Source organism: Actinomadura luteofluorescens (assembly GCF_013409365.1).
Lineage (GTDB): Bacteria > Actinomycetota > Actinomycetes > Streptosporangiales > Streptosporangiaceae > Spirillospora > Spirillospora luteofluorescens.
On sequence record NZ_JACCBA010000001.1, the window covers coordinates 3176084 to 3404034 of the forward strand.

The 227951-nt window shown below is 72.6% G+C and carries 204 protein-coding genes, 3 rRNA genes, 2 pseudogenes and 1 riboswitch (2 of these 210 running past the window's edge); of the genes and pseudogenes, 97 read left to right on the plus strand and 112 right to left on the minus strand.

Annotated features, from left to right (window positions below):
- On the plus strand, positions 1-39 hold the final stretch of the coding sequence (locus tag BJY14_RS14630; protein ID WP_179844116.1) for an oxygenase MpaB family protein. Its footprint begins 1203 nt before the window's first position; only the last 39 of its 1242 coding nucleotides appear in the window; its start codon lies off the left edge, out of view; the stop codon is at positions 37-39.
- A gap of 253 nt (positions 40-292) precedes the next feature.
- A complete protein-coding gene (locus BJY14_RS14635; protein ID WP_179844117.1) occupies positions 293-811 on the plus strand; it encodes a GNAT family N-acetyltransferase in 519 nt (172 codons plus the stop codon).
- A gap of 37 nt (positions 812-848) precedes the next feature.
- Here BJY14_RS14635 and BJY14_RS14640 read toward each other — a convergent pair whose 3' ends face one another.
- From BJY14_RS14640 to BJY14_RS14655, 4 genes are read right to left on the minus strand one after another with little or no spacing between them, the layout of a single operon-like run.
- Positions 849-2045: an RNA polymerase sigma factor gene (locus BJY14_RS14640; protein ID WP_179844118.1), complete on the minus strand. Its 1197-nt coding sequence runs from the start codon at positions 2043-2045 to the stop codon at positions 849-851.
- Positions 2042-2380 (minus strand): YciI family protein, encoded by a 339-nt coding sequence (locus tag BJY14_RS14645; protein WP_179844119.1) that lies wholly within the window; start codon positions 2378-2380, stop codon positions 2042-2044. The genes BJY14_RS14640 and BJY14_RS14645 overlap by 4 nt, the downstream gene beginning before the upstream one ends.
- Before the next feature lie 32 nt (positions 2381-2412).
- A complete protein-coding gene (locus BJY14_RS14650) occupies positions 2413-2559 on the minus strand; it encodes a hypothetical protein (protein WP_179844120.1) in 147 nt (48 codons plus the stop codon).
- A 45-nt stretch (positions 2560-2604) separates the two neighbouring features.
- The gene (locus BJY14_RS14655) at positions 2605-3405 is read right to left on the minus strand and encodes an SAM-dependent methyltransferase (RefSeq protein ID WP_246395912.1); all 801 of its coding nucleotides are present in this window, start codon (positions 3403-3405) and stop codon (positions 2605-2607) included.
- A gap of 107 nt (positions 3406-3512) precedes the next feature.
- Between BJY14_RS14655 and BJY14_RS14660 the strand changes: the two genes are divergently transcribed.
- The 4 genes from BJY14_RS14660 (at position 3513) to BJY14_RS14675 (ending at position 6641) form a co-directional block, all read left to right on the plus strand.
- A complete protein-coding gene (locus tag BJY14_RS14660) occupies positions 3513-3836 on the plus strand; it encodes a YchJ family protein (RefSeq protein WP_218905375.1) in 324 nt (107 codons plus the stop codon).
- A 112-nt stretch (positions 3837-3948) separates the two neighbouring features.
- Entirely contained in the window at positions 3949-4602 is a 654-nt protein-coding gene (locus BJY14_RS14665) for a hypothetical protein (protein WP_179844121.1), read from the plus strand.
- An 11-nt stretch (positions 4603-4613) separates the two neighbouring features.
- Positions 4614-5462 (plus strand): RNA polymerase sigma factor SigJ, encoded by an 849-nt coding sequence (gene sigJ, locus BJY14_RS14670; protein ID WP_312879226.1) that lies wholly within the window; start codon positions 4614-4616, stop codon positions 5460-5462.
- Between the two features lie 66 nt (positions 5463-5528).
- Positions 5529-6641 carry an NAD(P)/FAD-dependent oxidoreductase gene (locus tag BJY14_RS14675; protein WP_179844122.1) on the plus strand — a complete coding sequence of 371 codons (1113 nt, stop codon included), beginning with the start codon at positions 5529-5531 and terminating at the stop codon, positions 6639-6641.
- Here BJY14_RS14675 and BJY14_RS14680 read toward each other — a convergent pair.
- On the minus strand, positions 6619-8136 hold the full coding sequence (locus tag BJY14_RS14680) for an MFS transporter (protein ID WP_179844123.1): 1518 nt from the start codon (positions 8134-8136) through the stop codon (positions 6619-6621). The two genes, BJY14_RS14675 and BJY14_RS14680, sit on opposite strands and share 23 nt — an antisense overlap.
- Before the next feature lie 60 nt (positions 8137-8196).
- Here BJY14_RS14680 and BJY14_RS14685 point away from each other — a divergent pair, with 60 nt between their 5' ends.
- The gene (locus tag BJY14_RS14685) at positions 8197-9366 is read left to right on the plus strand and encodes an ROK family protein (RefSeq protein ID WP_218905377.1); all 1170 of its coding nucleotides are present in this window, start codon (positions 8197-8199) and stop codon (positions 9364-9366) included.
- A 35-nt stretch (positions 9367-9401) separates the two neighbouring features.
- Here BJY14_RS14685 and BJY14_RS14690 read toward each other — a convergent pair whose 3' ends face one another.
- The 8 genes from BJY14_RS14690 to BJY14_RS14725 form a co-directional block, all read right to left on the minus strand.
- Positions 9402-9809 carry a cupin domain-containing protein gene (locus BJY14_RS14690; protein WP_179844124.1) on the minus strand — a complete coding sequence of 136 codons (408 nt, stop codon included), beginning with the start codon at positions 9807-9809 and terminating at the stop codon, positions 9402-9404.
- The gene (locus tag BJY14_RS14695; protein WP_179844125.1) at positions 9809-10630 is read right to left on the minus strand and encodes a phosphoenolpyruvate hydrolase family protein; all 822 of its coding nucleotides are present in this window, start codon (positions 10628-10630) and stop codon (positions 9809-9811) included. The genes BJY14_RS14690 and BJY14_RS14695 overlap by 1 nt, the downstream gene beginning before the upstream one ends.
- Positions 10627-11826: a Tm-1-like ATP-binding domain-containing protein gene (locus BJY14_RS14700; RefSeq protein WP_179844126.1), complete on the minus strand. Its 1200-nt coding sequence runs from the start codon at positions 11824-11826 to the stop codon at positions 10627-10629. The genes BJY14_RS14695 and BJY14_RS14700 overlap by 4 nt, the downstream gene beginning before the upstream one ends.
- A 165-nt stretch (positions 11827-11991) precedes the next feature.
- On the minus strand, positions 11992-12684 hold the full coding sequence (locus BJY14_RS14705) for an ABC transporter ATP-binding protein (protein WP_246395913.1): 693 nt from the start codon (positions 12682-12684) through the stop codon (positions 11992-11994).
- Complete coding sequence (locus BJY14_RS14710; RefSeq protein WP_246395914.1) at positions 12681-13613, minus strand: ABC transporter ATP-binding protein; 933 nt, start codon at positions 13611-13613, stop codon at positions 12681-12683. Before BJY14_RS14710 ends, BJY14_RS14705 begins: the two co-directional genes overlap by 4 nt.
- A complete protein-coding gene (cas5, locus tag BJY14_RS14715; protein WP_179844127.1) occupies positions 13610-16186 on the minus strand; it encodes a CRISPR-associated protein Cas5 in 2577 nt (858 codons plus the stop codon). The genes BJY14_RS14710 and cas5 overlap by 4 nt, the downstream gene beginning before the upstream one ends.
- The gene (locus BJY14_RS47210) at positions 16183-19554 is read right to left on the minus strand and encodes an ABC transporter permease (protein ID WP_179844128.1); all 3372 of its coding nucleotides are present in this window, start codon (positions 19552-19554) and stop codon (positions 16183-16185) included. The genes cas5 and BJY14_RS47210 overlap by 4 nt, the downstream gene beginning before the upstream one ends.
- A gap of 146 nt (positions 19555-19700) precedes the next feature.
- Positions 19701-22913, minus strand: coding sequence for an AfsR/SARP family transcriptional regulator (locus BJY14_RS14725; protein ID WP_179844129.1), 3213 nt, complete (start codon positions 22911-22913; stop codon positions 19701-19703).
- A 139-nt stretch (positions 22914-23052) separates the two neighbouring features.
- On the opposite strand from BJY14_RS14725, the gene BJY14_RS14730 reads away from it, so the two are divergent.
- Positions 23053-23613, plus strand: a complete 561-nt coding sequence (locus BJY14_RS14730) for a dihydrofolate reductase family protein (RefSeq protein WP_179844130.1) — start codon at positions 23053-23055, stop codon at positions 23611-23613.
- Between the two features lie 19 nt (positions 23614-23632).
- Here the strand turns inward: BJY14_RS14730 and BJY14_RS14735 are convergent, their stop codons facing one another.
- Positions 23633-24532: a Sco1979 family transcriptional regulator gene (locus BJY14_RS14735; RefSeq protein WP_179844131.1), complete on the minus strand. Its 900-nt coding sequence runs from the start codon at positions 24530-24532 to the stop codon at positions 23633-23635.
- A gap of 267 nt (positions 24533-24799) precedes the next feature.
- Here BJY14_RS14735 and BJY14_RS14740 point away from each other — a divergent pair, with 267 nt between their 5' ends.
- The gene (locus BJY14_RS14740; RefSeq protein WP_179844132.1) at positions 24800-25153 is read left to right on the plus strand and encodes a YciI family protein; all 354 of its coding nucleotides are present in this window, start codon (positions 24800-24802) and stop codon (positions 25151-25153) included.
- 189 nt (positions 25154-25342) lie between these two features.
- Entirely contained in the window at positions 25343-26527 is a 1185-nt protein-coding gene (locus BJY14_RS14745; protein WP_179849393.1) for an RNA polymerase sigma factor, read from the plus strand.
- Here the strand turns inward: BJY14_RS14745 and BJY14_RS14750 are convergent.
- Positions 26508-27671, minus strand: coding sequence for an FAD-dependent monooxygenase (locus BJY14_RS14750; protein ID WP_179844133.1), 1164 nt, complete (start codon positions 27669-27671; stop codon positions 26508-26510). The two genes, BJY14_RS14745 and BJY14_RS14750, sit on opposite strands and share 20 nt — an antisense overlap.
- 180 nt (positions 27672-27851) lie before the next feature.
- Here BJY14_RS14750 and BJY14_RS14755 point away from each other — a divergent pair, with 180 nt between their 5' ends.
- Positions 27852-28793 (plus strand): threonine/serine dehydratase, encoded by a 942-nt coding sequence (locus BJY14_RS14755; RefSeq protein ID WP_179844134.1) that lies wholly within the window; start codon positions 27852-27854, stop codon positions 28791-28793.
- 16 nt (positions 28794-28809) lie between these two features.
- Here the strand turns inward: BJY14_RS14755 and BJY14_RS14760 are convergent, their stop codons facing one another.
- Positions 28810-30138, minus strand: coding sequence for a serine hydrolase domain-containing protein (locus BJY14_RS14760; RefSeq protein WP_179844135.1), 1329 nt, complete (start codon positions 30136-30138; stop codon positions 28810-28812).
- A gap of 256 nt (positions 30139-30394) precedes the next feature.
- On the opposite strand from BJY14_RS14760, the gene BJY14_RS14765 reads away from it, so the two are divergent.
- Complete coding sequence (locus tag BJY14_RS14765; protein ID WP_179844136.1) at positions 30395-30832, plus strand: Hsp20/alpha crystallin family protein; 438 nt, start codon at positions 30395-30397, stop codon at positions 30830-30832.
- A gap of 115 nt (positions 30833-30947) precedes the next feature.
- Positions 30948-31268 carry a MerR family transcriptional regulator gene (locus BJY14_RS14770; RefSeq protein WP_179844137.1) on the plus strand — a complete coding sequence of 107 codons (321 nt, stop codon included), beginning with the start codon at positions 30948-30950 and terminating at the stop codon, positions 31266-31268.
- Positions 31269-31329: 61 nt separating this feature from the next.
- On the opposite strand, the gene BJY14_RS14775 is transcribed toward BJY14_RS14770, so the two are convergent.
- Positions 31330-32244, minus strand: a complete 915-nt coding sequence (locus BJY14_RS14775) for an RNA polymerase sigma factor (RefSeq protein ID WP_372505465.1) — start codon at positions 32242-32244, stop codon at positions 31330-31332.
- Between the two features lie 183 nt (positions 32245-32427).
- On the opposite strand from BJY14_RS14775, the gene BJY14_RS14780 reads away from it, so the two are divergent.
- Positions 32428-33075 carry a TetR/AcrR family transcriptional regulator gene (locus BJY14_RS14780; protein ID WP_179844138.1) on the plus strand — a complete coding sequence of 216 codons (648 nt, stop codon included), beginning with the start codon at positions 32428-32430 and terminating at the stop codon, positions 33073-33075.
- On the opposite strand, the gene BJY14_RS14785 is transcribed toward BJY14_RS14780, so the two are convergent.
- Entirely contained in the window at positions 33072-36452 is a 3381-nt protein-coding gene (locus tag BJY14_RS14785; protein WP_179844139.1) for a pyruvate carboxylase, read from the minus strand. The genes BJY14_RS14780 and BJY14_RS14785 overlap by 4 nt on opposite strands.
- 654 nt (positions 36453-37106) lie before the next feature.
- On the minus strand, positions 37107-37763 hold the full coding sequence (locus tag BJY14_RS14790) for a TetR/AcrR family transcriptional regulator (protein WP_246395916.1): 657 nt from the start codon (positions 37761-37763) through the stop codon (positions 37107-37109).
- 136 nt (positions 37764-37899) lie between these two features.
- On the opposite strand from BJY14_RS14790, the gene BJY14_RS14795 reads away from it, so the two are divergent.
- Positions 37900-39708, plus strand: a complete 1809-nt coding sequence (locus BJY14_RS14795; RefSeq protein ID WP_312879228.1) for a serine/threonine protein kinase — start codon at positions 37900-37902, stop codon at positions 39706-39708.
- Between the two features lie 150 nt (positions 39709-39858).
- Here the strand turns inward: BJY14_RS14795 and BJY14_RS14800 are convergent, their stop codons facing one another.
- Both BJY14_RS14800 and BJY14_RS14805 read right to left on the minus strand, forming a co-directional pair.
- A complete protein-coding gene (locus BJY14_RS14800) occupies positions 39859-40113 on the minus strand; it encodes a DUF397 domain-containing protein (RefSeq protein WP_021595104.1) in 255 nt (84 codons plus the stop codon).
- On the minus strand, positions 40110-40976 hold the full coding sequence (locus tag BJY14_RS14805; RefSeq protein WP_179844140.1) for a Sco1979 family transcriptional regulator: 867 nt from the start codon (positions 40974-40976) through the stop codon (positions 40110-40112). Before BJY14_RS14805 ends, BJY14_RS14800 begins: the two co-directional genes overlap by 4 nt.
- Before the next feature lie 226 nt (positions 40977-41202).
- Here BJY14_RS14805 and BJY14_RS14810 point away from each other — a divergent pair, with 226 nt between their 5' ends.
- From BJY14_RS14810 to BJY14_RS14825, 4 genes are all read left to right on the plus strand, one after another.
- On the plus strand, positions 41203-41820 hold the full coding sequence (locus BJY14_RS14810) for an ATP-binding protein (protein ID WP_179844141.1): 618 nt from the start codon (positions 41203-41205) through the stop codon (positions 41818-41820).
- A gap of 119 nt (positions 41821-41939) precedes the next feature.
- Entirely contained in the window at positions 41940-42293 is a 354-nt protein-coding gene (locus tag BJY14_RS14815) for an STAS domain-containing protein (RefSeq protein WP_179844142.1), read from the plus strand.
- Positions 42294-42484: 191 nt separating this feature from the next.
- Complete coding sequence (locus BJY14_RS14820) at positions 42485-43741, plus strand: M16 family metallopeptidase (RefSeq protein WP_179844143.1); 1257 nt, start codon at positions 42485-42487, stop codon at positions 43739-43741.
- Complete coding sequence (locus BJY14_RS14825) at positions 43738-45102, plus strand: M16 family metallopeptidase (protein ID WP_179844144.1); 1365 nt, start codon at positions 43738-43740, stop codon at positions 45100-45102. The genes BJY14_RS14820 and BJY14_RS14825 overlap by 4 nt, the downstream gene beginning before the upstream one ends.
- A 550-nt stretch (positions 45103-45652) precedes the next feature.
- Here BJY14_RS14825 and BJY14_RS46505 read toward each other — a convergent pair.
- On the minus strand, positions 45653-45778 hold the full coding sequence (locus BJY14_RS46505) for a hypothetical protein (RefSeq protein ID WP_281382089.1): 126 nt from the start codon (positions 45776-45778) through the stop codon (positions 45653-45655).
- 454 nt (positions 45779-46232) lie between these two features.
- Here BJY14_RS46505 and BJY14_RS46510 point away from each other — a divergent pair, with 454 nt between their 5' ends.
- Together BJY14_RS46510 and BJY14_RS14835 are read left to right on the plus strand one after the other, a co-directional pair.
- Positions 46233-47945 carry a sporulation protein gene (locus BJY14_RS46510; protein WP_179844145.1) on the plus strand — a complete coding sequence of 571 codons (1713 nt, stop codon included), beginning with the start codon at positions 46233-46235 and terminating at the stop codon, positions 47943-47945.
- 131 nt (positions 47946-48076) lie between these two features.
- Entirely contained in the window at positions 48077-48958 is an 882-nt protein-coding gene (locus BJY14_RS14835) for a hypothetical protein (RefSeq protein WP_179844146.1), read from the plus strand.
- Here BJY14_RS14835 and BJY14_RS14840 read toward each other — a convergent pair whose 3' ends face one another.
- From BJY14_RS14840 to BJY14_RS14850, 3 genes are all read right to left on the minus strand, one after another.
- Positions 48959-50203 carry a hypothetical protein gene (locus BJY14_RS14840; protein WP_179844147.1) on the minus strand — a complete coding sequence of 415 codons (1245 nt, stop codon included), beginning with the start codon at positions 50201-50203 and terminating at the stop codon, positions 48959-48961.
- 39 nt (positions 50204-50242) lie between these two features.
- Entirely contained in the window at positions 50243-51115 is an 873-nt protein-coding gene (locus BJY14_RS14845) for a hypothetical protein (protein ID WP_246395917.1), read from the minus strand.
- A 132-nt stretch (positions 51116-51247) separates the two neighbouring features.
- Positions 51248-53653, minus strand: a complete 2406-nt coding sequence (locus BJY14_RS14850) for an ATP-binding SpoIIE family protein phosphatase (RefSeq protein WP_179844148.1) — start codon at positions 53651-53653, stop codon at positions 51248-51250.
- Positions 53654-53831: 178 nt separating this feature from the next.
- On the opposite strand from BJY14_RS14850, the gene BJY14_RS14855 reads away from it, so the two are divergent.
- The 8 genes from BJY14_RS14855 to BJY14_RS14890 all read left to right on the plus strand — a co-directional run bounded on the left by BJY14_RS14855 (position 53832) and on the right by BJY14_RS14890 (position 63713).
- Positions 53832-54575 carry a TetR/AcrR family transcriptional regulator gene (locus tag BJY14_RS14855; protein ID WP_179844149.1) on the plus strand — a complete coding sequence of 248 codons (744 nt, stop codon included), beginning with the start codon at positions 53832-53834 and terminating at the stop codon, positions 54573-54575.
- A gap of 97 nt (positions 54576-54672) precedes the next feature.
- Positions 54673-57858, plus strand: a complete 3186-nt coding sequence (locus BJY14_RS14860; RefSeq protein ID WP_179844150.1) for a M14 family metallopeptidase — start codon at positions 54673-54675, stop codon at positions 57856-57858.
- Between the two features lie 421 nt (positions 57859-58279).
- Entirely contained in the window at positions 58280-58885 is a 606-nt protein-coding gene (locus BJY14_RS14865; RefSeq protein WP_179844151.1) for a sigma-70 family RNA polymerase sigma factor, read from the plus strand.
- 380 nt (positions 58886-59265) lie between these two features.
- Positions 59266-59640, plus strand: coding sequence for an SSI family serine proteinase inhibitor (locus BJY14_RS14870; protein WP_179844152.1), 375 nt, complete (start codon positions 59266-59268; stop codon positions 59638-59640).
- A gap of 116 nt (positions 59641-59756) precedes the next feature.
- Positions 59757-60179 carry a CBS domain-containing protein gene (locus BJY14_RS14875; RefSeq protein ID WP_179844153.1) on the plus strand — a complete coding sequence of 141 codons (423 nt, stop codon included), beginning with the start codon at positions 59757-59759 and terminating at the stop codon, positions 60177-60179.
- An 80-nt stretch (positions 60180-60259) separates the two neighbouring features.
- Positions 60260-61054 carry an ANTAR domain-containing response regulator gene (locus tag BJY14_RS14880; RefSeq protein ID WP_258945383.1) on the plus strand — a complete coding sequence of 265 codons (795 nt, stop codon included), beginning with the start codon at positions 60260-60262 and terminating at the stop codon, positions 61052-61054.
- 112 nt (positions 61055-61166) lie between these two features.
- Entirely contained in the window at positions 61167-63149 is a 1983-nt protein-coding gene (locus tag BJY14_RS14885; RefSeq protein ID WP_179844155.1) for a SpoIIE family protein phosphatase, read from the plus strand.
- A gap of 51 nt (positions 63150-63200) precedes the next feature.
- A complete protein-coding gene (locus BJY14_RS14890; protein WP_179844156.1) occupies positions 63201-63713 on the plus strand; it encodes a DUF6328 family protein in 513 nt (170 codons plus the stop codon).
- A 240-nt stretch (positions 63714-63953) separates the two neighbouring features.
- Here the strand turns inward: BJY14_RS14890 and BJY14_RS14895 are convergent, their stop codons facing one another.
- The 3 genes from BJY14_RS14895 to BJY14_RS14905 form a co-directional block, all read right to left on the minus strand.
- On the minus strand, positions 63954-64193 hold the full coding sequence (locus BJY14_RS14895; RefSeq protein ID WP_179844157.1) for a hypothetical protein: 240 nt from the start codon (positions 64191-64193) through the stop codon (positions 63954-63956).
- 279 nt (positions 64194-64472) lie between these two features.
- Positions 64473-65921 (minus strand): proline--tRNA ligase, encoded by a 1449-nt coding sequence (proS, locus tag BJY14_RS14900; RefSeq protein ID WP_312879230.1) that lies wholly within the window; start codon positions 65919-65921, stop codon positions 64473-64475.
- Positions 65922-66083: 162 nt separating this feature from the next.
- The gene (locus BJY14_RS14905; protein WP_179844158.1) at positions 66084-66611 is read right to left on the minus strand and encodes a hypothetical protein; all 528 of its coding nucleotides are present in this window, start codon (positions 66609-66611) and stop codon (positions 66084-66086) included.
- A 251-nt stretch (positions 66612-66862) separates the two neighbouring features.
- On the opposite strand from BJY14_RS14905, the gene sepF reads away from it, so the two are divergent.
- On the plus strand, positions 66863-67126 hold the full coding sequence (sepF, locus tag BJY14_RS14910; protein ID WP_179844159.1) for a cell division protein SepF: 264 nt from the start codon (positions 66863-66865) through the stop codon (positions 67124-67126).
- Positions 67127-67297: 171 nt separating this feature from the next.
- A complete protein-coding gene (locus BJY14_RS14915) occupies positions 67298-68941 on the plus strand; it encodes an ABC-F family ATP-binding cassette domain-containing protein (protein ID WP_179844160.1) in 1644 nt (547 codons plus the stop codon).
- A gap of 39 nt (positions 68942-68980) precedes the next feature.
- Here BJY14_RS14915 and BJY14_RS14920 read toward each other — a convergent pair whose 3' ends face one another.
- The 3 genes from BJY14_RS14920 to BJY14_RS14930 form a co-directional block, all read right to left on the minus strand.
- Complete coding sequence (locus BJY14_RS14920) at positions 68981-70222, minus strand: phospholipase D-like domain-containing protein (protein ID WP_179844161.1); 1242 nt, start codon at positions 70220-70222, stop codon at positions 68981-68983.
- Positions 70223-70379: 157 nt separating this feature from the next.
- The gene (locus tag BJY14_RS14925; protein ID WP_179844162.1) at positions 70380-71423 is read right to left on the minus strand and encodes a GlxA family transcriptional regulator; all 1044 of its coding nucleotides are present in this window, start codon (positions 71421-71423) and stop codon (positions 70380-70382) included.
- A 172-nt stretch (positions 71424-71595) separates the two neighbouring features.
- Positions 71596-71979 carry a hypothetical protein gene (locus BJY14_RS14930; RefSeq protein ID WP_179844163.1) on the minus strand — a complete coding sequence of 128 codons (384 nt, stop codon included), beginning with the start codon at positions 71977-71979 and terminating at the stop codon, positions 71596-71598.
- A 197-nt stretch (positions 71980-72176) separates the two neighbouring features.
- Here BJY14_RS14930 and BJY14_RS14935 point away from each other — a divergent pair, with 197 nt between their 5' ends.
- The 6 genes from BJY14_RS14935 to BJY14_RS14960 are packed head-to-tail and all read left to right on the plus strand — an operon-like array spanning position 72177 to position 77303.
- Positions 72177-73148 carry an NAD-dependent epimerase/dehydratase family protein gene (locus BJY14_RS14935; RefSeq protein WP_312879231.1) on the plus strand — a complete coding sequence of 324 codons (972 nt, stop codon included), beginning with the start codon at positions 72177-72179 and terminating at the stop codon, positions 73146-73148.
- Positions 73145-74320, plus strand: a complete 1176-nt coding sequence (locus BJY14_RS14940; protein ID WP_179844164.1) for a glycosyltransferase family 4 protein — start codon at positions 73145-73147, stop codon at positions 74318-74320. The genes BJY14_RS14935 and BJY14_RS14940 overlap by 4 nt, the downstream gene beginning before the upstream one ends.
- 10 nt (positions 74321-74330) lie before the next feature.
- Positions 74331-75059 carry a hypothetical protein gene (locus tag BJY14_RS14945; RefSeq protein ID WP_179844165.1) on the plus strand — a complete coding sequence of 243 codons (729 nt, stop codon included), beginning with the start codon at positions 74331-74333 and terminating at the stop codon, positions 75057-75059.
- Positions 75056-75409 carry a hypothetical protein gene (locus BJY14_RS14950; RefSeq protein WP_179844166.1) on the plus strand — a complete coding sequence of 118 codons (354 nt, stop codon included), beginning with the start codon at positions 75056-75058 and terminating at the stop codon, positions 75407-75409. Before BJY14_RS14945 ends, BJY14_RS14950 begins: the two co-directional genes overlap by 4 nt.
- On the plus strand, positions 75409-76527 hold the full coding sequence (locus tag BJY14_RS14955; RefSeq protein WP_179844167.1) for a glycosyltransferase family 4 protein: 1119 nt from the start codon (positions 75409-75411) through the stop codon (positions 76525-76527). Before BJY14_RS14950 ends, BJY14_RS14955 begins: the two co-directional genes overlap by 1 nt.
- Entirely contained in the window at positions 76524-77303 is a 780-nt protein-coding gene (locus BJY14_RS14960; protein ID WP_179844168.1) for a hypothetical protein, read from the plus strand. The genes BJY14_RS14955 and BJY14_RS14960 overlap by 4 nt, the downstream gene beginning before the upstream one ends.
- On the opposite strand, the gene BJY14_RS14965 is transcribed toward BJY14_RS14960, so the two are convergent.
- From BJY14_RS14965 to BJY14_RS14985, 5 genes are all read right to left on the minus strand, one after another.
- Positions 77300-78571, minus strand: coding sequence for a serine hydrolase domain-containing protein (locus BJY14_RS14965; protein WP_179844169.1), 1272 nt, complete (start codon positions 78569-78571; stop codon positions 77300-77302). The two genes, BJY14_RS14960 and BJY14_RS14965, sit on opposite strands and share 4 nt — an antisense overlap.
- Before the next feature lie 138 nt (positions 78572-78709).
- The gene (locus BJY14_RS14970; protein ID WP_179844170.1) at positions 78710-79231 is read right to left on the minus strand and encodes a YceI family protein; all 522 of its coding nucleotides are present in this window, start codon (positions 79229-79231) and stop codon (positions 78710-78712) included.
- A 22-nt stretch (positions 79232-79253) separates the two neighbouring features.
- On the minus strand, positions 79254-80141 hold the full coding sequence (locus BJY14_RS14975) for a VanW family protein (RefSeq protein WP_218905383.1): 888 nt from the start codon (positions 80139-80141) through the stop codon (positions 79254-79256).
- A 144-nt stretch (positions 80142-80285) separates the two neighbouring features.
- The gene (locus BJY14_RS14980; protein WP_179844172.1) at positions 80286-80516 is read right to left on the minus strand and encodes a DUF6158 family protein; all 231 of its coding nucleotides are present in this window, start codon (positions 80514-80516) and stop codon (positions 80286-80288) included.
- Positions 80517-80550: 34 nt separating this feature from the next.
- Complete coding sequence (locus tag BJY14_RS14985; RefSeq protein ID WP_312879232.1) at positions 80551-82143, minus strand: bifunctional phosphatase PAP2/diacylglycerol kinase family protein; 1593 nt, start codon at positions 82141-82143, stop codon at positions 80551-80553.
- 210 nt (positions 82144-82353) lie between these two features.
- On the opposite strand from BJY14_RS14985, the gene BJY14_RS14990 reads away from it, so the two are divergent.
- From BJY14_RS14990 to BJY14_RS15000, 3 genes are all read left to right on the plus strand, one after another.
- Positions 82354-83256 (plus strand): ABC transporter permease, encoded by a 903-nt coding sequence (locus BJY14_RS14990; protein WP_376770043.1) that lies wholly within the window; start codon positions 82354-82356, stop codon positions 83254-83256.
- Positions 83249-84040, plus strand: a complete 792-nt coding sequence (locus tag BJY14_RS14995) for an ABC transporter ATP-binding protein (protein ID WP_179844175.1) — start codon at positions 83249-83251, stop codon at positions 84038-84040. The genes BJY14_RS14990 and BJY14_RS14995 overlap by 8 nt, the downstream gene beginning before the upstream one ends.
- 119 nt (positions 84041-84159) lie before the next feature.
- Positions 84160-84681 carry a YbhB/YbcL family Raf kinase inhibitor-like protein gene (locus BJY14_RS15000; protein WP_179849400.1) on the plus strand — a complete coding sequence of 174 codons (522 nt, stop codon included), beginning with the start codon at positions 84160-84162 and terminating at the stop codon, positions 84679-84681.
- Positions 84682-84732: 51 nt separating this feature from the next.
- On the opposite strand, the gene BJY14_RS15005 is transcribed toward BJY14_RS15000, so the two are convergent.
- Complete coding sequence (locus BJY14_RS15005; protein WP_179844176.1) at positions 84733-85236, minus strand: MarR family winged helix-turn-helix transcriptional regulator; 504 nt, start codon at positions 85234-85236, stop codon at positions 84733-84735.
- An 82-nt stretch (positions 85237-85318) separates the two neighbouring features.
- On the opposite strand from BJY14_RS15005, the gene BJY14_RS15010 reads away from it, so the two are divergent.
- Complete coding sequence (locus BJY14_RS15010; protein ID WP_179844177.1) at positions 85319-86008, plus strand: DUF4386 domain-containing protein; 690 nt, start codon at positions 85319-85321, stop codon at positions 86006-86008.
- A 42-nt stretch (positions 86009-86050) separates the two neighbouring features.
- On the opposite strand, the gene BJY14_RS15015 is transcribed toward BJY14_RS15010, so the two are convergent.
- Positions 86051-87025, minus strand: a complete 975-nt coding sequence (locus tag BJY14_RS15015) for an ArsR/SmtB family transcription factor (protein WP_179844178.1) — start codon at positions 87023-87025, stop codon at positions 86051-86053.
- A 59-nt stretch (positions 87026-87084) separates the two neighbouring features.
- Here BJY14_RS15015 and BJY14_RS15020 point away from each other — a divergent pair, with 59 nt between their 5' ends.
- Positions 87085-88278 (plus strand): MFS transporter, encoded by a 1194-nt coding sequence (locus BJY14_RS15020; protein WP_179844179.1) that lies wholly within the window; start codon positions 87085-87087, stop codon positions 88276-88278.
- Between the two features lie 48 nt (positions 88279-88326).
- Here BJY14_RS15020 and BJY14_RS15025 read toward each other — a convergent pair whose 3' ends face one another.
- The gene (locus BJY14_RS15025) at positions 88327-89613 is read right to left on the minus strand and encodes a KamA family radical SAM protein (RefSeq protein ID WP_179849401.1); all 1287 of its coding nucleotides are present in this window, start codon (positions 89611-89613) and stop codon (positions 88327-88329) included.
- 401 nt (positions 89614-90014) lie between these two features.
- Here BJY14_RS15025 and BJY14_RS15030 point away from each other — a divergent pair, with 401 nt between their 5' ends.
- From BJY14_RS15030 to argS (BJY14_RS15055), 6 genes are all read left to right on the plus strand, one after another.
- Positions 90015-90740 (plus strand): DUF998 domain-containing protein, encoded by a 726-nt coding sequence (locus BJY14_RS15030; protein WP_258945406.1) that lies wholly within the window; start codon positions 90015-90017, stop codon positions 90738-90740.
- Positions 90737-91633, plus strand: coding sequence for an alpha/beta fold hydrolase (locus BJY14_RS15035; protein ID WP_312879236.1), 897 nt, complete (start codon positions 90737-90739; stop codon positions 91631-91633). Before BJY14_RS15030 ends, BJY14_RS15035 begins: the two co-directional genes overlap by 4 nt.
- Positions 91630-92001: a hypothetical protein gene (locus tag BJY14_RS15040; RefSeq protein ID WP_179844180.1), complete on the plus strand. Its 372-nt coding sequence runs from the start codon at positions 91630-91632 to the stop codon at positions 91999-92001. The genes BJY14_RS15035 and BJY14_RS15040 overlap by 4 nt, the downstream gene beginning before the upstream one ends.
- 102 nt (positions 92002-92103) lie before the next feature.
- Positions 92104-92517: a hypothetical protein gene (locus BJY14_RS15045; protein ID WP_179849404.1), complete on the plus strand. Its 414-nt coding sequence runs from the start codon at positions 92104-92106 to the stop codon at positions 92515-92517.
- Between the two features lie 446 nt (positions 92518-92963).
- Positions 92964-94085, plus strand: a complete 1122-nt coding sequence (gene plsX / locus BJY14_RS15050) for a phosphate acyltransferase PlsX (protein ID WP_218906454.1) — start codon at positions 92964-92966, stop codon at positions 94083-94085.
- A gap of 230 nt (positions 94086-94315) precedes the next feature.
- Entirely contained in the window at positions 94316-96061 is a 1746-nt protein-coding gene (gene argS, locus BJY14_RS15055; RefSeq protein WP_179844182.1) for an arginine--tRNA ligase, read from the plus strand.
- Positions 96062-96088: 27 nt separating this feature from the next.
- On the opposite strand, the gene BJY14_RS15060 is transcribed toward argS (BJY14_RS15055), so the two are convergent.
- Both BJY14_RS15060 and BJY14_RS15065 read right to left on the minus strand, forming a co-directional pair.
- Positions 96089-97063, minus strand: coding sequence for an LLM class flavin-dependent oxidoreductase (locus BJY14_RS15060; RefSeq protein ID WP_179844183.1), 975 nt, complete (start codon positions 97061-97063; stop codon positions 96089-96091).
- On the minus strand, positions 97060-97305 hold the full coding sequence (locus BJY14_RS15065) for a DUF2630 family protein (protein ID WP_179844184.1): 246 nt from the start codon (positions 97303-97305) through the stop codon (positions 97060-97062). The genes BJY14_RS15060 and BJY14_RS15065 overlap by 4 nt, the downstream gene beginning before the upstream one ends.
- 2 nt (positions 97306-97307) lie before the next feature.
- On the opposite strand from BJY14_RS15065, the gene BJY14_RS15070 reads away from it, so the two are divergent.
- Entirely contained in the window at positions 97308-98318 is a 1011-nt protein-coding gene (locus BJY14_RS15070; RefSeq protein ID WP_179844185.1) for a hypothetical protein, read from the plus strand.
- A gap of 62 nt (positions 98319-98380) precedes the next feature.
- Here BJY14_RS15070 and BJY14_RS15075 read toward each other — a convergent pair whose 3' ends face one another.
- The 6 genes from BJY14_RS15075 to BJY14_RS15100 are packed head-to-tail and all read right to left on the minus strand — an operon-like array spanning position 98381 to position 103725.
- Positions 98381-99232, minus strand: a complete 852-nt coding sequence (locus BJY14_RS15075) for an aldehyde dehydrogenase family protein (RefSeq protein ID WP_179844186.1) — start codon at positions 99230-99232, stop codon at positions 98381-98383.
- Complete coding sequence (locus BJY14_RS15080; protein ID WP_218905385.1) at positions 99225-100658, minus strand: aldehyde dehydrogenase family protein; 1434 nt, start codon at positions 100656-100658, stop codon at positions 99225-99227. Before BJY14_RS15080 ends, BJY14_RS15075 begins: the two co-directional genes overlap by 8 nt.
- Positions 100659-100663: 5 nt before the next feature.
- Positions 100664-101593, minus strand: coding sequence for a deoxyribose-phosphate aldolase (gene deoC / locus BJY14_RS15085; RefSeq protein ID WP_179844187.1), 930 nt, complete (start codon positions 101591-101593; stop codon positions 100664-100666).
- Between the two features lie 44 nt (positions 101594-101637).
- Positions 101638-102693 carry a hypothetical protein gene (locus BJY14_RS15090; RefSeq protein ID WP_179844188.1) on the minus strand — a complete coding sequence of 352 codons (1056 nt, stop codon included), beginning with the start codon at positions 102691-102693 and terminating at the stop codon, positions 101638-101640.
- Entirely contained in the window at positions 102690-103226 is a 537-nt protein-coding gene (locus tag BJY14_RS15095) for a SigE family RNA polymerase sigma factor (protein WP_312879238.1), read from the minus strand. The genes BJY14_RS15090 and BJY14_RS15095 overlap by 4 nt, the downstream gene beginning before the upstream one ends.
- A gap of 55 nt (positions 103227-103281) precedes the next feature.
- Positions 103282-103725, minus strand: a complete 444-nt coding sequence (locus BJY14_RS15100) for an ATP-binding protein (RefSeq protein ID WP_179844189.1) — start codon at positions 103723-103725, stop codon at positions 103282-103284.
- A gap of 264 nt (positions 103726-103989) precedes the next feature.
- On the opposite strand from BJY14_RS15100, the gene BJY14_RS15105 reads away from it, so the two are divergent.
- The gene (locus tag BJY14_RS15105) at positions 103990-104745 is read left to right on the plus strand and encodes a DUF5919 domain-containing protein (protein ID WP_312879239.1); all 756 of its coding nucleotides are present in this window, start codon (positions 103990-103992) and stop codon (positions 104743-104745) included.
- A gap of 30 nt (positions 104746-104775) precedes the next feature.
- Here BJY14_RS15105 and BJY14_RS15110 read toward each other — a convergent pair whose 3' ends face one another.
- The gene (locus tag BJY14_RS15110) at positions 104776-105444 is read right to left on the minus strand and encodes an SRPBCC family protein (protein ID WP_179844190.1); all 669 of its coding nucleotides are present in this window, start codon (positions 105442-105444) and stop codon (positions 104776-104778) included.
- 134 nt (positions 105445-105578) lie between these two features.
- Here BJY14_RS15110 and BJY14_RS15115 point away from each other — a divergent pair, with 134 nt between their 5' ends.
- Together BJY14_RS15115 and BJY14_RS15120 are read left to right on the plus strand one after the other, a co-directional pair.
- Positions 105579-106226, plus strand: a complete 648-nt coding sequence (locus tag BJY14_RS15115) for a TetR/AcrR family transcriptional regulator (protein ID WP_179844191.1) — start codon at positions 105579-105581, stop codon at positions 106224-106226.
- A gap of 136 nt (positions 106227-106362) precedes the next feature.
- Positions 106363-107040, plus strand: a complete 678-nt coding sequence (locus BJY14_RS15120; protein ID WP_312879240.1) for a GntR family transcriptional regulator — start codon at positions 106363-106365, stop codon at positions 107038-107040.
- Positions 107041-107061: 21 nt separating this feature from the next.
- On the opposite strand, the gene BJY14_RS15125 is transcribed toward BJY14_RS15120, so the two are convergent.
- The 3 genes from BJY14_RS15125 to BJY14_RS15135 are packed head-to-tail and all read right to left on the minus strand — an operon-like array spanning position 107062 to position 109653.
- Positions 107062-108147: a 4-oxalomesaconate tautomerase gene (locus BJY14_RS15125; protein ID WP_312879242.1), complete on the minus strand. Its 1086-nt coding sequence runs from the start codon at positions 108145-108147 to the stop codon at positions 107062-107064.
- Complete coding sequence (locus tag BJY14_RS15130; protein ID WP_179844192.1) at positions 108144-108878, minus strand: 4-carboxy-4-hydroxy-2-oxoadipate aldolase/oxaloacetate decarboxylase; 735 nt, start codon at positions 108876-108878, stop codon at positions 108144-108146. Before BJY14_RS15130 ends, BJY14_RS15125 begins: the two co-directional genes overlap by 4 nt.
- A gap of 28 nt (positions 108879-108906) precedes the next feature.
- Positions 108907-109653 carry a PIG-L deacetylase family protein gene (locus BJY14_RS15135; protein ID WP_179844193.1) on the minus strand — a complete coding sequence of 249 codons (747 nt, stop codon included), beginning with the start codon at positions 109651-109653 and terminating at the stop codon, positions 108907-108909.
- A 226-nt stretch (positions 109654-109879) separates the two neighbouring features.
- Here BJY14_RS15135 and BJY14_RS15140 point away from each other — a divergent pair, with 226 nt between their 5' ends.
- From BJY14_RS15140 to BJY14_RS15185, 10 genes and pseudogenes are all read left to right on the plus strand, one after another.
- Complete coding sequence (locus tag BJY14_RS15140; protein ID WP_179844194.1) at positions 109880-111571, plus strand: hydantoinase B/oxoprolinase family protein; 1692 nt, start codon at positions 109880-109882, stop codon at positions 111569-111571.
- On the plus strand, positions 111568-113634 hold the full coding sequence (locus tag BJY14_RS47215) for a hydantoinase/oxoprolinase family protein (RefSeq protein ID WP_218905386.1): 2067 nt from the start codon (positions 111568-111570) through the stop codon (positions 113632-113634). Before BJY14_RS15140 ends, BJY14_RS47215 begins: the two co-directional genes overlap by 4 nt.
- Positions 113631-114479 (plus strand): urea carboxylase-associated family protein, encoded by an 849-nt coding sequence (locus BJY14_RS15150; RefSeq protein WP_179844195.1) that lies wholly within the window; start codon positions 113631-113633, stop codon positions 114477-114479. The genes BJY14_RS47215 and BJY14_RS15150 overlap by 4 nt, the downstream gene beginning before the upstream one ends.
- Positions 114476-115411, plus strand: a complete 936-nt coding sequence (locus tag BJY14_RS15155) for a transporter substrate-binding domain-containing protein (protein ID WP_179844196.1) — start codon at positions 114476-114478, stop codon at positions 115409-115411. Before BJY14_RS15150 ends, BJY14_RS15155 begins: the two co-directional genes overlap by 4 nt.
- Positions 115395-116384, plus strand: a complete 990-nt coding sequence (locus BJY14_RS15160) for an amino acid ABC transporter permease (RefSeq protein ID WP_179844197.1) — start codon at positions 115395-115397, stop codon at positions 116382-116384. Before BJY14_RS15155 ends, BJY14_RS15160 begins: the two co-directional genes overlap by 17 nt.
- A gap of 24 nt (positions 116385-116408) precedes the next feature.
- Positions 116409-117165 (plus strand): annotated as a pseudogene (locus BJY14_RS15165) (amino acid ABC transporter ATP-binding protein).
- Between the two features lie 13 nt (positions 117166-117178).
- Entirely contained in the window at positions 117179-118057 is an 879-nt protein-coding gene (locus tag BJY14_RS15170) for a carbon-nitrogen hydrolase family protein (protein ID WP_179844198.1), read from the plus strand.
- Positions 118054-119196: a pyridoxal phosphate-dependent aminotransferase gene (locus BJY14_RS15175; RefSeq protein WP_179844199.1), complete on the plus strand. Its 1143-nt coding sequence runs from the start codon at positions 118054-118056 to the stop codon at positions 119194-119196. The genes BJY14_RS15170 and BJY14_RS15175 overlap by 4 nt, the downstream gene beginning before the upstream one ends.
- Positions 119197-119239: 43 nt before the next feature.
- Positions 119240-121201 carry an acyl-CoA dehydrogenase family protein gene (locus tag BJY14_RS15180; RefSeq protein WP_179844200.1) on the plus strand — a complete coding sequence of 654 codons (1962 nt, stop codon included), beginning with the start codon at positions 119240-119242 and terminating at the stop codon, positions 121199-121201.
- A 198-nt stretch (positions 121202-121399) separates the two neighbouring features.
- Positions 121400-122221, plus strand: a complete 822-nt coding sequence (locus BJY14_RS15185) for a class I SAM-dependent methyltransferase (RefSeq protein ID WP_179844201.1) — start codon at positions 121400-121402, stop codon at positions 122219-122221.
- Between the two features lie 298 nt (positions 122222-122519).
- On the opposite strand, the gene BJY14_RS46515 is transcribed toward BJY14_RS15185, so the two are convergent.
- From BJY14_RS46515 to BJY14_RS15220, 7 genes are all read right to left on the minus strand, one after another.
- Complete coding sequence (locus tag BJY14_RS46515) at positions 122520-125408, minus strand: helix-turn-helix transcriptional regulator (protein WP_312879244.1); 2889 nt, start codon at positions 125406-125408, stop codon at positions 122520-122522.
- A gap of 42 nt (positions 125409-125450) precedes the next feature.
- Positions 125451-126482, minus strand: a complete 1032-nt coding sequence (locus BJY14_RS15195; protein ID WP_179844202.1) for a CaiB/BaiF CoA transferase family protein — start codon at positions 126480-126482, stop codon at positions 125451-125453.
- A gap of 265 nt (positions 126483-126747) precedes the next feature.
- Positions 126748-128532 carry an arginine--tRNA ligase gene (argS, locus tag BJY14_RS15200; protein WP_179844203.1) on the minus strand — a complete coding sequence of 595 codons (1785 nt, stop codon included), beginning with the start codon at positions 128530-128532 and terminating at the stop codon, positions 126748-126750.
- Positions 128533-128821: 289 nt separating this feature from the next.
- A complete protein-coding gene (locus BJY14_RS15205; RefSeq protein WP_179844204.1) occupies positions 128822-129562 on the minus strand; it encodes a hypothetical protein in 741 nt (246 codons plus the stop codon).
- A 54-nt stretch (positions 129563-129616) separates the two neighbouring features.
- Positions 129617-131005 (minus strand): MFS transporter, encoded by a 1389-nt coding sequence (locus tag BJY14_RS15210; protein WP_179844205.1) that lies wholly within the window; start codon positions 131003-131005, stop codon positions 129617-129619.
- A 93-nt stretch (positions 131006-131098) separates the two neighbouring features.
- Positions 131099-131452 (minus strand): ArsR/SmtB family transcription factor, encoded by a 354-nt coding sequence (locus BJY14_RS15215; RefSeq protein WP_179844206.1) that lies wholly within the window; start codon positions 131450-131452, stop codon positions 131099-131101.
- A complete protein-coding gene (locus BJY14_RS15220; RefSeq protein WP_179844207.1) occupies positions 131449-131886 on the minus strand; it encodes an SRPBCC domain-containing protein in 438 nt (145 codons plus the stop codon). The genes BJY14_RS15215 and BJY14_RS15220 overlap by 4 nt, the downstream gene beginning before the upstream one ends.
- Before the next feature lie 240 nt (positions 131887-132126).
- Here BJY14_RS15220 and BJY14_RS15225 point away from each other — a divergent pair, with 240 nt between their 5' ends.
- The 3 genes from BJY14_RS15225 (at position 132127) to BJY14_RS47220 (ending at position 134205) form a co-directional block, all read left to right on the plus strand.
- Complete coding sequence (locus BJY14_RS15225; protein ID WP_179844208.1) at positions 132127-132660, plus strand: 2,4'-dihydroxyacetophenone dioxygenase family protein; 534 nt, start codon at positions 132127-132129, stop codon at positions 132658-132660.
- Between the two features lie 65 nt (positions 132661-132725).
- A complete protein-coding gene (locus tag BJY14_RS15230) occupies positions 132726-133661 on the plus strand; it encodes a helix-turn-helix domain-containing protein (protein WP_179844209.1) in 936 nt (311 codons plus the stop codon).
- A 64-nt stretch (positions 133662-133725) separates the two neighbouring features.
- Positions 133726-134205, plus strand: a complete 480-nt coding sequence (locus tag BJY14_RS47220; protein ID WP_179844210.1) for a YcxB family protein — start codon at positions 133726-133728, stop codon at positions 134203-134205.
- On the opposite strand, the gene BJY14_RS15240 is transcribed toward BJY14_RS47220, so the two are convergent.
- The gene (locus BJY14_RS15240; RefSeq protein WP_179844211.1) at positions 134189-135304 is read right to left on the minus strand and encodes a DUF6183 family protein; all 1116 of its coding nucleotides are present in this window, start codon (positions 135302-135304) and stop codon (positions 134189-134191) included. The two genes, BJY14_RS47220 and BJY14_RS15240, sit on opposite strands and share 17 nt — an antisense overlap.
- 37 nt (positions 135305-135341) lie before the next feature.
- Here BJY14_RS15240 and BJY14_RS15245 point away from each other — a divergent pair, with 37 nt between their 5' ends.
- Positions 135342-136460 carry a hypothetical protein gene (locus BJY14_RS15245; protein WP_179844212.1) on the plus strand — a complete coding sequence of 373 codons (1119 nt, stop codon included), beginning with the start codon at positions 135342-135344 and terminating at the stop codon, positions 136458-136460.
- A 5-nt stretch (positions 136461-136465) separates the two neighbouring features.
- On the opposite strand, the gene BJY14_RS15250 is transcribed toward BJY14_RS15245, so the two are convergent.
- The 5 genes from BJY14_RS15250 to BJY14_RS15265 form a co-directional block, all read right to left on the minus strand.
- A complete protein-coding gene (locus tag BJY14_RS15250) occupies positions 136466-137272 on the minus strand; it encodes an enoyl-CoA hydratase/isomerase family protein (protein WP_218905388.1) in 807 nt (268 codons plus the stop codon).
- A gap of 55 nt (positions 137273-137327) precedes the next feature.
- Entirely contained in the window at positions 137328-138473 is a 1146-nt protein-coding gene (locus BJY14_RS15255) for an acetyl-CoA C-acetyltransferase (RefSeq protein WP_179844213.1), read from the minus strand.
- Positions 138474-138583: 110 nt separating this feature from the next.
- Complete coding sequence (locus tag BJY14_RS47225) at positions 138584-139147, minus strand: MarR family winged helix-turn-helix transcriptional regulator (RefSeq protein ID WP_312879822.1); 564 nt, start codon at positions 139145-139147, stop codon at positions 138584-138586.
- Positions 139041-140621: an MDR family MFS transporter gene (locus tag BJY14_RS15260; RefSeq protein WP_312879245.1), complete on the minus strand. Its 1581-nt coding sequence runs from the start codon at positions 140619-140621 to the stop codon at positions 139041-139043. Before BJY14_RS15260 ends, BJY14_RS47225 begins: the two co-directional genes overlap by 107 nt.
- 109 nt (positions 140622-140730) lie before the next feature.
- On the minus strand, positions 140731-141132 hold the full coding sequence (locus BJY14_RS15265; protein ID WP_258944698.1) for a hypothetical protein: 402 nt from the start codon (positions 141130-141132) through the stop codon (positions 140731-140733).
- 105 nt (positions 141133-141237) lie between these two features.
- On the opposite strand from BJY14_RS15265, the gene BJY14_RS15270 reads away from it, so the two are divergent.
- A complete protein-coding gene (locus BJY14_RS15270; protein WP_179844214.1) occupies positions 141238-141399 on the plus strand; it encodes a hypothetical protein in 162 nt (53 codons plus the stop codon).
- A gap of 220 nt (positions 141400-141619) precedes the next feature.
- Positions 141620-142489, plus strand: coding sequence for a class I SAM-dependent methyltransferase (locus BJY14_RS15275; protein ID WP_179844215.1), 870 nt, complete (start codon positions 141620-141622; stop codon positions 142487-142489).
- An 83-nt stretch (positions 142490-142572) separates the two neighbouring features.
- Here BJY14_RS15275 and BJY14_RS15280 read toward each other — a convergent pair whose 3' ends face one another.
- The 4 genes from BJY14_RS15280 to BJY14_RS15295 all read right to left on the minus strand — a co-directional run bounded on the left by BJY14_RS15280 (position 142573) and on the right by BJY14_RS15295 (position 147809).
- Positions 142573-143373: a hypothetical protein gene (locus BJY14_RS15280; RefSeq protein ID WP_179844216.1), complete on the minus strand. Its 801-nt coding sequence runs from the start codon at positions 143371-143373 to the stop codon at positions 142573-142575.
- 220 nt (positions 143374-143593) lie between these two features.
- Positions 143594-144589, minus strand: coding sequence for a zinc-dependent alcohol dehydrogenase family protein (locus BJY14_RS15285; RefSeq protein ID WP_179844217.1), 996 nt, complete (start codon positions 144587-144589; stop codon positions 143594-143596).
- A gap of 4 nt (positions 144590-144593) precedes the next feature.
- Positions 144594-146921 (minus strand): ATP-binding SpoIIE family protein phosphatase, encoded by a 2328-nt coding sequence (locus BJY14_RS15290; protein WP_179844218.1) that lies wholly within the window; start codon positions 146919-146921, stop codon positions 144594-144596.
- A gap of 186 nt (positions 146922-147107) precedes the next feature.
- Complete coding sequence (locus tag BJY14_RS15295) at positions 147108-147809, minus strand: iron-dependent transcriptional repressor DtxR (protein ID WP_179844219.1); 702 nt, start codon at positions 147807-147809, stop codon at positions 147108-147110.
- A 99-nt stretch (positions 147810-147908) separates the two neighbouring features.
- On the opposite strand from BJY14_RS15295, the gene BJY14_RS15300 reads away from it, so the two are divergent.
- Positions 147909-148613 carry a UdgX family uracil-DNA binding protein gene (locus tag BJY14_RS15300; RefSeq protein ID WP_179844220.1) on the plus strand — a complete coding sequence of 235 codons (705 nt, stop codon included), beginning with the start codon at positions 147909-147911 and terminating at the stop codon, positions 148611-148613.
- 7 nt (positions 148614-148620) lie between these two features.
- On the opposite strand, the gene BJY14_RS15305 is transcribed toward BJY14_RS15300, so the two are convergent.
- The gene (locus BJY14_RS15305) at positions 148621-149916 is read right to left on the minus strand and encodes an MFS transporter (protein WP_312879246.1); all 1296 of its coding nucleotides are present in this window, start codon (positions 149914-149916) and stop codon (positions 148621-148623) included.
- Positions 149913-150572, minus strand: coding sequence for a pyridoxamine 5'-phosphate oxidase (gene pdxH / locus BJY14_RS15310; RefSeq protein ID WP_376770004.1), 660 nt, complete (start codon positions 150570-150572; stop codon positions 149913-149915). The genes BJY14_RS15305 and pdxH overlap by 4 nt, the downstream gene beginning before the upstream one ends.
- Positions 150573-150747: 175 nt before the next feature.
- On the opposite strand from pdxH, the gene BJY14_RS15315 reads away from it, so the two are divergent.
- Positions 150748-151860, plus strand: coding sequence for a citrate synthase 2 (locus tag BJY14_RS15315; RefSeq protein WP_179844223.1), 1113 nt, complete (start codon positions 150748-150750; stop codon positions 151858-151860).
- A gap of 70 nt (positions 151861-151930) precedes the next feature.
- Here the strand turns inward: BJY14_RS15315 and BJY14_RS15320 are convergent, their stop codons facing one another.
- The gene (locus tag BJY14_RS15320) at positions 151931-154819 is read right to left on the minus strand and encodes an ABC transporter substrate-binding protein (protein WP_179844224.1); all 2889 of its coding nucleotides are present in this window, start codon (positions 154817-154819) and stop codon (positions 151931-151933) included.
- Between the two features lie 170 nt (positions 154820-154989).
- Here BJY14_RS15320 and BJY14_RS15325 point away from each other — a divergent pair, with 170 nt between their 5' ends.
- Both BJY14_RS15325 and serC read left to right on the plus strand, forming a co-directional pair.
- The gene (locus tag BJY14_RS15325; RefSeq protein WP_179844225.1) at positions 154990-155367 is read left to right on the plus strand and encodes a hypothetical protein; all 378 of its coding nucleotides are present in this window, start codon (positions 154990-154992) and stop codon (positions 155365-155367) included.
- 44 nt (positions 155368-155411) lie between these two features.
- Positions 155412-156548 (plus strand): phosphoserine transaminase, encoded by a 1137-nt coding sequence (gene serC / locus BJY14_RS15330; protein WP_179844226.1) that lies wholly within the window; start codon positions 155412-155414, stop codon positions 156546-156548.
- 48 nt (positions 156549-156596) lie between these two features.
- Here serC and BJY14_RS15335 read toward each other — a convergent pair whose 3' ends face one another.
- Together BJY14_RS15335 and BJY14_RS15340 are read right to left on the minus strand one after the other, a co-directional pair.
- Positions 156597-157349 carry a hypothetical protein gene (locus BJY14_RS15335; protein ID WP_179844227.1) on the minus strand — a complete coding sequence of 251 codons (753 nt, stop codon included), beginning with the start codon at positions 157347-157349 and terminating at the stop codon, positions 156597-156599.
- Positions 157350-157471: 122 nt separating this feature from the next.
- Positions 157472-158560 (minus strand): hypothetical protein, encoded by a 1089-nt coding sequence (locus BJY14_RS15340; RefSeq protein WP_179844228.1) that lies wholly within the window; start codon positions 158558-158560, stop codon positions 157472-157474.
- Positions 158561-158826: 266 nt separating this feature from the next.
- Here BJY14_RS15340 and BJY14_RS15345 point away from each other — a divergent pair, with 266 nt between their 5' ends.
- The 4 genes from BJY14_RS15345 to BJY14_RS15355 all read left to right on the plus strand — a co-directional run bounded on the left by BJY14_RS15345 (position 158827) and on the right by BJY14_RS15355 (position 162511).
- On the plus strand, positions 158827-159018 hold the full coding sequence (locus tag BJY14_RS15345) for a hypothetical protein (protein ID WP_179844229.1): 192 nt from the start codon (positions 158827-158829) through the stop codon (positions 159016-159018).
- Positions 159019-159028: 10 nt separating this feature from the next.
- Positions 159029-159160 (plus strand): hypothetical protein, encoded by a 132-nt coding sequence (locus BJY14_RS46525; protein WP_258944711.1) that lies wholly within the window; start codon positions 159029-159031, stop codon positions 159158-159160.
- Between the two features lie 50 nt (positions 159161-159210).
- A complete protein-coding gene (locus BJY14_RS15350; protein ID WP_246395923.1) occupies positions 159211-160245 on the plus strand; it encodes a YjiK family protein in 1035 nt (344 codons plus the stop codon).
- A gap of 142 nt (positions 160246-160387) precedes the next feature.
- Complete coding sequence (locus tag BJY14_RS15355; RefSeq protein WP_218905390.1) at positions 160388-162511, plus strand: hypothetical protein; 2124 nt, start codon at positions 160388-160390, stop codon at positions 162509-162511.
- Here BJY14_RS15355 and thpR read toward each other — a convergent pair.
- From thpR to BJY14_RS15370, 3 genes are all read right to left on the minus strand, one after another.
- A complete protein-coding gene (gene thpR, locus BJY14_RS15360) occupies positions 162448-163071 on the minus strand; it encodes an RNA 2',3'-cyclic phosphodiesterase (protein WP_179844231.1) in 624 nt (207 codons plus the stop codon). The two genes, BJY14_RS15355 and thpR, sit on opposite strands and share 64 nt — an antisense overlap.
- Before the next feature lie 115 nt (positions 163072-163186).
- Positions 163187-164404: an MFS transporter gene (locus tag BJY14_RS15365; RefSeq protein ID WP_246396763.1), complete on the minus strand. Its 1218-nt coding sequence runs from the start codon at positions 164402-164404 to the stop codon at positions 163187-163189.
- Positions 164405-164896: 492 nt separating this feature from the next.
- Complete coding sequence (locus BJY14_RS15370; RefSeq protein WP_179844232.1) at positions 164897-165361, minus strand: MarR family transcriptional regulator; 465 nt, start codon at positions 165359-165361, stop codon at positions 164897-164899.
- A 100-nt stretch (positions 165362-165461) separates the two neighbouring features.
- On the opposite strand from BJY14_RS15370, the gene BJY14_RS15375 reads away from it, so the two are divergent.
- Positions 165462-166034 carry a TetR-like C-terminal domain-containing protein gene (locus BJY14_RS15375; protein ID WP_179844233.1) on the plus strand — a complete coding sequence of 191 codons (573 nt, stop codon included), beginning with the start codon at positions 165462-165464 and terminating at the stop codon, positions 166032-166034.
- A gap of 4 nt (positions 166035-166038) precedes the next feature.
- Positions 166039-166299 (plus strand): DUF2530 domain-containing protein, encoded by a 261-nt coding sequence (locus tag BJY14_RS15380; RefSeq protein ID WP_179844234.1) that lies wholly within the window; start codon positions 166039-166041, stop codon positions 166297-166299.
- 16 nt (positions 166300-166315) lie between these two features.
- Here the strand turns inward: BJY14_RS15380 and BJY14_RS15385 are convergent, their stop codons facing one another.
- Together BJY14_RS15385 and BJY14_RS15390 are read right to left on the minus strand one after the other, a co-directional pair.
- Positions 166316-169282, minus strand: coding sequence for a sacsin N-terminal ATP-binding-like domain-containing protein (locus tag BJY14_RS15385; RefSeq protein WP_179844235.1), 2967 nt, complete (start codon positions 169280-169282; stop codon positions 166316-166318).
- A gap of 4 nt (positions 169283-169286) precedes the next feature.
- Positions 169287-170147, minus strand: coding sequence for a DUF3027 domain-containing protein (locus BJY14_RS15390; protein ID WP_179844236.1), 861 nt, complete (start codon positions 170145-170147; stop codon positions 169287-169289).
- A gap of 157 nt (positions 170148-170304) precedes the next feature.
- Between BJY14_RS15390 and BJY14_RS15395 the strand changes: the two genes are divergently transcribed.
- Complete coding sequence (locus BJY14_RS15395; RefSeq protein ID WP_179844237.1) at positions 170305-171699, plus strand: MFS transporter; 1395 nt, start codon at positions 170305-170307, stop codon at positions 171697-171699.
- A 30-nt stretch (positions 171700-171729) separates the two neighbouring features.
- Here BJY14_RS15395 and BJY14_RS46530 read toward each other — a convergent pair whose 3' ends face one another.
- Positions 171730-172125: a cold-shock protein gene (locus tag BJY14_RS46530; protein ID WP_179844238.1), complete on the minus strand. Its 396-nt coding sequence runs from the start codon at positions 172123-172125 to the stop codon at positions 171730-171732.
- 176 nt (positions 172126-172301) lie between these two features.
- Positions 172302-172943 carry an HAD family hydrolase gene (locus tag BJY14_RS15405; protein WP_258944718.1) on the minus strand — a complete coding sequence of 214 codons (642 nt, stop codon included), beginning with the start codon at positions 172941-172943 and terminating at the stop codon, positions 172302-172304.
- A gap of 212 nt (positions 172944-173155) precedes the next feature.
- Between BJY14_RS15405 and BJY14_RS15410 the strand changes: the two genes are divergently transcribed.
- The gene (locus BJY14_RS15410) at positions 173156-173518 is read left to right on the plus strand and encodes a hypothetical protein (RefSeq protein ID WP_179844240.1); all 363 of its coding nucleotides are present in this window, start codon (positions 173156-173158) and stop codon (positions 173516-173518) included.
- Positions 173519-173530: 12 nt separating this feature from the next.
- On the opposite strand, the gene BJY14_RS15415 is transcribed toward BJY14_RS15410, so the two are convergent.
- The gene (locus BJY14_RS15415) at positions 173531-174013 is read right to left on the minus strand and encodes a GNAT family N-acetyltransferase (RefSeq protein ID WP_218905396.1); all 483 of its coding nucleotides are present in this window, start codon (positions 174011-174013) and stop codon (positions 173531-173533) included.
- A 167-nt stretch (positions 174014-174180) separates the two neighbouring features.
- On the opposite strand from BJY14_RS15415, the gene BJY14_RS15420 reads away from it, so the two are divergent.
- The 4 genes from BJY14_RS15420 to BJY14_RS15435 all read left to right on the plus strand — a co-directional run bounded on the left by BJY14_RS15420 (position 174181) and on the right by BJY14_RS15435 (position 179671).
- Entirely contained in the window at positions 174181-174798 is a 618-nt protein-coding gene (locus tag BJY14_RS15420; protein WP_179844241.1) for a TetR/AcrR family transcriptional regulator, read from the plus strand.
- 94 nt (positions 174799-174892) lie between these two features.
- Positions 174893-177253, plus strand: a complete 2361-nt coding sequence (locus tag BJY14_RS15425) for a helicase-associated domain-containing protein (protein ID WP_179844242.1) — start codon at positions 174893-174895, stop codon at positions 177251-177253.
- Between the two features lie 137 nt (positions 177254-177390).
- Positions 177391-177849 carry a hypothetical protein gene (locus BJY14_RS15430; protein ID WP_179844243.1) on the plus strand — a complete coding sequence of 153 codons (459 nt, stop codon included), beginning with the start codon at positions 177391-177393 and terminating at the stop codon, positions 177847-177849.
- A gap of 169 nt (positions 177850-178018) precedes the next feature.
- Positions 178019-179671: a DNA repair helicase XPB gene (locus tag BJY14_RS15435; RefSeq protein ID WP_179844244.1), complete on the plus strand. Its 1653-nt coding sequence runs from the start codon at positions 178019-178021 to the stop codon at positions 179669-179671.
- 127 nt (positions 179672-179798) lie between these two features.
- On the opposite strand, the gene BJY14_RS15440 is transcribed toward BJY14_RS15435, so the two are convergent.
- The 11 genes from BJY14_RS15440 to BJY14_RS15490 form a co-directional block, all read right to left on the minus strand.
- The gene (locus BJY14_RS15440) at positions 179799-180149 is read right to left on the minus strand and encodes a hypothetical protein (protein ID WP_179844245.1); all 351 of its coding nucleotides are present in this window, start codon (positions 180147-180149) and stop codon (positions 179799-179801) included.
- A gap of 165 nt (positions 180150-180314) precedes the next feature.
- Positions 180315-180431 (minus strand): 5S ribosomal RNA (gene rrf, locus BJY14_RS15445).
- A gap of 157 nt (positions 180432-180588) precedes the next feature.
- Positions 180589-183701 (minus strand): 23S ribosomal RNA (locus BJY14_RS15450).
- A 438-nt stretch (positions 183702-184139) separates the two neighbouring features.
- Positions 184140-185659 (minus strand): 16S ribosomal RNA (locus BJY14_RS15455).
- Together the 16S, 23S and 5S rRNA genes form the textbook arrangement of a ribosomal RNA operon.
- Positions 185660-186363: 704 nt before the next feature.
- Complete coding sequence (locus BJY14_RS15460) at positions 186364-186720, minus strand: hypothetical protein (RefSeq protein ID WP_179844246.1); 357 nt, start codon at positions 186718-186720, stop codon at positions 186364-186366.
- A 63-nt stretch (positions 186721-186783) separates the two neighbouring features.
- Complete coding sequence (locus BJY14_RS15465) at positions 186784-187374, minus strand: phospholipid scramblase-related protein (protein ID WP_179844247.1); 591 nt, start codon at positions 187372-187374, stop codon at positions 186784-186786.
- A 395-nt stretch (positions 187375-187769) separates the two neighbouring features.
- Complete coding sequence (gene groL, locus BJY14_RS15470; protein WP_179844248.1) at positions 187770-189398, minus strand: chaperonin GroEL; 1629 nt, start codon at positions 189396-189398, stop codon at positions 187770-187772.
- A 777-nt stretch (positions 189399-190175) separates the two neighbouring features.
- Positions 190176-191195 (minus strand): hypothetical protein, encoded by a 1020-nt coding sequence (locus BJY14_RS15475; protein ID WP_179844249.1) that lies wholly within the window; start codon positions 191193-191195, stop codon positions 190176-190178.
- 298 nt (positions 191196-191493) lie between these two features.
- Positions 191494-191772 (minus strand): MoaD/ThiS family protein, encoded by a 279-nt coding sequence (locus tag BJY14_RS15480; protein ID WP_179844250.1) that lies wholly within the window; start codon positions 191770-191772, stop codon positions 191494-191496.
- Positions 191773-191787: 15 nt separating this feature from the next.
- Positions 191788-193032 (minus strand): threonine synthase, encoded by a 1245-nt coding sequence (gene thrC, locus BJY14_RS15485; RefSeq protein WP_179844251.1) that lies wholly within the window; start codon positions 193030-193032, stop codon positions 191788-191790.
- A gap of 16 nt (positions 193033-193048) precedes the next feature.
- Positions 193049-193189: riboswitch (SAM riboswitch) on the minus strand.
- Positions 193190-193361: 172 nt separating this feature from the next.
- Entirely contained in the window at positions 193362-194297 is a 936-nt protein-coding gene (locus BJY14_RS15490; protein WP_179844252.1) for a cation diffusion facilitator family transporter, read from the minus strand.
- A gap of 120 nt (positions 194298-194417) precedes the next feature.
- On the opposite strand from BJY14_RS15490, the gene BJY14_RS15495 reads away from it, so the two are divergent.
- Positions 194418-195911 carry an alpha,alpha-trehalose-phosphate synthase (UDP-forming) gene (locus BJY14_RS15495; protein WP_179844253.1) on the plus strand — a complete coding sequence of 498 codons (1494 nt, stop codon included), beginning with the start codon at positions 194418-194420 and terminating at the stop codon, positions 195909-195911.
- Positions 195912-196182: 271 nt separating this feature from the next.
- Here BJY14_RS15495 and BJY14_RS15500 read toward each other — a convergent pair whose 3' ends face one another.
- Positions 196183-197208, minus strand: a complete 1026-nt coding sequence (locus BJY14_RS15500) for a sulfotransferase family protein (RefSeq protein ID WP_246395924.1) — start codon at positions 197206-197208, stop codon at positions 196183-196185.
- 87 nt (positions 197209-197295) lie between these two features.
- On the minus strand, positions 197296-197847 hold the full coding sequence (locus BJY14_RS15505; protein ID WP_089313869.1) for an RNA polymerase sigma factor: 552 nt from the start codon (positions 197845-197847) through the stop codon (positions 197296-197298).
- Between the two features lie 52 nt (positions 197848-197899).
- On the opposite strand from BJY14_RS15505, the gene BJY14_RS46535 reads away from it, so the two are divergent.
- Together BJY14_RS46535 and BJY14_RS15515 are read left to right on the plus strand one after the other, a co-directional pair.
- On the plus strand, positions 197900-199972 hold the full coding sequence (locus BJY14_RS46535; RefSeq protein WP_179844254.1) for a serine/threonine-protein kinase: 2073 nt from the start codon (positions 197900-197902) through the stop codon (positions 199970-199972).
- 185 nt (positions 199973-200157) lie between these two features.
- Complete coding sequence (locus BJY14_RS15515; protein ID WP_179844255.1) at positions 200158-200754, plus strand: PadR family transcriptional regulator; 597 nt, start codon at positions 200158-200160, stop codon at positions 200752-200754.
- Positions 200755-200805: 51 nt separating this feature from the next.
- Here the strand turns inward: BJY14_RS15515 and BJY14_RS15520 are convergent, their stop codons facing one another.
- The 3 genes from BJY14_RS15520 to BJY14_RS15530 form a co-directional block, all read right to left on the minus strand.
- The gene (locus BJY14_RS15520; RefSeq protein ID WP_179844256.1) at positions 200806-201552 is read right to left on the minus strand and encodes a hypothetical protein; all 747 of its coding nucleotides are present in this window, start codon (positions 201550-201552) and stop codon (positions 200806-200808) included.
- A gap of 983 nt (positions 201553-202535) precedes the next feature.
- Complete coding sequence (gene otsB, locus BJY14_RS15525) at positions 202536-203339, minus strand: trehalose-phosphatase (RefSeq protein ID WP_218905398.1); 804 nt, start codon at positions 203337-203339, stop codon at positions 202536-202538.
- Between the two features lie 38 nt (positions 203340-203377).
- A complete protein-coding gene (locus tag BJY14_RS15530; protein ID WP_179844258.1) occupies positions 203378-203764 on the minus strand; it encodes a DUF3263 domain-containing protein in 387 nt (128 codons plus the stop codon).
- Positions 203765-204022: 258 nt separating this feature from the next.
- Between BJY14_RS15530 and BJY14_RS15535 the strand changes: the two genes are divergently transcribed.
- Entirely contained in the window at positions 204023-204631 is a 609-nt protein-coding gene (locus BJY14_RS15535; RefSeq protein WP_179844259.1) for a MarR family winged helix-turn-helix transcriptional regulator, read from the plus strand.
- A 47-nt stretch (positions 204632-204678) separates the two neighbouring features.
- On the opposite strand, the gene BJY14_RS44430 is transcribed toward BJY14_RS15535, so the two are convergent.
- The 6 genes from BJY14_RS44430 to BJY14_RS15565 all read right to left on the minus strand — a co-directional run bounded on the left by BJY14_RS44430 (position 204679) and on the right by BJY14_RS15565 (position 210599).
- Complete coding sequence (locus BJY14_RS44430) at positions 204679-204963, minus strand: SHOCT domain-containing protein (protein ID WP_218905400.1); 285 nt, start codon at positions 204961-204963, stop codon at positions 204679-204681.
- 120 nt (positions 204964-205083) lie between these two features.
- Positions 205084-207288, minus strand: coding sequence for a S8 family serine peptidase (locus BJY14_RS15545; RefSeq protein WP_179844260.1), 2205 nt, complete (start codon positions 207286-207288; stop codon positions 205084-205086).
- A gap of 190 nt (positions 207289-207478) precedes the next feature.
- Positions 207479-209143 carry a monocarboxylic acid transporter gene (locus BJY14_RS15550; RefSeq protein ID WP_179844261.1) on the minus strand — a complete coding sequence of 555 codons (1665 nt, stop codon included), beginning with the start codon at positions 209141-209143 and terminating at the stop codon, positions 207479-207481.
- Positions 209140-209379 (minus strand): DUF485 domain-containing protein, encoded by a 240-nt coding sequence (locus BJY14_RS15555; protein ID WP_246395926.1) that lies wholly within the window; start codon positions 209377-209379, stop codon positions 209140-209142. Before BJY14_RS15555 ends, BJY14_RS15550 begins: the two co-directional genes overlap by 4 nt.
- 256 nt (positions 209380-209635) lie before the next feature.
- Positions 209636-209920 (minus strand): GlsB/YeaQ/YmgE family stress response membrane protein, encoded by a 285-nt coding sequence (locus BJY14_RS15560; RefSeq protein WP_179844263.1) that lies wholly within the window; start codon positions 209918-209920, stop codon positions 209636-209638.
- Positions 209921-209951: 31 nt separating this feature from the next.
- On the minus strand, positions 209952-210599 hold the full coding sequence (locus BJY14_RS15565) for a TetR/AcrR family transcriptional regulator (RefSeq protein WP_179844264.1): 648 nt from the start codon (positions 210597-210599) through the stop codon (positions 209952-209954).
- Between the two features lie 126 nt (positions 210600-210725).
- Here BJY14_RS15565 and BJY14_RS15570 point away from each other — a divergent pair, with 126 nt between their 5' ends.
- Complete coding sequence (locus BJY14_RS15570) at positions 210726-211904, plus strand: FAD-binding oxidoreductase (RefSeq protein WP_179844265.1); 1179 nt, start codon at positions 210726-210728, stop codon at positions 211902-211904.
- Positions 211905-211909: 5 nt separating this feature from the next.
- On the opposite strand, the gene BJY14_RS15575 is transcribed toward BJY14_RS15570, so the two are convergent.
- Positions 211910-213208 carry a cytochrome P450 gene (locus BJY14_RS15575; protein WP_179844266.1) on the minus strand — a complete coding sequence of 433 codons (1299 nt, stop codon included), beginning with the start codon at positions 213206-213208 and terminating at the stop codon, positions 211910-211912.
- A 122-nt stretch (positions 213209-213330) separates the two neighbouring features.
- Between BJY14_RS15575 and BJY14_RS15580 the strand changes: the two genes are divergently transcribed.
- The 3 genes and pseudogenes from BJY14_RS15580 (at position 213331) to BJY14_RS46540 (ending at position 215364) form a co-directional block, all read left to right on the plus strand.
- Positions 213331-214470: a serine hydrolase domain-containing protein gene (locus BJY14_RS15580; RefSeq protein ID WP_179844267.1), complete on the plus strand. Its 1140-nt coding sequence runs from the start codon at positions 213331-213333 to the stop codon at positions 214468-214470.
- A 295-nt stretch (positions 214471-214765) separates the two neighbouring features.
- A pseudogene (locus BJY14_RS15585) lies at positions 214766-215035 on the plus strand (peptidase inhibitor family I36 protein); the annotation flags it as partial.
- Positions 215036-215232: 197 nt separating this feature from the next.
- Positions 215233-215364 carry a hypothetical protein gene (locus BJY14_RS46540; protein ID WP_281382092.1) on the plus strand — a complete coding sequence of 44 codons (132 nt, stop codon included), beginning with the start codon at positions 215233-215235 and terminating at the stop codon, positions 215362-215364.
- A 259-nt stretch (positions 215365-215623) separates the two neighbouring features.
- On the opposite strand, the gene BJY14_RS15590 is transcribed toward BJY14_RS46540, so the two are convergent.
- Entirely contained in the window at positions 215624-216109 is a 486-nt protein-coding gene (locus BJY14_RS15590) for a DMT family transporter (RefSeq protein WP_179844268.1), read from the minus strand.
- Positions 216110-216386: 277 nt separating this feature from the next.
- On the opposite strand from BJY14_RS15590, the gene BJY14_RS15595 reads away from it, so the two are divergent.
- Positions 216387-216881, plus strand: coding sequence for a hypothetical protein (locus BJY14_RS15595; protein WP_179844269.1), 495 nt, complete (start codon positions 216387-216389; stop codon positions 216879-216881).
- Between the two features lie 445 nt (positions 216882-217326).
- Positions 217327-217698 (plus strand): hypothetical protein, encoded by a 372-nt coding sequence (locus BJY14_RS15600; protein WP_179844270.1) that lies wholly within the window; start codon positions 217327-217329, stop codon positions 217696-217698.
- Between the two features lie 168 nt (positions 217699-217866).
- On the opposite strand, the gene BJY14_RS15605 is transcribed toward BJY14_RS15600, so the two are convergent.
- From BJY14_RS15605 to BJY14_RS15625, 5 genes are all read right to left on the minus strand, one after another.
- Entirely contained in the window at positions 217867-218424 is a 558-nt protein-coding gene (locus BJY14_RS15605; RefSeq protein WP_179844271.1) for a GlcG/HbpS family heme-binding protein, read from the minus strand.
- A 160-nt stretch (positions 218425-218584) separates the two neighbouring features.
- Complete coding sequence (locus BJY14_RS15610) at positions 218585-219388, minus strand: phosphatidate cytidylyltransferase (RefSeq protein WP_179844272.1); 804 nt, start codon at positions 219386-219388, stop codon at positions 218585-218587.
- Complete coding sequence (locus BJY14_RS15615) at positions 219385-221109, minus strand: aminotransferase class I/II-fold pyridoxal phosphate-dependent enzyme (protein ID WP_179844273.1); 1725 nt, start codon at positions 221107-221109, stop codon at positions 219385-219387. The genes BJY14_RS15610 and BJY14_RS15615 overlap by 4 nt, the downstream gene beginning before the upstream one ends.
- A gap of 160 nt (positions 221110-221269) precedes the next feature.
- Positions 221270-221935, minus strand: coding sequence for a metallophosphatase domain-containing protein (locus tag BJY14_RS15620; RefSeq protein WP_179844274.1), 666 nt, complete (start codon positions 221933-221935; stop codon positions 221270-221272).
- A 142-nt stretch (positions 221936-222077) separates the two neighbouring features.
- A complete protein-coding gene (locus BJY14_RS15625) occupies positions 222078-222653 on the minus strand; it encodes a hypothetical protein (RefSeq protein ID WP_179844275.1) in 576 nt (191 codons plus the stop codon).
- A gap of 215 nt (positions 222654-222868) precedes the next feature.
- Between BJY14_RS15625 and BJY14_RS15630 the strand changes: the two genes are divergently transcribed.
- Positions 222869-224617: a hypothetical protein gene (locus BJY14_RS15630; RefSeq protein WP_179844276.1), complete on the plus strand. Its 1749-nt coding sequence runs from the start codon at positions 222869-222871 to the stop codon at positions 224615-224617.
- Between the two features lie 98 nt (positions 224618-224715).
- On the opposite strand, the gene BJY14_RS15635 is transcribed toward BJY14_RS15630, so the two are convergent.
- On the minus strand, positions 224716-225474 hold the full coding sequence (locus BJY14_RS15635) for a hypothetical protein (RefSeq protein ID WP_179844277.1): 759 nt from the start codon (positions 225472-225474) through the stop codon (positions 224716-224718).
- Positions 225475-227077: 1603 nt separating this feature from the next.
- Here BJY14_RS15635 and BJY14_RS15640 point away from each other — a divergent pair.
- Positions 227078-227356 (plus strand): hypothetical protein, encoded by a 279-nt coding sequence (locus BJY14_RS15640; protein ID WP_179844278.1) that lies wholly within the window; start codon positions 227078-227080, stop codon positions 227354-227356.
- Positions 227357-227720: 364 nt separating this feature from the next.
- On the plus strand, positions 227721-227924 hold the full coding sequence (locus BJY14_RS15645; protein WP_179841654.1) for a hypothetical protein: 204 nt from the start codon (positions 227721-227723) through the stop codon (positions 227922-227924).
- A gap of 20 nt (positions 227925-227944) precedes the next feature.
- Here BJY14_RS15645 and BJY14_RS15650 read toward each other — a convergent pair whose 3' ends face one another.
- Positions 227945-227951 carry the 3' end of a dihydrofolate reductase family protein gene (locus BJY14_RS15650; RefSeq protein ID WP_246395928.1) on the minus strand. The gene runs 608 nt beyond the window's last position, so the window shows 7 of its 615 coding nt (coding positions 609-615); its start codon lies off the right edge, out of view — the gene reads right to left on this strand; its stop codon occupies positions 227945-227947.

The following is a 227951-nucleotide window of genomic DNA, read 5'->3' on the forward strand; positions in this document are numbered from 1 at the left end:
AGCATCCAGATCCCCACGGCCAACAACCCGAACTACTGATCGCGTCGGTCCCACCCCACGGACTCCCGAAAGGACGCGCGCGCTCCCGCGCCGGAGGCCGGAACCGGGCCCGGAATCCACCGGATTCCGGGCCCGCGGCGTTGGACGAGCCCCCGTCCGCGGACGGTCCGCGAAAGGTAATGGCCGGGAGGTGATGTCGTTACCGGTCCAGGGCTCGTTTCTTGCCGATCTGGGGAGTGGTTGTGGTGTTTAGTTGGAAATGGCAGGCATTTACATCTGACACACTGGGGGTGTGACGGATACCGATCCGCTGATCCGGCTCGCGCGTCCAGGCGATGCGTCCACTCTGGTGGAATTGCAGCACATACTGGACAGCGAGACGGAGTTCATGCTCCTGGAGCCCGGCGAGCGGGAACCGGACCTCGAACCGCTGAAGCTGCGGCTGGCCGCCCGCGCCGAGGGCCGCGACCTGTCGTACCTGGTCGTGGCGCTGGAGGGACCCGCGGCGGTGGGGTACGTCGACGTGTCGGTGCTCCCCTTCGCCAGGGCCCGCCGCACCGGCTACGTGGTGGCCGGGGTGCGTTCTGGCCACGGCGGACGGGGGCTGGGCGGGGCCCTGATGCGGGAGGCGCTGCGGGAGGCGCAGACGCGCGGGATGCGCCGTCTGGAACTCACCGTCATGGAGCACAATCGCCGCGCCCTGGCGCTCTACCTGAACTGCGGTTTCCAGGTGGAGGGGCTCCGGCGGGCCGCGCTGGACGTCCAGGGGCATCGGATCAACGAGTACTACATGGGCCTGCTGCTGGACTGAGGCCCGGGGTGGCGAGCGCATCGCGGACCCGCGGGCCTCACGTCCAGGCGAGGCGCTCGGCCAGGAGGGCCCGCTGGGCCGGGTTGCCGGCCAGGGCGAGGGCGCGGCGGTCGGCGGTGCGGGCCTCGACGCGGCGGCCGAGGTCGCGCAGCAGTTCGGCGCGGGCGGCGTGAAACAGGTGGTGGCCGTCGAGGGGTTCGGCGAGCGGCGCGAGGGCGTCCAGCGCGGCGGCCGGGCCCAGGACATAGCGGACGGCGACGGCGCGGTGCAGCCGGACGATCGGCGTGTCCGCCATGCGCAACAGCATGTCGTACAGGACGAGGATCTGCGTCCAGTCGGTGTCGTCCCAGGTGGGGGCCTCGGCATGGCACGCGACGATGGCGGCCTGGAGCTGGTACGGGCCGGGCCGTCCCATCGCGGCGGCGCGGGCGATCAGGGCGGCGGCCTCCGCGACGGACTCGCGGTCCCAGGCGCCGCGGTCCTGGTCGCGCAGCGGGACGAGGTGGCCGCCGCCGTCGAAGCGGGCGCCGGCGCGGGCCTGGTGGAGGCGGATGAGGGCGAGCAGGCCGAGCGCCTCGGGCTCGCGCGGCATCAGCCAGGCGAGGCTCGCGGCCAGCCATTCGGCGTCGCCGGCGAGGTCGCGGGCGTGCGGACGGTCGCCGCCGCTGGTCAGGTACCCCTCGTTGAACAGCAGGTACACGACGGCGAGGACCTGCCTCATCCGCGCGTCGAGTTCGGCGTCCGCCGGGATCCGGTACGGGATCCGCGCGTCGGTGATCTTGCGCTTGGCGCGGGTGACGCGCCGCGTGACCGTCGCCTCGGGGACGAGGAAGGCGGCGGCGATCTGTGCCGTGGTCAGCCCGCACACGGTGCGCAGGGTGAGCGCGACCTGCGCCGGCACGGGCAGCGCGGGATGGCAGCAGGTGAAGATCAGTCTGAGCCGGTCGCCCGGGTCGGCGGGCACCGGCCACTGGAGCAGGGCGAGCTTGTCGCGGTAGTTGGCCTGCCTGCGCAGCAGATCGATGCCCCGGCGCCGTGCGGTGGTGAGGAGCCAGGCGTCCGGATGATCGGGAACGCCCTCTTCGGGCCAGCGTCTCAGCGCCGTCTCGACGGCGTCCTGCATGACGTCCTCGGCGGCGGCGAAGTCGCCGAGCGTCCGGACGAGGGACGCCGTGAGCCGGCCCGCGTGCTCCCTCACCACGCGGGCCAGCTCGGCGTGGGCCTCCTCCGTCACGTGAGCGGGCGGATCTCGACGACCGGGCAGGCGGGCCAGGCGCGGGCGAGGGCGAGGGCCTCGTCGAGGTCGGCGACCTCGACCTCGGCGTAGCCGCTCACGACCTCCTTGCCCTCGACGAACGGGCCGTCGGTGATCAGCGGGTCCGGGGCGTCCAGGCGCAGGGTGGTCGCCGTGTGCGCGGGCTTCAGATGCGCGTGGTGGCTGATCTGAGCGGAATACCGGGCGAACCACTCGGAAACCCGCTCGTACGCCGCCTGCCGCTCACCGTCGGCCATGGCGGCCAGTTCCCTGGCGTACTCCTCGGTCTCGACGAACATGAGAACGTATTTCACGTGCGCCACCTCCTCGGTTTCCGGCCGGCCGCTCAGTTCGCGGGCAGGGTCGCGTACAGGTCGGGCATCAGGTGCGGCCCGCCGGGCAGGTCGCAGCTCGCGTGGCCGGGGTGGGCGGCCTCGATGCCGGGCACCACGATGTCCATGGCGTACTCCTCCGTGATCGCTGGGGGCTTCACCTCCTAGACGATCGGCGGGCCGCCGGATGCGACACGTCCGCCGGGTCAGGGTTTGCGGGCCAGACCGCAGGCGGCGTCAACCGTGTCCGGCATGCCGAACGGCACGGCCTCGGGGCGCCAGCGGGACGTGGAGACGACTCCCGGCTCCAGCAGTTCGAGGCCGGCGAAGAATTCGGCGATCTGTTCGGGAGTACGGACGACGTAGGGCGTCGAGCCCTGCTCGACGGCGATCCGGATGGCCTCTTCGCGGCCCTTCTGGTCGACGACCCCCGTGCCGTCGTTGAACGCCATGAAGCTCCCCGGGACGAGGGCGTCCAGGAGCCGCCGGACGATGGCATGCGCCTCGCCGTCGTCGACGACGTTGCCCATGATGCCGAACAGGATGAGGCCGATCGGCCGGTCGAAGTCGAGGGTGCGGGCGGCCTCGGCCAGGATCCGGCCGGGGTCGCGGACGTCGCACTCGATGTAGTCCGTCCTGCCTTCGGGGCGCCCGGTCAGCAGCGCCCGCGCGTGGACGAGGACCAGCGGATCATTGTCCACGTAGACGACGCGCGACTCGGGGGCGGCGCGCTGGGCGACCTCATGGGTGTTGTCGTGCGTGGGCAGCCCCGTCCCGATGTCGAGGAACTGCCGGACGCCCTCCCGCTCGGCGAGGTGGCGGACCATGCGGCCCAGCGTCACGCGGGAGTGGCGGGCGACGTCGCCGACGCTGGGGAACGCCGCGGCGACCTGCTCGCCGACCTGCCGGTCGATCTCGTAGTAGTCCTTGCCGCCGATCCAGTAGTTCCACATGCGGGCCGGATGCGGGCGGGAGGTGTCGATCTCGGGGGGTCGCTGTGCGGACATGGCGCTCATCGTCGCCGCGCGGATGCCGCCCCGCAAGGCAGAATCGGAGGGTGGCGAAACGATGTCCCTGCGGGGTCGGCTCCCGGTACCGGGACTGTTGCGGGCCGTTGCACCGGGGTGAGGAGGCGGCCGGGACGGCCGTCCGGCTGATGCGGTCGAGGTTCAGCGCGTTCGCGGTGGAGGACGAGGCGTACCTGCTCGCGACCTGGCATCCGGCGACCCGGCCGGAGCGGATCGGGTTCGGGGACGGGACGCGCTGGACGCGGCTGGAGATCGTCCGCACCGAGGGCGGCGGGCCGGACGACGACCGGGGCCTCGTGGAGTTCCGCGCCCATTACCTGACGGGGACGGAGCCCGGGGAAATGCACGAGGTCAGCCGGTTCGTGCGGCATGACGGTGCCTGGGTCTACGTCCGCGGCAAAGTGAGCTGACTCTCCGCCGTACGGGCGAGCGGCATCGCCCGTACGGGGGAAGAACGGCCGGGCGGGCGCTGAGAACGTGTGGAGAGCGGGCAAGGGATACCCGCGGAAAAGAGGAATCCACATGTCACGGAAAAGGCGTTCCGCGGTCGCCGGAATGGCCGTTCTCTGCGCGGCCGGAGCGGTCGGCACCGGCAGCGCGATGGCGCAGGACAAGGCGCCGCTCCCGAAGGAGTCCCACGTCACCGGGGACGCATGGGTGAAGTACCCGGGCGACCCCGAGTACCCGTACCGGCGGTTCATCGTGGACGCCCACGGGGGCCCGTGGAAGTTCGTCGACGGCAAGATGGTCATGGGCGCCGCGCGCGGAACGGTGAAGTTCGACCACTACTCGCCGGACGAGCCCGGCGGGCCGTCCAGGCACCACTGGGGCTCGATCAAGGTCGACTACGTGATGGCGTCCGGGCCGGTCGCCGTCGTGTCGGGAATCCGGCAGGACGACGAGCACGGGATCCCGGCGAACCAGAAGCGCGCGAACCTGACGTTCTACCAGTCGCCGCGCGGCCACAAGTTCGACCGGATGGGCTTCTCCTGGGGCGTCGTCTTCTCGCAGTGCCAGCAGATGGGTTCAGGGCCCGCGCCGTTCAGCACCAACAGTTCCGGTCCTTTCGGGAAATGGCTCAAGGGGTACACGGTGAAGGACGCGCCTCTGCAGATTCCGACCGGTGACTTCCAGCCGCCGGACAACCCCGCCGACTGCTCGTTCGCCGACGAGTAGGCTCCCCGTACGTGGACGACCTGGACTGGGAGACCAACCGCCCGGCGGTGTTCGGCGCCGCGTACCGGCTGCTCGGCAGCGTGGCCGAGGCGGAGGACGTCGTCCAGGACGTCTGGCTCCGCGCCTGCGGCGCCGACCGGTCGGGCGTCCGCGACCCGCGCGCGTGGCTCGTGACGATCGCGGCCCGGCTCGCCTACAACGTGCTGAAGTCGGCGCGGGTGCGCCGCGAGGAGTACCCCGGGCCGTGGCTGCCCGAACCCCTTCTGACCGGCCCGGACGTCGCCGACCGGGTGATCGTGGACGACTCGGTCAGCACCGCGATGCTGCTGGTGATGGAGGAGCTGACGCCGGCAGAGCGGGTGGCGTTCGTCCTGCACGACGTGTTCGACGTCCCGTTCGCCCAGGTCGCGGGGGTGCTCGGGGGTTCGGCGGCGGCGGCGCGCAAGCTCGCGTCCCGGGCCCGCGGGCGGGTGGCGGACGCACGCGAGGCCCGGCCGAAGGCGAGCCGCGCGGAACGGGAGCGGGTCCTCACCGCGTTCCGCGCGGCCGCCGAGGGCGGCGACATCGACCGCCTCGTCCGGCTCCTCCACCCCGACGCCGTCTACGTCGCCGACGGCGGAGGCAGGGCCGTCGCGTCCCGCCGTCCGATCACCGGCGCGGACCGGATCGCCCGCCTGCTGGTGGGCGTCGCCGCCCGGTCCCGGACCGACCGCGTCGCCCTCGTCGAGGTGGGCGGCGAACTCGCCCTGGAGACCCGCCGGGACGGCCGCGTCGTCCGGGTCGACACGCTGGAGATCGCCGACGGTCGCGTGACGGCCTTCCACCGGATCGCGAACCCGGACAAGCTGCGCCATCTGTAGCCCGCGCGGTCACATGTGCGGGCGCTGCCTTGTCTCCCTGGCGCGTATCGAGACGAGGAGACGGACATGGCGCACGTAGTGATCGTCGGTGGGGGTTTCGCCGGGGTGTGGAGCGCGGCGGCGGCCGCACGGGTCCGGGGGACGCGGGACCTGCGGATCACGCTGATCGCACCCGGTGACGATCTCGTCCTGCGGCCCCGGCTGTACGAGCCGGAGCCCGAGCGGGCGACGGTCGCGCTGAAGCGGATCCTGGAGCCGGTCGGCGTCGAGCACATGCGCGCGGCCGTCCAGGACATCGACGTGGACGAGCGGACCGTCACCGCGGACGGGCGGAAGGTCGGGTACGACCGGCTCGTCCTTGCCGCGGGGAGCCGTCTCGTCCGGCCGGGGATTCCGGGTGCGGAGCGGATGTTCGACGTGGACACCCTCCCGGGCGCCCTGCGGCTGCGCGGCCACCTGCGCGGCCGCGACGGCACGACGGTCGTGGTCGGCGCGGGCTTCGCCGGGCTGGAGATCGCCGCGGAGCTGGCCGGGCGCGGGCGGGTCGTGCTGGTCGAGAGGGCCGGGGAGATCGCCCCCGACCTCGGTCCCGGCCCGCGGCCGGTGATCGAGGTGGCGCTGGAGAGGCTGGGCGTCGAGTGCCGCCTCGGCACGACGGTCACGGAGGTCACCGAGGGCGGCGCGATGCTGGCCGACGGCACCGCGATCCCGGCGGACGCCGTCGTGTGGACGGCGGGCCTGGAAGCGAACCCGCTCACGTCCCAGATCCCCGGGGAGCGCGACCACCTGGGCCGCCTGAAGGTCGGCGCGCACCTGCGCGCCCACGACGCCGTCTTCGCGGCCGGGGACGTCGCCGCCGCCCGCGCCGAGGAGGGGCGCCTGACGATGCAGAGCTGCCAGCACGCGACCCCGATGGGCAAGACGGCCGGGCACAACGCCGCGGCCGACCTCCTCGGCGTCCCGCTGATCGACTTCGCCCCGGCCCCCTACGTCACCGACGTCGACCTCGGCGCGGCCGGCGCCGTCTACACGCGCGGCTGGGACCGGCTCGTCGCGCTGCACGGCGCGGAGGGCAAGTGGGTCAAGCGCTGGATCATGGACAAGATCCACCCGCCGGTGGACGACGCCGGGACGATCCTCACCCACGCGGGCATGGTCACGACGCCGATCCCGTTCTGAGCCGCCGCCCGCAGCGGGCCAGCAGCACCAGCAGCAGGGCGGGCGCTACGAGCACGGCGGCGCGCAGGGTGGTCAGGTCGGCGAGCGCCCCGAGCACGAGCGGGGCGACGCCGATCGCCACCCCGGACGCGAGCGCGCACCGCGCCGCGGCCCACGCCGGCTCGGACGGCCGCGCGGCGAGCGCCTGCCCCAGGATCACCGGATACAGCAGCGCCACCCCGAGCCCGGTCACCACGAGCCCGGCGACCGCGACCGGCGCGGGCGACGCCCACAGCACCACGAACCCCCCGATCCCGACGGCCGCCGCGAGGGCGAGCAGCCGGTCCGGCCGCCCCCCGCGCCGCACGACCGGCCCCGCCGCCGCCCGCCCGACGGCCATCCCGAGCACGAACCCCGCCGACAGCGTCGCCGCACCCCCCGCCCCCAGCCCCTTGACACTCCCAAGGAAGTCCGCCGCCCAGAAGACCAGACAGAACTCCACCCCCACCGCCAACACGAGATCCCCCCACCGCCCCCAGAACCCCACCCCACCACCGACCTCCACACCCACCGACCCGGGAGCAGCACCGGCGGGAGCGGCGGCGCTGGAAGAGGCAGCGGTGGGAGCAGCACCACCGGGAACGGCACCACCGGAAGGGGTAGCGCCGGGAGCGGGACCACCGGGAACGGCACCACCGGGAGCGGTAGCGCCGGGAGCGGCACCGGCGGGAGCGGCAGCGCTGGCAGGGGCAGCGCTGGCAGGGGCAGCGCTGGCAGGGGCAGCGCTGGCAGGGGCAGCGCTGGCAGGGGCAGCGCTGGCAGGGGCAGCGCTGGCAGGGGCAGCGCTGGGAGAACCGGCGCTGGGAGAACCGGCGCTGGGAGAACCGGCGCTGGGAGAACTGGGGGTGGGAGGAGCGGGGGTTTGGGTGGGTTGGGCGGGGCGGTGGCGGGGTGGGCGGGTGAGGAAGATGAGGAGGATGGCGGCTGCCAGGAGGGGTGGGGTGGTGAAGGCGGGGCGCCAGCCGAGGCCGTGGGCCAGTGCGGCGCCGATGAGGATCGGGGAGAGGACGGACGCGGCGCTGGAGACCGCGTTGGCCTCGCCGATTTGGATCGTTCCATCTCCCCGGTGCGCGGCGCGCAGGGCCGCCGGGACGAGTTGGACGAGGCCCGCTCCGCCGAGGCCGAGGACCAGGGCGCCGGCGGCCGTTCCGAGGCGTCCGCCCGCGGAGGCCAGGAGGGCGGCGCCGCCGACGAGGGCGGTCAGGGCCGCCGGGATCGCGTAGCGCCCGAGCCGGGCCGCCAGGCGGTGCCCGACCAGACCAACGATCACCAGCCCGAGGGCGAAGGCGGACGGATAGAGGGCGGCCTCGGCGCGGGGCAGGCCGCGCTCCTCCCGCAGTTGGGGCAGGATCGCGCCGAGCGCGGTGAGCAGGTAGCCGAGGCATCCGAAGGCGGCGTAGAGCCCGAGTGTCTCCCCTGTCCGCCCGGTGTCCGGACCCGTGTCGGCGGGCTTCATCGCGCCTCCCCTATTAAACTCGTAGGGCGAGGATAAGTCGGGCACGCCAGGATGTCACCCATGGAGCCGATGACCGCGCACTCCGCGCGCGCCCTGCGCAGCCAGGGGGCGCTGGCCGTGCTCCGCCACGTCCACGCGCACCCGTCCGCGAAACGCGCGGACGCGGCCCGGGCGCTGGGGATGAGCAGCGGGTCCGCCACCGAGATCACGAGCCGGTTGAAGGCGTCCCGGCTGATCGACGAGGAGGCCGCCGCCCTGACCGGCGGGCGCGGCCGCCCCTCACCGGCGCTCGTGCCCCACAGGGACGGCCCGCTGGTGTGCGTCGTGGACATCAGCCACGAGCGGTGGCGTGTGGCCTGCGTCGAGCTGGGCGGTCGCGTCGTCACGCAGGAGACCGGCGGCCACTCCGGCACCCCGGACGTCCTCGGGACGCTCGGCCACCGCGTGTCGGTCCTGCACGCCCGCTACGGCCACCGGCTCCGCGCCGTGTCCGCCTGCGTCGCGGGAACGGTCAGCGCGACCACGGTCGTCCAGGCGTCGGGCATGGGCTGGCGCGACGTGGACCTCGACCCGCTCCGGCCGCCCGGGATCCCGCTGCTCGTCGGCAACGACGCCTCGCTCGCCGGGCTGGCGGAGGCGAGACGCGGGGCGGGCGCGGGAACTCGGGTCGTGCTGCACCTGACGGTCGAGGTGGGGGTGGGCGGCATCCTCGTCGTGGACGGACGGCCGGTGGACGGCGCCACCGGCGCGGGCGGCGAGTTCGGCCACATGCCGTTCGGCGACCCCTCGCTGCACTGCCCCTGCGGCGCCCGCGGCTGCTGGGACCTGGAGGTCGACGGCCGCGCCATGGCCCGCGCGCTCGGCCGTCCCGCACCCCGCGACCCGCGCACGGCGGCCGGGCACGTGATCGCCGCCGCGGCCTCCGACCCGGCGGCCCGCTCGGCCGCCGGCGCCGCCGCGCACGCGCTGGGACGGGGCATCGGCGCCCTCGCCAACGCCCTCGACCCCGGGGTCGTCACGCTCTCCGGCCTGGCCACCGACCTGGCCGCGACGGCGCCCGCGGCCCTCGAAACCGGCTACACGGCCGCCCTGATGCGCTACCGCCGCGCGGCACCGCCGCCCATCCTGCCCTCGACGCTCGGCCCGCAGGGCCCCCTGACCGGCGCCGCGGACGCCGCCTTCGACCTCCTCCTGACCGAAGAAGGCCTAGCCGCCTGGACCCGCACCTGACCCGTGCGTGCCGTTTGGGGGTGGGGTGTCGTTGGTCAGGCGGGGCGCCATTCGGGGATGGCGCCTGGTTCGTGCAGGCAGTGGTCGGGGGCGGCTTCCAGGGCCTTTTCCTCGCCGCCGGGGGTGTAGGTGACGATCAGGCGGAGAGGGCGCCAGGTCATGTTGTAGGTGGAGTGCCAGACGCCCTTGGGGATGTGGACGGCGTCGCCCTCGCGGATCAGGAAGGGCTCGCCATCGTCGACCATCTGCGCGGCCTCGCCGGAGATCACGTAGATGACCTCCTCGGCGTTCGGGTGGTGGTGGCGGGCGTGGCCCTTGCCGGGGTTGACGATCACCTCGCCGAGCGTGCTGCCCGCCCCGGGCACCGCGGACGGGGTGACGAACCATTTGATCGACCCCCAGTCGAAGGTCGCGGTCGCCACGTCACCGGGGTTCCTCAGCATCAGATCTCCAGGTTCTTGAAGGCCGCGACCTGCGCGGTGACGGCCTTCTCGGTCGGGAGCCGCTCGACGGAGGAGGCGCCGAAGAAGCCGACGACGCCCTCCGTCCGGGACAGGACGTGGGCGGCGTCGTCGGGTTCGGCGATGGGACCGCCGTGGCACAGGACGAGGACGTCGGGACGGACGGCGGCCGCGGCGTCCCGCATGGCCTGGACGCGTTCGACCGCCTCGTCCAGGGTGAGGGACGTCCCGGCGCCGATGCTGCCCTTGGTGGTGAGGCCGACGTGCGGGACGAGGACGTCGGCGCCGGCCTCGGTCATGGCCCGCGCCTGGTCCTCGTCGAAGACGTAGGGGGCGGTGACGAGGCCGCGCTCGTGGGCGAGGCGCACCATCTCGACCTCCAGGTCGTACCCCATGCCGGTCTCTTCGAGGTTCTGCCGGAAGACGCCGTCGTAGAGCCCGACCGTCGGGAAGTTCTGCACGCCCGCGAAGCCCATGGCCTTGAGCTGGTCGAGGAAGACCGGCATGACCCGGAACGGGTCGGTGCCGCACACCCCGGCGAGGACGGGGGTGTCGCGGACGACGGGCAGCACCTCCGACGCCATCTCCACCACGATCTGGTTGGCGTCCCCGTAGGGCAGGAGGCCGGCCAGCGATCCGCGTCCGGCCATCCGGTAGCGGCCCGAGTTGTAGATGATGATCAGGTCGACGCCGCCCGCCTCGGCGCACTTGGCGGACAGCCCGGTGCCCGCGCCGGCGCCGATGACGGGCCTGCCCTCCTCGACGGTGCTCCTCAGCCGGAACAGGACGGTCTCGCGGTTCACTGCGCGCCCTCCGAGATCAGCCGGTGCAGCCGGTCGGCCATCGCCCGGCCGAACTCCGGGTCGTTGATGTGCATGTCGAGCATCTCCGCCTCCGCCACTTCCTCCAGCGCCATGAAGCAGGCCACGTCCGCCACCGGATCGTGGAACGGCATGCCGGGGGCGTCCAGCGCCGACACGCCCTTGAGCGGGACGAACAGTGCGGTCGGCCCGGTGGCGGCGGCCAGCTTGGACGCCATCCTGCGTCCCAGCTCGCCCATTTCCTCCGGTGTCGTCCGCATGAGCGTCACGGTCGGGTTGTGGACGTACAGCAGGCGCTCGGCGAACCGTTCGGGGACGGTGGCGCGCGGCCCGAAGTTGACCATGTCGAGGGCGCCGGGCGCCACGACCTGCGGGACGCCGTGCCGTCCGGCCGCCGTGAGCCGGTCGGGTCCCGCGGACAGGACGCCGCCGACGAGGTCGTCCGCCATCTCGGTCGTTGTCAGGTCGAGGACCCCGGCCAGCAGGCCGCTCTCCACGAGCCCTTCGAGCGCCCGCCCTCCGGCGCCCGTCGCGTGGAAGACGAGCACCTCGTAGCCCAGTTCCTCCAGCCGTTCCCGGGCGGCGTCCACCGCCGGGGTCGTGACCCCGAACATGGACGCCCCGATGAGGGGCCGCCCGTCCGCCGCGGGTTCCGGGACGGCGTGCGTCTTGGCCATCCCGGCCGCCGCCGCGGCGGCGTTCCCGAGGATCAGGCGCGACAGCCGGTTCACGCCCGCGATGTCGACGACGCTGTAGGTGAGCGTGACGTCCTTGGCGCCCACGTAGGGCTCGACGTCACCCGCCGCCATCGTCGACACGATCAGTTTGGGCAGCCCGATGGGCAGGTCCCGGACGGCCCGCGCCGCGATGGACGATCCGCCGCTCCCGCCGACGGCGAGCACGGCGTCCACCCGGTCGAGGGCGGCGAGGACGACCGCCGCGCCCTCCCCCATCGCGGTGACGGCCGCGCCCCGGTCGCCCGCGTCCCGCAGGGCCTGGAGCGAGGTGCCCCCGGCCTCCGCGACCTCTTCGGCGGAGACGTCGGCCTCCACGTCGGACGGTCCGACCCCCGCGTCCACGAGGACGGTGTCGCAGCCCAGCTCGCGCACCCGGTCGCGGAGCCACGCGTACTCCGCGCCCTTGGTGTCGAGCGTCCCCACCAGCACAACGGTCGCCATCGAGCCCTCCTGTTCCCCGATACCGATTCCCCCGACGATCACCTCGCAAGCCTGTCTCGCGGGTTACCGCCGCACTCGTTGGAACGGGACAAACAGGACATGCCCGGCTCCGCCCCCGGCAAGGGGGCGGGAACCGCCGGCGTGGAAGGCCTCGGCGGGCGAGGGTCAGGCGGGGACGGAGGCCTCGGTGACGGCGCCGTCCTCCAGGGTCAGGACGCGGTCGGCCTCGGCGAGGAGGGACTCGTCGTGGGTCGCCACCAGGACGGTCACGCCCTCGCTGGAGACGACGGCGCGGAGCAGCGGCATGATCGCGGCGGCGGTCTCGGAGTCGAGCTGGCCCGTGGGCTCGTCGGCGAGGAGCAGGCGGGGGCGGTTGGCGAGGGCGCGGGCGATCGCCACGCGCTGGCGCTGGCCGCCGGACAGCTCGTAGGGGCGCTGCAGGGCGTGGTCGGCCAGGCCGACGAGGCCCAGCAGGACGCGGACGCGCTCGTCCCGTTCGGCGGGCGGCGTGCGGACGAGCCGCAGCGGAACCTCGACGTTCTCGGCCGCCGACAGGACGGGGATGAGGCCGTGCGACTGGAACACGAAGCCGATGTCGTCGCGGCGCAGGGCGAGCAGGTCGTCCTCGGAGAGCGCGCCGACGTCGCGCCCGTCGACGTGGACGGTGCCGCCGTCGGGGCTGTCCAGGCCGCCGATGAGGTTGAGGAGCGTCGTCTTGCCGGAGCCCGAGCGGCCCCGGACGGCGACGAGCTCGCCCGGCGCGATGGTGAAGGACGCCCCGCGCAGGGCCGGAACCTCGATCCTGCCCGTCCGGAACGTCCGGACCAGTCCTTCCACGGCCACCATCGGGGCGGTCATCGGGTCTCCTCCCGGTCGGGCCAGACGCCGACGTGGTCGCTTTCCAGGGCGAGGCGGACGCGGTCGCGCATGTCCAGGGACTGGGTGAACCCCTTGGGCAGCTGGACGCGGCCGACGCGGTCGAGGAGGGCGTACTCCTCCACGACGCGGGTCCCGTCCTCCTCGGAGCGGCGGCGGACCTCGACGCTGGTGCGGCCGTCGCGGATGCCGACGGTCCGGTCGACGCGCTCGGACACCTGCGCGTCGTGGGTGACGACGACGGTGGTGGTGCCGAGCTCCTGGTTGACGCGGCGGAGGGCGGCGAACACCCCGGCGGCGGTGGCGGTGTCGAGTTCGCCGGTCGGCTCGTCGGCCAGCACGACCTGGGGTTCGTTGGCGACGGCCACGGCGATCGCGATCCGCTGCTGCTGGCCGCCGGACAGCTCGGCCGGGCGGCGGTCCGCGCAGTCGCCGACGTCCAGCATGCCGAGCAGCTCGGCGGCACGGGTGGCGCGCGCGCGGCGCGACCGCCCGGCGAACCTCATCGGCAGCTCGACGTTCTGCGCGGCGGTCAGGTACGGCAGGAGGTTGCGGGACGTCTGCTGCCAGATGAACCCGACCTTCTCGCGCCGGAACTCCAGCCGCTCCTTGGACGCCATGGTGAGCAGGTCGGAGCCGGCGACGCGGGCGACGCCGGCGGTCGGCACGTCCAGGCCGGACAGGATGTTCAGCAGCGTCGACTTCCCCGAGCCGGACGCGCCGACGATGGCGACGAGCTCGCCGGGGTCGATCAGCAGGTCGAGGCCCTGGAGCGCGACGACCTCGACGCCGTCGGTCTTGTAGATGCGCACCAGGTTGTCGCAGACGATGTGGGCGCCCTCGCCGTAGACGGGGCCGCGTTCGGCGGCGCGGCGCTCCAGTTCGGCGAGGTCGGTCGTTTCGGTCATCATTCCCCCGTTCTCAGGGCGTTGCCGGGGTCGGTGTCGAAGGCGCGGTCGACCGCGACGGCGGCGGCGGCCGCCAGCAGGAGCGCGGCGAGCAGGCCGAGCAGCGCCGGGAGCCCTGGGACGTGCGCGGTGACGGCGAAGCCGCCGGTGTAGGGGCGCAGGTCGACGACCGGCCCGGTGATCTCCGGCAGCAGGAGGCCGAGCACCCACCCGGCGCCGACCGCGCACAGCAGGACGGGCGCGAGCTCGACGAGGGCGAGGCGGCGGCTCTGCCGGCGGCTCAGCCCGAGGGCGCGCAGGTGGGCGATCATCCGGCCGCGGGCGCGGGCCCCCACGACGAGGACGAGCAGGACGGCGAGGAGCCCGTACACGCCGCCGGCGACGGCCGAGTCCCGGAAGGTGTCGTGGACGACCGACACCAGGGGCAGCCCCGTCATGTTCCGCAGCACCTGCCGCCGCATGACGACGTCGTCGCCCGGGACGGCGGCGCGCAGCGCCTTGGCGTCGATGTCGTGGCCGGTGAGGAAGACCTGGGACGGGAAGCCCGTCGCGCCGGCGACCGTCCGGTAGGGGACGATCACGAAGGCGCTGTTCCTCTCCTGCCCGGGGAAGCGTTCGATCTGGGCGGACGCCTTGACCGTCACCGGGTCCATGCCGGCGCGGCTGAGCGTGACGGCGCCCCGGCCCAGGGTGCGGGCGGCCAGCGGGGACACCAGCGCGCCCGCGCCGGTGTCCGTGTCCGGGATGCCGGGCACTTCGGGCGCGAGTCTCCGGTAGGCGTCGAGGTCCACGCCGACCACGGTCAGCGGCGCGGGGTCGGTGGCGGACGAGGCGCGGGCGATGACCCGGGCCCGGACGGCGCCGGTGACGCCGGGGACCGCGCGGACGCGGCGCAGGCCCGCGTCGTCCAGCGACTCGGCGTCGACGCGCGCGTCACCGCCGGTCTCGGCCCACGAGGCGCGCTCCTGCCCGGTCCGCAGCGCGGTGTCCACGGTGGAGGTGAAGCCGGCGATGGTCGCGGCCAGCAGCAGGACGGCCAGCGGCAGCGCGCCGACGAGGCTCTGCCGGGACGCGCGGGCGACGCCGATGAACGCGACGGCGCCGGTCCGCCGCCGCAGGATCGGCCCGGCCGCGCGCAGCAGGTACGGGTAGGCGCGCAGGACGAGCACGCCGAGCGCCGCGCCGAGCAGGGCGGGGACGGAGGCGACCAGCGGGTCGGTGCCGGAGGAGGCGCCCCGCTCGCGCAGCAGCACGACCCCGACCACGGCGAGCACCACCAGCAGTCCGTCCAGGACGAGCCGCCGCCGGGAGGGGCGCGCCGCGACGAGGTCGTCGCGGCGTTCGGTGACCGAGCCGAGGCCGCCGCCGCGCTCCCGCAGGACCATGGCCGCCGGGAGGCCCAGCACGGCCGCCACGAGCAGCCCGATCGCGTACAGCGAGGCGGCCTGCGGCGGTCCGGCGTCCAGCAGCCGTCCGGCCGCGTAGCCGAGCAGGGCGGACGGGACGGCGGCGAGCGCGGTCAGCCCGCAGGCGGGCGCGGCGAGCTGGCGCAGCGACGCGCCGCGCGCCCGCATCACGCCGAGGATCGGCCGGAGCCGCTCGCCGAGCAGCCCGGCGGCGAGCAGCAGCAGCCCGGCGGCGACGGCGACGAGCCCGCCGAAGGCCAGGCCGACGACCGACTGGGCGGTGCGGAGGCGTCCGGCGAACTCCTTCAGCCGGTTGTCCAGGGCGGTGGAGACCTCGCAGGGGAAGAGGTCGGCGCGCCCTTCCACGGCGGAGCGGAAGGCGTCGAGGTCGCGGGTCATGGCGCGGACCTGCTCCGCGCTGACCACGCCGGTGCGGAGCGGGAACCGCCAGTCGTAGTTCAGTTTCAGGCGCGGGTCGCGCGTGAGGCGCGAGTACGCGGCCGGGTCGATCAGCGCCGTGCCCGCGTCGGCCTCGATGGTCGTCTGGGGCATGTACTCGATGGTGGGGTGCAGGATCCGGGCGCGGGGGCCCCAGAACTGGTCGGCGGCGTTCACGGGTTCGTACAGGCCGCTGACGCGGACGGTGAGGCCGCCGAGTCCGATCCGGTCGCCGACCTTGTAGCCGAGCTGGTCGGCGTACCGCTTGGCGACCATCGCGTTCATGTCGCCGCTCGTCTGGCCCGTCCTGTTGAAGGGGAAGCCGCCGGAGACGACGCGGATGCGCCGCCATGCGCCCGGTTCCCAGCCCAGGTACAGGAGCCTCGGCCTGCGGAACTCGCCGTCGACGGCCTGGGAGGGCGAGGTGACCGACGACTCGGGCTCGCCCGTCACCTCGGCCAGGGAGGGGGGCAGCCGGTCCCGCCACGCGAGGGCGTTGGCGTTCAGGGCCGCGTCGCTGGGGACGGCGGCGAAGGCGGCGGAGCCGCCCGCCTCCCCCTTCACGTGGATGTCGGCCCCCGGACCGGCCGCCGCGGCCGCGGCGGCGTCGTACCCGGCGGTCGTCCGGGACGGGACGGCGACGGCGAGCAGCGCCGACACCAGCGTCAGCACGGCCAGCGCGGTGAGCGGCGCCCACTGCGCGCGGACGAGCCGCATCCCGGCACTTCTCATCGGTCCTCCCCCACGCGCAGGCCGGCGCCGAGGTTCCGGCGCCGCAGCGTCCGGACGACGGGCGCGAGCACGAGCCCGAGCACCGCCGCCACCCCGCCGGCGACGGCCAGCACCACGGGCCACTGGACGACCAGGTCGGCGGGCGGGTACGGCTCGGCGGCCTGCACGCTCAGCACGATGTGCGGGACGACGAGCCGCGCCACGACCAGGCCGAGGACCGTCCCGCCGAGCAGGCCGAGCCCGACGAGGTAGGCCTGCTCGATCGCGAGCATCCCGGCGACCTGGCGGGGCGGCACGCCGAGCGCCCGCAGCACCGCGAACTCCCGGTACCGCTCGCCCGCGGTGACCGCGGCGTTCACCACGAACGCGATGACGGCGAACGCCAGCGCCGCGGCGAACCCGAGCACGAGGGCGCCCTGGAGCGCCGCGCCGAGCGGGGCGTCGCGGAGCCGGGAGCGCGTCTCGACGCGGTCGGCCGCGACCTCGCCCCACGCGGGGTGCCGGGCGAGGTCCCGGACGGCCGGGGCGGTGCGGCCGCCGCGCGCCGACGCCCACCACTCGCGGGGCGTGATGGGGTCGCCCGCCGTGCCGTCCACGGCGAGCCGCGACTGGGTGAGGGTGGGCAGGTCGACCAGGACGCCGGGCCTGCCCGGCGGCACGCTCGGCAGGGCGGGCGCGATCCCCGCGACCTTGACGGGCTGGTCGCCGTCGATGGTGTTCACGGTGACGGTGCCGCCGACGCCGACCTTGGCGCGGCTCGCCATCTCCTCGGTGATGACGCCCGGCACGGCGGGCAGCAGGTCGGTGTTCTTGACGTCGTGCGAGGGCGGGGTGGACGTGCCGAGCATCGCGTGGACGGCCGTGCCGGTCGCGTAGCCGTAGAAGCCCTGGCGGTCGAGGGTGGGCGAGGAGGGGATCGTCAGGGTCGCGAGGGCGTCCCCGGAGTCGGTGACGCGGGTCCTGAGCGGGTGCTCCAGGTCCTGCGGCCCGGCGAAGGCGTCCCAGCGGGCCCCGGCGGGACGCGCGGCCGGGCCGGTGCCCTCGCCGGTGACGCTCCGCAGTTCCAGGACGAGCCTGCCCGAGATCTTGTTGTCGTCGTAGTCGAAGTGGACGCCGCGGACCGACAGGGGGTAGGACGGCACGCCGTCCCGCCCGGCCAGCTGGGCGGTGTCGAGGGCGAGGGTGTGCGCCTTGCCGTCCGCCTCGACTCCGGGCAGGGTCACCTGCCGGGTCAGCCCGCGCGCGTCCACGACGGTCACCACGAACTTGTAGCCCTCGCCGAGGGGCGGCACGTAGTCGGGGGGCACTTCGGGGTCCGGGCCGGAGCGGCTGAGGCGCACGTCGAACAGCAGCCGTTTCGGTTCGCCCGGGACGGTCATGGCCGGGACGGCCGGGCGGGCACGCGCCAGCTCGCCGAGCCGCAGGTCTTTCCGCAGGCCGGGGCCGACGCGCAGGAGCGGGCCGATCGCCCTGGCGTCCACGCCGAGCAGCGTCGCGGGTTCGGTGCCGAGGTCGGCGTCCATGCGCAGGACCCCGGTCGCGGCCGAGACGCCGGGCAGCGCCGCGAACCGTCCGGCCTGCCCGAGCGGTTCCGGGCCGCCCTCCCTGGACGAGGCGGACAGCCGCAGGTCGGCGCCGCTCTGGAAGTCGGCCTGGTCGGTCTGGGACCGCCGCCAGGTCGCCATCGTCGTGACCGACAGCACCCCGACGGCCATCGCCATCACCAGCAGCAGGACCGGGCCGGTGTAGCGGAGCTGGCGCCGTCCGACCTGCCGGGTGCCGAGGACGGCCACGAGCCCGCGGCGGCGGGTCGCGACCCGCTCGGCCACGCGGGAGACGGCCGGCACGAAGCGGAGCAGGAGCACCCCGCCGGCGAGCAGGGCCAGGGCCGGGCCGGACACGATGAACGGGTCGATGCCGCCCGTGCCGCCGCCCGTGCCGCCGCCCGTGCCGCCTCGGGGGGCGCCGTCGCCGCCCGCGCCGTCCGCCCCGTACCGGGTGAGCTGCCAGATCGCGAGCCCGGCGACGAGCAGCAGGGCCAGGTCGGTGCCCGAACCGCGCAGGCCGCCGCGGCCCTGCCGCCCGATGCCGGCCTGGGCCTCCACGAACGTCCGGTTGGCGCCGCGCAGCGTCGGGACCGTCAGGACGACGGCGCAGGCCAGCGCCGTCAGCACCGAGACCGTCCACAGCGGCGCGAGCGGCCCGGCGTCCAGCCGCAGCCCCGAGTCCCGCACGGCGGGCGCGTGCCCGGCCAGGCGCAGCAGCGGCCCGGCCAGCAGCGGGCCGAACACCGCGGCGGGCAGCACGATCAGCAGGCCCTCGACGAGGCCGAGCCGGGCGAGCTGGCGCATGCCGAGGCCGCGGGTGCGCAGCAGCGCGACCTCGCCGCGCCGGTGGTCGGCGAGCAGCCGCGCGACCAGCAGCCACGCGCAGCCCGCCAGCAGGACGAGCTGGATCACCGGGATGAGCATCGTGGAGCGCGCCACCTGGAGCGCGGTGCGCAGCTGCGCGGTCAGGTCGGGCAGGTCCGTCGCGACGCTGAACTGCGCCCCGTCGCCGGCCTTCCTGAAGGTGTCGCCGCCGGCGGCCACGCGGTCGCCGAGGGGGCCGAGCTCGCCGGGCTCGACGCCGCGCAGGTCCGGCAGGACGGTGAAGCGGGCCTCGGAGCCGGTGCCGGTGAACCGGGCGGCGAACACCTGGGGCGGCACCACGAACGGCCCGTAGCTCGTATAGGTGAGCCGTTCGACGCCGGTCGTGACGAGCTTGTCGTCCTGCCAGAAGTAGTCCTGCGGGTCGGGGACGTCGAAGAGCCCGACGACGCGGACCTTGACGACCGACTTCTTGTCGACGCGGCCGTGCAGCGTGAGGACGTCGTCCACGCCGGCGTGCATCGCGCGGGCGGCGGCGCCGGGCAGGGCCGCCTCGACCTCACCGGAGCCGGAGCCGGAGGCCGCGCCGGGCCAGCGTCCCTCGGTGAGCCGCGCGTGCTTCTCGATCCCGGTGTAGGTCTCGAACGCCGTCAGGTCGGGGTGGTCGCTCTTCTCCTGGCCGGGGAGCGTGTAGGAGTCGCTGCGGACGCTCATCGAGACCGCCAGCGGGACGTCCCGGTAGATCTGGCGGAGTGCCCGGTCGACCTGGCTCTGCACCTTGGGGAGGCCGTTCGCGGGGACGTGCGTGCCGAGCGTCGTCCCGACCGACTCGAACGTCGCGTCGGCGAGCGTGCGGCGCAGGCCCTCGCGGGTCACCGAACCGGTGTAGCCGACCAGGGCGGCGAGGACGGTCGTGGCGAACAGCGCGGTCGCGCAGGCGGCCAGCACCAGCGTCCGGTCGCCGATGATCCGGCTGAGCACCAACCCCCGTCGCCCCACGATGGGCCATGATCATCCTGTGTGAGGGGGGCCACAAGGGGTCGTGATGATTCCGCGACCATTCGCAACCTTCTTGCAATAAGGACGAATCGCCCACACCTCCCCCGTCCCGGGAGGCACTGCCGCGCCACCCGACCGTCCGCGCCCTACCGGTCCGCCCATACGGACGCACCTTCCGGAGGGACGTTCTCCGCGCGGCGCAGGATCTCCACCGGATCGAGGGCCGCGCCCGCGGCGAACGCGTCCGGGCCGGCCCCGTCCCCGATCAGCGCGGCGGCCCGGTCGATGTCGTCCTGCTCGACGGGGCCGGGCGGCACGCCGGCCGCCTCCCGGACCGCCGCCGCCTTCCCGAGGGCCCGGGCCGCGTCCCCGTGCCGTCCGGTGAGGGCCAGCGCGCAGGCCAGGCACTCCAGGGCGCCCGCCAGGTCGCGCGGCGCGGCCAGCCTGATCGCGACGGCCAGCGCGTCCCGCTGGTACCGCACGGCGGACGCCGCGTCGCCCCGCGCCTCCGCCACCCGCCCCAGCCCGGTCTGGATCATCGGCAGGTACAGGGGCGGGAACTCCTCCGGCGAGGCCGCCGCAAGCAGGGGCCGCAGCCGGTCCTCGGCGTCCTCCGGCCGCCCCTCGCGCTGCGCCGCCAGCCCGAGGCCGATGTCGGCGAACATGACCGCGGGCGCGAACCCCTGCTCCACGGCGACCCGGCGCGCGCGCCCGAACAGCCGCCGCGCGGACACGTGGTCGCGGCGCAGGTAGGCGATCCAGCCGCGCCACGCCATCCGCATCGCGACGTCCGGCCACATCCGCAGCTCCTCGGCCATCCGCTGCGCGTCGTGGTGGAGCCGCTCGGCCCTGTCGTAGTCGCCGGTCAGCTCCGCCAGCCCGCCGAGCCACTCCACCGCCTGGAGCCGTCCCCAGCGGTCGCCGACCTCGCCGAACAGCACGGCGGCCCGTCCGGCGTCGCGCTCCAAAGCGGCGGGCTCGCCGCGCGCGTGGGCGTGCATGGCGCGCTGGACGAGCGCCGCCGCCTCGCCCCACCGGTCGCCGGACGAGCGGAACCCCGCGAGAGCCTCCTCCAGCCGCGCGGCGCCCTCGCCGGTGTCGTCCAGTTCGGCGCGGGCGAACGTCAGGAACCAGCGCGCCCACGCCTTCAGGCGGTCGTCGCCGGTGGCGTCCACGAGCGCGAGGGCCTCGTCGCGGCGGGCCTTCCAGTCGCCGGGGGCGCCCTTGAGCACGGCCAGCCCCGCCCGCCAGGTCAGCGCGCGGGCCCGCAGGTCCGGCGAGCCGCCGTCCCGCGCGAGGGCCGCCTCCAGCGACCGCAGCGCCTCGGTCAGCCGCCCGCGCAGGAACCAGTACCAGGCGAGCGCGTTGACCAGCCGCAACGCGGCGTCGGCCGACCCGGCGGTGTCGAGCGCGGCCCGCAGGTTCGCCGCCTCGGCGTCCAGCCTCGCCATCCAGCGCGCCTGCTCGGGCCCGGTGAGCAGGTCCGCCGCGCGCTCGGCCAGAGCCAGGTAGTGGCGGCCGTGCGCGGCCTCGGCGCGCCGCGTCTCCCCCGCCTCCGCCAGCCGCGCGGCCGCGTAGGCGGCGACGGACTCCAGCAGCCGGTACCGGGGGCCCTCGCCGGGACGCTCCGTCATCACGACCAGCGAGCGGTCGACCAGCCGGACCAGGACGTCGAGGACCTCCGCGTCAGGGACGTCCCCGCCCGCGCACACCGCCTCGGCCGAGTCGGCCGTGCAGCCGTCGGCGTGCACCGACAGCCGGCGCAGCACCGCGCGCTCCGGCCCGGTCAGCAGGTCCCAGCTCCAGTCGATCACCGCGGTGAGCGTGCGCTGCCGGGCCGGGGCGCCGCGGTGCCCGGACGACAGCAGCCGGAACCGGTCGTCGATCCGTTCGACGAGGCCCTCGACTCCGAGGGTCCGCACCCGGGTCGCGGCGAGTTCGAGGGCGAGCGGGATGCCGTCCAGCCTGCGGCACAGCTCCCCGACCGGCCCTGCGGTGTCCCCGTCCAGCCGGAAGCTCCGCGACGCCGCCCGCGCCCGCTCGGCGAACAGCCGGACCGCGCTCGACGCGGCCGGGTCGTCGCCGCGGCCCGGCACGTCCAGCGGCGGGACGGCCCACACGACCTCGCCCGGCAGGCCGAGCGGCTCCCGGCTCGTCGCCAGCACGCGCACGCCGGGCACCCCGCGCAGCAGCCGGCCGGCCAGCTCGGCGGCCTGCTCGACCACGTGCTCGCAGTTGTCCAGGACGAGCAGCAGCCGCCGGGCGCCGAGCGCCGCCGCCAGCCGGTCGAGCGCCGCGGCGGGCGCGCCGGGCGCGTCCCGGATGTCGAGGATCGCCGTCACGACCTCCGCGAGGTCGGGCACGGTCGAGCGCTCCAGCCCCGCCAGCTCCGCCATCCACACGCCGTCGCCGAACGCGTCCGCGAGCCCGGCCGCCGTCTCGATCGCCAGGCGCGTCTTGCCCACCCCGCCCGGGCCGGTCAGCGTGACCAGCCGGTCGGTGCCGATCCTGGCCCGGATCTCCCGGACGGCGCCGTCCCGCCCGATCAGCTCGGTCGGCGGGACGGGCAGGTTCGACCGCGGGCGCGGCGGCGGCGCGGCGGCGGGCCCGCCCAGGCCGGGGTCCTGCCGCAGGACGGCCCGCTGGAGCTCGGCCAGTTCCGATCCGGGGTCCAGGCCGAGCTCGTCGGCGAGCAGCACCCGGTACCTCTCGAAGCTCTCCAGCGCCTCGTTCTGCCGTCCGGCCCGGTAGAGGGCCCGCATGTGCGCGGCCCTGAGCCGCTCGCGCAGCGGGTGCTCCTCGACGGCGCCGCCGAGCTCGCCCGCCAGGACGCCGTGCTCGCCGAGTTCCAGCCGCACCTCGGCGTGTTCCTCCAGCGCGGTCAGCCGCAGTTCCTCCAGCCTCGCCACCGCCGCGCGGGTGAACTCCTCGTCCCGGAAGTCGGCGAGCGCGGGCCCGCGCCACCGCCCGAGCGCCTCGGCCAGCAGCGCCGCCCTCTCCTTCGGCTCCACCGCCCCGCGCGCCCGCTCGACCAGCGACCGGAAGCGGCGGGCGTCCACCTGCTCGGTGGCCGCGGCGAGCAGGTATCCGGCCGGGCGCGACTCCACCAGCGCCCGCGCGCCCGGCTCCGCGTCCTCCAGGACGCGGCGCAGCTGCGACACCTTCGCCGACAGCGCGCCCATCGGGTTCCCGGGCGGCGCGTCGCCCCACAGGTCGTCGACCAGCCGGTCGGCGGGCACCGGACGGCCCTCGTGCACGAGCAGGTCCGCCAGCAGCGCCCGCACCTTCAGCCCCGGCACGGGGACGAGCCCGCCGTCGTCGGTCCAGACCGCGAGCGGCCCGAGCAGCCCGAATCGCATCTTCCGACCCTAATGCGAACCCGTCCGCCGGCGCCTCGGGGCGGCCGCCGGAAAGGAAGCGTAAGGATGCGGTAAACGCTCTCGCGCACAGTGGTCCCACCGCGCCGGAAGGCGAACGATCACCCTGACGGAGGAGACCATGCGCAAGATCATCAACTCGACGTACGTGTCGCTCGACGGCGTCATCGAGAACCCGCAGAACTGGACCTCGGCCTACTTCCAGGACGAGGCCGCCGCCTACGCCAGGGAACTGCTGTTCTCCTGCGGCGCCGTGCTGATGGGACGCAAGACGTTCGACGGCTTCTCCCAGGCCTGGCCGGCCATGGAGGAGGCCACCGGCGACTTCGGCGTCCGGATGAACAGCCTGCCCCACTACGTCGTGTCCGACTCCCTCCGCAAGCCCGGCTGGGGCGACACGACTGCGATCCCGCGGGCGGAGGCGGTCGCCGAGATCACCAAGCTGAAGGAGCAGGACGGCCAGGACATCCTGCAGTACGGATTCGGACCGGTGACGCGGACGCTCGTCGAGCACGGCCTGCTGGACGAGCTGCGCCTGTGGATCCACCCGGTGCTCGTCGGCCCCCGCGGCACCGACGAGCTGCTCAACGCCGACGAGTTCTCCGCCACGTTCGAGCTGTCCGACACCAAGGTCTTCACGACCGGCGTCATCATCGCCACCTACGTCCCCACCGCGCGGTAGGGACGGTCCAGCGCGGCGGTTAGACGAGCCGGGCCAAGGCGGTCTGGAGGATCGCCCGGGTGCGGTCCGGGTGCTCGGCCTGGACGCCGATGCGGTTCAGGGCGTCGCGGTAGCGGGCGATGTCGGAGGCCCGGTCCGGGTAGAGCGCGCTGGTGAGGTGCTCCAGGTAGACCACGTCGGGCAGCTCGGGCTCGGCGAACCGCAGCAGCGTCATCGGGCCGCCCTCCACCGCGGGCCCGCCCGAGGCGAGGGGGACGATCTGCACCGTGACGTGCGGCAGCTCCGTCATCTCGATCAGATGCCCGATCTGGGCGCGCATCGTGGCGGGGCCGCCGACCGTCCGGCGGAGCGTCGCCTCGTCCAGCACCGCCCACAGCCGCAGCGGGTCGGGGCGCTCGAACACGCGGCGGCGGCGCATCCGCAGCTCCACCCGCCGCTCGATCTCCTCGGACCCCGCCTCCGGGTGGCGGGCCGCGATCAGGGCGCGGGCGTAGTCCCTGGTCTGCAGCAGGTCGGGGACGTCCTGGGCCTCGTAGACGCGGACGAGCACCGCGCCCTGCTCCAGCCCCAGGTAGGGCTCGAACCAGGACGGGATCACGTCGCCGAACGGCTGCCACCAGCCCGGCGCGCCGGCGTGCTCGGCCAGCTCCAGCAGCGGCTCGCGCAGCGACGGGTCGGTCACGCCGTAGAGGGTCAGCAGGTCGGCGACGTCGCGCTCCTTGTAGCCGACGCGACCGAGCTCCATCCGGCTGATCTTGGAGTGCGAGCCGCGGATCTCGTACCCGGCGGCCTCGGTGGAGATGCCGGCGGCCTCCCGGTAGCGGCGCAGCTGCGCGCCGACCAGCATCCGCAGCACCGTCGGGCCCGCCGTCCGGTGGTCCTGGGCGACCCGGGCGCGGTCGTCCGCCGGTACTCCCATGGGACGCCCTCCTCGACGCGCGAAAAAACTTTCCACCGGATGAAGTTACTCGTTGGAGAGTCACTTGCCCACTAGTCCGGAATGTCCTCTTTGCTGGGCATCTCGGCGTATCTACGGTGGTGTCCGGTCCGGCAGCGCCGTGACCTGGCACGATACGGGCAGGAAAAAAATCCGGAAGATTTCGGCTGGGATGTCGATCCGGTCACACCTTCTTCGACGCGTTCGTGACAGGCCGGGAGGGACCGGCCGCTGAACAGAGGAGACGACATGCGGTTCCTGATGATGACGACCGACGACGGTTCCGCCCCCGCCGGGCCGCCGGACGAGAAGCTGCAGACGGAGATGGGCAGGTTCATCGAGGAGATGTCCCGGAGCGGGGTGCTTCTCGCCACCGGCGGGCTGGAGCCCGGCGGCACCCGGATCAAGTCGTCCGGCGGCAAGGTCACCGTCCTCGACGGCCCGTTCGCCGAGGCCAAGGAGACGGTCGTCGGGTTCGCGCTCATCGAGGTGGGCACCCGCGAGGAGGCGATCGAACTGTCCAAGCGGTTCTGGGCGATCGTCGGCGACGGCGAGGGCGTCATCCAGCAGGTGTTCGGGCCGGACGACATCCCCGGCGCCTGACCCCGAAACGGGCCGGCGGGCGTCCGCCGAGCTTGCGCGGCGGCCGGTGCGGGTGCTCTCATCGGCGGCGTGACGGCATCGGACGAGCCCGGGGCGCGAGAGGCGCCCGCGCGGAGCACGGGCGTGCACGCGACCATCGACGCGGTGTGGCGGCTGGAGGCCGCGCGCATCATCGCCGGTCTCGCCCGCATGGTGCACGACATCGGGCTCGCCGAGGAACTCGCGCAGGACGCGCTGGTCGCCGCGCTCGAACAGTGGCCGGAGTCGGGCGTCCCGGATAACCCGGGCGCCTGGCTCATGGCCGTCGGCAAGCGCCGCGCCGTCGACCGGATCCGGCGGCTGCGGCGGCTCGACGACAAGATCGAGCAGATCGGCCGCGACCTGGAGACCCAGGCGCCGCCCGAGGAGATCGACGTTCCGGACGACGACCGCATCGAGGACGACGTCCTCCGGCTGATCTTCACCGCCTGCCACCCCGTGCTGTCCGCGCGGGCGCGGGTCGCGCTGACGCTGCGCATGCTCGGCGGCCTCACCACCGAGGAGATCGCGCACGCCTTCCTCGTCCCCGAGGCGACCGTGGCGCAGCGGATCGTCCGGGCGAAACGGACGCTGTCGGAGTCGAACGTCCCGTTCGAGGTGCCCGAGGGACCGGACCGCGCGGCCCGGCTCGCGTCCGTGCTGGAGGTCGTCTACCTCGTCTTCAACGAGGGGTACGCCGCCAGCGCCGGCGACGCGTGGGTGCGGACGGACCTGTGCCGCGAGGCGCTGCGCCTCGGCCGGGTCCTCGCGGAGCTGGCCCCAGGCGAGCCCGAGGTGCACGGGCTCGTCGCGCTGATGGAGATCCAGGCGTCCCGCACCAGAGCCCGCACCGGGCCGTCCGGGGAGCCCGTCCCGCTGCCGGAGCAGGACCGCGCCCGCTGGGACCGGCTCCTGATCCACCGCGGGTTCGAGGCGCTGCTGCGCGCGAAGAGGATCGGGGAGCCGCCCGGCCCGTACGTCCTGCAGGCCGCGATCGCCGCCTGCCACGCGCAGGCGCTCACCGCCGAGGACACCGACTGGGCGCAGATCGCCGCCCTCTACGCGGTCCTCGCCCGCGTCGCGCCGTCCCCCGTCGTGGAGCTGAACCGGGCCGTGGCGGTCGGCATGGCGGAGGGCCCCGAGAAGGGCCTGGAGATCGCCGACGCGCTGGTGGACGAGCCCGCCCTGCGCGGCTACCACCTGCTGCCGAGCGTCCGCGGCGACCTGCTCGCCCGCCTCGGCCGCCCGGAGGAGGCCCGCGCGCAGTTCGAGCGCGCCGCGGAGCTCACCCGCAACGCGCCCGAACGCCGGGTCCTGCTGGACCGCGCCGCCTCGCTCAGTAGTCCCGCACCGTGAACGAGCCGACGATCTCCCCGAAGTCCTGGAAGTCGACGACCTCGGTCTCGGCGCCCATCTCGGCGTCGCGCTGGGCCTCGACCCGCGCCTTGTTGGTCAGCGCCAGCTCCTGGTTGGCGGCGACGTACCCGCGCAGCTCCTTCTCGTAGTTCGCGAACGCTGCGCGGTGGTCGCCGCCCGCCGCCTTCAGCTCCCCGGCCAGCACGTACGCGCCGACCATGGCCATGCTCGTGCCCTGCCCGGACAGCGGCGACCCGCAGTAGCCCGCGTCGCCGAGCAGGACGACCCGCCCCTTCGACCAGGAGTCCATGCGGATCTGCGCCATCGAGTCGAAGTGGAAGTCGGGCGCGTCCCACATCGTCTCCACCAGCTCGGGCAGCACCCAGCCGCCGCCGGCCAGCGCGTCCGCCATGATCTTCTTCTGCGCGGCGGTGTCGCGGTGGTCGTACTCGATCGGCCGCTCGGACTCGAACCCCAGGTAGACGCGGACCTCCTCGTTGCCCCGGACGCTCATCACGCCGCCGCCCCAGCTGCTGCCCGGCACCTGGTGGAACACCTGCCAGCGGTCCAGGCCGAGGAAGTTCGGGGCCGTCCACACCGCCAGGTAGGTGCCGAGGTGGGTGAGGTAGTCCTTCTCCGGCCCGAACACCAGCCGCCGCGTGGCCGAGTGCGCGCCGTCCGCGCCGACGACCAGGTCGAACGTGCGGATCAGCCCGCTGTGGAAGATGACCCGGACGCCGTCGCCGTCCTGCTCAAGCCCGGCGATCGAGTCGCCGTACAGGTACTCGACGCCGTCGCCGGCCGCCTCCGTCAGGATCCGGGACAGGTCGTCGCGCAGGATCTCCACGTCGGGGCTGTCCAGATCGCCGCCGGTGACCGTGTACTCCTCGCTGCGGTACAGCTCGTTGCCGTCCCCGTCCACCATGGACATGCCGCGCATCTCGACGCGGTGCTCGCGGATCCTGTCGAGGACGCCCATCCGCTCGGCGACCTCCAGCGCCGGACCCCGCACGTCGATCGCCTGCCCGCCGGCCCGCGGCCCTGGCGCCACCTCCACGACCGTCACGCCGAACCCGTACCGCCGCAGCCAGTACGCCAGCGCGGGGCCGCCGATGCTCGCACCCGAGATGAGGACGTTCTTCATGGGGACCTCCCTAGTCGGGCGGGACGTGTCTCCCGCGCCGATGAGAAGACTCGCCGCGCCCGCTGACCAACCCCGCACGAGCCGCTGACGGAGGCGTGCTCGACCGGTCAGGGCCGGGTGGCCCGATCGGTGGTCATGTCCCAAACTGGTGTTGGGTACTGATGCCACGGAGGGAGACCGGTGATCGATCGCTCAGACGTCCAGGCCGCCGCGGAACGGGTCGCGGGCCATGTCCGCCGCACGCCGATCATCGAGGTCGAGCCGGAGCCGCTCGCGCCCGCCGGGCGGATGTGGCTGAAGCTCGAACTGACCCAGCACACGGGGTCGTTCAAGGCGCGCGGTGCGTTCAACCACATCCTCGCCGCGCGGGAGGAGGGGCGGCTTCCGGAGGCGGGCGTCGTCGCGGCGTCCGGCGGGAACGCGGGGCTGGCCTTCGCGTACGCGGCGGCGCGGGCGGGCGTCCCGTCCGAGGTGTACGTGCCGGAGACGGCGCCCGCGGTGAAGGTCGCGCGGCTGCGGGCCCTCGGCGCCGCGGTCGTGCAGGTCGGCACCCGGTACGCCGAGGCGCAGGACGCCGCCACCAAGCGCGCCGCCGACACCGGCGCGCTGTTCTGCCACGCCTACGACCTGCCGGAGGTGTGCGCGGGCCAGGGCACGCTCGGCCTGGAGGTGCTGGAGCAGACCGGCGGCGGGGCCGACACGGTCCTGCTGGCGGTCGGCGGCGGAGGGCTGATGGCGGGCGTCGCCGCCGCGCTCGAAGGGCGGGCGCGCGTCGTGGGCGCCGAGCCCGTGACGGCCCCGACCCTCGAACGCGCCCTGGACGCCGGACGTCCCGTGGACGTGGAGGTGTCGGGTGTCGCCGCCGACTCCCTCGGCGCGTCCCGGGCCGGTGAGATCGCGTTCGCGGTCGCCTCCCGCACCGGGGCGCGGTCCGTCCTGGTCACCGACGAGGCGATCATCGAGGCCCGCCGGTTCGTGTGGGAGGAGTACCGGCTCGTCGTCGAGCACGGCACGGCCGCCGCCGTGGCCGCGCTGCGCTGCGGCGCCTACCGCCCGTCCGCCGGGGAGCGCGTCGTGGTCGTCCTGTGCGGCGCCAACACCGACCCGTCCGACCTGGCCTGACGCCCTCCGGCGCGCCTCATCCGTCGGCGCGGAGGGCCTGGAGCGGCAGCAACCGCACCTGCGCGGCGGGACGGGCCGTGCCGGTCGCGGGCCGGCTGCCGCACAGCGCCTCCACCACGTGCGCGGCCAGCGCGTTGTCGATCGGGTGCGGGACGGGCGTGCCGCTGGCGCTGAGCTGCTGGTACTTCATCAGGTTGAAGGCCAGCGAGATCTGCCGCTCGCCCCCGGCGGACGTCAGGGACTGGGTCCCGGCGCCGAAGACCGCGCCGTCGTGGCCCCAGAACGTCCCGCACGGGAGGTCGAGGGAGTAGAGCCCGAGGCCGTAGTTCATCAGGACGTTGCCGTCCGCGTCCTTCACCGGAACGGTCCGCCGCATCTGCGCCAGGGCGTCGGGCCCGATGAGGTCGCCGGCGAGGAGCCTGCGGTAGAAGCGGTTGAGGTCGTCCATGGTGGAGACCAGAGCGCCCGCCGTCCACGCCCAGCTCATGTCGAAGGCGCTGTAGTCGCGGGGCGGCGTCACGTGCTGGTACAGCGACTCGTACATCCGCGGGTGCGGGCCCGCTATCCAGGACGAGGACGGGAAGTAGGTGTGCTTCAGCCCGGCCTTGCGGATGACGTTGCGGGTGATGTACTTCTCCGCCTTGGTCCCGGTCACCTTCTCCAGGAGTTCCCCGGCGATGATGTAGTTGGTGTTGGAGTACGACCAGCGCTCCCCCGGCTCTCCCGTGCGCGGCGCCTGCAACCCCCACGCGATGAGCTGCGCGGGCCGGACGCTGCGGAACCGGTACTCGTCCAGGCTGTCGGCCGAGAGTTCCCGCAGCGAGGGGAACGCCGCGGAGACGTAGTCACCGATGCCGCTCGTGTGGTCGAGCACCATCCGCACGGTCGTCTGCTCGCCGTAGCGTCCCGGAACGAGGCCGGGCAGGTAGCGGCCGACCGGGGCGTCAAGGTCGACATGGCCCCGCTCGACCTGCTGGAGGATCGCGGTGGCGACGAACGACTTGGTGATGCTGCCGACGCGCTGACGCATGCCCGGAGTGACCGGGCGGCCCGTTCGCACGTCCGCGACACCGGCCGCGCCGTCCCACGCCGTGCGTCCGTCCCGGACCCCGGAGAACAGCCCGTACATGCCGGCGTCGTGCGTGGCATCCAGGGTGGCCCGCAGCTTGGCGGGATCGAACGGGACCGTGGGCGGCAGCGCCGTGGCGATCGCGGACGGACCCACGTCCGGCCCGGCCGCCGTCGCCGCGACCTGGGCGGTCGCCAACGTCAGAACGAGCGCCGCACCCGCGGCGGCGCCCCTGACGGCGCCGCGCGCCGTCAGCCGTCCCAGCCCTCTGGCCATCGTTCCCGTCTCTCCGCGCCGACCGCGTTCCCGAAGGAGCCTCTTCTAGATCATCCACTCTCTCACCTCGGGGGTGGAAGCGGCCCCGGAGCCACCAAAACGGGTCGGAGACGACACGTGCCACCGGACGTCGCGGCGACAGGAGCTTGACATCGGCCCTCCGGTTTCTTATAACTGGATTTGCAAGTTTCCTCTTGTACGAGGAACAGGTAATCGGCGCTCAGCCAGGCGCCGAGGTCTTCGGAGGTGATGGACCATGTTGCTGACGTCGATCGACCCGTTCGTGCAGGAGTTCGAGCGGCAGTTCGACCGGGCGGTCCGGCAGGCCGCCGGCCAGGGCGGCGCCGGCATGCCGATGGACGGCATCCGCCGCGCCGACGACGTCGTCCTGCGGTTCGACCTGCCGGGGGTCGACCCCGGCTCCATCGAGGTCACCGTCGACCGCGGCGTGCTCACGGTCACCGCGCGCCGCGAGGAGGAGTTCGGCGAGGACGAGCGCGTCTTCGTCCGCGAGCGCACGATGGGCGCCTTCACCCGCCGCGTCTACCTGTCGGAGCACCTGGACGCCGAGGCGATCGAGGCCGCCTACGACAACGGCGTCCTCGCCGTCCGCATCCCCGTGCTGGAGCGGGCGCGGCCCCGGAAGGTGGCCGTCCAGCAGTCCGACGGCGGCCGGAAGGCGATCAGGAACTGACGCGCGACGTCCGGGCGGCCCCGGCCCGCGCGGCCCTCGGCGTGCCGCGCGGGCCGGGGCCGCCCGCATGGTCCGGCAGTCCGCCGGAACCGCACCGGCGCCGAGGAGGCCCCCCATGAACCTGCCGTTCGACGACGAGCACGCCGCGCTGTTCACGGTGGGGCAGGTGGCGCAGATGCTGGACGTCCAGCAGGCGTTCCTGCGCCGCGTCGACGACCACCGGGTCGTGTCCCCCCAGCGCTCGACCGGCGGGCAGCGCCGCTACAGCCGCCACGAGATCGGCCGCATCCAGGAGGTCGTCTCGATGATGGGCGAGGGCATGACGCTGCCGGCGATCCGGCGCATCTTCGAGCTCCAGCACGAGGTGGCCGAGCTGACCCGGGAGCGCGACGAACTCGCCCGGCGGCTGGCCTCGGGCCCCGGCTCCGCGACCTGACGTCCCGGGGGCGGGCACGCCGGAGGGGTCGTGCGGCCCCGACGGCGCGCCGGCCCGCGGGTCAGCCGAGCAGGTCCGCGAGGGTCTCGCGGCGGGACGGGTGGCGCAACTTGTGCATGCCCTTGGACTCGATCTGCCGGATGCGCTCACGCGTCACCCCGTAGACCTTGCCGACCTCCTCCAGGGTCTTCGGCTCGCCGCCCGACAGCCCGAAGCGCAGCGAGATGACGCCGGCCTCGCGCTCGGTGAGCGTCTCCAGGACGGCGTCGAGCCGCCCGCGCAGCATCGAGGTCGCCACGACGTCGGCGGGGTCGCCGCCCTCGGGGTCCTCGATGACGTCGGCGAGCTCGCCGTCGCCGTCCTCGCCGAGCGGCGTGTGCAGGGACAGCGGCTCGCGGGCCTGCCGCCGCAGCCACTCGACCTTCTCCGGCGTGACGTCGAGCTCGACGGCCAGCTCCTGCGAGGTCGGCTCGCGGCCGAGGTCCTGCATCATCCGCCGCCGGACGCGCGTCATCCGGTTGAGCACCTCGACGACGTGCACCGGAATGCGGATGGTGCGGCTCTGGTCGGCCAGCGCGCGGCTGATCGCCTGCTTGATCCACCAGACGGCGTAGGTGGAGAACTTCAGGCCGCGGCGGTACTCGAACTTCTCCACGGCGCGGATCAGGCCCAGGTTGCCCTCCTGCACGAGGTCGTTCAGCTGTAGGCCGTGGCCCATGTAGCGCTTGGCGAGCGACACGACGAGGCGCAGGTTCGCCTCGACCATGTGCTCCTTGGCGCGGGCACCGTCGGCGGCGATCCACTCCAGGTCCTGCTTGTCCTGGAGGCTCAGTTCGTCGCCCAGGGTCATGAGGCGCTCTCGGGCGAACAGGCCGGCCTCGATGCGCTTGGCCAGGTCGACCTCCTGCTCGGCGGTGAGCAGCGCGGTGCGCCCGATGCGGGACAGGTAGTCCTTCATCGGGTCGACGAGGTTCACGGTGGAGCGGGGGGTTGCGCTCGGCGCGTGGCTGGCGTTCAGGGCTGTGTCCTTTGCTCGTCCGGCGGCCGGGAGGGAACGGTCACCCGGTCTCGGTACCCGTCAGGCTCGCGAGCCAAACTTGGAACCGACCTAAGTATGTGTCAAGTACGAACTTAGGTCGAATTATGAGAGGATGGCGGCATGGGACTGCGGGAGATGAAGAAGCAGCAGACGCGCGAGAGCATCTCGAACCAGGCGACCCGCCTGTTCCTGCGGCACGGCTTCGACCGCGTGACGATCGCCGACGTCGCCGCGGCGGCGCAGGTGGCGAAGATGACCGTCACCAACTACTTCCCGCGGAAGGAGGACCTGGCGCTCGACCTGCACGAGGTGTTCGTCGCCCTCCTCGCGCGCACGGTCGCCGAGCGGAAGCCGGGCGAGTCCGCGCTGGCCGCGCTGCGCCGGGCCTTCCTGGAGGCCGTCCGGCGGCACGACGCCGTGATCGGCTTCTCCGGTCCCGACTTCGCCCGGATGATCACTGAGAGCCCGGCGCTGGTGGCGCGGCTCCGCGAGTTCCACGAGGAGCGGGAGGACGCCCTCGCCGCCGTCCTCGCCGAGGAGACCGGAGCGGGCCCGGGCGACGCCCTCCCCCGCCTCGCCGCCGCGCAGCTCGGCGGCGCCCACCGCGTCCTGTTCGGCGAGGCCCTGCGCCGCACCGTGCGGGGCGAGACCCACGAGGAGATCGAGGCGGCCCTCGCGGAGACCGCGAAGACCGCCTTCGACCTGCTCGAACCGTCCCTGGGCACCTACGCGACCCGGCCGGCGCCCCAGGGCCGCAAGACGATCTAGGCGCCCTCCCGGATGACCAGGAGGAGGTCGCCGGCCTGGACGGGCGTCGCCTCCGGGACTGCCAGCCGGGCGACCGCGCCCGCGACCGGAGCGGTGATCGCCGCCTCCATCTTCATGGCCTCGATGGTGGCGACCACGTCCCCCGCGGCGACCTCGTCGCCCTTGGACACCCGCAGCGTCACCGAGCCGTCGAAGGGGGCGGCGACATGGCCGGGCTCGGCGGGATCGGCGCGCTCGACCGGCGGCGCATCGGACTTGACGGACTTGTCGCGGACGGAGAGTGTCCGGAGCTGGCCGTTCACCGAGCAGATGACCTGCCGGACGCCCGCCTCGTCGACGTCGCCGACGGCCTCCAGCCCGGCCAGGACGCGGACGCCGGGTTCGAGGTCGAACGCCACCTCGTGCCCGGCGCGCAGCCCGTACAGGAACGGGCCGGTCGGCAGGACGGAGAGGTCGCCGTAGGCGGCGCGGGCCTCGCGGTAGTCCTTCGCCGGGCCGGGGAAGAGGAGGCGGTCGAGCGTGTCGCGAACCTCTGGGCCGGCCAGAGCCTTCTCCTCGGCGCCGTCCAGTTCGGCCCGGGCGGGCGTGTACTGGCGCCCCGCGAGCGCCTTGGCGCGGAACGGCTCGGGCCAGCCGCCGGGCGGATCGCCCAGTTCGCCGTTCAGGAACCCGATGACGCTGTCGGGGATGTCGTAGCGGTCCGGGTTCTCGGCGAAGTCGTCCGGGTCGGCGCCCGCCGCGACCAGGTGCAGCGCCAGGTCGCCGACGACCTTGCTGGACGGGGTGACCTTCACGAGCCGCCCGAGGATGGCGTCGGCGGCGGCGTAGAGGCGCTCGATCTCCTCGAAGCGGTCGCCGAGGCCGAGGGCGACGGCCTGCTGCCGCAGGTTGGACAGCTGCCCGCCCGGGATCTCGTGCCGGTAGACCCGTCCGGTAGGCGATGGGAGCCCCATCTCGAACGGCGCGTAGAGCCTCCGGACGGCCTCCCAGTACGGCTCCATGACGGTGAGCGCGTCCAGGTCGATCCCGGTGGCCTGCTGGGTGAAGTCGGTCGCGGCCACGATCGCCTGGAGCGGCGGCTGGCTCGTGGTGCCCGAGAGCGGCGCGGCGGCCCCGTCGACGGCGTCGACACCCGCTTCGATGGCGGCGATGTAGGTGCCGATCTGCCCGCCTGCCGTGTCGTGGGTGTGCAGGTGGACCGGCAGGTCGAACCGCTCGCGGAGGGCCCCGACGAGGGTGCGCGCGGCGGGCGCCCTGAGCAGGCCGGCCATGTCCTTGATGCAGAGGATGTGGACCCCCGCGTTGACCAGTTCCTCTGCCAGCCGCAGGTAGTAGTCGAGCGTGTAGAGCTGTTCGTCCGGGGAGGACAGGTCGCCCGTGTAGCAGAGCGTGCCCTCCACCAGCGCGTGTGTCTGGAGGGCCGCGTCGATGGCCGGACGCATGCGGTCCACGTCGTTCAGGGCGTCGAACACACGGAAGATGTCGACTCCCGTACTGGCCGCCTCCTTCACGAAGGCCCGAGCCACCGAGTCGGGGTACGGCGTGTAGCCGACGGTGTTGCGGCCACGCAGAAGCATCTGGATGCACAGGTTGGGTGCTGCTTCGCGGATCGCGGCCAGCCTGTCCCAGGGCGACTCGCCCAGGAACCGGAGCGCGACGTCATAGGTTGCCCCACCCCACGCCTCGACGGAGAGAAGCTGCGGCGTCATCCGGGCGAGGTAGGGCGCGGCTGCCAGCAGGTCATACGTACGTACTCGCGTAGCCAGGAGCGACTGATGCGCGTCGCGGAACGTCGTGTCAGTGACGGCCAAGGCGTCCTGGTTGCGGAGTTGCTCGGCGAACGCGCGCGGGCCGAGCGCCAGCAGCCGGTCACGCGAGCCCTCGGGGAACGGCCCGTCGAGGTCGAGCGGCGGCAGCTTCGTCGCCGGGTCCAGGTCGGTGGGCGCCTCGCCGTGCGGCTTGTTGACCGTGACGTCCGCCAGGTACCGGACGAGCCGCGTCGCGCGGTCGCCGCTGGATCGGGCCGTGAGCAGGTCGGGATGGTCGGCGATGTAGGACGTGGTGACGCCCCCCGCGCGGAAGTCGGGCTCGTCCAGCAGCGCCCGCAGGAACGGGATGTTGGACGCGACTCCCCTGATGCGGAACTCGGCGACGGCCCGGCGCGCCCGCCGCACCGCGTCCTCGAACGTCCGGCCGCGGCACGTCAGCTTCACCAGCAGCGAGTCGAAGTGCGGCGAGATGATCGCGCCTCCGTAGGCCGTGCCGGTGTCGAGCCGCACGCCGGCGCCGCCCGGGGACCGGTACGCGGAGATCTTCCCGGTGTCGGGACGGAAGCCGTTCGCCGGGTCCTCGGTCGTGATGCGGCACTGCACGGCGAACCCGCTCACGCTGACCCCGTCCTGCGCGATGCCGAGGTCGTCGAGCGTCTCGCCGCCGGCGATGCGCAGCTGGCTCTGCACCAGGTCGACGCCCGTGACCTCCTCGGTGACGGTGTGCTCGACCTGGATGCGGGGGTTCATCTCGATGAAGACGTGCTCACCACGGTCGTTCACAAGGAACTCGACCGTTCCCGCGTTCTCGTAGCCGATCTCCTGGGCGAAGCTGACCGCGTCGTCGCACAGCCGCCGGACCGTCTCCGCGTCCAGCCCCGGCGCGGGCGCGATCTCGACGACCTTCTGGTGGCGGCGCTGCACCGAGCAGTCGCGCTCGCGCAGGTGGACGATGTGCCCGGCGCCGTCCGCGAGGACCTGCACCTCGATGTGACGCGGACGGTCCACCGCCTGCTCCAGGAACACCGTCGGGTCGCCGAACGCGCTCTCGGCCTCGCGGCGCGCCGTGTCCACGGCGGCCTCCAGCTCCTCGCGGTGGTCGACGCGGCGCAGCCCGCGCCCGCCGCCGCCCGCCGCGGCCTTCACGAACAGCGGGAACCCGACCTCGTCGGCCGCCTCCAGCTCCCGTCCCGGCTCGGGCGTCGCCGAGCGCAGCACCGGAAGGCCCGCGCGCCGCGCCGCCGCGACCGCCTCGATCTTGTTGCCCGCCAGGCTCAGCACCCGCGACGGCGGGCCGACGAACTTGATCCCGTTGCGCTCGCACGCCGCCGCCAGCTCGGGGCTCTCCGACAGGAACCCGTACCCGGGGTAGACGGCGTCGGCGCCGACCCGCAGCGCCGTCTCCACGATCCCGTCCACGTCGAGGTAGGCGCGGACGGGATGGCCGAGCTCCCCGATCTCGTACGCCTCGTCCGCCTTCTGCCTGTGCAGGGACAGGCGGTCCTCGTGCGCGTACACGGCGACGCTGGCGATGCCGAGTTCGTACGCCGCGCGGAAGGCGCGCACGGCGATCTCGCCACGGTTGGCGACGAGCAGCTTACTGATCACGTGTGTCTCCCAGGAGAGGTGCGGGCGCGTCCGGCCGCGCCCGACGGCCTCCTGGGCTCCACGCTGAGCCGCTCCTGCCGGGACGAACCCGTGGGCGAACCGGATCCTCGGATACCTACCCAGTCGCGCGGTCCGGACGGCCCCGCCCGCCCACGAGAACAAAGGGACAGATGATACGTAAAGTGAAAAGAGGGGAAAGTTTCGCCCACCGTGGCGGCGTGCCGCGGGCGCGGGGCCGGATCCGGTCGCCCGCTAAACGGAACGATCACTCGGAATAGCCGGAAGGATCTTGCGGTTGCAACTACCGTGCGAGATCCCGCCAGCCGGGTAGCACTCATGTCAGCGACCCATGGAGGTGAACCGTGCCGAGCAGCATTCCCCGCACCCGTTCGAACAGTGAGCGCAAACACGTGAGAACCACGTCGCTCCGCGCCCTCGCGGTCGCCGCACAGTTGGAACGCAACCATGCCCCGGAGGGTCCACCGGGCAACGTGCAGGGCCGGGCGGAGAGCCGCCGCCGTCGGCGGACACCCGACCCGGCCTGACACCCCGCCCGGCCGCACCTCCGGTCAGGCATGAGAAAGCCCCCGCGACGCGGGGGCTTTCGTGCTTCCTGCGCCGGATCGAGCCCGGCCGGACGCGGAAGTCGCCGTGCTAGGCGCGGGCCATCTCGAAGAACTTGCGGACGGTGGCGCGCGTGCGTTCCGTGCCCACGCTCTCCACCATCGCGGTGAGGTGCTCCGCGCCGAGAACGGCCAGGAGCGCGTGCGCGGCGGCCTCTCCGTCCGGGACGGCGTCGCCGCGCTGGTCGAGCAGGATCGTCAGATGCCGGTGCCAGAAGCCGTAGGCGCCGATCCGGTACCGGGCGCCCGGCGAAGCGGTCTCCGACATGCGGACCAGCGAAAGATGGTCGAGCACGTAGTTCAGGTAGGCGTCCGCGAAGGCGTGCAGCCGCTCGGACGGGGCCACGACCGCGCCCTCCTCCCCCGGGCCCAGGGGAGACGGCCCGGACAGGATCGCATCCTGGAGTTCGCGTTCGCGTTCGTTCAGGAGCGCGACGGCGAGGCCCGCCTTGTCGCCGAACCGGCGGAAGAGCGTGCCCTTGCCGACGCCCGCCTCGGCGGCGACGGCGTCCATCGAGACCGCCTCCACCCCGTGCCGGGCAAAGAGGGCGGCAGCGGCATCCAGCACCTTCACGCGGTTGCGAGCGGCGTCGGCGCGCTCCTTGGGCGGCGGGGTCCGCATCAACTCCAGATCGACGCGCCTCGCACCGGCCGGGCGACGGTCCATCATCGCCTCCTCCCCTGACATTCAACCGGACTATAGTCCCATTAGCTGCCCGCGGCCACCATCGCTTGATCACCCGCTTTGCCGACCGCATACCATCGTTGGCCATAGTCTTGCGGAACGGTCCTGGGACGATGCGGAACTACGGGGAGCGAGTGGTGTGACGGACAGGACGATGCCGGACGCCCATCCGCTGCTGTCGGGGGACCCGGATGAGCTCGGCGGTTACGAGATCCTGGGTCGCCTCGGCGAGGGCGGGCAAGGCGCGGTCTTCCTGGGGCGCCCGCGCGGCGAGGCCGGAAGCAGCCGCCCCGACGACCTCGTCGCGATCAAGCTGCTGCACGGCAGGCTCGCGGGGGACGAGTCCGCCCGCGCGCGCTTCGTCCGGGAACTGGAGGTCGCCAAGCGCGTCGCGCGCTTCTGCACCGCGCAGGTCCTGGACGCCGACGTCGCAGGCGACCAGCCCTACATCGTCAGCGAGTACGTGCCCGGCCTGTCGCTGTTCCACATCGTGCGGGCGGAAGGTCCGCGCCGGGGCGGCGCCCTGGAGCGGCTCGCGGTAGGCACTCTCACCGCGCTCACGGCGATCCACCAGGCCGGGATCGTGCACCGCGACTTCAAACCGCGCAACGTCATGATGGGCCCGGACGGCCCACGCGTCATCGACTTCGGCGTGGCGCGCGCGCTGGGCGCCGCAGGCGAGACGCAGAACGTCGGCACCCCCGCCTACATGGCCCCGGAGCACTTCACCGGCGACCAGGTCGGCCCTGCGGCCGACATGTTCGCCTGGGGCACGACCATGGCGTTCGCCGCCACGGGACGTCCCGCGTTCGGCAACGACGAGATGGCCACGGTCATGCAGCGGATCCTGACCGGCGAGCCGGATCTCGGCGACCTGCCGAGCCCGATGCGCGAACTCGTCCTCGCGTGCCTGGCCAAGGAGTCCTCGCTGCGCCCGACCGCCCGCGAGGCCCAGGAGCGGCTGGTCGGCGCGGCCAGCGGCGCGCCCGGCGGCGCGGTCGGTGGCGCGGTCGGTGGCGCGGTCGGTGGCGCGGTCGGTGGCGCGGTCGGCGGCGCACCCGGTGGCGCACCCGGTGGCGCACCCGGTGGCGCGGTCGGCGGCGCGGCCGGGGCGGTGTTGCCGCGTGAGCAGACGGCCCCGCAGCCGCGTCCGTTCGCAGAGCAGACACCGCCTCCGAGCGGCCACGGCGGCCAGGAAAGCCACGGTCACGGTGCGCCGGCGATGCCGCCGCCGCTTCCTCCGGCACCGTCCAACGACCACGGGTCGGACGGCCGGGGACGCGGACGGCTCGCCATTCCGATCGCGGCGGCCGTGGCGGTGGCGTTGGTCATCGCGGGCGGCGCCGCGTGGGCCGCGACACGGCCGAGCGGCGACAAGGGCCGGTCCACCTCGGCGTCCGACGAGAACCATGGCGTAGGGGGCGACACCGGCTCCGCGAACGGCGCGGCCGGCGGCCCCCAGAACCCGGCGAAGACGAAACCAGGACAGCCGAAGCCCGGAAAGAGCGGGAGCCCCGCGAACCCCACCGCGTCCCCGAAACCGGGTTCGCCGAAGCAGCCCGGTGGGTCGACCCCCACCAGGGGCACCGGCGGCGGCACTTCGACGCCTCCCAAGGAACCGCCCAACAAGTACACGCCGCAGTCCGCGTGCAACAGCGGCGGCAAGGGGAGCGGGTACTACGTCCTGCGCTCCATGAACGTGTCCGGCGGCGTCGCCTACCTGCTCTACAGCAACTCCACCAAGTACAACTGCGCCGTCACCATCAAGTCGAAGCACGTCGGCACGAAGTCACCGGTCTCCGCCTGGGTCCAGAAGAAGGGCGGAGGCGCCGTCAGCGACAGCGGCTCGTTCGCCTGGTACGCGGGGCCGGTCTACGTGAGCGCGCCCGGGACGTGCGTCCGCTTCGGCGGCAACGGCGGTACGGCCCCCTACGGCAACTGCGGCTGACGCTCAGCGCCGGGCCTGCGGGAAACCCGGGCCCGGCATGAGCCGGGCCTGACATGAACAAGGCCACCCTCGCGCCTGGGGTGGCCTGTGTCTCCTGCGGAGGTCGGGTCGACGTTCGGGTGCACCGGTGCCGACCCGGCCGCTGCTGGATCAGTTACGGGAGGCGATGAGATGGTCGAAGTCGCCGTCCTTGGCTCCAAGGATGAGCGCTTCTATCTCGGGGCGGGTGTAGATGAGGGCCGGACCCTCGGGATGGCGGGAGTTGCGCATCGCCACCTGCCCACCGGGCAGTTCGGCGATTTCCACACAGTTCCCCTGGGAATTGCTGCGCCGGGACTTCAGCCATCGTGCTCCGAGGAGCTCGGCGGCCGACATCCCGTTGTCGTAATCGGTCTGGAGCATCATGTCTCTCTGAGAAGATCACCGAGAAGCTCGACGGTGCGCTCCGGGGTCGCACTGTCGACACACAGGCGTTCCATCGCCTGCAGGTAGGTGTCGACGTCGTCGCGCTTGTCCAGGTACATCGCGCCGGTGAGGTTCTCGACGTAAACCACGTCCGGCAGATCCTGCTCGGGAAAGCGCAGGATCGTGAAGGCGCCCCCCTCGGCCGCGTGGCCTCCGAACCTGAACGGCATGATCTGGATGGTGACGTTGGGCAGCTTCGACATCTCGATGAGGTGCTCGAACTGGCCCCGCATCACTTCCGGTCCGCCGATGGGGCGCCGCAGCGCCCCCTCGTCCACAACGGCCCACAGGCGCGGCGCTTCCGCGCCCGTGAGGCGTTCCTGACGCTGCAGGCGCAGCTCCACGCGCTGGTCGATCTCGTGTTCGGCGGCCCCGGCGTTGCCCAGGCGGATCACCGCACGCGCATACCCCTCCGACTGCAGCAGTCCCGGGACGAACTGCAGTTCATATGTGCGGATCAACGCCGCCGACTCCTCCAGGCCCACATAGGTCTGGAACCAGCCGGGCAACACGTCGTTGTACCGGTGCCACCAACCGGGGGTGTTGGCCTCCCGCGCAAGCTGTAGCAGCGCCTCGCGTTCCGTCTTGTCGCCGACGCCGTACAACGTGAGCAGGTCGTCCACGTCTCGTTCTTTGAAGCTGACCCTGCCGAGCTCAAGACGGCTGATCTTCGACTCCGACGCGCGGATGACGTAGCCGGCGTCCTGACGGGTCACGCCCTTCTGCTCGCGCAGACGGCGAAGCTGCGACCCGAGCAGGATCCGACGGACCGTCGACCCGCTTCCCGGCGTCTCTGGAGTCACGCCCAACCTCCCGGCTATTCGGCGGACAGCGAACCTAGTGTGCCACTGGCCTCAGCGTCCTGCGGTTACCTCCGATCTCCCGCGTGCGATCCGCGTCGGCCCACACCCTCACGACGCGGATGCACGTGCATTGGGCCTTGCATTCGCACGCTACGATGCGCAGGATAACGCACGAGACTTCCGAGCCACGGCTGCACAACGAGATCACTCTGCGGGGTCCGGTGGAATGACGTCACGCCACGCGCACGACGACACGCGGTGGGAGCTCGGCCCTCTCGCGGGGCCGGACGACCCACGGGCCCAGGCTGGGCACTCGACGCCCGTCCCGGAGGCCTTCGACCTGCCGCCGCGCCTGGACACCGCCGTCACGGCGCTGACGGAGCTCCGGGGCTCCACCGTCTCGTTCCTCGTCGAGCCCGATCCGGAATCGGTCACCGAGGCCCGGCACTTCGCGATCTCCAGGCTGGCCGAGTGGAGCCTGTCCGAGCTCGCCGACGACGTCGGCCTCGTCGTCTCCGAGCTGGTCACCAACGCGCTGCGGCACAGCGGGAAGGCCGCCGGCGGGCGGCCGGGCGACGACGTGCACCGCGAGGGCGTGTACGACGACCCGGCCGACCCGCTCGGCTCCGCGCCGACGGCCATCCGGCTGCGCCTCGGGCACGAGGGACCGTGGCTGCTCTGCGGGATCATGGACGCGAGCCGGACGGCGCCCCGCCGCAAGGAACCCGACTACATCGCCGAGACCGGACGCGGCCTGCACCTCGTCGAGTCGTTCAGCGTCCGGTGGGGGTGGCGCGCCCTCGCGCACGGAAAGGTCGTCTGGGCCCTCTTCCGGTCCCCCTGACGGACACGATCGAATCCGCGGGCGTAACAGCGCGCGACCGGGGTAACAAAATAGTTCCCCCGACGAGGCCCTAGAACTTCTCCAGGGTTGGACGAGGCGAGGGGCAGAGAGGAGCACCGGTGGACTTCGCCGTCGAGCATCGCGTCGAGAAGGGCCTCACGGTCGTCAAGATCAGCGGTGAGATCGACGTCTTCACCAGCCCCCGCCTGCGCGAGTCCCTGCTGGAGATCATCGACAGTGGCGGCTCGCACCTGGTCATCGACCTCGGCGAGGTGACCTTCCTGGACTCCACGGGCCTGGGCGTGCTCGTCGGGATCTACCACCGGCTGCGGGCACGTGACGGCTCGATGTCGTTCATGGGCGTCAACGACCGGGTGCGGCGCGTCTTCCACGTCACCCAGCTCACCAAGATCTTCGTCCTGCACCGGTCGCTGGAGGACGCGATCGCGGCGCACGAGGCCGCCGCGCCCTGAGCCCCCGCGCTCGCTCATCCCTCTTCGCCCGCCCTCGCCCCCTTTCTCTGGTGCGAGTTATCCACAGTTTCCGTCGGCGCTCCCCGCGCCGGGCGCACCCGGTACGGTGAGACCGAGATCAAGCCCGCCGCCTGGGAGGCCTCCCGACGCGCGCGGTGCTGTCCGGCCCATCGAACGGACGGGAGCGCTCCGTGGCAGAACAGCCGCTGCATGAGCACACGCTCGGCAATGGCCTGCGCGTGGTGGTCTGCGAAGACCACGTCGTACCACTGGCCGCCGTGAACATCTGGTACGGGGTGGGCTCGCGGCACGAGCGGGCCGGCCGCACCGGCCTCGCGCACCTCTTCGAGCACCTGATGTTCCAGGGGTCGGCGAACGTCGCCGAGGGCGAGCACGCCGCCCTGCTGGAGAGCGCCGGCGCCGCGTTCAACGCCAGCACGTCCTTCGAGCGCACGAACTACTACGAGACGGTGCCGGTCAGCCACCTGGAGCTCGCGCTCTGGCTGGAGGCCGACCGGATGGGCACCCTCCCCGCCTCGCTGACCCAGGCCAACCTCGACAACCAGCGCGACGTGGTGAAGAACGAGCGGCGCCAGCGCTACGACAACCAGCCCTACGGGACGGCCTTCGAGCGCCTATGCGCGCTGACGTTCCCAGAGGGGCACCCCTACGCGCACACCCCGATCGGCTCCATGGAAGATCTGGACGCCACCACCCTCGACGACTGCACCGACTTCTTCGCCACCTGGTACGCGCCGGGCAACGCCGTCCTGTCCGTCGTCGGCGACGTCGACCCGGAGAAGACGCTGGAGGCGGTCGAGCGCTACTTCGGCGGCCTGCCGGCCGGGCCGGAGCAGCCCGCCGCGCGCCCCGGCGGGCTCGACCCGCTGACCGGCGTCCGCGGCGAGACGCTCGACGAGGAGGTCCCCTCCCCCGCCTACTTCGCGATGTTCCCGCTCCCCACCGACGGCGGCGACGACATCGAGGCGGCCGAACTCGCGGTCGAGATCCTCGGCGGCGGCTCCGGCTCCCGCCTCTACGACCGGATGGTGCGGCGCGACCAGATCGCCACCGAGGTGTGGGCCGGGGTCACCCGGCTCGCGTCCGGCCAGTCCCTGGCGATCGTGGACGCCGTCGGCCCGCAGCCCGAGAAGATCGCGGCCGTACTGGACGAGGAGCTCGAACGGTTCGCCGCGCACGGCCCCGACGCCGACGAGACCGCCCGCGCCACCGCCCAGGCCGAGCGCGGCTTCCTGGAGCAGACCGAGACGGTGACGGGCCTCGCCAACGCGCTGTCGCAGAACGCGACGCAGTTCGGCGACCCGTCCCGGACCTTCACCGCCCCCGGCCGCGCCGCCGCGGTCACCGGGGACGCGATCAAGGAGATGGCGGGCCGCTGGCTGGCCCCGGGCGCCCGCACCGCCCTGACCTACGGAGGCACCTCGTGAGCAGCGGCCTTGCACTGCAGCCCCGCCCCGTCCCCGGGCCCGTCCCGGCCTGGGCGTTCCCGGCCGGCACCGCGGGCCGCGTCCCGGCCGGCCCCGCGACGCTGCGCTGCGACCTGCCCGGCCGCCGGCTCGCCGCCGTCCGCCTCGTCCTGCACGCGGGGGCGGGCCGCGAGCCGTCCGGCCTCGACGGCGTCGCGACGCTGGCCTCCCGCGCGCTGCTGGAGGGCACCGAGCCCGGCGGCGGCACCGCGCTGACCGCCGCGTTCGAGCGGCTCGGCGCCAGCCTCTACGCGCACGCCGACCTGACCGCCCTGCGCATCGCGCTGGACGTCCCGACCACGCGGCTCGGCGCGGCCCTCGACCTGTTCTCCTCGGTGGTGCGCCGCCCGGCCCTCGACGACGCCGACGTCCGGCGCCTGGTCCGCGAGCGCCTGGAGGAGATCGCCCAGGAGGACGCCGACCCCGGCACCCGCGCCATGCGCGAGCTGCGCGCCGTCCTCTTCCCCGCGGAGGCCCGCGCCTCCCGCCCGACGGGCGGCACCCCCGACTCGGTCGGCGCGCTGCAGGGCTCGCACGTCCGCGACTTCTACGGTTCCGTGGTCCCCGCCGAGGCGACCGCGGTCGTCGCCGGCGACCTCGCCGGCACGGACGCCGATGGCGCCCTGGCCGCCGCCCTGGAAGGCTGGGCGGGCTCCGCCGCGCCGCTCCCGACCGCCGACCGGGTCCTGCCCGAGTCCGCCGCCCGCATCGTCGTGGTCGACCGCCCCGGCTCCGTGCAGACCTACCTCAGCTTCGGCCACGGCGTCCCCGACCGCTCCCATCACGACTGGCCGTCCCTGATGGTCGCGTCGCACGTCCTGGGCGGCGGCCTCACGTCCCGCCTCAACGCCGTGCTGCGCGAGGAGAAGGGCTACACCTACGGCATGCGCGCCGGCCTGCTCCGCATGCGGCACTGCGGCGTGTTCATCGCCCAGGGCGCCGTCCACACCGAGGTCACCGCCGACGCGGTCGCCGACGCCCTCACCGAGCTGCGCGGCGTCGTGTCCCGCGGCATCGACGCCGAGGAGCACGGCTCGTCCGTCCGCGCCCTGGCCGACCGCGCCCCCGCCGAGTACGAGACGGCCCGCGCCGTCGCCGCCGAGCTGGCCGACGTGTCCGCCAACGGCCTGGGCGCCGACTACCCGAGCGCCTACCTGGCCGCGGTCCGGGCCTCCACCCCCGACGGCGTGGCCCGCGCCTACCGCAAGCACATCGACCCCGAAGCCCTCACCATCATCGCCGTAGGCGACGCCGCCCAAATCCGCGAGCCGCTGGAAAAACTCGCCTACGCCCCCGTCACAGTCACCTCCAAGGAGACCTGACCCCGCCCCCGCAGGGCGCAACGCGCGTGCAGTGAAAACCGCGAGCCCAAACAAGGCCCCACACGCGCCACCGCCCTGCGGCCTAGCACCCCAACACGCCCCAGGCCCACGCCACCCACGGCCCAGACGCCGCCCCAGACCCCACCCAGCCCAGCAACCGGACACAACAAGGCGCCATCCGCAACCCCGAAGCGCGTCCCGTGCGCAAAGCGCCCCCACGACCGAGCGCCCCTGTGCCGCTACCCGACCAGGCCACAGCCCCGACGCCGTCACGAGCCCCGCCCGGCCCAGCAACCGGGCACCACGGGCGCGAGCTGCCACCCGCCATCTCTAGGCGCGGCTCTATGCGAAGCCCCCCTCCACCCTGGGCATCCCCTACCGCACCGCACGACAGGGGCGCGCCGTGCCGACTCCCCAGCCGCACACGCCGTCCCCCCAAGACGACCGGATAGGCCGCCCTGGCACACCCCTCGAGGCGACAGCGCACGCACGCGCTCCCAATCGCCCGCAGCACCCTGCGCCAAAGGCACCTGCCAGGCTGGAGAGGACCTCAAACGAACCCGCGCACGTCCACGAACTGACGCAGCACGCCCGCGCCGACGCCCACCTGCGCCGTCCCCTCGCCGAGACGACGGGCGTCGGCCCGGCGCACCCCTTGAAGCGACAGCGCACGCACGCGCCCTCAATCGCGCGCAGCACCCTGCGCCAAAACACTCCACCAGGTTGGGGAAACCCCCTGCGAACCAACCTGTGCGGCTCCGTGGACCGCGCTCTCGTGCTGACGGCCGTCTACGTCGTCTCGGGGCCGCGGCGACCTGATGGGTCGGCTTGGTGTTTCTTCTTGGGGCGGCTGGGCGCGCGTTCAGGCGCGCGTGGCGATCCTGTGTCAAGACTTCTCGGCAGGTTGGGGAGGGCCTTGCGAACGCGCTTGCGCGGCTTCTTGGGGTGCGCTTGCGTGCTGGCGCCTGTCTAGCGCGTCGAGGCAATCGGTGGGAAATTGGGGGATTGGTCCCGGCGGGGTGAACCGGTGGCATGGTTGAGGGGGTCTAAGTTTCTGGTGCGCGCGGCCCGGGTCGCGCGGGTGGTGGGCGCGGGGTGTTTCGCCTCGCGGCGGGAGAGGGGAACGGCCGGTGTCCTACGGGCAGATGGCGGGCGGTGGACCGTCCGTCGACACGATCCTTGCTGAGCCGAACTGCAAACCCGGCGGGGTCGTGGCGGGCAAGGTGCACCTGCGCGGCGGCGCCGGGCCCGCGGAGATCCGGCAGGTCACGCTGGCGCTGATGCCGCGCATGCGGCACCACGGCGGCGAGACCGCGGGGCCCGAGGTGTACCGGGGCGCGCTGACCCGCGGATTCCGGTTGGACGCGGGAGGGCAGCGCGACCTGGCGTTCTCCATCCCGCTGCCCTACGAGCTGCCGTTCACGACCGTTCTCGGCCACGAGCTGCCCGGCTTCACCATCGGGATGTGCACCGAGATCGACGTGGCGGGGCAGCCCGACCCGGGCGACATCGACCCGATCTCGGTGGAGCCGCTGGAGTCGCAGCAGTGGGTCCTCGCCTCGATCGCCCGGCTCGGCTTCCAGATCACCAACGTGACGTTCGAGTCGTCCAAGCTGCGGGGCGTGTCCCAGCAGCTGCCGTTCCACCAGGAGATCCACCTCAACCCGCCGCCGTCGCACCAGGGGCGGATCGAGAAGGTCGGGCTGGCCTTCGTCGCCAGCCCGCGCGCCATGGCCTTCGTCCTGCGCGCCGAGGACCGAGACACCCCGCAGGACGAGTCGTTCGGCGTGTTCCAGGTGCCGCACGCCGAGGCCGCGGAGACCGACTGGAACGCCAAGATCGGCCAGTGGCTGGAGGCGGCGGTGGCGCTGCCCCGGTCGTCGCGGCCTGGCCCGGCGGCTCAGGGTTCCCCGCCGCCGCCCGGGCAGGCGCCGCTGCCGCCGCCCGGCGGGCACTCGGCCTTCCCGCCGCCTCCGCCGCAGGCCGCGGCGGCCTACGGCGGGCCCGCCGAGTACGGGTCGCACGGCAACCACCATTTCCCGCCGCCCGCGCCTGCTCCTGGTCAGCGGCAGCCTGCGCCGGTGGCCGATCCGGGTTACGCGCCGAGCCCGCCCGGCATGCCCCCAGCGCCCGGGCACGGCTTCCCGCCCCCCGCGCATTCGCCGATGCCCGGTCATGGGATGCCGTCACAGGGGATGCCATCGCACGGGATGCCCTCGCATGGGACCCCGCCCCATGGCACGCCGCCTCCTGCGCCCCAGCATGGGATGCCATCGCACGGGATGCCGTCACACGGGACCCCGCCCCATGGCACGCCGCCTCCTGCGCCTCAGCATGGGATGCCCTCGCATGGGGCGCCGTCCCCTGCGCATGGGATGCCTTCTCATGGGGCGCCACCTCCCGCGCCGCCGGGGCCTGTGCCGTATGCGCCCGCCGCGCATGGGGGGCCGCCTCCGCCTGCGCCGCCGGGGCCCGCGCCGTATCCGCCGCCCGCGCACGTCCACCACGGTCCGCCCGGCTACCACGGGCACCGCCACCTCGGGCACGGCGTCGCCGCGGCCGGGCTCGTCGGCGGTGTCGCGGCGGCGGGGGTCGCCGGCGGCATGGCCATGGGGGCCCTGGACGCGGCCGGATACGCGCAGAACGTCGCGGGCTACGTCGCCGGCGCCCCCGTGGACGCCTTCGGCAACGCGCTCGCCGGCTACGCGGGCAACGTCGCCGGCAACGTGATCGCGGACGCGGCGGGCGGCATCGCCGGGGACATCGCGGGTGACGTGGCCGGCGAGCTCGCGGGCGGCGCCGCCGAGATCCTCGGCGGCCTCCTGGGCGGCCTCTTCGGCTGATCTTCCGGGGGTAGCCGGGGAGACGATGGGTAAAGGAAAAAAGGGCGTTTCGGACGGGATCCGCTGCGCACTCGGCCAACCCGGCCGGGGGTGGTTATCGTCGTGAGCGCAGCCTGCCTCCGAGGAGTCACATGACCACCGTGGTCCTGGTTCTGCTCTGCCTCGCGATCGCCGGACGCGAGCTCTACCTGGCGTCCGACAAGCGGCTTCCGCAAGCCCAGGCGGAGCTGCGCAACCTGCGGAAACAGCTGAACGATCTCGCACGGGACCACGACGTGCTCAAGCGGGTGGTGGACGAGGCGACCGAGCCGGTCGGCATCCCCATCCCGCCGCCGCAGCCCGAGGCGCCGGCGTCCGACGTCGCGGAGAGGCTGGAGACCGTCACCGGGCGGGTGGAGCGGCTGGAGAAGCAGTTCGGCGACCTGTCGGACGAGCTCTCGGGCATCGACCTCGACCGCGACTCCCAGCACGCGCTCGCGCGGACCCTCGACGCGGTGGAGCAGGACGTCCAGGAGCTGCACCGCGAGATGCTCGACCGGCTCGACCGCGAGGAGGGCGTGGTCACCGGGGCGCTGCTGAGCGAGGAGGGGGAGAGCGAGGCGCTGCTCGCGGAGGCCTACGAGCAGTGCGCCGCCGAGTGCGGGCTCCGCGTCCGGTTGCGCGACCAGCGGTCGGAGCAGGCCACCGGCACCTACTGGGGCACCGTCTACCAGATGTCCGGGCGGCGCCCCGACGTCCTCGCCGAAGACCTGTTCTCCTACGTGCGCGGCCTCTACGACCCGAAGGACGCGGCCGCGGTGACCGTGCTGCTCACCGAGCTGGCGTCGCTGCGGGGCGGCGGCGTCGCGCGGTTCGGGCCGTTCGTCGCGGTCAGCACGCAGAGCGCGGTGCTGTGCGGGGTGCTGCCGGACGAGGGCGCGCCGCCGACCGAGCCGTGGCGGCTCGTCGAGCACATCCGCGAGCTGCCCGCCGACCGGCAGCGCGACCTCACCTGGCTGCGTTCGGACGACTGATCAGGGGCGGACGAACCGGGGGGCTCCGTCCGTGCGGTCCACGCTGAACGCCAGCAGGCACCGCGGGACGCGTGCCGCGTCGATCTGGAGGCACAGGCCGAGCCCGAGGTCCGGGTCGACGACCACCACGCGCCGCAGGGCCCGCAGCGCCCGGCGCGCCCGGACGCGGGTCTCCGGACGCCCCGCCTCGTGCACCGTGCCGGTGACCACCCGGCCCGCGTAGCGCCAGAGCGCCGCCGAGTCCAGCACGCGCACGCCCGCCGACGTCAGGTTCGCGACGATCACGACGCCGCTGTCGTCGTCCTCGGACGCGGACGGGGCCGGCAGCGTCCCCTCCCCCGGCAGGTCGCGCGGCGCCCGGGGCCCGCCGACCGCGCGGTGGTAGCGCAGCGGGTCGAGCGTGTCGATGACGAACGCCCCCGCGTACGGCCGGGAGGCGCGGGGCGGGCGCGCCAGCCCGTGCGACGGCGTCCGCACCGCACGGACGCCGAGGCGGGCGCTGAGGTCGAGCACGATGCCCGCGTCGTCCAGCCACACCGGCACGCCGAGCTTGGCCGCGGCCGTCCGGTCGAGGGCGTCCATGGTCCGCCACAGCTCGTCGGTCCTGCGCGACAGCGTCGAGGCCATGCCGAGTCCGGGGAACGCGCTCTCCAGGACGGCCAGCGTCGCCTGCCACGTGGTGCTGCCGACGAACTCCGCCACGAACGCGTCCGCCATCGCCTTGCGACGTTCGGGGTCGGTCATGGGGCCGGGCGGCTGCGGAGGCGCCCACTGCGGCGCCGGGATGTCCGGCACGGTCGCCGAGGGCGGCGCGGCGGCCAGACCCTTCCCCGGCAGGAACGGCTCGTCGTCACTTCGGGCGTGCCGCCCCGTGGGCGCGGGGCCGGTCTCCTGGGGCGTCCAGGGCTCGCCCGGCGAGGCTTCGCCCACGCCGAATCCAGGGGGCGTCTCGCGTGTCACCCAGAGGGACTCCTCCTGGGACGCCGGTGTCTCGACGGGCGGCGGGGCCGGGGGCGGCACCGGCGGGTGGGGGGTCCAGGGCTCGTTCTCGGGTTCCGGCGGGGGCTGGACGGGCACCCAGTCGGACGGCGCCTCGTCCGGGGCCGGTTCCGGGGCGGCGCCCTTGCCCGCCACGTGGACGTCTTCGGGGTAGGGGCCTGGGCGGGGGGTCGTCTCGGGGCCGGCCTCCTCGGGTCCGGGGTCCTCGGGCTGTGGGGTGCGACGGTCACGCGGGCCGAATCTCACGATGTCGATCCTGCGCTCAGAGCAAGGTCGTAGGCAAGCTCATCGGGAGCCGAAGAGCGTGGCGCACAGGGAGCGGAGGCGGTCCGGGCCGTCCTCGGCGGGCAGCACGGTGAGGACCGGGTCCGGGCCCGGGCCGTGGCGCAGCCGCACGGGCACCTCGCGCCGCGCCGGCTCGTCGGCGCCCTGAGCGGCGGCGATGTCGCGGAGCCCGACGGAGACGACGTCGGGGATCTCGACGACGAGGGGCTGCTCGCCGGCGGGCAGCTCGTCCAGCCAGAGGTCGAGGACGTGGTGGGCGAGACCGTTCAGCAGGCGTCCCCAGGGTTCGATGAGGCCCGGCGGGACGTGCTCGGTCTGCAGTTCGGGGAGGCCGAACCTGGCGAGTCCCCTGGTGGTGATGTAGGAGCCGTCCCGGCCGGTGGTGTGCGGCAGGAGCATCCAGTCGGTGAGCCGGACGGCGCCTCCCGGCCCCGGGAGGGAGCCGAAGAGCCGGTCGTGCGCGAGGACCTGCGGGGTGAAGACGTCGATCACCGGGGCGGACGCGGCGGCGCCGACGGCGCCCGCGACGGCGCGTGCCGCCCACTCGTGGGCGGGCGGCCGCCCCGGCCGGTACGCGGCGCGGACGGCGAGGACGTGCGCCGCGGCGGCGACCGCCTCCACCTCGGCCGGGGAGCCGCCGTACACGGCGAGCAGGTCGGCGGGGAGCGGCGGGAAGCCGTCGGCCGGGCGCTGGTCGAGGGTGAGCATGGGGCTGCCGAGCATGCCGAGGACGAGGTCGCGGAGCGGTGGCGCGGTGCGCCGCAGCAGTTCCTCACGGGCGAGGGCCGCGGGGTCGCGGAGCGGCTCGGCGAGCGCGACGGCGTAGGTGCCGTGGAGCGTCTCGGGGACCGGCAGCGTCAGCTTCTCACCCAACTCATCTCCCGGCGGCCTCGGCGAACGGCGACCCTTCGATCAGAACGAAGCGGACGTTGGAAAGTATCTGGCGCGAACGGGACAGTTACCTCACACGGCCGGGAGCCGGGAGCCGCGCCCACGACCACGCCGTCAGCGCCGGGGCACCCGCTGCTCGAACCAGACGACCTTGCCTCCCGCGGTGCGGTGGGTGCCCCAGCGGGCGGCCAGGTGGCCGACGAGCTGGAGGCCGCGGCCCGACTCGTCGGTGGCCTCGGTGTGCCGCAGGTGCGGCATGTCGGCGCCGTCGTCGTGGACCTCGCAGAGCAGGCCGCGTCCCCTGATCAGGCGGAGGCCCACGGATCCCGCGCCGTGCACGAGGGCGTTGGTGACGAGCTCGCTGACGAGCAGCCGCGCGGTCTCGGCGAGGTCGTGCAGGCCCCAGTCGGCGAGACGGGCGCCGACCTGCGCGCGGATCCACGGGACGCTGCCGGGCACGGCTTCGAGCTGCCAGGTGACGACGTCGTCGAGGGGGATGCCGTCGAACCCGACCGCGACGATGGCGATGTCGTCGGCGGGGGTGGGCCCGGCGAGCCGGTCGAGCAGGTCGTCGCAGGTGCCGTCGAGGTCGGCGGTCGATTCGGCCAGGCGGGCGCGCAGCTCCTCCAGGCCCGCGTCGAGGTCGCGGTCGCGGCGTTCGAGGAGGCCGTCGGTGCACAGCACGAGGCGGGACCCGTCCTCGACCTTGAACTCCACCGTCTCGAACGGTTCGCCGCCGACCCCGATGGGCACGCCCGGCGGGACGGGCAGCACGCGGCTCTCCCCGTCCGCCGTGCGGAGGACGGGCGGGACGTGCCCGGCGCTGGCGACCGTGCAGCGCCGCTCGACCGGGTCGTAGACGGCGATCAGGCAGGTGGCGAGGTAGTCCTCGCCGAGCCGGCGGGCGAGGCCGTCGAGCTGGCGCAGCAGCCGGTCGGGCCGCATCTCCTCGGCGGCCAGGGTGCGGACGGCGGTGCGCAGCTGGCCCATGATCGCGGCGGAGGTGAGGCCGTGCCCCATGACGTCGCCGACGACGATGCCGAGCCGGCAGCCGGGCAGCGGGATGGCGTCGAACCAGTCGCCGCCGACCTGGGCGGCCTGTTCGGCGGGCCGGTAGCGGTAGCGGACGCGGGCCCCGGCGACGTCGGGCGGGTCGTCGGGGAGCATGCTGCGCTGGAGCTCCTCGGCGACCTGGACCTCGCGCCGGTACAGCCGCCCGTTGTCGACGCAGAGCGCCGCGCGCCGGGCCAGCTCGTCGACCATGGCGAGGTCGAGCTGGTCGAACCCGTGCCGGTCGGGCTTGCGCAGCAGCATGAACGTGCCGAGCACGCGCCCCCGGGCGATCAGCGGGACGACCAGCAGCGCGCGTCCGGTGAACAGGGGACGCAGGTCGCGGGCGCCGAACGCGGCGGCGAGCCGGCCGGCCCGCGCGTCGTCGACGCGGGGGATGTGCACGGGCCGCCCGGTGCGCATGGCCTGGACGAACGGGGTGCGGGACGGCACGGAGAGCGGCTCGCCCTCGGGGACGGCCTCGTCCCAGCGTCCGGCCTCGTCGTTGTGGGCGACGGCGACGCGGCGCATCGGCGTGGTCTCGTCGACCTCGTCGGCGGGCGGCGCGGAGTCGGTGACGACGCTTTCGAGCAGTTCGACGGCGGCGAGGTCGGCGAGCCGCGGCACGAGGACCTCGGCGAGCGTCCGGGCGGCCTGCAGGTGGTCGAGCGAGCTGCCGATCTGCTCGCCGGCCGCGCCGAGGAAGGCGAGGGGCTCCAGGGCGTGGGAGAGGTCGCGGCGGGCGCGCGGCGGCCGGTCCGCGGGGGCGCGCGTCAGCGGCCGGGGCAGGGGGACGGTCGGCGCGGGGGCCGGGGCGGCCTCGGTGTGCGGGACGATGGGCAGCCGGATGGTCAGGCCCAGCGACACCGCGGGGCAGCCGAGGCCGAGGACCTGCGAGGCGATCTTCCCGAAGACGAGGGGGTCGAGCGCGGGCAGGAGTTCGGCGAGGCGGTCGGCGAACGGGCCCGCGAACGGGTCGGGCCCGTCCGGGGACGGGCCGGCGAGCGCGGGCTCGACCCGCAGCAGCCGGACGGCGGCCGGGCGGAGGGCGGCGGCGCCGGCCGGGCCGGGCACGCCCGGCGGGGCGAGCAGGAGGTCGCCGACGGTGATGCCGATCCCGTCGCGGCGGAGCCTGCGCAGGTCGGCGGCCAGGGCCAGGACCCGGACGCCGTGGTCGCCCGGGGCGCCCTCGACGGGGTAGATCCACCAGCCGATCTCGGCGGGCTCGCCGTTGTCGGCCCGTCGCAGGGTGCAGGCGCCGCACCAGACCTGCCCGAAGGCCTCCGGCTCGAAGGCGCCGCGGTGCTCCCTGGGGAGCCGGAGGAGATCGCCGGGCGGGCGGCCGAGGGCCTGCGGGCGCGCGGCGCCGAACAGGTCGGCGGCGGTATCGTCCCAGTGGCTGATGCGGCCGCGGTCGTTCACCGTGACGGCGGTCATCCTCGTGACGCCCAGCAGATCCGCGATCACCATGCGGTCCCCCTCCCCCGAGTGGAACGACGCGCGCAAGCCTCCTGGCAACACACGGTGAAAGAGAAACTACAGGCTGTGCGGGCGGTTCGCTCGGTATCCGCCGAACCTCTCCGGGTGAGCGCTCACTCATTGGTCGCGGACCGTGCTAACGTCCAGCGGGGAAGCGAGGTGGAACGGGTTGGCGACACGGACGGAGCCCATGCGGGACCGGATCCTGGCCGCGGCGGTCACGGTGATCCAGTCGCGCGGGATCGTGGCCGCGACGACCAAGGAGATCGCGCGCACCGCGGGCGTGTCCGAGGGCAGCCTCTACAACCACTTCGCGAACAAGACCGCGCTTTTCGCGGCGGCTCTGGCCGAGGTCACCGGAACCGCGCGCACCGCGATGGCGGAGCTCGCCGGATCGGTCGGGCAGAACTCTGTGGAGGAGAACCTCACCCGCCTGGCGACGGAGATGGTCCGCTTCTACGGCGAGCTGCTGCCGATGACCGGGCCCGTCCTGGCCGATCCGGAGCTGATCGCGTGGCTGCGGAGCGACGGCCCGGGAAAAGCACAGAACGCGACCGCCGCCAAGTCGCGTGCCTGGACCAGAGGTGGCCACACCGGCGAGCCGCCGCCTCCCGGGGCGCCCGGCGGTCCCCCGGCGGGGCCGTCCGGCGGGCCGGCGGCGGGTCCGGTGATGGGCCACGCGGCCCTCATCGGGTATCTGGAGGCCGAGCGGAAGGCCGGACGGCTGGCGGACGGCGCGCCCTCGCCGTTCATCGCCGCGGCCCTGCTGGGAGGCTGCCAGCAGCACGCCTTCCTGGCCCGGCTCGCGGGCGCGGATGCGGTGGCGGCGGGCGCCGGGCTCCCGGCCGCGCCGGAGGAGTTCGCGGCCCGGCTGGTCGAGGCCGTCCTGGCGGGCCATCTCACCACGCCCTGACCGAAAGCGGGCATCAGGCACTAACGCCCCATTGACACCCTTTGCCCCTCGGCAGACGATCGCGCAGCCCCCGTTGTGATCCCTGCCAGGAGGCGCAATGTCGCGCACACCGTTACCGCCGCGCACCCCTTTCCGGCACCGCACACCGCTGACGCGGCGCGGACCGCGGCGAAGACTCGCCCCCGTCCTCGCCGCCGCCGCGCTCCTGATCGGGACGTTCGCGGCCTCCCCGGCGCACGCGGCCCCGAAGGCGTCCCCGTCCGGCGCCGCCGTGGACGTCTACGCCGCCGAGCTCACCGCCGACCAGGTGCGGCTGCTGAACCGCTCCGCGCTCGACCGGGAGGACGTCCGCTTCTCCAGGAGCGCGCGGAAGGACCGCGTCCACGTCGAGGCGGTCATGAGCGGCACCGAGGCGGCGGCGCTGAACGCGCGGGGCCTCGCCCTCTCGGTCAGGAAGGTGAACGGCAAGGACGCCCGGCAGCGGGCCTTGGCCGCGCCCAAGGTCTTCCGTCCCTACAGCGGCCCCGGCAACATCCGCGAGGAGCTTCTCAAGGTGGCCGCCGGCCATCCGTCCATCGCCACGGCGGTGGACGTCGGGACGTCCGGCCAGGGGCAGCCGATCACGGCGGTGCGCGTCAGCAGGGACGTGCGCGGCCTCAGGGACGGCCGGCGCCCCGTCGTCGTCTACCAGGCGGCCCAGCACGCCCGCGAGTGGATCACTCCGGAGATGGTCCGCCGGCTGCTGCACCACTACGTGGACGGGTACGGCGCGGACGCCGCGGTCACGAAGATCATTGACACCACGGACCTGTGGTTCGTCCCGGTCGTGAACGTGGACGGCTACGACCTGACGTTCAAGGACGGCTTCCGGCTCTGGCGCAAGAACACCCGCGACAACGACGGCGACGGCCGGATCACCGGCGCCGACGGCGTCGACCTCAACCGCAACTTCCCCTACAAGTGGGGCTACGACAACGAGGGCTCCTCGGACCAGCCCGCGAACCAGACCTACCGCGGCAAGGCGGCGGGATCCGAGCCCGAGACGAAGGCGCAGCTCGGCCTGTACAAGCGGCTCCGCCCCACCTACCTGGTCAACTACCACTCGGCCGCCCAGCTGCTCCTGCACGGCGTCGGCTGGCAGGCGCTCACCCGCAGCCCGGACGACGCGATCCACGACGCGCTGCTCGGCGACATCGACCATCCGGCCGTCCCCGGCTACACGCCCGAGCTCGGCGCCCAGCTCTACACCACGAACGGCGACACCGACGGCCAGGCCGACAACGTGTACGGCTCCCTGTCGATCACGCCGGAGATGGCGACCTGCACGACCGCCGCGAACGAGGATCCCGACGACGCGTGGGAGCCGGGCGACTGCGCCAGCGACTTCGAGTTCCCGGACGACGAGGCGCTGATCGCCCGCGAGTTCCAGAAGAACCTGCCGTTCGCGCTGTCGGTCGGCAAGTCGGCGCGCACCCCCGACGAACCCGTCTCCTCGGTGGGACGGACCGCGCCGGACTTCGAGACGGACGCGTTCGGCACGTCCTACGGCCCCTCCCAGGAGGTCGCCGCGGTGATCCGCAGGTCGCTGCGGGCCAAGGAGCTGCGCTACCGGATCGACGGCGGCCGGGTCCGGCGCGCCCACGTGCGCGAATGGCGCGGCGGCGAGCGGTTCGGCGGCGAGAACGACCTCTACTACGCCGAGTTCCGCGGCGAGGTCGCGGGGCAGCGGCCCGGGGACAGGGTCGAGGCGTGGTTCACCGGCAGGAAGGGCCACAAGCAGGTGGAGAGCAAGCACTTCACCTACACAGTGCGCGACCAGCAGAAGGCCGATGTCCTGGTCATCGCGGACGAAGACTACACGGGTATCAACCCGACCTATCCGGCCGGAACGAACAAGCCCCGGTACGCCCCCCAGTACGCCGACCTCGTCAAGGCCGCCAAGCACCGGCCGCTCGTCTGGGACATCGACCGGGACGGCGTCCCGCACGACCTCGGCGTCATGAAGCACTTCAAGGCGGTCGTCTGGTACCTCGGCGACAACCGGCTCACGCAGGACGCGGCCGACGACCCGGTGAAGACCTTCCTCGGCGACGCCCGCGACTCGCAGGTCGCCGACCGGGAGAAGGACCTGCTGCTGTCCGTCCGCTCCTACCTGAACGAGGGCGGGAAACTGCTCCACACCGGTGAGACGACCGGCTACTACGGCCCGATCAGCCGGCTCAACGGCGGCGGCATCTACTACGGGCTGAAGGGCCACCCCGAGAAGCCCTGCGTCGTCACGGGCAACTTCCGGGACGACTGCGAACTGCTGTCGGACGACTTCTTCCAGTACTACCTGGGCGCCTACGACAGGCAGCGCGTCGGCTCCCCCACCGGATTCGCCGGGACGGCCCCGCCGCTCGAAGGCGTCACGTCCAAGCTCACCGGCACCCCGGCCAACCCGGTGAACGAGGCCGGCGGGTTCCAGGTCACCTCGACCGTCCTGCCCAAGGCCGGCTTCCCCCAGTTCACCAGCTGGAAGGCCGGCGACTACACCGGCGCCGCCGCACCCACCGAACCCGTCGAGGGCCAGTGGTACGTCGCGGGACCGCACCAGGACGGCGCCTACCGGCGCCTGACCCGCACGATCGATCTGTCCTCGGTCACCGCCGCCCAGGCCCCGACCCTGCAGGCCCAGCTCTCCTACAGCACCGAGACGGGCTTCGACAACGTCATCGTCGAGGCGCACACCACCGGCGCCGAGGACTGGACCACCCTGCCCGACAAGAACGGCCGGACGAGCACGGCCGTCCCTGAACAGTGCGAGCAGGGCTACCTCATCGACATGCATCCGTTCCTCGGCCATTACCTCACCCGGGGCAACCCCTGCGGGGGCACCGGGACGTCCGGTGCCTGGAACGCCTTCACGGGCAATTCCGACGGCTGGGTCCCCGCCGCGTTCGACCTGGCCGCCTACGCGGGCAAGAAGGTCGAAGTGTCGATCTCCTACGTCAGCGACCCCGCCACCGGCGGGACCGGCTTGTTCGTCGACGACACCAGGCTCACCACCACCGGCGGCCCGCTCGACGCCGAAGGCTTCGAGACCGGTCTCGGCCCCTGGGCCGTCCAGGGCGCCCCGGCCGGGAGCCCCGGCAACGGCACCGAGCTCGTCCGGTCGCAGGCCCTGATCGACTCCGTCTCCGCGGTGGCGACCAGGGACAGCGTCCTCCTCGGCTTCGGCCTGGAGCAGACCCCGGAGGCACGCGCCCTGACCGTGAAGGCCCTGAACCACCTGCTCGACTAACCCCTCACCCCGGTCCCCCGGGACCCGCCGCGCGCGGGCTCCCGGGGGATCGGGCTCTATACCGGCCGATCAGCACCACTTTGACCAAGAAACGACCTGATGTGATGGAGGCCACGTAGAACCCTGGCAACCATTTGGCTCGTTCCATGCGTCTTACAGGGCAGGAAGACCCACCGGCGGATCGAAGCGCTCGATCGGGCACGCCCGCGACGTCCCGGCAACGGGGTCGCTCTGGCACAGCCGAAGCGCGCCGAACCCTCGGCCCACCCTCCAAGCGAGGCCGAGGCCACACCGAACCCGCCGGGAACGGTGGCACGTACCACTCGACGGGGGGCGTTCAACCGCCCTGCCCGCGCGTGCCCCCGACCACGCGCCAGGCAACCGTCCCCGTCCACCGGGGACACAACCACGGGGAGCGACGATGACCGCTGTCACCACGCCCGTCCACCGCAACGCCAAGGGCGACAACGGCCGCGACGCCAACGGCAACGCCACGACCGACGACGCGCGCCGCTACGAGCGCGACGTGCTGCCGCTCGCAGACCCCCTCTACATCAGCGCCGTCCGCATGACCCGCAACAGCGCCGACGCAGAGGACCTCGTCCAAGAGACGCTGACCAAGGCCTACGTGAACTTCCACCAGTTCCAGGAAGGCACGAACCTCAAGGCGTGGCTGCACCGCATCCTCACCAACAACTTCATCAACACCTACCGCAAGAAGCAGCGCGAGCCCCAGCGCGCCGGCTCCGAAGAACTCGAGGAGTGGCAGATCGCGCAGGCCGAAGCCCACGCCTCCGGCTTCCGGTCCGCCGAGTCCGAGGCCCTCGACCGCATCCCCGACTCCCAGGTCGTCGCCGCCCTCCGCGCCCTCCCCAAGGACTTCCGCGACGCCGTCTACCTCGCCGACGTCGAGGGCTACCCCTACAAGGAGATCGCCGACCTGATGGGCACCCCCATCGGCACCGTCATGTCCCGCCTCCACCGCGGCCGCAAGCAACTCCGCGAATCGCTCAGTCTCGCGGCGTAGTTCTCCTCCTTCGGGCGCTGAGCGCCCTCCATCGTCGAAAAACGCGGGCGATCGCTGGCATCGCTTCGACTCGCCTAGCGGCTCGCTGCGCGATCAGGTTCTCGCTTCGCTTGAACCTGCCTTCGGACGCGATCGCAACCATTGAGGTCGTTGCGTGGTTGCGGAGGTGGCCGGGGTCAGTGGGGTGTCTATTTTTGGCGCCCTCCTCCTTCCGGCCTGATGCAGTTGCAGCGTCGCCACGGTCGTGATCGCGAGTGTTGAGGTTGTTGCGGGCGGGCGGGTGGGGGTTGCTTCGGAGATAGAGGGTGTGCGTTCGCCTGCACGATCTGTTATGGGTCGGATACGTTGTGCGACGTCCCTCGGAAACTCGGGAGTCGTGTATGCCGAACCTGTTCAGCGCGGTCGTCGTCGGGGCGGTCGTCGCCCTGATTCCCGCCGCGCCACCTGGGGCGGAGACGTCGTTGCGGCTTTCCGTCACGCATCCGGGCGGGAGTACGTCCGGGAGTAGGACGGTCACGCTGCGTTGCGATCCGCCGGGGGGCGAGCACCCCGAAGCCCAGCGGGCCTGCCTGGAGCTGGAGGGGTCGGGCGGGCGGTTCGAGCACCGGCCGGACGGCCGCATGTGCACCGCCGTCCACGCCCCTGTCATCGCCCGCGCCGAAGGACGGTGGAAGGGCAGGCCCGCGCGCTTCAAGGCCGAGTACGGCAACGACTGCGCGATGCAGTCGCGCACCGGAACCGTCTTCGCGTTCTGACCCGGCGCAGGTCGGCGGCCGATTCGCAAACCGTCCGAATAGGGCTGCCGACCGTGGGTAGGGCGCGCACACACAGGCCACGCGAGGCGTTGGCTATTCGGGAGGATGTGCGCGCTATGTCATCGAGGGTCAGCGACGTGATGACGGCGGCGCCCCAGTCTCTGCCACTCGACGCGACGCTCTACGAGGCGGCTCGCATCATGCGGGACGAGGGCATCGGCGACGTGCTGGTCACCTACGCGGGACGGCTCTGCGGACTGGTGACCGACCGTGACATCGTGATCCGCGCGGTGGCCGAGAGCCGCGACACCTCGCTCACCCCGCTCGGCGACGTCTGCACGGCCGAGCTGACCACCGTCCACCCCGAGGACGACACCGACACCGTGGCGCGGCTGATGAGCGAGCACGCCGTCCGGCGGTTGCCGGTCGTGGACGCCGAGCACCACCCCGTCGGGATCGTGTGCATCGGCGACCTGGCCCTGGCGAACGGCGACTCCGGGCCCCTTCCCGAGATCAGCAAGGCGCCGCCCAACAACTAGGACACCCCATGAGGCACCAGGGCCGCACGGCCGAGCAGGGCCCGCCTGCGCATCCCCCGGGGCAGGCTACTCTCGGAAAGGTGACGTCCACCGAAACGGTCCTGACGGACCAGCTCGCGCTGGAGATCGCCCGGCTGGGCATGGTCGGAGAGTCCTCCGACGTGGGCACCCTGCACCGGGTGACCGAGCTCGCGGCGCGCGCCGTGCCGGGGTGCGCGGGCGCGGCGAGCGTGCGGTGGGCGCTGCCGAGCCCTCATGGCCTGCCCGACCGGGCGAGCGGCATGCCCGACATGCCCCTCCAGGACGGGCGCGCCGGCGCGGAGGAGAACCGGCCCGAACCGCTGGCCGCCGCGGCCAGCCATCCGGACCTGGCCGAGGTGACCGACCGGCAGCTGTCCCGCGGGCACGGGCCGCTGTTCGACGTGGTGGCCGACCGCCGGGCGCTGACCGCCGACGACATCCTCGCCGAGACCCGCTGGCCCGAGGCGATGTCGGACATGCTGCGCCGCGGGGTGCGCTGCTTCGCCACGACCCCGCACCAGAGCCCGCGGGTCCTCGTCACGCTCACCCTGTACGGGGTGACGCCGAAGGCGCTCGGGCCCGAGCGGCACGCGATCACGTCCCTGCTGGTCGCGCAGGGCACCGCGGCCTTCTCGAACAGCCAGCAGTACGACGACGTGCACCGCACCGCCGTCCAGCTCCAGGCCGCCGTCGAGGCGCGGGCGGTCGTCGACCAGGCCAAGGGAATTCTCATGCACGCGCTCGGCTGCGACGCCGACGAGGCATTCGCCGAGATGCGTCGCATCTCACAGACGCGCCACGTGAAGCTCACCGCGCTCGCCCAGCGTATCGTCGGTCACCAGGGCCTGCCCTAGGTGCGGGCGGGGAGCATAGGCTGCGTGAAGCGGCCCCGTAGAACGGTGTCCGGCCCGGGACGGGCGGGAGCCGCCTGGTTCCACCGTGGTGACGCGGACGAAAGGAGACCAGATGCACGATCGGCCTGACCAGCTTGAGCCCGAGACCCTCCTGCGGGAGATCTCGGATCTCGAGGGACGCATCGGCGAGCTGCGCCAGGCCGCCGGCGTGCCCGAGCCCGACCTGCGCGCCACGCTGGACGCGGCGCTGGTCGAGCTGGAGCTGGCGCTGACCGTGCTGCGCACGATGGGCGGCGAGCAGTCCGGCGAGCCCGGCGGGTCGGCCGCCGCCGAGAACGAGCGGCGCGTGCTGCGCACCGTCTTCCAGGACGCCCCCGTCCCGCTGTTCCTGCTCGACCGGACGACGAACGTCCGCCGGGTCAACCGGCAGGCGGCCATGCTGCTCGGCACGTCGGCGGGATACGTGTCGGGCAAGCAGTTCACGGCGTTCTGCGACATGGCGACCCGGGCGGCGGTCCGGTCGCAGCTGGCGGCGGCGATCCGGACGGGGCAGCGGCGCCGCGTCAGCGTCCGGTTCCTCGGCCGCGACCATCCGATCGACGCCGTGCTGACGGTGGCGCGGGTGTGGATCCGCGGCGAGCCCGACCCGATGGTCGTGGTGGCCGCCGGGCCGACGACCACGCCCGCCGACGACGGCGGGGCCGCGGCGTCCAGGGCCCAGGCGGCGGGCGCTGCCCGGGTGCGCGCCGCCGACGGCGGGCAGGGCGACGACGAGGCCGTCGCCACGATCGTGCACCGGATGGACGTCCTCGCCACCGCCAGCGAGCTGCTGCTGGACGAGCCGGTCTTCAACGAGACGGTGGCCGTGCGGCGCTGCGCCCGGCTGCTGGCCGCGGAGCTGGCGGACTGGGCGTTCATCGACCTGACCGGCCCCGGCGGCGGACCGCAGGGGGGCGCGCAGGGCGGTGCGACCAGGGCGGGCGCGGCTCCCGCGCTGCGCCGCCAGGTCGTGATGGGCCCGGAGGACGAGCGGTCCGTCGAGGCCGCCAGGATGCTGGAAGAGGTCGACCCCGCCGAGGACACGCTTCCCCACGACGTCTTCGTCACCCGGCAGAGCGCGCTGCGCCCGCACGTGGAGAACCTCGACGTGCTCGGCATGTGCCCGGACGGGCTGCCGGTGTGCGGCAAGATCGGCGTGACGTCGGTGCTCAGCGTCCCCATCGAGGACGGCGACCGCGCCATCGGCACGATCACCCTGGCGGCCAGCGGCGAGTACGGCCCGTTCGACCTCATGGACCTCGGGGTCGTGCAGCGGCTCGGCCGCTACCTGGCCCTGGTGATCCGGGCCGCGCGGCTCTACCGGCGCCGCGCCGAGGTGGCCGACACGCTGCAGGCCGGGTTGCTGCCGAAGACGCTCCCCTCCATCCCCGGGGTGAGCGTGGCCGCCCGGTACCTGACGTCCACCCACGGCTCGGAGGTGGGCGGCGACTTCTACGACGTGTTCCGCACCGAGAACGGGTGGGGGCTGGTCCTCGGCGACGTGTGCGGCAAGGGCGAGGACGCGGCGGCCGTGACGTCGACCGCCCGGCACTGCGTCCGGCTCGCGTCGCGGTGGAAGGCCCGTCCCGGCGACGTGCTCGCGACCGTGAACGAGGCCCTGCTGGACGAGGACCGGTTCGTCACCGCCGTGATGGCGAACCTGACGCTGGAGACCGAGCGGATCATCGTGTCGCTCGGCACCGCGGGCCACCCGCCGGCGATCGTCGTCCGCGCCGACGGGGTGATCAGGTCGGCGTCGCGCGGCGGCGTCCCGCTCGGCCTGTTCGAGGACTTCGAGGCCGGGCTCGACACGATCGACCTCGCCGTCGGCGACACGCTGATCCTGCATTCGGACGGGGTCCTGGAGGCGTGCGACATGACGCGGCAGGAGTTCGGCCAGGAGCGGCTGCTGGAGGCTCTCGCCGGGCACGCGGGGAAGCCGCCGGAGGAGATGCTCGGCGGGGTGGAGCGGGCGCTGCTCGACTTCTGCGACGGCGACCTGCGCGACGACGTGTCCATTCTCGCGCTGCGGGTGGAGCCGCCGACGCTCGACTAGAACGTTTCAGCCGCGCGACTGATGGGCGTTTTGCCGGGGTAAACGGCATCCATGAGCGTCGACCCCTCGGACAAGCCCCGCAACGAGACGGAGCACGAACGTCTGGACCGGCAGCTGATGGAGCTCCTCCAGGGCTTCCGTGTCGCGACCACCGGCGTGCAGGTGCTGTTCGCGTTCCTGCTGACCGTCCCGTTCTCGGCGAGCTTCGACACGAAGGTCAGCGAACTGGGCCGCGCGCTGTTCTACGTCGCGCTGTTCGGGGCGGGGTTCGCGTCCGTCTGCTTCATCGCGCCCGTCATCCAGCACCGGATCCTGTTCCGGCTCGGGCAGAAGGCGCTGCTGATCCGGCGCGCGAACCGGTTCGGGATCGCCGGCGCCTTCGCGCTGGGCGTCTCGATGACCGCGGCGACCACACTGGTCGTCCAGTCCCTGTCGGACGAGGCCGCCGCCACCGCCGCCACGATCGTGGTCGCGGTGCTCCTGTGCGGGTGGGCGTGGTTCGTCCAGCCGTACCTGACGCGGCGCCGCGCGGAAGGGCGCGCGCGGAAGACCGAGGACCTCTGACGCGCGGATCGCCCAGGTGGAGGGAACCCTTGGAGCGTGCGTCGCACGCTCCAAGGGTCCGGAAAGCGACCGTCAACCGACTGAGCCCTCGGTGGACGGCATCGTGGGGAAGAGGCAGTTCATGGAGCGCCGCCCCTTCTGGCATTGGTCAGGGTCCTGCCAGTCCACCGGCCTCGACGCGGCGAACTCATCTCCCTTGACGCACGGAGGGGTGCGAGGGGATGACCTGCTGACAGGGATCTAGTCGTGCCCGATCCCGGCGGGAGTCGGGCACTGCATCTGGACCAGTCGTCCGATGGGGACGCCGTCGGCCGGCAGACCCGTCCCGGTGTCCCAGGACAGGACCTTGGTCCCGTTCGGGCAGGGGGCCCCGTCCTTCACGGGGGCCGGGGCGTCGTCGCGGACGGCCAGCAGACCGCCGGTCGCCGCCACAAGGCCGAGGAACAAGGCCACCCAGCGATATTTCTGGAGGAACTTCATCAGAATTCCTTGGATGCGTTGAGGGGAGCGCTGCGGCCCACTGACCGCAGCGGTATATACCCTTCCGCTGTCTCTCCAAGAAGCCAAATCGCCGGCGGTGGATCCCGTCAGGGGGAAATAAGGGCCTTCACGGCGTCGAAGAGCACCCCGTGAGAAGGACGTGCCGTTCCCTTTCGATGCCGTTGGTCTTACCCGGACCGACGATTGATCCGAAACGTCCAGATTTCCGGCTGGCCGGAGCCGGGCCCGCCGCCCCGCGGGCCCGGCTCGGAGGCGGCGTCAGTAGGCGCGGCCGAAGATGACGCGCTTGCCGTAGGCGGACGGGCGGCCGCACTTCACGCAGACGCCGGTCTCCTCGGGCGCGTCGGTGGCGATGACGCGCGGGGTCGCGGCGGTCTCGGCCTTGATGTCGTCCTCGCAGCCGGTGTCGCCGCAGTGGAACGCGCGGGCCCAGCCGGTGGCGACCTGCGCGACGAACGCGTCCCAGCCGTCCACGACGACGGTGTTGTCCTCGCGGAACTTCTCGGCCCTGGCCAGCAGGAACGACTGGAAGTCGGCGAGCATCCCGGGCAGCACCTCGGGCACCTTGTCGAGCGGGATCTGCTCCTTGCCCTGCCCCTCGACGGTCGGGAGCCGCCGGACGACGGTCGCGACGCCGTTCTCGATGTCGCGCTTGCCGAGCTCGATGCGGATCGGGACGCCGCGCATCTCCCACTCGTTGAACTTGAAGCCGGGCGTCAGCTGCGGGCGGTTGTCGTCGACGTGCACCCGGATGCCCATCGACTTGATCGCCGCGCCGAGCCGGCGGGCCTCCGCTGCGGCCTGCTCGCCCTGCTCCTTGCGGCCGATCGGCACGACCACGACCTGGTAGGGCGCGAGCCGCGGCGGCAGCACCAGGCCCTTGTCGTCCCCGTGCGTCATGATCACACCGCCGATCATGCGGGTGCTCATGCCCCAGGACGTGGTGTGGGCGAGGGTGAGCCTGCCCTCCTCGTCCTGGTACTGGATCTCGAACGCCTTGGCGAAGTTCGTGCCGAGGTAGTGGGACGTGCCGGACTGCAGGGCCCGGCCGTCGCGCATCATGGCCTCGATCGTGTAGGTGCGGACGGCGCCGGCGAACCGCTCGCCGGGCGTCTTCTCACCCGACACGACCGGGATCGCCGCCAGTTCCCGCGCGAGGCTCGCGTAGGCGTCCAGCGCCCACATCGTCTCGCGCATCGCGTCGTCCTCGTCGGCGTGGGCGGTGTGGCCCTCCTGCCAGAGGAACTCGGTGGTGCGCAGGAACATCCGGGGCCGCATCTCCCACCGGACGACGTTGGCCCACTGGTTCAGCAGCAGCGGCAGGTCGCGGTGCGAGTCGATCCACTTGGCCATGTACTCGCCGATGACCGTCTCGGAGGTCGGCCGCACGATCAGCGGCTCCTCCAGGTCCTTGCCGCCGGCGTGCGTGACGACGGCCAGCTCCGGGGAGAAGCCCTCGACGTGCTCGGCCTCGCGCTTGAGGTAGGACTCCGGGATGAACATCGGGAAGCAGGCGTTGTCGTGCCCGGCGTCCTTGATGCGCCGGTCCAGGTCGGCCTGGAGCAGCTCCCACACCCGGTAACCGTACGGGCGGATGACCATCGTGCCGCGAACCGGTCCGCGGTCGACGAGCTGGGCCTGCACCACCAGCTCGTTGTACCAGGCGGAGAAATCCTCGCTCTGCGGCGTCACACCTTCTCGACTCACGGCCACAAGGGTACTGACCATCGGCGTTGGTCATGTCACCTTCGCCACGGAGGCCGCCGCCGCGGACGCGGACGCGCTCCCGCGTCCCCCGGACGGTGTGCCGCCGGACGGAGTGAGGGGCCCGGCGTGGCCGGGCCCCTCGGGTGTGCCGTTCCGGTGGTCCTACGCCTGGTGGCGGGCCACCGTTCCGGCGTCGGTGTGCAGCCGGGCGTTGCTCCGCGGCACGCCGTGGGTGGTGATGTCGCCGCCCTTGAGACGGACGGTGATCGAGAAGTCGCGGGGCACCTTGAGCGTGACCGTCAGGTGGCCCTCCTCCCTGGCCGGAACCGGGGTGGGGGCTCCGACGGTGACGCGGCCACCGTCGAGCGCCACCGGTCCGTTGACGACGGCGGCGGCGATGCTGCCGTGGTCGGCGGTACAGGTGACGGTACCGACCGCGTCCAGGTCCGGCGAGCCCCCGCCGGAGCGGATCGCCACCGGGAAGAGCTCCAGGTCGAGTTCGGGTCCGAACCGCACCAGTTCGGCGCGGGCGGCCTCGACCTCGTACGCGCCGCCGACGGCCTCGATCCGGGCGTCGACCTCGTCGCGGTCCTCTTCGGCGTGGATGACGACGTCGACGTCCATGCCCAGGACCACGAGCCGGCCGACGCCGTCGAGGTAGTCGCGGTCTGCGGTGAGGGAACGTTCCATGACGCACTCCTTGGGGATCTGGTTTTTCGCGTCCTTCATGCCGGCTGGCGGCACATAGAAGATCGTCCAGAACTCCCGCCCCTCCGCACACCGCGGCCTCGCCGAGGTCACCGCGCGTCCGACCCGCGACACCTCCAAGATCGCCCTGGACTCGGTAGCGGATCGCGACCGGTCACCGCTCGCCCTTGTGCGCCGGGCACGAGATGGCGGATCGGCCTTGCGCCACGCCGGAGCGCGGGGAAACTTGATCCGTGATCAAAACGCTGCGCCCCACGGACTACAACGAGGTGCTCCACGTCGGGCACTTCTTCCGCAAGGGCGACCCCGTGCTGATGGATCTCACCGAACTGACGGACGACGTGGCCAGGCAACTGGTGGACTTCTGCGCCGGGCTGATCTGCGGGCGGGGCGGGGGCATGGAGCGGCTGGACAAGAAGCTCTTCCTTCTCCAGCCGCCTGCCAGGCCCCGGATCGCCGCCGCGCACATCCCTGATCTGGCCCACATCGCCGACTGAGCCGCACACCCCAGGCGAAGAAGCGACCAGCCGCCAACGTGTCTGGACGGGCACGCCGGACGATCTGGTGTATTGAGCCGCCGGATCGATCCGCGTGGGCTCGCGTCCGGGCGCCGGGCGGCGGGGAAATCCGTTTGACGTTGCGAGCGGGGCTTCCTGAGACTTGGCGGCATGGGACACGTCGAGGTGGGCCATGTCGGCCATGTGCTGCCGGACGGGCGGATGCTGCTCGACGACGTCTCCTTCCGGGTCGGCGACGGTGTCACGGCCGCCCTGGTGGGGCCGAACGGGGCCGGGAAGACGACGCTCCTGCGCCTGATCGCGGGCGACCTGGCGCCGCAGTCCGGAACCGTCGCGCACAGCGGCGGCGTCGGCGTCATGCGCCAGTTCATCGGCAGCGTGCGGGACGGGTCGAGCGTGCACGACCTCCTGCTGTCGCTGGCGCCGCCCCGGGTGCGGGAGGCGGCGGCCGCGGTGGAGGCGGCCGAGCTGGTGATGATGGAGCGCGACGACGAGCCCGCCCAGCTCCGCTACGCCACGGCCCTCGCGGGCTGGGGCGACGCGGGCGGCTACGAGGCCGAGGTGCTGTGGGACGCGTGCTGCGTCGCGGCCCTCGGCGTCCCCTACGACTCGTGCCGGTGGCGCGAGGTCCGCACCCTGTCGGGCGGCGAGCAGAAGCGGCTCGCGCTCGAAGCCCTGCTCCGCGGCCCCGACGAGGTCCTCCTCCTGGACGAGCCCGACAACTACCTGGACGTCCCGGGCAAGCGGTGGCTGGAGGAGCGGCTGCGGGAGACGCCGAAGACCGTCCTGCTGGTGTCGCACGACCGCGAGCTGCTCGACCGGTCCGCCGACCGGATCGTCACCGTCGAGGCGGCCCGGGTGTGGATCCACGGCGGCCGGTTCGCCACCTACGCCGCCGCCCGCCGCGACCGCAACGAGCGCCTGGAGGAGCTGCGGCGCCGCTGGGACGAGGAGCACGCGAAGCTCAAGGAGCTGGTCAACACCCTGCGGACCAAGGCGACGGTGAACGACGGTTTCGCGTCCCGCTACCGCGCGGCGCAGACCCGGCTGCGCAAGTTCGAGGAGGCGGGGCCGCCCGAGGTCCCGCCCCGCGACCAGAACCTGAAGATGCGCCTGCGCGGCGGCAGGACCGGCAAGCGCGCGGTGGTCTGCGAGGACCTCGAACTGACGGGGCTGATGAAGCCGTTCGCCACCGAGGTCTGGTACGGCGAGCGCGTCGCCGTCCTGGGCTCGAACGGCTCCGGGAAGTCGCACTTCCTGCGCCTTCTCGCGGCCGTCGCGGAGGCGCTTCCGCGCGGGGCGACGCCGGTGAAGCCCGTCGCGCACACCGGCGTGGCCCGCCTGGGGGCGCGGGTGGTGCCGGGCCTGTTCGCGCAGACCCACGCCCGTCCCGACCTGGCCGGGCGCACCCCGTGCGAGATCGTCATGACCGAGCACGCACGGTTGCGGGGCGACGCGATGAGCGCGCTGACGCGCTACGAGCTGAACGTGTGCGCCGAGCAGCCCTTCGAGACGCTGTCCGGGGGCCAGCAGGCCCGTCTCCAGATCCTGCTCCTGGAACTGGGCGGCGCCACCCTGCTCCTGCTGGACGAGCCCACCGACAACCTCGATCTGGCCAGCGCCGAAGCGCTCCAGGAGGGGCTGGAGTCCTACGAGGGCACGGTCGTCGCGGTCACCCACGACCGCTGGTTCGCCCGCGCCTTCGACCGCCACCTCGTCTTCGGGTCCGACGGCTCGGTCTACGAGTCGGCGGAACCCGTCTGGGACGAGACCCGCGTGGCCCGCCCCCGCTGAGCCACGCGGGTCCCCTCACGTGCGAGGAGTCAGAGAGGCCTACCCCTGCGGATAGGCGCGCCCGCAGTCATCGGCGCTCTGGATTTGGAAGCCCTGTCCGGAGGTCTCGGCGTGGCTCGTGATCTGGTCGAAGTTCCTCACGAACTGGGTGTAGACGGTTTTGTCGTTCATGATCCTGATGGAGTTCTCGTCGTTGTTCTCCAGGGAGTCGTGGTTCAGGTTGGCGCTGCCGGTGAACACGACCGTGGCCGGCTTCGTGGTGTTCGGGTAGCCCGCCTCGATCATCATGTCCTTGGTGTGGACGTAGTTCGGGGCGTCGTCCTCGTTCTGCTTGTACGCCCACATCCGCACCGGGGCGCCTTCGTTCATGGCCTTCGCCAGCGGTTCGCAGACCGATTTGTGGATCTTGCGGGCGACGACGTCGACGCTGCACCCCTCGCGGGCCCTCTTGACCAGCTCCTTGGCGATCGCGCTCCTGGTGACCGACCAGTTCGCGATGCGGATCTTGCCGGGGCAGCTGGTCGCCTGCAAGGTGTGCACGGTGGTGTCGTTCGCGGCCGGGTCGCCGTCCACGACCGCCCGCGGGTAGAAGTAGCTCTTGATGTTGCCGGTGATCATCGGCGGGTTGTCGTCGTAGTAGTCGGGCCGCCCCTCCATCCTCTGGAGGTCCTCGAAGTAGCCGGCGTAGCGGTTGTACAGGTTGGCGTCCCCGACGTGCGTGTACCAGCTGTTCCAGGCATCGCTGCCGGAGGATCTCCTCATGTTCGCCGAGCCCGTGGAGACCACGTTGGACGCGCCTTTGGTACCGGAGAACAGGACGAACTTGTTGTGCATCGCGTTCGTCCCCTGGCAGGAGGGGTACGGGGGAGCACCGAGCACCTGTCGGCAGTAACGCGCCCAGGTCTCGTCATTCCCGTCCTCGTCGAGAGCCGTCTTGAGCTGGGTGAACACCTCGTGTTCGGCCTCGGGCGCCCCGCCGTCGACCAGGAGCTGGACCTTCACGCCACGCGCCTTCGACGCGAGGAGCAGCGCCTGGGCGATGACCGGCTCCTCGAATCGGAACGCGGTGAACATGATCGTCGAACCCGGGTCGGCGTTCTGGATCAGGTCCAGCAGGTGGGTGAGGATCTCGTTGCCGGGCGGGGTGTTGAAGGTGGCCGTGTCACTGAGACCGCTGGCGGATCGTCCGGGGTCCGCGGGTGCAGCGGCGGAGGCGGGCGCGGACAGGGCGGCGCCCGCCAGGAGCGCGGCGGTCGCGAGCGTGAGACCTCGGGAGCGCATGGGTGTGGGGGTTCCCTTCTGTTCATGCGGGGTTCCGTCGGCTTGCCTGCGCGGGGTCCGGTGGCGCGGCGCGCGGCGGCGCGGGCTCCGGTGATGTTGATTCTCGTCCGCCGTCCCGCTCGGCCGTGAGGTCGATTCCGGCCGACGGGCGACGGTTTCAGGACAAACCGCGGCCGGACACGGAGCGGTGCGCGAACGTCTCGCGGTAGGCGGTGGGGCTCACCCCGGCCACCTGCCGGAAACGTGCGCGCAGTGCGGGGGCCGAGGGGAACCCGGAGCGCCGGGCGACCTCGTCGACCGGCATGTCGCTCGTCTCCAGCAGCTGCTGCGCGCGGATGACGCGCTGGTGGGCCAGCCACTGCGCGGGCGCGCAGCCGGTGATCTCACGGAACCGGCGGTCGTAGTTGCGCCTGCTCATGTGGGCCCGGCGGGCCAGGGCGGACACGGGCAGCGCCGTGTCCAGGCGTTCGAGCGCCCAAGTGATCGTCTCGGCCACCGGGTCCGCGGCGTCGAGGTCGAGGACCGGCGCCTCGACGTACTGGGCCTGGCCGCCGGGCCGGTGCGGCGGCACCACCATCGCCCTGGCCACCCGGTTGGCGTCCGCGGTGCCCAGCATGGACCGGATCAGGTGCAGCCCGAGGTCCATCCCGGCGGCGCCGCCGCCCGCGGTCAGCACGTCCCCGTCGTCGATGTACAGGACCGACGCGTCGACCCGGACCGCCGGATGGAGCTCGGCCAGCCGCGCCGCGACGGACCAGTGCGTCGTCGCCGGACGGCCGTCCAGCAGACCGGCGGCCGCGAGCACGAACGCGCCGCTGCACAGGCCGGCCACCCGCGCGCCGCGCGCGTGCGCGTCGCGCACGGCCTCCAGCGCCGGTTCGGGCGGGTGTTCGGCCGTCGGCTGGGGCAGGTTGGGGACGACGACCAGATCCGCGGCGCGGATCGCCGCCAAGTCGTGCGGGACGGCGCACGACAGCCCTCCGCCGACGATCGCGGCGCCGGGCTCGCCCGCGACGATCCGCAGGTCCATGCCGGGGAGAGCGCCGTAGTGCGCGGCGATGTCGAACACTCCGCAGGCGAAGGACATGCTGCCCATGAGCGCGCCGTCGAAGACCACCACGACCAGCCGCCGCGGGACACTCGCGGCATCCGCCCGGCCCGGGTCGCCGAAGGCCTCGGTCAGCGGACCGGTGCTCGCCATCGTCTCCGCCCTGCTCGCGACCGCGGGCGCGGCGCCGTCACGCAGTGGAGCCGCCCGGCCTGAATATCACAACATCCGGCGGCCGGAAAGGTCGGGACGCGGGGCCACCGGGGCGACCTGGACCGCGGGATGGGCGGGCCGGGGCCGCGTGCGGTCCCGGCCCCTGGTCCGGCTAGCAGTGGTGGACGTGGCCCTTGATGACCTTCACGTAGTTGGCGGTGACCCAGTCCTTGGGGCTGCTGTAGCCCATGCGGTACCAGACGCGGGTGTGCCCGACCTTCTGGCCGCGCGTCCAGCACTTGATGTAGAACCGCTGCCCGGGCTTCAGCCAGTAGACCCGCTTGGAGTGTGTGGTCGGCCGGGACCGGACCGCCAGCCGGTGCCGGCTGGTCACCTTGCCCGTGGCGTACTGGTCGAGGGCGGGCCGGACGGCGTGCGCCGCCTGGTCCGCAGCCTCGGCCGTGCTCGGAGCCGACGCCAGTGCGGTCCCCCCGGCGACCCCGACCCCGACGATGCCCGCGAATGCCACGGTTACGAACTTGTAGGTCTGTTTCACGAACTCTCCCCCCGAGAGCGCTCTGATCAGTACAACGGCCTCATGCCCCTGCGTAATGGCAAACTAACTCTAAGTAGTGACAACAGAGCGGCCGGTTCCCTCGTTCCGCGCTTCCTGGACGGTCCCGGCGGAGAGTCCCATGTGAGCGGGGACGAGAGCCCTGTCCTACTTCGGGGGGCGACGGATAAAGTGCCCGGGTGCGGGTGGTGGTCACTGGTGCGGCGGGGTTCATCGGGAGCCATGTCGTGGACGCGTTCTCGGGGGCGGGGCACGAGGTGCTGGCCGTCGACGCGCCCGGGCGTTCGCTGAGTCCCGGCCTCGCGCGGCGGACGTGGGCGAGGGTCGCGACCAGGCCGGGGGTCGTCGCCGCCGAGATCGACCTGGCGCTGGACGATCTCTCCGCCGTCTCCGAGGCGGACGTCGTCGTGCATCTGGCGGGACGTCCCGGGGTGCGCGACTCGTGGGGGCGGGGCAGGGCGCTCGTCGAGCGGGACAACGTGGCGGCGACGCGGCGGTTGCTGGCGGCCTGCGTGCAGCGGCCGCCCCGGCTGCGGCCGAAGGTCGTCGTCGCGTCCAGTTCGTCCGTCTACGGATCGGCGGGACCGCGGCCGAACCGGGAGGACGATCCGCTGAAGCCGGCGAGCCCGTACGCGGTGAGCAAGGCGAAGGCGGAGCGGCTCGCGCGGACGGCCGCCGCGAGCGGGCTGCGGACGGTGCTGCTCCGGTACTTCTCGGTCTACGGGCCCCGGCAGCGGCCCGACATGGCGTTCCACCGGTTCGTCGAGGCGGCGCTCGACGGGCGGCCGCTGCCGGTGTTCGGGGACGGGCGCAGCTCCAGGAGCTTCACGCACGTGCGGGACGTCGTCGCGGCCACGCTGGCGGCGGCGGCCGAGGACCTGGCGCCCGGCGTCGCCGTCAACGTGGGGCACGCCGAGCACGTCGCGGTCCGCGACGCGATCGCGATGCTCACCGGCGCGCTGGGCGTCCCGGCGCAGATCCGGCGCGAGACGCCCGTGGCCGGGGACGCGACGCGCACCTGGGCCGACACGGCCCGCGCCCGGGAGCTGCTCGGCTGGACGGCCGCGACGGACCTGGCCGAGGGGCTCGCGGACCAGATCGCCTGGCACCGCGGGCTGCGGAACGTGCCGGAGGGGGCGGCGATCGGATGAGGCACCAGGGGCCCCTGCGGCACAGGGCGGCGTACGTCGCGTTCGACCGGTTCCCGTCCAGCAAGGGGTCGGCGGTCCACATCGCGCAGATGGCCGACGAGCTGTTCACGCGGTTCGAGGGCGGGCTGCTCGCCGCGATCGGCGGCGGCGACCTGCCGCGCTACCAGCGGGAGGGGACGCGGGAGGTCGCGCGGTTCGACGCGGCGATCCCCAACCTGATCGACCGGGCCGAGGCGTTCTCCGGCTGGGTCGCGGCCCACCTGCGGCCGCACTGGGAGACGCTGGAGGTCTGCCATGTGCGCGACCCGTGGAGCGCGCTTCCTGCGGTCGCGGACGGGCGGCGCCACACGGTCGTGTACGAGGTCAACGGACTGCCGTCCATCGAGATGAGTCACACCTGGCCGTGGGCCGCGCCCGCCACGCTCGGCAAGATCCGCGAGCTGGAGCGGTTCTGCCTGGAGCGCAGCGACGCGGTGGTGGTGCCGTCGCGGGTGATCGGCGATGCCGTCCGGGGCCTCGGGGTGCCGGAGGGCCGGATCCACCTGGTCCCGAACGGCGCCGACGTCCGCGACAGGCCGGAGCGCCCCGCGGGCGCGCCGGAGCGGTACCTCGTCTACGTGGGCGCGTTGCAGCCGTGGCAGGGCCTGGACGTGCTGATGCGCGCCTTCGCGCGGCTCGCCGACCTGCCCGGCCTGCGGCTGGTGGTCTGCGCGTCCGTCCCGGAGCGGCGGGCCAAGCCGGTGCGGCGGCTGGCCGAGCGCCTCGGCGTCGCCGAGCGGGTCGACTGGCGTTTCGCGCTGCCGCACCACGAGGTCGCCGCGTGGCTGGCGCACGCCGAGGTGTCGGTGGCGCCGCTGACGGGCTGCGCCCGCAACCTGGACCAGGGGTGCGCGCCGCTGAAGGTGATCGAGTCGATGGCGGCGGGCGTCCCGGTGGTCGCCTCGGACCTGCCCGCCGTCCGCGAGCTGATGGCGGACGGGCGGCACGGGCGGCTGGTCCCGGCGGACCGTCCCGCCGAGCTGGCCCGGGCCGTCCGGATCCTGCTGGAGTACCCGGAGGAGGCCGCGGCGATGGGGCGGAGGGGCCGCGCGCACATCGAGGAGAGCCTGACGTGGGCGCGGTCGCGCGCCCGGCTGACCGAGGTCTACCGCACGCTGACACGGGGTCGATAGGTGGTTCGTCATGTTCTGGCGTAAACAGAAGGCCGCCATCGAGCGGTTCCATCCCCTGCACAGGGCGCTGACCTTGGAGCAGGGCTTCTCCGTCTCGCTGCGGCGCGACGACTGGGAGCCGGTGATCCAGAGCCTCGCGCAGCACGGGGCGCACGTGCGGCGGCGCCGGTGGCGGCTGCACGGGCGGGTCCCGGGCGTGCTCGTGCCGCTGCTGCGGGTGCTGTCGGCGGACATGCCGCCCGACGGGGTGCTGTCGGTGTCCGCGGACATGCGCGGGTCGCGCGTCCCGGACAAGAACGGCCCGGTGCAGGACCTCCCCTCCCGGCCCCCGATCTCGGGGCTCAAGCAGTGGTACGCGATCGACCCGTGGCTGCGGATCCGGGCGGAGCTGCGCGACGGCAGCGTCGTCGAGCTCTCGGTCACCGACCGGGTGCGGAACCGCAAGTACCGCAAGAGGAACGCGCGCGGCAAGGTCAAGTTCAAGAGCAAGTCGAAGACGGTGCAGCTCGTGCGGGTCACCCGGCGGCTGGCCAAGGACGCGGCCGTCCGGCGGCCCTCCTCGCCGCCGCCCCGCTGGGTCCGGGTGCAGGTGAAGCAGGGCAGGCGGCTGGTGATCCGCGCCAGCGGGAAGTTCCCGGGGCCGGTGGAGGAAAGGATCCTCGTGGACCGGATCCTGCAGGTGTCGACGGAGCCGTTCCGGTGGACGCCGCCCGGCACGGCCGCGAGGAGGACCACATGAACCGCTGCACCGTGACCACCGGGTTCTTCGTACTCGGGCGCTGCGGCCGGTCCGCGGTGGCGGCGTGCCCGCAGTGCGGCCGGCCCGTCTGCGGCGCGCACGCCGGCCCGAACGCGCTGTGCCCCGAATGCGCGGCGGCGCAGGGCTACCGGACGCAGGACCCGCACCACCCGGGCTGGACCCGCGGGTACCGGCGCGAGTACTACCGCGGCAGTTCGCAGAGCTACAACGACGGCTACTGGTACTCCTCGTTCGACGAGTACGACCGCGGCGCGTTCAACCCGGGCGACGACTACTCCTACGGCGGCGACTGGGGACCGGACGACGACACCGGCTTCGTGGACAGCTGATGCGGCCCCGCGTCCTGTGGATCACCGAGCACTACCCGCCGAGCCGGGGCGGCATGGCGCAGTCGTGCGACCGGATCGTGCGGGGCCTGCGCGACGCGGGGGCCGAGGTCGACGTCGCCCACCTGACCCGGCGGTCGCGGCCGTGGGGCGTGTCGCGCGAGCACGGCGGGCGGCTCGTCACCGCCCCGCTCGGGGACGACTCCGAGCACGCGCTGCGCCGCCTGTGGACGACGATCACCGCCGAGAACCTGACGGGATACAGCCACGTCGTGGCGTTCGGCGGCGTTCACGCGATGCTCGCCGCGCCCGTCCTGTCCGCGCTGCTCGGCGCGCCGCTGGTGACGCTGCTGCGCGGCAACGACATCGACGTGGGCGCCTTCTCGATGCGGCGGCGCGGCGTGCTGGCGGACGCGCTGCGCGCCTCTTCGCGCGTGTGCGTCGTCGCGCGCTCGCACGCGCCGCTGGTGTCGGCGCTGGCCCCGGACGCGGCGGTCGCGTTCGTCGCCAACAGCGTCGACACCGCGCAGTGGCGGGTGCTGCCGTCCGAGCGGGAGCGGGGCCGGGCGTGGCGGGAGGAGAACGTCGCCCCCGGGCGCCGGACGATCGGGCTCATCGGCCAGCTCAAGGTCAAGAAGGGCGTCGGCTTCTTCCTGGAGGCCCTGGCGGCGTCGCGCCGCACCGGCGCCTTCCACCTGCTGCTCGTCGGCGAGGTCGAGGACTCCGTGCGCGAGTGGCTCGCGGAGCGCGACGTCCCGCACTCGTTCCTGCCGTTCCTGGAGCGGTACGACCTTCCGGCCGTCTACGCGAGCTGCGACCTGGTCGCGCTCCCCTCGTTCTACGACGGGATGCCGAACGTGGCGCTGGAGGCGGCGGCGCTCGGCGTGCCACTGATCGCGTCGGACGCCGGCGGGCTGGCGGACGTGGCCGACGACGAGATCGGGTTCACCTTCCCGGCGGGCGACCCGCACGCGTGCCGCGCGGCGGTGGACCGGGCCGCGCGGGCGGGCGGGGAGGAGCTGGCGAAGCTCGGCGCGGCGGGCGCCGAACGGATCCGGCGCGACTTCACCCCGGCCGCCGAGACCGCGGGCTACCTGGCCGTCCTCGACGAGACGCGTTGATCGTCTGCTACGCGGCCGGGGACGGGCTGGGGCATCTGACGCGGCTCCGGGCCGTCCTGCACACCCTCGGGCGGGAAGGGCCGGTCACCGTCGTGACCGGGTCGCGGTTCGCGGCCGACCCGCGCGTGGCGGGCGGCTGGAACGTCGTGGAGACCGCCGATCCGGCGGCCCCGCCGCCGGACGAGGTGATCGTGGACGCGTTCCCCGCCGGGCTGGGGGGCGAGCTGACCGGATTCCCCTCGGGGACGAGGACGACGCATCTGGCGCGGCTGCTGCGCTGGGACGCCTACCGGCCCCTGCTCCCCGCGAGCCCGCCCCGCTTCGACCGGACGTTCGTCCTGGAGGAACTCGACCCCGCCCACCTCGCCTACCTGCGCGCGGTGTCGGACGAGGTCGTGCCGCTGGCGCTCGCCGATCCCCCGTCGGAACCGGTCGACGTGGACGGCTGGCTCATCGTGCACAGCGGCCCCGACGCGGAGACGCTCCAGCTCGTCGCCTACGCGCAGGACATGGCGTCGCTGGAACGGGTCCGCCCGCCGATGACGCTGGTGTCGCCCGCGAGACCGGACGGCCTGCCCCCGCACGTCGTCCACCTGGACGTCTATCCCGCCTGCGTGCCGGGCCCGAACGTCGAGCGGATCGTCACCGCGGCGGGGTTCAACGCCGTCCGGCAGTACGCGCCCTGGCGGGAACGGCACCGGATGATGCCGTTCCCGCGCAGCCTGGACGACCAGTACGCGCGCGCGGCCCGCGCCAGAGGCGGGTCGCCGCGCTAGAAGTAGGTGGAGGTCAGGTTGCCGGTCGGCCAGGTCTTCACCGCGTTCGCCGCCTTGTGCAGCAGCGAGTCGATGTCGCCGTAGTTCGCGGCGGAGCCCTCCTGGCGCTGGTCGAACAGGACCGCCCACGAAAGGCCGTCGTACCGCCGGACCAGCAGCGTGTACGTCCCGGCCAGGCTCCCGTTGTGCCAGGTGTTGCGGCCGCCGGTCACCGGGCGCACCTGCCATCCGCAGCCGTAGTACCAGCCGTCGGCGTTGACGCCGATCTCCGGCTTGGCGAACGCCCGGCTGATGGACGTCGACGACAGGACGGACGTCCCGCCGTCGTAGACGCCCGCGAAGCGGGTGAGGTCCATGGCGGTGGCCAGCCAGCCGCCGTGCGCGTCCATGTTCTCCAGGTTGAACGCGCCGTACGGGAAGGGCACCTTGGTGCCGCTGTTGTCGAACACGGTGGCGCCGGTGTAGGTCGAGTAGTACGGGACCTCGCCGGTGGCCTTGGTGCGCGACTTGCCGAGGCGCATCCGCGTGATGCCCCGGGGCGCGAGCACGGTCTGCCGGACGTAGTCCTCGTACTTCTTCCCGGTGACCTTCTCGATGATCCGGCCGAGCAGCAGGTACCCGTAGTTGGAGTAGGCGTAGTGCGTACCGGGCGCGTGGTCCAGCGGACGCCGCGACGTGTACTTCATGATGCTCGCCTGCGACACCGGCAGCGCGAGGCCGAGCTCCTTGGCGATCGCCGCGTCCCGGAACATCGGGTCGGGCGAGATGTCGCGGTCCCAGCCGCCGAGGTGCTGGAGCAGCCGCAGCACCGTGACGTCCTTGAGGCGCGGGTCGGCCGTCGTGGACAGCCCCAGCAGCGTCGCCACCCGGTCGGTGAGCTTCAGCTTCCCGTCCTGCACGAGCCGGAGCACCGCCGTCGCCGTGACCGGCTTGGAGATGCTGGCGATGCGGAACGGCGAGGTCGGCTGCGTCTTGAACGCGCCGGCCTCGGCGTAGGTGTAGCCGCGCGACAGGACGAGCTTGCCCTTGCGGACGACGGCGAGCTGCCCGCAGGGGATCGACCGCGCCTGCATGAAGCTCTTGATGGTGGCGTCGAAGCCGCCGAGGCCGGCGAGCGCCTTGCCGGTCACCCCCCACGTGCGGGCGGCGGCCGCCGCCTGCGCCGTCCTGGACGACCCCGACCCGCCGCCGGCGCAGCCCGCGAGCAGCGCCGGCGCGGCCACCAGGCCCGCCGCCTTGCCGAAGTTCCGCCTGCTCAGCTCCGCCACCGCGGCCCCCTGAAGATCGATTGTCCGGAATGCGGTGATCATGCACCCTAATGCATTCGATCTTCAGTGGCGGGGAGAACCCGGAGGCCGGAGCCCCGGACGGGGCCCGCGCGGGACCCGCGCGGGCCTGCGCGGGGGCTAGGCGGGCAGGCGGACGTCGAACTCGATCTCGACCTCGTCGGCGAGCCGGAGCGCCCCGAAGAACGCCGAGTAGGGCTTGATGCCCCAGCGGCTCTGCTCGACGGTGACGCCGCCGCGCACCCGGTCGCCGTCCCGCGCGGCCGCGAGCCGCACCGGCTTGACGCGGCCCATGATGGTCAGGTCGCCCTCGACGCCGTCCTCGCCGACCGCGGTGGAGGCGAACACGATCCGGGGATACCGCCGGACGTCCAGGACCTTCCGCAGGTTCTTCACGATCTCGGCGCGGTCCTGGTCGGTGAGGGGCTTCACGCCGCCGGCGCCCTCACGCACCTCCAGCCCTTCCACCTCGACGGTCACCTCGACCGACGAGGCGTCCAGGGGCTCGCGCGCCTCGACCGCCGCCGACCAGCGCGTGGCCTCGATGGTGAGGTCGTGCCCCGCGCGCCGGCCGAGCCCGCTGCGCCCCGTCCGGACGAGCAGCCGCCCGTCCTGCGGTCCGAGCTCGAACGTTCCGTCCATACACCCCACCCTGCCACGCGGGTCAGAGGCACTCCACCTCGGGCTGCGGGCGGTACTCGGTGTGGAACCTCTCGCGGCGCACCTCGCGCCCGTCGGCCAGCAGCGTCCGCCACACGTCGACCTCGAAGCCCTCCCGGCCCGTCATGGGAATGCACTCGCCGCCGCGGCCGGCCTCCGACTCGAACGGCCTGAACCCGTACCGCTCGGACGTCCGCGACCGCACCTCGTACCTGCGCCGGCCCCACAGGTTCACCGTCACCGACGCCGCCGAGTAGGCCACCTGGATCCGCACCGGCTCGCCGGTGTCGTTCCTCCAGGTGAAGTCGAGCTGCGGATAGAACACCGCGGCCTCGCGCCCCTCCGGGTACTCCGGCATCCACAGGGTGTGGGCGCGCGCCTTCCGGATGTCCAGCCCGGCCAGGAACACCGCGTTGTACAGCGTCGTGGACACCTGGCAGATGCCGCCGCCCACGTCGTCCGCCAGCCGGGAGCCCATGATCGCGGGCGCGGGCACGTATCCGCGGCCCCTGGTGCGGGGCCCGACGGCGTCGTTGAACGAGAACGTCGCGCCGGGCTCGACGACCCGTCCGTCCAGGGTCCGGGCGGCGAGCTCGATGTTGTGGACGCGGGGCTCGCCCGGCGCGAACCGCGTGGTGAACGTGCTCATCAGGCGCTCGGGCGGCAGCCGCCCGGGCCCGCCCCGACCGGGCCCGTCGCGGTACGGCACGCTGAGCGCCGCCGACACCCCCGAGAGCCGCGGGCCCTCCAGGTAGACGCCCAGCAGCAGACCCGCCGACGCGGCGGTGCCCGCCGCGATGGGCCACCACCGCCGGACGCCGCGCCGCAGCCGCTCGCGGCGCCCCCGCCCCTCCCGACGGCGCCCAGGCCCGATCCGCCCCACCGACCACACCCCCCGAGGATCCCAACGGGATCTTTCACGGACCCTGCCGCTTCCCCGCGGCGGGCGCCCGCGCCTTTACCCGAACAGAACGAACGTCCGAACAACACCGGCCCTGCGGGACGGCGGGGCGCGGGGGGCGCGCGCCGGGCGCCGTCAGCGGGCGCGGGCCCCGGCGCGCATGCGCTCGGGGTCGATCTCCCGGCCGGGACGCCGGCGCAGGTACTCGGCCTCCAGCTCGTTCATGCGCCGCGTGTGCTCGCCGTAGGCCTGGTCGGCGGCGTGCCGCAGCGCGTCCAGCCTCGTGTCGTACAGGTGGCCGAGCTCACGGAACAGGTCGTCGTCGCTGAGGTCGCCGGGCGCGACTCCCAGGTCACGGCTCGTCATCGTGTGATCTCCTCCTTCGTGGGCGTCCCGTGCCCTACCCGGCCATCGGGGCATGAACCGTGAACACCCGGAGCGCGCGGGGGTGCTTGCCGAAGCGCACCGCGCGCGGCAGCGACGCCACCTCCCCGTCGCGCGCCAGCCGCAGCTCACCGCCCGGGGAGACGACCTCCATGCCGGTGGTCCGCCACGAGCGGTACCCGGGCGTGACGCGCAGGTGGCCAACGATGATCGCGGCGACCGCGCGGACGCGGGGCGCCCGGCTCCCCGTGGTGACCATGCGGACGTCGAGCTTCCCGTCGTCGAGGCGCTCGCGCCAGGTGGGCGCGGCGCCCCACGAGCCGAAGACGCCGTTGCCGACGAACGCCAGCCACACCCGCCGGCGCCTGCCGTCCACCATCAGCTCCACCGGCTCGGAGTGCCGCAGCGTGCGGACGGCGGCGACCGCGAGCGCGGGCCACTTCCCGATCCGCCCCTCCAGCCGGACGCGCCGCTCGACCACCTCGGTGTAGGCGCCGATGCTCGCGGTGTTGAGGAACACCTGCTCCGCCTCGTCCCCCGCCTCGGCGGACACCGGGGTCACGTAGGAGACGTCGGCGCGGCCGACCCGGCCCTCCCGGTAGGCCCTGATCGCCTGCGCCGCGGTCTCCACGCCGACCGCGCGGGAGAAGTGGTCGAACGTCCCGCCGGGGACGACCAGGAGCGGGACGTCGCGGCCCAGCGCGGCCCGCGCGGCGGCGCTCACGGTGCCGTCGCCGCCGACCACGGCCAGCACGTCGGCCCGCTCGGCGGCCTCGGCGCACGCCTTGTCGACGTCCGCGCCCGGTTCCAGCCGGACGATCTCCGCCGCGGGCAGCTCGGCCTCGATCAGCGCGAGCGCGAGCTCCGAGCGCCTCGGGAGGATCCCCGCGTCCGTCCCGGCCGCGGGGCCCGAGCCCAGGTTGACGACGGCCACGACGCCCCGGCCGTCCCGGGCGACGCGCACGTCCCCGTCCCCGGCCGGGGCCAGGCGCGCCACAGGGGGGCGGGCGGGCCACACCATCCGCGTCCCGATCCCGGCGAGCGCGCCGATCCCGAGCCCGGCGAGGACGTCGCCCGGATAGTGAGCGCCGGTGTAGATGCGGGCGAAGGCCACCGCCGCCGCCGTGGCCGCGACCGGGACCGCGACCGCCGCCGGCGCCTCCAGCGCCACGCCGGTCGCGAACGCGGCGGCCGAGGCGGAGTGCCCGGAGGGGAAGGCGTGCGAGGTCGGCAGCTTCCACCGGATCCGGATCGGGGGGACGAGGTCGACGACGGGGCGCTTGCGGCGGAAGGCCTGCTTGCCGACGATGTTCACCGCGGGGCTCGCCACGGCGATCGCGATGGCCCCGCGCAGCGCCGCGCGCCGCAGCCGGGGCCGTCCCGCGATCCCCATCGCGCCGGCCGCCGAGAACCACAGCACCCCGTGGTCGGCGAACCGCGACAGCCGCGGCAGGACGTACTCCAGCCCGCGCAGCCGCGCCGCCGCGACCTGATCGAACGCCCACCGGTCCATCCGGCCCAGCCTGCGCAGGAGGGGGACGCGCTGCGGCCAGGCCCGGTGCTCCTGGGCCTGCCGCGACCGGCGCCGGGTGACGGACCGTGACGGCACATGAGTGCGCCGTGAATGGTTGACGCGCATGTTCCGTGGTATCCCCAGGGAGGCCGACATGATTCCGTAAAGATCTCAAATCGGGGGTCACATGCGGGCGAACGTCACTCTGGACTCAGCGACTGCAATAGGCTTCGCGGCATGAGTCACCCGGAACGGCTCGGAACCCCGGGTGGCGAGTCGGTCGGGACGATCGCGGAGCCTCCTCACGTGAACGGAACCCTGGCCGACTACGCCGCACGATACGGGCTTAGGCAGAGCGCTGCGCGCCCCCCGCTGCGCAAGTACATCCAGGATGTGTGGGCTCGCCGGAACTTCATCTGGGCGTTCGCATCCGCCAAGAACATATCGATGTACACCGACTCCCGACTGGGTCAGGTGTGGCAACTTCTGACCCCGCTGCTCAATGCCGGGGTCTACTTCCTGATCTTCGGTCTGCTGCTGGACACCAAGCGCGGAGTGCCCGACTTCATTCCCTTCCTGGTGACGGGCGTCTTCCTGTTCGGGTTCACTCAGCGGTCGGTCACGTCGGGCTCCAAGTCCGTCGGCGACAACCTGTCGCTGATCAGGGCCCTGCACTTCCCGCGCGCCACGCTGCCCCTGGCGATCGCGATCGTGGAGCTGCAGCAGCTGCTGCTCGCCCTGATCGTGCTGTTCGTGATCGTGTTCGCCTTCGGCGAGCCGCTCAGCCTCCAGATGCTGCTGTTCGTCCCGGTGATGGCGCTCCAGCTGATGTTCAACGTGGGCATCAGCATGGTCATGGCGCGGCTCGGGGCGTTCAACCGCGACATCACGCAGCTGCTGCCGTTCGTCATGCGGACCTGGCTCTACATGTCCGGCGTGATCTTCAGCCTGCCGTCCCTGATGAAGCCGGGCACCCGGCTGGCCGACTACCCGTGGCTGGGCGAGCTGCTGCAGCTGAACCCGGCGTACGTGTACGTGGAATTGAGCCGGCACGTCCTGCTCGGCGAGTACCGGAACTATGTCGGAGGGCTCGCGCACGCCACCTCGACGGGGCAGCTGTGGCTCTACGCGATCGTCTGGGCCGCGGTGATGCTGGTGGGCGGATTCCTGTTCTTCTACCGTGCCGAGGAGCGTTACGGCCGTGGCTGACACGAAGGTCCGCGGGACCGCCGCCATCGACCCGACCCGGGAACCGATCGTCGTCGTCGACGACCTGCACATCGTCTACCGGGTGTACGGCGCGGGCGGCAAGGGCAACGCCGCGAGCGCGTTCTCGCGCGTCCTGCGCCGCAAGCACCGCCCGTCGATGACCGAGGTCCACGCGATCAAGGGCCTGTCGTTCGTCGCGTACCGGGGCGAGGCCGTCGGCATCATCGGCACCAACGGCTCCGGCAAGTCGACGCTGCTGAAGGCGATCGCGGGGCTGCTGCCCCCGCACAGCGGCGGCGTCTACACCGACGGGCAGCCGTCCCTGCTGGGCGTGAACGCGGCCCTGATGAAGGACCTCACCGGCGAGCGCAACATCGTGCTCGGCTGCCTCGCCATGGGCATGACCCCGGCGGAGACCCGGTCCAAGTACAAGGAGGTCGTCGAGTTCGCCGGGCTGAAGGAGGGCTTCATCCAGTACCCCATGCGGACGTACTCCTCCGGCATGGGCGCCCGCCTCCGGTTCGCGATCGCCGCGGCCAAGACCCACGACGTCCTCCTGATCGACGAGGCGCTCGCCACCGGCGACGCCAAGTTCCGGAAGAAGAGCAAGCGCCGCATCGACGAGCTGCGCAAGGACGCCGGCGCGGTGTTCCTCGTCGCGCACCAGCTCGACACGGTCAAGGAGATGTGCGACCGCGTCATCTGGATCGACGAGGGCCGCATGCACATGGACGGCGACCCCGAAGAGGTCATCGCCGCCTACATCGAGGCGACCGGCAAGTAGCGCGCCCCGCCACGTGCCCCGCACCGGAAAGTGACGGCGCGGGGCGGCATGGACCGGCAAGGCCGTACGCCCCCTGGTAGAGATGGGGTGTCACGATGATCCTGATGGAGGAGGTCGCCATGCCCGGCAAGCCCCCGCTCCCGCACGAGCACCTGCCCGAGGTCCCCTCGTTCGCGGTGGCCAGCGACGACATCGCCGAGGGCGAGCGGCTCGCGGACCGGCACGTGTTCGACGACTGGGGTTTCGGCGGCGGCAACGAGTCGCCGCACCTGCGCTGGTCCGGGTTCCCGGACGCGACGAAGAGCTTCGCGGTGACCTGCTACGACCCGGACGCGCCGACCGGCAGCGGTTTCTGGCACTGGTCGCTGTTCGACATCCCCGCGAGCGTCACGGAGCTGCCCACGGGCGCCGGGACCGAGGACTCCAAGGTCGGCGTGCACGCCCGCAACGACTACGGGATCAGGGCGTTCGGCGGCGCCGCCCCGCCGCCCGGCGACCCGCACCGCTACGTCTTCACCGTCCACGCGCTGGACGTGGAGTCGCTCGGCCTGGGCCCGGACACGTCCCCGGCCGTCGTGGGCTTCAACATCACCGCCCACACTCTGGCGCGCGCCACGATCGTCGCCGAGTTCGGCGTCTGACGCCGCCCGCACTCCGAGGCCGTCCCGGGTTCCGGGACGGCCTCGCGCGTCTCACCCCGGTCTGTGGCCCGGCCTGAGGCGCCGGAACCCGGGGTGGACGCCCCTGCCGAGCCCCTGCTGCTCGGCCACGCGCTCCAGTAGCGCCTTCATCTCCCGGCGCTCGTCCGGCGACAGCGCCTGGCACATCTCCCTCTCGTGCGCCGCGCTCGCCTCCGCCAGCCTGGCGAGCAGGACGAAGCCCTGGTCGGTCAGGTACAGCGCGTAGAGGCGCCGGTCCTCGGGGTTGCGGCGGCGCTCGATGAGCCCCCGCTGCTCCAGTTCGTCCGCGAACGGGACGAAGCGGCTCGGCGGCATGCCGAGCTGGTCGGCGAGCTCCCGCTGGCTGCGGCCGGGGGCGGCGGCCAGCATGCGCAGCAGCCCGGCCTGCGGCGGGGTCAGGTCCAGTTCCGCGATCCGCTCGGCGAACCGGCCGGCCCCGTGCGCGCCCAGCTGGGCCAGCAGGAACGCCACCCCGACCTGGACCGGCAGGCGGAGCTCCTCATCGTTCGTACCCATGGGTACATCATAGCCGCTTGACAATCGTTCTGGTTTGTAATCATTATCGAGTGTATAGCGATGAACCGACCGAGGAGAGCTCATGACCACCGCATCCGTTCCGGAGCGTTCCGCCCCGTCCCGCCGCCGGCCGCAGTCCGGGCCGCCGCTGCTCGTCCCCGTCCTGTCCTTCGCCGCGCTGACCGTCGCATACGTGATCGCCAACCGCGCCACGCCGCATCCGGACGCGACGGGCGCCGAGGTACTGCGGTACGCGCGGGAGCACGGCACCGCGATCAGGGCGGGCTCGTGGCTGCTGCTGGCCTCGGCGATCCCGCTGGCGCTGCTGGCCGCCGTCCTGTACCGCAGGCTGCGCGCCCTCGGCATCACCGCGCCGGGCTCGGCGATCACGATGGCGGGCGGGCTGCTGGCCTCGGTCGCGCTGACGCTGAGCGCGATGGCCGCCTGGACGGGCGGGCGGCTGCCGGACGACGCGAGCCCCGCACTCGCCCGCGCGCTCGCCGACCTGTCCTTCCTGGCCGGCGGGCCCTTCTACGGCGCGGGCTTCGCGATGCTGGTGGCCGGGGTCTCGGTGACCGGCCTGCTCGCCGGGCTGCTGCCGCGACCGCTGACCTGGACCGGCCTGGCGCTGGCCGCCGCCGGGATGCTGTCCACGCTGGCGCTGCTGGCCGACGGGTTCGCGCCGCTGCTGCCGGTCATCCGGTTCGGCGGCCTCCTGTGGCTGGTGGCCGCGGCCGTCCTGTTGCCCCGCACCCGCCACGGGCGGGCGTGAGCGGCCGCACGAGGCCGTCCCGGGACGCTCCCCGGGACGGCCTCAGTCTGTTCCGATGAGGACGTCCCCTACGGCCGTACGGCGGTAGAGGACGGAACGGCCGCTGCGCTCGCGCGTGACAAGTCCGGACCCCCGCAGTACCGCGAGGTGGTCACCGATCCCGCCGACGCTCATCCGCAGGTGGGCGCTCAGCCAGCTCGTCGTGGCGGGCTCGGCGAGCAGGCACAGCAGGTCGGCCCGCGTGCGGCCCACCAGCCGGGCCAGAGCGTCCTCGTCGCGCGGCTCCCGGCTCTCCCAGAGCGCCGCCACTCCCCTGGCCCGGTACATCAGCGTGTACGGCCAGTCCTGTTCGAGCGCCGCGCCGAGTTCGGCGAAGACGACGGGCACGAACGTCAGCCCGGCGCCGCCGAGACGGTAGGTCGCGTCGCCGTGGATGTCGGCCTCGATCACGCCGTCGCGCCAGCGCACCTTGCGGGACAGGCCGTCCAGCGCCGCCGCCCAGCCGTAGGCGGCCAGACGTCCCGCGCGGTGGACGATGTCGCGTTCCAGGATCGAGCGCAGCACGGGCCAGTCCGGCTCCAGGAGGGCGCGCCAGGCCGTCTCCAGGCCCGCGGCGAGCCTCTCGACGACGTCGGGGGCCTCCAGCACGTCCCGGACGGCCGCGTCCGGCTCCGGCAGCCCCGCGAGGTTGCGGGCGATCTCGCGGCGCGCCTGGGCGAGCGGCGTCGCGCGCACGGTCACCAGCTGATCGGCGACCGTCAGGTTCGGGCGGGCGGGCGGCGGGACGACGAAGTCGGCCATGTACCCGTGCGGGCGGCGCAGGAAGGCCAGCGCGCGCAGGGCCGGGTCACCGGCCACCCGCCGGTACTCCGGGCGGACCCGCTCCGCCCAGGGGCCGAGCGGCCCGACCGGCATCCGGCCGGCGACCACGCCGAGCGCGCTGTGCACCTCGATCAGCGGGGCGACCCCGAAGCGGCTGGCCGCGAGGTCGCCGGGTCCCACCACGATGCGGTACATGTTTCGCTCCTCCCCGAAACATTGTCCAGGACGGGGCCGGCGGCCGCAGAGTCGCCGTCATGTCCGCTCCTGCAACGACGTCCGCGCGGTACCGCGACGTCTTCGGCGTCCCCGAGTTCCGGACGCTGTTCTCCCTCCAGACGCTCCAGGTGGGCGGCGACTCGGTCCGCACGATCGCGCTGTCGGTCCAGACGTTCGAACGCACGGGCTCGCCGGTCGCGGCGGCGCTCGTCTTCGCCGCCGGGATGCTCCCGTACGTGGTCGGCGGCGCCCTGCTGCTCTCGCTCGCCGACCGCGTCCCGGCGCGGCGGCTGCTCACCGGCTACCACCTGCTGCGCCTGGCGGTCACGGCCGTCCTCGCGGTGGGCGGGCTCCCGCTGCCGATGATCATGGCGCTGCTCGTCGCGGCGGGGCTGTTCGCCCCGGTCGGCAGCGCGGCGGTCCAGGCCCGGCTGCCCGTCCTGCTGCCCGGGGACGGCTACGTGCTCGGACGGTCCCTGTTCTCGATGACCAGCGCGGGCGCCCAGATCGCCGGCCAGGCCGCCGGCGGGCTGCTGCTGTCGGTGCTCGCCCCTTCCGGGACGCTCTGGCTCGCCGCCGCCGGCGCGGCGCTGGCCGCGGGGCTCGCCCGCTTCCGCCTCCCGGACGCTCCCGCACCGGCCCGGGCCGTCTCCACCGGGACGGCGCGGGCGACATGGCAGACCAACCGGTTCCTTCTGGGCCGCCGCACGACGCGCGGGCTGCTCCTGGCCGGATGGCTGCCGATCTCACTGTCGGTGGCGGCGGAGGGTGTCGCGGTCCCCTACGCGGGAGAGCTGGGACGCCCGGACGCGGCCGGGCTGCTGCTGTCGGCCGCCGCGGCCGGGATGTTCGCGGGCAACCTGGTCGCGGGCCGCTGGGTCCGCCCGGACCTGCGGGACCGCCTCGCGCTGCCGCTGGCAGCACTGACCGGCGCGCCGCTCCTGCTGTTCGCGTTCGGGCCGGGCCTGCCGGCGGCGTGCGCGCTGATGGCGGTGGGGACGTTCGGGCTGGGCTACGAACTGCCCGTCCAGCGGCGGCTCGTGGACGCCGTGCCCGAGGACGTCCGCGGGCAGGCGATCGGCCTGTACGGCAGCGGCCTCATGACCGGCCAGGCGGCCGGCATCGGCGCGGCGGGCGCCCTGGGCGAGGTGATGGCGCCCGGTCAGGTCATGGTGCTGTGCGGCGCCGCGACGCTGATCGCCTGCCTCTTCCTCCACCGGCCCCTTCGCTGAGGGGGGTGTGGCGTGTTCGCCCTGCGGCGGGCGAACACGCCACGGCGGTCACTTCTGCCAGGGGAATCGATCGGCGAAGGCCGGCTTGAGGTCGTCCAGCCAGACGGCCTCAGGGTCGTACTGCGCGAAGAACGGCTTGCCGACGAGATCGGAGTCGCGGCACTGGATGAAGTGCAGCGCCATGGCCTTCTGGCCCGCGATCTCCACGACCCCGTCCATGCAGACCTTGCCGGGCGTGGCCGACATGGACGGGCCGCGGACGGTCCGCGCCAGCCCGGAGACGTTCGCGTAGGCGTCGCGGAAGATCTCGTGCGCCCGGACGAGCGGCACGGCGAAGTAGTCCTGCGGCCCCGTGTCGCGCTCGACGAACATGTAGTACGGGACGAGACCCATCCGGGTCTGCGTGCGCCACATGCTCTCCCAGGCGGCGGCGTCGTCGTTGATCGTCCGGATCAGCGGCGCCTGGGTGCGGATGATCGCGCCGGTGTCGCGGATGCGGCGGCACGCCTCGGCGACCATGAGCGGTTCGAGCTCGCGCGGGTGGGTGAAGTGCGCCATGAAGGCCAGGTTCTTGCCCGAGGCCACGACCTGCTCGAACAGCCGCAGCATGTCGTCGGCGTCGGGGTCGGTGACGAACTTCTGCGGCCAGTAGGCCAGCGACTTGGTCCCGATCCGGATGGATTCGAGCTGGTCGAGGTCGAGCAGCGGCTCGACGTAGCGGCGCAGCACCGGCTCGCCCATGATCATGGCGTCGCCGCCGGTGAACAGGACGCTCGTCACCTCGGGGTGCGCGAGGACGTACTCGCGGAGCGCGGTGGGCTCGTCACCGGCCATCTTCAGGTCGGCCTCGCCGACGAACTGGGCCCACCGGAAGCAGTAGGTGCAGTAGGCGTGGCATGTCTGGCCCTGTTTGGGGAAGTACAGCACCGTCTCGTCGTACTTGTGCTGCATCCCGGGGATCTTGCCGTCCCCGAAGCTCGGGATGTTGAGCTCCATCTGGCCCGCCGGATGGGGGTTGAGCTTCATCCGCACCCGGTGGGCGGCGGCCTCGACCTCCGCCTTGGGCGCCTCGCGGCTCAGCAGGTCCGACAGGTGCGCCACGTCCTCGGCGGGGAGCATGTCCTCCTGCGGGAAGACGAGGCGGTAGATCGGGTCGTCGGGCGCGGCCGACCAGTCGATGAGCTCGTCGATCACGTAGGCGTTCGTCCGGAACGGCAGCACCGTCGCCACCGCTCGGGTCGCGAGCCGCTGCGCGGGTGTCAGCCCCGCGCGAGCCGTGAGCTCGTCGAGGTGCTTCGCCGTGAAGGCGCGGAACTTGCGACCGGTCGATCGCATTGCGGGAGCCGCGTCGTTCACCAGTGTCACGTGTTGGTTCTCCTTGCTGTCAGCGGGGAAGCGCGCCCGGGCGCGCCGTCACGAACCGTGATCAGGACTGCTCGGGCCACCCCCATTCAACCGTTTGGGGTGGCTTCATGCCGAATTAATACCCCCTGTGCGTCACTGACAAAGCCAAGGTCAGGACGATCCCGGCAAATAACCTCGTCATCATCGTTGACGCCCCATGTCTTGTCCAACGACTACGGGACGTCAACTTCTCCGTCAGCCCCCGTTAAGTCCTGGGCCAGCGGATACTCGGTTAGGGCCGCCCCAGGTCACACACCTGCGGCCGGTTCGGAAATACTGGGGGCGGGTAGGACCGATCGGCGCACCGGAGCGTGCGGGCGTGAGGGGGCCGGGTGAACTCTGACCAGCGGGGCGGGCCGGGTGCCGTCCCCATGCACCTGATCGTCCTCGCCGGGCTGGCGTCGGTCACCTACGCCAGCTTCGTGCTGGAGAACCTCCTCAGCCCCAAGCTGGACTTCTTCAACGGCTATGTGAGCGAACTCTCGGCCTCCGACCAGCCGTTCCACTTCGTCTACAGCGCCGGCGACCTCATCACCGGCGTGCTGTCGATCCTGGTGGCGGCCGGGACGCTCCGCAGGCTCACGCGCAAGCCCCTCGCGACCGCCGGGTGGGTCTTCCTCGGGCTGTTCGGCGTGTGCGCCATCGGCGACGCGTCCTTCCCGCTGGACTGCGCGCCGAGCCTGGAGACCTGGTGCGCCCTTCGGGAACGCTCCGAGAACGTGTCGTTCTCCCACGAGTTCCACTCGGTGACCAGCAGCGCCGTGATCGTCTGCGGGGTGGCGGCGCTGCTGCTGCTGTCCCTGGCCGCGCGCCGGTACGGCTGGTGGCCCGCGCTGGCCCGCTGGGGCTGGCTGCTGGCGCTCGCCGAGTCGGTGGCCGCGCTCGGGACGCTGGTGGCGATGTACGTGGGGCAGTGGCTCGGGATCGTCCAGCGCGTCCAGATCGGCATCCTGTGCCTGGGGCTGCTGACCATCGCGTGGGCGCTGTACTCCGACCGGCGGGAGGCGGCGCGCGAGGCACGGGACGTGTCGGACGCGCGGGAGGGGGCGTGCCTGTGAGCCGCACGGACGGGGGCGCCGGCCGCGGCCCCGGCGAGATCGTGAACGTGGGCCGCGAGCAGGTGCACGTGGTCGAGTCGGGCCCGGCGGACGGCCCGCCGCTGCTGCTCAGCTCCGGCCTGGGCGGCGCCTGGTTCGACTGGGAGCCGTCCGTCGCGCTGCTCCGCGAGGAGCACCGGGTGATCGCCTACGACCGTCCGGGCCTCGGCCTCAGCCCCGCCGCGGCCGCCCCGCCGTCGCTGCGCCGCGACACCGCCGTCATGGGGGCGCTGGCGGAGCGGGCCGGCCGGCCGGTGACCGTCCTCGCGCACTCGATGGCCGCGTTCGCCGCCGAGGCGCTGGCCAGGACGCGCCAGGGGCTCGTGCGGGGCATGGTGCTGCTCGACCCGAGCTACGAGGGCGAGGCGTGGGTGCCCGTGCGGCTGGCCGCCGCGCTGGCCCCGCTCGCCGCGGCGGCGGGCGCCGTGCTCGGCGCGACCCGGCTGGCGAGGACCGCCGGGCCGTTCGGCCGGCGGATGGTCCTCAGGCGCACCAGCCGCCGCGACGAGGCCGTCCCGGAGGAGGTCGTGCGGTCGGTGTACGGGCGCGGGACGGTGCTCGGCGCGGTCCTCGCGGAGGAACTGGCCTACCGGGAGATGGCCGCCGACCTGGCGGGGCTGCGCGAGCGGCGCCCCTTCCCGCCCGTCCCGCTGGCCGTCGTGACCGCACTGGGCGACGTGGACGGCGACGACCGCAAGCGCGCATGGGCCGAGGCGCACGAGCGGCTCGCCGAGATGACCCCGCTCGGCAGTCGGATCGAGCTTCCGGACGCCCTGCACATGGTCCCCCTCGACCGTCCCGACGCGGTGGCCGACGCGGTCGCCGGCCTCCGCCGGATGGAGGGGGCCGCATGAGACGCCTTCCCGCCGCCGTTCTCGTCCTCCTGCTCGCCGTGACGATGTCCGGCTGCAAGGTCATGCAGAGGATCTCGGACGGGGCGTACCGCAACGCCGTCTCCGACGGGGTCGTCGACGAGCTGGACGCGCAGGGCATCAAGCTTCGGGAGCGCCCGGACTGCGAGTCCCCGGGGCGCGAGACCGACTCCGTGGTGCGCGTCGACTGCACGGCCCGCACCACGACCGGGGAGCCGGTCGTGGTGGAGGGGGTCGCCCACGACGCCGACACCGAACGTCCACTCGAGGCCTACGTGGTCACCGTCGGCGGGCGGGAGGTGCTCCGCAAGGAGTGCCTCGGCCTCGGCTGCGAGCACCCGAACGGCTGACCGGGCAAGGAATCCGCATACGGAACGGAAAAACCAAACACGCAGTGCATACACCCCCGTACCGTCGGTGACGTAGCGGGTGTGAAGATTCCCAGCGTGAAGATGCCGCGCCTCAGGATCGGCCGCAGGCAGGCCCTGATCCTCGGGTCCGCAGCACTCCTCGTGATCGCCGTAGTGGGCGGCGGCGCGTTCCTTCTGCTGTCGGGCGGCCAGGAGTTGCAGTACAAGACGCAGGCCGCGCTGCGCAAGGCGCTTCCCGTGACCGCCACCGCCGAGCTGCACAAGCACGGCGTGCGGCTGGGGGCGCCGCTGCGGTGCGCGGACCTGCCCGGCTGGACGAAGAAGAAGATGCGGGTGTCCTGCACCGGCATGACCTCGGACGAGAAGCCGGTCGAGGTCTTCGGCAGCGGTGAGCTGGAGACGCGCAAGAACTACTACACGATCCTCGTGAACGGACGGCCGGTCGTGGAGAACGCGTCATGCCTGGGCGCCGACTGCCGCAAACAGGAGGGTTAGGGCCTGTCTCGAAGTCGCCTCGCCACGCCCGCGAACGCGTGACCTGGCCGGTGCAGCGAGGCCGGAGGCGAGCGGAACCGGGCAGATCGCGAAGCGATGCCGCGTTCGCCCAGGCCAGGTCACGTAGCGAGCCGCCAGGCGAGCGAAGTGGGCCGGGACTGTTAGTTCCGCGGCAGTGAGGATCGCCACTCCGGGCGTGGGGCGCCAAGGCAGGCGAAAGGACGCCATACGATGCGATGAGCTGCGTTCTTGCGGCCCACCGTGTTTCCTTTAGTCCTCCTGGAGCGGCCATGACCGGCACCGGCGAGCCGTCGCGGCCCGTGACGCCTCGCCCGGCGGAGCCGGGCCCGCCGGAGTCCGGCCCCGCGCCGGCCAGGAGCGCCGCTCCGCGCCAGGCGTCGCGCCGCCCGGCGACGGTGCGCCCGCTGCCGATCGCGGTGGACACGATGGGCGGCGACCACGCCCCCGAGGAGATCATCGCGGGGGCGGTGGCCGCGGTCCGCGAGCACGGCGTCCGGCTGGTGCTGGTCGGGCGGGCGCCGCGGATCCGCCGGGAGCTCGACCTGCACGGCGTCCTCGGCACGATCCCCATCGTGCACGCCGACGAGGCCCTGGACATGGGCGAGGGCGCGCTCGCGAGCTGGCGCAAGCCCCGCTCGTCCATCGCGATCGCCTGCCATCTGATCAAGCAGGGGCGGGCGTCGGCGCTGGTGTCGGCGGGCAGCACCGCCGGGGTCGTGGCGACGTCGCGGCTGCGGCTCAAGGGCCAGCAGGGCGTGATGCGGCCGGCGATCGCGGTGGCGCTGCCGACGCGGCCGCACCCCACGATCCTGCTGGACGCGGGCGCCACCGCCGACGTCAAGCCGGAGGGGCTCGTCCAGTTCGCCGCGCTCGGCACCGCGTACGCGCAGATCCTGCTCGGGGTCGACCGCCCGTCCGTGGGCCTGCTCAACATCGGCACCGAGCCCGGCAAGGGCAACAAGCTCACCAAACGGGCGCACGAGCTGCTCGCGACCGGCAGCCACGGCATCGAGTTCGCCGGGAACGTCGAGGGCCACGACCTGCTGAGCGGGCGCGTCGACGTCATCGTCGCCGACGGGTTCACCGGCAACATCGCGCTCAAGACCGTGGAGGGCACGGTCGCGACCGCGTTCGCGGAGATCCGCGACGCGATGACCTCCACCCCCGCCGCGCGGATGGGCGCCCTGCTCCAGCGGCGCCGCCTCCAGGAGCTGCGCGACCGCCTCGACCCCGACACCTACGGCGGCGGCGTGCTGCTCGGCCTGAACGGGACGGTCGTGATCGCGCACGGGGCGTCCCGCGCCCGCGCCATCACCTCGGCCTGCGACCTGGCGCACCGGCTGGCCGCCGGGCGGATCGTCGAGCGGATCCGCGAGCAGGTCGCCGCGACCCGCACGTCCCGGTTCGGGCGCTGGACGCACGGCGAGCGCGACGGCGACAGGCCCGCCGAGAGGGCCGCGGACAGGCCCGGCGAGAAGGTCCCGGAGATCCCCTCACCCGCCGCCGACACCGTCCCCGACCTCAACGAACCGCCCGCCGCGACCTAGGGGCCTGTCTCGAAGTGGCCTCGGCCACGCGCGCGAACGCGTGACCTGGCCGGTGGAGCGAGGCCGGAGGCGAGCGGAGCCGGGCAGATCGCGAAGCGATGCCGCGTTCGCCCAGTACCGGTCACGTAGCGAGCCGCCAGGCGAGTGAAGTGGGCCGGGACTGTTGAAACACTGCCTAGCCCCGCGCAAACCGATTCCGGGCCTCGGCGCGTCGCCGATAACCTTGGAACATGCCCGATCCGCAACTCGTACTCGCCGCCCGGGTCCAGGCCGCGATCAGCGCCGCCTTCGGACCGTCGTACGCGGACACCGACCCGGTCATCCGGCCGTCGCAGTTCGCCGACCTTCAGGCCAACGTGGCGCTGCCGCTGGCCAAGAAGCTGGGCCGCAAGCCGCGAGAGGTGGCCGAGGAGATCACGGCGAACCTCGACACCGCGGGCGTCGTGTCGGACGTGCAGGTCAGCGGCCCCGGGTTCATCAACCTGACGCTCAGCGACGGGTGGATCGCCGGCGAGGCGCAGCGGGCCCTGGAGGACGAGCGGCTCGCCGTCCCCCTCGCGGACAAGCCGCAGAAGGTCGTCGTCGAGTACTCCTCCCCGAACGTGGCGAAGGAGATGCACGTCGGGCACCTGCGGACCACGATCGTCGGCGACGCGATCGCGCGGATCCTGGCGTTCCTCGGGCACGAGGTCGTCCGGGACAACCACGTCGGCGACTGGGGCACCCCGTTCGGCATGCTGATCGAGCACCTGCTCGACCTCGGGGAGGACGCCGCCGCGCGCGACGACTCGTCCGTCAGCGACCTGACCGCCTTCTACCAGGCCGCGCGGGAGAAGTTCGACGGCGACGAGGCGTTCGCCGACCGGTCCCGGCGCAGGGTCGTCGCGCTCCAGGCGGGCGACGCCGAGACGCTGCGGCTCTGGAACGTCCTCGTCGAGGTGTCGAAGCGGTACTTCAACTCCGTCTACGGGCGGCTCGGCGTCACCCTCACCGACGACGACATCAAGGGCGAGAGCTACTACAACGACCTGCTGGCCCCGACCGCCCGGGAGCTGGAGGACAAGGGCATCGCGGTGATCAGCGACGGGGCGCTGTGCGCGTTCCCGCCCGGGTTCACCGGCCGGGAGGGCGAGCCCCTCCCGGTGATCATCCGCAAGAGCGACGGCGGCTACAACTACTCCACCACCGACCTCGCCACGATCCGGTACCGGGTCGACACCGAGCACGTCGACCGGATGGTCTACGTGGTCGGGGCGCCGCAGTCGCTGCACTTCCAGATGGTGTTCGCCGTCGCGCGGATGGCGGGCTGGCTGAACGACGAGGTCAGGGCCGAGCACGCGCAGATCGGCAACGTCCTCGGCACCGACGGCAAGATCCTGCGGACCCGGGCGGGCGGCACCGTCAAGCTGTCGGAGCTGCTGGACGAGGCGGTCGAGCGGGCCGGCGCCGTGTTCGACGAGATCCAGCACGACGAGCCGTTCGACGACGCGACCCGGGCCGGGATCGTCCAGGCGGTCGGCATGGGCGCGGTGAAGTACGCCGACCTGTCGGTGGCGCGCGACAGCGAGTACACCTTCGACTTCGACCGGATGATCTCGTTCAACGGCAAGACGGGCCCGTACCTGCAGTACGCGGCCGCGCGGATCCGGTCGATCTTCCGCAAGGGCGGCCTGGCCCCCGAGGACGCGACCGGCCCGATCACGCTCACCCACCCGGCCGAGCGCGCGCTGGCGCTGGAGCTGCTCGGGTTCGGCGCCGTGCTGAAGCAGGCCGGCGAGACCGCCGAGCCGCACCGGCTGGCGAGCTACGTCTACTCGGTCGCCGACGCCTACACGACGTTCTACGAGAACTGCCCGGTGCTGAAGGCACCCGACGAGGAGACGAAGGCGTCGCGGCTGGCGCTGTGCGCGGCGACGCTGCGCACGCTCGTCACCGGCCTCGGCCTCCTCGGCGTCCCCACCCCCGAGCGCATGTGAGGCGGGCGCCGGCCGCGGCGCCGCGCGTCACGGCACGCTCGTGCCGTGGGGCGAGGGCTGACCGGCCCGGGGCAGAGCCTCGGGCCGCGGCTCCGCCTGTGCGGGGCCCTGCGCGGGCCCGGCCCGTTCGCGGGTGACCTGCTCCCGGACGGCCGGGACGATCTCCATGGCGAACACCTGGAGCTGCTCGGGATCGCCGCCGTACAGGAACGAGTCGACGCCGTGCCCGACGGCCAGCTCGGTCAGCTCGTAGATCCACTGGCGCGGCGGGCCGTGCAGGAAGCCCCGCGACTCCCGCCCGTCGACGTCCCCTTCGAGGACGTAGACGCGGCGGATCTCGCCGGGCTCCCGGCCGGCCCTCAGCGCGGCCTCGTCGAGGCGGCGCTGCCCGTCCGCGAGCCGCTTCGGCGGGACGAGCGACGACGGCGCGATCCAGCCGTCGGCGACCCTCCCGGCCAGGTCGAGGCCGCGCGGCCCGGTGACGCCGAGCCAGATGCCGATCTGGTGCGCGGGCGCCGGGCCCGCCTGCGCCGCCGCGAACCGGTAGTGCTCGCCCGCGAACCGCAGCCCGTTCTGGTCGCTCCAGTGCAGCCGGATGAGCTGCACGGCCTCCTCCAGGGCGCGGCGCGACGCGGCACCGTCAAGGCGCGGCCCGCCGTAGGCCTCGACGCCGCCCGGCTCCATCCCCGTGCCGAGACCGAGCTCGGCGCGGCCGCCGCTGAGCCGGTCCATCGTCGCGATCGCCTTGGCGAGCGCGGCGGGCGGTCGCAGCGGCAGGCACGCCACCGCGGGCAGCACCCGGATCCGGGACGTGCCGGCCAGCACGGCCGCCATCAGCGCGAGCGCGTCGGCGGTGTCGCGCCGGTACGGCCGGTCGCGGATCCCGAGCAGGTCGAGCCCGCACCGGTCCGCCTCCTGCGCGGTGCGGAGCAGCGGAGCGGAGGCGTCCGGGGCCAGGGACAGGCCGAACCGCAGCGGGCGCCTCGGCCGAGGCGGCGTCATTGCAGGTAGCCTTCGACCTCGTCCGGCGGCCGGACCTCGTCGCCGCCGGGGCCCTCACCGGCCTCCAGCCTGGCCCGGCGGCGGCGCAGCAGGTCCCAGCACTGGTCGAGCGCGACCTCCAGCCGCTCCAGCCGCCGGTGCTCCTCCTCGCGGTCGAGCTCGTCGCGCTGGTACCGCTCGCGGAGCCGCCGCTCCTCCCCCACATACTCGTCGATGCGGGCCAGGATGTCCTTCTCGTCCATCGGTGTCTCAGCGCTCGCGGCCGACGTCGGTGAGCCCGCTCAGGAACCCGCCGTCCGTCCGCGTCGAGTGCTGGAGCGAATTGGTCTTCGGCTCCACGACGGGCGGCGGCGGCGCCGGCCGCGCGGCGGCCGTCCGCGCGGCCGGCGTCCGCGCGGGCGTCTTGCGGGCCGACGACGCGGACTTGGCCGTCCCCGATCTGGCCGACCCCTTCGCGGTGCCCGATTTCGTGCTCGCGGACGTCCGCGACGACGTCGACTTGCGGGCGGCGCTCGTCCGGGACTTGGGCGCGGCCGTCTTCCGGGCCGTGCCCGCCGTCTTGGCGGCGCCCGTCGTCTTCGCGGTGCCCGACGTCCTGGCGGTGCCCGTCGTCTTGGCCGCGCCCGCCGTCCGGGACGTGGCCGCCCTGGACGTCGTCTTGCGCGCCGTGGACGTCTTCGCGGCGCCCGTCCGGGCCGCCGCCGTCGTCCTCGACCGGCTCGACGCCGCCGTGGTGGACTTGCGGGCCGTGGTCCGGCTCGTGCCGGTCCGGCTCGCCGCCGTGGTCCTGCGCGCCGTCGTGGCGCGGGTCCCCGTCGACTTGGCGGTGGTGGTGATGACCTTCGCCGCCGCGTCCATCGCCTTGGCGGCGTCGGACATGGCCTTGGTCGCGCTGGTCATCGCCTTGGTCATCGCCGTCATGGCCTTGGCCGACGAGGACGCCTTGGTCGCCACCGACTTCATCTGCGTCGCGGCGGTCTTGGCCTGGCTCGCGGCCTTGGTGACGCGGGTCGCGGCCGTCGACGACGACACCGAGCGGCTGGACGCCGCCGGCTTCCTCGCCGCGGTGCTCCTGGTCGTGGTCGTGCGGCTGGTCGTGGACCGCGACGGCGCCTTCGCCGCCGAGGTCCGTCTCGTCGCCGGCTTCTTCGCGGCGGTGGACTTGGTCGCTGATGTGCTCTTCGTACGGGCGGCCGACCCTCGGCTCGCCGTACGCGATGCGGTTCTGGTAGGCACTGATCTCCCCCCACTGTGATCAGTTACGGGGAGATCTATTCCACACTTCGTGACCCTCTACACACGCAGCGTCATATCAGCTCAGACGCCCACCGGATGCCAGACGGTCTTGGTCTCCAGGAACGCGGTCAGGCGTGCGGTTCCGGGCTCTTCGGACCAGTCGCCCGCGGGGCGAAGAACGCGCTTGAGATTCCCGGTCGCCTTGTCCTCCAGGTCCTGGACGTGCTCGGGGAGCGCGCCGGTGAGGTCGATGGCGTTGACGTCCATGTGGGCGGCCAGCCAGGGCGCGAGTTCGGTGCGGTGGCCGGTGAGGAGGTTCACGACACCGCCGGGCAGGTCGGAGGTCGCCAGGACTTCGGCGAGGGTGATGGCGGGTAGCGGCGCTGGTTCGGAGGCGACTACGACGGTGGTGTTGCCGGACACGATGACGGGGGCCAGGACGGAGACCAGGCCGAGGAGGGGTGAGTCGGGTGCGATGGCGGCGACGACGCCGGTGGGTTCGGGTGTGGAGAAGTTGAAGAAGGGCCCGGAGACGGGGTTGGCGGCCCCGGCGACGGCGTCGAGTTTGTCGGCCCAGCCCGCGTACCAGACCCAGCGGTCGACGGCGGCGTCCACCTCGGCCGCGGCGGTGTTCTTGGACGCGCCGGTGTGGCGGAGTTCGTCGGTGAACTGGTCGCGGCGGCCTTCGAGCATTTCGGCGATCCGGTAGAGGATCTGGCCGCGGTTGTAGGGGGTGCGCCCCGACCAGCCGGGGAAGGCTTTGCGGGCGGCGACCACGGCGTCGCGGGCGTCTTTGCGGGACGCGTGGGAGGCGTTGGCGAGGAAGCGGCCCTTGGGGTCGGTCACGGGGTAGGACCTGCCGGATTCGGATCGGGGGAACGCCCCGGCGATGTAGAGCTTGTAGGTTTTGCGCACGGCCAGACGGTCAGGCATTGAGGTAGGCCTCCAGTCCGTGGCGTCCGCCCTCGCGGCCGAACCCCGATTCCTTGTAGCCGCCGAAGGGGGAGGCCGGGTCGAACTTGTTGAAGGTGTTGGCCCACACCACCCCGGCCCGCAGCCGCTGCGCGGTCCACAGGATCTGCGACCCCTTCTCGGTCCAGATGCCCGCCGACAACCCGTAGGGGGTGTTGTTGGCCTTGGTGACGGCCTCGTCGGGGGTGCGGAACGTCAGCACGGACAGGACCGGCCCGAAGATCTCCTCGCGGGCGATCCGGTGCGACTGCGCCACTCCGGTGAACAGGGTGGGCGCGAACCAGAACCCCTGGGACGGCAGCTCACAGGGCGGCGACCAGCGCTCGGCGCCCTCGGCCTCCCCGGCATCGGACAGTTCGCGGATTCTGGCGAGTTGGGCGGCGGAGTTGATCGCGCCGACGTCGGTGTTCTTGTCGAGGGGGTCACCGACCCGCAGCGTGGCCATCCGGGCCTTCAGCCGCTCCAGGACCTCGCCGGCGACCGACTCCTGGACCAGCAGCCGCGACCCGGCGCAGCACACGTGGCCCTGGTTGAAGAAGATCCCGTTGACGATGCCCTCGACGGCCTGGTCGAGCGCGGCGTCTTGGTAGACGATGTTGGCGGCCTTGCCGCCGAGCTCCAGGGTCAGCTTCTTCCCGGTCCCGGCGAGGGTGCGGGCGATCTGCCGTCCGACGTCGGTGGAACCGGTGAAGGCGACCTTGTCGACCCCCGGATGCGCCACCAACGCGCGACCGGTCTCACCCGCGCCGGTGACGATGTTGACCACGCCGGGCGGCAGCTCGGCCTGGCGGCAGATGTCGGCGAACAGCAGCGCCGTCAGCGGCGTCGTCTCCGCCGGCTTGAGCACCACGGTGTTGCCGCAGGCCAGCGCCGGGGCGATCTTCCAGGCCAGCATCAGCAGCGGGAAGTTCCACGGGATGACCTGCCCCGCCACCCCCACCGGCCTGGGATCGGGCCCGAACCCGGCATGGCGCAGCTTGTCGGCCCACCCGGCGTAGTAGAAGAACCACGCCGCCACCAGCGGCACGTCCACATCCCGCGACTCGCGGATCGGCTTGCCGTTGTCGATCGACTCCAGCACCGCCAGCTCCCGCGACCGCTCCTGCACGATCCGCGCGATCCGATACAGGTACTTGGCCCGCTCGGCCCCCGGCATCGGGCCCCACACCTTGTCGTAGGCGGTGCGCGCGGCCCGCACCGCGCGGTCCACGTCGGCCTCGTCCGCGCAGGCGACCTCGGCCAGAACACTCTCATCGGCCGGGTTGATCGTCTTGAACGGCTCGCCGTGCCCGCCGGTGAACTCACCGTCGACGAACAGCCCGTAGGAGCCGCGGATGTCCACCACGGAACGGGACTCAGGCGCCGGCGCATAATCGAACACAGTCATGCCCCTCAGTCCAGCGTGAAGTAGTCGGGACCGGAATACACCCCGGTGGCCAGCTTGCGGCGCTGCATCAGCAGGTCGTTCAGCACCGACGACGCCCCCAGCCGGAACCACTCGGGCGTCAGCCAGTCCGGGCCGGCGGTCTCGTTCACCAGCACCAGATACTTGATCGCGTCCTTGGTGGTGCGGATCCCGCCCGCGGGCTTGACCCCGACCTGCCGCCCCGTGGCGGCCCGGTAGTCACGGACGGCCTCCAGCATCACCAGCGTCACCGGCAACGTCGCCGCCGGCGACACCTTGCCGGTCGAGGTCTTGATGAAATCGGCCCCCGCCCGCATCGCCAGCCACGACGCCCGCCGCACATTGTCAAAGGTGGCCAGCTCACCCGTCTCCAAGATCACCTTCAAGTGCGCGGGCCCGCACGCCTCCTTGACCGCGACGATCTCCTCGAACACCTTGCCGTAGTCACCGGACAGGAACGCGCCCCGATCGATCACCATGTCGATCTCCGCCGCGCCCGCCGCCACCGCCGCCCGCGTATCGGCCAGCTTGGCCTCCATCGGCGCCCGCCCCGACGGAAACGCCGTCGCCACACTCGCCACACCGATCCCCGACCCGGCCAAAGCCCGCACCGCGACCTCGACCATGTCCGGATACACGCACACCGCCGCCACCTTCGGCACCGAGGCATCCGACGGGTCGGGGTGCGCGGCCTTGGCACACAACGCCCGCACCTTCCCCGCCGTGTCCGCACCCTCCAACGTGGTCAGATCCACCATCGAGATCGCCAGATCGATCGCCTCGGCCTTCGCCGACGCCTTGATCGACCGGGACGCGAGCCGCCCCGCCCGCTCCTCCGCACCGACCTGGTCCACACCCGGCAGACCGTGCAGGAAGGCGCGCAACTCGGCGGCGCTGTTCAGAGTCTCCGTTGACACTCCCCAAGCATCGCCGAACTACGCCTCAGGCACAAAACAGGCGCTCAGCGCAGCGGTTCGGTCGTCCAGCGGGCCCGGTCGGCGCCGAGCGGAGTGGTCCGGCGGTACAGGCCCGTCAGCCCGCCCCCGGCCTGGAGGCGGCGCAGCGGCTCCCCGGTCGCCTGGAGGCCGACGTCGAACCCCCGCACCCCGTAGACATTGAGGATCTGCGACTTCGCCGCGGGCACCCGGCCGATCGTCGGCCCGGGGTGCGGCATCCGCGTGTCGAACGCCGGATGCCCGTCGACGGTCGTGTTGGCGTCGGAGGACCGGCCGCGCGGACGGGCCGGGGTCAGGGAGATGATCAGCTCGCCGTCCCGCCCGGGGACGGCGAAGGAGAACATGGCGTCCGGAAGCGTGCCGGCCCAGACCCTCGTGATCTTCAGCCCGGCCGGGAGCCCGGTGACGCGCACGGGGAACGCGGCCGGCCGCCCGCCGCCGAAGCCCACCCCGGCCGCGATGCGCTGGACGGTCGCCGGGTCGGCGACGGCGCGGTCGTTGACCGACAGCAGCGCCCAGGCCTTCGGGCGGTACTCCCACCGGAACTCCGCCGCCACCTGGGCCGACCCCGGGCCGCCGGGCTTGATCGACCAGTAGGCGGGGCGCCCGTTGACCGGCGCCGCCCTCGTCAGGCGCCCCTTGCGTCCTCCCGGCAGCCGCGGGATGCCCGGCCGCACCCCCGGCGGGAGCACGCTCAGCTCGATCGCCATGCTCCCCGGCCCGCGCCCGGCGGACGCCGTGAACACCGTCGCACGCTGTTCGTCCTGTGTGACCCGCGTCCGCGCGTAACCGGGGGGCAGCCACCCGAAGGCGGCCTTCTCCACCAGCGGGCTCGGATACTTGGCCGTGACCACCACCCCGCTCGAACGGTCACCGGACGACGGGACCAGCGCGACCACCGCGACGGCCGCGGTGACGCCCACGGCGACGACCGCGGCGGCGGCCGCCCGTCTCGTCCGCCGGATCCGCCGGGCCCGCGCCACCGCGGCCGCGGCGTCCACGGCCGAGGCGGGGGCGGGGGCGTCCGCGAGGCGTTCCAGCCTCTCCTTGAGGTCGTTCATGCCGGCTTCTCCCCTTCCGCGAGATCCCATGCCGGCTCCAGTGCGCGCCGCAGCGCGTCCAGACCGCGCGCGGTCTGGCTCTTGACCGTCCCGGCCGAGCAGTCCAGGACGCCGGCGGCCTGCTCGATCGACAGGTCGCAGTAGAACCGCAGCACCACGGCGGCCCGCTGCCTCGGAGGCAGCGCCGCCAGCGCCGACCGCAGGTCGATCCGGCCCGCGTGGTCGGCGGACTCGGCGGCCTCGTCCGGCATCCGGTCGACGACCCGGACCCGCTGCCGCCAGCCGCCGCGCTGCTCGGCGAGGAACACCCTGACCAGCACCGTCCGCGCGTAGCCGTCGAGGTTCTCGGCCGCCGACGCCTTCCGCCAGTGCAGGTACAGGCGCGTGATCGCGGACTGGACGAGGTCGTCCGCCCGGTGCCAGTCCTGGCACAACAGGTACGCGACCCGGCGTAACCAAGCCATCCGCGACGTCACGTAGGCGGTGAACTCCTCGTCACGGCTCGCGGACCGCGCGCTCCTCGACTGCTCCACACCTTCCTGATGCGCCGGCCCCCGCGAAAGGTTGCACGCCCGCGCCCGGAACTCCTCACAGGGCGACCCGGGCCCAGACCCATTTGCCGCGCGGCTCGGTGGGGACCACGCCGCACTGCGCCGCCAGCTCCTCGACGATCAGCAGGCCGCGTCCGCCCATGCCGTAGTCGTAGCCCGGGTCGGGGGCCGGGGTCCGCGGCGGGGCGTCCGCGGACGGCGCCGGACGCCTGCACACCGGCCGCCGGTCGCAGGCGTCCCACACCTCCAGGAGGACTCCGCGCGCCTCCCGGGTGAACCGGACGCGGATCTCTCCGTCGCCCGCGTGCCGGACCGCGTTCGTCACCAGCTCGCTGGCGATCAGCGCCACGTCCCCGGCGATCCCGGTCATGCCCCAGGAGGCGAGCCGCAGCGACAGCTGCATCCGGACCTGGGCCGGAGCCGTCCACGCCGCCAGGAACGCCGTGTCCAGCCCGTGGCCGGCCACGGCGCGGGCGCTCACCCGGCCGCCCCGGCACGGTCCCGCCCCTCCGGTAACGCCTCCGCCGGTTTCTTCAGCAGGTCGCCCGCGATATCCGCCATGGCCGGAATTGCCCTTCCGGTCAAGGGCCCAGCCGGGTGATCTCCCGCGCCCGGGCCCGCCTCGTCTCGAAACTCGAGGATCGGTCACGGAGAGTGGACGAATGAACACCGTTCCCGGGACGTCCAGAACGTTCTCGAGTTAATTTTGAGAACGTCCCGCCCGTCCGTTAGAGGGGTTGCAGGCGTGACCAATGACGCGCTACGACAGGCCATGACCCGTGCGAGACTGACGGAGCGGGATCTCGCCGAAGCATGTCAGGTGGACGCGAAGACGGTGGCCCGGTGGGTGGCCGAGGAAGGTCGCACGCCACACCCGCGTCACCGCTGGGCGGCCTCGGACGCCTTGGGAGTTGATGAGGGCATGTTGTGGCCCGACGCCATCCGCAAGAACATGAAGACCGGAGCGGACCGCGAGGTCGTCGCGGTGTACCCCTACCGCTCCGCCTGCCCCAGAGCCGTCTGGCGCCGCCTCATCAGCGGAGCGACCAGGGAACTGACCTTCGCCGGCTACACCAACTACTTCCTCTGGCTGGAGATCCCCAATCTCGGGGCCGCCCTGCGCCGCAAGGCCGAACGCGGTTGCGAGATCCGGTTCCTGATCGGAGATCCCGAAAGCGAGACCACCCGGCGCCGCGAGGAACTCGAATCGGTTCCGCTCACCGTGAGCACGCGGATCAAGGTCACTCTCGACGAGCTGGCCAAGATCCTGAAAACCCCCGGCATCGACATGCGCTTCGGTGACGAGCACATCGCCATGAGCGTCTTCGTCTTCGACGACGAACTGCTGGTCACGCCGCATCTCGCCTTTCTCGTGGGCCATGACTCCCCGATGTTCCACATAAGGCGGCAGCAGGAAGACGGGTTGTACGACCGTTTCGCCTATCACGTCGCCGAGCTCTGGAACGGCGGGCGCGCCACCACCGAGCTCGCCGCCCAGTAGCGGCGGCGCCTCGTCACCGACGGCGCCTCGTCACCGACGGTGGCCGGCGCGGGCCTCGGCGGCGGCCTTCAGGTCGTCCAGCCAGGCGCGCAGCCCCTGCCCGAGGATCTCGGTGGCCAGGGGGACGTCCGCTTCGACCTGGTCGCCGGTCCAGGTCTCCTCGGTGTGCACGCGGACGCCTCCCCTGACCCTGGTGAAGGTCCACAGGTGGACGCCCTCGTCGATGCGGATCCCCTCGCCGATCGCGGGGCCGCTCCACAGGATGCAGCCGCCGTGCCGGAGCTGCCGGACGGTGGAGGTGATCGTCAGCGTCGTGGCGGGCGTCGTCGGGGTGGGGGGCGCGGGCGTGGTCCACCGGAACCGCGACCCTCTGCGGAGGGGGCCCGGGTCGAGGCGCTCCATGGACAGGACGGGCCGCTGCCAGTCCGGCCAGCGCTCCACGTCCGTCTGGAGCTTGAAGACGGTACTCAGCGGCGCCTTGATCAGGACGTCGGTCCGGTAGCGGATGCGGGCGGCGGGGTCGACGCCCTCCCCGCGGCACTGCGGCCCGGCCCCGTCGTGGCGGGGAGCGGCATGGACCGGAGCGGCGTGGGCGGCGGGGACGGTGCCCGCGAGCAGGCCGGCGGCGGCGAGCGAGAGCGTGAGCGCGGTCGCGCGCGTCCGCCGGCCGGACGGGACCGGGAAGGGACGACTGGACATTGTGTTCCTTTCGATAGAAGTTCCTGCTTTCGTTAGAAGTTATAACCGCACGGCCCGCCGGGCGTCAACGGGTTCGGTGATACCTTCTAACTAATTCTTGGCGGTGTAGCTTCGGCGGCGGAGAGGGGCCCGTCATGGCGGCGGCGGAGACCGGGAGCCCGCGCGAGCGCTACCGGGCGCAGGTGCGTGCGGAGATCAAGGAACGCGCGTGGGAGCAGATCGCCGCGGCGGGCGCGTCCGCGCTCTCCCTCAACGCGATCGCCAAGCGGATGGGCATGAGCGGGCCCGCGCTCTACCGCTACTACGCCGGGCGCGACGAGCTGATCACCGAACTCGTCCGGGACGCGTACCGGAGCCTCGCCGGCACGCTGCGCTCCGCGTCCGAGGCGGGCGCCGGACTGGCGGGCCTCGCGCACGCGGTGCGGAGTTGGGCCCTGGAAGACCCCCACCGGTACTTCCTCGTCTACGGCACCCCCGTGCCCGGCTACCACGCGCCGGACGACACCACGGCCGTATCGGACGAGATCATGGCGATCCTGCTCGACGCCTGCGCGGCCTCCTCCCCGGAGGAGCCCGCCACGCCGTTCGGCGCGCATCTGGAGGGCCACCGCGACTGGGCGGGCGATCATCCGGCGCCGCCCGCGGCCCTGCACCTTGCTCTGACGTTCTGGACCCGCTGCCACGGCGTCCTGTCCCTGGAGCTCGCGGGCCATTTCGCCGGGATGGGCTTCGACCCGGCGGAGCTCTTCGCGGCCGAGGTGGACGGCCTGGCCACGCGCTGACCCGGTGGTCCGGACGCCCCGGGCCGCGACGCGAACCACCCCCGCGCCCTCGGTGCCGGAGAAAATGGCGCTAATATTGGTGCGAATATAGGCACCCGTCGAGTCCCGGCGGGCATCCGGAGGGGAGTCCCCGTTGGTGTCCCGAGGGAGCGGTCGTGCCGCCGATGACCAGAGCCCGGCCGACCGGCTGCGCGCGCTGATCCTCGCGGGCGAGATGGCCCCGGGGCAGCGGCTGGTGGAGGGCGATCTCGCCGAACTGCTCCAGGTGAAGCGGGCGGCCGTCCGCACGGCGCTGGTGGAGCTCACCGCCGAGAGGCTCGTCGAGCGGATCAGGAACCGCGGGGCCCGGGTCCGCGTGATCACCGTCGCCGAGGCGATCGCGATGTACGAGTGCCGCATGGTGCTGGAGGGCCTGTGCGCGCGCAAGGCCGCGCAGAACGTCACCGAGGACGAGGCCGGGGAGTTGCGCGCGATCGGCGCGAGCATGGAGGCGGCCGTCCGGGACGGGGACCCGCTCCGGTACTCGCAGCTGAACGAGCGGCTGCACGCCCGGATCCGGGAGATCGCGGCCCAGCCGGTCGCGATGGAGATGCTGGAGGGCATGCACGCGCAGCTGGTCCGGCACCGCTTCCGGCTGGCCCTGCGCCCCGGGCGGCCGGGAGAGTCCCTGCCCCAGCATCTGCGGATCATCACGACCGTCGCCGGCGGGGACGCCGGGGCCGCCGAGGCGGCCATGCGCGAGCACGTCCTCGATGTGATCAGGGCCCTCGGCGAGGGCGACGAGCTGGCGCTGGGACCGCTCCCGGCCGAGTGAGGCCGCCGGCGGCCGGGCGCCTCAGCCGCGGGGGAACGCCGTCCCGTCGAACAGCTTGCGCGCCGTCCGCACGACGCCGCTGCGCCGTACCGCCGGCGGCTCGGCGGCCGGGTCGACGTCCACCTCGATCACCAGGTGCCCCGTCGGGTGCTCGACGTCCACGCGGGTGCCGCCGGCGGGCCAGGACGCGGTGAGGTCGTGGCCGACGGCGCCGGGCAGGCGCACGGCGGTCACTGCGGAGATGGCGCCCAGCACGCCGATCGCGGTGTGCGGGTTGACGGGGATGAACGTCCGGGTGGCGAGCATGCCGCCGTCCCCCGGCTCGGCCACGAGGGTGGTCTTCGGGACGGACGACGAGGTGACGTCCCCCAGCCCCATCAGCGCACCGGCCCGGATCCGCAACCGGTCGACGCGTTCCAGCAGCCGCCGGTCGGCGGCCAGCGCATCGTGGGACTCGTGGCCGCTCAGGCCGAACGACGCGGCCGCGGCGACGACCACCGGCATGCCGTTGTCGACGCAGGTGACGGGAATCCCGTCGACCACGTCCCGCACGCTGCCCGTGGGGAGCAGCCGCCCGGTCGCCGACCCGACGGTGTCGGCGAACTCCAGCACGACCGGCGCCGCCGTCCCCGGGACGCCGGCGATCGCGGTGCCGCCGGCGTACCGCACGGCGCCTCCCGGGGTGGGGAAGCGCGTGCGGGCCACGCTGCCGGAGTTGACCATGCGGACGCGCACCACGGTCTCGGGGTCGCCGGCGGGAACGAGCCCCCGCTCCACGGCGAACTGCCCCACCCCCGCCAGGAGGTTGCCGCAGTTCTGCCGGTCGCTGACCACGGCCTCGTCCACACCCACCTGGAGGAAGAGGTAGTCGACGTCGGCGCCGGGACGGGTGGAGCGCGAGACGACCGCGACCTTGCTGGTCAGGGAGGTCGCCCCGCCCAGCCCGTCGATCTGCCGGGGGTCGGGCGTGCCCATGACGCGCAGCAGCAGATCGTCCCGTTCAGCGGGGTCGGAGGGAAGGTCGCCGGCGAGGAAGTACGCGCCCTTGGACGTGCCCCCGCGCAGGAGCATGCACGGCACGCCGCCGTCCGCCGTTGCCTCCGTCACGAGGCGCTCCCCAGCGCGCGGTCCTCGGCCGCGCGCTCCGCGGCGTACTCCTGGGCGGTGACATAGCGGACGCCGAGCCGGACGAGCGTGGCCCGCAACCCGTACCGGTCCAGGCCGAGTTCGCCCTCCCGGAAGGCGGCGCGTGCGGCCTCCTCCTTGTCCGCGCGAGCCTGGGAGGCCTCCAGCGCCCGGTCGACCGCGGCCCGGGGGACGCACACCACTCCGTCGTCGTCGGCCAGGACGGCGTCCCCCGGGCGGATCGTCTGCCCGCCGATGACGACGGGCGTGTTGACGCACCCGCCGGTGGCCTTGACGGATCCCTGCGCGCTGACCGCGGCGGACCACACGGGGAAGCCGAGGCGGTGCAGGTCGTCGACGTCGCGGACCCCGGTCGCGGTGACCAGCCCGCGCACCCCCCGCTTCATCAGCGCGGTGGCGAAGAGCTCGCCGAACAGGCCGTCCGCGCAGTGCGAGGTCGTCGCGACGACCAGGACGTCGCCGGGGCGGCACTGCTCGACGGCGGCGTGGACCATGAGGTTGTCGCCGGGCCAGCAGAGCGCGGTGACGGCCGTCCCGCCGATGCGCGAGCCGAGGTGCACCGGCCGGATGCCCGGCCCGAGGTACCCGGCGCGGCCCAGCGCCTCGTGGACGGTGGCCACGCCGTGGGCGGCCAGCGCGTCGACCCGGTCCAGCGGGGCGCGCGGCGGGTCGGTGACGATCACGTTCTCCATCAGGACTCCTCCCGGATCCGGCCGCCGCTCATGCCAGCGCCCCCGTGACCTGCGGGTAGAGCCGCGTGTAGGCCTCGCCCATCGTGGCGTGCGGCAGGCCGAGGTTCGGCCCCGCGTTCCGCTTCAGCTGCACGCCGCGCCGCCGGGCCAGATCGGTGTAGTAGTCCCACATGTGCTGCTGGGCGGGCAGGCACTCCATCGCGGCGCGCTTGCGCTCGAACGTGGACGTGATGTCGAGCAGGACGTCGGGACGGAACTCGCACATCTCCGGCTGGTGCGGTTCGAAGCAGAACACCGGCGGGGCGCCGAGGGGGTCGCCCGGCGCGTCGTACCCGATCGCCTGGGCGAGCACGCGCGCCTGCAGGGCCATGCGGGCGGCGGCCGGGTGGTCGCCGTTGTAGGGGTCCGCGAGCGTGTGGGTCAGGACGACGCTCGGGGCCACGTCGCGGTAGACGCGGACGAGGCGGTCGACCAGCTCGGGGGTCTCCCGCAGGGGGTAGTCCCCGGCGTCGAGGAAGACGACCTCCGCGCCGAGGGCCTTCGCGGCGTTCTCGGCCTCGGCGCGCCGGATCTCCTTGATCTCGTCCAGCCGCCTGCCCTCACGCCAGGCGCGGGCGGACTCGCCGCGCTCGCCGTAACTCAGGCAGACGACGGTGGCTCTCTCGCCCCGTTCGGCGGCCAGCGCGATCGCGCCTCCCGCGCGCCAGACGAAGTCGCCGGCGTGGGCGCTGACGACCAGAAGCGATGCCGGGCTCTCCGGCGGACGTGTGGACATGCTCTACCTCATCTCTGGGGGCTCCTCGCCCGCCGACCCGGGAGGACGTTTCGGGGGTGCGGCGGGGCGCCTCGAGCGGCGGGCCGACTTCAGCATGTGAGGTGGCCGACGGATTGTCAACAATCTGGGTGCACAAAATTGTTCGCCAGAATAGTTGACAGCGCGCCGGGGGCGCGCCAACCATAGGGCCACCCACCTTTACCCAGGTCAACGGAGGGAGTGGGCTATGACCGCAGTCGACATCGGCGCCGCCGACGAGGAGCTGGCGCCCTCTGCGCGCATCGACCCGATCACATTGGAGATCCTCTGGAGCCGGCTGATCGCCATCGCCGACGAGGCCGCGACGACGCTGAAACGAACGGCCTTCTCGCCCATCGTCACGGAGTCCAACGACTTCGCCTGCGTCGTCTTCGACGCCCGCGGCAACGCGATCGCCGAGAACACCATCGGCATCCCGAGTTTCAACATGACGATGGGCGTGACCCTCGCGGAGATGCTCGCCTGGCGCCCCGCCGACCAGTGGCGCCCCGGCGATGTGGCCTGCACGAACAACCCTTGGATCACCTCCGGGCACCTGCCCGACGTGACGGTCGTCGCCCCGGTCTTCAGGGAGGGCCGCCTCCTCGGCTGGACCGGCAGCATCGCCCACATGGCCGACATCAGCGGCGCCCTCTGGTCCGCCGACACCCGCTCGGTCTACGAGGAGGGCATGTTCATCCCGCCGATGCTGCTCATCGAGCAGGGCGAACTCAACGAGACGCTGCTGAGGATCCTGCGGGCGAACCTGCGCATGCCGGTCGAGGTGGTCGGGGACCTGATGGCGCAGGTCACCGCCGGTAGAACCGCCGCCCAGCGCCTGGTCGAGTTCGCCGACGAGACCGGCGTCGAGTCCCTCGACGAGATCTCCGGCGAGATCTGCCGGCTCTCCGAGCAGTCGATGCGCCGGGCCGTGGCCGCGATCCCCGACGGGACCTACCGCGCCGCCCACGACCTCGACGGGACGATGGACGGGGAGGCCGTCCATCTGGAGGTCGCCGTCACCGTCCGGGGCGACGCCATGACGGTCGACTACACCGGCACCTCACCCGAGGTGACGCGAGCGCTCAACGTGGTCAAGCCCTACACCGACGCGTACACCTGCTATCCGCTCAAGTGCGTGCTCGACCCGAACACCCCGCGCGCCGAGGGCTCCTACCGCTGCATCACCGTCTCGGCCCCCGAGGGTTCGATCCTCAACCCGCGCTACCCCGCGCCGGTCAACGCCCGCCAGCTCGTCGGCCACTGCCTGGCCATCACCCTCTACAAGGCGCTGGCGCCCGTCATCCCCGACCGGGTGATCGCCGAATCGGGCAGCGCACCGTCGCTGCGCGCCGTGATCTCGGGCCCGCGCGACGAGTCCGGGAGGCAGTTCACCGCCATCCCGTTCATCAACGGCGGGATGGGGGCCCGCCCGGTCGCCGACGGCCTGTCCACAACGTGCTTCCCCTCCAACATCGAGGCCGGCTCCATGGAGGCCCTGGAAGCCACCGCTCCGCTGCGGATCCGGCGCAAGGAACTCCTCCCCGACTCCGGCGGCGCGGGCAAGTACCGCGGCGGGCTCGGGCAGAACGTCGAGATCGAGTTGCTCGCCCCCGGCGAGTGCACCCTGTCCCTCTTCGTGGAACACGTCCGCAACCGCCCCGAGGGCATCCTCGGCGGCCACCCGGGCGGAGCCTCCCGGGTGACGGTCAACGGCCGCGGCGACGGCTTCCCGCTCAAGGGACGCAGCAGGATCCGTCCGGGAGACCGGATCAACATCGACTATCCGGGCGGCGGCGGCTACGGCGACCCGGCCGAGCGCGACCGCGACTCCGTCCGGGCCGACGTCCACGCCGGACTCGTCTCGGAGAGCGCGGCCCGGGAGGTCTACGGACTGTGAACGAGATCCAGGAACCCAGAATCGCCGGTGTCGACGTCGGCGGTACGTTCACCGACGTCGCCGTCCACGACCCCGTCCGCGGCGTGGTGGAGGTGCACAAGCTCCCCACCACCCCGGACGACCCGACCGACGCCATCATCGACGGCCTGAACGCCCTCGGCGGGGCCCCGCTCGTCGTGCACGGCACGACCCTCGTCACCAACGCGCTGATCGAGCGCCGCGGCGCACCGACCGGACTGATCACCACCACCGGTTGGCGCGACGTCCTGGAGATCGCCAACGAGCTGCGCTACGACACCTTCGACCTGTTCCTGCGCCGCGCCGAGGCGCTGGTGCCCCGGCACCTGAGGCTGACGGTGGACGGGCGGATCGGGGCGGACGGCTCCGAGGTCGAGCCGCTCGACGAGGACGCCGTGCGCGAGGCCGGACGCCGGCTCCTCGACCAGGGCGTGCGGGCGGTCGCCGTCGGGTTCATCAACTCCTACCGCAACGGGGTGCACGAGCGGCGCGCGGCCGAGATCCTGCGGGAGGCGTTCCCCGAGCTCACGGTCTGCGCCTCCGCCGACGTGGCGCCCGAGATCCGGGAGTACGAGCGGTTCTCCACCGCGGCCGCCAACGCCTTCGTGCAGCCGCTGGCCACCCGGTACCTGCGGCGGCTCGCCGACCGGCTCGGCACCCCACCGATGATCATGCTGTCCGACGGCGGCATCACCACGGCCCGCGCCGCCTCGCAGCGGCCGATCGCCCTGGTCGAGTCCGGACCGGCCGCCGGCGCCATGGCCGCCGCCCACATGGCGACGACCTGCGGGTTCGAGGACGTGGTCGCGTTCGACATGGGCGGCACGACCGCGAAGGTCTCCCTGGTCCACGACGGCGCGCCCGCGCGCACCCACCTGATGGAGGTGGCCCGCGCCCACCGCTTCAAGCGGGGCAGCGGGTTCCCCGTCCGGGTCCCGACCGTCGACCTCATCGAGATCGGCGCCGGCGGCGGCAGCATCGCCTGGATCGACGACCTCGGGCTGCTCAAGGTCGGCCCGCGCAGTTCCGGCGCCGTCCCCGGCCCCGCCTGCTACGGCAAGGGCGGCACCGAGCCCACCGTCACCGACGCGGACCTCGAGCTCGGCTACCTCGCACCGGACAGCTTCCTCGGCGGCGCCATGACGCTGGACACCGCCGCCGCGGGACGGGCCCTCGACGCGCTGGCCGCAGGCCTGCGCACCGACAGGCGCGCCACGGCCGCCGGCATCGCCGACGTCGTCAACAACGCCATGGCGACCGCGGCCCGCCTCTACATCTCCGAGCAGGGGCGCGACCCGCGCCGCTACCGGATGGTCGCCTTCGGCGGGGCCGGGCCCGTGCACGCCTACGACGTCGCCCGGCTCCTCCACATCGGGGAGGTCGTCTTCCCGCGCGGGGCCGGCGTCGCGTCCGCGATCGGCATGCTGGTGGCGCCCCGTGCCGTCGAGTGCACGACGTCGCTGGTCGTGCCCCTCGACGACCCGGACTGGGACGCCGTGGACGCCGTCCTGAAGGACCTGGAGGGCCAGGCGCGCGCCCAGCTCGACGAGGCGGACGTCGACCCCGCGGACGTCAGGCTGGAGGCCGCGGCCGACATGCGGTACGTGGGCCAGGGATACGAGCTGACGGTGCCGATCCCGCTTGACGTCGTCCGCGGCCACGACACGGCCGGCCTGGTCGAGGCCTTCGAGACCGAGTACCGCACCCGGTTCGACCGGGTCCTCAAGGACATGCCCGCCCAGGTCATCTCCTGGCGGCTGCGCGCGCTCTCCTCGCCCGTGGTGAAGACCGTGGAACTGGCCACCGGCGCCACCGCGCACTCCACGGACCCCGTCGGCTCCCGCCCCGCGTACTTCGCGGAGATCGGCGACTACACGGACACACCGGTGTACCGCCGGGCGGCCCTCGCCCCGGGCGGCACCGTCAGCGGGCCCGCGCTGATCGAGGAGACCGAGTCGACGGTCGTCGTCGGCCCCTCCGGATCGGTCCGGGTCGACGACATGGGCAATCTCGTCATGACCATCACGAGCGGAGACGGCGAATGACCACCTCTCAGCGCCCCGAGCCGATCTATCCGACCGGCATCCTGCCGGACAAGTACACCGACACCGCGATGTACGAGGCGATCGGCAAGGCGACCGACCGGCGCACCCTCGTCGAGGAGTTCACCCTCCCCATCCGCACGGGGAAGGCGTGGCGCGTCGAGGCGGGCCAGGTCTGCCGGGTGTCGACGCCCGAAGGCCCGCAGGTCGGCGACTTCAACTTCTTCAACGCGGAGAACCCGCGCGAGCGGTTCTGGGCCGCGCGCACCCGCCAGATCCAGGGGACGCACGTCACGACCGGCGACCGCCTGTGGTCCTGCCTGCCCTACCTGCGGCCGATGCTGACGATCACCGGTGACAGCGTCGCCTACGGCGTCGACGAGTACGGCGGCGGCTGCCACGACCTGCTCGGCTCCCGCTGCGACCCGCACATGAAGAAGCTGCTGACCGGCGAGGACGTGGACGACCACTGCCACACGAACCTCGTCTCCGCCGTGGAGCCGTTCGGGCTGGGCGAGATGGACGTGCACGACGTGCTGAACGTCTTCCAGCTGACGGGGCTGGTCGACGGGAAGTACTACACCGCGGCGTCCCCCGCGAAGGCCGGCGACCACATCGAGTTCCTGGCCGAGATCCCCCTGCTGTGCGCGCTGTCGAACTGCCGCGGCGGCGACCTGTCCCAGCCCCGCTGGGGGCCGGGCGCGCAGGACACCACCGAGCACTGCCGACCCCTGCACATCGAGATCTTCGATCTCGACCCGTCCCTGCTGGACGGCTGGACCACGCCCGAGCCGTCCACCTACGCCGGGCCCCAAGGACGCGGCACCACCCGAACGAGGACCTCATGAACGTACTGCGACACTCTCCACGACGTGACCGCGCGCTGCTCCTGGCCGTCTCCGCGGCGGTGGCCCTGACGGCCTGCGGAGTCACCTCCGCCGAGGACGGCAAGGGACCCGACACCGGGGCGGCCCTCAAGATCGACGCGATAGCCGTCGACAAGAAGGCGCAGGCCGAACTGCCGGAGGCGATGAAGAAGTCCGGCACCCTGAAGGTGGCGAGCGAGCTCGACTGGCCGCCGTTCTCCTACAAGGACGACAGCGGGCAGACCACGGGCATCGACGTCCTCATGGTCCAGGCGATCGGCAAGAAGCTCGGCCTGAAGACCAGCATCGCCGACCTGGGCGCCGACACCATCATCCCCAGCGTGCAGAACGGCCGCTACGACGTGGCGGTCAGCCAGCTCGTCACCACACCCGAACGGCTCCGGGCGGTGAACTTCGTCGACTACATCCAGAACACGCTGGGCATCATCCAGCACAAGGACTACTCCCCCCAGGTCACCCCGGGCGACATGTGCGGGAAGACCTTCGTGGGCACCCAGGGGACCGGGCCGCTCGACTTCACCCGGCAGTACTCCGAGAAGGAGTGCGCCGCCAAGGGCAAGCCCAAGATGACGATCCACGTCTTCGACAAGAGCGCGGCCACGATCCTCGCCGTGGGCAACAAGCGCGGCGTCTTCCTCACCAACCGCGCGGTGGGCGAGTACGTGGCGGCCACCTCGGGCAACGGCCTGGTGATGGGCAAGGAGACGATTCCCGGGTCCCGCACCCTCTCGGGGATCGCCTACTCCAAGAAGCAGCCCGAGGTCGGAAAGGCCGTGCAGGCCGCACTGCTGTCCCTGATGAACGACGGCACCTACCAGAAGATCCTCGAAAGGTGGAAGGTCACCGACCAGGCCCTCAAGACGAGCGAGATCCGCAATGAAACAGGGTCCTGACGTCGCGCGGCCGTCCGCCTCCGGGGGCGGGCGGCCGAACCGCCCGCGCGCCCACGAGATCGTCCCGCACCCCGATCCGAGCGAGGCGACACCGGTCGAGGCCGGCCGCGCCCGGGAACCGGGCAACTGGATCGCCTGGCTGCTCGTGGCCTTCGTGGCGGTGTGGCTGACCCACGCCCTGTTCACCAATCCCGGGTTCGAATGGGACGTCGTCGGCCAGTACCTCTTCGCGCCCGAGATCCTCAAGGGCACCGCCGTCACGGCGCAGCTCGTCGCCCTGTCGATGCTCATCGCCATCGCGCTGGGGATCGTCCTCGGCGTGATGCGCCTGTCGAACAACTCGGCGGCCTACCTCGCCTCGAGCGCCTACGTCTGGTTCTTCCGGGGCACGCCCGTCCTGGTCCAGCTGATCTTCTGGTACAACATCGCGACGCTCTACCCGCACTTCAAGCTGGGGATCCCCTTCGGGGGACCGGAGTTCGCCTCCGTCGACAGCAACCGGGTGATGACGTCCTTCACCGCGGCCGTGATCGGGCTGAGCCTCAACGAGGCGGCGTACTACGCCGAGATCGTCCGCGCGGGCATCCTCTCGGTCGACCGGGGGCAGACCGTCGCCGCCAGGGCGCTCGGCTTCACGCCCGTCCAGGTCGTCCGGCGCATCGTGCTCCCGCAGGCGATGCGGGCGATCGTCCCTCCCACCGGCAACCAGATCATCGCCATGCTCAAGTACTCGGCCCTGGCGAGCGTCATCGCGGTGCCCGAACTCCTGCACTCCGCCCAGACCATCTACAACCGCACCTTCGGCACGATCCCCCTGCTCATCGTCGCCTCGATCTGGTACCTCGTCCTCGTCACGGTCCTCTCGATCGGCCAGCGCTACGTGGAGCGGTACTTCTCACGCGGTCACCTCGACGACGGCATCGACCGCTTCGCCGCCCTCAAGCGGCGCATGCCCGTTCTGCGGAAGCTCTAGGAGGAGGGCCGCATGGAGCAACCGATGGTGCGCGCCGACAACGTGCACAAGTCCTACGGCGCCACGCCCGTCCTCAACGGCGTGTCGCTGACGGTCGAGCGCGGCGAGACGGTCTGCGTGATGGGGCCGTCCGGGTCCGGGAAGAGCACCTTCCTGCGCTGCATCCACAACCTGGAGACGATCGACGCCGGGCGCATCCGGGTCGACGGGGAACTCGTCGGCTACCGCGAGGGGAGGGGCGGACGCCTCCAGCACCTCGGCGGCAGGGAGGTCTGCCGCCAGCGGTCCCAGATCGGCATGGTCTTCCAGCACTTCAACCTCTTCCCGCACATGACCGTGCTGGAGAACGTCACCGCCGCCCAGATCCGGGTGAAGGGGGTCAGGCCGGGCGAAGCGGAGGCCACCGGCAGGAAGCTCCTCGCCGACGTGGGGCTCGCCAACAAGGCGGGCAGCTATCCCCGGCAGCTCTCCGGAGGGCAGCAGCAGCGCGTGGCGATCGCGCGCGCCCTCGCGATGGACCCCAAGGTGATGCTGTTCGACGAGCCCACCTCCGCGCTGGACCCCGAGCTCGTCGGCGAGGTCCTCGCGGTGATCCGCGACCTCGCCCGCACCGGCATGACGATGATCGTCGTCACCCACGAGACCGGGTTCGCCCGCGAGGCCGGCGACAGCCTCGTCTTCATGGACGAGGGCCGCGTCGTCGAGGTCGGCCCCCGCCCGCGACGTGATCGCCGACCCCCTGCACGAGAGGACCCGCGGGTTCCTCTCGACGATCCTGTGAAAGGCGGCACGGCATGAAGGACCACGTCGACGTCGCGATCGTCCAGTTCGATCCGCGCCCGCTCGACCCGGCCGGCAACCTGGAGGCCATGGCCGCCGCCGTGCGGGCGGAGGCGGCCGCCCGGCCCACCGACCTCGTCGTCTTCCCAGAGCTGGCCACCACCGGCTACCTCCCGCCGGACTACGGCGACGACTTCCGGCGCCGGCTGGCCGCCGCCGCCGACACCATCCCCGGCCGCACCACCGAGACGCTCGGCCGCGTCGCGGGCGAGACCGGAACCCACGTCATCGTCGGCCTGGCCGAACGCGGGGGCGGCGAGGAGCTGTACAACACGCTCCTCCTCATCGGCCCGGACGGCGAGACCATCGGCGCGCACCGCAAGGTGCACCTGTGGGACCAGGAGCCGAAGTACTTCGCTTCCGGGCACCGGTTCGACGTCCTGGACACCGGCCTCGGCCGGGTCGGTCTGTCCGTCTGCCACGACTCGCGGTTCCCCGAGGCCACGCGCAGGCAGGTCGTGGCGGGCGCCGAGATCCTGGTCTGCGTCTTCGCCTACGCCCCCGACCCGGGCGTCCCCGCGGACATCCTCGCCCACCGCGCGGTGACGCGCGCGTGGGAGAGCACCGCGTACTACGTGCTCGCCAACCGTCTGGGCAGCGAGCACGGCGCGGACTTCGCAGGCCGCAGCGTGGTCACCGGGCCCACCGGCGAGATCCTCACCGGCGCCCACGGTCCGCGGGATCCCGTGGTCCGCGCCCGCCTCCACCACCGGCCCCTGGCCGATGCCCGCCGCACCGTGGACGTCGCCCGCGAGCGGCGGCCCGACATCTACGGCGACCTCTCCCCCACCTCACCGGAAACGTCAGCAATGAGCCAGCAGGAGCGCCCGTGACCGCCTTCACCTCATCGGACCGCGTGCGGGAGGTCCTCCGGCACTCCCTGCGGCCCTCCACCCGCCCGCCGGCGGACGTGATCTCCCTGGCGTCGGGCGAGCCGGACTTCGCGACGCCCGAGCACATCCGCACGGCGCACGCCGCCGCGGTCGAGGCGGGCGCCACCCACTACGCGGCCTGGAACGGCGCCCCCGACCTTCGGGAGGCCCTGGCCCGGCAGGCCGGCGGCCCCGGCCGGCCGGGGCGGGGGGCGGACCAGGTCCTCGTCACCCACGGCGGCAGCGGAGCCCTGGCCGCGGCGATCCTCGCCTGCGTCGACCCCGGCGACCGGGTCGTCATCCCCGTCCCGACCTACTCCCTCTACGCCGACCTGGTGCGGATGGCCGGGGGCGAGCCCGTCCTCGTGCCGCAGCGCGACGACCTGCACCTGGACCTGGACGCGGTGGCCGCGGCCGCTCCCGGCGCCCGGATGGTCGCGATCTGCAACCCGTGCAACCCGACCGGCGTCGTGTACTCGGCGGAGGAGCTGGAGGGCCTGCGGGACATCGCCGAGCGGCACGACCTGCTGGTCCTGGCCGACGAGGCCTACGACCAGATCGTCTACGACCCCCGGCGGTTCACCTCCGTGCTGGACATCCCCGGCCTCGCCGAGCGGGTGCTGTACGTCCAGACGTTCTCCAAGACGTACGCGATGACGGGCTGGCGCATCGGATACCTCGTCGCACCGCCCGACGTGGTCGCCGCGGCCGCGGTGGTGCACACGCGTATGGCCGGTCCGCTCAACACCGCGGTGCAGCACGCGGCGCTGGCGGCTCTCACCGGGCCCCAGGAGACCGTGCGGCAGATGCTGGACGAGTACAGGGAGCGACGCGAGCTGGTGACGCGGCTGCTCGACGGCGTGCCCGGCACCCGGCTGCGGGCCCCCGACGGCACCTTCTACGCGTTCGTCGGGCACGACCCGCGGCTGACGTCGGTGCAGGTGGCCGCCACCGCCCGCGAGCGAGGGGTGGCGGTCCGCCCGGGAAGCGAGTTCGGCGGTGAGGGCTCGGTCCGGCTGTCGTTCGCCACGGACCGGGAGACCCTGACCAAGGGGCTCCTCATCCTGCGCGACATGTTCGAGGACATGGCGACCGTGTAGCCGGCCGGGGTTTCCGCCTCCGACCAGTGGAAACTTCGATCACATGAGCCAGCGAACCCACGAGCACGTCGACGAGCGGACGGCCCGCAAGGTGGCCGAGGAGGCCCGGGAGGCCGAATGGCGGCTGCCGAGCTTCGGCAAGCAGCTGTTCCTCGGCGACCTGCGCCTCGACCTGATCCATCCGCACCCCCGCCCGTCGCCGGAGCAGCGGGCGAAGGGCGAGGGGTTCCTCGCCAAGCTCTCCGCGTTCTGCGCCGCCGAGGTCGACCCGGCGCGGATCGAGCGGGAGGCGCGCATCCCCGACGAGGTCGTGCGGGGCCTGCGCGACCTCGGCGCGCTCGGCATGAAGATCCCCGAGAAGTACGGGGGGCTCGGGCTCAGCCAGCTCTACTACGGCCGCGCGCTGATGGTGGTGGGGTCGGTCAGCCCGGCGCTCGGGGCGCTGCTGTCGGCGCACCAGTCGATCGGCGTCCCGCAGCCGGTCAAGATGTTCGGGACGCCCGAGCAGAAGGACGCCTGGCTGCCGCGCTGCGCCCGGGAGGTCAGCGCGTTCCTGCTCACCGAGCCCGACGTCGGCTCCGACCCGGCGCGGCTGCGCGCCACCGCCGTCCCCGACGGGGACGGTTACGTCCTCAACGGCGTCAAGCTGTGGACGACCAACGGCGTCGTCGCCGACCTCGTCGTGGTGATGGCGCGCGTGCCGAAGTCGGACGGGCACCGCGGCGGCATCTCCGCGTTCATCGTGGACATGGCCACGCCCGGCATCACCGTCGAGAACCGCAACGCGTTCATGGGGCTGCGCGGCATCGAGAACGGCGTCACGCGGTTCCACGACGTGCGGGTCCCGAAGGCGAACCTGATCGGCGCGGAGGGCGCGGGCCTGAAGATCGCGCTGACCACGCTCAACACCGGGCGGCTGTCGCTGCCCGCGATCTGCGCGGCGGGCGGCAAGTGGGCCGCCGGGATCGCGCGGCAGTGGTCGAGGGAGCGGGTGCAGTGGGGGCGGCCGGTCGGCGAGCACGAGGCCGTCGCGACCAAGATCGCGTTCATCGCGGCGACCGCGTACGCGATGGAGGCGATGCTCGACCTGTCCGGGCAGCTCGCCGACGACGAGCGGGGCGACATCCGGATCGAGGCGGCCCTGGCCAAGCTGTGGTCGTCGGAGATGGCGTGCCGCGTCGCCGACGAGCTGGTGCAGCTGCGCGGCGGCCGCGGCTATGAGACGGCCGAGTCGCTGGCGGCGCGCGGCGAGCGGGGCGTGCCCGCCGAGCAGCTGCTCCGCGACCTGCGGATCAACCGGATCTTCGAGGGCTCCAGCGAGATCATGCATCTGCTGATCGCCCGCGAGGCCGTCGACGCGCACCTGTCGGTGGCCGGAGACATCATCGACCCGGACGCGTCCACCGGGCGCAAGGCGCGGGCCGCGGCGAAGGCGGGCGGGTTCTACGCGCGCTGGCTGCCGACGCTCGTCACCGGCGCCGGGCACCGCCCGAACGCCTACGCCGAGTTCGGCCCGCTGGCCCGGCACCTGCGCTACGTCGAGCGGGCGTCCCGCAAGCTGGCCCGGTCGACCTTCTACGCGGCGGGACGCTGGCAGGGAGGCCTGGAGTACCGGCAGGGGTTCCTCGGCCGCATGGTCGACATCGGCGCCGAACTGTTCGCGATGAGCGCGGTCTGCGTCCGCGCCCACGCCGACGCCTCCGCGGAGGGCCCGCTCGGCAGCACGGGCGCGAACGGCACGGGGCCGGCCACGGCGCCCGGCAAGTCCGCCCTGCTGCTCGCCGACGCGTTCTGCCGCCAGGCGCGCGTCCGCGTCGAGGAGCTGTTCGAGGGGCTGTGGCGCAACACCGACGCGATGGACGTCAAGCTCGCGCGGGCCGTCCTCGCCGGCGACTTCGCCTGGGTGGAGGAGGGCGTCCTGGACCCGTCCATCCCGGGGCCGTGGATCGCGCCGTCCGAGCCGGGCCCGAGCGGGCGGGAGGACGTGCACCGGACCATCGGCTGACCCGGCGGGAGATCGGGCACGACATGCCCGGCGGGCCGCCGGCGCGAGAGGGCGTCCCGCCGTCCCGGGGCGTCCGGCTTCGGCGCGGGAGTAGACTGACCCGACCTTCGCGCCAGAGATCGAGCCGTCCCGACGGGGCGGGGGAACGGTCCGGCGAACGAGAAGCCGAACGCCAACGCACCCAGCGAGCGGGAAGTAATGCAGTCATCTGGTCAGAAGAAGTCCATCGCAGGCACCCTCCTCAGCCTCCTCGGCAGCGGCCCGAAGAAGGCCGGACCGGCCGCCGGGCCCGCCCCTGACGGGGACGTCGTCCAGCCCGCCGCCGGAGAGGGCGCGCTGGAGAACCATCTGGGCGGGGACGAGGCCCGCAACTACCGCGAGTACGAGTACCAGACCGTCGCCCCGCACGTCGGCCGCTCCATGCTGGAGGTCGGCTCCGGGCTCGGGCACTTCTCCGAGCAGTTCGCCGGGCGCCTCGACTACCTCGTCGTCAGCGACAACGACCCGTACTGCGTCGGCGAGCTTCGCAAGCGCTACGAGGGCAACGACGACGTCGAGGTCATCGACCTGGCCCTGCCCGCCGACATCACGATCCGGCGCAAGGTCGACACCGTCGTGATGATGAACGTCCTGGAGCACATCAAGGACGACGTCCAGGCGCTGCGCGACCTCGCCGCCGTCACCGAGCCCGGCGGCCGCATCGTCATCTGGGTGCCCGGCTACATGCAGCTCTACGGCGACTTCGACCGCAAGGTCGGGCACGTCACCCGGTACACACCGGCCACGCTGGAGGCGTCGGTCCGGGAGGCCGGGCTCGTCCCCGAGGTGCTCAAGCCGATCAACTTCCTGGGCGGGATCGCCTGGTGGTTCGCGGTCCGCCGCGGCGGCGCCGGCTACCCCGACCCCAAGCTCGTCAAGATCTACGACCGGACGGTGGTGCCGCTCACCCGCACCATCGAACGCTTCGTCAAGCCGCCGTTCGGCCAGACGGTCTTCTGCGTCGCGCGGGTCCCGCGCTAGCGGCGCGTTCCTCGCGCGGACGGGGACGGGTCACCACCGGTGGCCCGTCCCCGTCGCTTTTTTCTTGACGCCGAAACGGTATGTCCCGCCTCGCCGTCCCGGCCCGGGACCGCAAGACTGTGCAGTGGCCGGACGGGGTCCCGGTCCGCCTCTCCGGGCGGAGAAGCACCGCCTGCTTCCGCGGGCCGCGTCCCCGAAAGGCCAGCCACGAAAGTTCCCGTGTGGTCCGACGGTTCGCGGTGGGGAATCCGGGAGGGGAGGTTCCCCGCCGTGAATCAGGCGACCCCGGGCGCGCGGCTCAGGCGCCGACCTTCGGGGTGGCGAACAGGGCCAGCCGGTGCGCGGTCGCGGCGGCCTCGCCGCGGCTCGCCACCTCCAGTTTGCCGAGGATGTTCGACACGTGGACGCTGGCCGTCTTCACCGAGATGAACAGCGCCTCGGCGATGTCGCGGTTGCTGCGGCCCTCGGCGACCAGGCGCAGCACCTCGAACTCGCGGGGCGTCAGCCCGAGCGGCGCGGAGGCGTCGCCGCGGCGGGGCATCCGCGTGCGGCGCAGCAGGTCGGCGACCCGGTCCGCGAGCGGCCGGGCGCCCAGCGCCTCGGTGATCTCGGCCGCCGTGCGCAGGGCCGCCGCGGCGGCCTCGTGGTCGCCGGCCGCGAGCGCGGCCTCCGCCGCGCGGGACAGGGCCCCCGCCCGGTGGTAGGGGTTGGCGAGCGCCTCCCACGCGGCCGCGGCCTCCTCCCAGGCGGCCCGGTCGAGGATGCCGCGCGCCCGGGACAGCTCGGCGGCGAACGTGAGGCAGTGCGCGTGCTGGAGCGGGCCGCTCGTCATCAGGGCGGCGGCGCGCTCCTCCAGGCGGCGCAGGTGGTCCTCGGCGGCGCCGCCGAGCTCGCCGCAGGCCGCCGCGCCGACGATCAGCGCGGGCCACGCGTAGCGGGCGTCGTCCGGCATGCCGGTGTGTTCGAGGACGGGCTCCAGCGCCGCCAGCGCGGCCTCGGGGCGTCCCTCGGCGAAGGCGATGTTCGCCTCCAGCCAGAGGGTGCTGAAGTAGTCCTGCGTCTTCATCCACTTCAGCTTGAGCTTCATGATCTCGCGTGACCTGGCCAGCCGCGCCCTGGCCGTCGCGGTGTCGCCGCGCACGAGCGCCACCCAGCCGGACAGGACGAGCAGCGAGGTGCGGGTCGTGATGGCGGGGTCCTGCTCCATGGCGTGGTTCATCACCGCCAGGGCCTCGTCCCACCGGCCGAGCGAGACCAGCGGCTCGGCCTCGTTGATGGACAGGAACGTTCCCTGCGTGCGGGCCACGCCCCACTGGCGTGCCAGCTCCGCGCCGTGCCCGGCGACGGCGGCGGCCTCCTCGTGCCGTCCGGCCCCCTCCAGGAAGTGCGACCTGATCACGTAGTAGCGCAGCAGCACCCGGTGGTTGCCGCTGCGCTCGGCGGTCTGCCCCACCTCGGTGAGGCGGTCCTCGTCCTCGTAGTCGGTGTGGGCGCAGAACAGGGTGATCAGCGCCTCGGTCTCCGCGACGGGGTCGCCGAGGGCGCGCGCGATGGACAGGGACTCCAGCGCCGCCTCGCGGGCCTCGTCCATGGAGGTGGTGATGCGCACGTAGTTGCCCAGCGTGGACAGGGCCCGGGCGCGCAGGATGGTCGGCGGGTCGGCCGGCAGCGCGTCCACCGCGGCGCGCAGGTCCTCGATGAAGCCGGGGCGCGCCACGTGGTAGAGCATGCGGCCGCGCTGTTCGAGCAGCGCCGCCCAGCGGGCGGTGTCGCGCTCGCCGGCGGCGGCCTCGACCTCCTTCAGCGCGGCGGTGGTCAGCTTGATGCCGCGGTCGAACTCGCCGGCCAGGTCGGCGGCGTTCGCGGCGTCCTCCAGGACCGAGACGTGGTCGGCGCCGATGCGCTCCGCCGCGTCCGGGACCTTGTCCCACAGCTGGAGGACGCGTTCGAGCATCGCCAGGCACTCGGCGTAGGCGACCGCCTTGCGGGCCTCCCTCGCGGCGCGCCAGGACGCGACCAGCGCCCACGTGCTGTCGTGGGCCTGCGTCCAGTGGTAGCTCAGCTCGACCCAGAGCCGCCCGGCCGGGACGAGCCCGGGCTCCTTCTCCAGGGCCTCGGCGTAGCGGGTGTGGAGGCGCGTGAACTCGCCCGGCAGCAGGTCGTCGTGGACGGCCTCGCGGATCAGGGCGTGCCGGAACGCGTAGCCGTCGCCGTCCACGACCAGGACGTTGGCGGCGACGGCGGGCCGCAGGACGCGGGTCAGCGCCGCGTCGTCGAGCCGCGACACCGCCGCCAGCAGCGCGTGCTCGATGCGGGTGCTGCCGCCGCTGGCGTCCCGCAGGACGTCCTGCGTCTCCTCGGGGAGCCGCTGGACGCCCGCCAGCAGCAGGTCGCGCAGCGACTCGGGCAGCTCGCACGCCAGCGTGCCGTCGTCGTCGAGCAGCGCCTCGATGAACAGGGGGTTGCCCTCGCTGCGGGCCTCGATCCGCTCGACGAGGCCGGGCGGCGGGGTCTGGCCGAGCAGCTCGGTGACGAGCGCGGCGACGTCGGCGCGGGCCAGCCGGCCGATCTCCGTCCGGCGGACGCGTTCGAGCCGCTCCAGCCCGGCGAGCAGCTGGCGCAGCGGATGGGTGCGGTGCAGCTCGTCCGACCGGTAGGTCAGGACGACCAGCAGCGGGGCGGCGCCGAGGTTGCGGATGAGGAAGGCCAGCAGGTCGCGGGTGGAACGGTCCGCCCAGTGGGCGTCCTCGATGACGAGCACGACCGGGCCGCGCTCGGCGAGCCGCTCCAGCAGCGTCAGCACGACCTCGAACAGCCGGGCGCGCTCCTCGCCGGAGGCGGCGTCGCTCTCCGGCTCCCCGAACTCGGGCAGCAGCCGCGCGAGGGCGCCGGTGTCGCCGCGCGGGACGAGCCCCGCGACGCCCTCGATGCCGATGTCGCGGACGAGCCCGCGCAGGACGGTGGTGAACGGCGCGAAGGGCAGGCCGTCGGAACCGAGCTCCAGGCAGCCGCCGACCAGCGTCCTGGCGTCGGCGTCCCGGCCGAACTCCCTGATCAGGCGGGTCTTGCCGAGCCCGGCGTCGCCGCCGAGCAGCACGGCGCCCGGTGCGGCGGCGAGAGCGGCCCGCAACTGCCGCAGCTCGGCCGACCTGCCGATCAGGACGGGACTCATCGCGCGCGCGTTCACGTCACAAGCATGCCAAAGGGATCGGACATTCCCACCCGAGTATCACTTCGTGAGACGCCAACCCTGGCCCCGGTGCTCGTCCAGCTCCGGGGCCGCCCCCTGGGCGAGCGGCGGGTGGACGGCCGTCCGGACCGGGCCCTCCTCCTGGACCCTGCGCGACCTGAAGTGATCGAGTTCGAGCATCTCGGCGCGGGTCAGCAGGGGCGCCACCGGGGCACCCGCCCGCGTGAGGCGCTCGACGGCCTCCTCGCGGGTGAGCCCGGCGACGGCGGCGGCGACCGCGCCGTCCAGCTCGCCGATCCGCTGGAGCCGCTCGGCGAACGGGACGGCGGCGTGCTCGCCGATGCCGAGCGCGTGGCACGTCGCCGCCCAGAGCCTCTCCTCGGACACGACGCCGATAGTGATCTTCTGGCCGTCCTTGGTGGGGTAGACGCCGTAACCGGGCACCGGCCCCACGCCCGACCGCCGGGTCGCCGCCGGGACGGTGCCGACCCAGTGCGCCAGGACGTCGGCCATGCCGAGGTCGATGCGGTCGCCGACCCCCGTCTCGTGGGCCTTGAGGCAGGCGGCGGTGATCGCGAAGGCGGCCATCGTCGCGGCCGCCATGTCCGCCAGGGGAAGCTCGTCGGCCTCCGGCGACACGGCGCCCGGCGGGAGCGCGGCCGCGTGGGCGCGGTAGTTGACGTCGTGCCCGGGAACGTCCTTCAGCGGGCCCGCCGCCCCGTACCCGGACAGGGAGCAGTAGACGAGCCGCGGGTTGAGCGCCCTGAGGGTCTGGTGGCCCACGCCCAGCCGTTCGGCGACGCCCGGCCTGAACCCCTCGACGAAGACCTCGGCGTCCCCGGCCAGTTCGGTGAGCGCCGCGAGCCCGTCCGCGGTCTTGAGGTCGAGCGCGATGCCACGCTTGTGCCGGTTGAGGACGTCGAAATGGTCGCGGAACATCCGCATCGGCTCCCCGCCGGGCGGCTCCACCTTGATCACGTCGGCGCCGAGCTGGGCGAGCAGCTGCGTCGCGTACGGCCCGGGCCGCCACATCGTCAGATCGAGGACGCGCAGTCCGTCCAGCGGCGCCATGGTGCTCCTCGCGTGTCGGGGACCATCACCGTGCCGCTGCGCCGCGTCCGGAGTCAAGCGAGCGCTTGGTCGCGAAGGGTTCGCGGGAGCGGCCGCCGCCCCGCGAAGAAGAACGGGCCGCACGCCCGGCGCCGGTCGCTCGGAAGCGACCGGCGCGGGGTGCGGCCCGCCGACTGCTCGGGGAGGCCCGGCGGGCCTCCCCGTCGTCGTGTCCGCCCGGCGCCGGGGCGCCGGACGGACACGGTCAATGATCAGAACACGTCCCTCACATCTGGTCGGGTGCGGGGACGCCGAGGAGCTCCAGGCCGGTGACCAGCGTGCGCAGCGTGACCGCGCACAGGGCCAGCCGGGACGCCCTGGTCTCCTCGTCGACGCCCTCCTTGAGCACCGGGCAGGCCTCGTAGAAGGCCGTGTAGCGGGTGGCGAGGCCGTAGAGATACTCCGCCACCAGGTGCGGTGCCGCCGCCGCGCCCGCCTCCTCCAGCGTGATGCCGAAGTCCAGCAGGTGCAGCGCCAGGTTCCGCTCCTCCTCGGTCCCGATCACGATCGGGCCCGTGGCCGACTCCGGCGTCAGCCCGCCCTTGCGCAGGACGGACTTCATCCGGACGCCGGCGTACTGCACGAAGCCGGCGGACCTGCCGGTGAACGCGATCATCCGTTCGAGGTCGAACGGATACTTGCTGCTCCGCGCCACCAGCAGGTCGGCGAACTTCACCGCGCCGATGGCGACGTCGCGGATGATCGCCTCACGGGTCTCGGCGTCGAACCGCTCGCCGCGACCGCTCTCGTCGAACTTCGCCGCGGCCCGCTCGTACGCGCCGTCCAGCAGTGCGGACAGCGGGACCGCGTCGCCGGAGCGGCTCTTCAGCTTGCCGCCGGTCGCGGGGTCGGTCACCATGCCGATCTTGGCGTGTTCGAGCACGGTACCCCCGAGCAGGAGGTCCGCCTTCTCCGCGACGGCGAACAGCAGCTCGAAGTGCTCCTTCTGCTCGTCGCCCACCACGTAGACCACCCGGTCGGCGCGCAGGACGGCGACCCGGTAGGCGATCGTGGCGAGATCGGTGGTGGTGTAGTTGTAACCGCCATCGCTCTTGCGGACGATGACCGCCTTGGCCTTGCCGTCCCTGCCCTTGAAGTCCGACAGGAAGACGCACAGGGCGCCCTCGCTGGGCACCGCGAGGCGGCGCTGCTCCAGCTCGTCGACGATCTCGGGGAGGAGCCCGTTGTAGAAGCTCTCCCCCATGGCCTCGTCGGCGGTCAGCCTGACGCCGAGCCGCTCGTACAACGCGTTGTAGGAACGCAAGGAGACGTCCACGAGGCGCTGCCAGTACCGCAGCGTCTCGTCGTCGCCCTGCTGGAGGGCGACGAGCCGCCGCCGCGACCGTCCGGCGAACCCCTCGTCCGACTTGAACCTCGCGTTGGCCGCCTTGTAGAAGGCGCCCGTGTCGCTCACGAACGCGCGGAGCCCGGCATCGGTGCCCCCCTCGAAGTCGAGGAGGTGCTCGATGAGCATGCCGAACGGCGTGCCCCAGTCACCGATGTGGTTGTCCCGGACCACCTCGTGTCCCAGGAACTCCAGGATCCGGGCGATGGCGTCGCCCACGATCGTCGTCCGCAGGTGACCGACGTGCATCACCTTCGCGACGTTGGGTGAGGAGTACTCCACCACGACCTTCTGCGGCTGCACGGCCCTGAGCACCCGGAGGCGCTCGTCGGCCGCGATCCGCTGGAGCTGCTCGGCGATCCACTCGCCGCTCAGCGTCAGGTTGATGAAGCCGGGCCCGCTGATCTCGACCGCCGACACGACGTCGTCGACGTCGAGCCGGTCCACGAGCTCCCGTGCCACTTCCCGGGGGTTGCGCTCCAGGACCTTGGCCAGCGCCAGCGCGACGTTGGCCTGAAGGTCCGCGTGCTGGGAGGGCCGGATGGCGGGGTCCACCCACCGGTACTGCGCCCCGAAGGCGGCTTCCAGCGCGTCCCTGAAGCGCCTGGCGAGAACGGCCACCGGCGACGGGCCGGTGAGATTGAACCTGTCCAGTTCTGGGTTCATCGCGCGTCTCTCCTGTTCTTGTTTGTCGGTTGCGGGTCGATCCCGCACCGGTGACCGTCCGCGTCCGCGGGGCCGCGGCAACCCGGGCCCGCGCTCCCGGTCCCCGGTGGGCCTAGGCTGTGTCCAAAGTCCCGGCCCACTCCGCTCGCCTGGCGGCTCGCTACGTGACCGGGCCTAGGCGAACGCGGCATCGCTTCGCGATCTGCCCGGCTCCGCTCGCCTCCGGCCTCGCTCCACCGGCCAGGTCACGCGTTCGCGCGGCATGGCCAAGGCGACTTCGAGACAGGCCCTAGCCCTTGCTGGACGGGCGTCCCGCGATCAGATCGCTCAGCCGGTCCCCGAGGCGCTGGACGGGGAGGCGGTACCGGCGCTCGCGGGTCAGCGCCCGCCGCTCCTTGCGGGACCCCTCCGCGTAGCGGCGCCGGGCCCACGGCGAGTCCGGCCGGGCCAGCCGGATCGCCCCGACGATCGCGACGAGCCCGATGAACAGGCCGATGACGCCCGTCCAGACCTTGCCCTTGAGCAGGGCGATCACCGCGACGCACAGGTTGAACAGCAGGACGGCCGCGATGCCCCACAACCCGTCCCCGGCGGCGTCGTCCACGCCCAGCGGCCGCAGGCCCAGCAGCATCAGCCCGCAGAGCGCGATCATGATGAAGACGACCTCGACCGACAGCCGGCCCTGCTCGCTCCAGTAGACGTCCTGGAGGTGCAGGACGAGGGCGAACTCGTCGAGGACGAGCGCGGTGCCCGCCCCGAACACGGCCGCGGCGCCCGCCGCCCACCCGGACGAGTCGTCGGTGATCGCCAGACCGCCCACCCCGCCGACGCACATGAACACGAGCCCGAACACGACGTGGTGGATGTGCCGCCCGCCGGGCGTCACGTTCCCGGGCCACCACCGCACCTGCCGCCGGATCATCCGCACGCTGAACCGGATGAACAGGAACGCCGCGATGAACGCCACGAAGAAGCAGAACAGCCGGAGCCGCCCGGCATCCGCGATCTCGCGCGTGAACCAGTCCCCCACACCCGCACCTTTCCCCCGGGCGGGTAAAGCCCACCTCCGCACCGCCCGGCCCTGTCAGCCGCGGGGGCGGAGGCCTGCCCAGACGAGGACCGCGCTGGCCAGGGTCACGGCCACGTCCACGCCGAGGGCGAGGTGGATGCCGGCCAGTTCCACGCTCCGCGTCGCGGCGACCGAGCCGAGGATGGGGATGCCGATGGTGATGGCCACCTGCTGGGTCATCAGCGTCAGCCCGGTCGCCAGGCCCTGCTCCTCGTCCGGGAGCCCGGAGGTGCCGGTGACGGTGTACGCCACGATGCACGTCACGTGCCCGAAGAAGCCGACGAACAGCGCGGGGATCAGGATCGCGAGCGCCGTCCGGTCGGTTCCGAGGAACACCAGGGGCAGGGTCGCCAGGCCCTGCACGGCCAGGCCGCAGCTCAGCACGGCCCGGCCGCCGAAGCGCCCGATGACGCGCCCTGCGATCACTCCGGCGCCGACGGACGCCAGGCCCGGGACACCGAGGACGAGACCGGTCTCCAGCGGCGTGAAGCCGAGGACGTTCTGCAGGTAGAGCGTCATCAGGAAGATCATGGCGGGCTCCATGGCGAAGACCACGAGGCCCGCGTAGTTGCCCCACTTCACCGTGGGGCGGCGGAGGATGCGCACCGGGGCGAGCGGCGCGGGCGAGCGCAGTTCGATCGCCCAGAAGGCACCCAGCAGCAGCACGCCCGCGACGGCGGCGGGGACGTTCCGCTCGATGACCGCGTAGATCGCGGCGAGCAGGCCGCCGGTCACGGTCACCGCGCCGGGCAGGTCCAGCCGCAGCCGGGCGGGGCGGACGCTCTCGCCGATCAGGGCGGGGGCGGCCACCAGCACGGCCACGGCGACCGGGACGTTGATGAAGAACGCCGCCCGCCAGCTCAGCAGGCTGACGAGGGCGCCGCCGACCAGGGCGCCGACGGTGAAGCCCGCGGAGAGCAGGGCACCGTTGAGGCCGAGGACGCGCTCGCGCAGCGGGCCCTCCGCGAACGTGCTGGTGATCAGGGAGAGCGCCGCGGGGGTGGCCATCGCCGTGGCGAACCCCTGGAGGGCCCGGGCGGTCAGGAGCGTCTCGGGGCCGGCAGCGAAGCCGCCGAGCAGCGAGGCCCCGGTCAGCAGCGCCATCCCGGAGAGGAACAGCCTGCGGCGGCCGAACAGGTCCGCCATCCGGCCGAACACCAGCGTGAAGCCCGCCGCGGGCAGCGCGTACGCGGCGGTGATCCAGGGCAGGCCGTCGGCGCCCAGCCCGACGCCCTCACCCGCCATCGGAAGGGCGACGTTCAGGATGGAGAAGTCGACGGAGAGGGTGAACCCGGCGCCGAGCAGGACGAGCAGGATCAGCCGCTGCCTGCCGCCGATACGCGGGGGCGACGCGGTCTTCGTGGGCGGGGTCGTTTCCGTGGGCGGGGTCGTTTCCGTGGGCATGGCAAGGAGCCCTTTCCGCAAGGGGGTTCGAAAGCGCAGGACGGTCAGGGCGTCCGGCGTGAGACGGCCGTGAGCGGCCGATGGCGTGGGCGGCTAGCGGGCGTCGCGCTCGGCTTCTTCGGCGATGCGCTTGACGTTCGCCAGGCGGCGGTCCCAGTCGGCCGCGAGGGAGGCCATCCACCGCGCCGTCGCGTTCAGGGCGGCGGGCCGCACCGCGTAGCGCACCTCGCGTCCGACCCGGCTGCTGGAGACCAGCTCGGCCGCGTCCAGGACGACCAGATGCTTGACCACCGCCTGCCGCGAGACCGGGAGGCGCCCGGCGAGGGTCGTGGCGGTGGCCTCGCCGTGTTCGGCGAGCAGGTCGAGCAGGCGGCGCCGCGTCGGATCGGCCAGCGCGGCGAGGACGCTGTCGACCGGCGCGGCGCCGTCGTCGGGGGTGTCGGTCACGCGGATTCGACGCGGGTCTTGAAGGCGTCCAGCACCTGGGGCCAGCCGCCGGTGTTGTCCTCCACGGCCTTGCGGCGCAGGTCGTCGGATCCGGCCAGCGCGGCGAAGCCGCTCTCGACGACGCGCAGCCGCGTCTTGCCGCCCTCGGGGGTCAGCGTGAACTCCACGAGGGTGCTGTTGTCGTCGCGCAGCTCCTCCCCCGGGAAGGCGCTGACCCAGCGGTAGGCGACGTAGGTCGGCGGCTCGACCTTCTCCACGCGCACGGGGAAGTCGCCGTGCTCGGCGTTCTTCACCACCATCGACTCGCCCTCCGCGGCCCCTCCGGGCGGGCCCGGCACGTCGGCCACCCAGAACCCGGGGTCGGCCACCAGCGACCAGACCCGGTCCAAGGATGCCGCGATCAGGGTTTCACGTTCAATTCGGTTCTCACTCATCTGGCTGCTCTCCCGTTCGTCCCGTTGGTGCAACCTCAGGGTTGCACATAGGCACCCGGCGACGCAACCCTGCGGTTGCACATTGCTGGAGCGGACCTGTCCGGCCTGGTCGGGGCCCGTGCGATGTCCGCGATGCGCAAACGGCGGCGTCCGCCACAGGAAAGACCGGGGGCCCGCGCAGGGGGTTCACTCGCGAAGACGCACCGCGAGAGAAGACGCACCGCGAGAGGAGCCGTTCCCATGCCGGAGACCCCCGGTCCGGAGTTCTGGAAGAACCTCAGGCCGATCGAGAACTCGCAGAAGCCGGACGCGCTGCCGGAGGTGTACCTGCCGAAGGTCGCCACCGACGACGACCGGTACTACGTGCCGTTCACCGACACGGTCGGGTCGCGGCCGCTGTGGATCAACGTGAAGGACAACACCTGGTCCGACGTCCTGCGGTCCAAGGAGGCCGGGCTCGTCAACCGGCACTACCACCCCCACGAGGTGTTCGCCTACACGATCTCCGGCAAGTGGGGATACCTGGAGCGCCCCTGGACGGCCACGGCCGGCGACTTCGTCTACGAGGCGCCCGGCGAGGGGCACACCCTCGTCGCCTACGAGCACGAGGAGCCGATGAAGACGCTGTTCATCGTCAAGGGCCCGCTGATCTGGCTGGACGAGAACGGCGAGCCCGAAGGCCTCTTCGACGTCCACGACTACATCGACATGTGCCGCAGGCACTACGACGCGGTCGGGCTGGGCGCGGACCTCATCGACTCGCTCTTCCGATGAGCACGGCGCGCGTCACGACGTAGGCTCCGTCGCGGGGACGCGCCCCGCGGCAGAAGGAGCGGACCATGCCGGCACCGATGATCTCCGAGGCCAGCACGGAGGAGGTCGACCCGCGCGACCGCATCGAGTTCTGGGAGGACTACAACCGCAGGGCGCTGGTCGGGCTGTCGTGCACCTCCTACTCCGAGGACGGGCTGCTGGCCCGGCAGGCCAACTTCCGGCTCGGGGACGTCCGGCTGGCCGACATCAGCGGCAACGCCCACGCGGTGGAGCGCACCCCGCAGGTGGCCAGGTCGGCGCCGAAGGACTCGGTGTTCGCGACCCTGCTGGTCGAGGGCGAGGCGGTGTTCCTGCACGAGCACGGCTGCCTCGCCGCGACCGCGGGCGACCTCGTCCTCTACGACACGCGCCGCCCCTACCTGTTCGGGTTCTCCTCGTCCATGCGGCAGTTGCTCGTGGACGTCCCCCGCGATCTGTTCGTCGAGCGGTGCATGGCGGGCGGCGTCCCCGCCCCCGTGCTGTTCGGGCGCGGGACCGCCCGGGAGGGCGAACTGGTCGTGGCGCTGCGGTCCGTCCTGGAGAAGCCGGGCGCGCAGTCCCGCGGGAACGTCCTCGACCTGTTGCGCATGCTCGCCACGGAGCGGTCGGGCGGACGGTCCGCGCCCGCCGCGTACCAGACCCAGCTGATCGTCGCCGAGGACTACGTCGAGCGGCACCTGCACGACCCCCGCCTCACCCCCGGGCAGGTCGCGGGCGTGCTGGGGGTGTCGGTACGGCATCTCGGCCGGATCTTCGAGGCGGCCGGCACCACCCCGGCGAGGCACATCCTGGAGCGCCGCCTCCAGCGGGCCCACGACGACCTCGCCTCCCCCCGCACCGCCCGCACGACCATCGCGGACGTCGCCTACCGCTGGGGCTTCTCCAGCCAGGCGCACTTCGCCCGCCACTTCCGCGCCCGCTTCGGCCGCACCCCTTCGGAGACCCGCGCGTCCGCCCGCTGACGTGCGGTTGCGCCGGTGAGCGAGCCCGGAAAGGATGATCCACACTCACAGCGAAGGCGGCAATGTGGACATCTCGGTCAAGTACCAGCCCACCGAGGACGAGGTGACCCGGGCGTTCACCGAGGGTTTCAAGCGGCAGCTCACGGTCCTGTACGCGGTTCTCGTCATCGTCCTGCTCGGGGGCGCGGCGTACAGGTTCGCCGCGGGTGACCCGGGAATGGGCATCGGCGCGCTGGTGGCGGCGGTCCTGAGCCCCCTGGCGGGGACGTGGTGGCTTCGCAGGCGCGCGCGGCGGATGCTCTCGTTCCTCTGCGTCCCCACGACGGTGCGGGTGACCGACAGCGGCTACGACTGCCGGACGGACGAGTCCACCACGGAGATGCGGTGGACCATGTTCTCCCACGTGTACCCCACCCCGGAGTTCTGGCTGCTGTACGTGAACGACCAGCCCGCCGCCTTTCTCCCCAGGGCCGCCTTCGATGCCGCCCAGCAGGCCGAGATCGACGCCTTCCTGGCCGCTCGCAAGATCAGTCGGAGTCGGTGACGGCCAGCACGGCCACCGTCCGCCGCTCGGGGCGCAGGGCCGCGATGCCCACGTCCAGCGGCGGGACGACCCGGAGATGCCAGTCCGAGCCGTAGAAGAGCCATGTGCACCGGTCGGCGCCTCGCTCGACCGCCGCCGGGTCGGCCTCCTGGACGTCCGCCAGCGCCGCCAGCGACTCCCAAGACGCCTTGCGCGCATAGGCGCCGTGCATGCGGGGCCCGTAAGCACCGCCGGAAGCGGCCCCGCCGAACAGCGTCCGCAGGACGTCGACGGTGGTCGCCCGCCGCACTCCGGCCGTGGTGGCACCGGTGCTGGCTGCCGGCAGGAGGCGGAGCAGCGAAGCACCGAAGTCGGCGGGGGCCAGCGGGCGGTCCAGCCGGAACAGCCCCGCCTCCAGGGCATCGGCGCCCGACGGCCAGTTGCGGTAGGCGCTCAACGCCTGCCGAGCGTCGGGCCAGTCGACCGCCGCCACCCCGATGTCGAGACCCGTGGCCCCCGGCGCCTCCGGCGCCCCCTCGCCGGGCGGGCGCCAGGGCCCGGCCGGGCCCGGATGCCGGGGCAGCCCGAGATGCCGCTCGGCCCCGACCGGGCGAAGCGGCAGGTTCGCCAGCGGATGCCCGGCGTCCCGCAGCCTCCCGGCGAACCCCGCGGCGGACGCCGCGTCGTGGCGCAGGGCCGTCTCCTGGAGGAGGCAGGCCGCGAGTTCGTCCGACGCTTCGGCGTCGTCGAACACCGCGAGGAGATGCTCGGCGGGCTGGGCGCAGGCCAGCCACTCCGCGACCTCCGGCAGGCTGTAGCGAAGGTCGCCGCCCCACGCCAGCCCCTCGGCCGCGAGGGCGCGGACGCGCGCGGTGCGCTCCGCGCCGCCGGGCGCGCTCGCCAGCCGCCGCAACGCGACCTCGAAGCCGTACCGCATCGGGTGGGTCGGCTCCCCGACCTCCAGCAACGCCGCCAGCAGCCGTTCGAGCCACTCCGGCTCCGCCTTCTGGACGGCGTTGTCGGTCACCTTGACGGCCCTGTCCCAGTGGCGGTCCCTGTAGGTGTCCGCCAGTCCCATCCGCCGGACGGCCTTCTCGATCTCCACACCGCGCAGTCTCACACCCGGAATGTCGGAGAGCGACCCTTAGGCTGGCCCGATGATCACGGCTCCGCGGCACGCCACCACCTACAGCCTCTTCGTCCCGGACGAGGCGGCCGCCCGTGAGGGGGCCCGGGCGCTCGCCGGACGCGGCCACGCGCTCGTGCGCGTCGCCCCGGACACCACGACCGACTCCGGGTGGCGGGTCGACGGCCTCGACGAGGGCCCCTATCCGGACGACGACGAGCGCTGGTGGGCGGCCGCCGAGCACCGCGCCGTCGCGGCGCTGGCCGAGGGGCTCGGCGGCCGCCTCTCGTGCTCGATGGCCCTTCCCGAGACCGCCCGCCGCTTCTTCCCCGAGGGTGAGGGCGTCTGCGACCGGAGCGCCGGCGACGTCCGCGACCTGCGGGTGGCCGTCCTGTCCCGCGAGCCCGCCCGCACGCCCGCGCCGGCCATCGTCCACGGCCTCGGCAGGCAGGAGCCGTCCGGCGGCCCGACGGGCGAGCCGATCGTCCTGGACGGTCTGGACGACATCGACTGGTCGTCTCTGACCGGGGCCTACGGACCGGCCGACGAGGTCCCGGACATCCTGCGGGGCCTCGCCGCCAACGACGAGGGGTGGGAGGAGGCCGTCGAGGAGTACTTCAGCACGGTCGTCCACCAGGACACCTGCTACGACTGCACTCCAGAGACCATCGGCTTCCTCGTCCAGCTCGTCCGCGCGCCGCGGCTGTTCCCCGCGTACCGGTTCCACCTGCTGATCCACCTGGCCTACATCGCCACGATCGACCCCGTCCCGGAGACCGGCGAGCCCGACTCGGACGAGGCGGCCGCCTGCCGCGCGGTCATCGACCGCCTTCCCGGCCTGCTGGCCCTCTGGCCGGACCTGCCCGCGACGGAGCGCGCCTGGCTGATCGTCCTGGCGGCCGTCCGTCCCGGCGCGGAGCCGCGGCCCGAGTTCCGGGAGTTCCGGCACCGGGTGGACGGCCCGAGCCCCGCTCTCGATCTCGCGCTCGCCCTGATGTCCGGCGACGGCGGCGCCGTCCGCGAGTTGACGCTCGCCGCGGCCGCATGGGACGAGGAGGTCTCCGCGATGCTGGAGGAGCCGTTCTCCCGGCGCACCCGCGACCTGAAGGTCCTCTTCCACCTCGCGCTGGCCGAGCTCGCGCCGGCCTAGGCTGGTCAGCGGCCCTGGAAGTCCGGGGGGCGGTTCTCCAGGAAGGCCGTGATGCCCTCCTTGGCGTCCTCGGTGCCGGTCAGCTCGACCAGCTCGGACAGCAGGTGGGCGACCTGGTCCTCCAGGGGGCGGCCCTCGATGGCGAAGAACGCGTCGCGGCCGCGGCGCAGGCCCACGGGGCTCTTGGACGCGATCAGGCGGGCCAGCTCGTCCACGCGGGCGTCCAGCTCGGCGCGCGGGACGACCTCGGTGACCAGGCCGATGTCGCGGCCCTCGGCGGCGGTGACGCGGGCGCCGGTGTAGTAGAGCTTGAAGGCGTGCTTCGGGGCGACGTTCCGGTTGATGATCGCCATGATCATCATGGGCCAGAGACCGACGTTGACCTCGGGCGTGGCGAGCTTGACGTCGTCGGCCGCGATGACCAGGTCGCAGGCGGCGGCGAGGCCGAGGCCGCCCGCGACGGCGTGCCCGGCCAGCCGCGCGATGATCGGCTTGCCGAGCCCGGGGAAGGCCGTGAAGAGCCGGAAGGGGGCGCTGTCGCGGACGGCGCCGGCGTCCGCGACCGACCGGCCGTCGGCCTGCGCCCGGCCGAGGCCGCCGAGGTCGGCGCCCGCGCAGAACGCCCGGTCCCCGGCGCCGGTCAGGACGATGACCCGGACTCCGGTGTCGGCCCTGGCCCGCTCGAACGCGTCGAGCAGCTCGCCGATCATCTGGTCGCTGAGCGCGTTGCGGGCGTCGGGGCGGTTCAGCGTGATCCGCGCGATCCGCTCGTCCACCGAATACAGGATCGTCTCGTACATGTCCCCGGCCACCTCCGAACGGTACCGCCCCCCGGAGCGGGCTCCGGGGGGCGGTGCCTCGACGGACTCAGATGCGCTCGATGATGGTGGCGTTGGCCTGGCCGCCGCCCTCGCACATCGTCTGCAGGCCGTAGCGGCCGCCGGTGCGCTCCAGCTCGTGCAGCAGCTTGGTCATCAGGACGCCGCCGGTCGCGCCGAGCGGGTGCCCGAGGGCGATCGCGCCGCCGTTGGGGTTGGTCCTGTCCAGCGAGGCGCCGGTGTCGTGCGCCCACGCCATCGGGACCGGGGCGAACGCCTCGTTGACCTCGAAGACGTCGATGTCGTCGATCTTCAGCCCGGCGCGGTCCAGGGCCTTCTCGGTGGCGGGGATCGGGCCGGTCAGCATGTAGACCGGGTCGGAGCCGCACACCGCGAGGGTGTGGATGCGGGCGCGCGGGGTGAGGTTGTACCGCTTGACGGCCTCCTCGGAGGCGATCAGCACCGCGGAGGCGCCGACGGAGATCTGCGAGGCGACGGCGGCGGTGATCCGGCCGCCCTCGCGCAGCGTCTTGAGCCCCGCCATCTTCTCCAGCGTGGTGTCGGCGCGGGCGCCCTCGTCCTTGGACAGCCCGGCGATGGGGGCGATCTCGCGGTCGAAGTAGCCGGCCTCGATGGCCTTGGCGGCGCGCTGGTGGCTCTCCAGCGCGAACCTCTCCAGGTCCTCGCGGGTGAAGCCCCACTTCTCGGCCATCAGCTCGGCGCCGCGGAACTGGGAGATCTCCTGCATGCCGTAGCGCTCGGCCCAGCCCTCGCCGTAGGGGAAGGGCATGCCCTTCTCCAGGGCCATGGCGACGGAGGAGCCCATCGGGACGACCGCCATCTGCTCGACGCCGGAGGCGACGACGAGGTCCTGGGTGCCCGACAGCACGCCCTGGGCGGCGAAGTGGATCGCCTGCTGGGACGACCCGCACTGGCGGTCGATGGTCACGCCGGGCACGCTCTCCGGCAGCCCGGCCGACAGCCACGCGGTGCGCGCGATGTCCAGCGACTGCGGGCCGACCTGCATGACGCAGCCCATGATCACGTCTTCGACCCCGGAGGGGTCGACCCCGGTGCGGTTGACGAGCTCCTTGAGCACGTGCGCCCCGAGGTCGGCGGGGTGGACGTCCTTGAGAGCGCCCTTCTTGGTACCGACGGGGGTACGGACCGCGCCGACGATGTACGCCTCGGCCACTACGCCTCCAAAATCTGGGGTTCCGTCCCGAAACCGAGTGTGATTCGGTTAGTCGGTATGAGATTACATCCCTCCCGGCGCAACGCGCTGTGAGGTGGGTCTCGGGGACCCTAGGCCCCCCGCTCCGCGGGCCGCGGGCCGGGCCCGAGCACCTCGCCGTCCGCCTCGTCGCCGAGGGACGCCTCCGCCAGCCGCGACAGGACGTCCGCCAGCTCAGGATGCTCCTCGGGAGCCCAGCCGTCCAGATGCCGGGAGAGCCCCTCGCACCGGGCGACGAACAGGCGCTCGGCGGCGTCCCGCCCTGACGGCGTGACGGCGAGGACCCCCTCGCGCCGCTGGACGTAGCCGGCGTCCACGAGCCGGTCGACGTACGGGCGGCCCTGCTCGACCCGCACCCCCGCCCGGTCGGCGAGTTCCTGGCCGGTGACCGTCCCGTCCTTGGCGATCCGGCACAACGCCCAGACGCTGCCCGCGGGCAGGGACACGCCCGAGAACGCGGCCAGCCGGTCGTACATCTCGAAGGCCCTGGCGTCCCGGCGCATCAGCTCGCTCAGGGCGCGCTCCATCTCATGCCTTGACGACCGGACGGTCGGCGCCGCGCCGAAGCCCTCCCCGTAGTCGGGCGTCTGCGCTGTCTCCCGCAGCGGGACCTCGCGCAGGAACCAGGTCAGCACGAACGCGGGCCGCCGCCACGGGGACCGCCCAGAAGAACACCGAGTCGATCGACTGCGCGTAGGCGTGCAGAACGGCGTCCTTCACCGCGACCGGGTACCGGTCGAGCAGCCTCGGATTGCCCTGGACGGCCGCTGGGTCGAACCCCGGCGGCAGGACCCGCGCCAGGTCCGCCACATGGCCGGCGAGCTGGTTGCTGAAGATCGAGCCGAACACCGCGACGCCGAACGACCCGCCGATCTGCCGGAAGAAGGTGACACCGGACGTCGCGGAGCCGAGGTCCTGGTACGACACCGCGTTCTGGACGGCGATCACGAGCACCTGCATGACCAGGCCGAGCCCGAAGCCGAGCAGCGCGAACCGCAGGCTCATGCTCAGGGTGGTGGAGTTCTCGTCCAGCGCCGAGCACAGGTAGAGCGCCAGCGCGATGATCGGCGTCCCGACCATCGGGTAGATCTTGTAGCGGCCGAACCGGGTGATCAGCTGGCCGGAGCCGATCGAGCTGAGCAGCATGCCGAGCATCATCGGCAGCAGGTAGACGCCCGACAGCGTGGGCGAGACCCCGTGCACCACCTGAAGGAAGATCGGCAGGAACGTCAGCGCGCCGAACATCGCGAAGCCGACCGCGAAGCTGATCGCGGCGCCGAGCGCGAAGACCGGGTGGCGCAGCAGCGCCGGCGGCATGATCGGCTCGGCGGCGCGCCGCTCGACCAGCAGCCACACGCCGATCAGCGCCACCGAGCCGGCGGCCAGCCCGATGATCGGCGCGGACGCCCAGGCGTAGCGCGTCCCGCCCCAGGTGGCCGTCAGCACCAGCCCGACGGCCCAGCCGACGATCAGCAGCGTGCCGAGGTAGTCGATGCGGTGGCGCTCCCGCTCGCCCGTCGCGTGCAGGACGGCGGCGATCACCGCCAGCGCCACCACCCCGATGGGCAGGTTGATGTAGAACACCCAGCGCCAGGTCAGGTTGTCGACGAACCAGCCGCCGAGCAGCGGGCCGCACACGCTGGCCACGCCGAAGACCGCGCCGAACAGGCCCTGGTAGCGGCCGCGCTCGCGGGGCGGCACCACGTCCCCGACGATGGCGACGGCGAGCACCATCAGCCCGCCGCCGCCGAGGCCCTGCAGGGCGCGGAACACGATCAGCTGCGTCATGTCCTGCGCCAGGCCGCACAGCGCCGACCCGATCAGGAAGATGACGATCGACGCCTGGAACAGCCGCTTGCGGCCGTACTGGTCGCCGAGCTTGCCCCACAGCGGCGTGGACGCCGTCGAGGACAGCAGGTACGCCGTGACGACCCACGACAGGTGGTTGAGCCCGCCGAGCTCGCTGACGATCGTCGGCAGCGCGGTGGACACGATCGTCTGGTCCAGCGCCGCCAGCAGCATGGCGAGCATGAGGGCGCCGAGGACGACGTAGAGGTCCCTGCCCTTCGGCATGGCCCGCTCGTCCCGCGCCGCCGCCGTCGCCGTCATGCCGTCGCCCCCCTGCCGCCGCCCATGTACCGGGTACGTGCGGGGAGATGCCTACCCACGAGCCGGTCGGGATCACCCGGCCCAGGCGAGCGCCCCGAGGGGAAAGGCCCTAGCTCACCAGGTCGCGGGCGACCTTCGCGGCGCCGATCGAGGCGGCCCCGCCGGCGACCGCCACCGCGCCCGCGGTCACCCACAGCGGCACGCCCTTGCGGGTCTTCAGCCCGCTCATCACGTCGATCGAGTCGACGGCGAGGCCGATCCGGGCCCACAGCCGGCGCCCGGACTCGTCGCCGCTGAGCAGGTAGCCCGCGCCGAGCGCGATCTCCCGGGCGGCGAACATCCGCGCCACGTAGTCGCGGCCCGGGTCGGCGGCGCCGCCGAGGCCCATCAGCTTCACGGTCAGCCTCGGAGCGGCGAGCGCCGCGAGCCCGAGCGCGACCCGGCCGCGGGCCAGGTTGGTCGCCATCTCGTCCACCCTGTCCCGGCCGTCTGTTTCCTTCGCATCTGCCACGAAGGTGAGGGTATCGGCCCGCCCCCGGCTCCGAACCGGCGGGTAACCCCCTCCTTACACGTCTAGGGTTCAGGAAGGCGGCACTTCCCCCGGACGAAGGTGGCCATGGAAGGCATCCTCACTCTCATCGTCGTGTCACTGCTCGCGGCGTTCTGCGTGCGCTGGGCCGCGGTGCGGCTCCGGCTGCCCATGCCGGGCCGGGCCGCGGTGATCATCGTGTTCGTCATCGTCGTGCTGGCGTTGTTCGGCCAGCACCTGCGGAAGTGACCGGCGGACATGCACGGCGAGTGAATTTCCGGGGCCGATTCCGAACCTCCCGGCCCTTCGGGGAGTCATAACTGGCGAAACCGGCTTCACGCCCGTTCGCTGCCCGCCGGCGCCGACGCGCCCCGCCCGACCGGGGCGGGATCCCCCCGGCACGCGCCTGCACGGTGGACGCGAACGGGACCCCGTACGGCGAAGCCGGCCGAGCCGAGGGAGAGCACCCGTGCCGCATCCGGCGACCGCCGTCCAGGAGACCGGGGGCACGATCGCCCCGCATCTGAGGCGCCTGCTGGAGTTCGTCGAACCCCATGCCGGCGACGTGTGCCTGGACGTCGCGCGCGGGCGCGGCCCGATGCCCGCCGCGCTCGGGCCGCACGTCCACCACGTGACCGCGGTGGACGCGACGCCCGTGGCGCCCCCGCCCGGCCCCGCCAGGCCGGGCCGGATGGAGACGGTGGAGTTCGGGACGGGCCCGGTCCGCATCACCGGCGGCGCGCGCGGCCCGGACGAGCGGCGCGACGGCGGCGGCGCGGGCCGCAGGCCCCCGGCCGCCATGACGCGCGAGGACCCGCGGCCGCGGCCCGCGCGCCCCGCCCCGCGCGTCCCGATCAAGGCGGACGCCACCGCGCTGCCGTACCGGGACAACACGTTCTCCCTGGTCACGGCGCGCTTCTCGCTCTACAACCTGGGCGATCCGGGCGACGTGCTGCGGGAACTGCTGCGGGTGTGCCGGCCGGGCGGGCGGGTGGTCGTCGCCGACCTCGTCCGGGGCAACCTCGCCGGGCCCGAGCGCGACCGGATCGAGCGCCTGCGCGACCCCGACCATCCGGGCACCCCGTCGATCGCCCGGCTCACCGAGATGATCACCTCGGTGGGCGGCAGCATCCGGCGGCTGGACGTGTTCACCGTGGAGCGCCCCGTCGAGCCGTGGCTCGCCGGGGCCCGCGACGACGGCGCGGCCGACCGCATCCGCGCGGCCATGCTCGACGAGGTGGACGGCGGCCCCCGCACCGGGGCCAAGCCGCGCGTCATCGGCGGCGAGCTCTGGTTCACGCAGTCCTGGGCGCACGTCGCCGCGGAACCCATCTCCTAGCGCGACCGGCCCGCGCACCGGCGGAGCGGCACGAAGGCCCGCGCCGGGGAGCTCGGCGCGGGCCCGTCGTCAGCGTGCGGCCGTCACTTCCTGCGGACGGCCATCTTCGGGTACATCTCGGAGTACCCCTTGCCGCCGAAGTATGAGATGAGCTGCGCGTGGTTCGCGCCGGACGCGGACGGGAGGCCGCCGCGGAGGTCGGCGATCGGCGCGGCGAACCCGCACCCGTTGGTCTTCGGCACCGCGAACGTGTCGTCGGTCGAGTTGATCCTGACCCAGAAGGTGCCGTCCGGCCCCGAGGCCCCCGTGATCTCCTTCAGGTCCAGGTCGAGGCTGATCGGCGCGGCGTTCGACCCGACGTAGCACGTGCCGCCCAGCAGCTGGTTGACGAGCTTCAGCTTCAGCGCCAGCCGGGTCTTGCGGTTGGGGATGTCGAGGTCGATCTTCCCGGCGTACTGCGGCTTCACCTTCAGCGCGAACAGCGGGACGCTCTCGGTCCCGGGGATGCCGAGGGCGCCGCCGGCCACGCTCATCGCCGTACTCCGCATCTTCACGAACTTGGAGATCTCAGCACCGGTCTTCGGGTCGTAGCCGGCCAGCATCGTGATCCGCATCGGCGCGGTGATCTGCTGGTCGATCTTGCCGATCTTCATGCTGCCGCCGCTGGTCACCAGCACGTTGCAGTACCAGTTCGCGGGGTCCGCGCCGACCGGCAGGACGTCGGGGCAGTCCGACAGGTCCAGCGTCGCGGGCGGCCCGTCCGCGGCCGCCCGGGCGCTCGGCTTCGGGGCGGTCCGCGCGGACGCCGCGGGCGCGGCGGCCAGGGCGGCGGCGAGACCCGCCGACAGGGACAGCACGGCCAGCCGCTTGAACGTTGACGACACAGGGGTCCTCTCGCAGGGGGAAAGCGGCGGGGGGCCTCCCGAGCCGGCCGGAACGATCTGGGCTACTCGTGAGTATGGAGCGATCCAACGGCATGGAAGACGAAGTGTCAATAGGGGTTCCGCGCCGCCGCCGGAAGGCGCCGGGAGGCGCGGCTCACGAAGAACGCCGAGCTCAGCGGCGTGCCCGGCCCCGGGCCCGCGGCGCGACGGAGCCGAGCTCCTAGGGGACGAGGACGGCGGCGCCGGTGAAGCGGTCCGCCGCGAGGTCGGCGAGGGCGCGGCCGGCCTCGTCCAGCGGGTAGGGGTGCGTCGTGACGGCGACGTCCAGGCGCGCGGCCAGCCTCAGGAACTCCTCGCCGTCCGCCCGCGTGTTCGCCGTCACCGAGCGGACCTCCCGCTCCTGGAACAGGTGCCGCTGGTAGTCCAGAGGCGGCACGTCGCTCAGGTGGATCCCCGCGACGGCGCACGTCCCGCCGCGGTCGAGGCGTTCGAGCGCGGCGGCCACCAGCTCGCCCGCGGGCGCGAAGACGATCGCCGAGTCCAGCGGGGCGGGAGCGGCGTCGAAGGAGTCGCCGGCCCAGGACGCGCCGAGCTCGCGGGCCAGCTCGCGGGCGGCGGGGCTGCGGGTGAACACGTGCACGTCGGCGCCCTCGGCGAGCGCGATCTGCGCGGCCAGGTGCGCCGAGCCGCCGAACCCCCAGATCCCGAGGCGCCCGCCCGGCGGCAGGGCCGCGCGGCGCAGCGCCCGGTACCCGATGATCCCGGCGCACAACAGCGGGGCGGCGCGCACGTCGTCCAGCTCGGCGGGCAGCGCGTAGGTGTAGGCGTCGACGGCCAGCGCGTACTCGGCGTAGCCGCCGTGCGCGTCCCAGCCGGTGTAGACCGACGACGGGCACAGGTTCTCGGCCCCACGGCGGCAGAACCGGCACGCGCCGCACGTCCCGCGCAGCCACGCGACGCCGACGCGGTCGCCGGGCCCGTGCAGGCAGCCGGGGCCCGCCGACTCGACCAGCCCGACGATCTCGTGACCCGGCGTCACTCCCGGCAGGTGGACGGGCAGGTCGCCCTCGGCGACGTGCAGGTCGGTCCGGCAGACACCGCAGGCCAGCACGCGGACCAGCAGCTCGCCCGGGCCAGGGGAAGGCGCGTCGCGCTCGGCGCGCCGCAGCGGCCCCGTCTCGATCGGGGCCGGCCGCTCCACCACCCAGGCGCGCACCGGCTCACCCCGGGTTCAGCGGCAGCTCGAACCAGACGGCCTTGCCGTCGGACGTCGGGCGGGCGCCCCACCGGGTGGCGAGCTGGTCGACGAGGTAGAGGCCGCGGCCGCCCTCGTCGGTCTCGCCGGCGCTGCGGATGCGCGGCAGCCGCATGTCGGAGTCGAACACCTCGACCCAGATCGCGTCCGCGCCGCGCCGCAGCCGGAGCCGGAACTCCTTGGTGGGCGGCTCGCGGCGGCCGAGGTCGGCGCCGAGGTTCCAGTCGTCCTCGTCGAACGCGCCGCCCTCGAAGGGATCGGCGTCCAGGGCGCCGAAGTCGGTGTTGAACTGCACCGGCGGCGGCGCGCCCAGCGGCTCACCGCCGCGTCCGGGCGGCCCGGCCGGGACCGGGACGACCATCTCGCGGCGCGGCGACGGCGTGGCGGTGGCGTGCAGGACGACGTTCGTGACGACCTCCGACACCAGCAGGCACGCGAGCTCGGCCTGCTCTTCGAGCATGCCCCAGGTCGCGAACGCGTCGGAAGCCATCCGGCGCGCCTCCGACACCATGATCGGCTCGGCGGTGAAGGTGCGCTCCTCCACGGCCAGCTCCTCGGCGGCGGTGCGGATCACCACGATCGCGACGTCGTCGGCGATGTCGCCGGGCACCGCGTCGTAGGCGGCGTTGGCGATCGCCTCGACCCCGCCGCGCGCGACCTCGGCGACGGCGGCGCGGACCAGCTCCCGCGCCTCCTCGCGCGTGTGGTAGTCGCCGTCGTCCTTGGAGCGCCGGTCGATCAGGCCGTCGGTGTAGAGGACGAGGGTGGAGCCCGGCTTCAGCTCGGCCGACTCCTCGTTGAACAGCAGCTCGCCGCCCATGCCGGGGGCGCGCAGGCCGAGCATGCCGCCCTCGCTCTCGAAGTCCAGCTCGCCGACCTCGCCGTCGACGACCAGCAGGGGCGGGTCGTGCCCGGCGTTGGCGAACTCCAGGACCCGCGACCAGGCGTCGTAGACGAAGTAGGTGCAGGACACCAGCGGTGGGCGGACGAGGTCGTCGCTGTTCCAGCCGGAGCGCATCCGCTCGGGCCGCGTCATCGTGCGGACCCACTCGTCGAGCTTGCGCAGGATGTCGGCGGGCGGTTTGTCGTCCTGGGCGAAGGCGCGCAGCGCGGCGCGCAGCTGGCCCATCACGGCGGCGGCGCGGGCCCCGCGCCCCTCGACGTCGCCGATGACGAGGCCGACGCGTCCCGCCGACAGCGGGATGACGTCGTACCAGTCGCCGCCGACCTGCGTCTGGATGCCGTGCCCGTGCGACTCCAGGGGCCGCGCCGGCTCGTACCGCCAGGCGATCTGCAGGCCGTCGAGCGGGGGCGGCCGGTCGCCGGGCAGCAGGTGCTTCTGGAAGGCGAGCGCGGTCTCGCGCTCCTCCTCGAACAGCAGCGCGTTGTCGACGGCCAGCGCGACCCGGCTGGCGATCGCGCCGAGCAGGTCGCGGTCGAAGCCGTCGTAGTGCGGGTCGGGCCGCTTGGACAGGTTCGACAGCGCCAGGCTCATTACGCCGAGCATCTCGCCGCGCACCAGCAGCGGCGCGGAGATCACCGAGGTGATGCCCATCTCGTGGCCGAGCCGCTGGGACGACTCGCTCGGCGCGGTGAACCGGTGCTGGATCATGTCCTCGACGAGGACGGCGTCGCGGCGGTCCATCGCCTTGGCGCTGAAGTGCCCGGGCGGGTAGGAGACGGGCTCGCCGACCTCCGCCCAGGTGCCGGGCGGCGGCTCCCAGCCGCCCGCGTGCCGCGACACCCGCCGGTAGAGGCGGTCACCGCTGTAGAGGTCGATGAAGCAGTGGTCGGCGAACTGCGGGACGAGCGTGTCGGCGACGCGGCGCAGCGTGCTCTCCAGCTCCAGGGACCCGGCGAGCCGCTCCCCGATCCGCTCCATGAGGCCGTAGCGGTCCTGCTCGCGCTGGTTGGAGCGCAGCGCCTCGCGCGCGAAGATCACCACTCCGTCGACGGCGCCGGACGGGTGCCGCAGCGGGACGGCGTGCGCGCGCGTGTACACGGTGGTGCCGTCGGCGCGCAGGTTGCAGAAGGTGCCCTCCCACACGCCGCCCTTGAGGACGTGCTTGGCCAGCTCGGTGGCCTGCTCGTGGTCCTCCTCGGCGATGCCGAGCGACAGGATGGAGTGGCCGATGATCGCGTCGCCGCCGAAGCCGAAGAGCTGCCGGGCGAAGGAGTTGCCGTAGATGATGTTGCTGAAGCGGTCGCAGACGATGACCGCCATCTCCATCTGCGCGAGGACGGTCTCGGGCGGCAGGTGCGCCTCGTCAGGCGCTTCCCCCCAGTGGTTCATCTCCCCATCCCGATACCAGTCCCGATCCTCGCCCCGATGATCACCGCGCGTCGCGGCACGGACGTCCTACGTGGTTGCCTCGTCGTATTGAACGACGAACCCGCCGCCGGGATACGCCCGAAAGACGCGATGTTATGGAGATCTTCGGTATAGACCGTCGAGGCGGGGGTGCACACACCGGCCGCGTCAGCGCCTGCTGACGAAGACGTGCTCGGCGATGCCGCGTGAGAGTTCCGTCGCGGGACTGTCGTCCTCGTCGTCACCGATCACCCGTACCCCGTCGTCGGTCGCCCGGAGAATCACCTCTCGTCCCGGTTGTATCCCTATCTGCTTGAGTCTAAGCATCAGGTCGCTGTCGCTCTGCACCTGCTCGCTGATCCGCCGGATCACCGCGCCCGCGCCCTGGGGGCTCGCCACCGCGGTCATCACCGCCAGCGGCGCCTCGTCGGCGTCGTCGCCGTGCCCGCCGAGCTCGTCCAGACCGGGGATCGGGTTGCCGTGCGGGCAGGTGGTCGGGTTGTCCAGCAGCGCGACCAGGCGGCGCTCGACGTCCTCCGACATCACGTGCTCCCACCGGCACGCCTCGATGTGGACGTCCTCCCAGGGCAGTCCGATGACGTTGACCAGGAGGCATTCGGCGAGGCGGTGCTTGCGCATGACGCGCGTGGCGAGACCGCGCCCGCTGTCGGTCAGCTCGAGGTGCCGGTCGCCCTCGACCCGCAGGAGCCCGTCGCGCTCCATGCGCGCGACCGTCTGGCTCACCGTCGGACCGCTCTGGGAGAGCCGCTCGGCGATGCGCGCGCGAAGGGGGATGATCCCCTCCTCCTCCAGCTCGAAGACCGTCCGGAGATACATCTCCGTGGTATCGATCAGGCCGTGTGAGGTCACAGCTCCCTCCAGTCTTATGGGCAAGAGTCTACTTGCTCGGGCCCCACATCGCCGGGCCCTGCGAATATCCCCCTGAAGCCGGGTACGGGGAAACGCGAGATGAACGCGAAACCTTCCCCTGACGCGGAACCTTTCCTGCCCGGGACGCCCGAGGAACGGGCCGACCTGGAGGCGCTGCGCCGTGCCGCGGCCGACTGCCGGGGCTGCGGGCTCTACCGGGACGCCACTCGGACGGTCTTCGGTGAGGGCTCCCCTGACGGGCGGATGCTGCTCATCGGCGAGCAGCCCGGTGACCAGGAGGACCGCGCGGGACGTCCGTTCGTCGGCCCCGCGGGGCGCGTCCTCGACCGGGCGCTGGAGGAGGCCGGGATCGAGCGCGGCGACGTCTACGTCACCAACGCCGTCAAGCACTTCAAGTTCAAGCGACAGGTGGGCGGCAAGCGGCGCATCCACGAGCCGCCGAACGCCGGCGAGATGCGGGCGTGCCGCCCCTGGCTCCTCGCGGAGCTGCGGCTCCTGGACCCGGCCGTCGTCGTGGCGCTGGGGGCGACGGCGGGCAGGGCGCTGCTCGGCTCGTCGTTCCGGGTGACCCGGCAGCGCGGGCGGCTGCTCCCGATGCCCGGACTGGAGACGATCGGCACCCCGGCCGCCGCGCGGGAGATCGCCGACGAGCCGCCCGGCGAGGGCGTCGCGCGCCTCCTCGCGACGATCCATCCGTCGGCCGTCCTGCGCGCCGAGGACCGCGAGGTCGTCTACCAGGGCCTGCTGGACGATCTGAGGATCGCCGCCTCGGCCCTCGGCTGACGGCGGCTCAGTCCTCCACCGGCACCGGCCCCGCTTGGACGGTCTCGGCGGTGCGGGTGTCGTAGCGGAGGAGTGCGGGGACGGCGAACCCCGCCGCGATGACCAGCGCGGCGCAGGCCAGGCCACCGCCGACCCAGGAGGCGGTCGCCCCCACGGCGCTCGCGGTCGCCCCCGCCCGGACGTCCCCGAGCCGGGGGCCGCCCGCGACGACGACGGTGAAGACGCCCTGGAGCCGTCCACGCATCCGGTCGGGGGCGTACGTCTGGAGCATGGACTGGCGGAAGACCGACGACACCAGGTCGGCCGCGCCTCCGACGGCGAGCAGGACGACCGCGAGCCAGAGGCGGCCGGCCAGCCCGGCGCCCGCGACGGCGAGCCCCCAGACGGCGATGGACGCCACGAGCGCGATCCCCTGCCGGTGGATCCGCCCGATCCAGCCGGACGACAGCCCGCCGAGGAACGCGCCGACCGCGATCGCGGCGAACAGGTAGCCGACCGCGCCCTCGCCGCCGAACCGGGTCTCGGCCGCCTCGGGGAAGAGGGCGCGCGGCATGGCGACCGCCATCGCGATGACGTCCACCGCGAACGACATCAGGAGCACCGGCTGCGTGGCCAGGTAGCGGAGCCCGTCGAAGACCGACCGCAGGCCGGGCGTGCCGGTGATGTCGCCGAGCGGCGGGATCGGCGGGAGCCGGAGCGCCGCGTACAGCACGACGGTGAACAGCACCGCGTCGAGCGCGTAGGCCGCCGCGTAGTGCCAGTGGGCCAGCAGGACGCCGGCGAACAGCGGCCCGGACAGCATCCCGAACTGGCTCGCGGTGAAGTTGAGGGTGTTGGCGGCCGGGACGAGCGGCCGGTCGATCAGCCGGGGGATGATCGCGCTGCGGGTGGGCGAGGACACCGCGAACCCGACCGCCTGGACCGCCACCACGCCCATGATCAGCGCGAGGCTGCCGACGTCCAGCAGAGCCTGGACGAGCAGCAGCAGCGTCGCCGCCCACATGACGCAGGACGAGACGAACAGCAGCCTGCGGCGGTCCATGTGGTCGGCCACCGCGCCGCCCCACAGCCCGAACACGATCAGCGGGACGAGGTTGGCGACGCCGAGGGCGCCCACCCAGAACGACGAGCGGGTCATGTCGTAGACCTGGACGGGGACGGCGACGGCGGTGACCTGGAACCCGACGAACGACACGCCCTGCCCCAGCCACAGCCGCCGGTAGGCCGGGTGGCCCAGCGGCCGGGTGTCGATCGCGAGCCCCCGCAGGCGCCTGCGGCGGACCGTTCCAACCGGCGGTGTCACGGAGCCAGTCTCTCCACCGCCCATCCCTCCGCGTCCCCGGGGGCCGCCCGCCGGTAGCGGATCCGGTCGTGGAGCCGGTCGCGGCGGCCCTGCCAGAACTCGATCGACTCGGGCACGACGCGGTAGCCGCCCCAGAAGTCCGGCAGCGGGACGGCGCCGGCCGTGTCCCCCTCCGGCGCCCCGGCCTCTCCGGAGGCCGGATCCGGCCAGCGCTCGGCCGCCTCGGCGTAGCGGCGCTCCAGCACCTCGCGCCCCGGGATGACGCCCGACTGGTCCTCGCTGGCCCACGCGCCGATCCGGGACCCGTACGGGCGGGTCCGGAAGTAGGCGGCCGTCTCCTCGCGCGGGAGCTCGTGCACCGGTCCCGCGACCCGCACCTGCCGGTACAGGGGATGCCACGGGAACACCAGCGCCGCGCGCGGGTTCTCCGCGAGGTCGCGGCCCTTGTGGGAGGTCAGGTTCGTGAAGAACCGGAATCCCTGCGGCCCGTAGCCCTTGAGCAGGACCGTCCGGGCGCTCGGGACCCCGTCGGCGGAGGCCGTCGCGAGGATCATCGCGTTCGGCTCGGCCAGCCCGGAGGCGTGCACCTCGGCGAACCAGGCGGCGAACAGGGCGAGTGGTTCGGCGGGGAGCGCCGACTCGGACAATTCGCCCACCTCGTAGGATCTGCGGAGCCGTGCGGGGTCCGGCGTTGGGGAATCCACAGCGTCAGAGCCTCTCACTTCCGGGCCCTGTGCAACTTGCAGGACCCCGGGGTACTGGTCAGTAAGGCGGGCAGGGTTCAATGGCACGGCACCGCCTTATCACACGGGACGAAAGGCAGGACGACACATGTCCGACTTCAAACCCGGTCTCGAAGGAGTCGTCGCCTTCGAGACGGAGATCGCGGAACCGGACAAGGAGGGCGGCGCCCTCCGCTACCGGGGCGTCGACATCGAGGAACTCGTCGGGCGTGTCTCCTTCGGCGACGCCTGGGGCCTCCTCGTGGACGACAGCTTCACCCCGGGCCTGGCCCCCGCCGACCCGCACCTGCTCCCGGTCACCTCCGGCGACGTGCGGGTCGACGTGCAGAGCTCCCTCCCCACCCTCGCCACCGCGTACGGGATGAGGCCGCTGCTCGACATCTCCGACGAGGAGGCCCGCGCCGACCTCGCCCGCGTGTCGGTGACGGCGCTGTCGTTCGTGGCGCAGTCCGCGCGGGGCGTCGGCAAGCCGATGGTCCCGCAGGACCGGATCGACGAGTCCGGAACCATCACCGAGCGGTTCATGGTCCGCTGGCGCGGTGAGCCCGACCCCAAGCACGTCCGGGCCATCGACGCGTACTGGGTCTCGGCCGCCGAGCACGGCATGAACGCCTCCACCTTCACCGCGCGCGTCATCGCCTCCACCGGCGCGGACGTCGCGGCCAGCATGTCCGGCGCGATCGGCGCCATGTCGGGGCCCCTGCACGGCGGCGCCCCCGCCCGCGTCCTGCCGATGATCGAGAAGGTCGAGCAGCTCGGCGACGCCCGCAAGGTCGTCACCGACATCCTCGACTCCGGCGACCGGCTGATGGGCTTCGGGCACCGCGTGTACCGCGCCGAGGACCCGCGCGCCCGCGTGCTGCGCCGCACCGCCAAGGAACTGGGCGCGCCCCGCTTCGAGGCCGCCAAGGCCCTGGAGGACGCGGCCCTGGCCGAGCTGCGCGAGCGCCGCCCGGACCGTCCGATCGAGACGAACGTCGAGTTCTGGGCCGCGGTCATCCTCGACTTCGCCGAGGTCCCGACCTCGATGATGCCCGCGATGTTCACCTGCGGCCGCACCGCCGGGTGGGCGGCGCACATCCTGGAGCAGAAGCGCACCGGCCGCCTCGTCCGGCCGAGCGCCCGCTACACCGGCCCCGGCACCCGCTCCCTCGACGAGGTCGCCGGCGCGGCGGAGGTCCTCAAGCGCCAGGGCGGCTGATCCGGCCCGCCCCCCGCACCCGACGCGCCTGAGGCCCCCGGTCGAACCGGGGGCCTTTGCCGTGCCCGGGTCACTTCTCCGGGGCGCCCGCCCCCTCGTCCTCCGGCGGGCAGTCGGCGCCGCCCGGGCCGCCGGGGACGAGGCGGCCGCACACCTGCGTGACCTGCGTCGTCCCGTCCCGCTGGATCGTCGCGAGGATCACCGGCCGGTCGACCACCTGGTGGCCGCCGCTGCGGGGACCGAACCGCAGCGCGCCGCTCGCTCCCTTGGGCAGGACGTCGTGGTCGGGGTCGTTGAGCGCGGCGAACACCGAGCCCGCCGACGGCAGCGCCCTCTCCTGCCAGTACACCCTGCTCGCCACGGTCGCCAGGAGGGTCGCCGCGTCGTAGCTCACGGCGGCGCGGGTGATGGACGGCCGCTGCCCGGACGCGTCGTCGTCGTCGGTCATCTCCTTGAGGGCCGGGTCGTAGTCGGAGTAGAACGGCTGCAAGGGCTGGTCGCCGATCCAGCGCCGCGTCCACGCCTCCCGGGCGGCCAGCGGCGTGAAGTACAGGTCGAAGGTGCCCCTGCGGCCGAGCTCGCCGGCGTTGTCGCTGACGTACTTGGCGATCTCGTCGTCGGCCAGGACCAGCGGCTTCGGCTCCTTGGGGCAGAACAGCTCCAGCACGTTGATGAACGAGCGGAACTCGTCCGACCGCCCCGCGTAGTAGAACAGGTCGGGCTGCCGCTTCTGGCACACCTCCCTGACGGACTTGTTCAGCTCGCCCGGATCCCGGTACGGGCGCATTTGCGCCTTTCCCGGCCGGAACGACCGCTGGAAGTCGGCCGCCAGGTTCGCGCTGTAGACGTCGTCCTCGTCGCCGTCGTAGATGACGACCGCGTCGTCCGCCTTCCTGCCGCCGACGTCGCCGCGCCGCGCCCAGTACGCGGCGTGCCGGGCGGTCCGGGCGTTGGGGGACGCGAGCCGGAAATAGTACGGCGAGTAGCCCGCGTCCCCTTCGAGCAGCGCCGTCCCGTCGAAGCTGTTGGCGGTGCCGATGAGGGGCAGCGCCGACTTGGCCAGCAGCTTGATCGCCTGCTGGGTCTGCCGGCGGCTCTGCTCGAACCCGATCACGGCGACGATGGTGCGGTCCTTCAGCGCCCGCGCGCGGATCTGCTCGGCGACGTCCTCGGCGTAGCGGAACTTGGCGCCCGCGTTGGCGACCAGCACCCGCAGCCGCAGGTCGTCCCCCTCGGCCGCGTCGTTGAACCGCTTCTGCGCCATCGCCAGCCCGATCAGCTCGCCCTGCACCCCCGCGAGCAGGTCGATCCGCTTGTTCTTGATCGCCGGGTCGGCGGTCACCGGGCCGAGGTAGACCACGGTCGCGTACCGGGTGCCGGACTCCATCACGTGGTCGTTCAGCGACTCGATCTGGTGGAGGACCTTGTTGAGCCGGTTGTCGTTGTTCTTGCCGCCGGAGTCCTTGCCGAAGCGGTACGAGCCGTCGGTGATCCCGACGCACTCGCCGTTCTCCATCCGCCTGATGTCGAACGGCGAGCAGTACCGCTCCACCTGCACGGAGATGACGGAGACGGACGCGGCGGCGACCGCGACCATGGCGATCCACGGCAGCGCCGGATGGGCGAGCCGGGGGCGGCGCCGCACCGGCCGCACCGGCGGCAGGTCGCCGCCGGGGTCGCGGGTGATGTCCACGCGCAGCTCGCGGCGCGAGCCGAGGGCGCCGAGGCGCCGCTGCTCGCGGGTGTAGCGGTCCCACAGGCCGCGCGCGGCGATGACGCTCTGCGGCTCGTCCGACGCCACGTCCACCCGGACGGCCCGCGCGAGCCGCTCCAGCAGCCGGGGCCCGGACGGGTCGGCGCCCGCGGGGGCGGCCGGGTCGACCCCGGCGACGACGATGAGCGGATCGAACCCGGGCAGCCGCCCGCTCGCCTGGCCGTCGGCGCGGACCCGCTCGGCCAGCTCCACGAACGCCACCCCGGGGTGCCCGGCGGACAGGTGCTCGAAGATCAGCACCGGGTACCGGACCCGGGCCCACGCGGCCCGCCGGTAGTCGCGCCGGTAGTTGCGGCGCAGGTCCTCCAGGAACGCGGCGACCAGCAGCAGGTCGAGCTGCTCGCCGTGGTCGTCCGGCTCGACCGGGCGGGGGTCGAACACGCCGAGCGCGAACCCGAGGAAGCCGGTGGAGTCGCGGTCGACGTAGGGCTGGCGCAGGAACCAGCCGAACCGCCGCACCCCGTACCAGCCGCGAGTCCGGGCGACGATCTGGACGGTCACGAACGCCAGGCCGATGACGGCCGCGAACACCGCCGAGGCGAGGTCGAGCGCCGCCGCCGTCCCGGCGCTGATCAGCGCGACGACCGCGATACCGATGGGAGCGATCTGCTCCAGGAAGGATAAGAAGGTGGCGCGCCTGCCGGGCACCTCTTCGAGGTCGCGCAGGACGTCCCGCCCGCGCCGCCGGATCACCCGGTTGAGCTCGCGGCGGCGCGCGTTCTCGTTGTCCCCGACCGGCGGGTGCGTCAGCCGCCTCACGAGCAGGTGGTTCTCGCGCTCGGACGAGGACGCGCCGCGCGGCGGCGGGCGGTCGCCGGCCAGCCGGATCTCCCGCAGGTCGCGCAGCCACAGCGCCATCTCCAGCAGCGGGAACCGCAGCGCCGGCTCGCCCCGGGCGCGGCTGCTCGGCTGCGACAGCTCGCGCTTGGCCTCGCGCAGCACGCCCGCGACGTCGGAGGCGGGCGTGTCGGCGGCGATGTGCGACACCGGGGCCCGCTCGTCCTCGCAGCGGGACTTGAGCATCTCGGCGGCGTGGGAGGCGGCGCGCTCCGGCCCGAGCAGCAGGAGCAGGGGGCGCAGCCGCTCCCGCCACCGCCACGCCGGCCGCTCCCGAAGGCGTTCGAACAGGTCGAGGACCCCGCGCAGCCGATCCTCGCTCAGGATCCGGTCGCCGTCGCCCGCCATGCGCCACGCCTCATTTCCGTGTCTCGCCCGCCTCTGCCCGGCCGCTCCCCCGAGTCGCGCCTTCCGTGCCCGTTTCAGATTTGGACGCGGCGAAAGGCCGATCGGATCGAAACCTTTTACTGATCATGCGCCGGTTTCCGAAACCCGGCCACTTTGTCATCATGGGCGCCATGAGAGAAGCCCCCGCCGGAGACGACGAACCGCTCGAGGGCGACATCGGCCCCGCGGCCGGCGCCGCGGCGGGCACGGTCGCGCGCCCCGCGGCCCCCGTTTCGGAGGCGGCGGAGGCGGCGCAGGCACTGAGGCGGTTCGACGCGGAGCGTGAGGAGCGCCGCCGCGCCACCAACGCCGTCGCCGGGCGGATCGCCGTCGCGGTCGCCGCGCTCTTCCTGGCGTTCCTCACCTACGACTCCGCCACCACGGCCGTGGAGGCGCGCTCCAGGGGCGACGCCTGGATCTACCCTCCGGCCGTCGTCGGCGGCGCCTGTGCCGTCGGCCTGGTCGCCCTGCTGACCTGGGCCTGGCGCCGCCGGCGTCTCGGCATGTGAACTCGGCCCACGATCTCCACCGCAGGTCAGATAGCCTCGGGTGAGTGACCGACAGCGCGAATCCCACCATCGACATTCCCGCCGATCTCAGGCCCGCCGACGGCCGTTTCGGGTGCGGTCCCTCCAAGGTCCGTCCCGAGCAGCTCGCCGCCCTCGCCGAGTCCGGCTCGACCTACATGGGCACCTCGCACCGGCAGAAGCCGGTGAAGTCCCTCGTCGGCCGCGTCCGGGAGGGGCTGGCCGAGCTCTTCTCGCTGCCCGAGGGGTACGAGGTCCTGCTCAGCAACGGCGGCACCACGGCGTTCTGGGACGCGGCCGCGTTCGGCCTCGTCCGCCAGCGGTCGCAGCACCTGACCTTCGGCGAGTTCTCCAGCAAGTTCGCCAAGGTCACCACCGGCGCGCCCTGGCTGGGCGACCCCACCGTCATCTCCAGCCCGCCCGGAACGCACCCCGAGGCGTCCGCCGAGGAGGACGTGGACGTCTACGCGCTCACCCACAACGAGACCTCGACCGGCGTCGCCATGCCGATCAGGCGCCCGGAGGGCACGACCGCGCGGGACGGCCTCGTCCTGGTGGACGCCACGTCCGGCGCGGGCGGCCTGCCCGTGGACGTGTCCGAGACCGACGTCTACTACTTCGCGCCGCAGAAGTGCTTCGCGGCCGACGGCGGCCTGTGGGTCGCGCTCGCGTCCCCGGCGGCGCTCGAGCGGATCGACGAGATCGCCATGTCCGACCGGTACGTCCCGGAGTTCTTCAACCTGAAGACGGTCGTCGACAACTCCGCCAAGGACCAGACGTACAACACCCCGGCCGTGGCCACGCTGCTGCTGTTCGCCGAGCAGATCGAGTGGATGAACGGTCAGGGCGGCCTCGGCTGGACGACGTCCCGCACGGCCGACTCGTCCCAGCGGCTGTACACGTGGGCCGAGAAGACGTCCTACACGGCGCCGTTCGTGGTCGACCCGGCGCAGCGTTCGCAGGTCGTCGGCACGATCGACTTCAACGACGACGTGGACGCGGCCGCCGTGGCCAAGACGCTGCGCGCCAACGGCATCGTCGACACCGAGCCGTACCGCAAGCTGGGCCGCAACCAGCTGCGCATCGGCATGTTCCCCGCGATCGACCCGGGCGACGTCGAGGCGCTGACCGCCTGCGTCGACTACGTCGTCGAGCGCCTCTGAGACGAGCCGGAGCCCTCGGGGGGCCACGCCGCTCCCCCGAGGGCCGGTTCAGGCGACGGTCAGCAGACCGCCGGTGCCGCCCGCCCGCTCCACCACGCGCTGGAGCAGGCCGGCGCGGTCCCCTTCGGCGCCGGCCGGCGTGAAGCACGTCCCGGCGTGCGGGCCCGTTCCGGTCTCCCGCGCCGCGGGCGCGAAGGCCGTCGCGAGGACCTCGGGCAGGTCGCGCCGCCCGGGGCGCCGCTCCATGCCGACCTTCAGGTAGGCGCCCTCGCGCAGCAGCACGACGGTGGCGAACCGGACCCGGGTGTGCCGCTCGACCTCCCGGAACCAGCGCGGCTCGGACGCCCAGTAGATGTTCTGGTCGGTGTCCACCGCCATGGTCAGCGGGCTGAGCGCCCCGCGCGCCAGGTGCACCTCGGTGGGGCGGTCGCGCTCGACCCACGCCAGCGCGCCCCGTCCGGCCAGGGCCTGGACGACCCCGATGATCTCGGCCGGGGAGCCCGGCGCCGCCCGGCGGGTGTGCCCGATGGCCACGGCGGCGCGGTCGAGCTCGGACAGGAGCTCCGGCCGCCAGACCCCCGAGAACCCGCCGCGCCCGCTCACCACCCGGCAGCCCGCGCCGCCGGCCCCGCCGAGCCCCGGCTGGGCGCCGAGCAGCGCCAGGCCGGCCGAGCCGGTCCCCCGCTCCTCGGCGAGCGCGCCCAGCATGACGAACACGTCCGACGCCCGACCCGGGTCGGCCGCGAACGGCGAGCGCACCATCCCGAACAATCCGCACATGCAGGATGAGATGCGGACCATGGGCGGACGGTTCGAGGCCCCGTCCACCGGGCGTGACCTCCGGCGGCGGCCGCGGCCACGCCAGCCGGTGTACGGAAACCTGACCGTGTGAGTCGGATCAGTTGCGGAATGGCCCGCCTCGCTCAGCGGTCGAGGCCCCAGCGGTAGAGCACGTCACGTCCATGGGTCAGCCACGTCCCGTCTCTGAACGGCACGGCCGGAGTGAGGTCGTCAGGGTGGCTCTGGTCGGGATAGGCGATCATTCCCAGCGGCCGTCCGGAGCTCACCAGCCAGTGGCTGGACGGGCGCCAGCGCTCCGCGCCGAAGAGCTCGGTCTCGATCTCGTCATAGGCGTCCTCCATTGCGAGGAGCAGGAGATCGTCGCTCAGATGGCCGCCGCTGTGGCTGGTGAGGTTGGGGGCGATGTGCACCGGTTCGGTGTCCTGTTCGGACGCGAGGAGGTCGGCGCAGGTGACCATGGTGGCGGTGCCGTCTCCGCGGGCGGCGTGCCATCGCGCGTCGGTGGTGTCGCCGCTGTCGCTCAGCCCGATGGTGACGAATCCGGAGCCGGAGAGGTCGCCGTCCAGGAGCGCGCGATCCGCGGCGTGCGGGACCGCGCCGCCGGAGCCGACCCGGAAGGTCGTCGCCCGGGCGGCGACGCGGACGCCCACCGCCAAGGGGCGTGCGTCAGGCCCCACGACGAGGTCGACCGAACGTTGCCGGCCGCCGATCGGGACGGTCAGCCGGTCGATCTCGTCGCCCGCGACGCTGAAGAGCGCCAGGTCGATCGCTTTGTGCGGGTCCGTTCCGCCGGCCGCCGCCGGGTCGGGAGGGACGGCCAGCCACACCCGCGGTTCGGCCCCGGACGGCTGGACCCAGCGCACGTAGCGGACGGGGTTGCCCGCCGGGCCCGCCTCCGGGCGTTCCCACAGCAGCGTCCCGTCCCGCGTGACGAGCCGGTAGGAACTCGCGTCCACGAGCACGGCGTGGGACAGGTCCGGGGCGACCGGACCGGCCCCGATGATCGGCCGTCCACTGGCGCGACCGGGGAAGAAGGCCACCGGATCGGCGGACCGGGCTCCCTCGGCCGTCACGTCGTGGACTACTAACCCCTCATCGGTACGGATGAGCAGGCGCGGTACGGGGCCGGTGCGATCGATCACCCCGGCTCCGCTGCCCAGCAGCCCGGTGTCCTTCGTGCGGTACACGAGCAGCAGCCGTGGACGAATCACTCTTCCGACCTCCTTCGTGCGGTGCACGCCGCCAGAGACGATGCTCGGGGGCCCCGGGCCGGCGGCACGGTGAGGTCCGACCTGGCGGATTCAAGGATCTGACCAGGTCGGAATAAAGCTGTAAAGGTACGGTTTACCATTCGCGACCAGCGCCGCATGCGCGCCGCCCTGGAAATCAGCGACGTGCGGGAACCCGTCCGTCGCCTGCCCGACCCGATGCTGCTGGTCCCGGCCGGGATCGGGATGGGGACGTCAGGCCGTCCGGCGTGCTCGGTCTCCGCCTCGGCCGGTTAGGGCGGGACGCGCGGGTGATCGGGCTGCTGGCGACCTGCCTGCCCGGCGGCCTCGTGGCCCTGGGCATCATGATCGTCCGCCGGTCGCGCAGGGGCGAGTACTCGCTCGGCCCCTGGACGCTCTCCGGTGCGCTCTTCGCGGCGCCGGTCCTGCCCTCGGGATGAGATGCAGATCATGGGTGGACGGTTCGAGACGGCCGGGAGGCCGAATAAGCTCAGGGGCGTGAACCGCGCGCCCCAATGGCTGCTGCCCACCGTGCTGACCGCGCTCATCCTGGCCGTGGTCGTCGGGGCGCTGCTGGGCTGAGCGGCGCGGATCAGGTGATCGTCGGGGCGCGGAACGGGGATGATCGATCCATGTCAGCACGCCGGACCGCCGTCCGCGCGGGCACCGCGATCGCCCTCGCCGGCGCCCCGGTCTGCCTGCTCTGCCCCACCCCCGCCTCCGCCGGCACCGCCGCCGCCGGCACCGCCCGCGGCGACACGGTCGCCTTCACGATCAGGGACGAGCGGATCACCGAGTCCAGCGGGCTGGCCGCCAGCGCCCTGCACCCGGGCGTCGTCTACACCCACAACGACTCCGGCGGCGTCCCGAAGGTCTACGCGCTGGGTCCGGACGGGCGGGTCGTCGCCGTGCTCACGCTCGCCGGCGCGGGGGCCCGCGACTGGGAGGCGATGGCGATCGGCAAGGACGGCCGCGGCCGTCCGGCGATCTTCGTGGCGGACATCGGCGACAACCTCGGCGGCGCCTGGCCGTACGTGACCGTCTACCGGATCACCGAGCCCACCCGGCTGGTGAGCCGGACGCTCCCGGCGACCCGGTTCCGGATCAAGTACGAGGACGGGCCGCGCAACGCCGAGACCATGATGATCAACCCGCGCACGAACCGGCTCTACATCGTCAGCAAGCTGTTCGGCGGCAAGATCTACGAGGCGCCGGCGCGGCTGCGGACCGGCGGCTTCAACGTGCTGCGCAAGGTCGGGGACGCCCCGGCGATCGCGACCGACGGCGCGTTCGCCCCCGACGGGCGGACCTGCGTCATCCGCACCTACTTCGGCGCCCGCCTGTACTCGGTCGGCGCCGACGGCCGGCCCGGCAAGACGATCGAGTCCCTCGGCGTGCCCGCCCAGAAGCAGGGCGAGTCAGTGACCTACACCGCCGACGGGAGGTCGCTGCTGGTGGGTTCCGAGGGCAGGAACCAGCCGGTGTACCGGCTGCCGCTGCCGGAGAGGGCGCGCCCGGCCCCGGCGCCCTCCCCCGGGAAGGCGGCGGGCGCGGGGAAGGACGCCACCGACGGCCGGCTGGACTCGGCCGACACCCGGATGGCGCTGTTCCTCGCCCTCGGGATCACGGCGGCGGTCGGCTACGGCCTGGTGCGGCGGCGGCGGTGAGACGGCGGCGGCGTGCTCACGCGACCGGTGAGACTCATGTGACGGCGGTGGAGCCCGGACCTGACCGGCGCGATGGATGTCGGTTCCGGAGGGCGACCGGATCGTGGAAGGGGGCGACGGTCCCGCGGGGACCCGTGTGAGGATGCGGACTGTGGAGCATGAGCTGGTGGGCCTCGCGGGATCCGGCGGCCGGTGGCGCCCCGTCGCCGCGGGTCCCTTCACCGTCCTCGCGGTGGCGCTGGCGCTTTTGCCGATCCGGCCGGTGTGGCTGTGGGCCGCGCTGATCGGCGCCGTCGCCGCGTTCCCGTGGCTGCTCGGGGCGGTCCCGGAGGCGCGCCGCCGCCGCCCGCGCCCGTACTGGCGGCTGTCGGCGGCCGGGCTGGAGCGGGTCGGCCCCGGCGGGCTGACGATGGTCTCCTACGAGCGGTCCCGGCTCGACGGCCTGGCCATCACCACCGGCGACGGCGTCCTGACCGTCTTCCACCGGTTCGGCCGCACCGCCGTGGGCGGGATGACGGCGATGGGCCTGGAGCCGCTCGCGGTGTTCGTGGCGGCCCGCAGGCTCGGCATCCCCATGCACGTCCTGGACGGCGAGGCCTCCGACCTGCTCGACCCCGCGCTCGACGAGGCCCTGCGCGTGTCCGGGCTGGAGGACGACGTCCCCGGCGGCGGCCCCCTGCCGCGCGACCACGCCGCCGAGAAGCGGCTGCTGGACCAGGAGGCCGCCCTGCTGGCCGCGGCGCACGAGCCGCCCCCCGAGCCGCTCTCCCGCCGCGCGTCCCGCGCGGCACCCGACGAGCAGCGGCTGGCCACGCCGGAGCCGCTCCCGAGCCGCCGCCGGATCGTGCTCCTCGGCGCGCTCACCGCCGTGCTCGGCGCCGTCATGATCGTCCGGATCGCGCTGGACGGGACGGGCGAGTTCGGCGCCCGGCTCGCCGCGGGCTGCTGGGCGCTCGCCGCGATCGGCGGCGTCCTCGCGGCCCGCCGCCGGCTGCTGCGGGCCGCACAGGTCCGCTGGACGATCACGGCGGAGCGGCTGCTGGTGCGGGCCCGCCCCGGCCGCCGCCGCGAGACCCAGGACCTGCGCGCCGAGAGCGTCGCCGCGGTCGTCGTCGGGCCCGGCCTGCGCCTGGACCCGGTGAGCGGCGAGCCGCGCCGCGCCGACCTCGCCGCGCTGGCGTTCGGGCACCGGCTGGAGCTGGTGGCCCGGCTGCCCGCCCACGGCCTGGACGGCTTCCAGCTCGCGCACGCCCTCGACGACCACGGCTACCGCGTGATCACCCCCGGGGCGCGGTCGCCGCGCCGTCCCGACTACGGGCTCGAAGGGCTGCCGGAGATCTTCGCGCAGGTGCCCGGCGGGCGCCTGGTCGTGGAGGGCGACGGGCTCGGCTGGGCCGACGCCGCCGGCGACGTCGTGCTGAAGATGCCCCAGGACCGCATCGGCGGCATCGAGTTGCTGACCGTCTCCGGGCACGCCTGGGTCCGGCTGTACGACTCCGACGGCGACGAGTTCTTCTCGGCGCCGCTGTCGTCGCTGCGGATCTCCCGCACCGACCTGCGCGACTCGGCCCGCCGCGCCGGGCTCCCCGTCAACGACGCCGAGTACGACGCCTACCTGAGCGCCGCGTTCCACTCGGCCATGTCCTCGCTGTCGGCCCCCGACCCGGCGCCCGCCGCGGCCCTGCCGGCGCAGGGCGTCGCGCAGGAGGGGGCGGCGTCCCGGCCGGAGCCGTCCGGCGAGCCCGATCTCGTCTTCCCCGTCCACACTCCGCCCAGCCCGGTGACCGCGCCGGGCACGGTCCTCGACGCGACCCGCCGGTCCCGCGTCGGCACCTACGGGATGAGCGTCCTGCTGTGCGAGGCGGTGGCGCTGCTGGGCGCGGTGTGGCTCGGCCCCGACCTGGGCGGGTTCAACGCCACGGCGCTGTGGTCGATGCCGGCCGGGCTCTTGATCGGGCTTCTCGGCTACTGGCTGTACGACCGCAACCGGTCGCAGCTGCGGGTGTCGTCCGCCGGGGTCGCCGTCGTCACCCGGCGCGGCCGGGTCGAGTGGGACCTGGCCCGCGACCGTCTCGGCGGCGTCGGCATCGACGACGCCGTCGAGCGGATGCCCCGGCTCGTGGTGTGGGGGCCGTCCGGGCGGGTGCTGCGCCAGATCACGTTCCCGCCCGACCTCGGCGAGCTGCGCCGCGCCTGCGAGCGCTACGGCGTCCCCTGGGGCCCGCCGGACGCCGACCGCCCCGCCCCTCCCCCGCCGGAGCTGTGACGCAGCGGCCACGCCATCAGAGGCTCGTACTCCAGCTGGGTGTTGTCCTTGCCCGGCAGGTGGCTGCGCACCAGCTGGACGGTGTCCGCCGTCCACGGCATGCCCGCGAACGATGACAGCGCCTCGACGAGCGACCGCACGTCCACCGGCCGCCGGGACCGCGCCAGCGTCATGTGCGGGCGGAAGCCGCGGTGCTTGTCGGGGATCGTCCCGACGCGGCGGCCCGCGGCGGTGGTGGAGGCGGCGAGCCTCGCCAGGGCGCGCCGGTCGCCGTACAGGCCCGTCCACAGGACGCGGGCGTGCGCGCCGTTGCCGGGGAACGCGCCCGCGCCCGCCAGCGACAGCGTCATCCGCTCATGGCGGCGGACGGCGCGTTCCAGCCTCGGGAGCAGGCGCTCCAGGGTGCGGTCGTCGACCTCGTCGAGGAACGTCAGCGTGACGTGCAGCAGGTCGCGCCGGATCCAGCGCAGCTCGGAGACCGTTCCGAGATGGGGCCGGACGGCCTCCGCGAGCTCGTCCAGGACGTCCGGCGGCGGGACGAGCGCCACGAAAAGCCTCATGAACGCTTCCACAGGGCCACCCCGCCAGCCTTTCAGCAGGCGGCGTTCCTTGTCACGCAAATAGGGCCAACCGAATCGCCGTACACAGCCGGTTTTATGAACCGCGCGCGGCCCTTTACCGCGCGGCGACCCGGCGCTCGTCGGCCCTCCACCGCGCGGCCAGGGCGCCCACGGCGAGGGCGGCGACGACGGAGACCAGCCCGCCGAGGACGAGGGAGGCCCGCGCGCCGAAGTGCTCGGCCAGCCAGCCGACCGCGGGCGCGCCCAGCGGGTTCGTCCCGAGGAACACCAGCATGTAGAGGGCCATGACGCGGCCGCGCATCTCGGGCGCGACCCCGAGCTGGACGGACGCGTTCGCCGCCGTCATGATCGTCATCATCGCGATGCCGGTCGGCACCAGCAGCGCCAGGAACGACCAGTACGTCGGCATCAGGCCGGTGAGGACCTCCAGCGCCCCGAACACCAGGCCCATCACCACCAGCAGCCGCAGCCGGGGCCGGGCCACCCTCCGGGCGGCCAGGAGGGCGCCGCTGAGCGCGCCCAGCGCCAGCATGCTCGACGCGAGGCCGAACGCGGAGGCGTCGCTGTGGAAGACCTCCTTGGCCACCAGGGCGACCGTAGTGCTGAAGTTCATGCCGAACGTGGCGAGGAAGCCGATGAGGATGAGCACGAGCATCAGGTCGCGGCGCCCGCGCACGTAGCGGAGCCCCTCGCGGAGCTGGCCCTTGGCGCGCTTAACCGGCGCGGCCTGGTGCAGTTCGTCCCCCCGCATGGCGTAGATGCCGAGCAGGACGGCGCCGAACGACGCCGCGTTCACCAGGAAGACCGGGCCGGTGCCGATCAGCGCGATCAGCACGCCGGCGACGGCCGGGCCGAGCAGCCGCGCGCCGTTGAAGGTGGCGCTGTTCAGCGCGATCGCGTTCGGCAGGTCGCGCTTGCCGACCATCTCGACCACGAACGTCTGGCGGGTCGGGTTGTCCACGACGGTCGCGACGCCGAGCCCGAACGCCAGCACGTACACGTGCCACACCTGCGCCGTGCCGGAGATCGCGAGGAGGCCGAGGATCAGCGCGAGCACGCCCATCGACACCTGCGTCAGCATCAGCACGCGGCGCTTGGAGTAGCGGTCGGCGATGACGCCGCCCCACAGGCCGAACAGCAGCATCGGCAGGAACTGCAGGCCGGTCGTGATGCCGAGCGCGGTGCCGCTGCCGTGGGCGAGATCGAGGACGAGCCAGTCCTGCGCGATCCGCTGCATCCACGTCCCGGTGTTGGAGACGACCTGGCCCGCGGTGTACAGGCGGAAGTTGTGGTTGCGGAGGGAGCGGAACATGCCGGCGCGGCCTTCGGGCTCCTCGGGCTCCGCGGGTTCCTCGGGCGTCTCGGCGCGGTCGGGCCGTTCCGGGCTCGGGGTCCCGGGGGCGTCCGGTCCGGGCGCGGGCGTGGGCTCCGGGACGTCCGCCACGGCCTCCTGGAACGGTCCGGCCTTGTCCGTCACGGTCGCGGCGGGGGCAGTGGGCGCGGCGGGCGCGGTGGAGGCGGTGGCGTCCGGGCGCGCGGCGGGGCGGGCGGGCGCGTGCGCGGCGGGACGCGGGGAGGGGCGGCGACGGCGGGAGCGGGCGGGGCTCGCGAGGGCGGCGGTCCGGGCCGGGTGTGCGGCCCGCCGCCCGCGGGCCCCGCGCGTCGCGGGCCCCTCGGGTTCGTCGGGGGTTTCGTTAGCAGAAGTCATTACCAAGGCTAACGGTAATCGCGACGCCCGCATTCCGGCAAGCGCGAGAAAACCTGATCAAGCGGACAGCTGCCCCCGCGCGCCTTGGCGGCGGGGTCAGGAACGGCTGAGCTTGTCGATGACGGGGGCGGCGCGGCGGAGGATCTCGCGCTCCTCGTCGGTCAGCTCGCTGAGGCGCAGGGCGAGCCAGGCCTCCTTGCGGCGGCGCTCGTCGGCGAGCAGGGCGGCGCCCTCGTCGGTTGCGTTCAGCACGACCTGGCGCCCGTCGGTCGGGTGCGGGCTGCGCGCGACGAGCCCCCGATCCTCCAGGTAGGCGATGACGCGGGTCATCGAGGGCGGCTGCACCTTCTCGTGGTCGGCCAGCTCGCGCGGTGTCATCGACCCGTGCCGCTCGATGGCGGCGAGCGCGGCGAACTGCGTGAGCGACAGCGTGCTCGCCTCGCCCGCCGCGGACGGCCGCAGCGTGCGCAGCCGGCGCGACAGCCGCGCGATCGAGATGCGCAGCTCCTCGGCCAGCCCCGGCGCGGACGCCGTGCGGCCCCGGATCGGTGGCATTGTCATCGTCCTCGGTCTCCTGTGCTGCCCATGCTGCCACGCCGCCACTTGACACTGTCGCTAATCTTCTTAGCCTTACAGCTAAAGAGATTTAGAGGAGGTCGCGATGCCCCGTGCGGGACTGTCGCCCGACGCGGTCGTGGACGCCGCCGTCGCCGTCGTGGACGCCGAGGGCCCCGGTGCCCTCACGCTGGCGGCGGTGGCGGGAAGGGCCGGGGTCGCGACCCCCTCCCTGTACAAGCATGTCCGCAATCTCGCCGAGTTGCGACACCTGGTGACCGCCCGCGTCCTGGAGGAGCTCGCCGAACGGCTCGGGGAGGCCGCGCTCGGGCGGTCCGGCGACGACGCCGTCCGGGCGCTGATGTACGCCTACCGGGCGTACGTGGTCGCGCATCCGGGCCGCTACGGGGCGATGGAGCAGACGGCGGAGCCGGAGGGCGTCCCGTCGGGCGACGCCGCGGAGCGGCTGCTGAACATCCTGTACGGGGCGTTGCGCGGCTACGCCCTGGAGGGGCCGGAGCTCGTCCACGCGGCGCGCTGCCTGCGCTCGGCCGTCCACGGGTTCGCCGTCCTGGAGGCGGCGGGCGGTTTCGGGCTGCCCGCGGACCTGGAGGCCAGCTATGAGCTGCTCATCACGATGGTCATCAGCGGACTGGCGGGCCGGGGCCGCGTAGCCTGAGCGCATGAGCCCTCCGCGCCGCCCGGACCCGCCGCCGATGCAGACCAACGACGTCCGCGTCGCGGCCGCAGGGGCGCTCGCCTGGGCGGTGGCGCTCGTCGTGCTGCTGATCGTCGGACTGCCGTCGCAGGACCGCTGGTGGCTGTGGGTGTGCTGCGTCGGCATCGGGATCGGGCTGTTCGGCGTGTGGTACGTCCCCAGGCTCCAGGCCGGGCGGGCCCGGCAGGAGGCCGACCGCGCCGCCAAGCGCGAGGCGTCCCGCTGAAGCCCGCCGGGCCTCGCTAGGGCTCCAGGTCGTCCTCGGCGAGCAGGACGGGCAGGGTCTCGGGGGCGCGCAGGACGGCCTCCAGCAGGAGCCGGTCGCCCCAGTGCCCGGCCGACCACGCCAGGGCCCGCGCCAGGCCGGCGGCGCCGCTCGCGTGGATCCGGCCGTCCCTCGTCCACCACGGGACTTCCTGGCCGTCCACGATGAGGCGCTCATGGGCGAGGTACTCGCCGGGGGCACCTGGCAGGACCGCCCTGACGACCTCCGGGACGGGACGGTCCACCCCGTCCGACTCCACCACCCCCGGGATCTCGTCCCCGGCGAGCGGCAGGTCCAGGAGTTCGGCGAGGCGCGCGTCGCGGCCCTGCGCGGCGATGACGAGCGGCTGCCCTTCGAGGAGGGGAAGGACGTCGGGGCCGTCGAGGACGAGGGCGTCCGCCGCGTCGACCACCTCGACGTCGCCGTCCACGACCGCCCGCACACGGTCGGGCGGCTCGACCGCCGCGTCCGGGGCGTCGGCCAGCGCCGTCCAGAGCCCGCCCAACTGGGCCCGCCCCACCGGACGCTGAGCATCGCCCAGGCGATCGAGCAGTTCCTGCGCGCCCCCGGGCTCGTCGAGCAGTTCCACCAGTGACGTGCGGACGCCCAGAGCGAGCAGGAGATGCTCGTCAAGGCCCTGGGGCGCGACGTCGTACAGCCCTGCCAGCGCCTCATCGCCGCCCAGGCGGAACTCCCCCGGCCTGCGGCCGTCCAGAACGGGACGGCGGCTCAGCCACCACGCCGTGTAGGACGGGACGGCGACACGCCGCCCGGTGTGCAGGGCGACATGGGCGGGGTCCACGATCGCGGACCGCCACGGCGGTGCGGCGAGGACCCTGAGCGCCGCCGCCCAGTCGTCGACGAGTTCGAGGTCGCGGACCGCCGTGAACTCGGGGACGAGCGGGGGGAGGTCCTGCTCGCCGATCCGGCGCAGCACCTCGTCGGCCCACAGGTCCTCGTCGTCGAGGTCGAGGCTCTCGGCCTCGTCGGCGAGACCCGTGAGGTTGACGTCCTCGGCCTTGGCCAGCGCGAACCCGTCCAGGACGCCGGCGGCCGCGAGCGTCTCCGCGCCCCACCGCTCCAGGACCTCGCCGTCCACGACGCCGAACGGGGCGTCGTCGGCCATGAGCCCACGCAGCGGACTGTCCGGCAGCAGCAGCTCGCCCGCCGGGTAGAGCTCGCCGTCGTCGCCGGGCAGCGCGAGCTCGGCCAGCCACGGCTCGTCGCCGGGATCGGCGTGCGCGGCCGCGACCAGTCCCAGCACGGCCTCGGCGACCGCGTCGGGGTCGTCGGAGTCGAAGGACTCCTCGACGGCCGCCCGCACGGCCGCGTCGGCCAGCACGGCCCGCGGGCCGGCCTCGACCGCGCCGAGCCGCGCCAGGAGCGGGTGCACGGCCTCCGGGTGGACGAAGCGCAGCCCCAGCACGTCCAGGCCCGCGGGATCGACGCCGTCCGCGATCAGCAGCCCGCGCGGCCCCCGCACCACGCGCCCCGTCCCTCCCGCCAGTGGCACCGGGAGAGCTCCCAGCGCGTCCGTGGCGGCTCCGGTGAGCGCCTCGTACACCCGATGCCACCACGCCGGTTCCCGGTCCACAGCGGCCAGCTCGTCGATCACGTCGGCCAGCTCGACCCGCCGCACGCCGAGCGCCGCCAGCGCCGGGCTCCGCGCGGGCCACTCCGGCGGCAGCAGGCCGCCCACGACGGCGTCGCCACCGGTGTCTCCGCCGCCGAGCACCTCCACGAACGCGGCGGGCGCGTCCACGGCGATCGCGTCGCGCCCGCGGGTGCGGTGCGGCAGGACGGGCGCCTCCGGGAGCCGCTCCCGGACCACGCGCCGGATCCGCGCGTCCAGCTCCCCGGCGGCGATCGGCCCCGGCACGAGATCCAGCACCCTTGGGGAGACGGGCAGCTCGCCGAGCAACCGCACGTAGGCCTCGGCGGCCCGGTCGATGAGGAAGTCCGTCAGCGCACCGGGCGCGACATGCCGCCTGTCGGGCGCGAGCGGGAACGACGCGATGAGCAGCGCGGGCAGGTCGAGACGCTCGTCGCTGGGGGTGGGCGCATGCAGGACGCCGGGCGTGCCCTCCGGGAGCCCCTCCTCTGGCAGGGCCCACCGCACCTGCCAGAACGGCCGGGCCCGCTCCTCCACGGGACGGTCCCGCAGGAGCTCCGCTGGGAGCTCCCCGTGCTCCTCGACCGTCCGCCACAGGCCGCCGTCGATGACCACTTCGCCCGGGGCGCGCCGTTCGGCGGTCAGCGTCCGGACGTCCCCGTCGACGTCGATCTCGACGTGCTCAAGAGCGGGCAGCGCCAGCATGAGCGCCGCCCCCACCTGCCCGAGCTGCCGCCGGACCGGCTCGACCGCCTCGTCCCGCAGCGGCAGCCGCACGACCGTGTCGTAGCCCTCCGGGACCTCGGGAGCCCGCTCCAGAGCGAACGGCAGCCGCAGCAGCGGCACGTGCCCGCCGCGCCGCCCCAGCTCCTCCTCCAGGCCCGCGATCCCCTCGACCAGCTCCCTGGCCCGCACCGACGACCACTCGACCCCCGCCGTCCCCGACGCGACGGCCGGGGTGTCGGACACCGCGACGACGGCGGCGAAGCCCACGCCGAAGCGGCCGGCGGTGGCCGGCTCGTCGCGCTTGGCCGAGGCGCGCAGCGTCGAGAGGGCCTCCACGCCGGCGGCGTCCAGCGGCGCCCCCGTGTTCGCCGCGATCAGCAGCGGCTCCCCGCCGGTGCGCAGCGTCAGGGCGAGGCGGCCGGGCACCGCGGCGCGCCGGGCGGCGTCGGCGGCGTTCTGCGCCAGCTCGATGACCACGCGGTCGCGGTAGCCGCCGAGCGCGTGGTCCTCCTCGGCGTTGGCGTCCTCGCGGAAGCGCGCCGGGGACTCGGCCCAGGCGCGCAGGACCCGCTCACGCAGCGCCCGCGCGCCGAACACGTCCTCCATGGGATCAGCTGTGGCCGAGGGCCTCGTCGTCGAGGGACGCGGCGTCCTCGTCACCGCCGGTGGGGACGACCTCGTAGCCGAGCTCGTCGATGACCGGCGGGTTGTGCTCGGACACCGCCGGAAGGGAGACGGCCTCGGAGTGCGCGCCGCAGCCGTGGTCGGCGGAGACGACGCGGCCGTCGTCGGGCGCGTACTCGTTGGCGCAGACGCCGAAGACCTGCCGCAGCGCGCCCGCCAGCACCACGTAGAAGCCGCACGTGGAGCACTGGGCGGGGGCGGACGCGGCGATAGGGGCGCGGGGCCCGGCGACGCCGTCGTACCAGCGGGCGGCGGCCTCGTCGCGGCCCTCACGCGACAGCACCCGGACGCGGCCGAGGCCGAGCTCCCACTGGGCCTCGCGGTCGGTCGACTCGTCCACCTGCGTGAAGCCGGGCGCGAGCCGCACGTCGTCGGGCGCGGTCGGCAGCAGGTCGCCGGGGCCGAGGTCGCCCGGGCGCAGCCGCTCCAGCCACGGCACCCACGGCGGCGCGAGGAGCGCGTCGTCGCCGGGGAGCAGGACGCACTCGCTGACCGTGACGTTCCTGGCGCGCGACGCGCGGGTCACCGTCACGGCCCACCGCCAGCCGGTGTACGCGGGGTCGAGGCACACGAAGTAGTGGGTGACCACCCGGTCGCCCTCGGCGCGCAGGCCGAGGTGCTCGCCGACCCGGGTCTGGCCGGCGGTGTCCTCGGCGGCCTCCCGGGCGAGGTCGACCGCCTCGGCGCAGGCGGAGTCGACGGCGGGTGTGCGGGGCCGGCGGGCGGCCGCGGTCGTGGTGCGCGCGGCGGCGGAGCGCGCGGGGCTGGACTGGCGCTGTGGGCTCACATGTCAATTCTCGCCCATGCGGGCACGTGACCCGCACAAGGCGGGCGCCGTCCGCGAGGTGATCCGGCATTCCAGCGGGGAACGTACCCTCAGTCGAGGACTCCGATGGCCGCCCCCGGTCCCGAGCCGGGCCGACCGCGAGGAGAGATCAGGGCGCATGGCAGAGCGGACACGGGCGGGTCGGTCCGCACGCGCCGTCACCGGTGGTGCGGCGCGGGCGTGCCGCGCAGCGCGCTCCGCCGCGCTCGGCACGGGACGGCTCACCCGCCGCGTCACCCACGCGCAGGGCGCCGGCCGGAGCGGGCTCGGCAGCCTGATCGAGTCGTGCGCGTTCAACTCCGCCGGGGACGCGCTGGTCACGGTCGCGCTCGCCGGAACCCTGTTCTTCGGCCTGGACGTCGACCAGGCGCGCAGCCAGGTCGCCCTCTACCTCGTCGTCACCATGGCGCCGTTCGCGCTGGTCGCGCCGCTGATCGGCCCGGCGCTGGACCGGGCGAGGCACGTCCGCCGGTACGCGATCGCGAGCACGTTCGTGATGCGGGCGCTGCTGTGCTGGGCGCTGGCGAGCGCGCTCCCGCACGGCGACCAGGTCACCTTCCTGCCGGCCGCGTTCGGCGTGCTCGTGCTGTCCAAGGCCTTCGGGGTGCTGCGGGCCGCGGTGACCCCGCGCGTCCTGCCGGACGAGATCTCGCTGGTGACGGCGAACGCGCGCTGCTCGTTCGCCGGGCTCATCGCCGCGTCGATCACCGCGCCCGTCGGCGCCGGGCTCGCCGTGCTGATCGGGCCGGGCTGGGTGCTGCGCATCGGGACGGTCCTGTTCCTGCTGGGCGCCGTGTTCACCGTGCGGCTGCCCCGGCACGTGGACGTCCCCGAAGCCGAACGGGCGGCGGAGAGCGCCGCCCCGCGCCGCCGGTGGCGGGCGCTGCCGCGCGTCGGCCCGGTCGTCGCCGAGGCGATGCAGGCGAACGCGGTGCTCCGCGCGTTCTCCGGCTTCCTGATCATCTACCTGGCGTTCCTGCTGCGCCAGGAGCGGTTCGACCCCGTGTCGCACCATGTCGCCCTCGGCCTGCTGGCGGCGTGCGCGGGCGCGGGCGGGCTGATCGGCACCGCGCTCGGCGCCTGGATGAAGGCGCGGGCGCCGCGGTTCATCGTGTCGGCGACGCTGGCGACCGTCACCGGCGTCACCGCCGCGGGCGCCGCGTTCTTCGGGCTGTGGGCGGCCCTCGCCGTGGCGACCGCGGCCGGGCTCGGTCAGGTGCTCGGCAAGCTGTCCATGGACGCGGTCGTGCAGCGCGAGATCGGCGAGGAGGTGAGCTCGTCCACCTTCGCGGTGTCGGAGACCCTGCACCAGCTCAGCTGGGTCCTCGGCGGGCTGCTCGGCCTCGGCATGTCGATCGTCGCGGACGGGCGGCTCGCGCTCGCCACCGTCGCGGCGGCGCTCGCCCTCGCGTCCGGGCTGCTGGTGATGCGGCAGGCCGGAGCCCGGCGTGCGGCCGGCCGGCCCGACCCCGCCGGCCCGCTCAAGGACGCGCACCACGAGATGCGCGCCTGACCCCCGGGAACGCCCGGGCGGCCGGAGGCGTCAGGGCGCCAGGTCGTCGGCGACCGCGCGCAGCACGATGGCGATCTTCTTGGCCTCCGCGGGCGCCGGGTGCTTGCCCCGCCGGTAGGTGTTGGAGATCCCGTCCAGCAGCTTGATCAGGTCCTCGGTGATGACGACCATCTCGTCGGGCTTCTTGCGCCGCTGCTTGGCGATGGTCTTCTCCACCGACGGCAGCGTCTCCAGCACCCGCACCTGCAGGGCCTGCTGACCGCGGCGCCCCTCGACCACGCCGAACTCGATGCGCTGGCCCGGCTTGAGGGTCGTGACCCCGGCCGGCAGCGCCGACGAGTGCACGAAGACCTCACCGCCGTCGTCGCGGGTGAGGAAGCCGAACCCCTTGTCGGAGTCGTACCACTTGACCTTGCCAGTCGGCACCGGAGACCTCGTTCGGTAATCGTCCTGAATCGACCCCAAGATTAGTGCCTCGCAGCGGGCCGGTGAACATGCCGGGGGCCCCCGCGACGCCTACGGGGCAACGCGATCGACGCTATCCCGGACGTCCCGGAACGGCATCCGAATATCGCCGCCCAGCTCAGCCCGCCGGGAGCGGCTCAGCCCGCCCCGAAGCCCCCGAGCCAGCCGGGGAACGCCAGCAGGTCCGGCAGGACGACGTCCGCGCCGTAGGCGCTGAGGGCCGCCGAGTCGAACGCGCCGGTCGCGACGGCCACCGCCACCGCCGACGCGGCCCGTGCGGCGTCCACGTCGCCGGTGTGGTCGCCGATGTAGGCGCCGGCGCCGTGCTCGCGCAGCGCGGCGCCCTTGTCGGCGCCGAACAGGCCGCCCACCACGGCGTCCGCCGCCAGCCCGAGGAACCGGACGGTCCGCTCGGTGTCGGCCTGGTTCTTGCCCGACACGACGACCACCCGCCCGCCGCGGGCCCGCACGGCCTCCAGCGCGGCGGCCGCGCCCGGCATCAGGACGGTCGCCGGGACCGCGACGTCGGCGTAGATCGCCCGGTAGCGCGCCGCCATCGCGGGCACCCGCTCCGGCGGGAACCAGTACGCCAGCTCCTCCTCCAGCGGCGGCCCGATGCGCCGCACCACCTGGCCGGTGTCGATCGGGACGCCCGTCTCCGCCGCCAGGGCCGCGTAGACGGCACTGATCCCGGCGCGGGTGTCGGCGAGGGTCAGATCGAGGTCGAAACCGATGGCGAGGCCGTCGCGGGACGGCGCGGAGGAGGGAAGATCGAGCACGTCCACAGGGTAAGGGGGCTGGACACACGCAAGGACCCGCGCTCTCCTGGTAGTGGCGATGCGACGGGATCCGAGTAGGAGAGCGCGGGACCGTGCTGCGGATATACCCGGGCCCTCGACCACAAACCACCTGACCAGGGAAAACACAGCACACGAACGCACCATCCCCGCCCCAAGGACGCATCGCCCCGACCCGGTGAAGGAGGCCGCACATGGCAGGGACCCAGACCGAGCCAGGCGGTGACCACCGCGCCCCGCGCGCCCGCCGGATCCCCGCCGCCGCCGCTGCGCGCCGCCGCGCCGTCGGCCTTCTCGCGGCGGCGGTGTCCATCGTCACCACGCTCGTGGTGACGATCCTGGCCGTGCACATCGTCTTCGTGGCGTTCGAGGCCAACACCGCCAACGACCTCGTCCGCTGGTTCGGGGACCGCGCCACCGACCTGTGCTGGCAGTTCAAGGACGTCTTCCAGCCGGACAACCCCAAGGTGGAGGTCGCCGTCAACTACGGTCTGGCCGCCCTCGTCTACCTGGTGGTCGGACGCATCCTCGTCGGCCTCGTCCGCCGCCTGGGCTAGTCGCCGCCCGGGTCAGTCGCGGCCGGGGAAGCGGACCTTGTCGAAGGGCCACGCCGTGCCGACCCATTCGCGGACGAACCCCTCCAGCTCCTTCTCCAGGACGGAGTTCTCCTCGTCCGCGCGCACCCAGAAGACGACCACCGCGTCCGAGCCGGGACGGTCCGAGGGGGCGACGTGGATGCGGCCGAGCTGCCGCTCCCCGTCCGGTGTGATCACGACGTAGCTGAACGAGCGCCGCAGCTGCCCCTGCTTCTGCAGCCACGCGACGTCGATCAGGGCCTGCTCGAAGGTGAACTCGCGGTCGGGCCAGCCCCACTCGGGCCCGAACCGCCCGGCCAGCCGGTCCAGGCTGCCGATCACGGCGCCGTAGTCCTTGACGACGTCGTGCACGGTGATCGGACGGATCTGGAAGTCGGGTCCGGCCACCAGCGTGGGCACCACGAAGTCCTCGGGCAGGAAGGCCCCGTCGGCCGCCTTCCGCGGAGACTTGAACATCGCCGACCTTTCCGACGACGCCCCTCCGGCGACGGGGCGCGGACGAAGGAACTCTAGTCGCCGGGCGGCCCGCCGCGAGCGGCATCACGGATTCGGGCGCGCCGCGCGCGACCGGGCGGCCCGCCGCGTGAACATGCCTTACTGTTCTTGCGGAGGAATTCATCACCATGACGACATCTACGCGCGATCGCATCGTGACCGAGTCGCTCCGGTTGTTCGCCGACCGGGGCTACGCGGCGACGTCGGTCGCCGAGATCGAGGCGGCGGCCGGCCTGTCCCCGGGCGCGGGCGGCCTCTACCGGCACTTCCGGTCCAAGGAGGAAGTGCTCTCCTCGGCCATCCGCGAGCACATCGAGCGGACCCGCCGGCAGATAAGCGACGTCCTCACGCAGTCCACCGCGTTCGAGGAGCGCCCGCTCGAAACCCGGCTGCGCATGACGTGCCAGGCCGGGCTCGCCAAGATGCGCGAGGAGCAGGACCTCATCCGGGTCCTGTTCCGCGACCTCGACCAGTTCCCGAACCTGGTCGCGGAGATGCGCGAGGGCATCGTCAACCCGCTCTACGACGGGATCGCCACCTGGCTCGCGGCGCAGCCCGAGTTCGAGGGCTCCGACGAGGACTGGCCGGCGGTCGCGTCGATCCTCGGCGGCGCCGTGGTGAACTACTGGCTGGCGAACGAGGCGATGTACGAGCCCCCAACGCGCATCGACGAGAAGCGGTTCGTGGAGAGCTGGGCTCGGCTCGGCCTCGGGCTGGTGCACCTGGAGCGCACGCCCGCCACCTGATCGCGGCACGGCCGAGTTCCCCACCTCGCGCGGGCCTCTAACCTGGAGGCCCGCGTGCCTGCGGCATGCACGCGACTTAAAGTTGGGGAACGGCATGGAAACGTATGCGGACTGGTTGCGGGCGCGCGGCGACGACGAACTGCGCGCGCTGCTGTCCGCGCGTCCCGAACTGCTCGCCCCCGTCCCCGCCGACCTGACCGCGCTCGCCGCCCGCGCCGCCACGCCCACCGCCGTGTCCCGCGCGCTCGACCGGCTCGACCGCTTCACCCTCGCCGTCCTGGAGGCCCTGCTCGTCCTGCCCGCCCCGGCCGGGCCGGACGCGCTCGCCGCCGCCCTCGGCGCCACCTCCGAGCAGACCTCCGGCGCGCTCGCCACCCTCCGCCGGTTCGCGCTGGCCTGGGGGGACGGCGCCCCGGCCACGGCGCCCGGCGTCCGGCAGAGCCTGCCGCACCCCGCCGGGCTCGGGCCGCCCGTCCGGGAGGTCTTCGCGGGCTACCCCGCCGAGCGGCTCACCGACCTCGTCACCGACCTCGACGGCGAGGCGCCGCGCGGCTTCGCCGACTCCGGCCGCCTCCTCGCCCGGCTCACCGAGCTGCTGAGCGACCCCGCCGCCCTGATCGAGGACGCCGGGCCCGAGGCGCGGGCCGCCCTCGACCAGCTCGCGTGGGGCCCGCCGGTCGGGCGCGTCGCCGACGCGCGCCGCCCCGTCCGGCTCGACACCGCGACCACCCCCATCGAGCGGCTCCTGGCGCGCGGCCTCCTCGCCGCCGAGGACGACCGCACCGTCACGCTGCCCCGCGAGGTCGCCCTGCACCTGCGCGGCGGGGTGCTGCTCCGCGACGTCCCCGCCGAGCCGCCCCCGCTCACCCCGGCGGCCGGGCCGCGCCGCGAGGACGTGGTCGTGCGCGCCGCGGCGGGCGAGGCCGCGGGCGCCGTCCGGCTGATCGAGGAGCTGCTGGAGCGCTGGGGCCTGGAACCGCCGCCCGTCCTGCGCAGCGGCGGCCTCGCCGTCCGCGACCTGCGCGCCGCCGCGACGCTCCTGGACGTCCCGGAGTGGAAGGCCGCCCTGCTCGTCGAGGTCGCCTACGCGGCAGGCCTGCTGACCCGCAGCGGCGACCTCGACGGCGAGTGGCTGCCCACCCCCGCCTACGACCTGTGGCTGATGCGCGACACCGCCGGGCGCTGGACGGAGCTGGCCCGCGGCTGGCTGAAGTCCGACCGCGCCGCCGGGCTCGCCGGAGACCGCGACGACCGCGACCGGCTCATCAACGCCCTCAGCGAGGCGATGACGCGCAGCAGCGCACCGTCCACCCGCCGCGCCGTCCTGGACGTCCTCGCCGGCGCTGACCGCGGCGTCGCCGTCGGCGAGGACGCGCTCCGCGCCCGGCTCGCGTGGCTGCGGCCCCGCCACGGCGGGCCCGCCCGCGACCGCCTCGTCGGCTGGACGCTCCGCGAGGCCGCCGCCCTCGGCCTCACCGGCTTCGGGGAGCTGGCCCCGTTCGGCCGCGACCTGCTCGCCGGCGACGACCCCGAGCCCGCGCTGGAGAAGTACCTCCCCGACCCCGTCGACGAGATCCTCGTCCAGGCCGACCTGACCGCCGTCGCGCCGGGCCCGCTGGTCACCGAGCTCGCCCGGGAGCTCGCGCTCGCCGCCGACGTCGAGTCCACCGGCGGCGCCACCGTGTACCGCTTCACCCCCGAGTCCGTCCGCCGGGCCCTGGACGCGGGGCGCACCGCCGCCGACGTCACCGACCTGCTCACCCGGCACTCGGCGACCCCGCTCCCGCAGCCGCTCCTCTACCTGATCGACGACGTCGCCCGCCGGCACGGCCACCTGCGCGTCGGCGCCCTGTCGTCCTACGTCCGGACCGACGCGCCCGCCACCCTCGACGAGATCCTCGCCGACCGGCGCGCCGCGCCGCTGCGCCTGTACCGCCTCGCCCCGACCGTCCTGGCGTCCGGGCTGCAGCGCGCCGACCTGCTCGACGGCCTGCGCGCCATGGGCCTCGCCCCGGTCGCCGAGGCGCCCGGCGGCGGCGTGATCGTGACCCGGCCGGACGCGCAGCGCGCCGACCCGCCGCCCACCGCCGAGATCGTCCGGTTCCGTCCCGACGACCGCACCGACGCCTCGATGATCTCCGCGGCGGTGCGGGCGCTGCGCGCCGGCGACGAGGCGTCCCGGCACGGCGCCGAGCAGGCCCGGCAGGCCCCGTCCGGCGAACCGCCCCGCTCTCCCGCGATGGCCACCGTCGAGCGGCTGCGCGGCGCCGTCGAGCGCGGCGGCCGCGTCTGGATCGGCTACCTCGACCAGCAGGGGCAGGCGTCCAGCCGCATCGTCGAACCCGTCCGCGTCGAGGGCGGCTTCCTCACCGGCTACGACGCGACCCGCGCCGCCGTGCACCGCTTCGCGCTGCACCGCATCACCGGCGTCTCCGAACTCGACGACGCCTCCTGAACCGTCCCGGCGACGCCCGCCGCTGTCCGGAACCGGACGCCGGAAACGATGGGAACCGGCGAACCTCGCATACGGTCAAAACAAGTGTTGATCGGACGGGGTAGCGTGTCCGGGCGAATGGTGCGAGGAGGCTCCCGATGAGCGGGTACGGAGGGCGTCCGCCGTCGGGCTGGGACGACCCCTACGGCGGAGACCAGAGCTGGGACACGGGCGGCGCCTACGGGCAGCCGCACGGGCAGAGCTACGGCTACACCACCCAGCCGGGCTACGGCCAGCCCGGCTACGGATACGGATACGGCTACGGGCCCCCGGGCGTCCCCTACCAGGCCACGAGCAACGGCTCCACCATCGCCGCGCTCGTCTGCAACGCCGTCGCCATCGTGCTGTGCTGCAACATCGTGGCGATCCCCGGCGTGATCACCGCGGCGATCGCCCTCGGCCGCGTCCAGACCGACCCGCCGTCCGCCCGGAGGCTGACGATCTGGAGCTGGTCGCTCTTCGCCGCGTCGATCCTCATCGGCATCGCCTTCCTGATCGTCTACATCCTGATCGGCACGATGTCCGAGCCGGACTACGGCTCCTCCGGGGGGATCTGACCGGCGCGCCCGGACCGCCCGCACGCAATAAAGGCGGCCGCCGGGGCGTTGAAGACCCCAGTCCTCTCCGGAACGCGCGAAGCGCCGCCGCCGCTCGGGTAGCGTGCGGCAGCGATGCCACTGTCCGGACGAGGCATCGATCTTCCGAAACCCGACGGGGGCTTCTGCTTTGACCGACGGTCCGCTCATCGTCCAGTCCGACAAGACGCTGCTGCTGGAAGTCGACCACGAGCTGGCCGACGCCTGCCGCAAGGAGATCGCCCCGTTCGCCGAGCTCGAACGGGCGCCCGAGCACGTCCACACCTACCGGGTGACACCGCTCGCGCTGTGGAACGCGCGCGCCGCCGGCCACGACGCCGAGCAGGTCGTCGACACGCTGATCCGCTTCTCCCGGTACCCCGTCCCGCACGCCCTGCTCGTGGACGTCGCCGACACCATGGCCCGGTACGGGCGGCTGCGGCTGGAGAAGGACCCCGTGCACGGCCTCATCCTGTCGTCCTCCGACCGGTCGGTCCTGGAGGAGGTGATGCGCGCCAAGAAGATCAAGGGCATGATCGGCGACCGGGTCGGCGACGACGCCGTCGCCGTCCACCCGAGCGAGCGCGGCGCCCTCAAGCAGGCCCTGCTCAAGCTCGGCTGGCCCGCCGAAGACCTCGCCGGCTACGTGGACGGCGAGGCCCACGCCATCTCCCTCGTCCAGGACGGCTGGGACCTGCGCTCCTACCAGAGCGAGGCCGCCTCGGCGTTCTGGCACGGCGGCTCCGGCGTCGTCGTCCTGCCCTGCGGCTCCGGCAAGACCATCGTCGGCGCCGCCGCCATGGCCCGCGCCCAGGCGACCACGCTGATCCTCGTCACCAACACCGTCTCCGCGCACCAGTGGAAGCAGGAGCTGCTGCGCCGCACCTCCCTCACCGAGGACGAGATCGGCGAGTACACCGGCACCAAGAAGGAGATCCGGCCGGTCACCATCGCCACCTACCAGATCATGACGACGCGCCGGAAGGGCGCCTACGCGCATCTGGAGCTCTTCGACGCCCGCGACTGGGGCCTGGTCGTCTACGACGAGGTCCATCTGCTGCCCGCGCCGATCTTCCGGATGACCGCCGACCTCCAGGCCCGCCGCCGCCTCGGCCTCACCGCGACCCTCGTCCGGGAGGACGGCCGCGAGGGGGACGTGTTCTCCCTCATCGGCCCCAAGCGGTACGACGCGCCGTGGAAGGACATGGAGGCGCAGGGCTGGATCGCGCCCGCCGACTGCGTCGAGGTGCGCGTCACCCTCACCGACTCCGAACGGCTCGCCTACGCGACCGCCGAACCCGAGGAGCGGTACCGCTTCTGCGCCACCACCGACACCAAGACCAAGCTCATCCAGGCGCTCGTCGACCGGCACCGCGGCGAGCAGACCCTCGTCATCGGGCAGTACATCGACCAGCTGGACGAGCTGGGCTCGCTCCTGGACGCTCCGGTCATCAAGGGCGAGACCCGCATCCGCGAGCGGGAGCGGCTGTTCGAGGCGTTCCGCAGCGGCGAGATCGGCGTCCTGGTCGTCTCCAAGGTGGCGAACTTCTCCATCGACCTGCCGGAGGCGTCCGTCGCCGTCCAGGTCTCGGGCGCCTACGGGTCCCGGCAGGAGGAGGCCCAGCGGCTGGGGCGTCTCCTGCGGCCCAAGGCGTCCGGCGCGGGGGCACGCTTCTACGCCGTCGTGGCACGCGACACCTTGGACCAGGACTACGCCGCCCACCGGCAGCGCTTCCTGGCCGAGCAGGGCTACGCGTACCGGATCGTCGACGCCGACACCGTCCTCGCCGGCGACGAGTTCTGACGCCTCACCGCGGGTGGTGCTCCCTTCCCTGACGGGCTCGCTGAGCACCGCCCACCCGCCGAGGGGGGCGCGCCGGCACAGGCTCCGCCTTGCCCGCGGGCCCCTTACGGGTATGGCGGATGAGGTGTCACCCGTTCTGCCTTCGGTCGATCCAGCGGACTGGCCGGCCCTCCGGGTCCGTTGTCAGCCAGGAGCCGTCCCCCAGCGGCTCCAGATCGTATGAATGGCGGGAATGCGCGTCGAAGGCCGCGTCCTCGGGGTCGTGGCCGAACGCCCCGACCGGCAGGCTCAGCACCACGTCGCCGCTCGGACACTCGTGGAAGGCCACGTCGGCCTGCCCGCGGACCGTCCCGGAGCGGGTGTCGAGGACCACCCACGTGTCAGGGGTCCCACGCCGGGCCATCGCATCCGGCCGGTACACCCAGACCAGCGTGCCGTCCGGCGAGTACGCGACACTCGGCCAGTCGGAACGGACCACACCTCCTGGAGGGGCTTTTCCGCGGCGGCCCCGACCTCGTAGACGCGGAGGCGCCCGTCCACGACCCGGGCGAACAGGCGATCCATGGCGCGCAGACTAACAGCGCGCAGTGCCAGGAAACGGAAAAAGGCCCCGCCGATAACGGCGGGGCCTTTTCCAATATATGTCCGGCGGCGTCCTACTCTCCCACACGGTCTCCCATGCAGTACCATCGGCGCTGAAGGGCTTAACTTCCGGGTTCGGGATGGGACCGGGTGTTTCCCCCTCGCCAAAACCACCGAACGTCTCAACGCACCACCCGCAGGTGGGCAAATCCACGTCCGAACCATTCGGCTCGAAAAAATTCAGTTATCAACAACACACGGGAACCCAGTTGTTTCCTGGGAACCACACAGGGACGCGAACAATCTCTCGCAGCAATTCACTCTGAACGTTCAGTGTGTTCAAGCCACTCGGCCTATTAGTACCGGTCGACTCCACACGTTACCGCGCTTCCATCTCCGGCCTATCAACCCGGTCGTCTACCGGGGGCCTTACACCCCTGACGGGGTGGGAGAACTCATCTCGAGGAAGGCTTCCCGCTTAGATGCTTTCAGCGGTTATCCCGACCGAACGTAGCCAACCAGCCGTGCCCCTGGCGGGACAACTGGCACACCAGAGGTTCGTCCGTCCCGGTCCTCTCGTACTAGGGACAGACCCTCACAATTCTCCTACGCGCACAGCGGATAGGGACCGAACTGTCTCGCGACGTTCTAAACCCAGCTCGCGTGCCGCTTTAATGGGCGAACAGCCCAACCCTTGGGACCTACTCCAGCCCCAGGATGCGACGAGCCGACATCGAGGTGCCAAACCATCCCGTCGATATGGACTCTTGGGGAAGATCAGCCTGTTATCCCCGGGGTACCTTTTAGCCGTTGAGCGACACCACTTCCACACGTAGGTGCCGGATCACTAGGCCCTGCTTTCGCACCTGCTCGACACGTCCGTCTCACAGTCAAGCTCCCTTGTGCCCTTGCACTCGCCACCTGATTGCCAACCAGGCTGAGGGAACCTTTGGGCGCCTCCGTTACATTTTGGGAGGCAACCGCCCCAGTTAAACTACCCACCAGGCACTGTCCCCCACCCGGATACACGGGTGCGGGTTAGACGCTCAAAACGACCAGAGTGGTATTTCACCAATGACTCCACCCAAACTGGCGTCTGGGCTTCACAGTCTCCCACCTATCCTACACAAGACGCTCCAAGCGCCAATGCCAAGCTATAGTGAAGGTCCCGGGGTCTTTCCGTCCTGCTGCGCGAAACGAGCATCTTTACTCGTACTGCAATTTCGCCGGGCCTGTGGTTGAGACAGCGGGGAAGTCGTTACGCCATTCGTGCAGGTCGGAACTTACCCGACAAGGAATTTCGCTACCTTAGGATGGTTATAGTTACCACCGCCGTTTACCGGCGCTTAGATTCTCAGCTTCGAAGGAACAAGTCCCCCTAACCGGTCCTCTTAACGTTCCGGCACCGGGCAGGCGTCAGTCCGTATACAGCGTCTTACGACTTCGCACGGACCTGTGTTTTTAGTAAACAGTCGCTTCCCCCTGGCCTCTGCGACCCCACCCAGCTCAGACAGCAAATGCCATCACCGGGCGAGGTCCCCCTTCTCCCAAAGTTACGGGGGCAATTTGCCGAGTTCCTTAACCACAGTTCACCCGATCGCCTTGGTATTCTCTACCTGACCACCTGAGTCGGTTTGGGGTACGGGCCGCCGGTACACTCGCTAGAGGCTTTTCTCGGCAGCATGGGATCACTCACTTCACCTAAAACGGCTCGGCATCAGCTCTCAGGATACGTGAGAGACGGATTTACCTATCTCTCTCCCTACAGCCTTACCCCGGGACAACCATCGCCCGGGCTGAGCTACCCTCCTGCGTCACCCCATCACTCACCTACTACCCCCTCGGGCCCCACGCTCCCCACACAACAAGCCCGAAGGCCCGAAGCATGGTTCGGGTGGTTAGCATCAGAGGATTCAGCGTTGGCGCATACCAGCGGGTACGGGAATATCAACCCGTTGTCCATCGACTACGCCTGTCGGCCTCGCCTTAGGTCCCGACTTACCCTGGGCGGATTAGCCTGCCCCAGGAACCCTTGGTCATCCGGCGCACACGTTTCTCACGTGTGATTCGCTACTCATGCCTGCATTCTCACTCCCGCACCCTCCACCCCTGGGTCACCCCGAGGCTTCACCGGATACAGGACGCTCCCCTACCCATCAACACTTACGTGTCAATGCCACGGCTTCGGCGGTGTGCTTGAGCCCCGCTACATTGTCGGCGCGGAATCACTTGACCAGTGAGCTATTACGCACTCTTTCAAGGGTGGCTGCTTCTAAGCCAACCTCCTGGTTGTCACAGCAACTCCACATCCTTTCCCACTTAGCACACGCTTAGGGGCCTTAGCCGATGATCTGGGCTGTTTCCCTCTCGACTACGAAGCTTATCCCCCGCAGTCTCACTGCCGCGCTCTCACTTACCGGCATTCGGAGTTTGGCTGACGTCAGTAACCTGGTAGGGCCCATCAGCCATCCAGTAGCTCTACCTCCGGCAAGAAACACGCGACGCTGCACCTAAATGCATTTCGGGGAGAACCAGCTATCACGGAGTTTGATTGGCCTTTCACCCCTAACCACAGGTCATCCCCCAGGTTTTCAACCCTGGTGGGTTCGGGCCTCCACACCGTCTTACCGGCGCTTCACCCTGCCCATGGCTAGATCACTCCGCTTCGGGTCTACAGCATGCGACTAAAAACGCCCTATTCAGACTCGCTTTCGCTACGGCTACCCGCCACCGGTTAACCTCGCCACACACCATAACTCGCAGGCTCATTCTTCAAAAGGCACGCCATCACCAACAACAAGGAACAAGTCCCTGCTGAGGAGGCTCTGACGGCTTGTAGGCACACGGTTTCAGGTACTATTTCACGACCCCTCACCGGGGCACTTTTCACCTTTCCCTCACGGTACTGGTCCGCTATCGGTCATCAGGAAGTATTCAGCCTTACCACGTGGTCGTGGCAGATTCACACGGGATTTCACGGGCCCCGTGCTACTCGGGAACACACCCAGAAGCCACTCGAATTTCGTCTACCGGACTCTCACCGTCTACGGTCGGCCATCCCAAGCCATTCGACTATCCCAGCGGTTTATAACTCCTCGATTCAGCGGCAGCTGAACCAGGGTGGTCCCACAACCCCGCACACGCAACGCCTGCCGGCTATCACACGCGCACGGTTTAGGCTCCTCCGCTTTCGCTCACCACTACTCACGGAATCACTATTGTTTTCTCTTCCTGCGGGTACTGAGATGTTTCACTTCCCCGCGTTCCCACCAACCTGCCTATACATTCAGCAGGCGGCGACACCCCATGACGGGTGCCAGGTTTCCCCATTCGGAAATCCCCGGATCAAAGTCTGGTTGCCGACTCCCCGAGGCATATCGCAGGCTCCCACGTCCTTCATCGGCTCCTGATGCCAAGGCATCCACCGTATGCCCTTAAAAACTTGAACACACAAAACGATCAGAACAAATCGCAGATAAACAACAAACCCACAAAAACCCGAAGGCCTCTGCGAGTCCGTCATCTACCAGAGATGCTCGCGTCCACTGTGCAGTTCTCAAAAAACAACCGGGCCCACCAAAACCACACCCCAATCAAGGAATGTGGTCCTGGTCCCGTAGTCCGAGGTCGAGCTCGCGCCCGTTCCCTCAGGACCCAACAGCGTGTCCAACCCGCCACCCGCCTGAAACCGCCGTTCCCCTTCCCCCAGCCGAAACCGAAGGACGGTACTTGCCGGCTCACACACGCGGTGAGCTGAGTAGCCAGTGCTCCACATCTATGAGCAGCCACCTGACAGACACTCGCTGTCAACGGCGGCCACCGACCTGCGCACCCAGGAGCTCCGGAGAGATCCCAAGGTCAACGCGGGCCAGTTGGTGCTCCTTAGAAAGGAGGTGATCCAGCCGCACCTTCCGGTACGGCTACCTTGTTACGACTTCGTCCCAATCGCCGGCCCCACCTTCGACCGCTCCCCCCACACAAGGTGGTTGGGCCACGGGCTTCGGGTGTTGCCGACTTTCGTGACGTGACGGGCGGTGTGTACAAGGCCCGGGAACGTATTCACCGCAGCGTTGCTGATCTGCGATTACTAGCGACTCCGACTTCACGAAGTCGAGTTGCAGACTTCGATCCGAACTGAGACCGGCTTTAAGGGATTCGCTCCACCTCACGGTATCGCAGCCCTCTGTACCGGCCATTGTAGCATGTTTGCAGCCCAAGACATAAGGGGCATGATGACTTGACGTCATCCCCACCTTCCTCCGAGTTGACCCCGGCGGTCTCCCATGAGTCCCCACCCGAAGTGCTGGCAACATGGAACGAGGGTTGCGCTCGTTGCGGGACTTAACCCAACATCTCACGACACGAGCTGACGACAGCCATGCACCACCTGTCACCGGCCCAAAAGGACCCACCATCTCTGATGGTTTTCCGGCGATGTCAAGCCTTGGTAAGGTTCTTCGCGTTGCGTCGAATTAAGCAACATGCTCCGCCGCTTGTGCGGGCCCCCGTCAATTCCTTTGAGTTTTAGCCTTGCGGCCGTACTCCCCAGGCGGGGCGCTTAATGCGTTAGCTGCGGCGCGGAATCCGTGGAAGGACCCCACACCTAGCGCCCAACGTTTACGGCGTGGACTACCAGGGTATCTAATCCTGTTCGCTCCCCACGCTTTCGCTCCTCAGCGTCAGTACAGGCCCAGAGAACCGCCTTCGCCACCGGTGTTCCTCCCGATATCTGCGCATTTCACCGCTACACCGGGAATTCCATTCTCCCCTACCTGCCTCTAGTCTGCCCGTATCCACCGCAGACCCACGGTTAAGCCGTGGGCTTTCACGACAGACGCGACAAACCGCCTACGAGCTCTTTACGCCCAATAATTCCGGACAACGCTTGCGCCCTACGTATTACCGCGGCTGCTGGCACGTAGTTAGCCGGCGCTTCTTCTGCAGGTACCGTCACGTTAGCTTCGTCCCTGCTGAAAGAGGTTTACAACCCGAAGGCCGTCATCCCTCACGCGGCGTCGCTGCGTCAGGCTTCCGCCCATTGCGCAATATTCCCCACTGCTGCCTCCCGTAGGAGTCTGGGCCGTGTCTCAGTCCCAGTGTGACCGGTCGCCCTCTCAGGCCGGTTACCCGTCGTCGCCTTGGTAGGCCATCACCCCACCAACAAGCTGATAGGCCGCGAGCCCATCCCCAACCGAAAAACTTTCCACCACCCGATCATGAGACCAGTGGTTATATCCGGTATTAGACCCAGTTTCCCGGGCTTATCCCAGAGTCAGGGGCAGGTTGCTCACGTGTTACTCACCCGTTCGCCGCTCGAGTACCCCCGAAGGGGCCTTTCCGCTCGACTTGCATGTGTTAAGCACGCCGCCAGCGTTCGTCCTGAGCCAGGATCAAACTCTCCATCAAGGTCCAACGACCAGCCAGGGGGCGAACCCCGACCAGCCAAACCTCAGGAAACAATCCCAGCATCACCATCCCCACAAAGGGGACGGCATTGCCTCAAAGAAATCCCCACCACCCCACAAAGCAGGGCGGCACGGGGCGACCCGGCCAATCAATGACCGAGCCGATAAAGGCACTGGCTTTTAACACGCTGTTGAGTTCTCAAGAAACGGACACCCACCGCGCTGGATCCGCTTTCGCGTTTCCCGCTCCGGGGCGACTCGACTTACTTTATCAGGTCCGCCCGGACTGTCAATTCCGGGCTTTTCCGATACGCCATTCCGGTTCCGCTTGCGCGGTCCCTTTCCGGCGGTGGTGCTATTTCATCAGATCCGGCCCGATTGTCAAATCGAACCTTTCCGACCCATCACAACTATGCGGGCGCGACGAGGCCGCGTCTGCTGGTCGAGGATGGTTCCCCCCGGGCCGGCCGCCGTGAGGCGTCCCGCACTCCCGTGGGGCGAAGTGAACAGTATGCCCAACACGGGGTGACGTCAAACCGGCTCGCGCGTGTCAATGGCGCCGGCGCGCTCGTTCCGCCCGGTCGGAGCCGCCCCGGCATCCGACCTACCTCGGGTTTTGTCCTGGTCCGCCCCGCTCGCACCGCTCGAACATCGCATTCACTCGGCCGAGGTTTCTTTCCGGCAACGCCGACCGTTCGGCGCGCCTCAGGGCTTGGCCAGGTATCCGCCGACGAACAGCACCCCTTCTGCGATCACCCAGACGAAGGCCGCGACCGTGAGGGTGACGTCCAGCCGGGAGGGCCTGCGCCGGACCCCGGGCATCGACCAGGCGGTCACGGCGACGGCCGCGGCGAGGACGGCCACGGGTGCCGAGAGCCGCACGGCGTCCTCGAATCCGTCCCCGCATCCCGGGTCGCGGCCCTCTCCCTCACCGCAGAAGGCGGCGTCGCCCCACCCGCCGAGGGCCGAGAAGACCCAGAGGACGGCCAGCGCGCAGTTCGCGATCGTCGGGATCGCCGGCGAGATCCACCAGCCGTTCGGACGCCCGGACATGGCCTGCACGACCGGAACGTACCTCGCCTCGCGGGAACCGGGAACCCCTCCATGGGGCGACCGCCGGGCCGGTCAGGTGATCTCTTTGGCCTCGTGCAGGTTCATGTCCATGACGATGGCCGTCATGACCGCCATCGTCCGCAGCGGTTCCCGGACGGGATCGGAGATCTCCACCGCGTACCGGTCGGCCGTCGTGAGCAGATGGGTGGCGAGGCCCGCCCACTTCTTGCGGACGTGCGCCACCTTGCCGCCGTCGGCGTCCTTCACCTCGAAGTTGTTGCGCGGCACGTCGACGTCGACCGTGCCGATGAGCGTCCCGTCGTCGTCGTAGACGACGTAGCGGCGGCCGACCCTCTCGGTGACGAAGGAGCCGACGCGCTCTCCGTCCGGCCGGAGGATCTCGGTGTACTCCCGGCCGCTCTGCTTGTCCACGACGTACAGGGGGTCGCCGTCGGGGGTCGTCAGCAGGACGGCGCGGGCGTCGAGGTTCGACTTGCCGGGGAACAGGCCGCGCATGACCGCGGCACCGCCCTGGTCGTCGGTCGGCGCCGCGATGGCGACGACGGTCCCGCCCTCGTCCAGCACCTTGTACCGCGACTTGGCGAACGGTCCCCTGCGAGGCTGTTCGACCCTGAGCACCGGGGAGCTGAACACTTCGCTCACGTGTTCTCCTGCCTCATCGGCCGCATCGGCGACCCGCCTCTTTGTTCACCTTGCCGGCGCCCGCACCCTCGGGCGGCGCGCCTTCCAACCGGCGATCCTGCCAAGCACCGGGCCGCAGGGGAAGCTCTTTGCGCGCCCGTCTCCGCCCACCGGAACCACCGCGCCCGCGCCGGGCTCACTGACCTGCACCGGCGCGGCCCGAGGTGGCCGTACGAGAAACAATCTTCTTTCGGCCCGGCGGCCACCGAGCATCCGCGCGGCCATCTCCGCCCGCTTCCCTGGCGCCCCGTCGCGCACCGCCTCGCCCGGACGGGGCCCCACGGACGCGGAAAGGGGCGGCCCCCGAAGGAACCGCCCCTTTCACATGCACTCGGAAGTGCGTACCGCGGACTCGCTCAGAAGTCCATGCCGCCGGCGTCGGGCATGCCGCCCGCCGGGGCCGGGTTCTTCTCGGGCTTCTCGGCGATGACGGCCTCGGTGGTCAGGAACAGCGCGGCGATCGACGAGGCGTTCTGCAGCGCGGACCGGGTCACCTTGGCCGGGTCGAGGATGCCCGACTCGAACATGTTGACGTACTCGCCGGTGGCGGCGTTCAGGCCCTCACCCGGGGTCAGGTTGCGGACCCGCTCCACCACGACGCCGCCCTCGAGGCCGGCGTTCACGGCGATCTGCTTCAGCGGCTCCTCGAGAGCGCGCTTGACGATGTTCGCACCGGTGGCCTCGTCGCCCGACAGCTCCAGCTTGTCGAACGCCTTGGTGCCGGCCTGCAGCAGCGCCACGCCACCGCCGGGGACGATGCCCTCCTCGACCGCGGCCTTGGCGTTGCGGACGGCGTCCTCGATGCGGTGCTTGCGCTCCTTGAGCTCGACCTCCGTCGCGGCGCCGGCCTTGATGACCGCGACACCGCCCGCGAGCTTGGCCAGGCGCTCCTGGAGCTTCTCGCGGTCGTAGTCGGAGTCGGTGTTGTCGATCTCGGTGCGGATCTGGTTGACCCGTCCCGCGATCTCGTTGGCGTCACCGGCGCCGTCCACGATGGTGGTCTCGTCCTTGGTGATGACGACCTTGCGGGCGCGGCCCAGCATCTCGGTCGTGGTGTTCTCCAGCTTGAGACCCACGTCCTCGCTGATGACCTGGCCGCCGGTCAGCGTGGCGATGTCGCCCAGCATGGCCTTGCGGCGGTCGCCGAAGCCCGGGGCCTTCACGGCCACGGACTTGAAGATCCCGCGGATCTTGTTGACGACCAGGGTGGCCAGGGCCTCGCCCTCGACGTCCTCCGCGATGATCAGCAGCGGCTTGCCGGACTGCATGACGCCCTCGAGGACGGGCAGCAGGTCCTTGTTCGCCGACGCCTTGCCCTGAACGATCAGGATGTACGGGTCCTCGAGGACCGCCTCCATCCGCTCGGGGTCGGTCACGAAGTAGTGCGAGATGTAGCCCTTGTCGAAGCGCATGCCCTCGGTCAGCTCGAGCTCCAGACCGAAGGTCTGGCTCTCCTCGACCGTGATCACGCCTTCCTTGCCGACCTTGTCCATCGCCTCGGCGATCATCTCGCCGATCTGCGGGTCGCCCGCGGAGATGGAGGCCGTGGAGGCGATCTGCTCCTTGGTCTCCACGTCCTTGGCGAGCTTGGACAGCTCCTCGCTCACCCGCTCGACGGCGGCCTCGATGCCGCGCTTGAGCGACATCGGGTTCGCACCGGCGGCCACGTTGCGCAGACCCTCGCGCACCAGCGCCTGGGCCAGCACGGTGGCGGTGGTGGTGCCGTCACCCGCGACGTCGTCGGTCTTCTTGGCTACTTCCTTGACGAGCTCCGCGCCGATCTTCTCCCACGGGTCCTCGAGCTCGATCTCCTTGGCGATCGACACACCGTCGTTGGTGATCGTGGGAGCGCCCCACTTCTTCTCCAGCACGACGTTGCGGCCCTTGGGACCAAGGGTCACCTTCACGGCGTCGGCGAGCTGGTTCATGCCGCGCTCGAGACCGCGACGGGCCTCCTCGTCGAACGCGATCATCTTTGCAGCCATAGGCTCCAGTCCTCCCGGAACAAGGTGGCTTAGACGGATCGAGCCGACGCCCGCGACGGACGGCCCCGCCGACGACTTCCATTCCGCCGCCGGCCTGAGGCCTCATCGCCCCGACCCATGACTGTGTGAAGTTGTCACTCTCCACAGCAGAGTGCCAATGTTTGTTTAGCACTCTACCCCGTCGAGTGCAAGCGCCACACATCCTCGCCCACGGGTGTCTCCCTCAGCCGCCCTGCCCCGCCCTGACCAGCGGCGGGACGTCCAGGAAGTTCTCTCGCGGCGGGCCGGTGGGCGCGCCTCACGTGGCACGGGCCGGCCCGAAATTCGCCGGTGGCGTAGCGGGCCGGTCGCCCGTCGGGGGTGTTCACGAGGCCGTCATCCGGCCGACGCCGGGCCGGGGGAAGGGGAGGGCGGACGGGGGGCCAGGAGGCTACCGAGTTCTCACCACCCGGTGAGGGCCCGTGCCGGCGCGCCGCCCATGCCGGCCGCCATCGAACCGACGACTGCCCGCGCCGCCGTTTTCGCGGCGCATGTTCGACACGGATCTTCGGTGCCGGTCCAGTCGATGCGGCGGCGTTTGCGGCGGCCCGATGCACCGGGGTCACCACGGCCCGGTGGGCCGCTTCTGCGGAGTGTGGCGAATGGTGAGGATGTTCTTTCGCTCCCGGGCAAAGGGCCGCCGCAAACGGGTCCGGACATTGGGCGGCCGCTCCGGCTTCGATGCGTGACCGGGCCGGAGCGGCCGTGGTGCTGCGGTGCTCTGCTATGAGCCGCGGTTCACTTCTTGGTGGACTCCTGCTCGGGGCCCGCGACCGCGTTGATCACGGTGTTGTGCTTGCCGCCGTGGAGCTTGGTGCTGATCGGACCGGTCATCGTCGCGCTGTTGCCGGCGTAGACGTTCGAGCGGGGCGATCCGCTGAGGTTCGTGAAGATCGCGTCGCCCGAGCCGTTCTCGCTGTTGGCGACGGGGCCGTTCTGGCCGACGATCGACTTCTCGACCGCGTGGATGTGCACCGGCTTGGGGTGGTCCCCCGTGGTGGCCAGCCGCTGCCCGGCCTGCGGGGCGTTGGCGTCGGCCTGCTGCTGCTCCGGCGCGTTCGGCTGAGCCTCCTGCTGCGGGGCGGCCTGCTCGGCACCCTGCTCCGGCGCGGCCTGCTGCGCGTCCTGCTGCGGAGCAGCCTGCTCGGCACCCTGCTCCGGGGCGGCCTGCTGCGCGTCCTGCTGAGGAGCGGCCTGCTCCGCGTCCTGCTGCGGGGCGTTCGGCTGGGCCTCCTGCTGGGGAGCAGCCTGCTGCTCGCCCTGCTGCGGAGCGGCCTGCTCGGCACCCTGCTCGGGCGCGGCCTGCTGCGCGTCCTGCTGCGGAGCGGCCTGCTGGGCGCCCTGCTCCGGGGCGGCCTGCAGAGACTCCTGCTGAGGAGCGGCCTGCTGGGGAGCAGCCTGCTGCTCGGCGGCCTCGTGCTCGGCGGCCTTGGCGAGGGCGACCTTGGTGGCCTCCTGCTCGGAGCCCTCGACGCCGGTCACGGCCGTGTTGTGCTTCCCGCCGTGGAGTTTCGTGGTGATGTCACCGGTCTTCACCGGCTTGTTCCCGATCACCGGCGCCGCCTTGGGCGACTTGGTGATGTCGGTGTAGATCAGGTCGCCCGGACCCTTCTCACTGATGTACGTGGGGCCGTTGTGCCCCACGTACGCCTTCTCCACCGCGTAGAAGTTGATGTCGGCCATGGCCGAGGGAGCCGCGAGGACGGCCGCTCCCATCGTTATCCCGGTCACGGCCATCGTGCGCAAAATGCGCTTCATGCCTTTCCTCACTCTCGTATGCCGATCGGCGCTCCAGGGAACGCCACTCCGGGATCAATCTTCCAGGGCGCGGCCAGCGAGAAACCCAAGTGACGGAGTGGCGGTGATCAAGATCGAAGCCGCGAAACTGGCGCTCGCTAAAGGTTTCTCCATGCCCGTTTAGCCGGACGGGAAGAACAGTCACCCAATCCGGTATCCACCGGGCCATTGGCGTTCCAGAGAATGGGGAATCGGCCAGATCTGAAAGGAAAAGCCCCGGCACGGTGGACGTGCCGGGGCTTGCGGGACGAGACGGGCGTCAGCCGCCCGCCACCGCGGGGATGATCGAGATCTGGGCGCCTTCGGGCGTCGGGGTGTCGAGGCCCTCGGCGAACCGGACGTCCTCGTCACCGACATAGACGTTCACGAAACGGCGGATCTTGCCGGCGTCGTCGAGGATGCGGCCGGAGATGCCGGAGTAGCTGGCCTCGAGGTCGGCGACGACCGCGCGCAGGGTCGCGCCCTCGGCCTTCACCTCGGACTCGCCACCGGTGTAGGTCCGCAGGATCGTCGGGATACGGACGGACACGCTGCTCATGCTGCTCCTTCGTTCTCAGGCGAGGCCCGCGGCGCGGAACGCCTCCAGGGACGGGGCGATGTTCGCCGACGGCGCGACGACCGGGGCGACGGCGTCCAGGGTCTTCAGGCCGTCCCCGGAGTTGATGATCACGGTCTCGGCGCCCGGGTCGAGGGTGCCGGCCTCGACGAGCTTGCGGAGGGTCGCGACGGTGACGCCGCCGGCCGTCTCGCCGAAGATGCCCTCGGTGCGGGCCAGGAGCCGGATGCCCTCGACGACCTGCTCGTCGGTGACGTCCTCGACGGCGCCACCGGTGCGGCGGGCGACGTCCAGGACGTAGGGGCCGTCGGCGGGGTTGCCGATGGCGAGGGACTTGGCGATCGTGTCGGGCTTCACCGGGCGGACGACGTCGTGGCCCGCCTTGAACGCGGCGGCGACCGGGTCGCACCCGGCGGCCTGCGCGCCGAAGACGCGGTACGGCCGGTCCTCGACCAGCCCCAGCTTGATCAGCTCCTGGAACGCCTTGTCGATCTTGGTGAGCTGGGAGCCGGACGCGACCGGCACGACGATCTGGTCCGGCAGCCGCCACCCGAGCTGCTCGGCGATCTCGTAGCCGAGCGTCTTGGAGCCCTCGGCGTAGTAGGGGCGGACGTTGACGTTGACGAACGCCCAGTCCTCCTGCTCACCGGCGATCTCGGACGCGAGCCGGTTGACGTCGTCGTAGTTGCCGTCGACCGTCACGAACGTCCCGCCGTACACGGCCGTCGTGATGATCTTCTGGGACTCCAGGTTCGACGGGACGAACACCGCGCTGCGGATCCCGGCGCGGGCCGCCGCGGCGGCGACGGCGTTGGCGAGGTTCCCGGTGGACGGGCAGGCCAGCACCTTGAACCCCAGCTCGCGGGCGGCGGCGAGCGCGACGGCGACGACGCGGTCCTTGAACGAGTGGGTCGGGTTGCCGCTGTCGTCCTTCACCCACAGGCTCTGCAGGCCGAGGCTCTCCGCGAGGTTGTCGGCGCGGACGAGGCGGGTCAGGCCCGGCTCGGTGTTCGGGGTGTCGGCGACGTTCGGCGGGACGGGCAGCAGCCCGCGGTACCGCCAGATGTTGCGCGGCCCGGACTCGATGGCCTCCCGGGTGACGCCGTCGAAGTCGTAGGCGATCTCCAGTGGGCCGAAACACTCCTCGCAGGCGTAGAAGGGCCCGAGATCGCGAGTAGAGCCGCATTCGCGGCAGACGAGAGCGGTAGCCGGTCCGAGGTCTGTGGCAGGCGTGAGTGCCATGAGGGCGAGGCCTTTCTCCCCATCTTCCCTGCGCCACCTTGGTCGCAGGCCGGAGTTGGCACCATCTCCCGGCCGGCCTCGCAGGATCGCGACGCGCCGCAGCCGGGTGGTTGCCGGGGCTTCGCAGGGCCGGTCCCTCCACCCCTCTGGATGAGCGTTATGAAGTTGTGTGAGGGCTGAGCTGGAAGACCGGCCCGTCGGCCACTGTGCTCCCTGCACCCCTCTGGATGAGCGTTATGAAGTTGTCGATCACGAGCGCTTTGAGCTCGTATGCGTGACTTTACATCAACTGACCGGATGCCAGACAGGTGGGTCCAGCGAGTGAGACGTTACCCGGCGGTGGTCTTGATCACCCGCTGGGTCGGATCGAGGAACACGTGGCGGACGGTCGGGACGCTCTCGCGGAGCCGCCGGTCGATCTCGCCGGCGACGTCCTCGGCCTCGTCGGCGCTGATGTCGTCGGAGAAGTGCACCTTCGCCGCGACGAGGATCTGCTCGGGGCCGAAGTGCATGGTGAGCAGCTCGTCCACGCCGGTCACGCCGGGCGCGGAGCAGATCTCGGCGCGGATCCTGCGCTGCTCGGCGGGGTCGGCCGCCCGGCCGATGAGCAGGCCCATGCTCTCCCGGCCGATCGAGAAGGCGAGCACGACCAGGAGCACTCCGATGAGGGCGGACGCGAGCCCGTCCCAGAACTCCGAGCCGGTGATCTGGCGCATCGCGAGCCCGCCGGCGGCGAGGGCGAGGCCGACCATCGCCGCGGTGTCCTCGAACAGCGCGGTCTTGAACGTCACGTCGGGCGACTTGCGGACGTGCTCGACGAGGTCGCGGTCGCTGTCGCGCGTCTCCTTCTTCGCCTGGTAGAAGGCGCGGATCCAGGACGCCCCCTCCAGCACCGCGCCGAGGCCGAGGACGGCGTAGGCGAGCCACACCGTCGTCCCGCCGCCGCCGTGGCCGGTCATGGTCAGGACGCCCTCGAAGATCGAGAACCCGGCGCCGGCCACGAAGATGCCGAACGCTGCGAGCAGCGACCACACGTACCGCTCGTTGCCGTATCCGAAGGGGTGGTGCCGGTCGGGGGGCCGCTCGCTGCGCCGGATCGAGGTGTAGAGAAAGCCCTGGTTGAGGGTGTCCGCCACCGAGTGCGCGCTCTCCGCGAGCATCGCGCTGGACCCGGCCAGCAGGCCGGCGAACAGCTTCGTGATCGCGAGGATGAGGTTCGCTGCACCGGCGACGAGCACCGTTTTCGTCGTCTCGGACTTGCTCATTGCCGCCGGATACCCCCAGGGCGGATGACTAACCGGGCGGAACGGACAGAAGCGCGGGCGATGCCGGTCACCTCGCGGGTCACTGTGATGCGCCCGCGCCGCAACTGAGACCCTTCCCCTATGAGCCAAGTGCTGGTGGCCTCGAACCGGGGGCCGGTGTCGTTCTCGCTGTCGGAGGACGGCGAGCTCACCATGCGGCGCGGCGGCGGCGGACTCGTGTCGGGCCTTGCCGCCGTGACGGGCGCCCCGCGCGACCCGGGCCCGCCGCGCCCGGCCGGGACGGAGCGGGCACCGACCGGCGGCGACGCGGACGTTCTCTGGGTGTGCGCGAGCCTCGGCGAGGCCGACCGCACGGCCGCGCGCCGTTCCCCGGACGGACGTCTCGACCTCGCCGGATACGAGACCGGCGGGGCCGCGGTGCGGATGCTCGACATCCCGGCGGCCACGTTCGACCGCGCCTACAACGGCGTCGCCAACTCGACGCTGTGGTTCGTCCACCACCTGTTGTACGACACACCGCGCAGCCCGCACTTCGACGCCCGCTCCCGGCGCGACTGGCAGTCCTACGAGGCGTACAACGCGGCCTTCGCGGACGCGCTCGCGCGGGACGCCGCCCAGGGCGCGAAGGCCGCGGTCCAGGACTACCACCTGTCGCTGGCCCCGCGGATGCTGCGCGACCGGCGTCCCGACCTGAAGATCGTGCACTTCTCCCATACCCCCTGGGCGCCGCCGGAGTACTTCAGGCTGCTCCCGGACGACATCGGCGCGCAGGTCCTTCTCGGTATCCTCGGCGCCGACCACGCCGGCTTCCTCACCGAGCGGTGGGCGTCGGCCTTCCTGGACTGCTGCGAGCTGCTGCCGGGCGCCCGCGTCGACCGCGCGGCCCGCACCGTCTCCTGCTCGGGTCACACCACGCGCGTGGGCGTGCACGGTCTCGGCGTGGACGGGACGGCACTGCGCCGGCGGGCCGCCGAGCAGGACGTCGTCGAACGGGCCCAGGCACTGCGCGAGCAGGTGGGCGACCGCCAGCTCATCGTGCGGATCGACCGGACGGAGCTGTCCAAGAACATCGTGCGCGGGCTCGCCGCGTACCGGGAACTGCTCGTCAACCATCCCGAGCTGCGCGGCCGCGTCGTGCACCTGGCGTTCGCCTACCCGTCCCGCTACGACCTGCCCGAGTACCGGGAGTACACCGAGGCCGTCCGCCGCATGGCCGAGCAGATCACCGACGAGTTCGGCACGGCCGACTGGGACCCGCTGATCCTCCAGGTGAACGACGACTACCCGCGCTCCCTCGCCGCCTACGGCCTGGCCGACGTCCTGCTCGTCAACCCGATCCGGGACGGGATGAACCTGGTCGCGAAGGAGGGGCCCGTCCTGTCGCGGCACGGCTGCGCGCTCGTGCTGTCGCGAGAGGCGGGCGCGGCCGCGGAACTCTCCGAGGACGCGCTGATGGTCAACCCCTACGACGTGTCGCAGACGGCCGAGGCCCTGCGCCAGGCCCTGCTCATGCCGCGCGCCCGGCGGGCCGAGCGCTGCGCCCGCCTCGCCGACGCCGCGACCGCCCTGCCCCCGCAACGCTGGTTCGCCGACCAGCTCGCCGCACTGGACTAGGTCGTATTTTCACAGTCCCGGCCCACTTCGCTCGCCTGGCGGCTGTGTTTCAACAGTCCCGGCCCGCTTCGCTCGCCTGGCGGCTCGCTACGCGACCTGGCCTGGGCAAACGCGGCATCGCTTCGCGATCTGCCCGGTGCAGCTCGCCTCCGGCTTCGCTCCACCGGGCAGGTCACGCGTTCGCGTGCGTGGCGAGGCGACTTCGAGACAGGCCCTAATTCTCGTGGTGAGGGAGCGGTGTGCTGCTCTGCGGGGGGGGCCGCGGGTCCGGTCAGGGGGCGGTGCTGGTGGACCGCTCGGTGGCGAGGTGGCACTCGACGGGGTTCGGCTCGTGGTGCTGCCTCCAGCGCTCGCGCAGCGCGGCCTTGCTCTGCGCCATGCGGCGGTGGGCGGCGGTGCGGGTGAAGCGCGCGAGCTGGGCCGCGGACGGCTTCGGCAGGCCGCTGGGCTCGTAGCCGTACTCGGCGAGACGCTCGCCGAACGCGGCCTCGGCAAGGCTGATCTCCCAGGCGTCGAGGCGCTCGGCCCACGAGCCGACGCGGTTCGTGGTGACGGCGTCGCGCGTGCGTCCGTGCCACTTCTTGCTCGTCGGGACGATCCGCTTCGCGAGGCCCTCCGGGTGGATCATCTCGGGGTCGAAGTCCTCCCCGAGGAAGCCGCAGAGCCGGGTCAGCTCGTCGGTGGGGTCGGCGACGAGCCGCTCGTACTGCAGCTCGTAGTAGGAGTCGGGGCCGAGGCGCTCGGCGAGCCGGCGGCCGCGGTCGATCGTCTCCCGCCAGGCGGACACGGCGTGGTGGATGTCGGCGTCGAACCAGGGCATCTCCATCAGCGACGCGACGCAGTCGCGGCCGTCCCGGACGAGATGCACGAACTGGGCGTCGGGAAACATCCGCAACAGCGCGCCGACGTGCTGGGAGTAGCTCGGGCGCTTGTCGCCCCAGCGCGGCTTGCCGTGCAGGCGGGCATAGGCGCGGAAGACGATGCCGATCGCCGAGCCGAGCGTCGGCGGGCCGTCGGCGATCTCCTCGATGAGCCCGTCGGCGTCCATGCCGAGCGCCCGCACCTTGGTGGACCGCTCCCCGACGATCCACTCCGCGAGCATCCGTCTGTTCTTGCTGTCGTTGAGGTCACCGTAGTCGCACCTCGCCGTATAGGCGGGCAGCACGAACCGGGTCTCCGCCGGGATCGCGATGCGGGCGTGCGAGTGGAGCATCAGCCGCAGCAGCGTCGTGCCCGAACGGGGGCAGCCGAAAATGAAGATCGGACGATCGTGGCGGAGGGCCGGTCCTGGTGGCATGCACCGCATGCTGGTGCAGAAGCCCAGTTCAGGACCCGGGTTCTGCACCCACTGTTACCGTCCGATTACCCACCCTTGGCCGGCGGGTCAGGTGTAGGACTCCCCGAGCGTCTGCCTCACCTGCTTGCGCGCCTCGTGGATGCGGGACTTGACCGTGCCGAGCGGGAGCTTGAGCTGCTCGGCGATCTCCGCGTACTCCAGCTGCGAGACGTCCCGCAGCACGAGGGCCTGGATGAGGTCGGGCTTGCGGGCCTCCAGATCCTCCATGGCGTCCAGGATGTCGACCCGGGAGCCGGCGATGACGCTCGTCCGGCGCGGGTCGGGGCGCTGCTGCGGAAGCTCGCCCGCCTGCTCGACCGAGCGGCGCTTCAGCGACCGGTAGGTGGAGCGGGCGGAGTTGGCGACCACGACGTGCAGCCAGGTGCTGAACCGCGACCGGCCCTCGAACCGGTGGATGTTCCGCGCGACCTGGAGCAACGCGTCCTGGCACGCCTCCTCGGCGTCCTGCCGGCAGGGCAGGAACCGGGAGCTGTGCCGCAGCACGTCCGGCTCGATCTTGCGGAGGAGCTCGTTCAGGGCGCCCTGGTCACCCTGTGCGGCCTTGACCGCCAGCTCCTCGGTCCTCTCGTCGAATGCCATGCCGCCTCAATGCTCGTTCGCGCGCTCACCCCGTTGTTGGGATGATACGGGAGTGTCTTTCCCACCATCAGTAGGCCGTTACCGGATCGATCGCGTCCTGGGTTCGGGGGCGTTCGCCTCTGTATGGCTGGGGCACGACGACGCCCTCGAGTCCCAGGTCGCGATAAAAGTCCTGAACGGCAGCCTGATCGACGATCTGGACGTGCGCAACAGGTTCCTCGAGGAAGCCCGGATTCTGCGCCGTGCCGACTCCGAGCGCCTCGTCCGCGTCCACGACATCGGCGAGCTCCCCGACGGGCGCCCCTACTTCGTGATGTCGTACGCGGACCGCGGGACGCTCGGCGATCGCATGCGTGAGCGGCCACTTCCGGTCAGTGAGGCGGTGGCGCTCGCCGAGCAGATCGCCTACGGCGTCGAGGTGATCAACACGCTGGGCGTCATCCACCGCGACCTGAAGCCGTCCAACGTGCTCTTCCAGTCGACGCCGGACGGCGGCGAGAAGCTGCTCATCGCCGACCTCGGCCTCGCCAAGGCGCTCGCGCACGCGTCGGGCGCGTTCACCCTCCCGGTCGGCACGCCCGGATACATGTCGCCCGAGCAGGCGCGGTTCGGCGGCGGGCTCGACATCCGCGCCGACGTGTACGGGCTCGGCGCGCTGACGTACCACATGCTCGCCGGACGGGCACCGGGCCCGGCTCCGGTCAAGAAGGCGCCGAGCGAGCTGCGCGAGGGCCTGCCCCCGGCGTTCGACCAGGTGGTCCTTCGGGCGCTGGAGGTCGAGCGGGAGAAGCGGTGGCCGACCGCCGAGGCGTTCGCCGAGGCGCTGTCCACGCTGCGTCCGACGTCCGCGCAGGCAGCGCCGCCGCAGGCCGCATCGCCGCAAGCCGCGCCGCCGCAGGCCGCGCCGGCGCCCGTCCAGGCGGTGCCCGCGCCGCCCGAGCCGCAGATCGACGCGGACGCGACCGTCCAGGACTTCTACCGCGAGGGCGCCCAGGTCAAGCGGCAGTCCCCTCCCGCGCAGCAGCCCCCTCCGGTGCAGCAGCCCGGCCCTGCCCCGGCGGCCGCGGCGGCGGGCCAGGGCGCCCCGCCGGACATGCGCACGCGTTTCGACCAGCCCGGCGAGGACGACCTCCACACGTCCGAGATGCGCGTCCCGCCCGGTCCGTCGTCCGAGGAGGTGACGGTCGTCGACCGTCCCGGCGGGCGCTCCGCCCCGTTCAGCCAGGTGGAGAGCCCCACGACCCCGGACAACGACAAAGACCGGACGATCGCCTACCAGCCCCCGCCGCAAGCGCAGCCGCAAGCGCAGCCGCAGGACGACAAGACGACCGTGTTCCCGACCCAGCAGCCGCAGAACAGCGCTCCGCAGGGCGCTCCGATGCAGCAGCAGATGGGCCCCGGCGGTCAGCAGCCCTACGGGCCCTCGCCGACCGGTTTCCAGCCTCCTCCGCCGGGGCCGGTCCAGGGCGGCGGGCAGGGCGGGCCGCGGGGCGGCGGCGCGCCGAAGAAGTTCGTCACGCCGCTGATCATCACGGCGGTCGTGCTGGCGGTCGCGGTGGTCGGCGGGCTGACGCTCGGCATGATGTTCTCCGGCGACGACGGCAAGGGCGGGAAGGACGGCAAGGACAAGAAGGCGGCGGTCCCCAAGGACTTCGTCGCGGTCGCCGACGCCTCGGGCAAGATCAAGGTCGCGGTGCCGAAGGCGTGGCCGAAGCAGGAGCAGCAGCAGACGTGGACGCCGTCCACCGTCGGCCTCACCGACGGGCAGCCCCGGCCGGTGCTGCGCGCGACGCCCGACAAGGCCGCGTTCCTCGGCAACGGCAAGGCCCCCGGAGTGTTCGTCGGTGTGACCACCGACCTGCGCGCCGGGCAGCTCCCGCCGCCGGGCGCCGCCGTCCACCCGCAGTGCACGAAGGCCGCCCCGGAGAACTACACCACGCCGGACGGCGCCCTCAGCGGGACGATCACGCGCTTCACCGCGTGCAAGAACGGAACGCCGTCGGTCACCGAGGTCGGCCTCAAGGACAAGTCCGGCAAGTTCGGGCTGTGGATCCGCGTCAAGGAGACCGACGCCCGCGACGCCACCAAGGACATCCTGGACAACCTGAAGGTCACCGGCCCCTGATCCCGGGCCCGGACCGGTACCACGAAGACCGCGCGTCGAGGCGCGGAGCGGCCACCCGCTCCGCGCCTCGTTCCGTTCCGCGCGGGCATGCCTCGCAGTGATGTGCGTCACAGTTGTTGCATCGCGACATGTTAGCGATATATCGTCGAAGCATCGCAACCGATCAACATGAGAAGGAGACCGCGATGCACGAGCACACGATGAGAAGGCGCGGCGGCTTCATGGGCCCCAAGGAGCGGGGGCGCCGCGGCGACCCGTTCGGCCCGTGGGGTCCCGGCGGACCCGGCGGACCCGGCTTCGGCCCCGGCCATCGCGGACGCGGTGGACGCGGACGGCGCACCAGGCGCGGCAACGTCCGCGCGGCGCTGCTCGCCCTGCTCGCCGAGCGGGCGATGCACGGCTACGAGATGATCCAGGAGCTGGACGGCCGCACCGGCGGCGTCTGGCGGCCGAGCCCCGGCTCGGTCTACCCGACGCTCCAGATGCTGGAGGACGAGGGCCTGGTCAGCAGCGAGGAGCAGGGCGGCAAGAGGCTGTTCTCCCTCACCGACACCGGCCGCGAGGAGGCGTCGGCGCAGACCACCGCCCCCTGGGACGAGGTCACCGAGGCGGCCGGGGAGAACGTCCTGCGCGGACGCGAGGCCGTCGGCCAGCTGATGGGGGCCCTGCAGCAGGTGATGGCCGTGGGCAGCGAGGCGCAGAAGGCGCGCGCGCTGGACGTGGTCAACGACGCCCGCCGCCGCCTCTACGGGATCCTCGCCGATGACCCCGAAGCCGAGTGAGCCTAGGGAAGCACGACCGGAACCGCCGTGACCGACCGGGTCACGGCGGTTTCATTGTCCCTTCGGGAAGGGCGCCTGCCTGGCGAGCCGGTCGGCCATGTAGAGCTGCTTCCACACGTACAGGGCCATGTCCGAGCGTTTGACGCCGCGGTCGACCGGGACGTCCACCGTCGCGCGGACCAGGTAGGACGCGCCCGGCGGCAGGTACTTGTCGCCGCCCTCTCCCGCGACGAGCGCGCCGCCCGCGAGCCGCCGCACGACCTGGCTGTCGGTCGGCGGCGTGCACAGGGCCTCGGGGACGCCCGCCTGGGGCATGCAGCGTCCCCGCGCCGCCGGCGTGACGAGGGCGCGCCGGACGAACACGTCCCCGGGGAAGTCGAGCAGCACCTTCCCGCCGCCCGGGTTGCTGAGGATGTACTCGATGTAGGGGAACGCCGTCCCGGACGGTGGCGTGGACTGGAACGTCGTCACCACGCCGTCGCTGATCCCGGACGTCACCGCGGCGATCCGGTACCTGGAGCCGTCGGCGGTGCCGACCGTGATGGGCGAGCCCGCGGGGGGCGGCTTGACGGCGCCGCCCGGCGCCCGCTCGCCCGCGGCGGGGGCCGCCTGCGTCTCGCCCTTGTCGCCGGAGCCGGGCGTCAGGACGAGCCCGGCCGTGACCAGCCCGGCCAGGACGAGCACGCCCGCCGCGACCAGACCGCTACGGCGTCCCTTGCGCCGCCGCTCCCGGCGCTCACGCTCGCTCTCCCGCGACCCCAGCCGCACCTGGACGCCGCTGGTCTCGCGGACACCCATCGGCCCCGTAGTCGACGACCGCTCCTCAATTTCGGAGTAGGCGTCCTGCGCCTCAGGCACAGCAGCCCACTCGGCCCCGCCAAGCGGCGACCAAGCCTGCGACCGCAGCGACTCAGCATGCGTCCGCGACGGCTCAGGATGCGACCGCAGCGACTCAGGCCGCGACTGCGGCGGCGTACCCCAAACGCGCGGCGGCACAGTCGCAGCCGACGCGGGCGCGGCATGTACAGGCGCGGGCGCAGCCGATGCGGGCACGCCATGTACCGGCGCGGCAGGTACAGGCGCAGCCGGTGCAGGCGCGGTTGGTGCGGGCGCGGCAGGTACGCGCGCGGGCGGTGCAGGCGCGGCAGGTACAGGCACAGCCGGTACAGGCGCGGGCCGTGCGGGCTCGGGCCGTGCGGGCGCGCCATGTACGGGCGCGGGCGGTACGGGCGCGGGCGGTGCAGGCGCGGGCGGTGCAGGCGCGGCAGGTACAGGCACAGCCGGTACAGGCGCGGGCCGTGCGGGCTCGGGCCGTGCGGGCGCGCCATGTACGGGCGCGGGCGGTACGGGCGCGGGCGGTGCAGGCGCGGGCGGTGCAGGCGCGGGTGCGGGTGGGGTGGTGTGGACTATCGGGCGTGTTGGGGCGTCCGGTGGGATGGGTGGGCCTGGCGGTACGGGGACGCCGGGCGGTCGGACCGGCGTTCCCTCCCTGGGCGTGGCCCTCGGGATGCCCTGGGAGGGCGTGTGCCTGATCTCGTCCGGACGGCGCGGAAGTCCCGGCTCCGTGTCCACCGTCTCGCCTCCCGATGTCCCCTCGTGCGGCTCCCCCGCGAACCGCACTCACCACAATTCACCATATTTTGGCCTAATTGACCCCCCGTTCCACACCGGCCCCCGGAGTCTCGCGAGATACGACAAGTCGAGCCGTGACTCTTATCACCTGGCGAACAACTCCTCGGCCCCCAGCGCCCCGGGACGGCGCCGAGGGGCCGGGGCGGGAGTCAGGAGAGGGACTCGGCGAGCGAGCCGAGGAGGTCGACCACGCCGGCGGGCCCGTCGACCACGAGGTCCGCCCGCCCGGCGAGCGCGGTGACCTCGGTGGAGCCGCTGCACACCAGCACGCCGGGCACGCCCTCGGCCCGCAGCGCGTCGACGGCGTCGAACGCGGCGAGGTCGCCGAGGTCGTCCCCGGCGAACAGCACGGCGGAGGGACGGGTCCCGCGGTCGTCGATGAACGAGCGCAGCGCCTTGCCCTTGTCCATGCCGGGGGGCCGCAGTTCGAGGACGTACCGTCCGGGCTCCACGGACAGGCCCGTCCGCTCGGCGAGCGCGGCGAGGATGCTGCGCAGCCGGTCGAGCGCGACCTGCGGTTCGGCGCACCTGCGGGTGTGGACGGCGAGCGCCTGGCCCTTGTCCTCGACGAACGTCTCGGGCGGGGCGCCGGCGGCGGCGAGGACTCCGGGCAGCTTCGCGCGGGCCTCGGCGACGCCCGGCGGAGGCTCCGGCACGGTCAGGGTGCCGGACTCCCAGCGTTCGAGCCCGTACTGCCCGAGCACGATGAGCCCGTCGATGCCCTCGAATCCGCCGTACTCGACGGCCACGGCGGCGGGACGTCCGGTCACGATCAGCAGCGAGCCGACCAGCGGCGCCACCCGGGCCAGGGCCGGGGCGGCGTCCGGGTGGGCCCTCGCCGCGGCCGGGTCGGCGACGATCGGCGCCAGGGTGCCGTCGAAGTCGAAGCCGAGCACGGCCCCGGCCGGGTCGTCGCGGAGGGCGTCGAGGCCTTCGGTGCCTGCGTCGGTCATTGAGCGGGGAGAGTTCACGTGCCCCATGGTGGGCCAGGTCAGGGCCGGATGCCGAGCCGCCGCGCGGCACGGCTGCGTTGCCGCTGTGTCCGCATCCGGCGCAGGCGCTTGACGAGCATCGGGTCGCACTCCAGCGCCTCGGCCCGGTCGATCAGGATGTTCAGGAGCTGGTAGTACCGCGTCGCCGACATGTCGAACGTCTCGCGGATGGCCTGCTCCTTGGCGCCGGCGTACTTCCACCACTGCCGTTCGAAGGCGAGGATCCGGCGGTCGCGCTCGGAGAGCCCGCCGGCGCTGAACGCGGCGTCGTCCGCCCCGCCCTCCGCGTCGTCGGCGCCGGGGTCGGCCGGGGGTCGGTCGTCGTCGGCTCGGTCCTGCGGGGGGAGCTCACCGCGGGGGTCACCGGGGGCGTTCGCCGCTCGCATCAGGTCCCCTCTGTGGTTACTGATCCCGGGTCGTCCGGGTTCGGGCGGGAGCCATGCTACGCGTCCGGGCGGACAAGTTCCGGCGGATCCCGGTGAACGGATGCCGGTGGTTCAGTGCATCACATCCCCGTTCACCTGGGGCTCTTCCGCTCCGTGTGTCTCACGGGGAACGGCGTTCCCACGGGGCCGCAACATATGTATTTTGCATACGTTAGAGTGGATGATCCGCAGCGTCCGCGTCCGGAACGGAGACCTTGCATGGCGACGGAGACCTCCGCCACGGGACGGCCCGCCGAGCGGGACGCGCCCCGGGACGGGAGCCCTTCCGCATCCGCCGCGGACGGCGTCCTCACCGACATCGCGACCGCGCTGTTCCACCTCCGCCGCGTGTGGGCCAAGCCCGACCTCGTCAAGCGCGTCCGCGCCCAGACCGCCACGGACGGGCGCCCGCTGCAGCTGTCGAACCTGATGGTGGTGAACGCGGTCGCCGCCCTCACCGCCTGCGCGCCCCCGGACGAGCCGTCCTGCGAGGTCACCGTCGGCGCGGTCGCGGAACGGCTGGAGATCGACCCGTCCACGGCGAGCCGCCTGGTCGGGCACGCCATCGACGCCGGCCTGGTGTCCCGGCGTCCCTCCCCCGTCGACGCGCGCCGCGCCAACCTCGGCCTGACCGAGTCCGGCCGGCGCGTCAAGCAGGTTTCCGACCGGTTCCGCCGCGCCTACCTCGACGACCTGATGGCCGACTGGTCGGAGCGGGAGCGCACCGAGTTCGCCCGCCTGCTCACCCGCTTCGCCGACGCCGCCGTCCAGGCACCGATGTACCCGGACGGCATCGACCGCATCTTCGAGGAAGCCGCCGCCGACTGACCGGTGTGCGGCCTCCGGGGTGTGGGGGTTGCCCCGCGAGCGCGCTCTCAGTCGCTGTTGCGGAGGGCGGACATGCGGACGTGGTACTCGTCCTCGTCGATCTCGCCTCGGGCGAACCTCTCGGCGAGCACCGAGCGCGCCTTGGTCATCGGGTCGGCCGCCGCCTTGGCCGCCGCGGCGCCGTCGTGCACGCGGCGGCGGATGAAGTAGAAGGCGGCGCCGAGCACGGCCAGCCAGAACAGGCCGAACGTGATCGGGAAGACCGGCCAGAACGCGGGGGCGTCCCCGTCGTGCCAGCCGCCCGGGTGCATCGCGGCCGCCTGTGTCGCCAACGTCGTCAACATGGTTCATCGACCTTCCTGTGTTCGGATAAGTCGATGCTCGGCGAGGGGTACGGGGGGCCGCATCGTCTGGCCGGAGGCACTCGCGCTACGCCCGCCGGAGTACCGCGCTCACCACCAGGGCGGCCGGTAGTCCTCGTCCTCGCCGGGACGCGGCCTCCGCGAGTGCCGTCCGCGCGGCTCGCCGTCGGCCGGGTCCGGCGGCGGGAACGGGCCTTCCGGGGGCTCGGCGCCGCCGAGGCCGGGCGGCGGGCCGTCGGGGAACGCGTCGGCCGGTCCCTCGTCCGGGCGGGGTACGGGCGGGGGCGACGGCTCGTCCTGCGGTTCCGGGGGTACCGCGGAGAGCGGAGCCGTGCCCGGCTCGGGCTGGTCGGGTACCTCCAGGGCGCCGCGGCGGAAGGCGTCCCACTCGTCGTCATCGAGGCCGGGCGGCTCGTCGCGCGCCGACCCGTTGAGGGGGGCGCCGCTGTGCCCGTTCCCGTTGAGGGGGTCATGCCCGTTCAGGGGGTCATGCCCGTTGAGGGGCCCGTTCCCGTTCAGGGGGTCGTGCCCGTTCACGGGCCCGTTCAGGGGGTCGTGCCCGTTGCGCGTCCCGTGCCCGCCCGCGTTGAACTCGTCGGGGACGAACGGGCGCAGCTCGCCCGGCATGATCGGGGGCCCCTTCGGCTCGACGGGGCGCGGCGGCCCCCCGTCCCAGCCGGACGGCGGTGCGGGGTCGGCGAAACCGGACTCCGGCGGCGCGAAGGCGACGGGCCCGGGTTCGGGCTGCGGGGCGTCCCAGAGCGGGCCGTTCTGCGGCAGGGCACCCGGGGGCGGCGGCTCCTGGACGGTCGCCGGCCCCGGGAAGACCTCGTTGTTCTGGAAGAGGGGCGCGTTGACCGGCGCGACCACGGGCGCCGCGTACGTCTCGGCGGGGGCCGCGGGCACGACGGCGGGTTCGCGCGGGGCCGCCGGGGCGGACGGCAGGCCGTAGTCGGCGACGGCGTCGGTGTCGGCGGGGTTCTCCTCGGGGCGCCGCCGCTGCCGCCACCCGAGCACGAGCCCGAGGACGACCAGCAGCCCGCCGCCGCCGAGGACGAGCGGGAACAGCACCCCGGAGTCGCGGCCGGACGGCTGCGCGGCCGGCCGCGGCGTCGAGGCCGGGGGCGGCGGCGTCTCCACCGGCCCGCTGGAGGTCTTGTTGATCTGGTTGGCGGCGACGAGGGTGCGAACCGCGTCGACCGGACCGCGGCACTCGGGCGAGCCGGTGGGGTGGCCGGGGCGGGCGGGCGAGCCCTGGACGAGCGCCCGCCGGACCTCCTCGGGGCTCAGCCTCGGGTAGCGGGAGCGGACGAGCGCGGCGACCCCGGCGACCATCGCGGACGAGGCGCTGGTGCCCGTCCCGACGACGTAGCCGTTGCTGGCGTCCGCGCTGACGATCTCGACGCCGGGCGCGCAGACGGCGGCGCCCGACCGCCGGTTGCTGTCCTTCCAGAGGCGCAGGCGGCGGTCGAGCGCGCCGACGGCGATCACGCCCGGGTAGGCGGCGGGGAAGTTCCTGCGGTTCGCTCCGGAGCCGTCGTTGCCGGCGGAGGCGATGAGCACGACGCCCTTGGAGAGCGCGTACCGGATCGCCTTCTCCTGCGAGGGCGTGCCGTTGTAGGACTGGCGGCCGCCGCCGAGCGACATGTTGATGATCCCGGCGCCGTGGTCGACGGCGTACCGGATGCCCTGGGCCACCGCGTCGCGGTCGCCGCCGGCACCGGACTGCTGGCCGTTGTCGCGGCGCAGCGGGTCGTCGTTCTCCAGCGTGACGCGGACGGACAGGACGCCGCTGAGCGGCGCGACGCCCATCATGCCCTGCGACAGCTCGGGGCCATGGCCGTGACCTGCGATGATGCTGGCCATGGACGTCCCGTGCAGGCCCCAGTAGCGGCTGCCCGGACGGCGTACGCCGCCGGTCAGGTCCGGGCCGGTGACGACGCGCCCGGTGAGGTCGGGGTGCCGCCGGTCCACGCCGGTGTCGAGGACGGCGACCGTGACGCCGCGTCCCCGGGAGTACCGCCACGCCTTCTGCGCGCGCAGGACGTCGAGGTGCCACTCGCGGGAGCGGATCTGGTCGGTCGGGGCGTTCAGCAGCGACCCGGCCACGGCGCCCGCCGACGCGCCGCGAACGGTGCGGCCCCGTGCCGGGGTGCCGGAGACGATCGCCGCGGGCACCGCCACGGCGGCGCCGAGCGTGAGGGCGGCGAGGGCCGCGGTCGTCCGGGCGCCGAGCCGGAGCCACGGCACGGCCGGTCGGGCTTGCGCCGGACGGCGCCGACCGGCTTCGGACACGCCGCCCCTCCTTCTGGCTGACCACCGTGCTCCACGGCGGGTGACATTCTGCCACGCGAACCGCCCCTGGCCCGGGCACTCGGCACATTAGGGCACGGTCCCGGACAGCGCGGAACTTCCCGGATCAGCCTTCCGTACTCGCGGGTAATCAAACCGGGCACGGCATGCTAACCCGTGCGCGGCGTCCCGGTCACTGTGATCCTGCACCCGTCAGGGCCCTGACCGACAGGTCGTCGTAGCGGTCCCGGTCGGCCTTCTCCCGTCCGGCGAAGGTCCCGGCGACCGCGCACGCGAACCCGATCGGGATCGAGACGAGGCCCGGGTTCTCCAGCGGGAACAGGTGGAAGTCGACGCCCGCCGGGAACAGCGACAGGCTCTCCCCCGTCACCGGATCGACCTTGCCGGACACCACGGGCGAGAAGACGACCAGCACCAGCGACGCGACCAGGCCGCCGTAGATGCCCGCGACGACCCCGGCCGCGTTGAACCGGCGCCAGAACAGCGACAGCACGATCGCCGGGACGTTCGCCGAGGCGGCCATCGCGAACGCCAGCGCCACCAGGAACGCCACGTTCAGGTCGCGGGCCACCACCGCCAGGACGATCGCCAGGGAGCCGACGAGGAACGAGGCGAACCGCGCGACCGCGACCTCCTGCGACTCGCGCGGGCGGCCGAGCATCAGCACCTGGCCGAAGTAGTCGTGCGCCAGCGACGTCGACGACGCCAGCACCAGCCCGGACACGACCGCGAGGATCGTCGCGAACGCCACCGCCCCGATGAACGCCAGCAGGACGTCGCCGCCGGCCCGTCCGCCGACGTGCTCCCCGACGGCCTGCGCGAGCTGCGGCACCGCGGTGTTGCCCGACGGGTCCTGCGCGACGATCGCCGACCGGCCCACCAGGGCCGCCGCGCCGAAGCCGAGCGCGAGCGTCATCAGGTAGAAGACGCCGACGAGGCCGATCGCCCACGACACCGACGTGCGCGCGGCCCGCCCGTCCGGGACGGCGAAGAACCGCGCGACGACGTGCGGCAGGCCCGCCGTGCCGAGCACGAGGGCGAGCGCGAGGCTGATGAAGTCGAGCTTGTTGACCACGGTGCGGTAGGCGTCGCCCGGGACGTCCTGCCCGTACTGGAGCCCGGGGCGCAGGAACGCCTCGCCCTTCCCGCTCGCGTCGGCGGCCGACCCGAGCATCGCGCCCGCGTCGAACCCGAACCTGCCGAGCACCAGCGCCGTGAGGACCACCGCCCCGGCCATCAGCAGCCCGGTCTTGATGATCTGCACCCAGGTCGTGGCCTTCATCCCGCCGAACGCCACGTAGAGGATCATCAGCGCGCCCACCGCCACGATCGTGACGGTCTTCGCGGTGGCCGCGCCCATCCCGAGGAACCGCTCGCCGCGATGGATGCCGAGCAGCAGCGACACCAGCGCCCCGGCCCCGACCATCTGCGCGAGCAGGTAGAACACCGACACGGTCACGGTGGACACGGCCGCGGCCCGCCGCACCGGCGCCTGCCGCCGCACCCGGCGCACCAGCACGTCCCCCATCGTGAACCGGCCCGCGTTGCGGACCAGCTCGACCAGCAGCAGCGCGAGCAGCCACGCCACCAGGAACCCGATCGAGTACAGGAACCCGTCGTAGCCGTTCAGCGCGATGATCCCGGCGATGCCGAGGAACGAGGCCGCCGACATGTAGTCGCCGGCGAGCGCGATCCCGTTCTGCGGTCCGGTGAACGTCCGCCCGCCCGCGTAGAAGTCGTCGGCGCCGCGCGTGGTCGCCCGCGCCCGCACCGTGATGGCCAGCGTGATCAGGATGAACGCCAGGAACAGCCCGAACGTCAGCGCCCGCCCCGTCACCGCAGCTCACCGGCCAGCGGGTCCAGCCGGCGGCGCGCGTACGCCAGGTACCCCAGGGTCAGCGCGAACGTCGAGACGAACTGGAGCAGCCCGAGCAGCAGCGCGACGTTGACGTTGCCGGCGATCGTCCGCGCCATGAACCCGCGCGCGAACGCGGCCAGCCCGACGAAGACGAGATACCAGCCGAGGAATCCGGCGGTGACCACGACCGCCGCCCGCCGGAACCGTCTCCGCAACAGCAGGAACCTCTGATGTCCCGCAACGGGCGCAAGTCCCCCCGCCATCGGTCTCCCCCGCCCTTCGTCACTCTCCGCGTCCTTTCGGTCGCCCTATGAGAGCAAAGATTCGCCGACCGCAAGCACGGTTTGACGAGATCCGCATGGCGGCGGCCGGAGGCGGCCACATGGCCGGCGCATGGGAGAGGTGACCACTACCGCCCAGGTCAGCGGTGCGACAGGTGCTTCGAGCCTTGTGGACGGGGCCTGCGGGCCGTCAGCGTTCGTAGCGGCGATGGCCGCGCCTGGCCCGGAGGCCGGCGACGATCGCGACGCCGATCACCGCCAGGCCGATCTGGAAGACCAGTTCGATCCAGTCGATCCCCTTCGTCGTGGCCACGCCGACCGACTGCGCGATGGCCGTCCCGATGATCGCGGCGACGATGCCGACGATCACGGTCAGGAGGACGCCGATGGGCTGGCGGCCGGGCAGCAGCAGCCGGCCGAGCGCTCCGATGATCGCACCGATGACGATCGCGGAGATGATGCCTGAGATGTTCATGTCCTGGCCTGTGCCCGTTACTGCCCGAACGTCACTTTTCCGGGCCGTCCCCCAGGGACCGCAGGTCGTCGAAGGTCAGCGCCGGTCCGCCGAGCTCACCGGGACGTCCACCGCGCAGGCCGTCGATGAGCAGGTCGAGGTGCCGGTGCGCCAGCTCCTCGCCCGTCTCCTTCGGCAGCGGGCCCGGCAGCGGGCGCGACAGCCGCACGAGCAGCATCCCGACATCGCCGTGGGTGACGTCCGGACGCAGGTCCCCGTCCTTCTGGGCGGCGGCGACGATCTCCTGCATGACGGCGACGCCCTCCTCGCGGGTGGCGGCGATCTCCTCGTCGTCGAACGGGATGTGGTCCAGCAGGACGGGGAAGACGGCGCCGATGCGGATGTCCAGCACGCGATGCATGTAGCGGACGAGGGCAGCGAAAGCGGTCTCCTCCTCGTCCCGCGCGCGCTTGACCTCGTCCCTGGTGCGCTCCAGGGCGTCCAGGGCGACGGCCCTCGTCAGCGTCCGCCGGTCTGGAAAGCGCCGGTAGAGCGTGGCGATGCCGGTGCCCGCGCGGCGCGAGATCTCCTCCAGCGGCGCGCCCGGCCCCTGCTCGACGAACACCTCACGGGCGGCGGCGAGGATCCGGTCGCGGTTGTCCCGCGCGTCGGCCCGCAGCGGCCGCTGCTTCGTACCCATGAGCCCCAGCGTAGTGGAGGCCCGTCCTCCGATTCTATGCCACGTCCGGCACTAAGTGGAGACAAAACCTCCGACTAGTGCTACGGTGCGAATAGGTGGAGAAAAAACCTCCGAAAGGAAGAGGTCATGGACACCGCAACCCGGACACCGACCCGCACCGCCGAGCCGCTGACCGTCGACGCCACCCGCCCCGCGGACGTCCGCGCCGCGGTCCTCGCGTCCCGCGAGCGCGGGCTGCCCCTGACCGTCCAGGCCACCGGGCACGGCACCGTCGTCCCGCCGGACGAGGGGCTGCTGCTGAGGACGTCCCGCATGTCCCGCGTGCTCGTCGACCCGTCCCGCCGCATCGCCCGCGCCGAGGCCGGCGCCCGCTGGAGCGAAGTGATCGCCGCCGCCGCTCCGCTCGGCCTGTCGCCGCTGTCGGGCTCGCACGCCTCCGTCGGCGTCACCGGCTACACCCTCGGCGGCGGCGTCGGCTGGCTGTCCCGCCGGTTCGGCTTCGCCGCCGACCACCTGCTGCGCGCCGAACTCGTCACCGCCGACGGCCGCCACCTCACCGCCGACGCCGACCGCCACCCCGACCTCTTCTGGGCCCTGCGCGGCGGCAGCGGCAACTTCGGCGTCGTCACGTCCCTGGAGTTCCGGCTCCAGCCCGTCTCGACGGTTTACGCGGGGATCGCACTGTTCCCGGCCGAACGGGCCGCCGACGTGCTCTCGCGCTTCCGGGACGAGGCTCCCACGCGCCCCGACGCGCTCACCGTCTCTGTGGCACTGGCGAACCACGCTGGATACGGCCGGGTCGTCGCCGTCCGCGCCGTCTATGCGGGCACCGCCACGGAAGGCGCTCGCGCGTTGCGTTCCCTACTAGAGGTCGCGGGGCCGCCGCTGCAGGACGATTTCCGGACCATGCCTTACGCCGAGACCGAGTCGCTGGGCGGTACCCCGCCTCTTCACTTCCATCTCTACGCCGACCTACCCGACGCACTCATCTCAGCGATCGCCCAGAGTGAGGCGTCCGGGATCGAGGTCCGGCACTGGGGCGGCGCTATGGCACGTCCCGCCCTGGACGCAGGCCCGGTCGGGCACCGGGACGTCCCGTTCTCCCTCACCATCGACGGCTCCGCCGGCGACGCCGCACCACTCGCAGCCTTCGCGACCGGTGGCTCTTTCCTGAACTTCCTGCACGACACGTCCAGGACGGCCACCGCCTACACCCCGGAGGACTTCCGGCGGCTACGCGAGGTGAAGCGCGCCTACGACCCGCAGAACGTGTTCCACCGCAACCACAACATCCGGCCCGCCTGAGCGGTCTACCTCCTGACGACCCGCATCGGAAGGGCCCCGGCGGGACGGAACGTGATCTCCGCACGGACGGGCACGGTCACACCCGGCACCAGGTCGAGCCGGTGCGTCCGGGCGATGGTGGCGAGCACCAGCGTCGCCTCCAGCATCGCGAAACCGGCGCCCACACAGATGCGGCGCCCACCGCCGAACGGCAGATACGCGTACCGGGGATGTTTCTGCTCCCCCATGAACCGCTCGGGTTGGAAACCCTCCGGATTGGGCCAGACCTCGGCGTTGCGATGGATCAGATACGGCGGCACGGCGACCGTCGAACCCGCCGGCACCCGCACTCCCGCGACCTCGTCGTCTTCCAGGGCGTCACGCTCGATGGTCCAGGCAGGCGGATAGAGCCGCATCGCCTCCGACAGGACGGCCTTCGTCCACGGGAGCCGGTCGACGTCTTCTGCCTTCGGCTCCCTGCCCTGGAGGACCTCGTCCACCTCGTCCTCCAGGCGGTCCCTGGCCGCCGGGTATTTCGACAGGAGCATGAACGTCCACGCAAGCGAGGCCGCGGTGGTCTCGTGCCCGGCCAGCAGCAGGGTCAGAACCTCGTCCCGCAGCTCCGTCTCGCTGAACCGGCCACTCTCCTTGAGGAGATTCAACAGTTCGCCACCGGACGAGCCCTTCACGACCCGCTGGACCATGCCGTCAAGGTGCACCAGTGCACCCCCAAGCCCCGGGACCCGCTGATACACACCGCGCTTTGCGGTAGCCCCAGGCAAGAAGGTCCCGACCACGGCAGCCCTCTGGAGCGCCTCAAGCGCTCGCCCCGTTTTCTCGGCTTCCCCTTCAAGCTCGCTACCGAACAACGCCCGCCCCACGATGCCCAACGTGAGCCGCCGCAGTTCCCCTGCCGCGTCTAGCGCGACGCCGTCGGGCCACCGTTCGGCGGTTTTCGCGGCAGTGTCGACCATCTGTGAAGCGAACCCGACGACATGCCGCTGCGCGAACACCGGCTGTACGACCCGCCGGTGCTGCCGCCACGTCCCGCCTTCACTCGTCAGGAGCCCGTCCCCGAGGACGGCCCGGAGCGGCCGATACGTGAACGCCTTCACGTAGTTGTCCTGGTTGGCGACGAGGACCCGCTCGGCGTGCTCGGGACGCGACAGCAGGAAGAAGGCCCGGTTCCGTCCGAACGGCACCCGCACGGCGTCCCCGTAGCGTCTGGCAAGGGCCCCGTAGGTGTCGAGCGGACTCCGGGCCATCCGCCCCCACCACCGAACAGCCTCGACCGGCCCCGGCCCCCGCACACCCCGTTCGTCCATGCCTCAACCGTAGGAACCGTCCCAACCCACGACAAGCCATCACTTCCCCCTAGCGGATGAGGGCACGGATGGCTCACACGCTGGATGTGCGCTCGTACAGCCGCTTCCTATCGTCCCGATGCATGCTCACAAGAAACCTGTTGCCCCGCAGCGCAGTAGCCGTCGTCCTGGCCCTGGCGGTGGGGGCCTCGACCACCCCGGCGAACGCGTCCACGCCCGGCCCGGCCGACCTGCGGCGGGTGGTGGAGAGCCTGAGCGGTCCGGACGGCGCTCCGGGGGCGCTCGTGCGAGTCCACGGCCGGCACGGCAGCCTGACGGCGACCGGCGGAGTCGCCGACACCCGCACGAACACCCCGGTCGACCCCCGCAGCCGCTTCCGGATCGGCAGCCTGACGAAGCCGTTCGTCGCCACCGTCGTCCTCCAACTCGTCGGCGAGGGCCGCATCGAGCTGGACGCCCCTGTGGAGCGCTACCTGCCAGGCGTGGTGCGCGGCGCGGACAACGACGGGCGGCAGATCACCGTCCGCCAGCTGCTCCAGCACACCAGCGGGCTGCCGGACGTCCTGGACTACCTGTCGCCGCTGGACGTGCTCAAGGACCCGCTCCGGCACTGGGAAGCCCGCGAACTCGTGGACATCGCCCTGCCGCACCCACGGGAGTTCGAACCCGGTAAGGGCTGGGGCTACTCCAACACCAACTACCTCCTGGCCGGGATGATCATCGATACCGTGACGGGGCGCCCCTGGGGCGAGGAGATCCGCGAGCGCGTGATCCGCCCGCTCGGACTGCACGACACCTTCGCACCGACGGACGCTCCGGGCATCCCGGGACCGCACCCCCGCGGCTACGTCCGGCCGCAGTCCGAACTGGTGGACGTCACCCGCCTCAACCCGACCGTCGGCGGGGCCGCGGGCGGCATGATCTCCAGCGCCGCCGACCTGAACCGCTTCCTGGCGGCCGTCCTCCGAGGACGCCTGCTGGAGCCGGCGCTGCTGCGGGAGATGCTGGCCACCCGCCCCACGGGCCGCACCTCAGGCTCCGAATACGGTCTGGGGCTGGAGTGGATCCCCGTCGAGAACTCGTCCACCTGCAAGGACGGCTTCTGGGGCCACGACGGCGACATGCTCGGCTTCAGCGTCCGCACAGGCGCCACCACGCACGGCAGGCAGGCCACCGTCATGGTCAACCTCAACCCGGGCGGCGGCCCCGCCTTGGACGAAGCCATGAAGGCCGCCCTCCCGGACGCCCTGTGCGGACGCTGACAGCGTGTCGCGTTACGACCACATAAGGCCATCTTCACTCACTGACATGCCATCACTCTCCGTGCAAATCTGGTCGCGCGACGTAATCGTCGCAGCAAATCAAGTGACACGAAACGGAGAGCCCCCATGGCCAATTGGAAAGCGCGCCTCCTGGTGACCACCACCGCCCTGGCCGCATGCTCCACCGCGTTCGGCCCCGCGATCTCGACCTCCGCCCAGGCCGCCACCGTCACGACCCGGCCGGCCCTGGCGGACCTGCCGCCCGGCGTCGTCAAGCTCAACGACGCCGAGGGCTGCCCCCCCGGCCACCCTCTGCCTCTACCAGCACTACAACCGGCGGGGACCGGCCTACGGCATCGGCGCCGGCTACAGGGTCGACCTCAACGACCTGCCCATGGGCGACGGCACCGCCGCCGACAACGTCTCCTCCTGGGTCAACAACACCCACAGCATGGCCGTGCTGATCGACGCGAACGAGGGCAAGGCCCGCCCCCTGTACGCCGGCCAGTCCCTGGAGGAGCCGCCGTCCGACAACGACACCGTCGACCTGGTCGACTGGGCCTAAGGCACTCCCCCACGCTTTCCCTGCCGTCCGGCCGGCACGTCCCACACCGGCCGGACGGCCCGGCCCGGCTCCTCACACGATCGTGCGCCGCCCTGATCCGCCGCGCTTGCACCCCGATACGAGAACAGCACGGTAAGGAAGGAATGACCGTCCGCGCCAGGTGCGGGCGGTGGCACAAGAGAAAGCAAGAGAACAGCGTGGCCACGCACGTTCGCAAGCGCAAGAAAAGTAAATGGTGGATTCTGGAGATCGGCACCAACAAGATCGCCTCCGGGCCGTACGAGACCAAGGAGGCGGCAGAGGCCGCGAAAAGGAATGAGCGGCTCTGAGCCCGCGTCCCAGAGCAGACCACTGGCTCCCCGCGACAGCGGGGAGCCAGTCCTTTCCGTCGCGGTTCACGAACGCAGCCCCGAGGATTCCCCCGGGGCTGCAACGCGGCGGGCGCCCCGCCTAAAGGCGCCCGTTCACCTCCTGGCTCGGCGAATACGCCTGCCGGAGGCCTGGATTTCCCGCGCCGGAGAATTCCGGTCCTGAACCCGGGAACACCATTGGCGTTCCCTCAGTACCGGACCTCCCGGCGAAGGCCTGTCAGTTGTACTTGGCGATCTCCGCGGCCTCCTCGTCCTTCGAGCCGGTCAGTGCGGCGTTGAGCACCGACGCGACCAGGATCGTGGCGATCCCGATCATGGTGATCATGACGACGTCCTGGCCGAGCAGGGCGAGCCCCACCACACTGGTCAGCGCCGGCCCGTTGGCCGACAGCGCACCGGCCAGCCTCGTCGGGAGGTGGAGCGGCGACTGCGCGAGCCAGTACAGGGCACTTCCGGCGACCGCGAGGACGCCGGCGATGGACCCGCGGATGGCGATCTCCCCGATGCCCCCGCTCCAGGGGAGCCAGAGCAGGGAAGGCGCTCCGAGGAGCAGACCCGCCACCATGGACAGGCCCGTTCCCTTGAGCAGGATTCCCGCATGGGCCATCGCCTTTCCGCCCGAGACCATGACGGCGGAGGACACCGCGCCGGCCAGGGCGGCCAGCACACCGAGCAGGTCGATGCGCTGTCCCCAGGGGATCATCAGCGCGGCCCCCGACCGCCGACATCAGCGGCAGGAGCAGCGGAAGCCCCTTCCTGTCGGCCCTCCACGCGATCACCATGGCCATGGTGATCGGACCGAGGGTCGTGATGGCGTTGCCCGCCGAGAACGGCAGCCTCGTCACGTAGAACTGCGCCAGAAGGTTGGCGCTGACGAACCCGACCAGGAAGGGCAGGACCGTCAGCACCCACCGGTGCTTCTTCTCCTTCTCAATGAACCGAGAGAGGAGCCTGTGCGCCGGGGGGCACCTTCGGAGCGCGTGCGAGAGACCGGAGAGAATCCGATCACGCCTTTCGGTGTGCGGCACGGCGTCGAGGAGACGGTTCTCCTGCAGTCGCCGCCGTCCCGCCGTGAGCAGCACCCAGTAGAGCGGGGCGCTGAACAGATAGGTGACGGTGGTGGCCTGGACCGCCACCAGCTGGTGGTCGGCCGTCAGCGGCTGCATGACGGCCGTCGTCGTACGCTGGAAGATCGCTCCGGCGATGTGCGCCGACGTGGCCGCGAGCAGCCAGAGCGAACCGACCACGGTCGTGACGATCCACGCCTTGGCACGCCGGGGGTGTCCGGCGAGCCAACGCGCGGCGCGGCGGGGGTGACGGACCACCCACCCGTAGAAGTGACCGAGGCGGCGATAGAGCCGCTCCGGCGATTTGTTACGCCTTATTCTTCCAAGGTTCACTTTCGTGACCTTCCTTTTGTTCGTGATGGCTGCGCATTGCCAAGCAATGCGCAGGGTCGACGCCTTTGGAAGTGATACTCCCGACGGCGGCGTCGCCACCATCCACCGTCCGGGATTCCGCCTCGGGGCAAGCAGCCGCTTCGAGACGTAGGTCTCGATGAAAATTGGCGCAGAGTATTGCCCGAAGCCCGACACTTCGGGTCGGTCTCAGGCTTGTGGATCGAACCGACCCGGTGCGCCCGCGGTCGGCGGCCGGAGCCGTAGGGGGCGGCGTCCGATCTCTGGCCGCACGCTCGAACAGCCGGCGCCGGCGGCTCCGTCCGTTCTCCTGAGGCCGGGGTGGCGGTACGGCCCGAGAGAGGTCAGCGACCTCTGCGAAGCGATGCGTCCCAGACGCTTGCGCAGTGAGCGCTCCTTGGGACGGTCAGTACCGCAGGCGTGCTCAGCGCGAACTTACCCCGACAAACCTGACTTCTCACGGCCGTGCTCAGCACGGCCCCTCAACGGAGGAATACAAACCATGCGCAAGAACGACATCATCTCGATGATCAACCGCAACCGCGGCGTTCTCACCGTCGCGTTCTTCATCGCCCTCATCGTCTACGTACTCGGCGACGGGGCCCACTTCATCTGCGTCGCTCTGGGGGCCGGCCTGGTCCTCGGCGGCTACAGGATCATCAAGCGCCTCGGGAACCACCCCGAGGAGGCCACGAAGCACCTCGTCACCGGCACCGCCGTCCTCACGGCGGTCATCGTCATCGCCATCAACGCCGGCAACGGCGCGGGCGGACTGTCCGACATCGTCACCGGCGTCGGCGGCGGCGGCCTCATGCTGGTGATGTACCTGCTCTTCAAGCACTACGGGCCCGAGGAATTCCGCGGCTCGAAGTGAAGCCACCAGGGCTCGGCAGGGCCCTGGCACACGAAACAAGGCGGCCCCCTGTGGGCCGCTTTTTCGTTCCCGGGCGTCCTTGTGGCAAGGGTCAGACCGGGGCGGAGCCGCGGACACTGCGGACCACCCCGGCCTGGGAGTCGGACAAGTCGCCGGTGGGCTTCCCTGTCAGCGGCCGATGGCCGCGAGGACGTCGTTGGCGATGGCCTCGTCGATCCGGCCGTCGGGTGCGCCGCCGACGCCGATGCCGGCGATGGGGAAGCCCTTGTACTTGACGGGGACACCACCGGGCAGGACGAGGGTGCCGGGGATCTGCTTGATCGTTTCGTTTCCGGTCAGGGCGCTGGTCGGCTGGCCGAAGGCCACGGCGGTATAGGCCTTGCGCTTGGCGGACTCGTAGGTCTGCGGGCCCGCCTTCCGGGTGCGGACCACGAGCCGGATGGTGCCGGCCCGCTCCATGATGACCATCGTCACGTACTGGTTCCCGTGCCGTCGCGCCGAGTGCACCAGAGCCTTGGACGCCCGGACGAGCGCGCTGTTGGACAGCACCCGTTCCGGTGCCGTGGCACTGCCGTGCCCGCCGTGCCCGCCGTGCCCGCCGTGCCCGCCGTGGACCGTGACCGCGGCGGCCGGCGCTGCCGCGTAGGCCGTCCCCGCGCCGCCGAACGTCCCGGCTGCGACGGCGCCCAGTGCGACGGCGCCGCCGATGAAATGCCTGATCGACATGGCTCTCCCCGATTCCGACATGCAACTACATAGAGTAATCGTTCAGATATGGACCGTAATGGAGTCGAGATCAGGGAACAACCCGCCGTGCGCCCGCTGCCGAGCAACTCTCGCCCAACGAATCACCATGGGTTCCCCAAGGCGGCGCGGCCGGCGGTCCTCAGCCGAGTGCCAGGGCGAGCACGAGGACGAGGAGCAGAGAATCGAGCCTGTCGAGCAGGCCGCCGGCGCCCGCCAGCCACGAGGCGGAGTCCTTGGCCTCGACACCCCGCTTGACCATCGACTCCAGCAGGTCCCCCAGCGGGGCGCCGACCGCCACCGCGACGGCCCAGGCGGGTGTGAACGCACCGAGCACGGCCAGCGTCCCGAGGCCCGTGACGGTCCCGGCCAGCAGGCCGCTCCAGTGCTTGGACGGCGACAGCCGGGAAAGGGCCGGCCCGCCGAGCGACCGGCCGCCGACAGAGGCGGTGATGTCGGCGATCGACACCGCGGCGAACAACGCCAGGACCTGCGGGCCGAGCAGGACCACACCGGCCAGCGGCGCGAACCAGACCACTCCCAGCACACCGGAACACAGCCTGGAGAGCCCGCCGGCCGCGTCACCGGCCAGCACCGGCACCATGGCGACGGCCACGAGGGTCAGGGCGAGAACCTGGGGCAGATGATCGGGCGCCAACCAGGCCGTCACAGGCGCCACGGGCACGGCGGTGGCAAGCGCCGCACGGTCCAGCCGGGAAAGGCCGGCCAAACCGCCGTATTCGAGGGCGCAGGCCACCCCCGCCGAAGCGGCGAGGGCGGCCGCACCACCGGGGCCCACGTACAGGGCGGCGACCACGACGGGCACGCCCACCGCCCAGGCGCACCACCGGAGCATGTACTCCCGGCGCCTGGACAGCCCGACCGCGATGCCGCCGGCGAACAGCGCGCCGGCGAGGTAAGGGACCAGGTCCGCGACCCCGGTCACGCCTCACCGGGCGGGACGCGCAGGGCCTCGGCGACGGCGATCGCCACGCGGGCGTTCGCCGCGGCGTCCCGTACCGCGATGCGCACCGTCCTGCCCTCGAACGCCGGGGACATCGGCGTCAGGTCCCGCAGGAACACGCCCTGCCGCCGGCACCGGTCGACGAGCCGGGACGCCGTGGGCCCACCCCTGGGCAGCGTGAGCAGGACGAAGTTCGCCACCGACTCGCTGACGCGCAGGTTCTCGTCCGCCTCGGCGAGCGCGGCGGCCAGTTCGCCGCGCAGCACCGCGGTCTGGGCCCACCGGGCGGTGTAGTACGCCGGATCGCGCAGCGCGTTCACCGCGGCGATCTGGGCGGGAAGGCTCACCGCCCACGGCGGGGTCCAGCGGAGCACATCCTCCACGATCGGCGGAGGCGCGGTGAGATAGGCCGCCCGCAGACCCGACAGGGCATACATCTTGGACAGCGACGTACAGACGACGGCGTTGCCGGCCTCCGCCGCGTAGGGCTCCAGCGTCTCCCCGGCGCCGACGTAACCGGCATACGTCTCATCGATCCAGAACCTGGTCCCGTCCGGTGCGTTCTCCAGCACCTTCCGCAGCCGGGCCGTGTCGAGATGGACCCCGGTCGGGTTGTTGGGATTGACGATGACCACGAGGTCATAGCGTTTCCGCAGGGCGCGTTCGAGACGTTCCGGGTCGATCCGCCAGCCCTCCGAGCGGCGCACCGGGAACCGGTCCGCGCGGCAGCCGACCACCCGCTCCACGACATGCGCGTACTCGCCGTAGCAGGGGTCGACCAGGAGCACCCGGCTGGAGGCGTCCAGCCACCCGCGGAACGCGCGGAAGATCAGGTCGGAGGAGCCCGCGCCGACGGCGACGGCGTCCCCGGGCAGGCCGCGGCGCCGCGCGATCTCCTCGACGAGCCCGTCCGCCCGGACCGGCGGAGACGTGCGCGCGATCCAGTCCAGCCCGCGGGTCAGGGCGGCGACCGCGCCGGGAGCCGGCGGAAACCATGCGTCGAGCACGTCGGCGGGGACCACGTCGCGGTTCGCGTCGAGGGTGTCGAACCCCCGTCCGAGCGCCTCGATGGACGCGCCCCCGTGTGCGCAGGACTCGTCCCCGGGCAGGAAGGCGACCTCCAGCCGCCAGCGCACCGTCCGTTCCAGATCGCGCAGCAGCGGCCCGTGCCGCCGCAGGGTCCGCCCGGTCAGGTCGGCGACGTCGCCGGTCAGGAGCTGGAAGTCGACGGCCCCCGAGCGCACCGCCGTGCCGGTGGACGCGAGCCCCAGCTCCAGGTACATCGGCAGCAGCTCGACCCGGCCCAGCGCCACGATGCTCCGGCCTCCGTGCCCCTCCACCCAGCGCAGCGCCGCGTACATCAGCAGCCTGCCGATCATCTCGCCCCGCTGCCCCGGGTCGACGGCCAGGATCCGGATCTCGAACAGGCCGTCCTCTCTCAGCGCCGGACGCCCGTCCCTCCGCAGATGCCTGTCGATCGAGTAGCGGCCCGCCCACGGAGGCGTCACGCTGATGAACCCGGCCGGTTCGCCCCGGCGGACCGCCACGATGTAGACGTTGCTCCCGTCGAGATCATCGGTGAGCAGGCCGGCCGCGTTGGGGGCGTGCTGGCCGAGTTCCCGCGCGTAGACCTCGTGCCGGAGACGGCGGATCCACTCCTGGTCCGCCTCGGACGACATACGGAGTTCCAGCTCGTCGGCCACCGGCGCGACAGTCGAACCGGCGGCGGGTCCCGGAGATTGCTGGTCCATTTTCATTGACATCACCTCGGACGCCACTTTGCCGAGGTCATCGCGCCACCGCCTGAGTACCCGTACTCAGCCGCCCGGCCGCCACACACTCAACTCCACCACCGGGCTGCGTTCAGCGGGTTCGTGCTGGCGGCACGGTCTCGGCCACGGCACCCGAGGCCTCCAGGCGGACGACGGTGGGGCCGCGCTCGCATTCCCACGTGGTGACGTTGGCGAAAGTCGTCTCCCCGTGGCGCCAGAGTCCCCCGTCCTGGTGGATGTGACCGAACAGGTGCAGCCTGGGGCGGATCTGCCGCACGCGGGCCAGCAGGTCCGCACAACCGTGGCGTCCGGGATAGGCGTTCGCGTCACCGATTCCGAGCGGAGGCCCGTGCGTGACCAGGACGTCGACGCCGTCCGGAATCATGGCCCATTTCTCCGCGAGGGGACGGCCCCGAGGAAGATTGAACGCCCACTCGTTGAACTCCGGCTGCCAGGGACTGCCCCAAAACGTGACGCCGTGAATCTCCGTTCCGCTGTCCTCCAGATAGCGGATGCCACGGTCGGCCAGGACGGCGCGAGCTCGCCCGGGCTCGTTCTGGAACATCCAATCGTGGTTGCCCGCGACGACCACCTTCGTCCGATGCGGAAGGGCGTGCATCCAGTCGGCGGCGTCCTCCAGTTCTTCGAGGTCCCTGCCGTGCCGGCACAGGTCACCGGCATGCACGAAGACATCCCCCTCGGGGACGGCGAGCTCGCGATGAAAAGTGTGCGTATCGGCGACCGCGACAATCCGCATAAGGCAAGCGTACTTAGCAGGCCCGAGCATCCTGCGCCTGATGGAAGGAAATGACGCAAGGGCCCGGCGAAGTGCCGGGCCCCGCGTGTTCAGAAGGTGCCGGCCGGCGCCGGAACCCCAGGTCGTACGGGTGGCGGATGGATCACCCCCTGTCGAGGGTCACCTCCCCGCACCCTTCGCGGATGACCAGGGCGTCCTCGTCCCACCGGCCGGAGACCTCGACGTCCCCGCCCCTCGTACTGATCACGAGTTCGGTGGGACGGTCGGCCCGGACGCCGACCTTCCCGCCACGGGTGTACAGGTGGACCTTGCCGGCGGCCCTGCCCACGTCGATCGGGCCGGACGCGGAGTTGAGAGCGCCGAGCGTCAGTTCTTCGATCGTGATGCCCTTGCGGCCGTCCAGGAACACCCACTCCGCGGGACCCTCGACGTTGATCGTGCCTCTGCTGGTCGCGTCCAACTGGCGGACGCTGAGCGGCAGGCGGACGGTGACCGTCTGGATCCGTGACAGGCCGCGCCGATGACGGCCGTTCACTTTGTCGTCGTAGGTATCGGAGAACAGGATGGCCTGGCCGGGCACCTTCGTGAGGCCGCGTCCGCGGTAGTCGAGGACGACCTCGATTTCTTCGCGGTCCTCGATGACGATGACCACGTCAGCGGGTCCGCCGTGGATGACGACGGGCCTGCGTGTGTGCTTCATGGCGAGACGACGTTCCATGTCGAATCTCCCTAGGTGAGGCGTTTGAGTTGTTTGCTCGACGGTGTGCGAGCGCTGAACAGAACCGTCCTGGAAATAGGCCCGGCTGCCAGTCGCCCAACGAGGGACACCGCCGTCGTCGCCTCACGGAACGGCCCCGTCGTCCCGAGCGCGCACCGCCGATTCATCAGCAGGAGCGCCGACCGGGCATGGATTCGGCCAGCTAAAGTGCGCGCGTGGGATCAGTGATCGGGTTCGACTGGCAGGCAGTGGTCCACCGGGACTTCGACGTCGACCTGGACGAACCCGGCCGGCGCAGTGGTGCGGCACTGGACGCGCTGCTGGCCGACCTGAACGTGGAGGCCGAAGCCCCGTTCATCTTCGGCGAGTGGGCCGGCCGGCTGGGCGCCACCGCGAACGCGGAGCCGGCCGCGTTGCTGGAGCGGCTCGCCCATCCGGAGGCGCGGATCCGCCGGATCCTGGCCGTCGTCTTCGTCTACCTGGACCTGCCCGACGATGCGGTGCCCAGCCTCCGCGCCAGGAGCGCGAGCGAACCGGACGCGCCGACCAGGCTCGCGCTGCTCCTCGCCCTCGGCCGGTACCCCCTGACCCATGACTACCTGCGCCGCCACCTGGACAGCGAACCGTCCGACGCGCTGGGCGCCGCGCTCGGCCTGCTGCTGCACAGCCCTCAGACGGTGGACGACGCCGTCCTCGACGCGCTCGCCCTCTGTGACGGCGAGGCCGGATCGGCGCTTGCCGAACTGGCCTGGGGCGATCCCGAATGGACCGGCCTCCCGCCGCACGGTTCGGTCGAGGCCGTCGACGGCTGGTTTCACCCCACGCCCGACCTGCACTCGCGCTGGCTGAGCCGGATGCTGGCGCGGTTGAGGACCGGCCAGGTGGACGCGGCGGCCGCCCGAGTGCTGATCAACACCGCAGACCGCCTGTTCCAGCGGTTCCCCGAACACGCCCCCGCCGTCGCGTCCATGCTCCGGCACCCAGAGCCCGCCGTAAGGCGAGCGGCCGCGGCCACGAACTATCTGCCGTCCCATGACGCGTACGCCGATGCCCTGGCCGCCTGTCTGGACGACTCCGAAGTGTCGGAGAAAGCGCTCATCGCACTCACCCGGCGCGAGGACCTTCGATGCGTGCCCCCGCTCCAGCAGCTGATCAGCCACGGCGAGCTGGACCTCCAACTCCAGCACCGGTTCCGCGCGGCATCGGCGCTGGCCGAGCACCTCTGGCCGCAGGTCCGAGCACGGCTCGCCGGATCTCCCACTGCCGCCGACGCCGGGGCCCTGCTGTCGTGGACCAAGGAATGGCGCGGCGGAGAACAGGCCGTCCCCGAGGTCACCGCCGTCCTGGAAGGGATGATCCCGCGGCTCGACGTCCCCGTCCCCGACAGCGGCGACCTCGAGACCGCCGGCGCGTGCTGCATGTTCCTACGCAGATGGGGGCTGGCCGACGAACAGGCGCTGGCCGTCCTCCGGCGGGTCGCGTCGGGCCCGGACCCCGAGACGGGCCTCGCCGCCATCCGCGCACTGATGGGCCTCGGCGAACGATCCGACGCGGAGGTCGTCGACCTGCTGCTGAACGTCCTGGAGCGTCGCCGCCAGTTCGGCCGCCGGGCAGGACGCCGCGGCTGGCGCTTCGACACCAACGCCTGCGACTGGCTCGGCGAACTCGGCCCCCGGGCCCAGACGGCCGTCCCCGCCCTGCGCGCCCTACGCGACGACCCCGCCGAACCAGCCCGCGCGGCCGCGGCCTTCGCACTCTGGAAGACCACCCGCGACGCCGGCGAAGCGCTCCCCGTACTGATCGAGCAGATCCCCGACGATCCGGTGCGCACGCTGTACGACATCAGCCTGATGGGCGACGCGGCCCGCCCCGCCCTCCCCGTCCTCCGCGACTACGCCGCAGGCGAGGGAGACGTAGCGGAACGCGCCAGGCAGGCCCTGAGACGCATCGAACCCGAGGCGTGACCCGGGCGGAGTGCAAACGGTAGTGGCCCCCGGATGTCCGGGGGCCACTAGCTGGGGGCGACGGCCCCGCAGTCGGATCGACTACGGAGCCGGCGCTATCAGACGGATGCGCCCCCCAACGCTCGGATGAACGGAAGGACGCCCTGCGGCGGGCCGGGCACGAACAGGTCGACCCCGTCCCGCAGGTTGCGGACGCCCACCTTGAGCGTCGGCGTGCCGTCCTCGCGACGCCTCCGGTCGAGCTCGTCCATGATCACCCTGTCGGGCATATCGCCCGCGTTCATGATCACGGAGGGCTCGAACGGAACGCACTCGTCGAGGATCCGCTGGAGCGCGACCTTCTTGTCGAGTCCCGCGGGTGCGAGCTTGACGAAGCCGCGGTCCTGCAGCAGCGTCAGGTCCCCGGCGGCCTCGGCGATTTCTCCGAGTTCACCGAGCAGCTCCTCGACCACCCCCCGGTCGGTGTCGACCGGGTAGAGGAAGGCGAGCGAGTGGGACTTGGCGTAGATGCACTCGGTGTCCAGGCGCAGGGCCTTGACCACCTCGTGCAGCTTCGCGTGGGCCATGCTCAGCCCGGACGAAGGCGCCACCAGCTCGCGGCGGGTCTGCGTCCTCCAGTCCCAGTGCTCGCTGGCGAGCTGCCCCCAGACGTGACAGTTGGGGACGGCCAGGCCGATCTCGCTGACCTGGCTGTGCGCCCATCCCGTCAGGATCCCGTTGACGGCGTACCGCGCCCCCATACGGGGGAGCTCCCGACGGACGTCGGGGTCGAGCCGCGGGAGTCCCCCGGGAGGAGCGAGTTCCAGCGTCGCTCCGTTGAGGTCCCACAGCAGGACTGCACGCTCGGGGCACCCCATAAGAGCGTCCCAGCCTTTTCGCCCCTCATCCGTCTGGATGACGGAACGAACGTCTCCCCCCAGGTAGAGAGGAGCGTCGTCTCGACCGGACTTTTCACATGCCGAACTCATGGATTCACTCCATTTTTGTTTGCTGCGTGGCGCCCTACTTTTCTCCGCCACTGCTGAAAACCGTCCGCCACCCGAGACCGAACGCAAGACACCGCACCGGCCAGGGCCTGAAGGGCGGGAATCGCGCTTGAGGCCCCCGAAAACGACCGATCCTTTAACCGTGACCTGGTTCGGAGACTGGAAATGAAGCCCTGTTCGGCGCGCGAGTGGCGGCCCGCAACGCGAACAGGCGGCGCGACCACCAATTCGTGTCAGCCCGCGGCGTAGGGCAGCCCAAACAAGATCGCCGAGCATGCGGCCGCCCGCGCGCTCAAGGCACGCAGGCCAGCGTTTGCCGATGTCGCGAAAGGGTCAGGAGTCAAACAGACCGGATCCGGCCAGATTCACGCTCTCACTGCACCCACCAAAGCCCGGCGACTCGACCGGGCGCCCCGGAAGTCTCTGAGATCTTCGAGCACGGCTCGACTGTCGCTCGTTCCAGCAGAGCCCCAAGCCACCGGACGGAAGTCAGCGCCTGTCAGAGAACTGCCGACCTCCCTGCACCCACACGGCCGATCGCCGGTGCGCCCTGAGCTGCCCTCATGACGACCCCGGGCCCCAGTACATAACGCTCACCCCGATGAAGCCTGAGCATCGCCGCCCGAACAGCAGGAACCGTCAGCCGATGCGGCACCAACGGGACGCGGTCTGCTCCTCCGATGCATGCCGGAGGCGGTGTCGATGGTTGCGCCTGCACACGGATGGAGCCGCTCCAGAGCCCAGCTGCCCAGATGACGTTCTGCCCGGAACGCTCTAACCGGAACAGCGTTCTCCCCATCATCGATCCCGCTTTCGCTGGGCAATACCGAGGTCGACAACCCCATTGCCACCCACGAACCGATTCCATCCTCATCACTCCTGGTGATGGAACGCGAGGACGGCTTGCACGACGACAGATAGGCGTCTGGGTAAGCAGCGGGCCTTTTATGAGATGCGCCACCCCATGCGCATAGCGGCGCCTCGACCGCCCAGCGCACGACCCCAAGCCTGTTGCCGGTGATTGACACTTCGCGTTTCACCAGCTCGCAATGCTTTTCCGCGTCCAGGAAGTACCGACGCCACCGCCTGCTCCAACATCCCTGGGCGGCTCGACAGAGCAGTCGCCCGAGCCACCAGGCCGCCGATGATGCCGCGCTCGCCGACCGCAATCGGATCATGGGTGACTCCTGGACGACAGAGGAGACGCGCCAGCTCCGGTCGTCCACACGTGGGCAACGACCCACTAGCGGCCGCGTGCACCCTGATCCTGCTCATGAGCATGTGCAAAGGCGAGAGGTGTCCGGCCTGCGCCGCCAACTTCGAACCGGCGGAGTTCAGCACCGGCCAGCAACTACAACGCAGCACCCTCGTCGAGTTCTGGCCGCCGCACCCTCAGCCGCTCAAGTCCGGGGAGCCACGCAGCCGTCCAGCCAAACTCCTGCTGCCTGTCGGCGGTGCCTGCTGAGATGCGGGGGTGAGCGAATTCCCTCAACTGGTCACCCAGCTACTCAGAGCCGTGATCGCGTATACCTGGTTCTTCGAGACCTGCGACGAAACGGTGCTGGACGACGACACGGCGCTCAAGCAGCAGGAGTACGTCGCTCACCTCCTCGACCAACTCTCCGACGCGGACAAGCAGCGAGTTGTTGACGAGTTGGCCACCCTGGCAGCGAGCGAGACGGACCCGACCTACCGGGAGTTCGTCGAGACGTTCGCCTTCAGCATGGGCCTGACGGAGTCGGCGGACAGCTGAGACGGCGACGGAATCCCGCAGTGGGCAGTCGGGCCAGCGCCAGCGGACGCACCGCGATGCGCGACCCGAGCCCACCCCGCACGCTCAGGCCAGCCAAGCGCGCCCACGCCAGCAACAGAACGCCGCCCCCTTTGGCGATCTCAACTGGTAGACAGCAACTGGGCGGCCGCCAGCACCCGGTCGGCTACCACCTGGCCAGATGCCGCCCAGCCGTCCGCATCGACGGTTCCGTGCTGCATCTGATCGACGGGCAAACCCTGCCCTGGCGGGCCCCGCCCTACCCGCTCACTGCCATCGACATCACGCGCATCCGCGGGGCCCGGCCGGTCTGCCTCGGGCCTCACCTGCGGCCGAGCCGATCCGGGTGCAGCACCGCGTCAGCAGCAGCGGTCAAGTCGTCATCGCCGACCAGAAGATCCAGGCCGGAATCGGCCTTGCCGGAGCGACCGTGACCGTGACCATCGAAGGCACCGACGGCACCTTCCGCATCAGTCTCGCCGACCAGATCATCAGCGAGGTCGCCCAGACCACCACCAAACCGATCGCCCGGTTCAGGGGCGCGGCGTAGCGCGGCGGCGGGCCCGAGGGTCAGCTG

Bases quoted from the DNA above. Each gene is read 5' to 3' on its own strand.
- BJY14_RS14745 (WP_179849393.1), top strand. From the start codon at position 25,343: ATGGTGCACGACATCGGGCTCGCCGAGGAACTCGCGCAGGACGCGCTG.
- BJY14_RS15570 (WP_179844265.1), top strand. From the start codon at position 210,726: ATGGACACCGCAACCCGGACACCGACCCGCACCGCCGAGCCGCTGACC.
- argS (WP_179844182.1), top strand. From the start codon at position 94,316: ATGCCCGATCCGCAACTCGTACTCGCCGCCCGGGTCCAGGCCGCGATC.
- BJY14_RS15160 (WP_179844197.1), top strand. From the start codon at position 115,395: ATGAAACAGGGTCCTGACGTCGCGCGGCCGTCCGCCTCCGGGGGCGGG.
- BJY14_RS15325 (WP_179844225.1), top strand. From the start codon at position 154,990: ATGAGAGAAGCCCCCGCCGGAGACGACGAACCGCTCGAGGGCGACATC.
- BJY14_RS15150 (WP_179844195.1), top strand. From the start codon at position 113,631: ATGACCACCTCTCAGCGCCCCGAGCCGATCTATCCGACCGGCATCCTG.
- BJY14_RS15475 (WP_179844249.1), bottom strand. From the start codon at position 191,195: ATGAAGCGCATTTTGCGCACGATGGCCGTGACCGGGATAACGATGGGA.
- BJY14_RS14690 (WP_179844124.1), bottom strand. From the start codon at position 9,809: ATGCTGAGGAACCCCGGTGACGTGGCGACCGCGACCTTCGACTGGGGG.
- BJY14_RS15415 (WP_218905396.1), bottom strand. From the start codon at position 174,013: ATGTTCAAGTCTCCGCGGAAGGCGGCCGACGGGGCCTTCCTGCCCGAG.
- BJY14_RS14925 (WP_179844162.1), bottom strand. From the start codon at position 71,423: ATGGCGAGCACCGGTCCGCTGACCGAGGCCTTCGGCGACCCGGGCCGG.
- BJY14_RS15425 (WP_179844242.1), top strand. From the start codon at position 174,893: ATGGAAACGTATGCGGACTGGTTGCGGGCGCGCGGCGACGACGAACTG.
- BJY14_RS14765 (WP_179844136.1), top strand. From the start codon at position 30,395: ATGTTGCTGACGTCGATCGACCCGTTCGTGCAGGAGTTCGAGCGGCAG.
- BJY14_RS15575 (WP_179844266.1), bottom strand. From the start codon at position 213,208: ATGGACGAACGGGGTGTGCGGGGGCCGGGGCCGGTCGAGGCTGTTCGG.
- BJY14_RS14970 (WP_179844170.1), bottom strand. From the start codon at position 79,231: ATGGACGGAACGTTCGAGCTCGGACCGCAGGACGGGCGGCTGCTCGTC.
- BJY14_RS15520 (WP_179844256.1), bottom strand. From the start codon at position 201,552: ATGGGTGTCCGCGAGACCAGCGGCGTCCAGGTGCGGCTGGGGTCGCGG.
- BJY14_RS15290 (WP_179844218.1), bottom strand. From the start codon at position 146,921: ATGAACCACTGGGGGGAAGCGCCTGACGAGGCGCACCTGCCGCCCGAG.
- plsX (WP_218906454.1), top strand. From the start codon at position 92,964: ATGGGCGGCGACCACGCCCCCGAGGAGATCATCGCGGGGGCGGTGGCC.
- BJY14_RS14850 (WP_179844148.1), bottom strand. From the start codon at position 53,653: ATGGTGATCGCGGATCTGCTGGGCGTCACGAGGATGACCGCCGTCACG.
- BJY14_RS15300 (WP_179844220.1), top strand. From the start codon at position 147,909: ATGAACGCGAAACCTTCCCCTGACGCGGAACCTTTCCTGCCCGGGACG.
- BJY14_RS15130 (WP_179844192.1), bottom strand. From the start codon at position 108,878: ATGGAGAACGTGATCGTCACCGACCCGCCGCGCGCCCCGCTGGACCGG.
- otsB (WP_218905398.1), bottom strand. From the start codon at position 203,339: ATGACCGACGCAGGCACCGAAGGCCTCGACGCCCTCCGCGACGACCCG.
- BJY14_RS14735 (WP_179844131.1), bottom strand. From the start codon at position 24,532: ATGGGAGTACCGGCGGACGACCGCGCCCGGGTCGCCCAGGACCACCGG.
- BJY14_RS15500 (WP_246395924.1), bottom strand. From the start codon at position 197,208: ATGCCACCAGGACCGGCCCTCCGCCACGATCGTCCGATCTTCATTTTC.
- BJY14_RS15560 (WP_179844263.1), bottom strand. From the start codon at position 209,920: ATGAACATCTCAGGCATCATCTCCGCGATCGTCATCGGTGCGATCATC.
- BJY14_RS15135 (WP_179844193.1), bottom strand. From the start codon at position 109,653: ATGTCCACACGTCCGCCGGAGAGCCCGGCATCGCTTCTGGTCGTCAGC.
- BJY14_RS14800 (WP_021595104.1), bottom strand. From the start codon at position 40,113: ATGATGCTCCAGACCGATTACGACAACGGGATGTCGGCCGCCGAGCTC.
- BJY14_RS15060 (WP_179844183.1), bottom strand. From the start codon at position 97,063: ATGACGCCGCCTCGGCCGAGGCGCCCGCTGCGGTTCGGCCTGTCCCTG.
- BJY14_RS14665 (WP_179844121.1), top strand. From the start codon at position 3,949: ATGTCACGGAAAAGGCGTTCCGCGGTCGCCGGAATGGCCGTTCTCTGC.
- BJY14_RS15020 (WP_179844179.1), top strand. From the start codon at position 87,085: ATGTCCGCTCCTGCAACGACGTCCGCGCGGTACCGCGACGTCTTCGGC.
- BJY14_RS15490 (WP_179844252.1), bottom strand. From the start codon at position 194,297: ATGAGCAAGTCCGAGACGACGAAAACGGTGCTCGTCGCCGGTGCAGCG.
- BJY14_RS15025 (WP_179849401.1), bottom strand. From the start codon at position 89,613: ATGCGATCGACCGGTCGCAAGTTCCGCGCCTTCACGGCGAAGCACCTC.
- BJY14_RS15110 (WP_179844190.1), bottom strand. From the start codon at position 105,444: ATGTCCAGTCGTCCCTTCCCGGTCCCGTCCGGCCGGCGGACGCGCGCG.
- BJY14_RS14955 (WP_179844167.1), top strand. From the start codon at position 75,409: ATGCGGCCCCGCGTCCTGTGGATCACCGAGCACTACCCGCCGAGCCGG.
- BJY14_RS14790 (WP_246395916.1), bottom strand. From the start codon at position 37,763: ATGTCAGGGGAGGAGGCGATGATGGACCGTCGCCCGGCCGGTGCGAGG.
- BJY14_RS15220 (WP_179844207.1), bottom strand. From the start codon at position 131,886: ATGAGTGAGAACCGAATTGAACGTGAAACCCTGATCGCGGCATCCTTG.
- BJY14_RS14705 (WP_246395913.1), bottom strand. From the start codon at position 12,684: ATGACCGCCCCGATGGTGGCCGTGGAAGGACTGGTCCGGACGTTCCGG.
- BJY14_RS14655 (WP_246395912.1), bottom strand. From the start codon at position 3,405: ATGTCCGCACAGCGACCCCCCGAGATCGACACCTCCCGCCCGCATCCG.
- BJY14_RS14875 (WP_179844153.1), top strand. From the start codon at position 59,757: ATGTCATCGAGGGTCAGCGACGTGATGACGGCGGCGCCCCAGTCTCTG.
- BJY14_RS14710 (WP_246395914.1), bottom strand. From the start codon at position 13,613: ATGATGACCGAAACGACCGACCTCGCCGAACTGGAGCGCCGCGCCGCC.
- BJY14_RS15635 (WP_179844277.1), bottom strand. From the start codon at position 225,474: ATGGGGTGCCCCGAGCGTGCAGTCCTGCTGTGGGACCTCAACGGAGCG.
- BJY14_RS15040 (WP_179844180.1), top strand. From the start codon at position 91,630: ATGAGACGCCTTCCCGCCGCCGTTCTCGTCCTCCTGCTCGCCGTGACG.
- BJY14_RS15185 (WP_179844201.1), top strand. From the start codon at position 121,400: ATGCAGTCATCTGGTCAGAAGAAGTCCATCGCAGGCACCCTCCTCAGC.
- BJY14_RS15355 (WP_218905390.1), top strand. From the start codon at position 160,388: ATGCGGACTGTGGAGCATGAGCTGGTGGGCCTCGCGGGATCCGGCGGC.
- BJY14_RS15350 (WP_246395923.1), top strand. From the start codon at position 159,211: ATGTCAGCACGCCGGACCGCCGTCCGCGCGGGCACCGCGATCGCCCTC.
- BJY14_RS14685 (WP_218905377.1), top strand. From the start codon at position 8,197: ATGGAGCCGATGACCGCGCACTCCGCGCGCGCCCTGCGCAGCCAGGGG.
- BJY14_RS15115 (WP_179844191.1), top strand. From the start codon at position 105,579: ATGGCGGCGGCGGAGACCGGGAGCCCGCGCGAGCGCTACCGGGCGCAG.
- BJY14_RS15565 (WP_179844264.1), bottom strand. From the start codon at position 210,599: ATGGGTACGAAGCAGCGGCCGCTGCGGGCCGACGCGCGGGACAACCGC.
- BJY14_RS15000 (WP_179849400.1), top strand. From the start codon at position 84,160: ATGCCCGGCAAGCCCCCGCTCCCGCACGAGCACCTGCCCGAGGTCCCC.
- BJY14_RS14980 (WP_179844172.1), bottom strand. From the start codon at position 80,516: ATGACGAGCCGTGACCTGGGAGTCGCGCCCGGCGACCTCAGCGACGAC.
- BJY14_RS15430 (WP_179844243.1), top strand. From the start codon at position 177,391: ATGAGCGGGTACGGAGGGCGTCCGCCGTCGGGCTGGGACGACCCCTAC.
- BJY14_RS15505 (WP_089313869.1), bottom strand. From the start codon at position 197,847: ATGGCATTCGACGAGAGGACCGAGGAGCTGGCGGTCAAGGCCGCACAG.
- BJY14_RS15395 (WP_179844237.1), top strand. From the start codon at position 170,305: ATGGCAGAGCGGACACGGGCGGGTCGGTCCGCACGCGCCGTCACCGGT.
- thrC (WP_179844251.1), bottom strand. From the start codon at position 193,032: ATGGCACTCACGCCTGCCACAGACCTCGGACCGGCTACCGCTCTCGTC.
- BJY14_RS15375 (WP_179844233.1), top strand. From the start codon at position 165,462: ATGCCCCGTGCGGGACTGTCGCCCGACGCGGTCGTGGACGCCGCCGTC.
- BJY14_RS14680 (WP_179844123.1), bottom strand. From the start codon at position 8,136: ATGAAGCCCGCCGACACGGGTCCGGACACCGGGCGGACAGGGGAGACA.
- BJY14_RS15005 (WP_179844176.1), bottom strand. From the start codon at position 85,236: ATGGGTACGAACGATGAGGAGCTCCGCCTGCCGGTCCAGGTCGGGGTG.
- BJY14_RS14890 (WP_179844156.1), top strand. From the start codon at position 63,201: ATGAGCGTCGACCCCTCGGACAAGCCCCGCAACGAGACGGAGCACGAA.
- BJY14_RS14750 (WP_179844133.1), bottom strand. From the start codon at position 27,671: ATGAAGAACGTCCTCATCTCGGGTGCGAGCATCGGCGGCCCCGCGCTG.
- BJY14_RS15495 (WP_179844253.1), top strand. From the start codon at position 194,418: ATGAGCCAAGTGCTGGTGGCCTCGAACCGGGGGCCGGTGTCGTTCTCG.
- BJY14_RS15245 (WP_179844212.1), top strand. From the start codon at position 135,342: ATGATCACGGCTCCGCGGCACGCCACCACCTACAGCCTCTTCGTCCCG.
- BJY14_RS15315 (WP_179844223.1), top strand. From the start codon at position 150,748: ATGTCCGACTTCAAACCCGGTCTCGAAGGAGTCGTCGCCTTCGAGACG.
- BJY14_RS15580 (WP_179844267.1), top strand. From the start codon at position 213,331: ATGCTCACAAGAAACCTGTTGCCCCGCAGCGCAGTAGCCGTCGTCCTG.
- BJY14_RS15075 (WP_179844186.1), bottom strand. From the start codon at position 99,232: ATGCCTGACCGTCTGGCCGTGCGCAAAACCTACAAGCTCTACATCGCC.
- BJY14_RS15410 (WP_179844240.1), top strand. From the start codon at position 173,156: ATGGCAGGGACCCAGACCGAGCCAGGCGGTGACCACCGCGCCCCGCGC.
- BJY14_RS15225 (WP_179844208.1), top strand. From the start codon at position 132,127: ATGCCGGAGACCCCCGGTCCGGAGTTCTGGAAGAACCTCAGGCCGATC.
- BJY14_RS14835 (WP_179844146.1), top strand. From the start codon at position 48,077: ATGACCACCGTGGTCCTGGTTCTGCTCTGCCTCGCGATCGCCGGACGC.
- BJY14_RS15370 (WP_179844232.1), bottom strand. From the start codon at position 165,361: ATGACAATGCCACCGATCCGGGGCCGCACGGCGTCCGCGCCGGGGCTG.
- BJY14_RS15590 (WP_179844268.1), bottom strand. From the start codon at position 216,109: ATGATCCCCTGGGGACAGCGCATCGACCTGCTCGGTGTGCTGGCCGCC.
- BJY14_RS15515 (WP_179844255.1), top strand. From the start codon at position 200,158: ATGCACGAGCACACGATGAGAAGGCGCGGCGGCTTCATGGGCCCCAAG.
- BJY14_RS15270 (WP_179844214.1), top strand. From the start codon at position 141,238: ATGGAAGGCATCCTCACTCTCATCGTCGTGTCACTGCTCGCGGCGTTC.
- BJY14_RS15210 (WP_179844205.1), bottom strand. From the start codon at position 131,005: ATGCCCACGGAAACGACCCCGCCCACGGAAACGACCCCGCCCACGAAG.
- BJY14_RS15625 (WP_179844275.1), bottom strand. From the start codon at position 222,653: ATGGAACGTCGTCTCGCCATGAAGCACACACGCAGGCCCGTCGTCATC.
- BJY14_RS15530 (WP_179844258.1), bottom strand. From the start codon at position 203,764: ATGCGAGCGGCGAACGCCCCCGGTGACCCCCGCGGTGAGCTCCCCCCG.
- BJY14_RS14895 (WP_179844157.1), bottom strand. From the start codon at position 64,193: ATGAAGTTCCTCCAGAAATATCGCTGGGTGGCCTTGTTCCTCGGCCTT.
- BJY14_RS15080 (WP_218905385.1), bottom strand. From the start codon at position 100,658: ATGACTGTGTTCGATTATGCGCCGGCGCCTGAGTCCCGTTCCGTGGTG.
- BJY14_RS14770 (WP_179844137.1), top strand. From the start codon at position 30,948: ATGAACCTGCCGTTCGACGACGAGCACGCCGCGCTGTTCACGGTGGGG.
- BJY14_RS14885 (WP_179844155.1), top strand. From the start codon at position 61,167: ATGCACGATCGGCCTGACCAGCTTGAGCCCGAGACCCTCCTGCGGGAG.
- BJY14_RS15010 (WP_179844177.1), top strand. From the start codon at position 85,319: ATGACCACCGCATCCGTTCCGGAGCGTTCCGCCCCGTCCCGCCGCCGG.
- BJY14_RS15380 (WP_179844234.1), top strand. From the start codon at position 166,039: ATGAGCCCTCCGCGCCGCCCGGACCCGCCGCCGATGCAGACCAACGAC.
- BJY14_RS15480 (WP_179844250.1), bottom strand. From the start codon at position 191,772: ATGAGCAGCGTGTCCGTCCGTATCCCGACGATCCTGCGGACCTACACC.
- BJY14_RS15605 (WP_179844271.1), bottom strand. From the start codon at position 218,424: ATGTCGATCAGGCATTTCATCGGCGGCGCCGTCGCACTGGGCGCCGTC.
- BJY14_RS15365 (WP_246396763.1), bottom strand. From the start codon at position 164,404: ATGTTCCGCTCCCTCCGCAACCACAACTTCCGCCTGTACACCGCGGGC.
- cas5 (WP_179844127.1), bottom strand. From the start codon at position 16,186: ATGAGAAGTGCCGGGATGCGGCTCGTCCGCGCGCAGTGGGCGCCGCTC.
- BJY14_RS14865 (WP_179844151.1), top strand. From the start codon at position 58,280: ATGACCGCTGTCACCACGCCCGTCCACCGCAACGCCAAGGGCGACAAC.
- BJY14_RS15065 (WP_179844184.1), bottom strand. From the start codon at position 97,305: ATGGACGAGAAGGACATCCTGGCCCGCATCGACGAGTATGTGGGGGAG.
- BJY14_RS14780 (WP_179844138.1), top strand. From the start codon at position 32,428: ATGGGACTGCGGGAGATGAAGAAGCAGCAGACGCGCGAGAGCATCTCG.
- BJY14_RS15420 (WP_179844241.1), top strand. From the start codon at position 174,181: ATGACGACATCTACGCGCGATCGCATCGTGACCGAGTCGCTCCGGTTG.
- BJY14_RS14940 (WP_179844164.1), top strand. From the start codon at position 73,145: ATGAGGCACCAGGGGCCCCTGCGGCACAGGGCGGCGTACGTCGCGTTC.
- groL (WP_179844248.1), bottom strand. From the start codon at position 189,398: ATGGCTGCAAAGATGATCGCGTTCGACGAGGAGGCCCGTCGCGGTCTC.
- BJY14_RS15090 (WP_179844188.1), bottom strand. From the start codon at position 102,693: ATGAACGACCTCAAGGAGAGGCTGGAACGCCTCGCGGACGCCCCCGCC.
- BJY14_RS14725 (WP_179844129.1), bottom strand. From the start codon at position 22,913: ATGCGATTCGGGCTGCTCGGGCCGCTCGCGGTCTGGACCGACGACGGC.
- BJY14_RS15170 (WP_179844198.1), top strand. From the start codon at position 117,179: ATGAAGGACCACGTCGACGTCGCGATCGTCCAGTTCGATCCGCGCCCG.
- BJY14_RS14760 (WP_179844135.1), bottom strand. From the start codon at position 30,138: ATGGCCAGAGGGCTGGGACGGCTGACGGCGCGCGGCGCCGTCAGGGGC.
- BJY14_RS14920 (WP_179844161.1), bottom strand. From the start codon at position 70,222: ATGCGCTCCCGAGGTCTCACGCTCGCGACCGCCGCGCTCCTGGCGGGC.
- BJY14_RS15385 (WP_179844235.1), bottom strand. From the start codon at position 169,282: ATGGAGGACGTGTTCGGCGCGCGGGCGCTGCGTGAGCGGGTCCTGCGC.
- BJY14_RS14810 (WP_179844141.1), top strand. From the start codon at position 41,203: ATGACGTCACGCCACGCGCACGACGACACGCGGTGGGAGCTCGGCCCT.
- BJY14_RS14740 (WP_179844132.1), top strand. From the start codon at position 24,800: ATGCGGTTCCTGATGATGACGACCGACGACGGTTCCGCCCCCGCCGGG.
- BJY14_RS14860 (WP_179844150.1), top strand. From the start codon at position 54,673: ATGTCGCGCACACCGTTACCGCCGCGCACCCCTTTCCGGCACCGCACA.
- BJY14_RS15180 (WP_179844200.1), top strand. From the start codon at position 119,240: ATGAGCCAGCGAACCCACGAGCACGTCGACGAGCGGACGGCCCGCAAG.
- BJY14_RS46525 (WP_258944711.1), top strand. From the start codon at position 159,029: ATGGGTGGACGGTTCGAGACGGCCGGGAGGCCGAATAAGCTCAGGGGC.
- BJY14_RS14730 (WP_179844130.1), top strand. From the start codon at position 23,053: ATGCGCAAGATCATCAACTCGACGTACGTGTCGCTCGACGGCGTCATC.
- BJY14_RS15535 (WP_179844259.1), top strand. From the start codon at position 204,023: ATGGCGACGGAGACCTCCGCCACGGGACGGCCCGCCGAGCGGGACGCG.
- BJY14_RS15230 (WP_179844209.1), top strand. From the start codon at position 132,726: ATGCCGGCACCGATGATCTCCGAGGCCAGCACGGAGGAGGTCGACCCG.
- BJY14_RS15140 (WP_179844194.1), top strand. From the start codon at position 109,880: ATGACCGCAGTCGACATCGGCGCCGCCGACGAGGAGCTGGCGCCCTCT.
- BJY14_RS15260 (WP_312879245.1), bottom strand. From the start codon at position 140,621: ATGACGGCGACGGCGGCGGCGCGGGACGAGCGGGCCATGCCGAAGGGC.
- BJY14_RS14915 (WP_179844160.1), top strand. From the start codon at position 67,298: ATGGGACACGTCGAGGTGGGCCATGTCGGCCATGTGCTGCCGGACGGG.
- thpR (WP_179844231.1), bottom strand. From the start codon at position 163,071: ATGAGGCTTTTCGTGGCGCTCGTCCCGCCGCCGGACGTCCTGGACGAG.
- BJY14_RS14870 (WP_179844152.1), top strand. From the start codon at position 59,266: ATGCCGAACCTGTTCAGCGCGGTCGTCGTCGGGGCGGTCGTCGCCCTG.
- BJY14_RS15600 (WP_179844270.1), top strand. From the start codon at position 217,327: ATGCGCAAGAACGACATCATCTCGATGATCAACCGCAACCGCGGCGTT.
- BJY14_RS15015 (WP_179844178.1), bottom strand. From the start codon at position 87,025: ATGTACCGCATCGTGGTGGGACCCGGCGACCTCGCGGCCAGCCGCTTC.
- BJY14_RS14675 (WP_179844122.1), top strand. From the start codon at position 5,529: ATGGCGCACGTAGTGATCGTCGGTGGGGGTTTCGCCGGGGTGTGGAGC.
- BJY14_RS15335 (WP_179844227.1), bottom strand. From the start codon at position 157,349: ATGGTCCGCATCTCATCCTGCATGTGCGGATTGTTCGGGATGGTGCGC.
- BJY14_RS15045 (WP_179849404.1), top strand. From the start codon at position 92,104: ATGCCGCGCCTCAGGATCGGCCGCAGGCAGGCCCTGATCCTCGGGTCC.
- BJY14_RS14905 (WP_179844158.1), bottom strand. From the start codon at position 66,611: ATGGAACGTTCCCTCACCGCAGACCGCGACTACCTCGACGGCGTCGGC.
- BJY14_RS14945 (WP_179844165.1), top strand. From the start codon at position 74,331: ATGTTCTGGCGTAAACAGAAGGCCGCCATCGAGCGGTTCCATCCCCTG.
- BJY14_RS14700 (WP_179844126.1), bottom strand. From the start codon at position 11,826: ATGGCGACCGTTGTGCTGGTGGGGACGCTCGACACCAAGGGCGCGGAG.
- BJY14_RS15320 (WP_179844224.1), bottom strand. From the start codon at position 154,819: ATGGCGGGCGACGGCGACCGGATCCTGAGCGAGGATCGGCTGCGCGGG.
- BJY14_RS14950 (WP_179844166.1), top strand. From the start codon at position 75,056: ATGAACCGCTGCACCGTGACCACCGGGTTCTTCGTACTCGGGCGCTGC.
- BJY14_RS15155 (WP_179844196.1), top strand. From the start codon at position 114,476: ATGAACGTACTGCGACACTCTCCACGACGTGACCGCGCGCTGCTCCTG.
- BJY14_RS15620 (WP_179844274.1), bottom strand. From the start codon at position 221,935: ATGCGGATTGTCGCGGTCGCCGATACGCACACTTTTCATCGCGAGCTC.
- BJY14_RS15195 (WP_179844202.1), bottom strand. From the start codon at position 126,482: ATGGCGCCGCTGGACGGACTGCGCGTCCTCGATCTGACGATGTGGCGG.
- argS (WP_179844203.1), bottom strand. From the start codon at position 128,532: ATGAACCCAGAACTGGACAGGTTCAATCTCACCGGCCCGTCGCCGGTG.